General features: G+C 70.2%; 201 protein-coding genes, 5 tRNA genes, 3 pseudogenes and 2 riboswitches (2 of these 211 only partly in view). Of the genes and pseudogenes, 63 read left to right on the forward strand and 146 right to left on the reverse strand.

The features are described from left to right. The 6 genes and pseudogenes from OG844_RS19140 to OG844_RS19165 form a co-directional block, all read left to right on the forward strand. On the forward strand, positions 1-1,005 hold the 3' portion of the coding sequence (locus OG844_RS19140; protein ID WP_406391800.1) for an adenosine deaminase. The gene continues 30 nt to the left of window position 1, outside the view; 1,005 of the gene's 1,035 nt are visible here — the last part of the coding sequence; the start codon falls outside the window, past its left edge; the stop codon is at positions 1,003-1,005. 22 nt (positions 1,006-1,027) lie between these two features. Then, on the forward strand, positions 1,028-1,732 hold the full coding sequence (locus tag OG844_RS19145) for a glycerophosphodiester phosphodiesterase (RefSeq protein ID WP_406391802.1): 705 nt from the start codon (positions 1,028-1,030) through the stop codon (positions 1,730-1,732). Between the two features lie 34 nt (positions 1,733-1,766). After that, positions 1,767-2,597, forward strand: a complete 831-nt coding sequence (locus OG844_RS19150; protein WP_406396184.1) for an SAM-dependent methyltransferase — start codon at positions 1,767-1,769, stop codon at positions 2,595-2,597. Continuing rightward, positions 2,597-3,775, forward strand: coding sequence for a sensor histidine kinase (locus OG844_RS19155; RefSeq protein ID WP_406391803.1), 1,179 nt, complete (start codon positions 2,597-2,599; stop codon positions 3,773-3,775). Before OG844_RS19150 ends, OG844_RS19155 begins: the two co-directional genes overlap by 1 nt. Continuing rightward, on the forward strand, positions 3,772-4,500 hold the full coding sequence (locus tag OG844_RS19160; protein WP_406391805.1) for a response regulator: 729 nt from the start codon (positions 3,772-3,774) through the stop codon (positions 4,498-4,500). The genes OG844_RS19155 and OG844_RS19160 overlap by 4 nt, the downstream gene beginning before the upstream one ends. Before the next feature lie 71 nt (positions 4,501-4,571). Beyond that, positions 4,572-5,764 (forward strand): annotated as a pseudogene (locus OG844_RS19165) (serine hydrolase domain-containing protein). A 31-nt stretch (positions 5,765-5,795) separates the two neighbouring features. On the opposite strand, the gene OG844_RS19170 reads toward OG844_RS19165, so the two are convergent. The 3 genes from OG844_RS19170 to OG844_RS19180 all read right to left on the reverse strand — a co-directional run bounded on the left by OG844_RS19170 (position 5,796) and on the right by OG844_RS19180 (position 9,274). After that, positions 5,796-6,323, reverse strand: a complete 528-nt coding sequence (locus OG844_RS19170; protein ID WP_406391807.1) for a hypothetical protein — start codon at positions 6,321-6,323, stop codon at positions 5,796-5,798. A 120-nt stretch (positions 6,324-6,443) separates the two neighbouring features. Then, a complete protein-coding gene (locus OG844_RS19175) occupies positions 6,444-7,607 on the reverse strand; it encodes a spermidine/putrescine ABC transporter substrate-binding protein (protein ID WP_406391809.1) in 1,164 nt (387 codons plus the stop codon). Positions 7,608-7,834: 227 nt separating this feature from the next. Beyond that, complete coding sequence (locus OG844_RS19180; RefSeq protein ID WP_356427982.1) at positions 7,835-9,274, reverse strand: gamma-aminobutyraldehyde dehydrogenase; 1,440 nt, start codon at positions 9,272-9,274, stop codon at positions 7,835-7,837. A gap of 177 nt (positions 9,275-9,451) precedes the next feature. On the opposite strand from OG844_RS19180, the gene OG844_RS19185 reads away from it, so the two are divergent. From OG844_RS19185 to OG844_RS19205, 5 genes are all read left to right on the forward strand, one after another. Then, positions 9,452-9,943, forward strand: a complete 492-nt coding sequence (locus OG844_RS19185; protein WP_383177361.1) for an Lrp/AsnC family transcriptional regulator — start codon at positions 9,452-9,454, stop codon at positions 9,941-9,943. Then, the gene (locus OG844_RS19190) at positions 9,928-11,307 is read left to right on the forward strand and encodes an aspartate aminotransferase family protein (protein ID WP_329206916.1); all 1,380 of its coding nucleotides are present in this window, start codon (positions 9,928-9,930) and stop codon (positions 11,305-11,307) included. The genes OG844_RS19185 and OG844_RS19190 overlap by 16 nt, the downstream gene beginning before the upstream one ends. Positions 11,308-11,523: 216 nt before the next feature. Beyond that, positions 11,524-12,261: an ABC transporter ATP-binding protein gene (locus OG844_RS19195; protein WP_406391812.1), complete on the forward strand. Its 738-nt coding sequence runs from the start codon at positions 11,524-11,526 to the stop codon at positions 12,259-12,261. Further along, the gene (locus tag OG844_RS19200; RefSeq protein ID WP_406391813.1) at positions 12,243-13,406 is read left to right on the forward strand and encodes a hypothetical protein; all 1,164 of its coding nucleotides are present in this window, start codon (positions 12,243-12,245) and stop codon (positions 13,404-13,406) included. Before OG844_RS19195 ends, OG844_RS19200 begins: the two co-directional genes overlap by 19 nt. A 34-nt stretch (positions 13,407-13,440) precedes the next feature. Continuing rightward, positions 13,441-14,559, forward strand: a complete 1,119-nt coding sequence (locus OG844_RS19205; protein WP_406391815.1) for an LOG family protein — start codon at positions 13,441-13,443, stop codon at positions 14,557-14,559. Between the two features lie 33 nt (positions 14,560-14,592). Here the strand turns inward: OG844_RS19205 and OG844_RS19210 are convergent, their stop codons facing one another. From OG844_RS19210 to rpsB, 10 genes are all read right to left on the reverse strand, one after another. After that, positions 14,593-15,045 (reverse strand): SRPBCC domain-containing protein, encoded by a 453-nt coding sequence (locus tag OG844_RS19210; RefSeq protein ID WP_406391817.1) that lies wholly within the window; start codon positions 15,043-15,045, stop codon positions 14,593-14,595. Positions 15,046-15,115: 70 nt separating this feature from the next. Beyond that, positions 15,116-16,147, reverse strand: a complete 1,032-nt coding sequence (locus OG844_RS19215; RefSeq protein ID WP_406391819.1) for an ABC transporter ATP-binding protein — start codon at positions 16,145-16,147, stop codon at positions 15,116-15,118. Positions 16,148-16,149: 2 nt separating this feature from the next. Further along, positions 16,150-17,763, reverse strand: a complete 1,614-nt coding sequence (locus OG844_RS19220; RefSeq protein WP_406391821.1) for an ABC transporter permease — start codon at positions 17,761-17,763, stop codon at positions 16,150-16,152. Positions 17,764-17,807: 44 nt separating this feature from the next. Continuing rightward, on the reverse strand, positions 17,808-18,905 hold the full coding sequence (locus OG844_RS19225; RefSeq protein WP_406391822.1) for a thiamine ABC transporter substrate binding subunit: 1,098 nt from the start codon (positions 18,903-18,905) through the stop codon (positions 17,808-17,810). A gap of 71 nt (positions 18,906-18,976) precedes the next feature. After that, a riboswitch (TPP riboswitch) is annotated at positions 18,977-19,083 on the reverse strand. A gap of 77 nt (positions 19,084-19,160) precedes the next feature. Continuing rightward, positions 19,161-20,267, reverse strand: coding sequence for a 23S rRNA (adenine(2503)-C(2))-methyltransferase RlmN (gene rlmN / locus OG844_RS19230; protein WP_406391824.1), 1,107 nt, complete (start codon positions 20,265-20,267; stop codon positions 19,161-19,163). Between the two features lie 309 nt (positions 20,268-20,576). Next, a complete protein-coding gene (locus OG844_RS19235; protein WP_406391826.1) occupies positions 20,577-21,665 on the reverse strand; it encodes a phosphatidate cytidylyltransferase in 1,089 nt (362 codons plus the stop codon). After that, a complete protein-coding gene (gene frr / locus OG844_RS19240) occupies positions 21,665-22,222 on the reverse strand; it encodes a ribosome recycling factor (protein ID WP_031100531.1) in 558 nt (185 codons plus the stop codon). The genes OG844_RS19235 and frr overlap by 1 nt, the downstream gene beginning before the upstream one ends. Positions 22,223-22,337: 115 nt before the next feature. Further along, positions 22,338-23,114: a UMP kinase gene (gene pyrH / locus OG844_RS19245; RefSeq protein WP_351182181.1), complete on the reverse strand. Its 777-nt coding sequence runs from the start codon at positions 23,112-23,114 to the stop codon at positions 22,338-22,340. A gap of 159 nt (positions 23,115-23,273) precedes the next feature. Beyond that, on the reverse strand, positions 23,274-24,110 hold the full coding sequence (gene tsf, locus OG844_RS19250; protein ID WP_351182178.1) for a translation elongation factor Ts: 837 nt from the start codon (positions 24,108-24,110) through the stop codon (positions 23,274-23,276). Positions 24,111-24,212: 102 nt separating this feature from the next. Continuing rightward, positions 24,213-25,151, reverse strand: a complete 939-nt coding sequence (gene rpsB, locus OG844_RS19255; RefSeq protein ID WP_406391827.1) for a 30S ribosomal protein S2 — start codon at positions 25,149-25,151, stop codon at positions 24,213-24,215. Positions 25,152-25,688: 537 nt separating this feature from the next. Here rpsB and OG844_RS19260 point away from each other — a divergent pair. Continuing rightward, positions 25,689-25,877, forward strand: a pseudogene (locus tag OG844_RS19260) (M23 family peptidase); the annotation flags it as partial. Positions 25,878-26,211: 334 nt separating this feature from the next. On the opposite strand, the gene OG844_RS19265 reads toward OG844_RS19260, so the two are convergent. From OG844_RS19265 to OG844_RS19345, 17 genes are all read right to left on the reverse strand, one after another. Then, a complete protein-coding gene (locus OG844_RS19265) occupies positions 26,212-26,769 on the reverse strand; it encodes a helix-turn-helix domain-containing protein (protein WP_351177748.1) in 558 nt (185 codons plus the stop codon). Positions 26,770-26,866: 97 nt separating this feature from the next. Next, a complete protein-coding gene (gene whiG, locus OG844_RS19270) occupies positions 26,867-27,703 on the reverse strand; it encodes an RNA polymerase sigma factor WhiG (RefSeq protein ID WP_406391828.1) in 837 nt (278 codons plus the stop codon). 251 nt (positions 27,704-27,954) lie between these two features. After that, positions 27,955-29,127, reverse strand: coding sequence for a DNA-processing protein DprA (dprA, locus tag OG844_RS19275; protein ID WP_406391829.1), 1,173 nt, complete (start codon positions 29,125-29,127; stop codon positions 27,955-27,957). Continuing rightward, the gene (locus OG844_RS19280) at positions 29,124-30,746 is read right to left on the reverse strand and encodes a YifB family Mg chelatase-like AAA ATPase (RefSeq protein ID WP_406391830.1); all 1,623 of its coding nucleotides are present in this window, start codon (positions 30,744-30,746) and stop codon (positions 29,124-29,126) included. The genes dprA and OG844_RS19280 overlap by 4 nt, the downstream gene beginning before the upstream one ends. Then, a complete protein-coding gene (locus tag OG844_RS19285) occupies positions 30,746-31,105 on the reverse strand; it encodes a YraN family protein (protein ID WP_406391831.1) in 360 nt (119 codons plus the stop codon). The genes OG844_RS19280 and OG844_RS19285 overlap by 1 nt, the downstream gene beginning before the upstream one ends. A 142-nt stretch (positions 31,106-31,247) precedes the next feature. Next, positions 31,248-31,556, reverse strand: a complete 309-nt coding sequence (locus OG844_RS19290; protein WP_003965949.1) for a DUF2469 domain-containing protein — start codon at positions 31,554-31,556, stop codon at positions 31,248-31,250. 63 nt (positions 31,557-31,619) lie between these two features. Next, positions 31,620-32,108 carry an NUDIX hydrolase gene (locus tag OG844_RS19295; protein ID WP_406391832.1) on the reverse strand — a complete coding sequence of 163 codons (489 nt, stop codon included), beginning with the start codon at positions 32,106-32,108 and terminating at the stop codon, positions 31,620-31,622. Beyond that, entirely contained in the window at positions 32,098-32,874 is a 777-nt protein-coding gene (gene lepB / locus OG844_RS19300; protein ID WP_406391834.1) for a signal peptidase I, read from the reverse strand. Before lepB (OG844_RS19300) ends, OG844_RS19295 begins: the two co-directional genes overlap by 11 nt. Before the next feature lie 50 nt (positions 32,875-32,924). Next, positions 32,925-33,875: a signal peptidase I gene (gene lepB / locus OG844_RS19305; protein WP_406396185.1), complete on the reverse strand. Its 951-nt coding sequence runs from the start codon at positions 33,873-33,875 to the stop codon at positions 32,925-32,927. Beyond that, positions 33,781-34,851 carry a signal peptidase I gene (gene lepB / locus OG844_RS19310; protein ID WP_406391836.1) on the reverse strand — a complete coding sequence of 357 codons (1,071 nt, stop codon included), beginning with the start codon at positions 34,849-34,851 and terminating at the stop codon, positions 33,781-33,783. The genes lepB (OG844_RS19305) and lepB (OG844_RS19310) overlap by 95 nt, the downstream gene beginning before the upstream one ends. Further along, entirely contained in the window at positions 34,844-35,611 is a 768-nt protein-coding gene (gene lepB / locus OG844_RS19315; protein ID WP_406391838.1) for a signal peptidase I, read from the reverse strand. Before lepB (OG844_RS19315) ends, lepB (OG844_RS19310) begins: the two co-directional genes overlap by 8 nt. Positions 35,612-35,656: 45 nt before the next feature. Continuing rightward, complete coding sequence (gene rplS / locus OG844_RS19320; protein WP_069170461.1) at positions 35,657-36,007, reverse strand: 50S ribosomal protein L19; 351 nt, start codon at positions 36,005-36,007, stop codon at positions 35,657-35,659. Between the two features lie 125 nt (positions 36,008-36,132). Further along, positions 36,133-36,954 carry a tRNA (guanosine(37)-N1)-methyltransferase TrmD gene (gene trmD / locus OG844_RS19325; protein ID WP_406391840.1) on the reverse strand — a complete coding sequence of 274 codons (822 nt, stop codon included), beginning with the start codon at positions 36,952-36,954 and terminating at the stop codon, positions 36,133-36,135. Beyond that, positions 36,954-37,604, reverse strand: coding sequence for a ribosome maturation factor RimM (rimM, locus tag OG844_RS19330; RefSeq protein WP_406391841.1), 651 nt, complete (start codon positions 37,602-37,604; stop codon positions 36,954-36,956). Before rimM ends, trmD begins: the two co-directional genes overlap by 1 nt. A gap of 87 nt (positions 37,605-37,691) precedes the next feature. Next, entirely contained in the window at positions 37,692-37,931 is a 240-nt protein-coding gene (locus OG844_RS19335; protein WP_014153811.1) for an RNA-binding protein, read from the reverse strand. 2 nt (positions 37,932-37,933) lie between these two features. Beyond that, entirely contained in the window at positions 37,934-38,374 is a 441-nt protein-coding gene (rpsP, locus tag OG844_RS19340) for a 30S ribosomal protein S16 (RefSeq protein WP_406391842.1), read from the reverse strand. Between the two features lie 157 nt (positions 38,375-38,531). After that, positions 38,532-39,125 carry a hypothetical protein gene (locus OG844_RS19345; protein ID WP_406391843.1) on the reverse strand — a complete coding sequence of 198 codons (594 nt, stop codon included), beginning with the start codon at positions 39,123-39,125 and terminating at the stop codon, positions 38,532-38,534. A gap of 520 nt (positions 39,126-39,645) precedes the next feature. Here OG844_RS19345 and OG844_RS19350 point away from each other — a divergent pair. After that, entirely contained in the window at positions 39,646-40,512 is an 867-nt protein-coding gene (locus tag OG844_RS19350; protein WP_406391844.1) for an SAM-dependent methyltransferase, read from the forward strand. Positions 40,513-40,583: 71 nt separating this feature from the next. On the opposite strand, the gene ffh is transcribed toward OG844_RS19350, so the two are convergent. The 5 genes from ffh to OG844_RS19375 form a co-directional block, all read right to left on the reverse strand. Next, positions 40,584-42,131, reverse strand: a complete 1,548-nt coding sequence (ffh, locus tag OG844_RS19355) for a signal recognition particle protein (protein ID WP_406391845.1) — start codon at positions 42,129-42,131, stop codon at positions 40,584-40,586. A gap of 121 nt (positions 42,132-42,252) precedes the next feature. Next, entirely contained in the window at positions 42,253-44,706 is a 2,454-nt protein-coding gene (locus tag OG844_RS19360; RefSeq protein WP_406391847.1) for a [protein-PII] uridylyltransferase, read from the reverse strand. A gap of 31 nt (positions 44,707-44,737) precedes the next feature. Continuing rightward, complete coding sequence (locus OG844_RS19365) at positions 44,738-45,076, reverse strand: P-II family nitrogen regulator (protein ID WP_014048583.1); 339 nt, start codon at positions 45,074-45,076, stop codon at positions 44,738-44,740. Beyond that, positions 45,073-46,425, reverse strand: coding sequence for an ammonium transporter (locus tag OG844_RS19370; protein WP_406391848.1), 1,353 nt, complete (start codon positions 46,423-46,425; stop codon positions 45,073-45,075). The genes OG844_RS19365 and OG844_RS19370 overlap by 4 nt, the downstream gene beginning before the upstream one ends. Positions 46,426-46,764: 339 nt before the next feature. Further along, a complete protein-coding gene (locus OG844_RS19375) occupies positions 46,765-48,240 on the reverse strand; it encodes a hypothetical protein (protein WP_406391849.1) in 1,476 nt (491 codons plus the stop codon). Between the two features lie 429 nt (positions 48,241-48,669). Between OG844_RS19375 and OG844_RS19380 the strand changes: the two genes are divergently transcribed. Beyond that, positions 48,670-49,317: a bifunctional DNA primase/polymerase gene (locus OG844_RS19380; protein ID WP_406391851.1), complete on the forward strand. Its 648-nt coding sequence runs from the start codon at positions 48,670-48,672 to the stop codon at positions 49,315-49,317. A gap of 75 nt (positions 49,318-49,392) precedes the next feature. On the opposite strand, the gene ftsY is transcribed toward OG844_RS19380, so the two are convergent. Beyond that, the gene (gene ftsY / locus OG844_RS19385) at positions 49,393-50,598 is read right to left on the reverse strand and encodes a signal recognition particle-docking protein FtsY (protein ID WP_406391853.1); all 1,206 of its coding nucleotides are present in this window, start codon (positions 50,596-50,598) and stop codon (positions 49,393-49,395) included. Positions 50,599-50,708: 110 nt separating this feature from the next. On the opposite strand from ftsY, the gene OG844_RS19390 reads away from it, so the two are divergent. Continuing rightward, a complete protein-coding gene (locus OG844_RS19390; protein WP_406391855.1) occupies positions 50,709-52,103 on the forward strand; it encodes a cytosine permease in 1,395 nt (464 codons plus the stop codon). 105 nt (positions 52,104-52,208) lie between these two features. Here OG844_RS19390 and OG844_RS19395 read toward each other — a convergent pair whose 3' ends face one another. From OG844_RS19395 to OG844_RS19410, 4 genes are all read right to left on the reverse strand, one after another. Further along, positions 52,209-53,627, reverse strand: coding sequence for a sugar porter family MFS transporter (locus OG844_RS19395; RefSeq protein WP_406391857.1), 1,419 nt, complete (start codon positions 53,625-53,627; stop codon positions 52,209-52,211). Between the two features lie 262 nt (positions 53,628-53,889). After that, a complete protein-coding gene (locus OG844_RS19400) occupies positions 53,890-57,651 on the reverse strand; it encodes an AAA family ATPase (protein WP_406391858.1) in 3,762 nt (1,253 codons plus the stop codon). A gap of 285 nt (positions 57,652-57,936) precedes the next feature. Then, on the reverse strand, positions 57,937-58,149 hold the full coding sequence (locus OG844_RS19405) for a hypothetical protein (protein ID WP_018551753.1): 213 nt from the start codon (positions 58,147-58,149) through the stop codon (positions 57,937-57,939). A gap of 438 nt (positions 58,150-58,587) precedes the next feature. Then, entirely contained in the window at positions 58,588-58,869 is a 282-nt protein-coding gene (locus OG844_RS19410; protein WP_329206975.1) for an acylphosphatase, read from the reverse strand. A gap of 155 nt (positions 58,870-59,024) precedes the next feature. On the opposite strand from OG844_RS19410, the gene OG844_RS19415 reads away from it, so the two are divergent. After that, positions 59,025-59,966, forward strand: a complete 942-nt coding sequence (locus OG844_RS19415) for a CAP domain-containing protein (protein WP_406391859.1) — start codon at positions 59,025-59,027, stop codon at positions 59,964-59,966. Positions 59,967-60,059: 93 nt separating this feature from the next. Next, positions 60,060-60,479, forward strand: coding sequence for a winged helix-turn-helix transcriptional regulator (locus OG844_RS19420; protein ID WP_406391861.1), 420 nt, complete (start codon positions 60,060-60,062; stop codon positions 60,477-60,479). Between the two features lie 79 nt (positions 60,480-60,558). On the opposite strand, the gene mutM is transcribed toward OG844_RS19420, so the two are convergent. The 9 genes from mutM to OG844_RS19465 form a co-directional block, all read right to left on the reverse strand. Continuing rightward, on the reverse strand, positions 60,559-61,416 hold the full coding sequence (mutM, locus tag OG844_RS19425) for a bifunctional DNA-formamidopyrimidine glycosylase/DNA-(apurinic or apyrimidinic site) lyase (protein ID WP_406391862.1): 858 nt from the start codon (positions 61,414-61,416) through the stop codon (positions 60,559-60,561). Positions 61,417-61,514: 98 nt separating this feature from the next. Continuing rightward, positions 61,515-62,339 (reverse strand): ribonuclease III, encoded by an 825-nt coding sequence (gene rnc, locus OG844_RS19430; protein ID WP_406391863.1) that lies wholly within the window; start codon positions 62,337-62,339, stop codon positions 61,515-61,517. Positions 62,340-62,358: 19 nt separating this feature from the next. Beyond that, positions 62,359-62,532: a 50S ribosomal protein L32 gene (gene rpmF / locus OG844_RS19435; RefSeq protein WP_003965982.1), complete on the reverse strand. Its 174-nt coding sequence runs from the start codon at positions 62,530-62,532 to the stop codon at positions 62,359-62,361. A 2-nt stretch (positions 62,533-62,534) separates the two neighbouring features. Beyond that, on the reverse strand, positions 62,535-63,200 hold the full coding sequence (locus OG844_RS19440) for a DUF177 domain-containing protein (RefSeq protein WP_329206982.1): 666 nt from the start codon (positions 63,198-63,200) through the stop codon (positions 62,535-62,537). A gap of 148 nt (positions 63,201-63,348) precedes the next feature. Further along, positions 63,349-64,518, reverse strand: coding sequence for a cell division initiation protein (locus OG844_RS19445; protein WP_406391865.1), 1,170 nt, complete (start codon positions 64,516-64,518; stop codon positions 63,349-63,351). A gap of 97 nt (positions 64,519-64,615) precedes the next feature. Then, positions 64,616-65,095 carry a pantetheine-phosphate adenylyltransferase gene (coaD, locus tag OG844_RS19450; RefSeq protein WP_351172207.1) on the reverse strand — a complete coding sequence of 160 codons (480 nt, stop codon included), beginning with the start codon at positions 65,093-65,095 and terminating at the stop codon, positions 64,616-64,618. A gap of 26 nt (positions 65,096-65,121) precedes the next feature. Further along, positions 65,122-65,706 carry a 16S rRNA (guanine(966)-N(2))-methyltransferase RsmD gene (rsmD, locus tag OG844_RS19455; RefSeq protein WP_406391867.1) on the reverse strand — a complete coding sequence of 195 codons (585 nt, stop codon included), beginning with the start codon at positions 65,704-65,706 and terminating at the stop codon, positions 65,122-65,124. Between the two features lie 90 nt (positions 65,707-65,796). Then, entirely contained in the window at positions 65,797-69,054 is a 3,258-nt protein-coding gene (locus OG844_RS19460; protein ID WP_406391868.1) for a helicase-related protein, read from the reverse strand. Between the two features lie 48 nt (positions 69,055-69,102). Beyond that, positions 69,103-70,725 carry a DAK2 domain-containing protein gene (locus OG844_RS19465; RefSeq protein ID WP_406396186.1) on the reverse strand — a complete coding sequence of 541 codons (1,623 nt, stop codon included), beginning with the start codon at positions 70,723-70,725 and terminating at the stop codon, positions 69,103-69,105. Between the two features lie 258 nt (positions 70,726-70,983). Here OG844_RS19465 and rpmB point away from each other — a divergent pair, with 258 nt between their 5' ends. Continuing rightward, positions 70,984-71,169 carry a 50S ribosomal protein L28 gene (gene rpmB / locus OG844_RS19470; RefSeq protein ID WP_003965989.1) on the forward strand — a complete coding sequence of 62 codons (186 nt, stop codon included), beginning with the start codon at positions 70,984-70,986 and terminating at the stop codon, positions 71,167-71,169. A gap of 85 nt (positions 71,170-71,254) precedes the next feature. Here the strand turns inward: rpmB and thiD are convergent, their stop codons facing one another. Continuing rightward, the gene (thiD, locus tag OG844_RS19475) at positions 71,255-72,061 is read right to left on the reverse strand and encodes a bifunctional hydroxymethylpyrimidine kinase/phosphomethylpyrimidine kinase (protein WP_351172146.1); all 807 of its coding nucleotides are present in this window, start codon (positions 72,059-72,061) and stop codon (positions 71,255-71,257) included. 10 nt (positions 72,062-72,071) lie between these two features. Further along, the gene (locus tag OG844_RS19480) at positions 72,072-73,043 is read right to left on the reverse strand and encodes a thiamine-phosphate kinase (protein ID WP_406391869.1); all 972 of its coding nucleotides are present in this window, start codon (positions 73,041-73,043) and stop codon (positions 72,072-72,074) included. A gap of 320 nt (positions 73,044-73,363) precedes the next feature. Here OG844_RS19480 and OG844_RS19485 point away from each other — a divergent pair, with 320 nt between their 5' ends. Both OG844_RS19485 and OG844_RS19490 read left to right on the forward strand, forming a co-directional pair. Beyond that, positions 73,364-73,597 carry an Lrp/AsnC family transcriptional regulator gene (locus OG844_RS19485; protein WP_056791028.1) on the forward strand — a complete coding sequence of 78 codons (234 nt, stop codon included), beginning with the start codon at positions 73,364-73,366 and terminating at the stop codon, positions 73,595-73,597. 20 nt (positions 73,598-73,617) lie between these two features. Continuing rightward, positions 73,618-74,109 carry a DUF3515 domain-containing protein gene (locus OG844_RS19490; protein ID WP_406391870.1) on the forward strand — a complete coding sequence of 164 codons (492 nt, stop codon included), beginning with the start codon at positions 73,618-73,620 and terminating at the stop codon, positions 74,107-74,109. A 9-nt stretch (positions 74,110-74,118) separates the two neighbouring features. On the opposite strand, the gene OG844_RS19495 is transcribed toward OG844_RS19490, so the two are convergent. The 3 genes from OG844_RS19495 to OG844_RS19505 are packed head-to-tail and all read right to left on the reverse strand — an operon-like array spanning position 74,119 to position 77,097. Next, the gene (locus OG844_RS19495) at positions 74,119-75,303 is read right to left on the reverse strand and encodes a D-alanine--D-alanine ligase family protein (protein ID WP_406391871.1); all 1,185 of its coding nucleotides are present in this window, start codon (positions 75,301-75,303) and stop codon (positions 74,119-74,121) included. 34 nt (positions 75,304-75,337) lie between these two features. Next, entirely contained in the window at positions 75,338-76,348 is a 1,011-nt protein-coding gene (locus OG844_RS19500; RefSeq protein ID WP_406391873.1) for an NAD(P)H-dependent glycerol-3-phosphate dehydrogenase, read from the reverse strand. Further along, positions 76,345-77,097, reverse strand: coding sequence for a lysophospholipid acyltransferase family protein (locus OG844_RS19505; RefSeq protein WP_406391875.1), 753 nt, complete (start codon positions 77,095-77,097; stop codon positions 76,345-76,347). Before OG844_RS19505 ends, OG844_RS19500 begins: the two co-directional genes overlap by 4 nt. A 151-nt stretch (positions 77,098-77,248) precedes the next feature. On the opposite strand from OG844_RS19505, the gene cofC reads away from it, so the two are divergent. After that, the gene (gene cofC, locus OG844_RS19510; RefSeq protein WP_406391876.1) at positions 77,249-77,932 is read left to right on the forward strand and encodes a 2-phospho-L-lactate guanylyltransferase; all 684 of its coding nucleotides are present in this window, start codon (positions 77,249-77,251) and stop codon (positions 77,930-77,932) included. A 10-nt stretch (positions 77,933-77,942) separates the two neighbouring features. Continuing rightward, complete coding sequence (locus tag OG844_RS19515; protein WP_406391877.1) at positions 77,943-78,146, forward strand: hypothetical protein; 204 nt, start codon at positions 77,943-77,945, stop codon at positions 78,144-78,146. Between the two features lie 80 nt (positions 78,147-78,226). Here the strand turns inward: OG844_RS19515 and OG844_RS19520 are convergent, their stop codons facing one another. The 4 genes from OG844_RS19520 to leuC all read right to left on the reverse strand — a co-directional run bounded on the left by OG844_RS19520 (position 78,227) and on the right by leuC (position 81,385). Further along, on the reverse strand, positions 78,227-78,886 hold the full coding sequence (locus OG844_RS19520; RefSeq protein WP_351172170.1) for an HU family DNA-binding protein: 660 nt from the start codon (positions 78,884-78,886) through the stop codon (positions 78,227-78,229). Between the two features lie 143 nt (positions 78,887-79,029). After that, on the reverse strand, positions 79,030-79,257 hold the full coding sequence (locus tag OG844_RS19525; protein ID WP_351172173.1) for a hypothetical protein: 228 nt from the start codon (positions 79,255-79,257) through the stop codon (positions 79,030-79,032). A gap of 104 nt (positions 79,258-79,361) precedes the next feature. Beyond that, positions 79,362-79,955 carry a 3-isopropylmalate dehydratase small subunit gene (leuD, locus tag OG844_RS19530; protein ID WP_406391878.1) on the reverse strand — a complete coding sequence of 198 codons (594 nt, stop codon included), beginning with the start codon at positions 79,953-79,955 and terminating at the stop codon, positions 79,362-79,364. Positions 79,956-79,957: 2 nt separating this feature from the next. Further along, entirely contained in the window at positions 79,958-81,385 is a 1,428-nt protein-coding gene (gene leuC / locus OG844_RS19535) for a 3-isopropylmalate dehydratase large subunit (protein ID WP_406391880.1), read from the reverse strand. A gap of 174 nt (positions 81,386-81,559) precedes the next feature. Between leuC and ndgR the strand changes: the two genes are divergently transcribed. Then, complete coding sequence (gene ndgR / locus OG844_RS19540) at positions 81,560-82,276, forward strand: IclR family transcriptional regulator NdgR (protein WP_014048551.1); 717 nt, start codon at positions 81,560-81,562, stop codon at positions 82,274-82,276. Between the two features lie 312 nt (positions 82,277-82,588). Here the strand turns inward: ndgR and OG844_RS19545 are convergent. The 9 genes from OG844_RS19545 to OG844_RS19585 all read right to left on the reverse strand — a co-directional run bounded on the left by OG844_RS19545 (position 82,589) and on the right by OG844_RS19585 (position 86,503). Beyond that, positions 82,589-82,661: transfer RNA gene (locus OG844_RS19545), tRNA-Glu, on the reverse strand. 19 nt (positions 82,662-82,680) lie between these two features. Next, positions 82,681-82,752 (reverse strand) — tRNA-Gln (locus tag OG844_RS19550). Positions 82,753-82,764: 12 nt separating this feature from the next. Further along, a tRNA-Glu gene (locus OG844_RS19555) sits at positions 82,765-82,837 on the reverse strand. A 60-nt stretch (positions 82,838-82,897) separates the two neighbouring features. Continuing rightward, positions 82,898-82,970: transfer RNA gene (locus OG844_RS19560), tRNA-Glu, on the reverse strand. Between the two features lie 19 nt (positions 82,971-82,989). Further along, a tRNA-Gln gene (locus tag OG844_RS19565) sits at positions 82,990-83,061 on the reverse strand. Between the two features lie 85 nt (positions 83,062-83,146). After that, positions 83,147-83,857, reverse strand: coding sequence for an HAD family hydrolase (locus OG844_RS19570; RefSeq protein ID WP_406391882.1), 711 nt, complete (start codon positions 83,855-83,857; stop codon positions 83,147-83,149). 139 nt (positions 83,858-83,996) lie between these two features. Further along, positions 83,997-85,469: a glutamate--tRNA ligase gene (gene gltX, locus OG844_RS19575; RefSeq protein ID WP_406391884.1), complete on the reverse strand. Its 1,473-nt coding sequence runs from the start codon at positions 85,467-85,469 to the stop codon at positions 83,997-83,999. Continuing rightward, entirely contained in the window at positions 85,462-86,238 is a 777-nt protein-coding gene (locus OG844_RS19580; protein ID WP_406391885.1) for a fumarylacetoacetate hydrolase family protein, read from the reverse strand. Before OG844_RS19580 ends, gltX begins: the two co-directional genes overlap by 8 nt. Before the next feature lie 82 nt (positions 86,239-86,320). Beyond that, complete coding sequence (locus OG844_RS19585) at positions 86,321-86,503, reverse strand: hypothetical protein (protein ID WP_406391887.1); 183 nt, start codon at positions 86,501-86,503, stop codon at positions 86,321-86,323. 578 nt (positions 86,504-87,081) lie between these two features. Here OG844_RS19585 and OG844_RS19590 point away from each other — a divergent pair. The 8 genes from OG844_RS19590 to OG844_RS19625 all read left to right on the forward strand — a co-directional run bounded on the left by OG844_RS19590 (position 87,082) and on the right by OG844_RS19625 (position 97,506). Then, on the forward strand, positions 87,082-90,705 hold the full coding sequence (locus tag OG844_RS19590) for a nitrate- and nitrite sensing domain-containing protein (protein WP_406391889.1): 3,624 nt from the start codon (positions 87,082-87,084) through the stop codon (positions 90,703-90,705). Positions 90,706-90,714: 9 nt separating this feature from the next. Next, positions 90,715-91,128, forward strand: a complete 414-nt coding sequence (locus OG844_RS19595; protein WP_168713747.1) for a roadblock/LC7 domain-containing protein — start codon at positions 90,715-90,717, stop codon at positions 91,126-91,128. Between the two features lie 134 nt (positions 91,129-91,262). Then, positions 91,263-91,670, forward strand: a complete 408-nt coding sequence (locus tag OG844_RS19600) for a DUF742 domain-containing protein (protein ID WP_003966010.1) — start codon at positions 91,263-91,265, stop codon at positions 91,668-91,670. Continuing rightward, positions 91,651-92,232, forward strand: a complete 582-nt coding sequence (locus OG844_RS19605; protein WP_128848843.1) for an ATP/GTP-binding protein — start codon at positions 91,651-91,653, stop codon at positions 92,230-92,232. Before OG844_RS19600 ends, OG844_RS19605 begins: the two co-directional genes overlap by 20 nt. A 349-nt stretch (positions 92,233-92,581) precedes the next feature. Continuing rightward, positions 92,582-95,776 (forward strand): nitrate- and nitrite sensing domain-containing protein, encoded by a 3,195-nt coding sequence (locus OG844_RS19610; RefSeq protein WP_406391890.1) that lies wholly within the window; start codon positions 92,582-92,584, stop codon positions 95,774-95,776. A gap of 10 nt (positions 95,777-95,786) precedes the next feature. Continuing rightward, entirely contained in the window at positions 95,787-96,200 is a 414-nt protein-coding gene (locus OG844_RS19615; protein WP_006127847.1) for a roadblock/LC7 domain-containing protein, read from the forward strand. Positions 96,201-96,290: 90 nt separating this feature from the next. Further along, positions 96,291-96,944, forward strand: coding sequence for a DUF742 domain-containing protein (locus OG844_RS19620; protein WP_406391891.1), 654 nt, complete (start codon positions 96,291-96,293; stop codon positions 96,942-96,944). Continuing rightward, positions 96,925-97,506: an ATP/GTP-binding protein gene (locus OG844_RS19625; RefSeq protein ID WP_205022613.1), complete on the forward strand. Its 582-nt coding sequence runs from the start codon at positions 96,925-96,927 to the stop codon at positions 97,504-97,506. The genes OG844_RS19620 and OG844_RS19625 overlap by 20 nt, the downstream gene beginning before the upstream one ends. Positions 97,507-97,606: 100 nt before the next feature. Here the strand turns inward: OG844_RS19625 and OG844_RS19630 are convergent, their stop codons facing one another. The 3 genes from OG844_RS19630 to OG844_RS19640 all read right to left on the reverse strand — a co-directional run bounded on the left by OG844_RS19630 (position 97,607) and on the right by OG844_RS19640 (position 103,623). Then, complete coding sequence (locus OG844_RS19630) at positions 97,607-97,810, reverse strand: acyl-CoA carboxylase subunit epsilon (RefSeq protein ID WP_329207026.1); 204 nt, start codon at positions 97,808-97,810, stop codon at positions 97,607-97,609. A gap of 70 nt (positions 97,811-97,880) precedes the next feature. Beyond that, positions 97,881-99,464 (reverse strand): acyl-CoA carboxylase subunit beta, encoded by a 1,584-nt coding sequence (locus tag OG844_RS19635; protein WP_406391892.1) that lies wholly within the window; start codon positions 99,462-99,464, stop codon positions 97,881-97,883. Between the two features lie 289 nt (positions 99,465-99,753). Next, on the reverse strand, positions 99,754-103,623 hold the full coding sequence (locus OG844_RS19640) for an endo-alpha-N-acetylgalactosaminidase family protein (RefSeq protein WP_406391894.1): 3,870 nt from the start codon (positions 103,621-103,623) through the stop codon (positions 99,754-99,756). Positions 103,624-103,981: 358 nt separating this feature from the next. Between OG844_RS19640 and OG844_RS19645 the strand changes: the two genes are divergently transcribed. Both OG844_RS19645 and OG844_RS19650 read left to right on the forward strand, forming a co-directional pair. Next, the gene (locus OG844_RS19645; protein ID WP_406391895.1) at positions 103,982-105,208 is read left to right on the forward strand and encodes a glycoside hydrolase family 64 protein; all 1,227 of its coding nucleotides are present in this window, start codon (positions 103,982-103,984) and stop codon (positions 105,206-105,208) included. Positions 105,209-105,402: 194 nt separating this feature from the next. Beyond that, complete coding sequence (locus OG844_RS19650) at positions 105,403-106,623, forward strand: cysteine desulfurase-like protein (RefSeq protein WP_406391897.1); 1,221 nt, start codon at positions 105,403-105,405, stop codon at positions 106,621-106,623. 59 nt (positions 106,624-106,682) lie between these two features. Here the strand turns inward: OG844_RS19650 and OG844_RS19655 are convergent, their stop codons facing one another. Further along, a complete protein-coding gene (locus OG844_RS19655) occupies positions 106,683-107,204 on the reverse strand; it encodes a hypothetical protein (protein WP_406391898.1) in 522 nt (173 codons plus the stop codon). 255 nt (positions 107,205-107,459) lie between these two features. Here OG844_RS19655 and OG844_RS19660 point away from each other — a divergent pair, with 255 nt between their 5' ends. Continuing rightward, complete coding sequence (locus OG844_RS19660) at positions 107,460-108,077, forward strand: YceI family protein (RefSeq protein ID WP_406391900.1); 618 nt, start codon at positions 107,460-107,462, stop codon at positions 108,075-108,077. An 85-nt stretch (positions 108,078-108,162) separates the two neighbouring features. Here OG844_RS19660 and OG844_RS19665 read toward each other — a convergent pair whose 3' ends face one another. From OG844_RS19665 to OG844_RS19675, 3 genes are read right to left on the reverse strand one after another with little or no spacing between them, the layout of a single operon-like run. Then, positions 108,163-108,795 (reverse strand): SAM-dependent methyltransferase, encoded by a 633-nt coding sequence (locus OG844_RS19665; protein ID WP_406391902.1) that lies wholly within the window; start codon positions 108,793-108,795, stop codon positions 108,163-108,165. Beyond that, positions 108,792-109,832, reverse strand: a complete 1,041-nt coding sequence (locus tag OG844_RS19670; RefSeq protein ID WP_406391904.1) for an NAD(P)/FAD-dependent oxidoreductase — start codon at positions 109,830-109,832, stop codon at positions 108,792-108,794. Before OG844_RS19670 ends, OG844_RS19665 begins: the two co-directional genes overlap by 4 nt. Positions 109,833-109,847: 15 nt before the next feature. After that, the gene (locus OG844_RS19675) at positions 109,848-110,294 is read right to left on the reverse strand and encodes an ATP-binding protein (RefSeq protein ID WP_406391906.1); all 447 of its coding nucleotides are present in this window, start codon (positions 110,292-110,294) and stop codon (positions 109,848-109,850) included. 111 nt (positions 110,295-110,405) lie between these two features. Here OG844_RS19675 and OG844_RS19680 point away from each other — a divergent pair, with 111 nt between their 5' ends. Together OG844_RS19680 and OG844_RS19685 are read left to right on the forward strand one after the other, a co-directional pair. Continuing rightward, entirely contained in the window at positions 110,406-111,227 is an 822-nt protein-coding gene (locus OG844_RS19680; RefSeq protein ID WP_406391907.1) for a Scr1 family TA system antitoxin-like transcriptional regulator, read from the forward strand. Next, a complete protein-coding gene (locus tag OG844_RS19685) occupies positions 111,224-111,475 on the forward strand; it encodes a DUF397 domain-containing protein (RefSeq protein ID WP_406391908.1) in 252 nt (83 codons plus the stop codon). Before OG844_RS19680 ends, OG844_RS19685 begins: the two co-directional genes overlap by 4 nt. Positions 111,476-111,479: 4 nt before the next feature. Here the strand turns inward: OG844_RS19685 and OG844_RS19690 are convergent, their stop codons facing one another. Beyond that, positions 111,480-112,367: an RNA polymerase sigma factor gene (locus OG844_RS19690; RefSeq protein ID WP_406391909.1), complete on the reverse strand. Its 888-nt coding sequence runs from the start codon at positions 112,365-112,367 to the stop codon at positions 111,480-111,482. Between the two features lie 256 nt (positions 112,368-112,623). Next, on the reverse strand, positions 112,624-112,860 hold the full coding sequence (locus OG844_RS19695) for a hypothetical protein (protein WP_406391911.1): 237 nt from the start codon (positions 112,858-112,860) through the stop codon (positions 112,624-112,626). A gap of 579 nt (positions 112,861-113,439) precedes the next feature. Here OG844_RS19695 and OG844_RS19700 point away from each other — a divergent pair. The 3 genes from OG844_RS19700 (at position 113,440) to OG844_RS19710 (ending at position 116,804) form a co-directional block, all read left to right on the forward strand. Further along, the gene (locus OG844_RS19700) at positions 113,440-114,810 is read left to right on the forward strand and encodes a cellulase family glycosylhydrolase (protein WP_406391912.1); all 1,371 of its coding nucleotides are present in this window, start codon (positions 113,440-113,442) and stop codon (positions 114,808-114,810) included. Positions 114,811-114,909: 99 nt separating this feature from the next. Beyond that, complete coding sequence (locus OG844_RS19705; protein WP_406391915.1) at positions 114,910-116,088, forward strand: cellulose-binding domain-containing protein; 1,179 nt, start codon at positions 114,910-114,912, stop codon at positions 116,086-116,088. Between the two features lie 257 nt (positions 116,089-116,345). Continuing rightward, a complete protein-coding gene (locus OG844_RS19710) occupies positions 116,346-116,804 on the forward strand; it encodes a hypothetical protein (RefSeq protein WP_406391917.1) in 459 nt (152 codons plus the stop codon). A 53-nt stretch (positions 116,805-116,857) separates the two neighbouring features. On the opposite strand, the gene OG844_RS19715 is transcribed toward OG844_RS19710, so the two are convergent. The 4 genes from OG844_RS19715 to ppk2 form a co-directional block, all read right to left on the reverse strand. After that, positions 116,858-117,892 (reverse strand): ABC transporter permease subunit, encoded by a 1,035-nt coding sequence (locus OG844_RS19715; RefSeq protein ID WP_406391919.1) that lies wholly within the window; start codon positions 117,890-117,892, stop codon positions 116,858-116,860. Beyond that, positions 117,889-118,782, reverse strand: coding sequence for an ABC transporter ATP-binding protein (locus OG844_RS19720; RefSeq protein WP_406391921.1), 894 nt, complete (start codon positions 118,780-118,782; stop codon positions 117,889-117,891). Before OG844_RS19720 ends, OG844_RS19715 begins: the two co-directional genes overlap by 4 nt. Continuing rightward, positions 118,779-119,168 (reverse strand): GntR family transcriptional regulator, encoded by a 390-nt coding sequence (locus tag OG844_RS19725; RefSeq protein ID WP_329207062.1) that lies wholly within the window; start codon positions 119,166-119,168, stop codon positions 118,779-118,781. The genes OG844_RS19720 and OG844_RS19725 overlap by 4 nt, the downstream gene beginning before the upstream one ends. A 128-nt stretch (positions 119,169-119,296) precedes the next feature. After that, positions 119,297-120,247, reverse strand: coding sequence for a polyphosphate kinase 2 (gene ppk2 / locus OG844_RS19730; RefSeq protein WP_406391923.1), 951 nt, complete (start codon positions 120,245-120,247; stop codon positions 119,297-119,299). A gap of 161 nt (positions 120,248-120,408) precedes the next feature. Between ppk2 and OG844_RS19735 the strand changes: the two genes are divergently transcribed. Further along, positions 120,409-120,987 carry an MSMEG_1061 family FMN-dependent PPOX-type flavoprotein gene (locus tag OG844_RS19735; protein ID WP_406391924.1) on the forward strand — a complete coding sequence of 193 codons (579 nt, stop codon included), beginning with the start codon at positions 120,409-120,411 and terminating at the stop codon, positions 120,985-120,987. A gap of 18 nt (positions 120,988-121,005) precedes the next feature. Here the strand turns inward: OG844_RS19735 and OG844_RS19740 are convergent, their stop codons facing one another. The 10 genes and pseudogenes from OG844_RS19740 to OG844_RS19785 form a co-directional block, all read right to left on the reverse strand. After that, positions 121,006-122,403 (reverse strand): hypothetical protein, encoded by a 1,398-nt coding sequence (locus tag OG844_RS19740; RefSeq protein ID WP_406391926.1) that lies wholly within the window; start codon positions 122,401-122,403, stop codon positions 121,006-121,008. A 61-nt stretch (positions 122,404-122,464) separates the two neighbouring features. Next, positions 122,465-125,551, reverse strand: coding sequence for a glycoside hydrolase family 3 N-terminal domain-containing protein (locus OG844_RS19745; protein WP_406391927.1), 3,087 nt, complete (start codon positions 125,549-125,551; stop codon positions 122,465-122,467). Between the two features lie 38 nt (positions 125,552-125,589). Then, positions 125,590-125,799, reverse strand: a pseudogene (locus OG844_RS19750) (glycoside hydrolase family 16); the annotation flags it as partial. Positions 125,800-125,817: 18 nt separating this feature from the next. Further along, positions 125,818-127,236, reverse strand: a complete 1,419-nt coding sequence (locus tag OG844_RS19755) for a GH1 family beta-glucosidase (protein WP_406391929.1) — start codon at positions 127,234-127,236, stop codon at positions 125,818-125,820. A gap of 48 nt (positions 127,237-127,284) precedes the next feature. Then, the gene (locus OG844_RS19760; protein ID WP_406391930.1) at positions 127,285-128,280 is read right to left on the reverse strand and encodes an ABC transporter ATP-binding protein; all 996 of its coding nucleotides are present in this window, start codon (positions 128,278-128,280) and stop codon (positions 127,285-127,287) included. Then, positions 128,277-129,281 (reverse strand): ABC transporter permease, encoded by a 1,005-nt coding sequence (locus OG844_RS19765; RefSeq protein ID WP_406391932.1) that lies wholly within the window; start codon positions 129,279-129,281, stop codon positions 128,277-128,279. The genes OG844_RS19760 and OG844_RS19765 overlap by 4 nt, the downstream gene beginning before the upstream one ends. A 5-nt stretch (positions 129,282-129,286) precedes the next feature. Then, positions 129,287-130,267 (reverse strand): ABC transporter permease, encoded by a 981-nt coding sequence (locus OG844_RS19770; RefSeq protein ID WP_406391934.1) that lies wholly within the window; start codon positions 130,265-130,267, stop codon positions 129,287-129,289. Further along, on the reverse strand, positions 130,264-131,319 hold the full coding sequence (locus OG844_RS19775) for an ABC transporter ATP-binding protein (protein WP_406391936.1): 1,056 nt from the start codon (positions 131,317-131,319) through the stop codon (positions 130,264-130,266). Before OG844_RS19775 ends, OG844_RS19770 begins: the two co-directional genes overlap by 4 nt. A 19-nt stretch (positions 131,320-131,338) precedes the next feature. Continuing rightward, entirely contained in the window at positions 131,339-133,018 is a 1,680-nt protein-coding gene (locus tag OG844_RS19780; RefSeq protein ID WP_406391938.1) for an ABC transporter substrate-binding protein, read from the reverse strand. A 140-nt stretch (positions 133,019-133,158) separates the two neighbouring features. Further along, entirely contained in the window at positions 133,159-134,133 is a 975-nt protein-coding gene (locus OG844_RS19785) for a LacI family DNA-binding transcriptional regulator (protein ID WP_356424225.1), read from the reverse strand. Positions 134,134-134,435: 302 nt separating this feature from the next. On the opposite strand from OG844_RS19785, the gene OG844_RS19790 reads away from it, so the two are divergent. Then, positions 134,436-136,304, forward strand: a complete 1,869-nt coding sequence (locus tag OG844_RS19790; RefSeq protein ID WP_406391939.1) for a ricin-type beta-trefoil lectin domain protein — start codon at positions 134,436-134,438, stop codon at positions 136,302-136,304. 9 nt (positions 136,305-136,313) lie between these two features. Here the strand turns inward: OG844_RS19790 and cimA are convergent, their stop codons facing one another. The 5 genes from cimA to OG844_RS19815 all read right to left on the reverse strand — a co-directional run bounded on the left by cimA (position 136,314) and on the right by OG844_RS19815 (position 141,901). Beyond that, positions 136,314-137,921, reverse strand: a complete 1,608-nt coding sequence (gene cimA, locus OG844_RS19795) for a citramalate synthase (RefSeq protein ID WP_406391941.1) — start codon at positions 137,919-137,921, stop codon at positions 136,314-136,316. Positions 137,922-138,354: 433 nt separating this feature from the next. Continuing rightward, the gene (locus OG844_RS19800) at positions 138,355-139,458 is read right to left on the reverse strand and encodes a branched-chain amino acid aminotransferase (protein WP_406391943.1); all 1,104 of its coding nucleotides are present in this window, start codon (positions 139,456-139,458) and stop codon (positions 138,355-138,357) included. A 267-nt stretch (positions 139,459-139,725) separates the two neighbouring features. Next, on the reverse strand, positions 139,726-140,769 hold the full coding sequence (locus OG844_RS19805) for a 3-isopropylmalate dehydrogenase (RefSeq protein ID WP_329207101.1): 1,044 nt from the start codon (positions 140,767-140,769) through the stop codon (positions 139,726-139,728). Between the two features lie 116 nt (positions 140,770-140,885). Further along, the gene (locus OG844_RS19810; protein ID WP_327114238.1) at positions 140,886-141,014 is read right to left on the reverse strand and encodes a hypothetical protein; all 129 of its coding nucleotides are present in this window, start codon (positions 141,012-141,014) and stop codon (positions 140,886-140,888) included. 287 nt (positions 141,015-141,301) lie between these two features. After that, a complete protein-coding gene (locus OG844_RS19815; RefSeq protein WP_406391945.1) occupies positions 141,302-141,901 on the reverse strand; it encodes a TetR/AcrR family transcriptional regulator in 600 nt (199 codons plus the stop codon). 137 nt (positions 141,902-142,038) lie between these two features. On the opposite strand from OG844_RS19815, the gene OG844_RS19820 reads away from it, so the two are divergent. Beyond that, positions 142,039-144,336: a glycoside hydrolase family 3 N-terminal domain-containing protein gene (locus OG844_RS19820; protein WP_406391947.1), complete on the forward strand. Its 2,298-nt coding sequence runs from the start codon at positions 142,039-142,041 to the stop codon at positions 144,334-144,336. 102 nt (positions 144,337-144,438) lie between these two features. Here the strand turns inward: OG844_RS19820 and pruA are convergent, their stop codons facing one another. Both pruA and OG844_RS19830 read right to left on the reverse strand, forming a co-directional pair. Next, positions 144,439-146,070 carry an L-glutamate gamma-semialdehyde dehydrogenase gene (gene pruA, locus OG844_RS19825; RefSeq protein ID WP_406391949.1) on the reverse strand — a complete coding sequence of 544 codons (1,632 nt, stop codon included), beginning with the start codon at positions 146,068-146,070 and terminating at the stop codon, positions 144,439-144,441. Between the two features lie 45 nt (positions 146,071-146,115). Beyond that, positions 146,116-147,042: a proline dehydrogenase family protein gene (locus OG844_RS19830; RefSeq protein WP_406391951.1), complete on the reverse strand. Its 927-nt coding sequence runs from the start codon at positions 147,040-147,042 to the stop codon at positions 146,116-146,118. Positions 147,043-147,222: 180 nt separating this feature from the next. On the opposite strand from OG844_RS19830, the gene OG844_RS19835 reads away from it, so the two are divergent. Further along, complete coding sequence (locus OG844_RS19835; protein ID WP_406391953.1) at positions 147,223-148,362, forward strand: PucR family transcriptional regulator; 1,140 nt, start codon at positions 147,223-147,225, stop codon at positions 148,360-148,362. Between the two features lie 66 nt (positions 148,363-148,428). Here OG844_RS19835 and OG844_RS19840 read toward each other — a convergent pair whose 3' ends face one another. The 7 genes from OG844_RS19840 to OG844_RS19870 form a co-directional block, all read right to left on the reverse strand. Next, positions 148,429-148,851 carry an MTH938/NDUFAF3 family protein gene (locus OG844_RS19840; protein ID WP_406391954.1) on the reverse strand — a complete coding sequence of 141 codons (423 nt, stop codon included), beginning with the start codon at positions 148,849-148,851 and terminating at the stop codon, positions 148,429-148,431. Between the two features lie 208 nt (positions 148,852-149,059). Next, positions 149,060-150,652 carry a phosphoglycerate dehydrogenase gene (serA, locus tag OG844_RS19845; protein ID WP_406391956.1) on the reverse strand — a complete coding sequence of 531 codons (1,593 nt, stop codon included), beginning with the start codon at positions 150,650-150,652 and terminating at the stop codon, positions 149,060-149,062. Between the two features lie 301 nt (positions 150,653-150,953). Further along, positions 150,954-151,952 (reverse strand): ketol-acid reductoisomerase, encoded by a 999-nt coding sequence (gene ilvC, locus OG844_RS19850; RefSeq protein WP_329207115.1) that lies wholly within the window; start codon positions 151,950-151,952, stop codon positions 150,954-150,956. Between the two features lie 106 nt (positions 151,953-152,058). Continuing rightward, positions 152,059-152,586, reverse strand: coding sequence for an acetolactate synthase small subunit (gene ilvN, locus OG844_RS19855; RefSeq protein ID WP_104789338.1), 528 nt, complete (start codon positions 152,584-152,586; stop codon positions 152,059-152,061). A gap of 21 nt (positions 152,587-152,607) precedes the next feature. Beyond that, a complete protein-coding gene (locus OG844_RS19860) occupies positions 152,608-154,464 on the reverse strand; it encodes an acetolactate synthase large subunit (protein WP_406391958.1) in 1,857 nt (618 codons plus the stop codon). A gap of 217 nt (positions 154,465-154,681) precedes the next feature. Then, positions 154,682-157,510, reverse strand: a complete 2,829-nt coding sequence (locus OG844_RS19865) for a putative bifunctional diguanylate cyclase/phosphodiesterase (protein WP_406396188.1) — start codon at positions 157,508-157,510, stop codon at positions 154,682-154,684. Positions 157,511-157,777: 267 nt separating this feature from the next. Then, the gene (locus OG844_RS19870) at positions 157,778-158,728 is read right to left on the reverse strand and encodes a 2-hydroxyacid dehydrogenase (RefSeq protein WP_406391959.1); all 951 of its coding nucleotides are present in this window, start codon (positions 158,726-158,728) and stop codon (positions 157,778-157,780) included. Positions 158,729-158,859: 131 nt separating this feature from the next. On the opposite strand from OG844_RS19870, the gene OG844_RS19875 reads away from it, so the two are divergent. From OG844_RS19875 to OG844_RS19885, 3 genes are all read left to right on the forward strand, one after another. Then, on the forward strand, positions 158,860-159,816 hold the full coding sequence (locus OG844_RS19875; protein ID WP_406396190.1) for an aldo/keto reductase: 957 nt from the start codon (positions 158,860-158,862) through the stop codon (positions 159,814-159,816). 93 nt (positions 159,817-159,909) lie between these two features. After that, a complete protein-coding gene (locus tag OG844_RS19880; RefSeq protein ID WP_406391960.1) occupies positions 159,910-161,115 on the forward strand; it encodes a PQQ-dependent sugar dehydrogenase in 1,206 nt (401 codons plus the stop codon). A 16-nt stretch (positions 161,116-161,131) separates the two neighbouring features. Further along, a complete protein-coding gene (locus OG844_RS19885) occupies positions 161,132-161,347 on the forward strand; it encodes a DUF6191 domain-containing protein (protein WP_406391961.1) in 216 nt (71 codons plus the stop codon). 112 nt (positions 161,348-161,459) lie between these two features. Here the strand turns inward: OG844_RS19885 and OG844_RS19890 are convergent, their stop codons facing one another. From OG844_RS19890 to OG844_RS19955, 14 genes are all read right to left on the reverse strand, one after another. After that, the gene (locus OG844_RS19890; RefSeq protein ID WP_406391962.1) at positions 161,460-164,621 is read right to left on the reverse strand and encodes an AAA family ATPase; all 3,162 of its coding nucleotides are present in this window, start codon (positions 164,619-164,621) and stop codon (positions 161,460-161,462) included. A gap of 2 nt (positions 164,622-164,623) precedes the next feature. Further along, positions 164,624-164,845 carry a hypothetical protein gene (locus OG844_RS19895; RefSeq protein WP_406391963.1) on the reverse strand — a complete coding sequence of 74 codons (222 nt, stop codon included), beginning with the start codon at positions 164,843-164,845 and terminating at the stop codon, positions 164,624-164,626. Positions 164,846-164,979: 134 nt separating this feature from the next. Further along, positions 164,980-165,621 (reverse strand): hypothetical protein, encoded by a 642-nt coding sequence (locus OG844_RS19900; RefSeq protein WP_406391965.1) that lies wholly within the window; start codon positions 165,619-165,621, stop codon positions 164,980-164,982. A 43-nt stretch (positions 165,622-165,664) separates the two neighbouring features. Next, complete coding sequence (locus OG844_RS19905; protein WP_406391966.1) at positions 165,665-166,219, reverse strand: GNAT family N-acetyltransferase; 555 nt, start codon at positions 166,217-166,219, stop codon at positions 165,665-165,667. A gap of 18 nt (positions 166,220-166,237) precedes the next feature. Beyond that, positions 166,238-168,457 (reverse strand): MMPL family transporter, encoded by a 2,220-nt coding sequence (locus tag OG844_RS19910; RefSeq protein ID WP_406391968.1) that lies wholly within the window; start codon positions 168,455-168,457, stop codon positions 166,238-166,240. Between the two features lie 213 nt (positions 168,458-168,670). Further along, a complete protein-coding gene (gene gatB, locus OG844_RS19915) occupies positions 168,671-170,179 on the reverse strand; it encodes an Asp-tRNA(Asn)/Glu-tRNA(Gln) amidotransferase subunit GatB (protein ID WP_329207135.1) in 1,509 nt (502 codons plus the stop codon). Between the two features lie 16 nt (positions 170,180-170,195). Next, the gene (locus OG844_RS19920) at positions 170,196-170,429 is read right to left on the reverse strand and encodes a hypothetical protein (protein WP_406396191.1); all 234 of its coding nucleotides are present in this window, start codon (positions 170,427-170,429) and stop codon (positions 170,196-170,198) included. Between the two features lie 5 nt (positions 170,430-170,434). Beyond that, positions 170,435-171,937: an Asp-tRNA(Asn)/Glu-tRNA(Gln) amidotransferase subunit GatA gene (gatA, locus tag OG844_RS19925; protein WP_406391969.1), complete on the reverse strand. Its 1,503-nt coding sequence runs from the start codon at positions 171,935-171,937 to the stop codon at positions 170,435-170,437. A gap of 5 nt (positions 171,938-171,942) precedes the next feature. After that, entirely contained in the window at positions 171,943-172,239 is a 297-nt protein-coding gene (gene gatC / locus OG844_RS19930; RefSeq protein WP_014048481.1) for an Asp-tRNA(Asn)/Glu-tRNA(Gln) amidotransferase subunit GatC, read from the reverse strand. A gap of 152 nt (positions 172,240-172,391) precedes the next feature. Then, positions 172,392-174,545: a putative bifunctional diguanylate cyclase/phosphodiesterase gene (locus tag OG844_RS19935; protein WP_406391972.1), complete on the reverse strand. Its 2,154-nt coding sequence runs from the start codon at positions 174,543-174,545 to the stop codon at positions 172,392-172,394. Positions 174,546-174,873: 328 nt separating this feature from the next. Further along, the gene (gene ligA, locus OG844_RS19940; protein ID WP_406391973.1) at positions 174,874-177,069 is read right to left on the reverse strand and encodes an NAD-dependent DNA ligase LigA; all 2,196 of its coding nucleotides are present in this window, start codon (positions 177,067-177,069) and stop codon (positions 174,874-174,876) included. A 31-nt stretch (positions 177,070-177,100) separates the two neighbouring features. Then, positions 177,101-178,126 (reverse strand): methionine synthase, encoded by a 1,026-nt coding sequence (locus OG844_RS19945; protein ID WP_406391975.1) that lies wholly within the window; start codon positions 178,124-178,126, stop codon positions 177,101-177,103. A 35-nt stretch (positions 178,127-178,161) separates the two neighbouring features. Next, positions 178,162-178,851, reverse strand: a complete 690-nt coding sequence (locus OG844_RS19950; protein ID WP_406391977.1) for an SDR family oxidoreductase — start codon at positions 178,849-178,851, stop codon at positions 178,162-178,164. Positions 178,852-178,879: 28 nt separating this feature from the next. After that, complete coding sequence (locus OG844_RS19955) at positions 178,880-179,419, reverse strand: TIGR00730 family Rossman fold protein (protein ID WP_406391978.1); 540 nt, start codon at positions 179,417-179,419, stop codon at positions 178,880-178,882. Positions 179,420-179,496: 77 nt separating this feature from the next. On the opposite strand from OG844_RS19955, the gene OG844_RS19960 reads away from it, so the two are divergent. Together OG844_RS19960 and OG844_RS19965 are read left to right on the forward strand one after the other, a co-directional pair. Continuing rightward, a complete protein-coding gene (locus OG844_RS19960; RefSeq protein ID WP_406391980.1) occupies positions 179,497-179,832 on the forward strand; it encodes a DUF427 domain-containing protein in 336 nt (111 codons plus the stop codon). 62 nt (positions 179,833-179,894) lie between these two features. Then, positions 179,895-180,695 (forward strand): alpha/beta fold hydrolase, encoded by an 801-nt coding sequence (locus tag OG844_RS19965; RefSeq protein WP_406391982.1) that lies wholly within the window; start codon positions 179,895-179,897, stop codon positions 180,693-180,695. 57 nt (positions 180,696-180,752) lie between these two features. Here OG844_RS19965 and mnmA read toward each other — a convergent pair whose 3' ends face one another. After that, positions 180,753-181,883 (reverse strand): tRNA 2-thiouridine(34) synthase MnmA, encoded by a 1,131-nt coding sequence (gene mnmA / locus OG844_RS19970; protein ID WP_406391984.1) that lies wholly within the window; start codon positions 181,881-181,883, stop codon positions 180,753-180,755. Positions 181,884-181,944: 61 nt separating this feature from the next. On the opposite strand from mnmA, the gene OG844_RS19975 reads away from it, so the two are divergent. Then, on the forward strand, positions 181,945-182,640 hold the full coding sequence (locus OG844_RS19975; protein WP_406391985.1) for an N-acetylmuramoyl-L-alanine amidase: 696 nt from the start codon (positions 181,945-181,947) through the stop codon (positions 182,638-182,640). Here the strand turns inward: OG844_RS19975 and OG844_RS19980 are convergent. The 3 genes from OG844_RS19980 to OG844_RS19990 form a co-directional block, all read right to left on the reverse strand. Continuing rightward, positions 182,637-183,806, reverse strand: a complete 1,170-nt coding sequence (locus tag OG844_RS19980; RefSeq protein ID WP_406391987.1) for a cysteine desulfurase family protein — start codon at positions 183,804-183,806, stop codon at positions 182,637-182,639. The genes OG844_RS19975 and OG844_RS19980 overlap by 4 nt on opposite strands. A 141-nt stretch (positions 183,807-183,947) precedes the next feature. Next, positions 183,948-184,298, reverse strand: coding sequence for a DUF4190 domain-containing protein (locus OG844_RS19985; protein WP_406391989.1), 351 nt, complete (start codon positions 184,296-184,298; stop codon positions 183,948-183,950). 44 nt (positions 184,299-184,342) lie between these two features. Beyond that, positions 184,343-184,540 (reverse strand): hypothetical protein, encoded by a 198-nt coding sequence (locus tag OG844_RS19990; protein ID WP_351176715.1) that lies wholly within the window; start codon positions 184,538-184,540, stop codon positions 184,343-184,345. 64 nt (positions 184,541-184,604) lie between these two features. Between OG844_RS19990 and OG844_RS19995 the strand changes: the two genes are divergently transcribed. Both OG844_RS19995 and OG844_RS20000 read left to right on the forward strand, forming a co-directional pair. Then, entirely contained in the window at positions 184,605-185,228 is a 624-nt protein-coding gene (locus OG844_RS19995) for a TetR family transcriptional regulator (RefSeq protein WP_406391991.1), read from the forward strand. A 10-nt stretch (positions 185,229-185,238) separates the two neighbouring features. Then, the gene (locus tag OG844_RS20000) at positions 185,239-186,072 is read left to right on the forward strand and encodes an alpha/beta fold hydrolase (RefSeq protein WP_406391993.1); all 834 of its coding nucleotides are present in this window, start codon (positions 185,239-185,241) and stop codon (positions 186,070-186,072) included. Positions 186,073-186,124: 52 nt separating this feature from the next. On the opposite strand, the gene OG844_RS20005 is transcribed toward OG844_RS20000, so the two are convergent. The 10 genes from OG844_RS20005 to OG844_RS20050 form a co-directional block, all read right to left on the reverse strand. After that, entirely contained in the window at positions 186,125-186,991 is an 867-nt protein-coding gene (locus OG844_RS20005) for a thioesterase family protein (protein ID WP_406391995.1), read from the reverse strand. A gap of 52 nt (positions 186,992-187,043) precedes the next feature. Further along, on the reverse strand, positions 187,044-187,715 hold the full coding sequence (locus OG844_RS20010; protein WP_406391996.1) for a trimeric intracellular cation channel family protein: 672 nt from the start codon (positions 187,713-187,715) through the stop codon (positions 187,044-187,046). Positions 187,716-187,762: 47 nt separating this feature from the next. Continuing rightward, positions 187,763-189,106, reverse strand: coding sequence for an ABC transporter ATP-binding protein (locus OG844_RS20015; protein WP_406391997.1), 1,344 nt, complete (start codon positions 189,104-189,106; stop codon positions 187,763-187,765). Beyond that, positions 189,103-190,095, reverse strand: a complete 993-nt coding sequence (locus tag OG844_RS20020) for an ABC transporter ATP-binding protein (RefSeq protein ID WP_406391999.1) — start codon at positions 190,093-190,095, stop codon at positions 189,103-189,105. Before OG844_RS20020 ends, OG844_RS20015 begins: the two co-directional genes overlap by 4 nt. Before the next feature lie 6 nt (positions 190,096-190,101). Next, positions 190,102-191,064, reverse strand: coding sequence for an ABC transporter permease (locus OG844_RS20025; RefSeq protein ID WP_406392000.1), 963 nt, complete (start codon positions 191,062-191,064; stop codon positions 190,102-190,104). A gap of 1 nt (position 191,065) precedes the next feature. Then, a complete protein-coding gene (locus tag OG844_RS20030; protein ID WP_356424088.1) occupies positions 191,066-192,070 on the reverse strand; it encodes an ABC transporter permease in 1,005 nt (334 codons plus the stop codon). 85 nt (positions 192,071-192,155) lie between these two features. Then, positions 192,156-193,823, reverse strand: coding sequence for an ABC transporter substrate-binding protein (locus tag OG844_RS20035; RefSeq protein ID WP_406392001.1), 1,668 nt, complete (start codon positions 193,821-193,823; stop codon positions 192,156-192,158). A 186-nt stretch (positions 193,824-194,009) separates the two neighbouring features. After that, a complete protein-coding gene (locus OG844_RS20040; RefSeq protein ID WP_406392002.1) occupies positions 194,010-194,801 on the reverse strand; it encodes an enhanced serine sensitivity protein SseB C-terminal domain-containing protein in 792 nt (263 codons plus the stop codon). 145 nt (positions 194,802-194,946) lie between these two features. After that, positions 194,947-195,714: an enhanced serine sensitivity protein SseB gene (locus tag OG844_RS20045; RefSeq protein ID WP_406392004.1), complete on the reverse strand. Its 768-nt coding sequence runs from the start codon at positions 195,712-195,714 to the stop codon at positions 194,947-194,949. A gap of 142 nt (positions 195,715-195,856) precedes the next feature. Continuing rightward, entirely contained in the window at positions 195,857-196,531 is a 675-nt protein-coding gene (locus OG844_RS20050) for an AAA family ATPase (protein ID WP_406392006.1), read from the reverse strand. Positions 196,532-196,719: 188 nt separating this feature from the next. Beyond that, positions 196,720-196,817, forward strand: a riboswitch (glycine riboswitch). 157 nt (positions 196,818-196,974) lie between these two features. Between OG844_RS20050 and gcvT the strand changes: the two genes are divergently transcribed. From gcvT to OG844_RS20085, 7 genes are all read left to right on the forward strand, one after another. Then, positions 196,975-198,105 carry a glycine cleavage system aminomethyltransferase GcvT gene (gene gcvT / locus OG844_RS20055; RefSeq protein ID WP_406392007.1) on the forward strand — a complete coding sequence of 377 codons (1,131 nt, stop codon included), beginning with the start codon at positions 196,975-196,977 and terminating at the stop codon, positions 198,103-198,105. A gap of 91 nt (positions 198,106-198,196) precedes the next feature. Beyond that, positions 198,197-198,574 (forward strand): glycine cleavage system protein GcvH, encoded by a 378-nt coding sequence (gcvH, locus tag OG844_RS20060; RefSeq protein WP_351168813.1) that lies wholly within the window; start codon positions 198,197-198,199, stop codon positions 198,572-198,574. Between the two features lie 18 nt (positions 198,575-198,592). Next, positions 198,593-199,852 carry a serine hydroxymethyltransferase gene (gene glyA, locus OG844_RS20065; protein WP_356424066.1) on the forward strand — a complete coding sequence of 420 codons (1,260 nt, stop codon included), beginning with the start codon at positions 198,593-198,595 and terminating at the stop codon, positions 199,850-199,852. 155 nt (positions 199,853-200,007) lie between these two features. Continuing rightward, the gene (locus OG844_RS20070; RefSeq protein ID WP_406392008.1) at positions 200,008-201,393 is read left to right on the forward strand and encodes an L-serine ammonia-lyase; all 1,386 of its coding nucleotides are present in this window, start codon (positions 200,008-200,010) and stop codon (positions 201,391-201,393) included. A 187-nt stretch (positions 201,394-201,580) separates the two neighbouring features. Further along, positions 201,581-202,195 carry a type IV toxin-antitoxin system AbiEi family antitoxin domain-containing protein gene (locus tag OG844_RS20075; RefSeq protein WP_406392010.1) on the forward strand — a complete coding sequence of 205 codons (615 nt, stop codon included), beginning with the start codon at positions 201,581-201,583 and terminating at the stop codon, positions 202,193-202,195. A 92-nt stretch (positions 202,196-202,287) separates the two neighbouring features. After that, positions 202,288-202,908, forward strand: coding sequence for a nucleotidyl transferase AbiEii/AbiGii toxin family protein (locus OG844_RS20080; protein WP_406392011.1), 621 nt, complete (start codon positions 202,288-202,290; stop codon positions 202,906-202,908). A gap of 368 nt (positions 202,909-203,276) precedes the next feature. Further along, the gene (locus OG844_RS20085; protein ID WP_409003480.1) at positions 203,277-204,221 is read left to right on the forward strand and encodes a terpene synthase family protein; all 945 of its coding nucleotides are present in this window, start codon (positions 203,277-203,279) and stop codon (positions 204,219-204,221) included. Between the two features lie 212 nt (positions 204,222-204,433). Here the strand turns inward: OG844_RS20085 and OG844_RS20090 are convergent, their stop codons facing one another. Then, complete coding sequence (locus OG844_RS20090; protein WP_351168803.1) at positions 204,434-204,649, reverse strand: EF-hand domain-containing protein; 216 nt, start codon at positions 204,647-204,649, stop codon at positions 204,434-204,436. Positions 204,650-204,741: 92 nt separating this feature from the next. Here OG844_RS20090 and OG844_RS20095 point away from each other — a divergent pair, with 92 nt between their 5' ends. Then, complete coding sequence (locus tag OG844_RS20095; RefSeq protein WP_406392014.1) at positions 204,742-205,380, forward strand: GNAT family N-acetyltransferase; 639 nt, start codon at positions 204,742-204,744, stop codon at positions 205,378-205,380. A gap of 21 nt (positions 205,381-205,401) precedes the next feature. Here the strand turns inward: OG844_RS20095 and OG844_RS20100 are convergent, their stop codons facing one another. The 6 genes from OG844_RS20100 to OG844_RS20125 all read right to left on the reverse strand — a co-directional run bounded on the left by OG844_RS20100 (position 205,402) and on the right by OG844_RS20125 (position 212,141). Beyond that, the gene (locus OG844_RS20100) at positions 205,402-206,589 is read right to left on the reverse strand and encodes a beta-propeller fold lactonase family protein (protein ID WP_406392016.1); all 1,188 of its coding nucleotides are present in this window, start codon (positions 206,587-206,589) and stop codon (positions 205,402-205,404) included. Continuing rightward, positions 206,589-207,380, reverse strand: coding sequence for a polysaccharide deacetylase family protein (locus OG844_RS20105; RefSeq protein WP_406392017.1), 792 nt, complete (start codon positions 207,378-207,380; stop codon positions 206,589-206,591). Before OG844_RS20105 ends, OG844_RS20100 begins: the two co-directional genes overlap by 1 nt. 423 nt (positions 207,381-207,803) lie before the next feature. Continuing rightward, on the reverse strand, positions 207,804-208,319 hold the full coding sequence (locus OG844_RS20110) for an ATP-binding protein (protein WP_406396192.1): 516 nt from the start codon (positions 208,317-208,319) through the stop codon (positions 207,804-207,806). A gap of 251 nt (positions 208,320-208,570) precedes the next feature. Continuing rightward, positions 208,571-209,338, reverse strand: coding sequence for an enoyl-CoA hydratase/isomerase family protein (locus OG844_RS20115; RefSeq protein ID WP_406392018.1), 768 nt, complete (start codon positions 209,336-209,338; stop codon positions 208,571-208,573). Positions 209,339-209,431: 93 nt separating this feature from the next. Then, a complete protein-coding gene (locus tag OG844_RS20120) occupies positions 209,432-210,685 on the reverse strand; it encodes an Ig-like domain-containing protein (protein ID WP_406392020.1) in 1,254 nt (417 codons plus the stop codon). Positions 210,686-210,920: 235 nt separating this feature from the next. Next, a complete protein-coding gene (locus OG844_RS20125; RefSeq protein WP_406392022.1) occupies positions 210,921-212,141 on the reverse strand; it encodes an Ig-like domain-containing protein in 1,221 nt (406 codons plus the stop codon). 269 nt (positions 212,142-212,410) lie between these two features. On the opposite strand from OG844_RS20125, the gene glgX reads away from it, so the two are divergent. Continuing rightward, the gene (glgX, locus tag OG844_RS20130) at positions 212,411-214,531 is read left to right on the forward strand and encodes a glycogen debranching protein GlgX (RefSeq protein ID WP_406396193.1); all 2,121 of its coding nucleotides are present in this window, start codon (positions 212,411-212,413) and stop codon (positions 214,529-214,531) included. Positions 214,532-214,540: 9 nt separating this feature from the next. Here the strand turns inward: glgX and OG844_RS20135 are convergent, their stop codons facing one another. Genes OG844_RS20135 through OG844_RS20150 form a run of 4 tightly spaced genes read right to left on the reverse strand, consistent with a single transcriptional unit; the run spans position 214,541 to position 218,222 of the window. Next, positions 214,541-215,197 carry a response regulator gene (locus tag OG844_RS20135; RefSeq protein WP_406392024.1) on the reverse strand — a complete coding sequence of 219 codons (657 nt, stop codon included), beginning with the start codon at positions 215,195-215,197 and terminating at the stop codon, positions 214,541-214,543. A gap of 21 nt (positions 215,198-215,218) precedes the next feature. Then, positions 215,219-216,499, reverse strand: coding sequence for a sensor histidine kinase (locus tag OG844_RS20140; RefSeq protein WP_406392026.1), 1,281 nt, complete (start codon positions 216,497-216,499; stop codon positions 215,219-215,221). Positions 216,500-216,531: 32 nt separating this feature from the next. Beyond that, positions 216,532-217,299 carry an ABC transporter permease gene (locus OG844_RS20145; RefSeq protein ID WP_406392028.1) on the reverse strand — a complete coding sequence of 256 codons (768 nt, stop codon included), beginning with the start codon at positions 217,297-217,299 and terminating at the stop codon, positions 216,532-216,534. A gap of 8 nt (positions 217,300-217,307) precedes the next feature. Beyond that, positions 217,308-218,222 (reverse strand): ABC transporter ATP-binding protein, encoded by a 915-nt coding sequence (locus tag OG844_RS20150; protein WP_406392030.1) that lies wholly within the window; start codon positions 218,220-218,222, stop codon positions 217,308-217,310. 152 nt (positions 218,223-218,374) lie between these two features. Between OG844_RS20150 and OG844_RS20155 the strand changes: the two genes are divergently transcribed. The 3 genes from OG844_RS20155 (at position 218,375) to OG844_RS20165 (ending at position 224,480) form a co-directional block, all read left to right on the forward strand. Further along, on the forward strand, positions 218,375-220,180 hold the full coding sequence (locus OG844_RS20155) for an ABC transporter ATP-binding protein (RefSeq protein WP_406392032.1): 1,806 nt from the start codon (positions 218,375-218,377) through the stop codon (positions 220,178-220,180). Continuing rightward, positions 220,177-222,063 carry an ABC transporter ATP-binding protein gene (locus tag OG844_RS20160; protein WP_406392034.1) on the forward strand — a complete coding sequence of 629 codons (1,887 nt, stop codon included), beginning with the start codon at positions 220,177-220,179 and terminating at the stop codon, positions 222,061-222,063. The genes OG844_RS20155 and OG844_RS20160 overlap by 4 nt, the downstream gene beginning before the upstream one ends. Positions 222,064-222,446: 383 nt before the next feature. After that, positions 222,447-224,480 carry a M4 family metallopeptidase gene (locus OG844_RS20165; RefSeq protein ID WP_406392036.1) on the forward strand — a complete coding sequence of 678 codons (2,034 nt, stop codon included), beginning with the start codon at positions 222,447-222,449 and terminating at the stop codon, positions 224,478-224,480. A 124-nt stretch (positions 224,481-224,604) separates the two neighbouring features. Here OG844_RS20165 and OG844_RS20170 read toward each other — a convergent pair whose 3' ends face one another. The 3 genes from OG844_RS20170 to glgP form a co-directional block, all read right to left on the reverse strand. Further along, a complete protein-coding gene (locus OG844_RS20170) occupies positions 224,605-225,834 on the reverse strand; it encodes an alginate lyase family protein (RefSeq protein ID WP_406392038.1) in 1,230 nt (409 codons plus the stop codon). A 231-nt stretch (positions 225,835-226,065) separates the two neighbouring features. Further along, entirely contained in the window at positions 226,066-227,856 is a 1,791-nt protein-coding gene (locus OG844_RS20175) for a SpoIIE family protein phosphatase (RefSeq protein ID WP_406392040.1), read from the reverse strand. 249 nt (positions 227,857-228,105) lie between these two features. Beyond that, positions 228,106-230,686: the 3' portion of an alpha-glucan family phosphorylase gene (gene glgP / locus OG844_RS20180; protein WP_406392042.1), read on the reverse strand. The gene runs 95 nt beyond the window's last position; only the last 2,581 of its 2,676 coding nucleotides appear in the window; the start codon falls outside the window, past its right edge; it ends in the stop codon at positions 228,106-228,108.

Genomic DNA, 230,686 nt, shown 5'->3' on the forward strand with positions numbered 1-230,686 from the left:
CTGCCCAAGGCCGAGCTCCACGTGCACCACGTCGGTTCCGCCTCGCCCCGCATCGTGGCCGAGCTGGCTGCCCACCACCCCGACTCCAAGGTCCCCACGGACCCGGAGGCGCTGTCGGACTTCTTCACCTTCACCGACTTCGGTCACTTCATCGACGTCTACCTCTCCGTGGTGGACCTGATCCGCACCCCCGAGGACGTCCGGCTGCTGACGTTCGAGGTCGCCCGGGACATGGCGCGGCAGAACATCCGTTACGCGGAACTGACCGTGACCCCCTTCAGCTCGACCCGCCGGGGCATCCCTGAGCAGGGCTTCATGGAGGCGATCGAGGACGCGCGGAAGTCCGCCGAGGCCGAGCTCGGGGTCGTCCTCCGCTGGTGCTTCGACATCCCGGGCGAGGCCGGTCTCGAGGCCGCCGAGGAGACCACCCGGCTCGCCGTGGACCTGCGGCCCGAGGGGCTCGTCTCCTTCGGTCTCGGCGGGCCGGAGGTCGGGGTGGACCGCCCCCAGTTCAAGCCCTACTTCGACCGGGCGATCGCCGAGGGCCTGCACTCCGTTCCGCACGCCGGGGAGACCACGGGTCCCCAGACCGTCTGGGACGCGCTCACCGCACTGCGCGCCGAGCGCATCGGTCACGGCACCAGCTCCGTCCAGGACCCGAAGCTGCTGGCCCACCTCGCCGAGCACCGCATCGCCCTGGAGGTCTGCCCGACGTCGAACATCGCGACCCGCGCCGTCGCCGACATCGAACAGCACCCGGTGAAGGAGATGGTCCGGGCAGGGGTTCTCGTCACGATCAACAGCGACGACCCGCCGATGTTCGGTACCGACCTCAACAACGAGTACGCGGTGGCGGCCCGGCTTCTGGGTCTGGACGAGCTCGGTCTGGCCGACCTGGCCAAGAACGCGGTGGAGGCCTCGTACCTGGACCCGGCGGGCAAGCGAACGCTGGCCGCCGAGATCGACACGTACACGGCGAACTGGCTGGAGGCGCCCGGCCGGTGACCTCCGAGGTCACAATGGACGCATGGCCACCACCGTCACCGCCGTGGGACATCGCGGCGATCCGTACCGTGCCCGCGAGAACACGCTCCCGTCGATCCGCTCGGCCCTCGAACGGGGGGCCGACGCGGTGGAGATCGATGTCCGCGTCACCCGTGACGGGGTGCCCGTCCTCCTCCACGACGCCACGCTGGAGCGTCTGTGGGGTCACGACATCCACCTGGACCGGATCGAACACCGGGAGCTCGTGGAGGTGACCGGCGGCGGGGTCCCCACCCTGCGCGAGGCACTGTCCGCCGTCGGTGCCCACCGGATCATGCTGGATCTGCCCGGTTCCACGGACGCCTCGGTACGCGCCGTCGTCGGCGTGGTCCGCGAGTGCGGGGCGGGCGAGCGTGTGTACTACTGCGCGGGCCCGGCGGCGATGCTGCGGGTACGTGCCGCGGATCCGTCCGCGGAGATCGCGCTGACCTGGACATCGCTCGCGCCGCCCCGCCCCGTACTGCTCGACACCGTGAAGCCGCACTGGCTGAACTACCGGTTCGGGCTGCTGAGCCCCGAACTGACGGACCGTATCCACCGGGACGGGCTGCTCGTCTCCGCCTGGACGGCCGACACCAGGCGCACCATGCGCCGGCTGGTCGCGTACGGCGTCGACTCGGTCACCACCAACCGGATCGACGTCCTGCGCGCTCTTCTTGCCAACTCCCCGTCCGGAGAGGCTTCTTGATCGGTCCGGCATCATGGGTGCCACGTCATTCGTGATGTCCCCCACCGGCGCCCGAGGAGCAGAAGTGACCGACCCCCGCACGGCATCCGCCCGTGTCCGTTCCGACATCGCCCACAACTCCCGGGTGTGGAACTACTGGCTGGGCGGCCAGGACAACCACCCCGTGGACCGTGTGGTCGGCGACCGGGTGACCGCCATGTATCCGAGCATCGGCGAAGTGGCCCGCGCCGACCGCGCGTTCCTCGGCCGGGTGGTCCACCATCTGGCCGGGGACGTCGGCATCGGCCAGTTCCTGGACATAGGCACCGGCCTGCCGACGGCGAACAACACCCATGAGGTGGCCCAGCACACGGCGCCCGACGCCCGCATCGTCTATGTCGACAACGACCCGACGGTGCTCGCGCACGCACGCTCCCTGCTCACCAGCTCCCCCGAAGGGGCCACCGAGTACCTCGACGCGGACGCCCGCGACACGGAGCGCATCCTGCGCGCCGCGGAGCGGACCCTGGATCTGCGGCGCCCGGTCGCGGTGATGATGCTCGGCGTCCTCAACTTCGTCCTGGACACGGACGAGGCGCGTTCCGCCGTGACCGGGCTGATGGACGCGCTGCCGTCCGGCAGCCACCTGGTGCTCACCCACCCCACGCTGGAGCTGGGCGGCGAGGGCAACGAGGCCGCGATGAGCTTCTGGAACAAGAACGCCACCCCGCCGATCACCGCCCGCAGCCGCTTCGAGTTCGCCTCGTTCCTGGACGGCCTGGACATCCTGGACCCGGGCATCGTGTCGTGCTCCCGCTGGCGCGCCGACGCCCGCACCGGGGGACCCGAAGTCGCCCAGTTCGGGGCTGTGGGCCGGAAGCCCTGATGCGGATACCGGGCAGCCGGTGGCTTCCGCGCCGGGCGTGGGCCGTCGACGTCGCCGTCGCCCTTCTGGTGCAGGCCGCCGTCACCATGCCGTTCGTGGTGCCCCGCTCGGCCGAACTGCCGGAGGCCACCTGGCCCTCGTACGGCCTGACGACGCTGACCGTTCTGCCGCTGGTGGCCCGTCGGCGCGCCCCGGTCTCCGTGCTGCTCCTGGTGCTCGCGGCGGGCGCCCTGTACAAGTTCTCCGTCGACGGCCCAGGACAGCCCCTGCCGTACACCGGACTGGTGGCCTTCTACACCGTGGCCGAGCTGTCCTCGCCGCGGCAGCGGGCGGCGGTGGCGGCGCTGGTCCTGGCGGCGGTGTTCCCGTCGGTGGCGAAGAACACCGGAGAGGCCAGGGAGCTGCTGTTCTCGCTGTTCGTGTTCGCGGCGGCGTACGCCTTCGGGCGGTTCACCCACACCCGCAAGGCGTACATCCGGGCGATGGAGGACCGGGCGCGGCAACGGGAGGAGACCCACCGGATCGAGGCGGAGCAGGCCGCCGCGCGGGAACGGGCCCGGATCGCCCGGGAGATGCACGACATCCTCTCCCACGCCGTGAGCCTGATGATCGTGCAGGCGGAGGCCGGCCCGGTCGCGGTGCGCACGGCGCCGGAGCGGGCGGAGGCGGCGTTCGACGCCATCTCGGAGACCGGCCGGGACGCGATGATGCAGCTGCGCCGGATGCTCGGCGTGCTGCGGGAGGAGGGCCCCGGACAACCGCCCCCACCGCGTTCTCCGCAGCCCGTACTGGCTGAGCTGCCGGGTCTGCTGGAGCGGGTGCGGTCCGGGGGCCCGGCGGTGACGTACACGACGACGGGGCAGCCGCGGCCGCTTCCCGCGGACACGGAGGCCACCGTCTACCGGATCGTGCAGGAGGCACTGACGAACGTCGTCAAGCACGCCGGGGCGCACCGCGCCCGGGTCGAACTCGGCTACGCCACGACCGGGCTGACCATCACCGTCACGGACGACGGGCGGGGCCCGGGGACCACGACCGGGCTCGGGCTGGCCGGCATCCGTGAGCGGGCGGCCGCGCACGGCGGCACGGCCCTGGCCGGGGCGGGCCCCGGGGGCGAGGGGTTCCAGGTGCTCGTCACCCTGCCCCTTGTAACCTCCGTCGAGGGGGTGGGGAGTTGACGATCCGTGTGGTGGTGGCCGACGACCAGGAGCTGGTGCGCAGCGGCTTCGCGATGATCCTGGACGCGCAGCCCGACATCGAGGTCCTCGCCGAGGCGGGGGACGGCGCGCAGGCGCTGGACGCGGTGCGCAGCCTGCGGCCGGACGTGGCGCTGCTGGACATCCGCATGCCCGTCATGGACGGTATCGAGTCCTGCCGGGCCATCAGTGCGCAGACCGCCTGCCGCACGGTCATGCTGACGACGTTCGACTCGGACGAGTACGTCTACGAGGCGCTCCACGCGGGCGCGAGCGGCTTTCTGCTCAAGGACGTCCGGCGAGACGACCTGGTGCACGCGGTGAGGGTGGTGGCCGCAGGGGACTCGCTGCTCGCCCCGTCCGTGGCCCGTCGGCTGATCGCCGAGTACACCTCGCGCCCGGCGGTCCGGTCCGCGCCGGAGCCGGAACGGCTGGCTGCGCTCACCGCCCGCGAGCGGGAGACGCTGCTGCATCTGGCGCGCGGCCTGTCCAACGCGGAGATCGCGGCCGCGCTCGTGGTCAGCGAGCACACGGTCAAGACCCACGTGGGCAACGTGCTGTCCAAACTGGGGCTGCGGGACCGCATCCAGGCGGTCATCTGCGCGTACGAGACAGGGCTCGTCGCTCCCTCGCCGGAGGGAGGGGCCGCTCCGCTCTCCCCCGCCCAGGGGAGGAGACCTCCCCCACAGGACCCCTCGGTCGGGTGATCCGCCGAGGGCCGGGGACGAACAGGATGGATCCGTCGAGCAGTTACGGATTCCACTCCCCGGAGGCACCGATGAACACCCGCACGCGCACGCTTCTCGCCGGAGCCCTCGTCCTGGCCGTCGTGGCGGGCCCGGCCGCGCCCGCCCTGGCGAACGGCCCTGCCCCTGCCGCACCGGCCGGCGCGAGCTCCCATGAGATCCCCGAGGCGGCCGCACTGCGCGCGGCGATCTCCGGCCTCCCCGCCGAGGACGCCACCGCAGCACTCGTACGGGTGGGCGGCAGCGACGGCACCTGGCACGGCAGCTCGGGCGTGCACGATCTGGACTCGAACCGTCCGGCCGATCCGCGGGCTCGGTTCCGGGCCGGATCGGTGACCAAGGTCTTCACCGCGGCCACGGCCCTGCAACTGGCGGGCGAGGGGAAGCTGGACCTCGACCGGACGGCCAGGCACTACCTCCCGGACCTGATCCCCGCCGCGTACGGGCAGGTCACCGTCCGGCAGCTGCTCAACCACACCAGCGGGATACCGGCCGCGGGCATGCCCGGAGGGACCATCGAGGAGTGGTACGCGCACGCTTCGACCTGTACACACCGCGCGGCATGGTCGCCTCGGCCACGGCGAAGGAGCCGGAGTTCGCCCCCGGTGGGAGCCAGCACTACCTCAACATCAACTACACGGTGCTGGGACTCCTGATCGAGCAGGTGACCGGCGACTCCTACGCCCACCAGGTGAGTGAGCGCGTCCTGCGCCCGCTGGGCCTGCGCTCCACGTCGTTCCCCGGCACCGACCCGCATATCCGTGGCCCGCACAATCACGGCTACCAGGTGTTCGCCACGCCCGGCGGTGGGACGGAGCTGCGGGACGTGTCGGTGTGGGGCACCACCGACGGCTGGGCGGCGGGGGACATCATCTCGACCACCGCCGACCTGGAGCGCTTCACCACCGCGCTGTTCCGGGGGCGGGTGGTGCGCGGTCCGCTGCTGGAGGAGATGTTCACGCTGCCCGGCCCCTCGGTGCGTACGTACGGAACCGGCAAGCCCGCCCAGTTCGGCGCGGGCCTGAGTGTGATGACGCTGGGCGGGCGTGAGGTGTGGGGGAAGACGGGTGGCCGCTACGGGTACAACTCACTGGTGGCGGCCACCCGTGATCTGTCCCGCACGCTGGTGTACAGCATCAACTCGACGAACGCGAAGGGCCAGGACATGAATGCCACGGCGATGGACGTAGTCGTGGCGGCCTTCGGCGCCCCGTCCGCCGGCTGAGCCCATGGGCGGTCGACCTCGGCCGGCCGGGTCAGGCCGGCACCGGGACCGGCACCGGTGCCTCCTGCGCCGCTTCCAGTCGCTTGATCATGCGGCGGACGACGAGCAGCGGGAGGATGCCGAACACCCCGAAGGACATGTCGATGACGGTCCACCAGAAGGGGATGTCCCGGATCGGTCCGCAGATCAGGGCCAGCGGGATGATCCCGGCACAGGCGATCATGCCGAACTCGATGACCCAGATGTTGCGGACCGGATCGCGGTAGGGGCCGTAGAAGGCGACCGCGATGACCAGGTGGGCGAAGGCCAGCCAGTCGGTGCCGTAGAGCACGAAGGGGTACTTCGCGTCGGCCTCGTCGAGGCCGGTCCGGACCCGGGTGATCCATTCCATGAGTGCAGGGAAGTGCTCGGGGACAGGAGAGGCGGAGGACCCCAGCAGGTCCTCCGTCCAGCGCAGTTCGTGCACCAGGGGGAAGGCGGTCAGACCGCTCAGCACCAGGCAGACGATGAAGAGGACCAACCACACGCGTATGCGCCGCAAGAGGGCTCGCTCGCTCATGTCCGCAGCGTACGCCCATCATGAACACGTTCAAAAGCGGGGGTGGCACCCGTTGGCGCGAGTCGCCGGTGGACCCTCCGGCGCACCTCAGGTCGCACCTCGCTGCGGCTCGCCGCAGGCTCAGAGTCCGACGATGGAGTTCCACTTCTTCGCGAAGCCGGTGCGCTCCTCGGAGGTGATGTCGCGGGCGATGGCGAGCCGTTCACGCATCGCGTCGTCGGGGAAGATCAGTGGATCCTCGGCGAGCGCGGCGGTCTCCTCGTCCTTCGAGGAGGCCAGGATCTCGCGGGCGGCGGGTACCGGGCAGACGTAGTTGACCCAGGTGGCCAGTTCGGCGGCGACCTCCGGCTCGTAGTAGTAGTCGACGAGCCTCTCCGCATTGCGCTTGTGGGCGGCCAGGTTGGGGATCATGAGCGACTCCGCCCAGAGCTCGGCACCCTCCTCGGGCACCACGAACTCGATGCCGGGGTTGTCGGCCTGGAGCTGGATGACGTCCCCGGAGTACGCCTGGCAGGCGAGCACATCGCCGTTGGCCAGGTCCTTGATGTAGTCGTTGCCCGTGAAGCGGCGGATGTGCCGACTCCTCACACGCTTCTCCACCTGCTCGCACATCCGGTGGAAATCATCGGCGGTCCACCGGGTGATGTCGGCCCCGTCGCCCTGCATGAGCAGGGCGAACGCCTCGTCGAGCCCGGAGAGCAGCGTCACCCTGCCGCGCAGATCGTCCGCCCAGAGCTCGCTCGTGTGCCGGATCTCCCGCCCGAGCTTCTCGCGGTTGTACGCGATGCCGGTGATCCCTGACTGCCAGGGCACACTGTGCAGCCGCCCCTCGTCGAAGGCGGGTGAACGCAGCTGCGGGTCCAGGTACTTGGCAACATTGGGCTGCTCGGAGCGGTCCATCTCCTGCACCCAGCCGAGTCGTACGAACCGGGCGGCCATCCAGTCGCTGACGACGACGAGGTCCCGGCCCGTCGGCTGGTGGTTCATCAGCGCCGGGCTGATCTTCCCGAAGAACTCGTCGTTGTCGTTGATCTCCTCGGTGTACGAGACGGAGATCCCGGTCCGCCGGGAGAACGCGTCGAGCGTGGGCCGCTTCGACTCGTCCTCGTCGTCGGTGTCGATGTAGAGCGGCCAGTTGGCGAAGTGGAGCGAGTGGTCGCGGTCCGAGCTGTCGCGTCCGGAGCGTTCACCGGGCTCCACATAGGCGGCGGGCACTCCGCAGCCGGTCAGGGCGGTACCGGCCGCTCCCGCGCCGAGGGCGCGCAGCAGGGAGCGACGGGACATGAGGTGTTCCGGAATCGAGCGCACCCGCGCAGGATGCCCGTCCCCCGCGACGGCGGGCAATGGACCAACCGTCCAGCGGAGACCGCCCCTTCCGCACACCATGTCCATGCCGTGCGACGCGGTGCGTGCCGTGCGCCCCGCGGGAGGCTCCCGGGACGCCGAACGGCCCCGGACCGGAGCCCGGGGCCGTTCGCGCGCGGCGTCGGTCGTTCGCCGACCGGCGCCGGTCAGTCGCCGAGCGACGTCATGACGTGCTTGATCCGGGTGTAGTCCTCGAAACCGTACGCCGAAAGGTCCTTGCCGTAGCCGGACTTCTTGAATCCGCCGTGCGGCATCTCGGCGACGAGCGGGATGTGGGTGTTGATCCACACGCAGCCGAAGTCGAGGCTCTTCGACATCCGCATCGCGCGGGCGTGGTCCTTGGTCCACACCGAGGAGGCCAGCGCGTACTCGACGCCGTTGGCGTACTCGAGCGCCTGGGCCTCGTCCGTGAAGGACTGGACGGTGATGACGGGGCCGAAGACCTCGTGCTGGATGATCTCGTCGTCCTGCTTGAGGCCGGAGACGACGGTCGGGGCGTAGAAGTAGCCCTTGTCGCCGACCCGGTGGCCGCCCGCCTCGACCTTGGCGTGTGCGGGGAGGCGCTCGATGAAGCCGCTGACCTGCGCCAGCTGGTTGGCGTTGTTGAGCGGGCCGTACAGCACGTCCTCGTCGTCCGGCAGGCCGGTCTTCGTGTCGGCCGCCGCCTTGGCGAGGGCGGTGACGAACTCGTCGTGGATGGACTCGTGGACCATGACGCGGGTCGCGGCCGTACAGTCCTGGCCGGCGTTGAAGTAGCCCGCGACGGAGATGCCCTCGACGGCCTTGGCGATGTCGGTGTCCTCGAAGACCACGACCGGGGCCTTGCCGCCGAGCTCCAGGTGGACGCGCTTGACGTCCTTGGCCGCGGACTCGGCCACCTGCATACCGGCGCGTACCGAGCCGGTGATGGACGCCATCGCCGGGGTCCGGTGCTCGACCATCGCGCGGCCGGTCTCACGGTCGCCGCAGATGACGTTGAAGACGCCCTTGGGGAGGATCTGCCCGATGATCTCGGCGATCAGCACGGTCGACGCCGGGGTGGTGTCGGACGGCTTGATGACGACGGTGTTGCCCGCGGCGAGCGCCGGGGCGAACTTCCAGACGGCCATCATCATCGGGTAGTTCCACGGGGCGACCTGCGCGCAGACGCCCACGGGCTCGCGGCGCACGATCGAGGTCAGGCCCTCCATGTACTCGCCGGCCGAGCGGCCCTCGAGCAGCCGGGCGGCACCCGCGAAGAAGCGGATCTGGTCCACCATGGGCGGGATCTCTTCGGTACGGGTGAGCTCCAGCGGCTTGCCGGTGTTCTCCGACTCCGCCGCGATGAGGTCCTCGGCCCTCTCCTCGAACGCGTCCGCGATCTTCAGCAGCGCCTTCTGGCGCTCGGCGGGGGTCACGTCGCGCCATGCGGGGAACGCGGCGGCAGCGGCGTCCATGGCGGCATCGACGTCGGCCTGTCCGGAGAGCGGGGAGGTCGCGTAGACCTCCTCCGTCACCGGGTTGACCACGTCGATGGTCCGCCCGTCCGCGGCGTCCCGGAACTCTCCGTTGATGTAGTTGCGCAGACGGCGCACCTCGGTGGTCACAACCACCACTCCTGTCGGCTGTCCGATGGGTGAGACTTCCACCCTAAACGCTGCGGCGACGCTTTCGACATACCCACCCACCGGGAACTTCGGATTCGGTGATATTCAGGTGCCCAGACAACGAATTTCATCGATTTGGGCTTGCCAGACAGACGAGTCGGGGTGCAGAGTGGGTGCGTGGCCAGTCGTAGCGCAGACTCCAGGACCGGGAACGGGTCGTCACCCGCGGTCGATGCCGTGTCCCTCGCAATCATCGAACAGCTCCAGGAGGACGGACGTCGGCCGTACGCCGCGATAGGCAAGGCCGTCGGCCTCTCCGAAGCGGCCGTGCGCCAGCGCGTCCAGAAGCTGCTCGACCAGGGCGTGATGCAGATCGTCGCCGTCACGGACCCGCTGACCGTGGGCTTCCGGCGCCAGGCCATGGTCGGCGTCAACGTCGAGGGCGACGTCGACCCCGTGGCCGAGGCGCTGTCGGCGATGACCGAATGCGAGTACGTGGTGATGACCGCGGGCTCCTTCGACCTGATGGTGGAGATCGTCTGCGAGGACGACGACCACCTGCTGGAGACGATCAACAGACGCATCCGGGCCGTTCCCGGAGTGCGCTCCACCGAGAGCTTCGTCTACCTCAAGCTGAAGAAGCAGACCTATATGTGGGGAACCCGATAGCCGTGAGCAAGGACCTCAGCCGAACCGCGTACGACCACCTGTGGATGCACTTCACCCGCATGTCGGACTACGAGAACGCGCCCGTTCCCACCATCGTGCGTGGCGAGGGCACCCACATCTACGACGACAAGGGCAAGCGCTACCTCGACGGCCTGTCCGGCCTCTTCGTGGTGAACGCCGGACACGGCCGCCACGAGCTCGCCGAGGCCGCGTACAAGCAGGCGCAGGAGCTGGCCTTCTTCCCGGTGTGGTCCTACGCCCACCCGAAGGCCGTCGAGCTGGCCGAGCGTCTCGCCACGCACGCGCCGGGCGACCTCAACAAGGTCTTCTTCACCACGGGTGGCGGCGAGGCCGTCGAGACCGCCTGGAAGCTGGCCAAGCAGTACTTCAAGCTCACGGGCAAGCCGACCAAGTACAAGGTCATCTCGCGTGCGGTCGCCTATCACGGCACCCCGCAGGGCGCCCTGTCCATCACCGGCCTGCCGGCCCTCAAGGCCCCCTTCGAGCCGCTGGTCCCCGGCGCGCACAAGGTCCCGAACACCAACATCTACCGCGCCCCGCTCTTCGGCGACGACCCGGAGGCCTTCGGCCGCTGGGCCGCCGACCAGATCGAGCAGGAGATCCTCTTCGAGGGTGCGGACACCGTCGCGGCCGTCTTCCTGGAGCCCGTGCAGAACGCCGGCGGCTGCTTCCCGCCCCCGCCCGGCTACTTCCAGCGGGTCCGCGAGATCTGCGACCGGCACGACGTGCTGCTCGTCTCCGACGAGGTCATCTGCGCCTTCGGCCGGCTCGGAACGATGTTCGCCTGCGACAAGTTCGACTACGTACCGGACATGATCACCTGCGCCAAGGGCATGACCTCGGGCTACTCCCCCATCGGCGCCTGCATCATCTCCGACCGGCTGGCCGAGCCGTTCTACCGGGGCGGCAACACCTTCCTGCACGGCTACACCTTCGGCGGCCACCCGGTCTCCGCAGCGGTCGGTCTCGCCAACCTCGACATCTTCGAGCGCGAGGGTCTCAACCAGCACGTCCTGGACAACGAGAACGCCTTCCTCACCACGCTGCAGAAACTGCACGACCTGCCGATCGTCGGCGACGTCCGCGGCAACGGCTTCTTCTACGGCATCGAGCTGGTGAAGGACAAGGCCACCAAGGAGACCTTCACCGACGAGGAGACCGAGCGCGTCCTGTACGGCTTCCTCTCCAAGGCGCTGTACGAGAACGGCCTGTACTGCCGGGCCGACGACCGCGGGGACCCGGTCGTCCAGCTCGCTCCGCCGCTGATCTCCGACCAGTCGACGTTCGACGAGATCGAAGGCATCCTGCGGAGCGTGCTGACGGAGGCCTGGACGAAGCTCTGACCGATGCTCCGGCCACCGGTCGCACCGCTTCCGGCAGTCATTTCATACGGTCCACACGGCCCGGATACACCCGTTCGAGTGAGAAGGGGTGCATCCGGGCCGTGTGCTGTCCCGACACCCCGCTCCGACTACCTAGCGTGCCGAGTGACCGATCGGCCCTGTCTTCGTCCCCCGTACGGGGGAACGGGAAATCTGATCTGAACCGAGGTGTACGCCATGGTGGCCCCGCCGGACAACGACGTGATCTGGGCACGTTCCCTGCACCATTCCCACAACGGATCACCGGGGCTCGGCGGTGTCTCCCTCGGCGTCCGCGACGGTGAGGTCCTCGCCGTCACGGGCCCCCGGGGCAGTGGCAAGACGACGCTGCTGCACTGCCTCTCCGGCCAGTTGGTGCCCCAGCAGGGCGAAGTCTGGTTCAACAGCGTCCCCATCCACACCATGGGCCCGCGGCTGCGCGAGCAGCTCCGCCGCGACCGCTTCGGCTGGATCGCCGCCGAGCCCCAGCTCGTGCCGGAGCTGACCACCTGGGAGAACGCCGCTCTTCCGCTGCTGCTGCGGGGCGTCTCGCACCGGACGGCGAAGAAGGCCGCGATGGAGTGGCTCGAGCGCCTCGACATCGGGATGCTCGCCAAGAAGCGCCCGCACACACTGCTCCAGGCGCAGCGTCAGCGGATCTCCGTGGCCCGCGCCCTGACCGCGTCACCGTCCGTGATCTTCGCGGACGAGCCGACCGCGACCCTCCACCGTCCGGAGCGCGCGCAGCTGCTGCGTACCCTGACCACGGCGACGCGGTCCCACGGCATCACCGTCGTGCTCGCCACCCATGATGCCGAGGTCGCCACCCTCGCCGACCGCGCGGTCTCCCTGCTGGACGGCCGTCATGTCACCACCGTCGCCCTGCCCGCCGTATCGGATACGGAAGGCCGCTCGGCGTGCTCGCTCTCCGTCTGACCCGTGGTTCCCATCCCCTGGTCCTGACGCGGCGGCTGCTCGTCGCGGCCGCGTCGGCCGGTGTCGGCTTCCTCCTCCTGTGCACCCTCGGGTACGCCTCCTCGCACCCGGCGCACGCCTCGACCTCCGTGCTGAGGCTGCTGTGGTGTGCTGTTCCGCTGGCCGCGACGGTGCAGTTCGCGGTCGCGGTGGCGCGTACCGATCCGAGTACACGCCCACGTCCGGGGCTCTTCGCCGTGGGGCTCGGGCCGGTCCGGCTGAGCGTGCTCGCCGCCGTGTCCACCGCGGTGTCCACCACGCTGGGTTCGATGGTCGCCCTGCTCTTCTTCCTCCATCTGCGGGGCGATCTGACCGGGCTGCCGTTCGACGGCGGTGCCGCCGAACTCCTCGGCGCCGATGCCCCGTTGCCGCTGGCGGCCGCGCTGATGCTGCTGACCCTCGTGCCGCTGGCCTCGGCGGCGGCGAGCGGCCTCGCACTGCGCTCACGGCCCGTCGCACCGTCCGAGGCCCAGGAGGCGGAGGAGCTTCTCACCCCCGTACCTGCACCGACGGGGCTCCCGTGGGGAGTCGCGCTGACGGCGGCCGGCCTCGCTGTCGAGGCGTACGCGAACCGCGGTTCGGCGGGCAGCCCCTTCCCGCTGCCGGGGAGGCTGGACTCCACTCCGGCGAGCGTGCTGGTGGGCTGGACCCTCACGGCGATCGGCCTGGCCATGGCCGGTCCCGGTCTGACCCACCTCTGCGGGCGGCTGCTCCAGGCGGTGCGCCCCGGGGCCGTACGTCTGCTGGCGGGAAGGGTCCTGATGGACGAGGCGCGCCGGATCGGCCGTCCGCTCGGGATCGTCTGCGCGGTGCTGTCCGGGGTGATCGCGGGCTCGGTGCTGTACGACGGCGGGCCGCGGCCCTTCGGCCCGCTCACCGCGCTCGGCGCCGTACTCGTCCTGGGCTGTACGACGGCGACGCTACTGACCTCCGCGCTGGAGGCCAAGCAGTCCCGGACCCGTACGGCCGAGACCCTGCTGCGGCTCGGTGCCCCGGCCTCCTCGCTCCGCGCCGCCGCCGCCCTGCGGGCACTGGTGCTGCTGGCTGTCTTCGCCCCGCTGACCTGGGCGATCGCGGAGCTGGCGGCCCTTCCTCTGACGGGGTGAGACCCGGCGCCGCGGTGGTCCGTAGCATGGCGGCGTGGAGAATCCGGACGAGAACACGTACGCACCCGGCGTCGAGATCGAGACGCTCACCGCATTCGACGTGGCGGTCGCCGCCGGAACCCTGGCCGGCCATCGTGTCCAGTCCGTCGACCTGACCGGCCGGAGCGAGGCGCTCCTCGTGACCGGGACCAGGGGCACGGTCTTCCTCGGCTGCCGCATGGACCCCCGCGCCGAGGCGAAGATACGGGCGGACGGGGCGTTCGTCTTCCCGCCGGTGCCGGGGCTGCCCTTCGACCCGTACCGCGGACTGCTCTACACCCCCGACGCCCTCTACGAGGGCTTGGCCGAGGGCGGTTACGGCTCGACGCCGGACGCGCGGGCGTACGACTGGTTCCAGCTGACCAAGTCGAACGGCGATGTCTTCGCCTCGATGCTGCGGGCGCTCCACGACGACGCGGTCTCCGACGCCCTGGACGAACACCTGGTCGGGGCCCGGGTGGTGGGCGTGATGGGCGGCCACGCGATGGCCCGCGGTTCCGAGGCGTACCGTGGCGCCGCCACCCTCGGCAGGGAGCTGGCCCGCAGCGGTCTGACCGTGGCGACGGGCGGCGGCCCGGGTGCCATGGAGGCGGCCAACCTCGGCGCGTACGCCGCCCCGCACTCCGACGCGATGCTGCTCAAGGCCTGCGAACTCCTCGCCAGTTCGCCGTCGTTCAGCACCTCGGTCACCGACTGGGCGACGGCGGCCTTCGCCGTGCGGAGCCGCTGGCCCGACGGTGGATCCTCGGTCGCGGTCCCGACCTGGTTCTACGGCCACGAGCCGCCGAACGCCTTCGCCGACCACATCGCCAAGTACTTCGCGAACGCCGTGCGCGAGGACGGGCTGCTGGCCCGCTCGAACGCCGGTGTGATCTTTCTGCCCGGCGCCGCCGGGACCGTGCAGGAGATCTTTGACAACGCGACGCCGAACTACTACGAGTCGCGTTCCGCTCCCACGCCGATGGTGCTGGTGAACCGCGCGCACTGGACGGAGAAGCTGCCCGCCTGGCCGCTGCTGAGCGCGCTGGCGGCGGACCGGGCGATGGAGTCCCGTATCGCGCTCGTCGACACGGTGGAGGAGGCAGCCGGAGCCCTCGCCCGGCTGACGGGCTGACGGGCTGTCCGGCCGGCCCGGGTTCCGGCCGGCTCAGCGGGCGGCGAGGCGGGCGTCCAGGGCGTCGAAGAAGGCATCCCAGCCGTCCTCGGCCGCCGCGTACTGCTCGGGCGTGAGATTGCCGCCGCGCTGCTGGAAGACCATCTCGGTCGACTTCCTGCTCAGCTCGGTGAAGGTGACCGTGACGGTCTCGCCCTCGACGTCCGCGGGCGCGCTCCTGTCCTTCAGCGTGAAGACGAGCCGCTCGGGGGCGGACACCTCACGGTAGACGCCGTGGAACGGCATCTCCGCGCCGGGCACGACGATGACCACGCTCCACTCACCGCCCGGCGTGACGTCCATCGACAACCGGTCCAGCGGCACGTCCGCTTCGCCCCCGTACCAGGCGGCGAAGTCCTCGGGGACCGTCCAGGCGGCGAAGACCCGGTCCCGCGGTGCCTCGACGACGCGGGTGATGTCGATGCCCTCGCGCGCTGATCCAGTCATGACCCCAGTCCTTCCCGACGGTTCCGTGTCCAGGGGACCAGGCTCCGGGGGGCTCCGCCAGCCGGACGGGTCAGACCGCGTGGGCCCGGGACAGGACCACCGTCTCCGCCACGTCGAACGTCACGCCCACCCTGGCCCCCTCCTCCGGGGCGTCCCGCAGCCCGCACTCGGCCTCCAGAACGGGCCCGTCGGCGGGGTGCAGGGTCACGGCGACATGGTGGCCCCGGAACGTGCGCGCGCCCACCGTGCAGGTCAGCCCCTCCTGCGCGCCGCCGATCCGTACCCCGGCCGGCCGGACCAGCAGCTCGCGCGCGCCCTGGGGCGAGTCGCCGGGCACCGGCACCTTGCCCCAGGGCGTGTCGGCGGCCGTGCCGGTCACCGTCGCGTCCACCACGTTGTCGAAGCCGAGGAACCGGGCGACGAACGCGGAGGCCGGGCGCTGCCAGACCTCCAGAGGGGTTCCCGCCTGAGCGATCCTGCCGTCCCGCATGACCACCACCCGGTCCGCGAGGGCGAAGGCCTCGCCCTGGTCGTGGGTGACGGCGAGCACCGTCGTACCGAGCCGGCCGAAGAGGGTGCGCAGCTCGACGACGAGCCGTTCGCGCAGGCTCCGGTCCAGCTGCCCGAGCGGCTCGTCCAGCATCAGCAGTTTCGGGCGGGGTGCCAGCGCGCGGGCGAGGGCGACGCGCTGCTGCTCGCCACCCGACAGGGCGGCGACGGCCCGCCGTCCGGCGCCGGGCAGGCCGACGAGGTCGAGGAGCTCGTCGGCCCTGCGGTCGCGCTCGGCCCGGGAGACCCCGTGCATCCGCAGCCCGAACGCGACGTTCGCGCCGACGTCCCTGTGGGGGAACAGCTGGTGGTCCTGGAACATCAGCCCGAGCCCGCGCCGGTGCACCGGCACGGCGGCCTGGTCGGCACCGTCCAGGAGCACCCGTCCGCCGTCCAGCCGCTGCAGCCCCGCGACGACCCGCAGGAGCGTCGACTTTCCGCTGCCGCTGGGCCCGAGGACACAGACGATCTCGTGCTCGGCGACCTCCAGGTCCACGGCGTCCAGCGCGGTTCGCTTCCCGAAGCGGACCGTGGCCGAATCCAGTGCCAGCATCTCTAGAACTCCCCGGATCGGTCGGTGCGGATACGTTCGAGCAGGAGCAGCGACACCGCGCAGACGAGCATCAGGATCGTGCTGAGTGCCATCGCCTGCCCGTAGTTGAGCTCCCCGGACCGCCCCAGCAGCCGGGCGACCGCCACCGGCAGGGTGGGGTTGTCGGGGCGTGCGATGAACACCGTCGCGCCGAACTCGCCGAGCGACACGGCGAACGCGAAGCCCGCGGCCACCAGCAGCGCCCGCCGCACCAGCGGCAGGTCGACCTCGCGCCAGGCCCGCAGCGGCGAGGCGCCGAGCACCGCCGCGGCCTCCCGCAGCCGGTCGTCGACCGCGCGCAGGACGGGCAGCATGGTCCGTACGACGAAGGGGACGCCCACCAGCGCCTGGGCGAGCGGTACGAGGATCCAGGACGTACGCAGGTCCAGGGGCGGCTCGTCGAGCGTGATCAGGAAGCCGAAGCCGACGGTGACGGCGGACACCCCGAGAGGCAGCATCAGCAGCGCGTCGAAGCCGCGCACCAGCGGCCCTGCCCGCCTCGTCAGCGCCGCCGCGGCGAGACCGCCGATCACGAGGGCGATGAGGGTCGCGACCAGCGCGTACTGCAGCGAGTTCCAGATGGCCTCCAGAGGCGGGACCAGGAACGTGGAGCCGCTCGCGTCGGCGGACTGCAGCGCGCGGTAGAAGCCGAAGCCGTAGCCGCCGGACGTGTCCACGGAGCGCTCCACCAGCACACCGAGGGGCGCGACGATGAGCAGCGCGACGGTCAGCAGTACGCCGCCGAGCAGGGCCCGCTGCCCGGCCCCGCGCGGCCGGCGGGAGGTCTGTGCCGGGTCGACGAGCTTCAGCGCGGTCTCCCTGCGCCGTACGGTCCACGCGTGTACGGCGAGGATCCCGCCGACCGCGGCGAACTGCACCAGGGTCAGCACGGCGGCCGTCGGCAGATCGAGCAGCTGGGCGGTCTGCCGGTAGATCTCCACCTCCAGGGTGGAGTAGGCAGGACCGCCGAGGATCTGGACGACTCCGAAGGAGGTGAACGTGAAGAGGAAGACCATCAGTGCGGCGGCGCCCACGGCCGGCGCCAGCGCGGGCAGGGTCACCCGTCGCCACGCCGCGAGGCGTCCGGCGCCGAGCACCCGGGCAGCCTCCTCCTGACGGGGGTCGAGCTGCGACCACAGGCCGCCGACGGTCCGTACGACGACCGCGTAGTTGAAGAAGACATGGGCGAGGAGGATCGCCCAGACCGTGGTGTCGAGCCGGACGCCCCACAGCTCGTCGAGGAATCCGCCGCGCCCCAGCAGTGCCAGGAAAGCCGTTCCCACGACGACCGTCGGCAGGACGAACGGCACGGTCACGACCGCACGCAGCAGTTGCTTGCCGGGGAAGTCGAACCGGGCGAAGACATAGGCGCCCGGCAGCGCGATCAGCAGCGTGAGCACGGTCGACGCGAGCGCCTGCCAGGTGGTGAACCAGAGGACGTCGGCGATGTCCGGCCGGCTCAGTACCTCGCCGATCCGGCCGAACTGCCAGACGCCGTCCGCCTTCAGTCCCCGGCCGACGATCGCGACGACGGGGTAGGCGAAGAACAGCGCGAAGAACGCGACGGGCACGGCCATCAGGCCGAGCCGCGCCGCGTTCCCCCCGCGCGGGGGACGCGCGGCTACTTCACGACGAGCGAGGACCACGACCGGACCCACTGCTCACGGTTCTTGGCGATCTTCTCCGGGGCCACGGTCGTCGGCTTGTCGACGGTCGCACCGAACTTCGTGAAGAGCTCCGGCAGCTCCGCGTCCTCGGCGACCGGGTTCACGAACATGTTGAGCGGCATGTCCTCCTGGAACTGCTTGCTGATCAGGAAGTCCAGCAGCGCCTTACCGCCCGCCTCGTTCTTCGCACCGTCCAGCAGGCCGGCGAACTCGATCTGGCGGAAGCAGGTTCCGGTGGCGACCCCGGTCGGTGCCTCGGTGGGCTGCGGCTCCGCGTACAGCACCTCGACGGGCGGGCTGGAGGCGTACGAGACGACGAGCGGCCGGTCTGCCTTGGTCTTCTTGCCGCCCGCCGAGCCGGAGAACTCCTCGTTGTACGCCTGCTCCCAGCCGTCGACGACCTTGACGCCGTTGCCCTTCAGCTTCTTCCAGTAGTCCTGGTAGCCGTCCTCGCCGTACGTGGCGACGGTGCCGAGGAGGAAGCCGAGGCCGGGCGAGGAGGTCGCGGCGTTCTCGGTGACGAGGAGGTTCTTGTACGCGGGCTTCAGCAGGTCGTCGAACGACTGCGGCGGCGCGAGCTTCTTGTCGGCGAAGTACTTCTTGTCGTAGTTGATGCAGATGTCGCCGGTGTCGACGGGCGTGACCCGGTGCTTGTCCGCGTCGAGCTGGGTGTCGGCCGCGACGCGGTCGAGCCCCTTCGCCTCGTACGGGGTGAACAGTCCGTTGTCCAGGGCTCGTGAGAGCAGCGTGTTGTCGATGCCGAAGAACACATCGCCGCGGGGGGATCCCTTGGTCAGGATCTCCTGGTTGAGCGCGGCACCGGCGTCACCGCTCTTCAGCACCTTGACCGTGTAGCCGGTCTCCTTCGTGAACTCCTTCAGGACCGCCTCCGAGGCGTTGAAGGAGTCGTGGCTGACGAGGGTCACGGTCTTGGACGCCTTGGAGTTCCCGGAACCCGAGGCGTCGTCGTCGGATCCGCCGCAGCCCGCGAGCACGGTCACGCCGAGCGCGGCGGCCAGCGCCGTCGCGGCGCACTTCGTGGTGGTGTTCATGTGATTCCTCCTGGACGTGACCAGGAAGAGACGCGGCCCTGCCCGCTCGGCGAGCGGGCAGGGCGCAACAGCTTGAGTAAGGTCCGAACTTCCTACCCGGAATGACCCGGGCGAGGTTCAGAGGGTCTGCGGCTCGGTGCCGCACTCTCAGCGCTGTGGCGCTCCCCTGTCGGAATATGAAGTTGATTTCCGGGCCAGGCTACACCGGCCGGATCACGCCGTTCCGGCCGGATGGCGCCCGTCCCCGGAACCTTGTCAGCGCTCGGAGGCCGCCAGCTGTCCGCAGGCCCCGTCGATCTCCTGACCACGGGTGTCACGGACCGTGACGGGTACACCATGAGCGGCGATCGCGTCGACGAACGCCTTCTCGTCCTCGGGCCGCGAGGCGGTCCACTTGGAACCGGGCGTCGGGTTCAGCGGGATGAGGTTGACGTGCACGCGCTTGCCCTTGAGCAGCCGGCCGAGCCGGTCGCCCCGCCATGCCTGGTCGTTGATGTCGCGGATCAGCGCGTACTCGATGGAGATGCGGCGGCCGGACTTCTCGGCGTACTCCCACGCCGCGTCCAGCACCTCCCGGACGTTCCACCGCGTGTTCACGGGAACGAGGGTGTCGCGCAACTCGTCGTCCGGGGCGTGGAGCGAGACGGCGAGACGGCACTTGAAGCCCTCGTCGGCGAAGCGCAGCATGGCCGGCACCAGGCCCACCGTGGACACGGTGATCCCGCGCTGCGAGAGTCCGAGGCCGTCCGGCTCGGGGTCGGTCAGCCGCCGGATCGCCCCGACGACGCGCTTGTAGTTGGCCAGGGGCTCACCCATACCCATGAAGACGATGTTGGAGAGCCGCGCGGGCCCGCCCGGGACCTCACCGTCACGCAGCGCCCGCATCCCGTCCACGATCTGGTGCACGATCTCGGCCGTGGAGAGATTGCGGTCGAGGCCGGCCTGCCCGGTCGCGCAGAACGGGCAGTTCATCCCGCACCCGGCCTGCGAGGAGATGCACATCGTCACCCGGTCCGGATACCGCATGAGGACGGACTCGACGAGCGTCCCGTCGTGCAGCTTCCAGAGCGTCTTACGGGTGGTGTCGTCGTCGCAGCTGATGTGGCGCATCACGGACATCAGGTCGGGGAACAGCGCCTCGGCGAGCTTCTCCCGCGAACCGGCCGGAATGTTGCTCCACTCGGCCGGGTCGTGCGCGTACCGCGCGAAGTAGTGCTGCGACAGCTGCTTGGCGCGGAAGGGCTTCTCGCCGGTCGCGGCGACTGCTTCCTTGCGCTCGTCGGGGGTGAGGTCGGCGAGGTGCCGCGGCGGCTGCTTGGCTCCGCGGGGCGCGACAAACTGGAGTTCTCCGGGCTTAGGCATGGTTCTTCCAGTGTCGCAGACACGCCGTGGTACCAGAGGTCGTCGCCGGCCGGGGCGGGGTGGGGCGCGACCGTGTCCGGGCCGCTGCCGGTGCTGTCCGTCGATGTCGGAGGCCTTGTGACGGCCCTCGGACGGGCCCGGGCCACTCGCAGGACCGTGACCGATCGCACCCGAGGACAGCTGTACGCAGTGCGGCTTCTCCGCACCGGTGCCGAGGCCCGGGCTCAGCACGAGTGAGGGCCCGCCGCCCCGTGGGCAACGGACCCTCACTCGTAGAACCCGCAGGTCACACGGGGACGCAGCAGCGAATCAGCCGGATCCGACGAACAACACCAGCAGCAGCCAGACCACCGGTGCGGTCGGCAGCAGCGAGTCGAGCCGGTCCATGATGCCGCCGTGGCCCGGCAGCAGCGTGCCCATGTCCTTGATCCCGAGGTCCCGCTTGATCATGGACTCGCCCAGGTCGCCGAGGGTGGCGCTGGCGGCGACCGCGAGGCCCAGCAGCAGTCCCTGCCACCACCTGCCGTCGTCGATCAGGAACTCCATGCACAGGGCACCGGCGACCATCGCGAAACCGATCGCGCCGAACAGGCCCTCGCGGGTCTTCCCGGGGCTGATGCGCGGTGCGAGCTTGTGCGTGCCGAAGCGCCAGCCGACGGCGTACGCACCGGTGTCGGCGACCACGGTGAGCAGCAGGAAGGTCAGCACGCGCCACGGACCGTCGTCCGCGGTGAGCATCATCGCGACGAACGTCGCCAGGAACGGCACGTAGAAGACGGCGAAGACACCGGCCGTGACGTCCTTGAGGTAGCCCTCCGGCGACTCGGTCATCCGCCAGACGAGCACCGCGAGCGCGGTGAGCGCCATGGCGACCCAGGCGCCCTCCGCGTCCCGCACGTAGCCGGCGACGACCATGGCGGCGCCGCCGACGGCGAGCGGCACGAGGGGGGCGTTGATCCCCTTGCGCTCCTTGAGGCGCGAGGTGAGCTCCCAGAGCCCGACCACCACCGCCAGCACGACCACACCGACGAAGACGGCCTTCACGATGAAGAGCGAACCGGCGACGACCACGCCGAGACCGAGACCGACCCCTATCGCGGCGCGCAGATCACGACCTGCCCGCTTCTTCTGCGGTGGGGGCGACGGCAACGCGGTGGACATGGGCTCCTGCTGCTTCTCGTCACGGAACAGGGGACCGCTGACGTGCGCGGCGTCCCTGTCCCGGTTGTCGCGGTCGTCTGCGTCTCTACCTGCGTCGGGAACGTCCGGCACGATGGGCATGGGCCGAGTCTGCTGGGCGCCGTGCACATCGTGGGCAGGACCCGCCGGAGCGACCCCCGTCTCGGGCGCACCCCAGTAGCCGGCTCCCTGCGGGGCGCCCAAGGAAGAGTCGTTCATCAGACTTCGAGCAGCTCGGCTTCCTTGTGCTTGAGCAGCTCGTCCACCTGTGCGACGTACTTCGCGGTGGTGTCGTCGAGCTCCTTCTCCGCGCGGCGGACCTCGTCCTCGCCGGACTCCTTGTCCTTGACGAGCTTGTCGAGCGACTCCTTGGCCTTGCGGCGGATGGAGCGGATCGAGATCTTGGAGTCCTCGGCCTTGGTCTTGGCGACCTTGATGTACTCCTTGCGACGGTCCTGCGTGAGCTCGGGGAACGTCACACGGATGATGTTGCCGTCGTTGCTCGGGTTGACGCCGAGGTCGGAGTCACGGATCGCCTGCTCGATGTTGCGCAGCGCGGTCTTGTCGAACGGAGTCACCACTGCCATGCGCGGCTCGGGGACCGAGAACGAGGCCAGCTGGTTGATCGGGGTCAGCGCGCCGTAGTAGTCGGCGACGATCTTGTTGAACATCGCCGGGTGCGCACGGCCGGTACGGATCGCGGCAAAGTCCTCTTTGGCGACCACCACGGCCTTCTCCATCTTCTCCTCGGCCTCGAGGAGGATTTCTTCGATCACCACGTGCTCCTGCGTGTCTTGAGTGGGCCCGGCATCGTCGGGCCCTGCGGATCCTGCGTCGCGTCCTCACCTGCACGGTGTCCGACCGGCAGGCCGTTGTCCATCCTTTGGGCCGTCAGGCCCGGGTGCTCTCGTCACTCACGAGCGTGCCGATCTTCTCACCCTTGACCGCGCGGGCGATATTGCCCTCCGCGGTCAGCTCGAAGACGAGGATCGGGAGCTGATTGTCACGGCAGAGCGTGATGGCGGTGGCGTCGGCGACCTTGAGGTCACGGGCGAGCACCTCGCTGTATTCCAGCGCGTCGAACTTCACCGCACCGGGGTTGTTCTTCGGGTCGGAGTCGTAGACCCCGTCCACCCCGTTCTTCCCCATCAGCAGCGCCTCCGCCTCGATCTCGAGGGCGCGCTGGGCGGCGGTGGTGTCGGTGGAGAAGTACGGCATGCCCATGCCCGCGCCGAAGATGACGACGCGCCCCTTCTCCAGGTGCCGTACGGCACGGAGCGGGATGTACGGCTCCGCGACCTGACCCATGGTGATGGCGGTCTGGACGCGTGAGTCGATGCCCTCCTTCTCCAGGAAGTCCTGCAGCGCCAGGCAGTTCATGACCGTGCCGAGCATGCCCATGTAGTCGGAGCGTGCCCGGTCCATGCCGCGCTGCTGGAGCTCGGCGCCACGGAAGAAGTTGCCACCGCCGATGACGACCGCGATCTCCGCGCCGTCCCGTACGACCGCGGCGATCTCGCGGGCGATGGTGTGCACGACATCGGGGTCGACGCCGAGACCCCCACCACCGGCGAACGCCTCGCCGGACAGCTTCAGCATGAAGCGACCGGAAATCTTGCCGTCGTCGCCCTTGTGGTCACCCTGGGAGGCGTCTGCGCCCTTGTTCATGGAGATTCTCCTCGTGCACATACGAAGAAGGCCATTGCCGGTGGGTCTGGTGTCCCTCAGCGGCAATGGCCTCCTCGTCAGTTCTGCGGTCGTCCGGCATGAGTGCGGCCAGCGACTGCACCAGACCCTATCGGGGTCCGCCGTTGTTCGCGGACGGACTCAGATGCCGACCTTGATGCGCGCGAAGCGCTTCAGGCTGACACCGGCCTCGTCCAGGACCTTCTGGACGGACTTCTTGGCGTCCTTGGCGAACGCCTGCTCCAGGACGACGACGTCCTTGAAGAAGCCGTTGACACGACCCTCGACGATCTTCGGGAGGGCGGCCTCCGGCTTGCCCTCCTCACGCGAGGTGGCCTCGGCGACACGGCGCTCGTTCTCGACCGTCTCGGCGGGGACCTCGTCGCGGTTGAGGTACTTCGGGGCGAAGGCAGTGATGTGCTGCGCGACGTCCTTGGCCACCTCGGCGTTGGGCTTGTCCAGCTCGACGAGCACGCCGACCTGCGGCGGGAGGTCGGGCATCGTGCGGTGCATGTACGCGGCCACGTAACCGCCGGTGAACTGCGCGAAGCGGTCCAGGACGATCTTCTCGCCGAGGTTGGCGTTGGCCTCGTCCACGTACGCCTGGACCGTCTTGCCGGGCTCGATCTCCGAGGCGAGGAGCGCCTGGATGTCGGCCGGGGAGGTCGCGGCGACGTGCGCGGCGAGCGTGTTGGCGACGGCCTGGAACTTCTCGCCCTTGGCGACGAAGTCCGTCTCGCACTTCAGCTCGAGCAGGACGCCGGACGTCTTGTCCTCGGAGATGAGGGAGACGACGGCGCCGTTCTCGGCAGAACGGCCCTCGCGCTTGGCGACGCCCTTCTGGCCCTTGATGCGGAGCGCCTCGACGGCGCCGTCGACGTTGCCGTCGGCCTCGTCGAGCGCCTTCTTGCAGTCCATCATGCCGGCGCCGGTGAGCTCGCGGAGCTTCTTGACGTCAGCGGCGGTGTAGTTCGCCATGAGTCTGTTTCTCTCTCGAAGTCTGAAAGATCTACGGGTGAACGGCGGGGGCGGTGCCAGTGGCACCGGCCCCCGCCGTCATTCAGCCGTGACTGACGGGTGTCAGGCCTGCTCGTCCGTGGCCGGAGCCTCGGCGGCGGGGGCGTCCGCGGCCGGAGCCTCGGCAGCCGGGGTCTCGGCCTCCTCGGCAGCGACGACGGCCGGCTCGGCGTCGGCGGCCTTCTCGGTCTCGGCGGAGGACTGAACCTCGGCGTCGTCCTTCTTCTCGCCCTCGAGCAGGTCTCGCTCCCACTCGGCGAGCGGCTCGCCGGCGGCCTTCTCGCCCGGCTTCGAGTCACCGGTCGCGGCACCGGAACGGGCGATGAGGCCCTCGGCGACGGCGTCGGCGATCACGCGGGTGAGCAGGGTGACGGAGCGGATCGCGTCGTCGTTGCCCGGAATCTTGTAGTCGACCTCGTCGGGGTCGCAGTTGGTGTCGAGGATCGCGACGACCGGGATGTGGAGCTTGCGCGCCTCACCGACGGCGATGTGCTCCTTCTTGGTGTCGACGATCCAGACGGCGCTCGGCACCTTCTGCATCTCGCGGATACCACCGAGGGTCTTCTCCAGCTTGGCCTTCTCGCGGGAGAGGACCAGGAGCTCCTTCTTGGTGAGGCCGGAGGCGGCCACGTCCTCGAAGTCGATGAGCTCGAGCTCCTTCAGACGCTGAAGGCGCTTGTAGACGGTGGAGAAGTTGGTGAGCATGCCACCGAGCCAACGCTGGTTGACGTACGGCATGCCGACGCGCGTCGCCTGCTCGGCGATGGCCTCCTGCGCCTGCTTCTTCGTACCCACGAACATGACGGAGCCGCCGTGGGCGACGGTCTCCTTGACGAACTCGTAGGCGCGGTCGATGTACGACAGCGACTGGAGCAGGTCGATGATGTAGATGCCGTTGCGCTCGGTGAAGATGAAGCGCTTCATCTTCGGGTTCCAGCGACGGGTCTGGTGACCGAAGTGGACGCCGCTTTCCAGCAGCTCCCGCATCGTGACGACGGCCATGGCCGTACTCCTTGAGGTGCTCGGTTATCGCGACCGCAGGTTTGCTGTCGCGCCTGACGCCCCGACGCGCCGTGCCACGAGGGACCGAGGAGCGCGGACACCTCCGAAGAAAGGGAGGTGGCGGGGCGTGCGAAGTCGACCCGGTGACCCGGATCGCCAAAAGAAGTGTACGGGACCCGTCGAGTGCCGGGTGACGGCGATGTCCACAACCGGTCGGCTGTCCACAGATCCGGTCCATGATCCCCGCGGAACCGCCCGCCGGGAGATCGTTCCGCCATGTACCGCACTTCCGAAACAAGCGTACGGCGGTTCCACGCCGCGCTGCCGGTGGTCCTGGTGGCCGTGCTGAGCGCTCTGCTCACCGTGCTGCCGGCACGGTCCGGCGCCCTGGCGGCACCGGGGCCCGCGCCGGAGGGTGACCGTGCCTGGCCGCTCGCGGGCAGGCCACTGGTGGTACGGGGATGGGAGCCGCCCGCCGGTCCGTACGCCCGGGGCCACCGGGGCGTCGACCTCGCCGCGCGGCCGGGCACCCCGGTGATGGCCGCTGCGCCGGGCCGGGTCTCGTTCGCGGGGCCCGTGGCGGGGCGCGGGGTGGTCTCGGTCGAGGTGGCCGGAAGCGGTGAGCCGCCGCTGCGCATCACGTACGAGCCCGTGCGCGCGCAGGTCGCGAAGGGCGACGAGCTCGTGGCGGGCCAGGTGGTGGGGGTGACCGGGCAGGGGCCGTCCCACTGCGCGGCCGGCTGCCTGCACTGGGGGCTGCGGCGGGGTGACGCCTATCTGGATCCGCTGTCGCTGCTCCCCCCGTCACTGCTGCGCCGCGGGCCCTCCCGCCTGTTGCCGGTCTTCGGCGTACCACTGCCGGGGACGGAACCTGCGCCACGGCCCGGGCAGGCCCGACCTGTGCCGCGGTCCGGGCGCGCCGCCGCGGTCGGGGCGCAGCCGACCGGTTACGGCACGGGCGGGTACGGACCGGGCGGGTTCGCGCAGGTCGTCGTGGTGCTGCTGCTCGTGACGGGAGCTGTCACCGTTCACCGAAGCCGCAGGGGGCGCCGCCGGCGGTTCAGCCGCGTACGCCGCGCAGGACCATCGCCACGGCCGTGTCCGCGACCACGCCGGGCTCCTCCGCCGCGCCCAGCTCGATCCGGCGCACCGCAGCGTCCACCGAGCCCTGCAGAAGCATCGCGGCCAGCCGCGGCTGGGCATGGCCCAGGTCGCCGAGCGCCTCGACGATCATGGCGATCAGTCCCCCGTGCGCGGCCCTGATCTTCTCGCGCGCACCCGCGTCCAGCTCGCTCGCGGAGATCGCGACGACCGCGCGGTGCCGCCGGTCGCCCACCAGATCGAGCTGCCGGCGCACATAGGCCTCGATCTTCTCCTCGGGCGTCCCGGCCCGGTCCATCGCGTTCTCGACCTCGGCGGCCCAGACGGGAAAGTCGACGGCGCAGAGTTCCTCGACGACGGCCGCACGGGAGCGGAAGTACTCATAGACGGAGGACCTGGCGAGGCCGGTGCGCTCGGCGAGGGCGGGGAAGGTCAGCGCTTCCGTACCGCCCTCGGACAGCAGGGAGCGTGCGGCGTCCAGGAGGGCGCCGCGCTGCATGGTCCGGTGCTCGGCCACGGAGGCCGCTCGAATCCTGGGCACGCCTCCACTCTACGGCGGCATCTGTTCGAGAGGGGGTGCCCGGTTGCGATCGGGTGGCCGAAGCCGCCCCGGCTCAGCGGCCGGCGTCCGCCAGTTTGGCCCGGAGCTGCAGCACGGACTTGGTGTGGATCTGGCTGACCCGGCTCTCGGTGACTCCGAGGACGTTCCCGATCTCGGCGAGGGTGAGGCCCTCGTAGTAGTAGAGGGTGACCACGGTCTTCTCGCGTTCGGGGAGGGTGTTGATCGCGCGGGCAAGCAGCCGTCTGAGTTCGCGGTCCTCGGCGACCTCGACCGGGTTGTCGGCTGCGGTGTCCTCCAGGGTGTCCATCAGGCTCAGCCGGTCACCCCCCTCACCGCCGACATGCAGGAGTTCCTCCAGAGCCACCACGTTGGCGAGCGACAACTGGCTGAAAATAGCGTGGAGTTCCTCCAGCGCGATACCCATCTCCGCGGCGACCTCGGCCTCCGATGGGGTACGCCGCAGCTGCGCCTCCAACGTGGCGTAGGCGCGCTCCACGTTGCGCGCCTTCTGCCGCACCGACCTCGGGATCCAGTCGAGTGCCCGGAGCTCGTCGATCATCGCGCCGCGGATCCGGGTGATCGCGTACGTCTCGAACTTGATGGCCCGTTCGATGTCGAACTTCTCGATGGCGTCGATCAGCCCGAAGACCCCGGAGGAGACGAAGTCCGCCTGTTCCACATTGGACGGCAGCCCCACACTGACCCGGCCGGCGACGTACTTCACCAGGGGCGAGTAGTGCAGAATCAGCTGCTCCCGGAGGCGCCCGTCGCCAGTGGTCTTGTATGAACGCCACAACTCCTCGAGCGAGGAAGGGGCGGGAGGGCGCACAGTGCCACGCGCAGCCGGTGGTACTGCCGCACGGTCAGACCCGGAGGTGTGCTGGGGCATGTGGTGCCTTGAGCCGTTCTGCTGTGAAGTGCTGGGGACGTATCTCTGGGGCGGATTCCTTGTGAGCGTAGCGTGACTGAAGTGTTGCGGTGCGCGCAGGACAACGGATCCGTGCTGTGCAATTCCGTTCCGAATCCCCCGCCGTCGGACATGGCCGAAGACCGGGAACGTCACCGCGCGCACCGGCCCCGGCGGCCCGAACAGGCGCCGCCGAAGTCATCTGCATCACCTTTTCACCCGTTTGCTGCTGGTCAAGTAACGCCTCGCCGCACGTCCCCATTGCGTGTCCGTACCACCGTCAACCGCCATCCGTCGCCCTCGCGTTCGACGAACCCCAGTGAGTGCAGTTCGTACAACCGCCCGAGTGCCTCATCGGTGCTGGTACCGGCGGTGCGGGCGACGTCACGCCCCTCCATCGCTCCCCTGCGGGGCAGCGCGTCCAGGACCCGGGCGCTGACGGCGTCCAGGAGGTCCCTCGGCAGCACCGGGCCTCGCCTGGCCGGGGCCAGATCGCCGATCTCGCCCACCAGTTCGGCGATTTCGGCGGCGTCGGTGACCAGGACGCCCTCGCCGCGCAGCAGTTCGTGGACCCCTGCCGACAGGCCACTGGTGGCGGGGCCCGGCACCCCCATCGTGTAGCGGCCGAGCCGCTGTGCGCTCCTGGCGGTGACCAGCGAGCCGCTGCGGTATTCGGCCTCCACCACGACGGTTCCCCTCGTCAGGGCGGCGATCACCCGGTTCCTGAGGATGAACCTGCTGCGGGTGGGGTGCTCGGAGGGTGGCAACTCCGCGATGACGAGCCCTTGTTCGACCATGCGTCCGATCAACTCCGCGTGGCCCCGCGGATAGGCGACATCCACCCCGCAGGCCAGCACCGCCATGGTCGCCCCGCCCGCGGCCAGGGCGCCGCGATGAGCCGCACCGTCCACCCCGAAGGCGGCCCCCGAGACGACCACCCAGCCCCGTTCGGCCAGCCCCGCGCCGATACTCGCCGCCATGTGCGCCCCATACGGTGTGCAGGCCCGGGCTCCGACGACGGCGACCGAGCGCAGCGCCCAAAGGCGCAGGTCGGGGAGCCCTCGAACCCAGAGCCCGATGGGCCGCGCGTCCGACAGGTCGTCGAGCTGGCTCGGCCACTCCGGGTCGCCGGGACAGACGAACCGCCCTCCGACCTCGGCCACGTCCGACAGGTCCCGCTCGGGATCGACGGTCGAAGCCCGTAGGCGGTAGCCGCTCAGCCTTGTCGCGGTCATGCCCTTCAGCGTCTCCGCCGAGCCGTCCGCGACGGTGAGGCGTCTGATCAGCTCTACGGGACCCACCTCGCGGAGCCAGCGGCCCGCGCGCTCGTCCCCCGGCTCGAAGATGCGGGTCAGCGCGGCCCGCGCCGGCCGCTCCCGGCCGGTGCGGGCCGACGGGCCGTTCACGAGGCACCGGCCCGCACGGGTACGCCCCGGTGAATGCCCGTCCGCAGCTCCAGGGCCGTCGCGATGTCGGAGGCGTCCGGGCGGTCGGCGGCCCTCAGGTCCGCCACCGTCCACGCGACCCGGAGCACGCGGTCCAGGCCCCGGGCGGTGAGGATGCCGCGTTCCATGTCGCGCTCCGCGGCCATCAACGCACCGGGCGCCGCGAGCAGCCTGGTCCGCAGCTCATGACCGGGGACTTCGCTGTTGGTGGTCCAGGGCGTGCCCGCCAGCCGGTCCGCGGCCCGCACCCTCGCCTCCCGCACCCGGGCGGCGACATCGGCCGAGGTCTCGCCCCGTCCTCCACGCCCCATCAGATCCGCCCGGCCCACCGGCTCGACCTCCACCCGCAGGTCCACCCGGTCCAGCAGCGGCCCGGAGAGCCGAGCCTGGTAGCGGCGGACCACGGAGGGCGGGCATTCGCAGCCCGCGCCCGTCAGGGTGTGCCGGCCGCACGGACAGGGGTTCGCGGCCAGGACCATCAGGAACCTGGCGGGCAACCGCACCACTCCGGCCGAACGTGCGACGACCACGTGTCCGGATTCCAGGGGCTGACGCAGCGCGTCCAGCGCCCGTCCGGAGAATTCCGGAGCCTCGTCCAGGAAGAGAACGCCTCTGTGCGCCAGGGACACCGCTCCGGGCCTCGGCAGCCCGTTGCCCCCGCCGACGAGCGACTGCATCGTCGCCGAGTGGTGCGGTGCGCAGTACGGCGCTCTGGTGACCAGTGGTTCACCCGGTGGGAGGATGCCCGCCACCGAGTGCACAGCCGTCACTTCGAGGGATTCCTGCCGGGTCAGCGGCGGCAGGATCGCCGTGAGGCGTTCGGCCAGCATGGTCTTGCCGGCACCCGGCGGCCCGGAGAGCAGCAGGTGGTGTCCGCCTGCCGCGGCGACCTCCAGGGCCTTGCGCGCTCTGGGCTGCCCGGCGACGTCCGCCAGGTCGGGACGGTGCCCCGCGCCCTGCGTGCCGAGCGGCGCGAGGCCCGTGCCGATGCCGGCACCCGGCATCATCAGTCCGGCGAGCATCGCGTCGGGGCGGCCCCGGTCGGCGGCCGGCTCATCGGGCACGGGCTCGTCGCCGAGCACGGCGATCAGCTGCCGCAGGCTCCGCACTCCGAGGACCGAGACCCCGGGCACCAGCGCCGCCTCCCCCGCTGTCTGCTCCGGAACCACGACCTGCCGGTAACCCGCCTCGGCCGCCGCGAGGACGGCGGGGAGCACCCCGCGCACCGGTCGCACCCGGCCGTCGAGGCCGAGCTCCCCGATCATCACCACATCGGCGATGGCCGCGGGGTCGATCCGCTCCGCGGCGCCGAGCACCGCGCACGCGACGGCGAGGTCGAAGCCGGACCCTCCTTTGGGAACGGACGCGGGGGACAGCCCCACCGTGAGCTTCTTCTGCGGCCACTCGGCCCCGGAATTGACGACTGCGGCCCTGACCCGGTCCCGGCTCTCCACCAGGCTCTTGTCCGGCAGTCCGACCAGGGTGAATGCCGCCACGCCCGGTTCCAGATCGGCCTGGACCTCCACCACCACGCCCTCGACGCCCACCAGCGCCACCGAACACGCCCGCGCGAACCCCATCAGGCCACGCCCCTGACATGCTCGGCGACCGGGGCTCCGCGCCGGGGCAGGATCACACCGACCAGGTCGATCCGGACCCCGCCCCGGGGCGGTCCGCCGTGCCGCTCGAGCCAGACCTCGGCGAGTCGGCGCAGCCGGTCCGCCTTGGCCGGGGTGACGGCCTCCATCGGATGCTCGAAGCATCCCGCCCTGCGGGTCTTCACTTCGCAGAAGACCACCGCGTCGCCGTCTCTGGCGACGATGTCGATCTCTCCTGCGCGACAGCGCCAGTTGCGCTCCAGTACAGCCATACCGGCGTCGGCCAGCAGCCGCGCCGCCAGGTCCTCGCCGTACCGCCCGAGTGCCCCCCGTGCGTTCATGTCGGCACCACCTCCGGCACCGACTCTGACGCGCCCCGCCCGATCTATTGGATCTTGGTGGACAACTCACTCATTGTGAATATTCCGGCCACCCGGACGAGTGAATCGGCACCCGGAACCAGCACCCGGGAGCGGTTGCCGATCATCCGCCCGGGAGTTCGAGATCGCTCTTGTTGAGCTCCTCGATGTTCACGTCCTTGAAAGTCAGCACGCGAACCTGCTTGACGAACCTGGCGGGCCGGTACATGTCCCAGACCCACGCGTCCGCCATGGAAACCTCGAAAAAAACCTCGCCCTGGACCGAGTGCACCTGCATCTCGTAGTCGTTGGTGAGGTAGAAGCGCCGTTCGGTCTCGATCACATATTTGAACAGACCGACGACATCGCGGTACTCCCGGTAGAGCTTCAGCTCCATCTCGGTCTCGTACTTCTCGAGGTCCTCGGCGCTCATGGCATGTTCCCCTTCAGCCGTGCGTCCCCCTATTGTGCGTCAGCGTCACGCACCCCTGGACGATTAGACGATTTCGGGGGCGAGAACCAGCGGATCGCGCGGGGGACCCTCGTCGAGCAGCGTGCGCAGCAGCTCGCCGAGCCTGGTCGGATACACCGTCTCACGCGCCGCCAGAAGTTCGGCGGAGGTCCACCACCTGAGCCCGGCAACGCTGCGGAGCTCCAGCTCGGTGAGCCCTTTCTGGTCCGTGGTGGTCTGCGCCGTTCGAGCCAGGAAGTACCACTCGTCCTGGTCCCAGCGTCGCCCGTCGAACGGGAAGGAGCAGATCCGCTTCCAGAGCACCGGGCCCAGCGCGACGTCCGTGATCCCGGTCTCCTCGGCGAGCTCGCGCAGCGCGGCCTCCGCCCTGGTCTCGTCGCCCTCCAGACCGCCGCCGGGGGTGAACCACCAGCTCGTCCCCGGGTCGTCGGGCTCGAATCCGTGCAGCAGGAGGATCCGGTCATCCGGGTCCAGGAGCACGACCCGGGCGACCTTGCGCTTCTCAGCGGGCACCGGCGGCGGCACCTGCCCGCTTGTTCCCGCGTGCGGAGCGTCCCGCGACGGCACCGAAGGCTGCCCCGCCCACGATGAGTGCCACGCCCGCCACGACGGCCCCGATCTGCAGTCGCAGCGGACCGCTGGAGGACACACCGCCCGGCAGATCCGCGAAGGCCTCGGGGCGGTCGATCATGCCGTTCATGGGCCACGCGACGGCGTCCACCCGCGCCTGCACGGCGCTGCGCGGCACCGAACCCTGCCCCGGGTCCTTGAGGTGGACCCTGGAGTCCAGCGAACCGGTGCGCTCGTCGCCGAGGAGGAACAGCTGCCCCTCGGGGACCTCGGCCGTGAATTCCTCCACGGAAGCGGGCGCCTCGCCGTCGGCCTCGACCAGCAACGCGCCACCGTTCGCCTGGAGATACGGTTCCTCGATGGGCTTGCCGTTGATGCTCAGCCGGCCGTTCTTGTCGCAGCAGGCGATCTTGTCACCGCCGACACCCACGACCCGTTTCACCATCGGCACATCGCCCCACGCCGCGTCCGTGAAGACGACGACGTCACCGCGCCGTACGTCGGCGCCGTCCATCCGCTCCGCGAGCACCCGGTCCCCGGCGTTCACCGTCGGGGTCATCGACGCCGTCGGCACCGTGTACGGCTGGTACACCACCGCTCCCCAGGCGAATCCGCCGAGGAAGAGCACACAGCCGACGGCCACGGCCAGGTTCGACAACACGTTGCCGAGCCGGCCGCGGCCGTCATCCGTACGTCCCGTTCCGCTCATCCCAGCGCTCCCCCTTCGGAGATCGACAATCGCTGATCCGAGTCGGCACCCTACCCGGCGGTACGCCCGCTGGTCAGCCTCCGGCGACGCCAGAACACGAGGGGCAGCGCTCCGGCTACACCGAGTGCTGCCGGAGCGGCGGCAGCCGCCTTGTTCAGCCCGGGCTGGTCGAACGTGCTCGGGATCGGCAGGGTCGCCCAGCGGTTGACCGGCCAGGCGATGACGATGGCCCGTCCGACCACCTCGTCCGTGGACACGGTGCCCTGTCCGGGCAGCTCCTGGTGGTACCGGGAGTCCAGCGAGTTCTGACGGTGGTCGCCCATCACCCAGATCCGGCCCTCGGGGACATGGATCGGGCCGAAGGGCTCGTCATCGCACGCGCTGTTGCCCCCGAAGATGAACGACTTGTCGTCCAGCGCCTTGCCGTTGACCGTCACGGGGCCGTTCTTCTTGCACTCCACCGTGTCGCCGCCGATGGCGACGACCCGCTTGATCAGGTCCTTCTCCTCGGCGGACGGCATGAGCCCGATGAAGCTCAGGAACTTCTGCACCGCGTTCGGTTCCGGAGCCGCGGTGTCCTCGAGCCAGCCGCCCGGGTCGTGGAAGACCACGACCTCTCCGCGCTCCGGCTCGGAACCGAACCACGGCGTCAGCTTGTCGACGAGCACCCGGTCGCCCCGCTGCAGCGTGTTCTGCATGGAGTCCGAGGGGATCGAGAACGCCTGCACCAGGAACGTCTTGATCAGCAGCGCGAGGATGAGCGCGATACCGATGAGGAGCGGCAGTTCCTTCCAGAAGGAACGCGGCTTCTTCTGCGCCGTACTGCCGCCGCCCGGTGAGTCGTCCGCCGGGGAGTCGTCCCCCGGGGAGTCGCCACCCGGGAAGCCGTCGCCCGGCGGGACGCCGTCACCCTCCGCCCGGCCCGCCGAGTCCGCCGGGATCCCGCCGCTCGAAGGCCGGTCCTCGGGTTCGCCGTGTCCGGATCGTGCGCCGACCGCCAAATCCCCCACATCCACTCCTTACTCCGTGCCACCACCCGCGCCCGAATCGGCGCAGGCCCACCACTCCCATAACGAGCGGGAGTTCCGCAGGGGTCGGGAGCAGGACCATGTCGTTGCGATCCTGGGAGGACACACTATTCGACGGGCCGGTGGCCTCCGTCTCTCCGGCACGCGCATCGGGCACCGAGGCGAACGTGCCGGGTTCCTCGAGCTTGCGCCAGTGGGCGAACGGCCAGGCGATCACGACCGCCCGTCCCACGACCTCGTCCTCCGAAACCGTGCCCCTGTCCGGTTCGTCGAGGTGGAAGCGGGAGTCCGCGGAGTTCGACCGGTGGTCACCCATCACGAAGATGCGGCCCTGCGGAACCTTTACCTCGAATTTGAGAGTGGAGGGCACATTGTCCGGATGCAGGTACGGCTCGTTGAGTGGCACGCCGTTGACGGTGACCTTGCCGTCCGTGCCGCAGCACTTCACGGTGTCGCCCCCGACGGCCACCACTCGCTTGATCAGGTCCTGCTCGTCGTCCGAGGGCAGGAGTCCGATGAAGGTCAGCAGTTCCTTGGCCTGCTTGACGCCGACCGGCGGCTCCTCCTTGGCGACGTTCTCCTGCTGCAGCCAGCCACCCGGATCCCGGAAGACGACGACGTCGCCGCGCTGGGGCTCGGAGCCGAACCACGGTGTCAGTTTGTCGACCAGCACCCGGTCGCCGATCTTGATGGTCTGCTCCATCGACCCGGACGGAATCACGAAGGCCTGTACCAGAAAGGTCTTGAGCACCAGCGCGATCAGCAGCGCCACCAGGACGAGGAGGGGTATCTCCTTGATCGCGGACCGTCGCCTGCGCCGTTTGACCTTGCGGGCCAGCCTGCGGCGCTCCGCCCTCGTCGGCAGTGAGCGGGCTGTGGTCGGCCGGGTCCCGGTGGGCAGCGGAATGTGCGCTTCCGTCTCTCCGCGCCTGCGCCCCCGGTTACCCATGGATCGCGTCCGGCGGCCGTATGCCGGTGAAGGCCTCGGTCCCGCCCAGGGGGCCGAGTCTGCCGAGCGGCCAGCCGAGCCAGTCGACGCGTCCGACGACCCGGTCCACGGGCACCATGCCACCGCCGGGCTGCCCCAGGTGGTCACGGGAGTCCCGCGAGTTGCTGCGGTGGTCGCCCATGACCCACAGCGTGCCGTCGGGCACGACGATGTCGAAGGCCACTTCGGACGGGTTGTCACCCGGGTACAGATACTCCTCGTGCACCGACCGGCCGTTCACTTCGAGCCTCCCCCGCTTGTCGCAGCAGACCACGCGATCGCCCCCCACGCCCACCACCCGCTTCACGAAGTCGGTCTCGGCGGGTTCGGCCAGCCCCAGTGACGAGGCCGCCCCGCGCAGGAGCGCGGTGACGGGGTTCTCCGCGGGCGTCTCCTGTACGAAGGAGCCGGTGCCGTCGAAGACCACCACGTCGCCGCGCTGTGGCTCGGAGCCGAAACGGTACGCCAGTTTGTTGACGAGCACCCGGTCCCCCACCCGCAGCGTGGGCTCCATCGAGCCGCTGGGGATGAGGAAGGGCTGCAGCACGAATGCGCTGAACAGCAGGAGAGCGACCGTGCAGAGCAGCCCCAGGAAGGCGGCTCGTCCCCAGGACAAGGTGTCCGGCCGGTCCGGGACATGCATGAAGCGCGACCTCTCCCCCGACCCTTCTTCAGGGGCGGAGGAGCGATCGCGCTCCGTGTGCTGGGCTTCCGTGTCCATCGGGGCCGAATCCTATCCGGCCACGCTGTGGACGCCGGCGCTGAATCAGCGGTCGCGCTTCTCCTTGATCTTCGCGGCCTTGCCGCGCAGCTCACGGAGGAAGTACAGCTTGGCGCGGCGGACGTCACCACGGGTGACGAGCTCGATCTTCTCGAAGATCGGGCTGTGCACCGGGAAGGTGCGCTCGACGCCGACACTGAAGGAGACCTTGCGGACCGTGAAGGTCTCGCTGACGCCCGAGCCCTGGCGGCGGATGACGATGCCCTTGAACTGCTGGATACGGGAGCGGTTGCCCTCGATCACTCGCACGTGGACGTTGACGGTGTCACCCGGGCGGAAGGCCGGGAGGTCGGTACGCAGCGAGGCGGCATTGACGCCATCGAGCAGGGAAGTCATGTTGTCTGCTTTCTTCGCCGATGCCACAGGTCATCGACGGGAGAGTGGGAAAGTTCGGATGCTGATCACATCGGGCGGGCGTCTTTCCCCCTGTGGCAGGGGCGCACGCCGGACGTACAGCGGGCCTATTCTTCCATGGCCTCGGGCCTGCGCCAAAATCGGCCGCCGGGCTCCGGGGACCAGCCCAGGATCGAGAGGATCTCGCGGTCCTTCTTGTCGAAGCCGGCCGCCTCGCAACGCTCGATCAGGTCGGGCCTGTTGAGGGCGGTACGACGGAACGCCTCGTCCCTGCGCCACCGCGCGATCCTGCCGTGGTGGCCGCTGAGCAGCACGTCCGGGATGCCGCGCCCGCGCCACTCGGGCGGCTTCGTGTACACGGGCCCCTCGAGCAGGTCGGCCATGGCTCCGGGTGCGAAGGAGTCGTCACGGTGCGATTCGGCGTTGCCGAGGACTCCTGGCAGGAGCCGCGCCACGGCCTCCGTGATCACCAGGACGGCCGCTTCCCCGCCGGCCAGGACGTAGTCCCCGATGGACACCTCCACGACCGGCATGCGGGTGGCGTACTCGTCCGTCACCCGGCGGTCGATGCCCTCGTACCTGGCGGGGGTGAAGATCAGCCACGGCCGCTCCGAGAGCTCGACGGCGAGCTCCTGGGTGAAGGGCCGCCCACTGGGTGTGGGCACCACGAGCACCGGGGAGTGCGCCCCGGCCTCGTAGCCGTCGGCCAGTGCGTCGTCCAGGGCCTCGCCCCAGGGCCCGGTCTTCATGACCATGCCGGGGCCGCCGCCGTACGGGGTGTCGTCCACCGTGTTGTGCCGGTCGTACGTCCAGTTCCGCAGGTCGTGGACGTGTACGTCGAGGCGCCCCCGGGAGCGCGCCTTGCCGACGAGTGAGACGTTCAGCGGTTCCAGGTACTCGGGAAAGATCGTGACGACGTCGAGCCGCATCACGCGTCGCCCTTCCCGGGCTCACCGGAGGCCTCACCGGCCGCCTCGTCGCGCGCGGAAGCCTCACCGGACTCCTCGCGCGCGGAAGCCTCACCGGCCTCCTCGTCGGCCTCGTCGCGGGAGGAGGCGACCACGGCCTCGCTCTCGTCGATCAGGCCGGGCGGCGGCGTGATGACGGCCCGCTGCTCCTCCAGGTCGATCTCGCTGACGATCTCCTCGACGAACGGGATCATCACCTCGCTGCCGTCGGGGCGCTCCACGATGAACAGGTCCTGGGAGGGCAGGTGGGTGATCTCGGTGATCCTGCCGATCACGGTTCCGTCGGCGAGGACCACGTCGAGGTCCATCAGCTGGTGGTCGTAGAACTCCTCCGGGTCCTCGGGAAGCTCTTCGGGGTCCACCTCGGCGATCAGCAGCGTGTTGCGGAGTGCCTCGGCGGCCGTACGGTCGCGTACGCCCTCGAAGCGCAGCAGCAGCCTGCCGCTGTGCACCCGGCCGGTCTCGATCGTCAGGGGTCCCGTAGCCGCTGGTTCCGTGGCGAGGACGGCCCCGGGGCCGAGCCGCAGTTCGGGCTCGTCCGTCCGCACCTCGACGGTGACCTCGCCCTTGATGCCATGGGCGCGACCGATCCGCGCAACTACCAACTGCACGCTACTTCTCCCGGTGATGGTGTAGGGACGACAAAGGCCGGGGACGGCTCGAAAGCCCTCCCCGGCCCCGGCCGGTGTTCAACTCTTTCAGCGAACCTGATCCACATCGACGAGGTCGACGCGGATACCACGGCCGCCGATGGCACCCACGACGGTACGCAGGGCGCGTGCGGTGCGGCCGTTGCGGCCGATCACCTTGCCGAGGTCATCGGGATGGACCCGGACCTCGAGCACACGTCCACGGCGCAGATCGCGCGAGGCGACCTGCACATCGTCGGGGTTGTCGACGATGCCCTTCACGAGGTGCTCAAGAGCCTCCTCGAGCATGCTCAGGCCTCGGTCGACTCGGTGGACGCGGCAGCGTCGGCCGCCTCGTCCGCCTTCTTGTCCGACTTCTTGGCCTTCTGGGTGATGGCCTCACCCTTGGCCTCGTCGCCGTCCGAGGTAAGGGCCTCGAACAGGGCGCGCTTGTCAGCCTTGGGCTCCGGCTGCAGCAGCGGCGCGGGGGCGGGAAGGCCCTTGTGGGCCTGCCAGTCACCGGTGAGCTTCAGAATCGCGAGGACCGGCTCGGTCGGCTGGGCGCCGACGGACAGCCAGTACTGCGCGCGCTCTGCGTCGACCTCGATGCGCGACGGGTTCTGCACCGGGTGGTACAGGCCGATCTCCTCGATGGCCCGGCCATCACGGCGGGTACGGGAGTCGGCGACGATGATGCGGTAGTGAGGCGAACGGATCTTGCCCATGCGCTTCAGCTTGATCTTGACTGCCACGGAAGTGGTGTCTCCTGGTCTCTGACGTGGTTGGGCACAACAAGATGCCACGTGGGGTTGCGGTACTCGGGTGCCCGATGGACGCGTCAGCCGGAGGAAGAGAGGGGTCCTATGCGACTGTCGAGTACAGCTAGCCATTGTGCCACACCACATCGCCTCACCCCACCGCGACCGCTGCTTCCGGGATACGGAACGGCTTTCCGCAGCCGCCGCAGACGATCGGGGCCTGCGCGAGGACCGAGGGGACCACGCGCACGTTCCGACCGCAGTCGCAGACGGCCTTGACCCGCACGCCCCCTCCGGAGGAGCCGTGCCGGGCCGCGGGGCCGCGGAAGGAGCGCTTGGTGTCGGCGGCGGTGGCCACGGTGTGCGCCTTGAGGGCACGCTGGAGCCGTTCCGCCGTCGGTCGGTATCTGCGTTTGGCCTCGGGATTGAGTGTCACCAGCGAGAATCCGCTGCTGGCATGGGGTTCCTCGGAATGATCCAGACCCAGCTCCTCGGCGATCGCGAGGAACCGTCGGTTGTGGTACCGGCCGGCACGGGAGGTGTCCCGGACACCTCTCGCGGCGGCGATGCCGTGGACTGCCTCATGGAGCAGTCGTTCGAAGGAGAGCTCGGCGCCACAGGCGGACGAGGACTCTCCGATCAGGGACTCTGGCGCGGCAAGATCGGGCAGCTCGGGGTGGTACCGCTGAATGTCGGCCCACGCCTGTGCCAGCTCTGCGGCAAGTACAGGTGGTGTCGTGCTCACGTCGTGATAACGAGCCTGAGTGCCCCGGTGTTCCTATTCCGGGGCATCCCAAATAATTTGCACGTACCAGTCAGTTGCCGACGATGCGTCCGGACGAGGGCGGGTGCGCAGATCTGCGGAGAAGGCTCACAGCTCGCACCAAGGGGGTACGTAGCGTGCCGTACGCCCCCGCGCGTATGCGGGGTAGCCCCACGGGCGACATTACCCGGCACTGCGGGACGGCCCCGAACCCCCCGCCCGTCCGGGCGGAGAGCCTTCGACGTGCTCCGTCCGGCGTGTCGGGTAAGACTGGGACGAGAGCGAGCAGCGGGCGTGCTGGTCCCCGGCGCCCCCGGCCACGATGCGGAGGCCGGGGGCGCACGACCGGAGCACGCAAGCAATGCCATCCCACCCCGTCCGACCTCTGGACGGGACCGCGGATGCGGAGTTCTCTGGCATACGGGGGCTGCGGGCGCACCTACGACATCGGGGGCCGCCCACAAGGGCACGACCGACCTCTCGGCGGATTGGGGCGCATTCCATGACACCAACGCTCGTCCGGCACCACCGGTATGCGGATTCGTCCGCCACCGTGGATGGCGGCACCCGTGCCCGTGACTGGGCCGAGATCCAGGAGCGCATGCTGGCGCCGCTCTACGAGGCGGTGTACGAGCGGCTCGAAGTCGGGGTCGGCACCCGGATGCTCTCCATCGGCTGCGGTTCCGGGCTCGCCCTGCTCATCGCGGCATCGCGCGGGGCGCACGTCACCGGAGTCGACACCGACCGTGAACGGCTCGCGCTGGCCCGCGAGCGTCTCGTGTCCGGCCAGGAGACAGGGCCCGCACGGCCGGACGCACCGCCGCGGGCACGGCTGGTCGCCGGCGCCCCGTCGGCGGCCGCACCGGCCGGTGAACCGCCGTACAACCTGCTCACGGCCTTCGATCCGATCGGCTGCGCGGCCGGCGACTCCGAAGGGCTCTCGCCCGCGCTCGCCGCCGCCGTGCCGCTGGCCGCGCGGGGGGCCACGGTGGTCCTGACCGGCTGGGGACCGCCCGAGCGGTGCGCCACGGCTCCGGTGCTCCGGGTGGCGGCCCGGCTCGCCGAGACGGCGCGCACACCGCGCCCCGGCGGCTGGCGTCCCGCACTGCGGGACGATCTGGAGGACGTCGCGGCGCGGGCGGGGCTGAAACCGGACGGATCCGGCCGGGTCTCCTGCCCGTTCGGGTACGCGGACCTGGACAGCGCGGTGCGCGGACTGCTCTCGACCGGCCTCTTCGACACGGCGATACGGGCCACGGACCGCTCCCAGGTGGAGAAGGAGGTCGCGGAGGCGCTGCATCCGCACCGTCGGCCCGACGGGACGGTATGGATGCCGAACGTCTTCCGCTATCTGGTGTGCGTGGTCTAGCACCCGGGAGAAAACATGAGGAAGGGGCGCCCCGCCGAGCGGGGCGCCCCTTCCTCATGTTTTCCGGCCGGTCAGCCCATGAACTTCTTGAACTCGTCCGGCAGCTCGAAGTTCTTGTCCTCCTGGGCGGGCAGACCGAACGCGCCGCCCTGCGCCGCCGCCTCACGGCGGGCCGCCTCGGCCTGCTCCTCAGCCTTGCGCTTCATCGGGTTGCCGCTCTTGCGCTTGCCCTTGGCCTGCTTGACCTGCTTCTTCTGACGGCCCGCACCACCACCCGAGCCGGGCATCCCGGGCATGCCCGGCATTCCGCCGCCCTGGGCCATCTTCGACATCATCTTGCGGGCCTCGAAGAACCGCTCCACCAGGCTCTTCACGGCGGAGACCTCGACGCCGGAACCCTTGGCGATACGGGCCCGGCGCGAACCGTTGATGACGGTCGGTTCCCGGCGCTCGTGCGGCGTCATCGACTTGATGATCGCGGCCGTGCGGTCCACGTCCCGCTCGTCGATGTTGGCGATCTGGTCCTTGATCTGCCCCATGCCGGGCAGCATCCCGAGCAGCTTGGAGATGGAGCCCATCTTCCTGACCTGCTCCATCTGCGCCAGGAAGTCGTCGAGCGTGAAGTCCTTGCCCTTGCTCGACGCCAGCTTGGAGGCCATTTGAGCGGCCTCTTCCTGGCTGAAGGTCTTCTCCGCCTGCTCGATCAGGGTGAGCAGGTCACCCATGTCGAGGATGCGGGACGCCATGCGGTCGGGGTGGAAGGCGTCGAAGTCCTCGAGCTTCTCACCGTTCGACGCGAACATGATCTGCTTGCCCGTGACATGGGCGATCGACAGGGCGGCGCCACCACGGGCGTCACCGTCGAGCTTGGACAGGACCACGCCGTCGAAGCCGACGCCGTCGCGGAAGGCCTCGGCGGTGTTGACCGCGTCCTGGCCGATCATCGCGTCGACGACGAAGAGGATCTCGTCGGGGCTGACGGCGTCGCGGATGTCCGCGGCCTGCCGCATCAGCTCCTGGTCGATACCGAGGCGGCCCGCGGTGTCGACCACGACCACGTCGTACTGCTTGGCCCGGGCGTGCTCGATCGAGTCCTTGGCGACCTGGACCGGGTCCCCCACACCGTTGCCCGGCTCCGGCGCGTACACCGCGACACCGGCGCGGTCGGCGACGACGCTGAGCTGGTTCACGGCGTTCGGGCGCTGGAGGTCACAGGCGACCAGCAGCGGCGAGTGGCCCTGGCTCTTGAGCCAGAGACCGAGCTTTCCGGCGAGGGTCGTCTTACCGGCACCCTGCAGGCCCGCGAGCATGATCACGGTGGGAGGGTTCTTGGCGAACCGGAGCCGCCTGGTCTCGCCGCCGAGGATCCCTACGAGTTCCTCGTTGACGATCTTGACGACCTGCTGGGCCGGGTTCAGCGCCTGGGAGACCTCGACGCCGCGCGCACGCTCCTTGACGTTGGCGATGAACGCACGGACGACGGGCAGGGCGACATCGGCCTCGAGCAGTGCGATACGGATCTCGCGAGCCGTGGCGTCGATGTCCGCCTCGGACAAGCGGCCCTTGCCCCTGAGGTTTTTGAAAGTCGCGCTAAGGCGGTCGGAGAGAGTATCGAACACGGCGCTCGTCGGTCCTCAGGGTCGGGGGTGGTGGCAGGTCAATCGCCCTCCAGGGTATCCGGACCCCGTGGAACGCAAAGCCCCCGGCCGTTTCTCGTGACGAACGGCTCGGTGGCGGGGTTCAGCGCAGTGCCTTCTCCACCTCCCTGGCGACTGCCGCCGCCCGCTCCCGGGGCAGCGGCTCACCGTCGGTGTCCGTGACGTAGAAGGCGTCCACCGCGTTCGCACCGAGCGTCGAGACGTGGGCGCTGCGCACCCGTACCGCGCTCTGCTCCAGTGCCCGGCCGATCCGGTGCAGGAGTCCCGGGGCGTCCTGGGCGCGCACCTCGATCACCGTGGCGAGCCGCGAGCCGGCCGCCGCCACGGTCACCCTGGGCGGCGGCGCCTTCACGCCGCGCCGCCTCGGGTAGGCGGCCTCGCGCTCGGCGAGGCGGGTGCGGATGTCCAGCGACCCCTCCAGGGCCCGTACGAGATCGGCGCGGAGCCGGGTGGCCTGCGGGAGGGAACCGTACTCGGCCGCGACCCGCCAGCTGAGCACCAGCAGACCGGCTGTCTCGCCGAGCTCGGTGGGGAGCTCGACGGCGCGCAGATCGGCGGCGCGGACGGTGAGGCGGTGCAGGGCGAGCACCCCGGCCGCGGCCGGCAGCACGCCGGGCCGGTCGGGCAGGGCGATGAGGAGCTCGACGCCGACGGGTCCCGGTTCGCCGTCCTCCGAGACGGGCTCGGGCTGGGTGTGCAGGGACAGGACGGGTTCGCCGGTGCGCAGGGCCTCGATCGCGAGGCGTTCCTGTTCGGCGCTGGGCGCGAGGGGTTCCTGCTCGGGCGGCTCCTCCCCGGCCAGGAGCGCGGCGACGCGCTTGACGAGGTCCGTGACGAGGGAGGCGCGCCAGGAGCTCCACGCGGCAGGACCGGTGGCCAGCGCGTCGGCCTCGGTCAGCGCGTGCAGCAGTTCCAGGGTGGAGGCGCTGCCCACGGCGGTGGCCACGGAGCGGACGGTCGCCGGATCGTCGAGGTCGCGCCGGGTGGCGGTCTCGATGAGCAGGAGGTGGTGGCGTACGAGGGTGGCGAGGACACCCACGTCCTGCTTGTCGAAGCCGATGCGGGCGGCCATGTCGCGGGCGATGACCTCGCCCGCGACGGAGTGGTCCCCGGGCCAGCCCTTGCCGATGTCGTGGAGGAGAGCCGCGACCAGGAGGAGGTCGGGGCGGCCGACGCGGCGGGTGAGGGAGGAGGCGCGGACGGCCGTCTCGACGAGGTGGCGGTCGACGGTCCAGGTGTGGACGGGGTTGCGCTGCGGACGGCAGTGGACCCGCTCCCAGTCGGGCAGCAGCCGGGTGATGATGCCCTCCGCCTCCAGGGCCTCCCAGACGCCGACGGTGGACTCGCCCGCGCCCAGCAGGGTGACGAGCTCCTCGCGGGCCTGTGCAGGCCACGGCACGGGCATCGGCTGGGCCGCGGTCCTCAGATGGCGTACGAGGTGGCGGGAGAGCGGCAGCCCGGACTCGGCCGCCGCCGCTGCGGCCCGGAGGGTGAGGACGGGGTCCTTCTCGGGGCGTGCGGTCCGTGCGAGGACGACTTCGCCGTCCGCCTCGACGACGCCCTCGGCGAGCGGGGTGCGTTCCGGGGCGGCCTTGGTGCCGCCGCCGAGGATCGCCCGCAGCCGGGGCCGTACGGAGCGGGCGCGCAGGACGCGGTTGACCTCGCGCCAGGTGACGTCGGTGGCGTACGAGACGGTGCGGGCGGCCTCGTACACCTGGCGCAGCAGGGCGTCGGAGTCGAGGAGGCCGAGGGCGCCGGCCACCTGGTCCTGTTCCTGCAGGGCGAGACGGTCGGTGGCTCGGCCGGTGGTGAGGTGGAGGGCGTCGCGTGCGTCGAGGAGGGTGCGACGGGCTTCGGCGAGCCCTTCGCGTGGGGCGTCGGCGACCCAGGAGGCGGCGACGGCGCGCAGGGCGGTGGCGTCGCGGAGACCGCCGCGGGCTTCCTTGAGGTCGGGTTCCAGCAGGAACTGGAGCTCGCCCATGCGTTCGGCCCGCTCCCGGCAGAGTTCGTCGAGGGCGGGGAGGTGCTTGGGGGCCTGGTTCCGCCAGTCGGCGAGGACCGCGGTGCGCAGTCCGGCGACGAGCCCGAGGTCTCCGGCGACGGGGCGCGCGTCGAGCAGCCCGAGCTGGACCTTGAGGTCCTCGCCGGCGGTCTTGAGTGCTTCGCCGGGGGTGCGTACGGAGTGGTCGAGGGCCAGGCCGAGGTCCCACACGGGGTACCAGACGTGGTCGGCCAGGGCGGCGATGGCTCCGGCGTCGGCGCTGCCGTCGTGCAGGAGCAGGAGGTCGAGGTCGCTGCGCGGGGAGAGTTCGCCGCGGCCGTACCCGCCGACGGCGACGAGGGCCGCGCCACGGACGCCCGCCGCCTCGGAGGCCGTGGTGAACAGCGCGGTCAGCCACTCGTCGGTGATCCGGGCCAGGGCGGCACGGCGCGGCGGCCCGGACTGCGTCTTCTCCTGGAGAAGACGCAGCCGGGCCGCCGCGTAGCCACTGGGTCCCGAGTCCTCGGATTCGGTGGTCACTTCGGTGCTCGTCACCCAGCTGCCTTTCCGTTCGGGAATCCGTCGGTCAGAGTGCGTCCGGGCCGCGCTCACCGGTCCGTACGCGGATCGCGGTCTCGACGGGGACGCTCCAGACCTTGCCGTCTCCGATCTTGCCCGTCCGGGCGGCCTTGACGACCACGTCGATGAGCTGTTCGGCGTCCTCGTCCTCGACGAGGACCTCGATGCGGATCTTGGGTACGAGGTCGACGGTGTACTCGGCGCCCCGGTAGACCTCGGTGTGTCCGCGCTGCCGCCCGTAACCGCTGGCCTCCGTGACCGTGAGGCCCTGGACGCCGAAGGCCTGGAGGGCCTCCTTGATCTCGTCCAGCCTGTGTGGCTTCACGACTGCGGTGATGAGCTTCATGCGTCCACCTTCTTGTTCGTCGGGGCTGCCGTGGCGCCGGGCGCCGGAGGTGTGGTGCGCGTGGCCGCGCCGCCGCCGGCGCCGCTGAAGTCGTACGCCGTCTCGGCGTGCTCGACCTGGTCGATGCCGGAGATCTCGTCGTCCTCGGAGACGCGCATGCCGAGCGTCTTGTCCAGGAGGAAGGCGAGGATCGCGGAGACGACCAGAGAGTACGCGAGGACCGCGAACACTCCGACGGCCTGCTTGCCGAGCTGGTCGAGGCCGCCGCCGTAGAAGAGGCCCTTGACGTCGGACTGCACACCGCCGGTGGCGAAGAAGCCGACGAGGAGGGAGCCGATGACACCGCCGACGAGGTGGACGCCGACGACGTCCAGGGAGTCGTCGTAGCCGAACTTGTACTTCAGGCCGACGGCCATGGCGCACAGGACACCGGCGATGACGCCGATCGCGATGGCGCCGAGCGGGCTGACGGCGCCGCCCGCCGGGGTGATGGCGACGAGGCCCGCCACGGCGCCGGACGCCGCACCCAGGGTGGTGAAGGAGCCGTGCCGGATCTTCTCGTAGGCGAGCCAGCCCAGGACTGCCGCACCGGTGGCGACCTGGGTGTTGACGAACATGACCGCGCCGACACCGTCGTCGTTGCCGAGCCACGAGCCGGCGTTGAAGCCGAACCAGCCGAACCACAGGAGCGCGGCACCGAGCATGACGAGCGGCAGGCTGTGCGGCCGCATCGGGTCCTTCTTGAAGCCGACCCGCTTGCCGATGACCAGGATCACGCCGAGGGCTGCGGCACCCGCGTTGATGTGGACGGCCGTTCCACCGGCGAAGTCGATGACGCCCAGCTCGAAGAGCCAGCCGCCGGCGCCCCAGACCCAGTGCGCGACCGGGAAGTAGACGACGGTGACCCACAGCGCGACGAACAGGGCCCAGGAGGTGAACTTGACCCGGTCGGCGAGGGCACCGCTGATGAGGGCCGGGGTGAGCACGGCGAACATCAGCTGGAAGACGGCGAAGACGTAGGTCGGGATGGTGTAGACGTCCCAGAGCTCCGTGACGCCGATCCCGCTGAGGCCGACGAAGTCCGAGCTCCAGCCGATGACGGAGCCGACGTCGGCGCCGAAGGCGAGGCTGAATCCGTAGAGCACCCACAGGATCGTGACGATCCCGAGGCTGATGAAGCTCATCATCAGCATGTTCAGGGTGCTCTTGACGCGGACCATGCCTCCGTAGAAGAAGGCCAGGCCCGGGGTCATCAGCATCACCATCGCGGAGCAGATGAGCATGAACCCGGTATTGGCGGCAGACAGCGTCGGGGCGTCTGCGGCAAGCGTCGTGATGCCTGGGGGCATCGGCGTCTCCTCGTCGTCGGTGCGGCCACGTGCGGGGGTGCGGGACCACTGTGGAAAAGGTGCGGGCCGGTTATGCGCCATGAGATTCGCGCAGCGCGGTTTCCACGAATGCCGCACGATGTTTCGCCCCAGTGACGAACGGGCTTCGCGTGTTACGTCCGAATGAACCGGGAGTGGCGAACCCGTTGTGCTGCCTACCATGCTGCCTGCGCCGCATACGGTGCGGTTCGGACGGCTCAGGACGTGAACCGGCCACGGCAGCCACCCGCTGACCTGGCAATGGGGGAGCCGAGTCGGGATGTACGGGATGGCTGTCGTGGCCGGTGGTCGGGGTGGCGGTCAGACCGCTTCCGCGGTCTCCGGAAGCTGCTCGGTGAGCAGGTCGGTGAGCCGGGCGACCTCGGGAATGTCACCGAAGTCCCTGGCAGCGGTGTCGACGGTCTTGCGGAGCCGGGTGTTCACACGCTCGGACCTGACCTTCTTGGCGATCTTCAGGGCCCGGGTGGCCAGCATCGTCGACTCCTCGGGCTCGCGCTTGAGCAGATGCACGGTGGCCATGCCGATCAGATTGAGCGCGAAGGACCTCTGGTGCTCGTCGTCCTCGCCGAAGAGCTCGACGGCGCGCGCCATGACGGGCTCCGCGAGCGAGGCGTACGTGGGGCTGCGGCCTGCGACATAGGCGAGGTCACGGTAGGAGTGGGCGTTCTCGCCGTGCAGTTCGGCGTCGGAGAAGAAGCGGATCCAGTCGGGCTCGGGCTCGCCGTCGAGTCCGGCGTCGGCGAAGGTGTCCTCGGCCATCCGGACCGCCCGCTTGCACTTGCTGGGCTGGCCCATGTTGGCGTACGCACGGGCCTCCATCGCATACAGCATGGCCTGGGTGCGCCCGGTGGCGCAGTCACGGCTGCCGTACTGGGCGAGGTGGATGAGTTCGAGTGCGTCGTCGGGCCGCCCGAGGTGGATCATCTGACGGCTCATGCTGGACAGGATGTACGAACCCAGCGGCTTGTCCCCCGCCTCCTTGGAGGCGTGCAGGGCGAGGACGAAGTACTTCTGCGCGGTGGGCTGGAGGCCGACGTCGTAGCTCATCCAGCCGGCCAGTTCGGCCAGTTCGGCGGCGCACCCGAAGAGGCGCTTGGCGGTCGCCTCGGGCTGGGATTCCTGTAACAGGTCGGTGACCTCGTGGAGTTGGCCCACGACGGCCTTGCGGCGCAGTCCGCCGCCGCACTGCGCGTCCCACTGGCGGAACATCGCGGTGGTGGACTCCAGCAGGTCCAGCTCGGGTCCCGAGAGCCGTGAGGGGCGTTGGCCCGTGACGGACTGTTCCGGCACCGGGGGCCCGGAGGGGGCCGCGGGCACCAGCCAGCGCTGCATCGGCTCGATGAGGGTGGGGCCCGCGGCCAGGGCGAGGGAGGAGCCGAGGAAGCCGCGCCGCGCCAGCATCAGGTCACTGCGGGAGAACTCGCTGAGCAGCGCGACGGTCTGCGGGCCCGCCCACGGCAGGTCGACCCCGGCCACCGACGGGGACTGGTGAGCGGCGCGCAGGCCGAGGTCCTCGACGGCGACGACGGCGCCGAAGCGCTCGGAGAAGAGCTCGGAGAGGATGCGCGGGATGGGTTCACGCGGCTGTTCGCCGTCGAGCCAGCGCCGGACCCGGGAGGTGTCGGTGCTGATGTGGTGGGCGCCCAGCTGGCGCGCACGTCGGTTCACCTGGCGTGCGAGCTCGCCCTTCGACCAGCCGCTGCGCACGAACCATGATCCCAATTGCCCGTTGGGGCGCTTCCCGGCATTCGCCTCGCCTGCGCCGCTGCCACTCACTGGAACGCCCCCATCCCGCTGAAACCTGTCGCGCGAACCTCTATCAGAATGCCGTGCATCGGTGCTGCCCGTACGGGCGTTGCGCACCATCGAACAGAGAGTCGGGTTGCCCGGGGCATACCCGTGAGCGCACATGCAATTGCATGGTTCGAGTACCGACGGTAATCCTACGATCACTGCTCGCGCGAGGGTGACCGCAGAAACGCCACCATTCGCCACCCCTTCGGATGAACACGCCCGGCGCTGACCGCGATTCACTTGACAGGCCGCGATCAGGCACGAGCGGAGTGAAGCACTCAGGGGCGCGTGAACCGTATCGCGCAACCCCCCGATGTCACCCCCGCGCGTCAGATGACCGTCGGCAGCACCGGAGGACGCTCGTGCGCTCCGGGTCGTAACCACCGGTGACTCGGACCCGTTGGAGGGGGCATGGGCTTCACGATCGGCGGCATCCGTGAGATGCGATCCGGCTCGCGGCGCCGCGGCCGTGCGGCCGAGGGCACCGCGGTGGCCGAGTACACAGGAATCTGGGGCTGGGCGGTGGCTCCGGGAGCACGGGCGAGGGACGGCGCCTGCTCGTGCGGCGACAGGGTGTGCGCTGCACCCGGGGCACATCCCCTGGACTTCGCCCAGGAGGTGCCGGCAGGCGCCACCTTCACGATCGCCGCGACCGCCTGGGCAGAGGTGCCCGGCGCCTCGATGCTGCTCCCCGTGGGCCGCAGCTTCGACGTGCTCGACGTCGCCGAGACCGCCGGCCGGCGGGCCCTGGTACGCATGGAGCGGATGGGGCTGCCGCTGGGCCCTGTGACGGTGACCCCCACCGGGCGGACGCAGTTCTTCGTCGCCCCAGGCGCCGCGACCGGACTGCCGGGGCTCCTGTACCGGATGGGCTGGGACGACGCGGACCTGGATCTGCGTGCGCTGGGCCCGGGTTCGTACATCACGGCTCCACCGTCCGACCTCGGGGGTCTGGGGCCGGTCCGGTGGCTGCGCCCCCCGCAGCCGGACACGGCTGTCGCTCCCCCGCAGGCACGACTGCTGCTGGGCACGCTGGCCTACATATGCCACCGCTGGTGACAGGCGCGCCAGCCGGAAGGGCGGCGGACCCGAGGAGGGTCCGCCGCCCTTCCGGCGTGCGCGGGGGTACGGGAGTCAGTCGCCGATCAATGCGTCGACGAAGGCTTCCGGCTCGAACGGAGCCAGGTCGTCCGGCCCCTCACCGAGGCCGATGAGCTTCACCGGTACGCCCAGCTCACGCTGGACCGCGATGACGATGCCGCCCTTGGCGGTGCCGTCCAGCTTGGTGAGGACGATCCCGGTGATGTCGACGACCTCGGCGAACACCCGTGCCTGCACCAGGCCGTTCTGGCCCGTCGTGGCATCGAGGACGAGGAGGATCTCGTCGAGCGGCCCGTGCTTCTCGACGACGCGCTTGACCTTGCCGAGCTCGTCCATGAGGCCGGTCTTGGTGTGCAGCCGGCCGGCGGTGTCGATGAGTACGACGTCCGCGCCCTCGGCGATGCCTTCCTTCACCGCGTCGAAGGCGATCGACGCGGGGTCGCCGCCCTCGGGTCCGCGGACCGTGCGGGCGCCGACGCGCTCGCCCCAGGTCTGGAGCTGATCCGCGGCGGCGGCGCGGAAGGTGTCGGCCGCACCGAGCACGACGCTGCGGCCGTCGGCGACGAGCACCCGGGCGAGCTTGCCCGTGGTGGTCGTCTTGCCGGTGCCGTTGACTCCGACGACCATCACGACGCCGGGCGTCTCGGCGCCGCCCTCCGTCTTGACGGCACGGTCGAAGTCGGTGCCGAGAAGGGTGATGAGCTCCTCGCGCAGCAGCGTGCGCAGGCCTTCCGGCGTACGGGTCCCGAGGATGCGGACCCTCTCGCGGAGCCGCTCCACCAGTTCCTGGGTGGGCGCGACACCGACGTCGGCGGTCAGGAGCGTGTCCTCGATCTCCTCCCAGGTGTCCTCGTCGAGGTTGTCGCGGGACAGGAGCGTGAGCAGCCCCTTGCCCAGGGAGTTCTGCGAGCGGGCGAGCCTGGCGCGGAGGCGTACCAGGCGGCCCTCGGTGGGCTCGGGGACTTCGAGCGGGGGGATCTCCGGCTCGATGACCACCGGGGCTTCCCCGGCGGGAGCCTCGGTTCCGGGGGGACCGACCTCCTCGATGGTGCGCCGCGCTTCGTCGCGCGGCGCCTCGGCCTCGTCGCCGATGTGGGGTTCGGCGGGAGGAGTGATGGTCGGCGTGCTCGACGGCGCCGAGGGCGGCAGCTGCTTCTTCTTGCGGCTGCTGACCACGAGCCCGCTGATCAGGCCGACCGCGACCAGGGCGATGACTACAGCAAGGATGACGATTTCCATAACCCGTCCAGTATCGGCCACCGCTGTGGTCCGGGCGCGGTTCCGGGGTTCCGCCCGGACGGACCTTGGGGCGTTATGCACCTTTTGGTGGTAAAGGTACGCTCCTGTCCGTGGAGAATCGCGGTCTCGATCCCGTCCCCGACGCCGAACGCACCGGCCGGGTCGGCGCCCTCTTCCCCACCTGGGTGACGGCGAACATGACGGTGCTGCTGCTGACGGTGGGCGCCGGTCTCACCGTCTTCAACGGGTTGAACTTCTGGCAGGTACTCGCCGTCGCGGCCACGGCCCCGCTGCTCTCCTTCGGGCTGGTCGGCCTGGTGTCGATCGCCGGGAAGCGAGGCGGTTCGCCCGGCATGGCGCTGTCGCGGGCGGTCTTCGGCCAGCGCGGCAACCTGTTCCCCGGCGCCCTGCTGTGGGTGGCCCGCTGGGGCTGGGAGACGGTCAACGCGGTCACCGGCTCCTACGCCACGCTGGCGGTGCTCAACCTGCTGTTCGGTGTCCGGAGCACCACCAGCCTGGTCATGGTGACCCTCACGGCCTTCGTGGCGTGCAGCTTCCTGGTCTCGGGGCTCGGCATCCGGGCACTGCGAGGGTGCTGTGCCGTGTCGTCGTACCTCTTCGGCGGCGCCAGTCTCCTCGTACTGGCCCATGTGATCGGCTCGACAGCGTGGAGGGCCGTCCTGGACCGGCCCGCGGGCCCGGCGGCGATGGTGATCGCGGGGATCGGGACCCTGGTCGCCGGAGGCATCAGCTGGGTCCCCTCCGCCCCGGACTTCGCCCGCTATCTGCCGCGTTCGGCCTCCGGCCGGATGATGGTCGGCGCGACCGTGGGAGGGGCACTGATCATCGTCCTGCCGATGGTGATGATGGGCGCGGTGATGGCGGTGGGCACGCCGGAACTGGCCGCCACGGAGGATCCGGTGGCCTTCATCGGGCCGCTCCTGCCGGGCTGGATCTCGGTGCCGTATCTCCTGATCGCCGTCTTCGGCATGGTGATGATCAACGCCATGTCGATGTACTCCGCCGGCTTCACCGCGCAGACTCTCGGGTTCGCGATGCCCCGCGCCTGGGCCGTGGGCGTGAACGCCGCCATCAGCCTGCTGCTCGGGGGGCTGCTGATGATGGTGGCGACGAGTTTCGTCGACACGTTCATCTCCTTCCTGGCCCTGCTCGCCGTGACGTTCTCCGCCTGGATCGGAGTGTTCGGCGCGGATCTGCTCCGGGGGCGTACGTACGACGCGGCGGCCCTGATGGACACGACGTCCCGCAGCGCCTACTGGTACTCGGCCGGCTTCTGCTGGCAGGCCATGACCGCGTGGGCGGCTGCCCTCGCCGTGGGGCTCCTGTTCACGAGGGTGGAGTGGTTCGCCGGCCCTCTCGCCACCACCTGGATCGGCCGCTACGGCCTGGGCTGGGCGGCGACGCTCCTGGCCGCGGCGGGGGTGTACGCGCTGCTGCCGCGCCCGGCCGTCCGCGGGGACGGCGGCGGCCTCGCCGGCTTCTGACGGCCGGTCCGTCGCGCGGTACCGGCCCGCGACAGCACGCTGCCCCGGTCGGGCGAGTGGCCGGACCGGGGCAGCGTTCTGTTCCGAGGAGAGGGGCAGCGGGGATTAGCCCATCTCCTCCAGCGCCTTGCCCTTGGTCTCCTTCACGAACTTGAGCACGAAGGGGATCGAGAGCACGGCGAAGCAGGTGTAGATGATGTAGGTGCCCGACAGGTTCCAGTCGGCCAGGCTCGGGAAGCTCGCGGTGATCGCCCAGTTGGCGATCCACTGCGCGGACGCGGCGACTCCGAGCGCGGCGGCGCGGATGCGGTTCGGGAACATCTCACCGAGGAAGACCCAGACCACGACACCCCACGACAGCGCGAAGAAGAGCACGAAGACATGGGCCGCGACGAGTGCGACGGTGCCCTGGGTGTCGGGGAGCTTGCCGTCGACCAGGTCGGCGGAGAAGGCCCAGGCCTCGACGGCGAGCGCGATGGCCATACCGGCCGAGCCGACGAGAGCGAGCGGCCTGCGGCCGACCCGGTCCACGAGGACCATCGCGATCACGGTGCCGATGATGTTGATGATCGACGTGGTGAACGAGTAGAAGAACGAGCTGGTCGGGTCGATGCCGACCGACTGCCACAGCGTCGACGAGTAGTAGAACGCCACGTTGATGCCGACGAGCTGCTGGAAGACGGACAGTCCGATACCGACCCAGACGATCGGCAGGAAGCCGAAGCGGCTCCCGAGCAGGTCGCTGAACGTGGACTTGTGCTCGCGGTGCATGGCCGTCTCGATCTCGAGCACGCGGGCGTCGAGATCGACGTTCTTCCCCTCGACCTCTCCGAGGATCTTGCGGGCCCGGTCCTTCTTGCCGATGGAGATCAGGAAGCGCGGCGACTCGGGGATCGCGAAGGACAGCAGCCCGTAGAGGACGGCGGGCACGACCATGACGCCGAGCATCCACTGCCAGGCCTCCAGGCCGCCGATCTCACCGCGCTGGTCGCCGTCGGCGATCTGCAGGATGCCGTAGTTGACCAGCTGCGAGATGGCGATGCCGATGACGATGGCCGCCTGCTGGAAGGAGCCGAGCCGGCCGCGGTAGGCGGGCGGCGAGACCTCGGCGATGTAGGCCGGGCCGATGACCGAGGCCATACCGATCGCGAAGCCGCCGATGATCCGCCACATGGCGAGGTCCCACAGGGCGAACGGGAGCGCGGAGCCGATGGCGCTGATGGTGAACAGCACGGCGGCGATCTGCATGCAGCGGATGCGTCCGATCCGGTCGGCGATGCGTCCCGCGGTCGCCGCGCCGATCGCACAACCGATCAGCGCGATGGCGATGACCTGCGCCAGCGTCCCCGAGCCGATGTCGTAGCGGTCACGGATGGCTTCCACCGCTCCGTTGATCACGGAGCTGTCGTAGCCGAAGAGGAAGCCACCCATCGCCGCCGCTGCGGTGATGAAGATGACATGGCCGAGATGCTCCGGGTGGGCCGCCCGGGCTCCGGAGTCCGGTCCGTGCTCTGTGCTGGTCACATGAACTCCTGATGCCTGGCCGCAACGTCAGGCGTGGGGGGTGAGCTCCTCCAGTGGCGCACAACTTCCCGTCGGACACCACTTGAAGGTAAAAACAACATTGCCGAGGTTATGTGTTCAAGTTTCGAAGTCAAGGCGAGAGTCAGGGTCGAGGAGTGTTGACACCTACCCACTAGCACCCAAAAGGTGCGTTGAAGTGTTGAAGATTAGGTAAAGACGGCGTGCCCGTGTGTGCCCACGGTCCGCCCGGCCCCGCAGGTCCTCAGCGGAGCCGCTGGCTGATCACCTTGGAGACTCCGTCGCCCTGCATCGAGACGCCGTACAGCGCGTCGGCGACCTCCATCGTCCGCTTCTGATGCGTGATCACGATCAGCTGTGAGCTCTCCTGGAGCTCCTCCATGATCCGGATCAGACGCTGCAGATTGGTGTCGTCGAGCGCCGCCTCGACCTCGTCCATCACGTAGAACGGGCTCGGTCTGGCCTTGAAGATGGAGACCAGCAGGGCAACGGCCGTAAGGGATCTCTCGCCGCCCGACAGCAGCGACAGCCGCTTGACCTTCTTGCCCGGCGGCCTGGCCTCGACATCGAGTCCGGTCGTCAGCATGTTGTCCGGGTCGGTGAGGATGAGCCTGCCCTCACCACCGGGGAAGAGCCGGGAAAAGACGCCCTCGAACTCACGCGCGGTGTCCCGGAACGCCTCGGTGAACACCTGCTCGACCCGCTCGTCGACCTCCTTGATCACCTGCATCAGATCGGCGCGGGTCTTCTTCAGGTCCTCGAGCTGCTCGGAGAGGAACTTGTGCCGTTCCTCCAGCGCGGAGAACTCCTCAAGGGCGAGAGGATTCACCTTCCCGAGTTGCTGATACGCCCGTTCGGCCGCCTTCAGCCTCTTCTCCTGCTCCGCCCTGACGAACGGCTTCGGCTGGTTGAGGGGGTGCTCCGGATCCTCCGGAAGCTCCTCGCCCTCCGCCGCGGGGGACGGCGGCACGAGCCGGCCGGGGCCGTACTCGGCGGCCAGACCGGCCGGCTCCACGCCGAACTCCTCCAGCGCCTTCGTCTCCAGCTGTTCTATCCGCAGCCGCTTCTCCGCCCCGAGCACCTCACCGCGGTGCACCGAGTCGGTCAGCCGGTCGAGCTCGCCCTTGAGGTCACGGCCCCGGTTGCGTTCGGCCGCCAGTTCACGCTCGCGCCCCGCCTTCGCGGCCTCGGCCGAAACCCGCTCCTCCTCGGCCCGTACGACGGACACCTCGACGTGCGCGAGCAGCTGACGGGCTCCGGAAGCCACCGCGGTGGCCACCGCCGCCTCGTGGCGCATCCTGGCGCGGCGCTGCTCCGCGCGGGTCCGGGCCTCGCGCTCGGCGCGCGCCCCGCGATCGAGCGCCTCGGCGCGTCCTGCGAGTCCCTTGACCCGTTCCTCGTGGGTACGGACCTGGAGCCGCGCCTCCATCTCGGTCTGGCGTGCGTTCGCGCCGTCGGCGGCGAGCCGGTCCCGTACGGAAGTGTCGGGCTCCTCCTCCACCGGGGTCTCCTCGGCGACGAGCAGTCTCTCGCTCAGCTCCTCCGCCTCCTCGGTGGCACGCTCCAGGGCCTCCTGCGCCCGCGCCGCGGACGCGGTGGTGCGCTCGGCCTCCCCGGCTGCGCCACGGGCCTGCCCGGCCAGGCGGCCGAGCTGCTGGGCCACCCCGGACTTCTCCCGTTCCGCGGCACGGCGCCGTTCCCCCAGCTCCTCCACACGGGCGGCGCCCTCGCTGCGCAGGGTGCCGGCGCGGTGCTGCGCCCCGGCGAGCTCCTCGCACCGTACGGCCAGCTCGGCCAGCTCGGCCGCGGCCTCGTCGACCGATGCCTGCACCTCCAGAAGGCTGGGCGCCCCGGCGGAACCTCCGTGCGCGAAGTGCGCTCCCAGCACATCGCCCTCGCCGGTCACCGCGGTCAGCCCCGGGTGCGCGGCGACCAGGTCCTCGGCGTCCTCCAGCGTGCCGACGACGACCATGTCGCGCACCAGCCGCCGTACGGCCACCATCAGTTCGGCGGGTCCCTGCACGAACCGGGCGACGGACGGTGCGGGCGCGGCCCCCGTCCGGCCGGCGGCCGCGACGGCCGCGTCCGGAACGACCGCGGACACCAGGGCCGACGCCGGATCGGCCGGCGCCGGAACGGTCCGCCCCGGCTGCGCGGCCTGCCCGGTGGCCGGGTACCCGGGTGCACCGGGCTGCCCGCCCTGTCCGGGTACGAACCCCGCACCGTGCTCCGTGCCGCCGCCGTCCGCGCCGGACGCCTGGCCGGGCAGGTGTCCCGCAGCGGCCCCCGCACCTCCGAGCAGCAGCGCCGCGCGGCCCGCGTCCTGCTTGCGCAGCAGACGGATCGCGTCCGCCGCCGTCGCCGGGTCCGTCACCGCGATGGCGTCGGCCGCCGCCCCCAGAGCCGCCGCCACAGCGACCTCGTACCCCTGAGCCACCGTGAGGAGTTCCGCGGCCGGGCCGAGCAGTCCCGACAGCCGGTCCCCCGCGCCGAGCAGCACGCCCGTGCCGTCCTTGCGGCGCAGCCCCAGCGAGAGCGCCTCGTGGCGGGCGGCGAGCGCGGCACGCTTGCGCTCCGCGGAGGTGGCCGCCTCCCGGGCGGCACCGAGTGCGGCCTCGGCCCCGACCAGTTCCTGCTTGGCGGCCTCGTGCTGTTCCGCCAGTTCCGCGTCGCCCGCGTCCAGACCGTCGACTTCGGCCCTGAGCTGTTCGTACTCCTCCTGTGCGGCGACCGCCCGCTCGCGTGCCTCGTCCCGGGTCGCGGTGAGCCTGTCGATCTCCGCCTGCGCCGAACCGGCGCGGCTGCGGGCAGCGTTGACCTGGCCGTTCAGCCGGGCGAGACCTTCGCGCCGGTCGGCGATGGCGCGGGCGGCGTCCCGGAGCCTGCGCTCCTCGGCAGCCAACTCGCGTTCCAGCTCGGCCCGGTGCGCGGTGGTGTCCTCCAGCGCGTGTTGTGCCGCCTCCAGCGCGGCCTCCAGCTCCGCCTCCTGCTCGCGGATCCGGGCGGCCTCGCGCTCCATGTCCTCGGGGTCCCGGCCGCGCCGCTCCTCCTCCGGTGCGGCGGAGGCGCTCTTCACGCGCGCGTCGGCGAGCGAGATCGTGCCCCGTACGCGTTCGGCCAGTTGCGAGAGTTCGTACCAGGTCTGCTGGGCCCGCTGCAGCCTCGGCGCCAGCCGCCGTACCTCGTCCTCGAGGTCGGCCTCGCGGGCGAGCGCCGCCTTGAGCTCGGCCTCGGCCTTCTCCCTGCGCAGCTTGAGCGCCGCCTCGTCGGCGATCTCTCCGCGCAGCGCGTCGTGCAGCCCGACCAGGTCGTCGGCGAGGAGGCGCAGCCGCGCGTCACGCAGGTCGGCCTGGATGACGGCGGCACGGCGGGCGACGGCGGCCTGGCGGCCCAGCGGTTTGAGCTGGCGCCGCAGTTCGTCGGTCAGGTCCTGGACCCGGGCCAGGTTGGCCCCCATCGCCTCCAGCTTCCGCAGCGCCTTCTCCTTGCGCTTGCGGTGCTTGAGCACGCCGGCCGCCTCCTCGATGAAGGCGCGGCGCCCCATCGGATCGGCGTGCAGTACGGAGTCCAGCCGCCCCTGCCCGACGATGACGTGCATCTCGCGGCCGATACCGGAGTCCGAGAGGAGTTCCTGGATGTCGAGCAGCCGGCAGGTGTCGCCATTGATCTGGTATTCGCTGCCGCCGTTGCGGAACATGATCCGGGTGATCGTCACCTCGGCGTACTCAATGGGCAGCGCACCGTCGGAATTGTCGATGGTCAGGGACACTTCCGCGCGGCCGAGCGGTGGTCTGCCGGTGGTGCCGGCGAAGATCACGTCTTCCATCTTGCCGCCGCGCAGGCTTTTGGCGCCCTGCTCGCCCATGACCCAGGAGAGCGCGTCCACCACATTGGATTTTCCGGACCCGTTGGGACCGACGACGCAGGTGATCCCCGGTTCGAACCGCAGGGTCGTGGCGGAAGCGAATGATTTGAAACCACGCAGGGTCAGGGCCTTGAGGTGCACGCCGCCGGACTCTACCTTTCACTCTCGGTTTCGCTGATGAAGGTGCAGGGCACATCAGACGGTAGGCGAAGAGCGATAGATCCGGGACGGGCCGGGGGGCAAAGAAAGAAGGGACGCCGAGGCGTCCCTTGTAATTCGCATGCAGTCCTGCGTGACGGATCGCGAGCGGACCGGATCACAAGCAATCCATGGTGTTCCCGGACGACGATCCGTGACGAAGACATTCCAGTGGTGATCCCGTACGGCTGCCACGTGCAGCCCGACCGGCCCCGACAGGGCCATCGGTCAGGTCAGCGCGGGCTCCGCCTGGGGTACGTCGATGTCGATGCTGTCGAGCAGCGACTCTTGGTGCTGGGCGGCGGCGTTCAGCGCGTCGTTCTCGTCCTGGATCCGTACGAGCTCGGATTCCAGGTCCTGGACGCGCTGCTGGAGCCGTCGCATCTCGGCGAGGAGTCGCGGATCGGAACCGCCGACGTAACCGAGAAGCGCCTTTGCCATGATGGATGGTCCTCCACACTGAGTGACCGACCGATGCGGTGTGGGTCGTGAGGGAATCGCACCCGCGGTGCTCGGCAGTGCTCTGTCTTCACTGTGGTTCTGCTGCCAAACAGCTCTGCCAAACAGCTAAGGTGCGCGGGGTTTTCAGCGTCTCACCAAAAAGTTTGACGGTCAACACGATCACACCCCGTTGAGGCGGGTGTCCCGGGGGTGCGCGGCCGGACGATCATGCGGCGCGACTCTCCTGCGGGGTCCCGAGGGGCGTGGAGATCTTCGTCAATGCCGCAGCCTGGCATGACATGACGTTCTTGGCAACCATGCTCCGCCGACGGGTTCTTTCGCAGGTCATTTCGGGTGCGAGGTCCTCGACGGCCGGCGCCGTCACCCCTCGCCGCTCCCCGGATACGGAGCGGATCCGCATGCCCTTCGTCACCCCGGTCAGCGGATTGCGAATCCCTCGTATCCACCGCGCGGCGTGTCCCAGATCTCAGTGACGCCGTCCACACGGCCGGGTGTGTCGTCGGAGCCGAGCCAGTCCAGCAGACGGTGGCAATTCTCACGTGTCCCTTCCGCGACAACCTGCACTCTGCCGTCGTCGAGATTGAGGGCAAAGCCGGTGAGGCCTCCGATCTCCAAAGCATTTGCCCTGGTGAACCAGCGGAACCCTACTTGCTGTACTCGGCCGCGTACCCAGACGACCAGTCGTGCATCTTCGCTCATGCCCGAACGCTAACGGGCCAATTGCTCAACGAGCACGTCGCCCCTTTACGCCATGGCGTACAGTCCCCTCGCAATAGCCTCACCCGAATGGGTGAGATCGACAGTGAACACGGTGACGTCGCAGTGACGCCCGGAGCAATAGGAAGGCACAGCGCATGGGACGCCATCGACGCTCGGGCGCAGCCCCCGCCGCTGACCAGCACACAGCAGACGGGACAAGCGGGCACCGCGGCAACCGCCGCAGGAAGCGGGCCGGGGCGCCTCTGCGCACCGGACTCCTCGGCGTGTCCGCGGCCGTGGCCGTCGGCGCGGTCGCTGTCGCATCGGGTCTGCTGCCCGGCGGTGACACCTACAGCGTGAGCGGCGGCCCCGCCGCCGACCAGGTCCGCGCGGGCGGTGCCCCGGACCTGCTGACGCAGGGCGGTTCCTCCGCCACGCCGACCGACCGCACATCGGAGTCCGCGTCCGCGCAGGCCGGACGGAGCAGCGTGCGCCCTGCGGCGCCGTCGAAGTCCGCCTCGGCCACTCCGACGAAGGAGCCGTCCGCCACCGCCTCGAAGCCGGCGGCCAGGAAGGCCGACAAGCCGACGAAGAAGCCGGAGCGCACGAAGGCGCCGGCCACGGAGTCGAAGAAGCCTTCGAGCCCGGCCACCAGGGCCCCCGCCGCGCCGAAGAAGCCGTCCGCCACTCCGAGCCGCTCGACCGCGGCCCCGACGGCCGACACCTCCGCACAGGCCGAGGTGCTCGCCCTGGTGAATCAGGAGCGCGCGAAGGTCGGCTGCCGCCCGGTCACCGCGAGCGCCTCCCTGAACGCGCTCGCCCAGAGCTTCAGCGAGGACATGGCAGCCCGCGGCTTCTTCGGCCACACCGACCCCGACGGGGCAACCCCCTGGGACCGCGCCGACAAGGCGGGGGTGGAAGGCCTCGGCGGCGAGAACATCGCCCGCGGCCAGGCCGACGCGCAGGCTGTGATGGACGCCTGGATGAACAGCGACGGCCACCGCGCGAACATACTCAACTGCGACTACACGACGCTCGGCGTGGGTGTGCAGCTCGGTTCCGGCGGCCCGTGGTGGACGCAGGATTTCGGTTTCTGACCGGCTCCCGGCCGCCTTCCGGCCCCTTCGCGACGGCATGACGTGTGCAGCGCTCACCAGAAGTGAGCGCTGCACACGCGTAAGCTGGCTCGCATGGGCGGGACGGACATCGGCGGGACAGAGGCGGACTCCGCGCGCGACGGCAGCGAAGTGCCGTTCGACGTGTTCTCCCGGAACTGCCCCTCGCGCGGAACGCTGGAGCACGTCACGGGCCGCTGGGGCAGTCTGACGCTCGGCGCGCTGCACGGGGGCAGTCTCCGCTTCAACGAGCTGCGCCGCCGGATCGACGGGGTCAGCGAGAAGATGCTCTCCCAGACCCTGCACGCCCTGGAACGCGACGGCCTGGTGCACAGGGATGCCCGGCCCACCAACCCGCCGCGGGTCGACTACGAGCTGACAGCTCTGGGCCGCGAGGTCACCGGACAGTTGCTGGGACTCATCCACCTCGTACAGGGCAGCATGCCCGAGGTGCTCGACGCACGCGGGCGCTACGACGGGACGCGCGGAGCCTGAGCCCCCTCAGCCGGTACGCGGACGCGGCGGAACGGCCGGAACCGCCTCAGCCCGTACGCGGCCGAAGGCCCGAGCACTCTCAGCCCGTACGCGGCGGACGCTGGCAGCGTGGGCAGAAATAGCTGGAGCGGTTCATCCAGGGGTGACGGCGCATCGGCGTCCCGCAGCGGCGGCACGGCTCGTCCTCGCGTCCGTACGCGTCGAGCGACCGGTCGAAGTAGCCGGACTCGCCGTTCACGTTGACGTAGAGGCTGTCGAAGCTGGTGCCACCCTGATCGAGCGCCTCGTGCATCACCGCCCGGACATGGCCCAGCAGCTCCGCCGACTTCGGCCGGGTGAGGGTCGCGGTGGGCCGCTCGTAGTGCAGCCGGCTGCGCCAGAGCGCCTCGTCCGCGTAGATGTTGCCGACCCCGCTGATCAGGGACTGGTCGAGCAGGGCTCGCTTGACCGTCGTACGGCGCAGGCGCAGCGCCGTGTGGAACGCCGCGTCGTCGAAGGCCGGGTCGAGGGGGTCGCGCGCGATGTGAGCGATGACGTCGGGCAGCCCGTCAGGGGTGTTCTCGTGGAGCGAGAGCCCGCCGAAGGTCCGCTGGTCGACGAAGCGCAGTTCGGTGCCGAGATCGTCGTCGAAGCGGATCCTGATCCGCAGATGCTTCTCGTCGGGGGCCTCCCCGGCCTGCACCAGCAGCTGACCGCTCATGCCGAGGTGGCCGAGCAGCGAGGAGGACACCTCCTCCAGCGGCACCCAGAGGTACTTGCCGCGGCGCATTGCCGTGCCGAAGCGCCGGCCCGTCAGCCGGGCGGCGAAGTCCGGCCCGCCCGCGAGGTGCCTGCGGACCGCCCGCGGGTGCAGGACCTCCACCTCGTCGACGGTCCGTCCGGTGACCCAGCGCTCCAGACCGCGCCGGACGACTTCGACCTCGGGCAGTTCGGGCACGGCGCTCCTTCGAAGACGAACCAGCAGACATGACAGCAGACGGCGGAGGCCAGCGAAAACCCCCCGGTGCGCCAGGCACCGAGGGGCTGTCGGACGGTTCAGGCCGGAGTGGCGTCCGTGTTCGGCGACGGGTCGGCAGGGGTCTCGGCGACTCCTGCGTCGGCAGCGGCCTTCTCTGCCGCCTCCCGCGCTTCTGCGGCGGCGCTGATCTCACGCCAGGCGGATTCTGCCGCCTGCTGCTCCGCTTCCTTCTTGCTACGGCCGGTGCCGGTGCCGTACGAGACACCACCGACGCGAGCAGCAGCAGTGAAGGTCTTCTCGTGATCGGGGCCGGTCTCCGTGACGAGGTACTCGGGGACTCCGAGGCTCTCGCTCGCGGTGAGCTCCTGGAGACTGGTCTTCCAGTCCAGGCCGGCTCCGAGGTTGGAGGACCTGTCGATCAGCGGGTCGAAGAGCCGGTGTACCAGCTCCGAGGCCACGCCGAGGCCCTGGTCGAGATAGACGGCGCCGATCACCGCTTCAAGGGTGTCGGCGAGGATGGAAGCCTTGTCCCGGCCACCCGTGCCCTCTTCACCGCGGCCGAGCCGGATGAAGGAGCCGAGTTCGAGGCCGCGGCCCACTTCCGCAAGTGCACGCGAGTTGACCACCGCGGCCCGCAACTTGGCCAGCTGGCCTTCGGGCAGGTCGGGGTGGGTGCGGTACAGCGTGTCCGTGACCACCAGGCCGAGCACCGAATCCCCGAGGAATTCGAGCCGCTCGTTGGTGGGCAGACCGCCGTTCTCGTACGCGTACGAACGGTGGGTCAGCGCACGCACCAGAAGGGCGGACTCGAGGTGGTACCCGAGCCGCCCTTCCAGAAGCGTGTGGGACGAGGCTGTGTTGACGTTGTCTGCCTGCTTCTTGGCGCTGGACAACTCAGACATCGGGCCTCTCACCAGCCGCTCAGACCTCGAGGACCTGGCGCTTGTTGTAGGTGCCGCAGCTCGGGCACGCAATGTGCTGGAGCTTCGGCTCCTGGCAACGCTCGCACGAAACCAGGGTGGGGACCGCAGCCTTCCACTGCGACCGGCGGTGGCGCGTGTTGCTGCGCGACATCTTCCGCTTCGGAACAGCCACGGCTACTTCTCCTGCTTCTCGTCGACGCCAGGTTCGGCGCCGCCCATGTTGTCCTTCTCGCCGTCCTGAACGGTCTCGGCGAGTCCTTGCAGTGCCGCCCAACGTGCGTCGACGGCATCGTGGTGGTGGCCGGGATTCTCGTCCAGCCTGATTCCGCATTCGGAACACAGACCGGCACAGGTCTCCTTGCACACCGGCTGCATCGGCAGTGCGAGCACTACCGCGTCACGCAGCACAGACTCGAGGTCGAACAAGCCGTCCTCGAGGAAGAACCTGTCCTCGTCGTCCTCGGCGTCGTCGACCGGGTCCGCGGTCCTGCTGCGGTTCCGGTCATCGGCGTCAGGGTACGAGAACATCTCCTGGAAGTCCGCTGCGACCTCAAGGCGCACCGGCTCCAGACACCTTACGCACTCCCCCTCGGCCGTTGCACGGGCGGTGCCTGTGACGAGCACCCCTTCCATGACCGATTCGAGGCGGAGGTCCAGCACCACGGGTGCCTTCTCCGGCACACCGATGACCCCGTCGATACCGAGATCCTTCGGCGCTTCCACCGAGCGGGTCAGCCGCTTCAGGGCACCGGGACGCCGACCCAGCTCGCGCGTATCGAACACGAGGGGGTTGCGGTGGTCGAGGTGACCGTTCAGGGCTTTTCCCGCTTTCGAAATCATGTGCAATGTGCAGCTTCCGGAGGGGCCGCCCAGGTCCGTGGAGGAAGAGGGCAGCCGGGATCGCGACATACGCGCGACCGAAGAGCCAGGATACTGGACGTACCGCCCAGCTCCCAATCCGGTCCGGACTGCCGCCGCCCCGCTCCGGTCAGCGCCCCTGTTCGTACCGGCGCAGCTGCTCCAGGTCGATCATGCTGGTGTCGAAGAGGCTGGTCTCGTCGAGCGCGCTCTCACCCTGCGGCAGGGGCGCCTGGGCCTGCTGGGGCCAGCCGTAGTCCTGCTGGGGCTGCGCCTGGAGGCCGCCCTGGTCGTAGCCCTGCTGCTGGTAGGCGGCGTACGGGTCCGGCTGCTGCTGGTAGCCGTAGCCGTCCTGCTGGTCCTGGTAGGCGTACGTCTGCGCGTACTGCGGCTCGGTCTGCGACTGGACGGGGAACCCGGTCTGCGAGGGGTCCTGGTAGTCCGCCACCCCGCCGTCCTGGTAGTCCTGCACCGTGCCGTCCTGGTAGTCCGCCACCGGCGCGTAGCCCGGCTGCGCGGGCTCCGCGTACAGGGGCTGCCCGGGTGTGTGCTGCGGCTCGGGGGTGGAGATCTCGGCCAGTCCCGCCCAGTGGTCCTCGTCGCTGGTGCGCTGGTGGCCGCCCGCGGCGTCCTGGGCCGCCATGTGCGCGCCGAGGTCGTCGGTGGCGACCCGGCCGTGCAGTTTCTGGCGGCCGCGGCCGACGGCTTCCAGGGTCTTGGCGAGCACGGCCTCGAAGGCACCGAGCTTGGTGTCGACGTAGTCGTCGGCGCGCCGCCTGAGCGTCTCGGGGTCCGCGCTGCGCTCGGGCGCCTCGGTGTAGTCCGGGTCCTCGTAGCCCTGCTCGTCGAGCCCTTCGCTGCGGCCCAGGAGCTTCTCCCGGCCGCGGTCGACGGACCCGATGGTCTTGGTGAGGACGACCTCGAAGTTGGCGAGCTTGCTGTCGACGTACTCGTCGGCCTCGCCGCGGACCTCGTCGGCCTCCCTGCGGGCCTCGGACAGGATCCGGTCGGCCTCCGCCTGGGACCGCCGGGCGATCTCGGTGTCGGAGACCAGCGAGCCGCGCTGGGCGTGGGCGGACTCGATGATCCGCTCGGCCTCCTGCCTGGCCTGCTCCACGAGCTGCTCACGGCCGCCGATGAGTTCCTCGGCGTGTGCCAGCGAGCCGGGCAGCGCCTCGCGCACCTCTTCGAGCATCGCGAGCAGCTCGGCGCGGTTGATCACACAGGACGCCGACATGGGCATGGCGCGGGCGTTCCCGACCGTTTCGACGATCTCGTCGAGCTTCTTCTGCACGTCCACCGTGTGCTCGCCACTCTCTGCTGCTGTTGGAGACGGACGGGACGACTGTAAGGCCAGTCGCCTGCCGTCCGACACCTGGTGACGGACGGTCAGCACATCACTTCTGGCCGAGACGCTCCACGAGGGCCTCGTGGACGGACGGCGGCAGCAGGTGCGAGACGTCGCCGCCCCAGGTCGCCACCTCCTTGACCAGGGAGGACGACAGGAAACTGTAGGTGGGATTGGTCGGCACGAAGAGTGTCTCGACCCCCGAGAGCCCGTTGTTCATCTGGGCCATCTGCAGCTCGTAGTCGAAGTCGCTGACGGCCCGCAGGCCCTTCACGATCGCCGGGATGTCGCGCTGCTTGCAGAAGTCGACCAGCAACCCGTGGAAGGACTCGACCTCGACGTTGCCGAAGTCCGCGGTGACCTCGCGGATCATCTCGATCCGCTCCTCGACCGTGAACAGACCGGTCTTGGACTGGTTGATCATCACCGCGACGTGCACGACGTCGTACAGCTTCGAGGCTCGGCCAATGATGTCGAGATGTCCGTTGGTGATGGGGTCGAACGACCCCGGACAGACGGCGCGGCGCAACGTGGTTCCCTCGCTCTCCGATGCGGTCATCGTGCGTCTTCGCACGTAGAGGCGGCGCGACCGTACCAAAGCGTTCCCTCGCCGTAGCGACGGGCCCGCAGTGGCTCGAATCCTGTCGGCCAGCTGAATACTCCGCCTCGGGTGCTGCGTTCCACCGTGACGAGAGCATCGTCGCTGAGCCACCCCTGAGCACGGAGTGTGAGCAGTATCTCGCCAAGATCGCCATCGGTGACGGCGTACGGCGGGTCGAGGAACACCACGTCGTAAGGGTCCGCGGGTGCCGTTCCTGTCACGATCTGCTCGGCTTTGCCCGCTCGGACTTCGGCGCCCGGCAGGCCGAGGGTGCGGACGTTGTCACGGACGGTGCGTACGGCCCCGGCGTCGGCCTCCACGAGCAGCGCGTGGACCGCACCGCGGGAGAGCGCCTCGAGGCCGACGGCGCCGGAGCCCGCGTAGAGATCGGCGACACGGATGCCGTCGAGGGTGCCCAGGAGCGCTTCCCAGGTGGAGAACAGGCCCTCGCGCGCCCGGTCGGACGTGGGGCGGGTGCCGGTGCCGGGCGGGACGGCCAGGCGGCGTCCGCCGGCCGAGCCGGCGATCACGCGGGTCATGGGTGTCTGGTCCTCGGGTAGCGGGCAGCACGCAGGACGGGACGCGTGCTGTGCTCCCACGATATGGCGTCGGTGCGGATCCGGTCCTGGTCACCCCTTGTCGAGGTACTCCTCCCTGTCCTTGTCCAGGAGCGCGTCCAGCGCGATGCGCAGCTCGGGGAGCCGCTCCAGCGCGGGGTCGTCGGCGACGACGCGGACGGCCTCCTCGCGGGCCGCCGCGATGACCTCCTCGTCGTCGATGACGCTGAGCACCCGCAGGGAGGAGCGGACGCCGGACTGGGCCTGGCCGAGGACATCGCCCTCGCGGCGCTGTTCGAGGTCGATCCGGGAGAGCTCGAAGCCGTCGAGGGTGGCGGCGACGGCCGAGAGCCTGGCCCGGGCGGGACTCGCCTCATGGGCCTCACTGACCAGCAGGCAGAGGCCGGGGGCGGAGCCCCGCCCGACACGGCCTCTCAGCTGGTGCAGCTGGGAGACCCCGAAGCGGTCGGCGTCCATGATCACCATCGCGGTGGCGTTCGGGACGTTCACCCCGACCTCGATGACGGTGGTGGCGACCAGGACGTCGACCTGGCCGGCGGCGAACCGGCGCATCACGTCGTCCTTGTCGTCGGGGTGCATCCTGCCGTGCAGCACCTCGGTCCGGAGGCCGGTGAGCGCGCCCTTGCGGAGCTGTTCGGCGATCTCCAGCACGGCCAGCGGCGGACGCTTCTCGGCGTCGTCCTCGGGGGCGGCCTGCTTCTTCCCCTTCTCCTCGGGGGCGGCCTGCTTCTTCCCCTTCTTCTCTGCGGCCCCGTCGGCGTCGTCCCCGATGCGGGGGCACACCACGTACGCCTGGTGGCCGTTCTCCACTTCCTCGCGGACGCGTTCCCAGGCACGGCTGAGGAAGTGCGGCTTGTCCTTGGCGGGGACGACATGGCTGGCGATGGGTGAGCGGCCGGCCGGGAGCTGGTCCAGGACGGAGGTCTCCAGGTCCCCGAAGACGGTCATCGCGACGGTGCGGGGAATGGGTGTGGCGGTCATGACCAGCAGATGCGGCGGCTGCTTGCCCTTGGAGCGCAGCGCGTCGCGCTGTTCCACGCCGAAGCGGTGCTGTTCGTCGACGACGACCAGACCGAGGTCGTGGAACTGCACCTTGTCCTCGATCAGCGCATGGGTGCCGATCACGATCCCGGCCTCGCCGGTGACCAGGTCGAGCAGGGCCTGGCGGCGGGCCGGGACGCCCATGGAGCCGGTGAGCAGGACCACTTTGGTGCCCCGGTCGGAGCCGCCGAGCATGCCGCCCTCCGCGAGCTCGCCCATCATCTCGGTGATGGACCGGTGGTGCTGCTGGGCGAGCACCTCGGTGGGTGCCAGCATCGCGGCCTGGCCGCCCGCGTCGACGACGGTGAGCATGGCGCGCAGGGCGACCATCGTGTTGTGCGTGACCGTGAAGTGATCGGTGACGTACGCGTGACTCGGGTGGGCGACGCTGATGCACTGGACCGGCTTTCGCCCGACGTACTCGACCGAGCGAATTCCGCGCCGGAACGTGTTGTACTTCGGTCGGGTCCGCATGCGTGAGGCCTTGCGAGTGAGTCGGAACGGCACGTACTCGGCAGGCATGGCAATCGATACAGTGAAGGCCGCCTGTTGCGGATGCACCCTGGCACGCCCACCGAGTGAACGAACGAGCCAGGCCACGTCGTCGGCCAACCGCCGCGAGGCCGAGCAGAACGAAACACGCATCCCTTGAGCGTCCACGGTCCCGTCCGTGTCCATGAGCCCTTGCAGGACGGCAAGCCGATGCTTGATCGTCGTGTTCTTGAATACTGGTGGGACGAATTTGTGGTGCGACGTGGCCCCCCACAGATTCAGCGCACGCAGCACGCTGATGACCGGGTTCTCCCGCGACCCGCTCCTCACCCCCGTCATCCGGATGGTGTAGTCACACGTCGAACCTGGCACGGGTACCAGCTCGCAGTCCGGTCCCAGTGTGGATCGCGCTGCCGTCAGGATCTCGTCGTCGGCCGTGGACAGACGCAGGTTGTGACGGAACGAGCCGTCCCCGAGCAGCAATCCGAAGACATAGGGGTCGAGGGGCGGCTCCGACCTCGATGTGAGATCCACCGGTGCGGCGGACGGGAGATACCACTTGGACGACCCGTTGGCCTTGCACGTGTCCATCCTGATCTCGCGGGTCGTCATCACCTTGGGCGTGTCCCCGCGGGCCCAGGCACAGCTGGTCCCGACGATCCACAGATGCTCGTCATCGGCTTCGACCACCGTGTCGTCGGACAGAACAAGCCGCCAGACATCCCGCTCTCCCTGGGGGTACACCCCGTCAACTGTGGCAACTTCCCCCGTGGGAACCACTACCTCGTCGCCCTGCACGACGGTCCCCATGGGCTTGAAGCCCTCGGGGGTCAGAACCAGCGCGTCGAGCGGCTGTGCTTTGCCCGAGCCGACCTCGCCCTGCAGCAGCCGGTGCATCGGGTGTTCCGTCGCCAGGTCGCCGAAGATCTCTCCGGTGACCTTCTGCTGGCCTTCGGTGAGTGTGAAGGGCAGCTTGGCGTCGAAGGCGTCGAGCAGTCCGTCGGGGACGGATCGGCGTGCCACCGCCGGGAGTTGGGTGTCCGCGTAGCGGCGGCGGGCGAGCGCGACCTGGAGGACGAAGGCCTCGTCCCACTTCAGCCGCTCCCGTGCGGCCGCGATGTCCGCCTTGGTGTGCGGGCGGTGGATCTTGAGCAGTGCCTCGGGCAGCGGGACGAATCCGCGCCCCTCCCGGAGTGTCGCGGGCAGCGGGTCGACGGCCTCCTGTGCGCTCGGCAGGACGGTGTCGACGGCCTTGGCGATCCGCCAGGAGTCGAGCTGCTTGCAGGCGGGATAGATCGGCAACAGCTGCCCGGCGAAGGAGTCCACTGCGTCCGTCGCCTCGTCCTCGTCCTGGGCGTCGAGGAGTTGGTAGGTGGGGTGGGCGAGCTGCATCTTCCGGTTGAAGACGGAGACCTTGCCGGCGAACATCGCGCGTCGGCCGGGGAGCAGCTCCTTGTGCGGCTTGTGGACGCCGTGTCCGAAGAAGACCAGCTGGAGTCTGCCGCTGCCGTCGGTGAGGGTGACTTCGAGGCGCTTGCCGCGGCCGTTGTTGAACATCATGACCCGCGCGTCGGCGACCTGCGCGACGACCGTCACGTGCTCGTCCAGCGGGAGCTCGGTGAGCGCCGTGAGGCGGCCCCGCTCCTCGTAGCGCCGGGGGTAGTGGTGCAGCAGGTCGCCGACCGTGTGCAGGTCGAGGTGTTCGGCCATCACCTTCGCGGTGGCTCCACCGAGCAGCTTCTTGAGGGGTTCATCGAACGCGGACACGCGATCCATTGCACACCACGGCACCGACAAATGTCGCCGGGCACCGCACCGGGGCCGCTACTCGACGCCGATCAGCAGGGGTGCCGCCTGGTGGCCGCCCCGGTAGATCACCGTGTCGACGGCCAGGTAGCCCTCGCGGACGTGCTCCTGCAGGGCTTCGGCCAGGGCGTCCGGGACGTCCTCGCCCAGGACCAGGGTGACGAGTTCGCCGCCCGCCGACAGCATGCGGTCCAGGACGGTCCGGGCCGTGCCGGGGACGTCCTCGCCGATGACGGCGACGTCCCCGTCGATCAGGCCGAGGATGTCGCCCGCCTGGCAGATGCCTGCCATGGTCCACGACTGCCGTTCGGCGACGGCGAGTTCGGCGTACCGGGTGGCGCCGGCCGCCGCGGTCATCGCCACGACGTCCTCGTCGAAGCTGCGGTCCGGTTCGTGGACGGCGAGCGCGGCGATCCCTTGGACGGCGGCGCGGGTGGGGATCAGGGCGACGCGGACGCCCTCGGCCCTGGCCTGCTCGGCGGCGGCCGCCGCGGTGTGGCGCAGTTGGGCGTCGTTGGGCAGCAGGACCACCTCGCGGGCGTGGGCCCGGCGGATCGCGTCGACCAGTTCGCCGCTGGCCGGCGGCTCGCCGGGCCGCGCCAGCACCGTGGTCGCCCCGGCCTCCGTGCACAGGCCGGACAGCCCGTCGCCGGGGACCACGACGACGACGCCGCGCTGGGCGGGTTCGACGTGGGCGCGGACCCGGTCGGCTGCGAAGTGCGTGATCCGGATCCGGTACGGCCGGCCGGCCTCGACGCCCGCCTCCACGGCGGCTCCGGCGTCGTCGACGTGGACGTGGACGTTCCACAGGCCGTCGCCGCCGACCACGACGAGGGAGTCGCCCAGCGCGTCCAGTCGGCTCCGCAGCCGGTCGACGGCTTCGTCGCGGGCCTCCAGCAGGTAGATCACCTCGAAGGCGGGACCGCTGTCAGGTCCCTCCGGGGCGCAGTCGCCGGTCAGGGGCAGGACGTCGGGTGCCACCGGCGCGGTGCGTGCCGGTGTCTGCCCGCCGACCGCTTCGACCAGTGCCCCGAGCACGGTCACGAGGCCTTGTCCGCCCGCGTCCACGACGCCTGCCCTGCCGAGGACGGCGAGCTGCCCGGGGGTCGCTGCCAGTGCCGTGCGCGCGCCTTCGTAGGCGGCGTCCAGCACGGCGGTGAGGTCTGCGGTGCCCGCGGTGGCCGCGGCGGCTTCGGCGGCCGCGTCGGCGACGGTGAGGACCGTGCCCTCCACGGGGTGGGCGACGGCCCGGCGGGCGGCCGTAGCGGCCTCGGCCAGGGCGGTACGCAGGTGATCCGCGTCACCCGCCTCGGCGAGCACGCCCGCCATGCCGCGCAGCAGCTGGGCCAGGATCGTGCCGGAGTTCCCCCGGGCGCCGATCAGCGCGCCGTGCGCCATGGCCCGTACGGCGTCGGCGGCGGCCGGCACGGTGGAGCCGGTCTCATGGGCCGCGAAGACCGCTTCGACGGCTGCCGCCGCGGACTCCACGGTCAGGTAGAGGTTGGTGCCGGTGTCCCCGTCGGCGACGGGATAGACGTTGATGGCGTCGATCGCCTCGCGCTCACGGCCCAGGGCTTCCAGCGCCAGTGAGCACCAGGTGCGCACCGCGACGGCGTCCAGAGCGTCGGGGGACTGCGGCACCGTGTGGTCCTCCTTGAGGCGGCCGAGGGGGGCGGACTGCACCGCAGAGTAGCCCTCGCCCGGAACACCTGGCCCGGACAGGGGCGGGCGGGACGGACCCGCGGTCCGTGGTAGTTTCGTATCTCCGACGCAGCCGTTGTATGCTGCTTCGGTTGCCCGGCGAGAGTCGGGCCATTCCTCCGGTACCGCCACTTCAGTCAAATGAATCCGGCGCGCCGGAATTCACTGTAAGTGCATCTGAAGTCTTTGGAGTGACCCGTGGCTGCCAACTGCGACGTTTGCGGCAAGGGGCCGAGCTTCGGCAACAGCATTTCGCACTCGCACCGCCGTACGTCCCGTCGCTGGAATCCCAACATCCAGCGCGTGCGTGCCGTGGTCGGTCGGACGCCGAAGCGGCTCAACGTCTGCACCTCGTGCATCAAGGCCGGCAAGGTCGCGCGCTGACGTCTCGTCGTAGCGCAGCCTTCCGGTTGCCCAAAAAGCCGGTCCACCTCGGTGGACCGGCTTTTTGCTGTGCTCCTCTCAGCCCTCAGCGGGCGCGGGTCCGCCAGCCGTGGTCGACGGGGCCTATCCCGCCGCCCAGCGCGAAGCCCGCTTCGATGGCGCCGGTCACGTACGCCTTCGCGCCCCGTACGGCCGTCGGCACGTCCTGGCCCCTGGCGAGTCCGCACGCGATCGCCGAGGCCAGGGTGCAGCCCGTGCCGTGGGTGTGCCGGTTGTCGTGCCTCGGCGCGCGCAGCCAGTGTTCCTCGCTGCCGTCCGTCAGCAGGTCCACGGCCTCCCCGGGCAGGTGTCCGCCCTTGATGACCACCCAGCGCGGCCCGTAGGAGAGCACCTCGGCGGCGGCCAGCCGCATTCCCCGCTCGTCGGTGACCGTGATCCCGGTGAGCTGGGTCACCTCGTCGAGGTTCGGGGTGGCCACCGTCGCGGTCGGCAGGAGTTTCGTCCGTACGGAATCGAGGGCCTCGGCGGCCAGCAGCGCGTCCCCGTGCTTGGAGACCCCGACGGGGTCGACGACGACGGGCGCGTCCGTCCCCGCCAGGAGGCCGGCGACGGCGTCGACGAGCGCGGCCGAGGACAGCATGCCGGTCTTCACGGCCTGGACGCCGATGTCGTCGACGACACTGCGGTACTGGGCGCGTACGGCTTCCACGGGAAGGTCCCAGGCCCCCTGGACACCCAGCGAGTTCTGGGCGGTCACAGCGGTCAGGACACTCATTCCGTGCGTCCCGAGGGCCAGCATCGTCTTGAGGTCGGCCTGGATGCCCGCACCGCCGCCGGAATCGGATCCGGCGACGGTGAGCACTCTGGGCGGAACAGCGGTCGGTATGGCCATGCCCCGGAATCTACTGGGCGTCCTCGATGGAGCCGAAGTGGTCCCAGCCGCCCTTGCTCGTCCAGGGCGCCCCGTCGACCGTGACCTGGGGCAGCGCGGAGGGGTTGAGGACCTCGCCGATCACCTTCCAGCGGGCGGGGAGCTTCACGTCCTGGGGGAAGGTCGCCACGATCGCGTGGTCCTCTCCCCCGGTGAGCACCCACTGCAGCGGGTCGACGCCGACGGCCTGTCCGATGTCGGACATCTGCGAGGGGATGTCGATCAGTCCGGAGCGCAGATCGATCCTGACCTTGCTGGCCTCCGCGATGTGTCCGAGGTCGGCGACGAGCCCGTCGCTGACGTCGGTCATGGAGGTGGCGCCGAGTCCGGCCGCCGCGGGGCCCGCGTGGTAGGGCGGTTCGGGCCTCCGGTGGGCCTCGACGAAGGCACGCGGCGAGCGGAAGCCGCGGGAGAGCACGGCGAATCCGGCGGCCGACCAGCCGAGCCAGCCGGTGACGGCGACGACGTCGCCGGGCCTGGCACCGGACCGGGTGACGGGTTCGTGGTTGCGCAGATCGCCGAGCGCGGTGATCGCGACGGTGATGGTGTCGCCGCCGACGACATCGCCCCCGACCACGGCGGCGCCGGCGACCTGGCATTCGTCACGCAGCCCGTCCATCAGTTCTGCGGCCCAGGTGACCGGGAGGTCGGCGGGTACGACGAGGCCCAGGAGCAGCGCCGTGGGCACGGCGCCCATGGCAGCGATGTCGGCGAGGTTCTGTGCGGCGGCCTTGCGGCCGACGTCGTACGCGGTCGACCAGTCGCGGCGGAAGTGCCGCCCTTCCAACAGGATGTCCGTACTGGCCACGACCCTGCGGTCGGGAGCGGCCACGACCGCGGCGTCGTCGCCGGGTCCCAGTCGTACCGCCGGAGTGGTGGTGAGCCGGGAAGTGAGCTCTCTGATGAGCCCGAACTCCCCCAACTCGCCCACGGTTCCCTTCACCGAGTCTCACCTCTCATTTATCGCACCGGACGCCTGTCCGGGCTGCTTCAGCGGCCGGAGGTCCGGACCGTGAACGGGCCGTCGACGGGAGCCGGTGGCCCCGGGACGTACGGGCATCACTGTCCCCCTTCTGCACCGGTGGGCTTGCGGTCGCGCGCCCTTGCTGCTGTCGGTACCGTCAAGAGATACGTCAACTTCTGTGCTGCGTACGCCACGCTGTGGACGTCAACCGGCCCGCAGGTCTCCCCGCGACCCGCGGCAACGCGATAACGTGGCGTCCCTTTCCCCCACATGATCCTCGTGGCCGCCCTGGAGGTTCCGTGGTACAGGCGTACATCCTTATCCAGACCGAGGTGGGCAAGGCGTCGATCGTCGCCGAGACCATCGCAAAGCTCCCGGGAGTGATCCAGGCAGAGGACGTCACAGGCCCCTACGACGTGATCGTGCGCGCGCAGGCCGACACGGTCGACGCCCTCGGCCGCATGGTGGTCGCCAAGGTGCAGCAGGTGGACGGCATCACACGAACGCTGACCTGCCCGGTCGTCCACCTCTGACCCCCCACTACGCTGGTCCGGTGACGCACACCCGCCGCCGGTCCCCCCGATCCGTACTTCTCGCCGCGCCCGCCGCCGCCCTGCTCGTCCTGGCCGCGGTGGGCTGCTCCTCCGGCGACGCTCGCCTCCCGGTCACGGCTCCCACGCCGTCGCCGGAGGCCGCAGCGTACTGCGGGGCGCTGCACAAGGAGCTGCCGAAGACCATTACCGGTCTCGAGCGGAGTGATCCCGGACCGGATTCCGTGCTGACCGCCGCCTGGGGGGACGGGGCGATCGTACTGCGCTGCGGAGTCCCCCGGCCCGCGAAGATGGACGATGTCCAGTCCGAGGCGATCGACGCGGACGGCGTCAACTGGCTGCTGGAGCAGCGGGATGACGCCGGTCCGCGGTTCACGACCACCTACCGCAAGGCGTATGTCGAGGTGACGCTCGGGGCGGAGTACGCCCACGACGCCACCCCCCTGTCGGCGTTCGCCGTACCGGTCAGGGACACGGTGCCCGAGAGTCTCTAGCCCTCGGGGTCAGCGCAGTCCGGTGGAGCGGTTCAGCGCGGACTGGATGAGCCGGTCCACCAGCTCCCGGTAGTCCACACCGCTCTCCTGCCACATGCGCGGGTACATGGAGATCGGGGTGAAGCCCGGCATGGTGTTGATCTCGTTGATGACGAACGTGCCGTCCTCGGTGAGGAAGAAGTCGGCGCGCACCAGGCCCTCGCAGGAGGCGGCCTCGAAGGCTTCGACGGCGAGCCGCCGGACCTCGGCGGTCTGCTCCTCGGTGAGCGGGGCGGGCACCAGGCCCGCCGCCGAGTCGATGTACTTGGCCTCGAAGTCGTAGAAGTCGTGCGAGGTGACCGGCGGGATCTCTGCGGGGACGCTGGCGCGGGGCCCGTCCTCGAACTCCAGCACGCCGCACTCGATCTCACGGCCGCGCAGCAGGGACTCCACGAGGAACTTGGGGTCGTGCCTGCGGGCTTCCTCGATGGCCTCGTCGAGGCCGGCGGCGTCGTCGACCTTGGTGATGCCCATGGAGGAGCCACCGCGGGCGGGCTTCACGAAGAGCGGCCAGCCGTGTTCGGCGGCGAACTCCATGATGCGCTTGCGGGCGGCGGCGCGGTCGGACTCCCATTGCCGGGGGCGGATGACCTCGTACGGGCCGACCGGCAGCCCGAAGGAGGTGAACACCCGCTTCATGTACTCCTTGTCCTGGCCGACGGCCGAGGCGAGGACACCCGCGCCGACGTACGGCACACCTGAGAGCTCGAGGAGCCCCTGGAGGGTGCCGTCCTCGCCGTACGGGCCGTGGAGCATGGGGAAGACGACGTCGACCTCGCCGAGGGCCGTGGGCACCGCACCGGGTTCGCTGAGGACGACCTCACGGCTGCCCGGGTCGACGGAGAGCGCGACGACTCCCTGTGCGGACTCGGTCAGCTGGTCCACCTCGGGCACCTTGCGGTCCGTGATGGCCATACGGGCGGGGTCGTCGGCCGTGAGGGCCCAACGTCCGTCCCTGGTGATGCCGATCGGCAGGACGTCGTACTTCGTCCGGTCGATGGCGCTCATGATGGCACCGGCCGTGACGACCGAGATGCCGTGTTCGGAGCTCCGGCCGCCGAACACGACGGCCACGCGCGGCTTGCGGCCCTGCTCGGAGCTCTGCTCGGAGCTCAGGGGGCTCTCAGGGCTCTGGGGGAGGTTCTGGCTGCTCATATCGCGATGAGCGTACCTGCTGGTAGGACTCGAGTCAGCGCCGCTCGGGCTTGGCGCTGCGCGACATCAGTTCCTTGACCGCGACCACCGGCGGCTTGCCCTCGTGGACGATGCTGACGACCGTCTCGGTGATGGGCATGTCGACACCGTGCCTGCGTGCCAGATCGAGCACCGACTCACAGGACTTGACGCCCTCGGCCGTCTGGCTGGTGGCGGCGACGGTCTCCTGGAGTGTCATCCCCCGGCCGAGGTTGGTGCCGAAGGTGTGGTTGCGTGACAGCGGGGACGAGCACGTGGCCACCAGGTCGCCGAGGCCCGCGAGTCCGGAGAACGTCAGCGGGTCGGCGCCCATGGCGAGGCCGAGGCGGGTGGTCTCGGCGAGGCCGCGGGTGATGAGCGAGCCCTTGGTGTTGTCGCCGAGGCCCATGCCGTCGGCGATGCCCACGGCGAGACCGATGACGTTCTTGACGGCGCCACCGAGTTCGCAGCCGACGACGTCGGTGTTGGTGTACGGCCGGAAGTACGGGGTGTGGCAGGCGGCCTGGAGGCGCTGCGCCACGGATTCGTCCGAGCAGGCGACGACGGCGGCCGCGGGGCGGCGTTCGGCGATCTCCTTGGCGAGGTTGGGGCCGGTGACAACGGCGATGCGGTCCGCGGCGACTCCGGCGACGTCCTGGATGACCTCGCTCATCCGCTTGGCTGTGCCGAGTTCGACACCCTTCATCAGCGAGACGAGCACCGTGCCCGCTTCCAGGTACGGGACCCAGTCGGCGAGGTTGGCACGCAGCGTCTGCGAGGGCACGGCCAGGACCGCGAAGTCGGCGCCGCGCAGTGCCTCGGCGGCGTCGGTGGTGGCCCGGACCGAGGCGGGGAGCTCAATTCCCGGCAGATAGCCCGGGTTGGTACGGGTCGTGTTGATGGCGTCGGCGACTTCGGCGCGGCGGCCCCAGAGGGTGACCTCGCAGCCCGCGTCCGCCAGGACCATGGCGAAGGCCGTACCCCATGAGCCGGTTCCGAAGACGGCTGCCTTCGCGGGGTGCGTCACGTGGGTCCCTTTCCCTCTGCCTTGCGCCGCTGTTCAGCACGGGCCTTGCGGTGATCGTAGAGCTCGGCGGGGGCCTTCTCGCCGCGGACTTCCTCCAGCTGTGCGGTGACCGCGGCCATGATGACCTCGGTGGCACTGCGCAGCACCTCGGGCGTCGGCTCGAGTCCGTAGAAGCGGGAGAGGTCAACCGGCGGTCCCGCCTGGACTGTAAGGGTCTTGCGGGGGAACAGCCGGAGCTTGTCGTCCTTGGCGTAGGGCGGCATCGCGAGGTTGGCGCCCCACTGGGCGACGGGGATGACGGGTGCCTTGGTCATCAGCGCGACGCGGGCGGCTCCGGTCTTGCCGGCCATCGGCCACATGTCGGGGTCCCGGGTGAGGGTGCCCTCCGGGTAGAAGGCGACGCATTCGCCCCGCTCGATGGCGTCGACGGCGGCGCGGAAAGCGTCCAGCGCGTCGGTCGTCTCACGGTATACGGGGATCTGTCCGGTACCACGGAGCATCATTCCGACAAAAGGGGTCCTGAACAGTCCCGCTTTTGCGAGGAGCCGTGGTACCCGGCCGGTGTTGTACTGGAAGTGACCGTACGAAAGCGGGTCCAGATACGAGTTGTGATTGACCGCTGTGATGAATCCGCCATCGGCCGGAATGTGTTCCATTCCCCGCCAGTCGCGCTTGAACAGAACCACCAGGGGCGGTTTTGCGATGACCGCCGCCAGGCGGTACCAGAAGCCGATTCTACGGCGGGACACTCGGACGCCTTCCTCTAAGGAACTGACCTGCTGCCTGGCTCGCGGCGGTGACGTCTCGCCCCCAGGCCGCTTCTGTGTGGAGAACACCGTACGCCTCGCCTGCGGGGGCGGCCCTCCGGGTTGTCGTACCGGCAGGCGAGAATAGGTCCAGATGCGTACGGAGGGGGAGATCGCCACGAACACCGACCCGACCGAGTCCTGGTCCCTGGTCGTCCCGCTGAAACCTCTCGCGCGGGCCAAGAGCCGGTTGGGGCGGGCGGCGGGTGAGGAACTCCGCCCCCGGTTCGCCCTGGCGTTCGCCCAGGACACGGTGTCCGCCGCACTGTCCTGCCGGGCCGTACGGGATGTGGTGGTCGTCACGGACGACCGGAGCGCGGGGGCGGCGCTGGCCGCGCTCGGGGCCCGCGTCGTGGCCGACGCACCGGCGGCCGGGCTGAACGCCGCGCTGGAGTACGGAGCGCGATCCGTGCTCGCGCGGCGTCCCGGCGCCGCGGTGGCCGCCCTCAACGCGGATCTTCCCGCACTGCGCCCGGGGGAATTGGCGCGGGTGCTCGAATTCTCGGCGGCATTTCCGCGTGCATTTGTCACCGATACGCAGGGAATCGGGACCACATTTCTCTCGGCGGCACCCGGGGTGGAATTGCGGCCGGCCTTCGGCGGACCGTCCGCGGCACGGCACCTGGCGTCGGGCGCCGAGGAGATCTCGCTGCCCGGCCTCGACTCCGTGCGCAGGGACGTGGACACGAGCGAGGATCTGGAGGTGGCCATGGTCCTCGGAGTGGGGCCGTACACCGCGAGGCTGCGCACCTCGGTGGCGCCGGCCGGGGACCGATAGGCTGCCGTCCATGCAGGCGACCTCGTTCACGTACGACTCCGAGACCCGCACGGGCAGCGTGCTTCTCGACGACGGCACCCCGGTGGAGTTCGATGCCGCCGCCTTCGACGCGGGCAGCCTGCGGCTGCTGCGTCCGGGCCAGCGGGTACGGCTGGAGACCGAGGGCGAGGGGGCTTCCCTCCGGATCACCCTGGTGACCCTGCAGACGCTGTGAACGGCTCCTGACAGCCCGCGGGCCGGGCTCCCCGGAGGGAGCCCGGCCCGGCGCGTATGAGAAGCGAGCGTTGCCCGGTCTCACTTCTTGCGTGCGGTGACCTTCTTGGCTGTGGTCTTGCGCGCCGTGGTCTTCTTCGCGGGCGCCTTCTTCGCCGTGGTCTTCTTGGCGGGTGCGGTCTTGGCGGCGACGGTCTTCTTCGTGGCCGTCGCCTTCTTGGCCGGGGCCGTCTTCTTCGCGGCCGCGGTGGTCTTCTTGGCCGTGGCGGTGGTCTTCTTCGCCGTGGTCTTCTTCGCAGCCGCGGTGGTCTTCTTCGCCGCGGCGGCGGTGGTCTTGCGCGCGGTGGCCTTCTTGGCGGTGGCCTTCTTGGCCGCGGCCTTCGTGGTCGTACGGGTGGAAGCACCGCCCGAGAGGCTGCCCTTGGGGGCCTTCTTCACGGCCACTTCGCCGCCCTTGGGGAGCTTCTTCGAGCCGCTCACCAGGTCCTTGAACCCCTGTCCCGCACGGAATCGCGGCACGGACGTCTTCTTGACCCGTACGCGCTCACCCGTCTGCGGGTTGCGGGCGTACCGGGCGGGGCGGTCGACCTTCTCGAACGAGCCGAAGCCGGTGACCGATACACGGTCACCGGCGACAACCGCACGGACGATCGCGTCGAGTACCACATCGACCGCGTCGGCGGCCTGCTGGCGGCCGCCGACCTTGTCGGCAATCGCTTCTACGAGCTGCGCCTTGTTCACGTCTTCCCCTTCGGAGACATCGCCGGAACGAAACTGTTCAGGCTTTTTCGCACGTTAGGCAGATATATACCGCAAATCAAACACGAAACGGGCTAATCACCCTAGTGCCGCAACGAAGTCGACTGCTGCACTGTTCCGCAGAGTCAGTCACCTTCGGGGAATCGGCCCTCATCGAGGTCCTTCATCAACCGGTCCAGACGCCTTGCCGCGTCCGGGAGATCGTGCTTAGCCGCGGCCGTGACGACCAGCAGCTTCCGGGACAGCGCCATCCTTACGCCCTCCGGGACTTGCAGTGAGCGCACCCTTGCGTGCGCTTCCTTCAATCGGTCGGCGACTTCGCCATAGAGCTCGAGTTGGCTGTCGCGTCCCATGCACCGATTGTGCCATCTGGGGCGAGTTGTCGCCCGAGGGGGTCTCAACAAGCGACTGCGCCCCCTGCCGGAAGGCAGGGGGCGCAGTTCGGGAAAAGCGCTGCTCAGGCGTCAATTGTGCGCGGCTTATGGGACGGCCTGGCCGCCTCGTAAGTCGCAATGTCCGCTTCGTTCTGAAGGGTGAGGCTGATGTCATCGAGCCCGTTCAACAGTCGCCAGCGGGCGTTCTCGTCGAGCTCGAAGTCGGCGGTGATTCCCTCGGCGAGAACCTGCCGCTTCTCCAGGTCAACGGTGATCTCGGCCGTCGGATCGGCTTCCGACAGGTCCCACAGCGCGTCGACGACCTTCTGGTCGAGGACGACGGTCAACAGACCGTTCTTCAGTGAGTTGCCGCGGAAGATGTCGGCGAACCGGGAGGAGATGACCGCCTTGAAGCCGAAGTTCTGCAGGGCCCAGACCGCGTGCTCGCGGGACGAACCGGTGCCGAAGTCGGGGCCAGCCACCAGTACGGAGGCTCCAGCCCGCTCGGGCCGGTTGAGGACGAAGTTCTCGTCCTTGCGCCAGGCCTCGAAGAGCCCGTCCTCGAAGCCGTCGCGGGTGACCTTCTTCAGCCAGTGCGCGGGGATGATCTGGTCGGTGTCGACGTTGCTGCGGCGCAGCGGGACGGCCCGGCCTGTGTGTGCGGTGAATGCTTCCATGGTTATCGGACTCCGGCGGGCGTACGGGCGTCGGACAGGTCTGCGGGCGAGGCCAGATGACCCAGCACGGCGGTCGCGGCGGCGACCTGCGGGGAGACCAGGTGCGTGCGGCCGCCCTTGCCCTGCCTGCCCTCGAAGTTGCGGTTCGAGGTGGAGGCGGAGCGCTCGCCGGGGGCCAACTGGTCGGGGTTCATGCCGAGGCACATCGAGCAGCCCGCATGCCGCCATTCGGCGCCGGCGGCCGTGAAGACCTTGTCCAGGCCCTCCTCGACGGCCTGCAGGGCGACCCGGACGGAGCCCGGGACGACCAGCATCCGTACGCCGTCGGCGACTTTACGGCCGTCCAGGATCGAGGCCGCGTTGCGCAGGTCCTCGATCCGGCCGTTCGTGCAGGAACCTACGAAGACGGTGTCGACGTTGATCTCGCGCAGCGGCTGGCCGGCGGTCAACCCCATGTACTCCAGGGCCTTTTCGGCGGCGTTGCGCTCCGAGGCGTCCTCGTACGAAGCAGGGTCGGGGACGTTGGCCGACAGGGGCGCGCCCTGGCCGGGGTTGGTGCCCCAGGTGACGAACGGCGCGAGCTCCGCGGCCTCGATGACGACCTCGGCGTCGAAGACGGCGTCGTCGTCGGAGCGCAGGGTCTCCCAGTACGCCACCGCGGCGTCCCAGTCCGCGCCCTGGGGCGCGCGGTCGCGGCCCTGCAGGTAGTCGAAGGTGGTCCGGTCCGGGGCGATCATGCCCGCGCGGGCGCCGGCCTCGATCGACATGTTGCAGATGGTCATCCGGGCCTCCATCGAGAGCTTCTCGATGGCGGAACCGCGGTATTCGAGGATGTAGCCCTGGCCGCCGCCGGTGCCGATCCGGGTGATGATCGCCAGGATCAGGTCCTTGGCGGTGACGCTGTCGGGGAGTTCACCCTCGACGGTGATCGCCATGGTCTTCGGCCGGGCCAGGGGCAGCGTCTGGGTGGCCAGGACGTGCTCGACCTGGCTGGTGCCGATCCCGAAGGCCAGCGCACCGAACGCGCCGTGGGTTGAGGTGTGGGAGTCGCCGCAGACCACGGTGGTGCCGGGCTGGGTCAGGCCCAGCTGCGGGCCGACCACGTGCACGACGCCCTGCTCGACGTCGCCGAGCGAGTGCAGCCGGACGCCGAAGTCCGCGCAGTTCTTGCGCAGGGTCTCCAGTTGGACGCGGGAGACCGGGTCGGCGATCGGCTTGTCGATGTCGAGGGTCGGGGTGTTGTGGTCCTCGGTGGCGATGGTGAGGTCGAGGCGCCGTACCGGGCGTCCGGCCTGACGCAGGCCGTCGAACGCCTGCGGGCTGGTCACCTCGTGCAGCAGGTGCAGATCGATGAAGAGAAGATCGGGCTCGCCCTCCGCGCGCCGGACGACGTGGTCGTCCCAGACCTTTTCCGCGAGTGTCCTACCCATCGCTTTCCCTCCGGCCGGCGTCTTCGCCGGCCCAACTAGAGATTCGGTGCGCCTCCGTCCGGACCCCCGAGCGGGGCGGTGGCTGCGGGCCGTTGTACGGCCGCACGTACAGGTTCGCAACTTCCGGAGAAAATTGAACTTGCGTTTCACAGAGTGAGACGCGAGTATCGTCGTATGGACAACTCTAGCGGCGTCGGCGTTCTCGACAAGGCAGCTCTGGTATTGAGCGCCCTGGAGTCCGGTCCGGCCACCCTCGCCGGACTGGTCGCGGCGACAGGGCTCGCAAGGCCCACGGCTCATCGACTGGCCGTGGCACTGGAACACCACCGGATGGTGGCGAGGGACATGCAGGGCCGTTTCATTCTCGGCCCCCGGCTCGCGGAACTCGCGGCCGCGGCGGGTGAGGACCGGCTCCTGGCGACGGCAGGACCCGTTCTCACGCATCTGCGCGACATCACCGGCGAGAGCGCACAGCTCTACCGCCGGCAGGGCGACATGAGGATCTGCGTGGCGGCGGCGGAGCGTCTGTCCGGACTGCGGGACACCGTGCCGGTCGGCTCCACACTCACCATGAAGGCGGGTTCCTCCGCCCAGATCCTGATGGCCTGGGAGGAGCCGGAGCGCCTGCACCGCGGCCTGCAGGGGGCCCGCTTCACGGCGACGGCCCTCTCCGGCGTACGGCGCCGCGGCTGGGCCCAGTCGATCGGCGAGCGCGAGCCGGGCGTGGCCTCGGTCTCCGCACCGGTCCGCGGCCCGTCGAACCGGGTGGTCGCCGCGGTCTCCGTCTCCGGCCCGATCGAGCGGCTGACCCGCCACCCCGGGCGGATGCACGCCCAGGCGGTCATCGACTCGGCCGCGCGGCTGAGCGAGGCCCTGCGCCGCACCGGCTGAACCAGTACAGCGAACCACCCTTCCCCGAAGGCCGCTCCAGCGCCGTGGCGGCCCCCTTCTTCATCCTGCTTCTTCCTTCCGGTGCCTACTCCCGGACGCGATACACGAATCGGCCTGCCGCCCGGCGGCCCCGCCGCTCGGCCCGGGAGCCGGGCGAACTCTCCCCCGCACAACGCTTCCTGGGCGCCCGTGCGGCCACCGTCATCCACCTCGGTTCACCCCTGCGGGGTCGGCCACCTCACCCAACGGGCCGTGCGGCACACGAGAAAGGCCCTTCACCGAGGTGAAGGGCCTTTCCCTGTCGAGCTGTTGTACCCCCGACCGGATTCGAACCGGCGCTACTGCCGTGAGAGGGCAGCGTGCTAGGCCGCTACACAACGGGGGCTTGTTACTTCGGTCTTGCGCTGGGCTACCAGGACTCGAACCTAGAATGACGGTACCAGAAACCGTAGTGTTGCCAATTACACCATAGCCCATGGTGTTGCAAGTACCCCCGACCGGATTCGAACCGGCGCTACTGCCGTGAGAGGGCAGCGTGCTAGGCCGCTACACAACGGGGGCCCTAGCGATCCTGCATCAAGAACGTGGGTGCGACCCAGATGTTCTCGCGGGAAGGATCTGTACCCCCGACCGGATTCGAACCGGCGCTACTGCCGTGAGAGGGCAGCGTGCTAGGCCGCTACACAACGGGGGCTTGTTACTTCGGTCTTGCGCTGGGCTACCAGGACTCGAACCTAGAATGACGGTACCAGAAACCGTAGTGTTGCCAATTACACCATAGCCCACTGAAAAGCAACCCCTTGGGGGTTACATTTCTGTCTGCGCTCCCGGCCGGATCTTTCGGTCCGCTCGGGCGGCGCAGGAAGAACATTACCTGAAGGTGTCCGGCGCTCCAAAACGGGTATTGCCTGCCAGCAGACCGGGGAGCTCCTCCAGCCCGGTGATCCGGACGAGTTCCGGGCGCCCGCCGCGCCCGCGCCGGTCCAGCCACACCCCCGTGAGACCCGCGGCCACTGCTCCGGCGGCGTCGATGTCGGGCTCGTCGCCGACGTAGACCACCTCGTGCGGGTCGAGCTCCAGCGCCTCGCAGGCCGAGAGGAAGGCCCTGGCGTCCGGCTTGTAGACACCGAGCTCCCTCGCGCACAGCAGGACCTCGAAGCGGTCACGCACCCCGAGGGCCCGCAGTTTGCGCTCCTGGTGGTCGACGGAGGAGTTCGACAGGATCGCGTGCCGGTGCGTACCGGCCAGCGCGTCGAGCACCGGCACCGTGTCGGGGAACAGTTCCCAGGAGCTTTCGTAGTGCCCGACGTACCGGGTGAACCACGCGTCGGCGTCCTCGTCGCTCAGCTCCGCGTCCAGGAACTCCCGGACCCGGTCCCGGCAGTGCGCGTACCAGTCGGACTCCCCGGCGGCCACCCGCGCCCAGTGGGTGGAGGCGATGCGCATCCAGCGGTCGTGGTGGTCCTCGTCACCGTCGGCCAGCCCCTCCGCGCGCAGATGCCGCAGCAGACCGTTACGGTCCGAACCCGCGTAGTCGAAGATCGTGTCGTCCACGTCCCAGAGAACCGCGCGAATCGCCATGCTCACCAGCGTATGCGCCCATGCGGCGCGCACGGCGGGCTTTGCGGTCCGCCGTCCCGGACAGCCGGCCGCACCGGGCGCCGTGAACGCCGGAGGCCGGGCCCCCGTGGGGACCCGGCCTCCGAACTGCGTACGACGGTTACGCGGCGAGCCTGGCCAGCGCGGCGTCGATGCGGGCGATCGTCTTCTCGCGGCCCAGGATCTCCAGGGACTCGAAGAGCGGCAGACCGACCGTGCGGCCGGTGACGGCGACGCGGACCGGGGCCTGGGCCTTGCCGAGCTTCAGGCCGTGCTTCTCGCCGGCGGTGAGGACGGCCGTCTTGAGCGCCTCGGCATTCCAGTCGGCGGCGGTCAGCTCGGCGCGGGCCGTGACGAGCAGGGCGTCGGAGCCCTCCTTCATGGCCTTCGTCCAGGACGCCTCGTCGTGGACGGGCTCGTCCAGGAAGAGGAAGTCGACGTTGGCCGTGATGTCCGAGAGAACCGTCACACGGGTCTGCGCGTGCGGGGCGATCTCGGCGAACTGCCCCGCGTCGAAGGCCTCGGGCGCCCAGGGGGCGAACGGGGCCTTCAGCCACGGGCCGCAGGCCTCGGTGAAGGTCTTCACGTCGAGCATGCGCAGGTGCTCGGCGTTGATGTGCTCGGCCTTCTTCAGGTCGAAGCGCGCCGGGTTGGCGTTGACGTCGGCGATGTCGAACGCGGCCACCAGCTCGTCACGGCCGAAGATGTCGCGGTCCTCGGCGATCGACCAGCCGAGCAGCGAGAGGTAGTTCAGCAGCCCCTCGGGCAGGAAGCCGCGCTCGCGGTAGAGGTTGAGCGAGGCCTGCGGGTCGCGCTTGGAGAGCTTCTTGTTGCCCTCTCCCATGACGTAGGGGAGGTGGCCGAAGGCAGGGGTGTCCTTGGCGATGCCCAGCTCGATGAGCGCCCTGTAGAGGGCGATCTGGCGCGGGGTGGAGGAGAGCAGGTCCTCACCGCGCAGGACGTGGGTGATCTCCATCAGCGCGTCGTCGACCGGGTTGACCAGCGTGTACAGGGGAGCGCCGTTGGCACGGACGATGCCGTAGTCGGGGACGTTCTCCGGCTGGACGGTGATGTCACCGCGGACGAGGTCGGTGAAGGTGATCGCCTCGTCGGGCATCCGGAAGCGGACGATGGAGGTCCGGCCCTCGGCCTCGTACGCCGCGGTCTGCTCGGCGGTCAGGGCGCGGCAGTGGCCGTCGTAACCCGACGGCTTGCCGGCGGCGCGGGCTGCGTCGCGGCGGGTGTCGAGCTCCTCGGTGGTGCAGTAGCAGTGGTACGCGTGGCCGGCGGCGAGGAGCTTCTCGGCGACGTCCTTGTAGAGGTCCATGCGCTGCGACTGGCGGTACGGGGCGTGCGGGCCGCCGATCTCGGGGCCCTCGTCCCAGTCCATGCCGAGCCAGCGCATCGAGTCGAGCAGCTGCTCGTAGGACTCCTCGGAGTCGCGGGCCGCGTCGGTGTCCTCGATGCGGAAGACCAGGGTGCCCTGGTGGTGCCGGGCGAAGGCCCAGTTGAAGAGAGCTGTCCGGACCAGGCCCACGTGGGGGTTGCCGGTCGGGGAGGGACAGAAACGTACGCGGACAGGTCCGTTAACCACGCTTGATCACCCTGTTGGTGAGAGTGCCGATGCCTTCGATGGTGACGGCGACTTCGTCGCCGACGTGCAGGGGTCCGACCCCTGCGGGGGTTCCGGTGAGGATCACGTCGCCCGGGAGCAGCGTCATGGCTTCCGTGATGTGGACGACCAGGTCCTCGATCGAGCGGATCATGTCGCTCGTGCGGCCCAGCTGGCGCTGCTCGCCGTTGACCGTCGCCTGGATGGTCAGGTCGCGGGGGTCGAGGTCGGTCTCCACCCAGGGGCCCAGCGGACAGGACGTGTCGAAGCCCTTGGCGCGGCCCCACTGCTTCTCGCGCTTCTGGGCGTCGCGGGCCGTGACGTCGTTGGCACAGGTGTAGCCGAAGATGACGTCCTTGACACGCTCACGCGGAACTTCGCGGCACATCCGGCCGATGACCACGGCCAGCTCGGCCTCGTGGTGCAGTTCGTCGGAGAAGGAGGGGTACTCGATGGCGTCGCCGGAGCCGATCACCGAGGTGGTGGGCTTGAAGAAGACGACGGGGACATCCGGGACCTCGTTGCCGAGCTCGGCGGCGTGTTCCGCGTAGTTGCGGCCGATGGCCACGACCTTGTTGGGGAGCACGGGGGGCAGCAGCCTGACCTTGCTCAGCGGGACCTTGGTCCCGGAGAGCTCGAAGTCGGCGTACGGGATGCCCTTGATGATGTCGAGGACGAGGCTGTCGGGGCTGTCGCCCTCGACCGCGCCGAAGGCGACATTGCCGTCGATGGAGAACCTGGCGATGCGCACGGGATGCTGTCGCCCCTCACTTGCTGGCTGGCTGAAGACTGACGCTCCAGGCTAGCGCGGTGAGAGGGGACAGCCGCGCGCATCAGCCGACGGTCGTGGCGGGTGCTTCCATGAGGATGGTGCGGCGGGGGTTGGCCGTCTGGGTGGGCAGGTCGACGGCGTGCTCCGGCTGCTCCGGCGTGTGCAGCGCCACGGCGTCCTCGAGGTGCGCCAGCGTGGTGCGCCGGGGGTTGGCAATGTTGCGGAACAGCATCGTCGTCTTCATCTGCCGTGTGGACCCTTGTCGCTGGGGCGCCGCCCGGAGGGGCGCCGGTTGTCGGATTCGCTATCCCTGTAAAGCGTCAGGCTAAACATCCGATTCCCTGTGGGTGCGGGGAAGAGACGTCGATCATCATGTGAGTTTGCTCACGAAGTTGCTGATAAATAGCCCATTACGGACAGTCGATCATCGGAGACAAAGCGGGCATTACGGCACTGAATCTGCCATTCCGCTCCCGATCATGTCGACTGGGACACCGCCCACCCCCAGGGGACGTAGCCCAAATGATCCGATTTGCCCCTGAACACTCTCCACGGCTTGTTACCCATCCATCACAGGGTGTCACGCAGGTCACAGCCCGGTACGTGGGCCTTGTTGGAGATCCTCCACTGTGCTGAAATTCCACGCACCGCCGCGGGTTTCAGGCCCGGCGCGCAGGGCGCACCGCAGCGCCGAGTGGCGGCGGGAGGGGGAAGTACGCCGGTCACTCACGACCACCATGGGGCGCGTCCAGCGCCCCACGACGCCGACACCGTCCCGCCCGAACACGTGGTGGGACGCCTGGTCCAGAGGTTGCGACGCTAGTGCAGGGACGTTTCAAGAGGGATGGCAGCGCTCCGGCGGAACAGGAGCCGCGCGGCGGGACCGACCGCGGTTCCTCGCCCCAGCACGCCCAGAACCCCGGGCCGGCCGTAGCCGGCGGCAGTGGTGACCGCGCGCAGCGCTCGGGTACGACGAGCAGCGGCGGCGCGGATCCGGCCACGCCTCTCACACCCGCGGGGCCGGTCGGCACCGGCTCACGCATAGCCCTGCGCAACTGGCGCATCAGCACCCGCTTGGTCTCCCTCCTCGCCCTTCCCGTGGTCGCCGCGACCACGCTGGGCGGGCTGCGGATCAACGAGTCCATGAACGACATGGAACAGCTGGAGCACATGCAGCTGCTCACTCAGATGACCAAGCAGGCGACCGCGCTCGCCAAGGCGCTCCAGAATGAGCGCGACGCGTCGGCCGGACCCTTGGCGAACGGCGCGAAGCCCACCGACTTCAACATCACCACGCCTCGGAAGCGGACCGACCGGGCCAAGGACGCGTTCTTCGACGCGGCCGACGAGATCGGCACCTCGCAGACCGACGAGGCGATGGAGGGCATCCACTCCAGCGTCAGCCAGATCGCCACCCAGCTCGGCGGGCTCAGCACCATCCGCAAGGACGCGTACGCCCAGGGCGCCCCGAGCCTCAGCACGGTCGACCAGTACAGCCAGCTGATCACCGCGCTGCTGGGGCTCTCGCAGGACATGGCGCAGGCGACCAGCAGCCCGGACATGATCAAGCGGACCCGCGCCCTGGCGGCCTTCTCCTCCGCCAAGGAGTACGCCTCCGTCCAGCGCGCGATCATCGCCGCGGCACTGCCGGCAGGCGACAGCACCGAAACGCACCTCAACGACAACGACAAGGTGTTCGGCGCCAACGCGAACCAGAAGGAGACTCTGGCCCTCCAGACGTTCGACACGGCCTACACGGCCACCGGCAGCAACGCCGCCGAGCTGACGGACTCGCTCGAGAACGGCAACCCCGAGATCGCCGCCGCGAACATGTACGCGAAGCAGGTGCTCGACAGCCCGCTGGGCATGGAGGGCCGCAAGTCCCGCACGTACATGGACTGGTTCGACCAGAGCTCCAACAAGATCGCTGCCATGAACACCATCGAGGAGACCCTCCTCGGTGAGATGGAGGGCAAGGCCCGCGAGCTCCGCGAGGCTTCCCAGCGCGACGCCATCCTCAACGGTGCGGTCATCCTCCTCGTCCTCGGCGTCTCCCTGGTCGGCGCCTTCGTCGTGGCGCGGTCCATGATCCGCTCGCTGCGGCGGCTGCAGGACACCGCGACCCGGGTCGCCCAGGACCGGCTGCCCGAGCTCGTCAAGCAGCTCTCCGAGACCGACCCGCAGGACGTCGACACCTCGGTCGAGTCGGTCGGTGTGCACTCCCGGGACGAGATCGGCAAGGTGGCCGCGGCCTTCGACGACGTGCACCGCGAGGCGGTCCGACTGGCCGCCGAGCAGGCGCTGCTGCGAGGGAACGTCAACGCGATGTTCACCAACCTCTCGCGCCGCAGCCAGGGCCTCATCCAGCGTCAGCTCTCGCTCATCTCCGAACTGGAGTCGCGCGAGGCCGACCCGGACCAGCTGTCCTCCCTCTTCAAGCTCGACCACCTCGCGACCCGTATGCGCCGTAACGGCGAAAACCTGCTCGTCCTCGCGGGCGAGGAGCCGGGCCGCCGCTGGACCCGTCCGGTGCCGCTGGTCGACGTGCTCCGCGCCGCCGCGTCCGAGGTGGAGCAGTACGAGCGCATCGAACTGGCCGCGGTGCCCGCCACCGAAGTGGCCGGCCGCGTCGTCAACGACCTCGTGCACCTCCTCGCCGAGCTGCTGGAGAACGCGACGTCGTTCTCCTCGCCGCAGACGAAGGTCCGGGTCACCGGTCACGCGCTGCCCGACGGGCGTGTTCTCGTCGAGATCCACGACACGGGTATCGGCCTCTCCCCCGAGGACCTCGCGGCGATCAACGAGCGGCTCGCGTCGCCGCCCACCGTGGACGTCTCGGTGTCCCGCCGCATGGGTCTGTTCGTGGTCGGCCGGCTGTCCCTGCGTCACGGCATCCGTATCCAGCTGCGTCCCTCCGACTCCGGCGGTACGACCGCACTGGTCATGCTGCCCATGGAGGTCGCGCACGGCGGCAAGCAGCCGCCGTCCAAGCAGGGTCAGGGCCCGCAGGGCGGTTCTCCCGGTGGTCTCCTCGCCGGTGGCAACGGCTCCGGCGCGGGTCAGCGTCCCGGGCTTGCGGGTTCCCCGTCCGCTCCTCCCGCCAAGGGCCTGGGTTCCGGTTCGCAGCGCGGGCAGGTCGGCACGGGCTCGGGCCCGCGGGCTGCGCTGCCCGCGCGTGACGGTGGCCCCCAGGGGCCCGGCAACGGGCCGCAGGGCCCCGGCCGTCCGAACCAGGCCCAGGGCGGCGGCGTGTCCGGTGCCTTCGGCGGCGGTGCCCGGATGGGCGCGCGCGGTCAGCAGGAGGCTCCCGGCCGTACGGACTCGGGCCAGCCCAACCTGTTCGGTCACACGGGTCCGGCCCAGCCCGGTCCGCAGGGCCGCCAGAGCGGTCCGCCCGCCCGGCAGACCCCGCAGCCGCAGCAGGCACGCAACGAGCAGGCCGGCTTCCAGCAGCCCGGCGGTCCCGGCCGTCAGCTGCCGCCGTCCGGCGGCCCCCGGGCCGAGCTGCCCGGTGGCAACCCGCAGAGCGCGAGCTGGGGCGCCGAGGAGCAGGGTGCCCGGCGTACTTCGCCGGACACGCCGCGCGGTCACGAGGAGCCGGACTCCGGCCGGTTCGCCCGCCCGGGCAGCGCCGCTCCCCACCAGCCCTTCAACGCGCCGAACCAGCGTCCGCCGATGAACGACCGCCAGGGCCCCGGTGCCACGGCCGAGTTCGCCCGCCCGGACTTCTCGGCGCCGCAGGCGCCGGACCCGGCGAGCACCGCGCAGTTCGCCCGTCCCGACTTCAACGCCCCGCTGCCGCAGGACCAGGGCTACGGCGCCCAGGCCCCGCAGCACCAGCAGATGCCCGCACCGCACCGGCAGGACAACGCCGACTTCGGTGCACCGCGTCCGCCGGTCCAGCCCGCGGGTGGGCCGCCGCGCCGTCCGGCGCTGCCGCAGCAGCCCGAGGCGCTGCCGCCCGCCGGTCCGGGTGACGGGCGTACGCCGCTGTACGACACGCTGGAGACGAACTGGTTCCACGGCCCGGGGCAGGGCGGCGCTCAGCCGCCCGCAGCCGAGCCGCAGGCACCGTCGGCTCCGGAGCCCGTCGGCACCCCGGCTCCGCCCATGCCCCGGCGTGGTGCGGCCGATGCCGGCGTCACCAGTTCCTGGCGCGCCTCGCCCAACGACGAGCTCGTGCGTCAGGCGGAGCGTGTCAAGAAGCCCGCCGCGGGCGGGATCACCACCTCCGGGCTGCCGCGCCGGGTTCCGCGTGCCAATTTGGTGCCGGGCACTGCTCAGCAGCAGAATCATCAGTCCGGACCTCAGGTTTCGCGTGCGCCCGATGACGTACGCGGCCGTCTGACCAATCTCCGCCGGGGCATCCAGCAGGGACGACAGGCCAACAACGGCCCGTCTACCGGCAGTTTCCAACTCGGCCCCACTCACCAGCAGGAGCGTTAGTTGAGCCCCATGAGTCAGGCCGCGCAGAATCTGAACTGGCTGATCACCAACTTTGTGGACAACACCCCTGGGGTGTCCCACACGGTGGTGGTCTCCGCGGATGGCCTGCTGCTGGCAATGTCCGAAGGTTTCCCGCGCGACCGCGCCGATCAGCTGGCGGCAGTCGCCTCCGGTCTGACGTCGCTGACCGCGGGTGCCTCCCGGATCTTCGAAGGCGGCGCCGTGAGCCAGACCGTTGTGGAGATGGAGCGAGGATTCCTCTTCCTCATGTCCGTCTCGGACGGTTCGTCTCTGGCCGTTCTCGCCCACCCGGACGCGGACATCGGCCTGGTCGGGTACGAGATGGCACTCCTCGTCGACCGCGCGGGGTCCGTTCTCACGCCTGATCTCCGCGCCGAACTACAAGGCAGTCTGCTCCACTAGGCGGCCATGCGGCAGACACCTGACACGATCCCCCCAGGTACTACTCGAAACCCTCACCCGTCCGGCCGTCAAAGACCCCCCACCGGCCCTTCCCGACGGCAAGGCGACACCCTGCTGTCACGCCCGGAGGATTCATGACCCCGCCACCCGCCTCACCGGATCCGTACGGCGCACTGCACCACGCGTCGTACGACGGTGAAGGCGACCAGCCGCTGGTCCGTCCGTACGCAATGACCGGCGGCCGGACCCGGCCCCGCTACCAGCTCGCGATAGAGGCGCTGGTCAGCACAACAGCAGACCCCGCTCACCTCGGGACGCTGCTCCCCGAGCACCAGCGGATCTGCCACCTCTGCCGTGAGGTCAAGTCGGTGGCCGAGGTTTCGGCCCTGCTGTCCATGCCGCTGGGCGTGGCCAGGATCCTGGTGGCGGACCTGGCGGAAGCCGGCATGGTGGCAATCCACCAGCCGGGCAATGGAGAGGCCGGCGGCGCGCCGGATGTGACACTGCTCGAAAGGGTGCTCAGTGGACTTCGCAAGCTCTAGCGGCGGGACAGCCCGCGCAACCACCTCGGCGAAAATCGTGGTGGCAGGGGGCTTCGGCGTGGGTAAGACCACGTTTGTCGGTGCCGTTTCGGAGATCAACCCGCTGCGCACCGAAGCCGTGATGACGTCCGCCTCCGCGGGCATCGACGACCTGACCCACACCGGGGACAAGACCACCACCACGGTGGCCATGGACTTCGGCCGCATCACCCTGGACCAGGACCTGATCCTGTACCTGTTCGGCACCCCCGGACAGGACCGCTTCTGGTTCATGTGGGACGACCTGGTCCGCGGCGCCATCGGCGCCGTCGTCCTCGTCGACACCCGCCGTCTCGCCGACTGCTTCCCCGCAGTCGACTACTTCGAGAACAGCGGCCTCCCCTTCGTCATCGCCCTCAACGGCTTCGACGGACACCAGCCCTACACCCCCGAGGAGGTGCGCGAGGCCCTGCAGATCGGGCCCGACGCACCGATCATCACGACGGACGCCCGTCACCGTGCAGATGCGAAGAGCGGTCTGATCACGCTGGTGGAGCACGCGTTGATGGCGCGGCTCAAGTAGCGCGAAGTCGGTATTGATCTACGGAAGTTGCTGTAGTCAAGCGGGGGCGGCCTGTGTCCTTTGACACGATCCGCCCCCGTGTTCATAACATTTCGACAGAGAATTGGACCGGCATCAATACCCGACGCATCCGAGCAGTACCACTGTGCTCACATGAGCCCCGCCTTTTGACGGGGCTCGTTCTTTATGCCCGTTTTATCTGACGTCTGCAGCACACGGAATCAGGCATTCCGACTGTTTGGAACGCGGCCGGTCCGCGTGCTGCAATGCGTCGAACTACCGAGTAATACGGCCCTGAACGAATAATCCGGCACAACGTAGGTGCCGACGCCGAGAGGTTGTTGGTCGAGTGAGGCGAAGCAACGAGGGCTCCGCGGCGCAGCCGGAGCGGGGCAATTTCACCCCGCCGCCGCGCGCTGCGGTGTCGCCTGCGGAGATATCCGAGGCGGAACCGGCAGGTGGCAGCACCAGTCGGCTGTCGCCGCGCAACTGGCGGGTGCCCACCCGGCTGAACGCGATTCTCCTGATCCCCGCGCTGGTCGGCCTGGTCATGGGCGGCTTCCAGGTGAAGGGGTCCGTCGACAGGTGGAACGAGGCCCAGGACGCCGAGAAGACTGCGCAGGTCGTCCGAGCGGCCGCGGAGTACGGTCAGGCGCTGCTCAACGAGCGTGACCTCACCGCCCAGCCGTTGCTGTCCAACGAGCGCACGGCCCCCGAGGTCGAGGACGCCCGCGCCATAACGGACGAAGCGGCCACGAAGTTCGACACCGCCGTGCAGGGCATGCCGGACAAGGCGGGGCTCGACCGCCGCCTCAAGCTGTTCAAGGTGGAGGAGCCGCTCCTCCCCGAGCTGCGCAAGGCCGCCTACGCCGAGGCGATGGACCCGGTGAAGACGGAAGAGGGCTACACCAAGGTCCAGCACTCGCTGATGGAGTTCTCCAACGAGCTCGGCCTGGGCAGCAGCAACATCACCACCTACGGCCGGACCGTGTACGCGATCGAGCTGGCCAAGGCCGCCGAGTCGCTCCAGCGCTCCATCGGCATGCACCTGCTGGTTCGCCCCAGCCAGAAGGACTCCACCTTCGACGCCCAGGTCAAGGCGTTCGGCTCGTACAACTACCTGGAGCAGATCGCCCTCGGCGAGTTCGTCTCCGGTGGTACCGAGGCCGACGTGGCGCGGCTCAAGGAAGTCATGGCCGGCAAGGCCGCCGAGGGCGCCAAGCAGCTCAAGGCAGCCAAGGAGCAGGCCGCGGCCACCGGTCAGCCCTTCGTGGCACCGCCGAGCATCGACGGTTCGGTCTTCGACGGCATGGCCCAGCAGATCGGCCAGGGCCAGCGCCCCGAGGACCTCCGGAAGAAGGGGATCACCCCCGAGACCTGGATGGCCGCCGCCACCGCCAAGTTCGACGGTTACACCACCGTCGAGGACGAGCTCGTCGACAAGGCGGTCACCGAGGCCGCGGACATCTCGTCCAGCGCCCGGAACGACGCCATCGTCAACGCCGCGATCGTGATCATCTCGCTGCTGGCCGCCTTCATCATCGCGGGCCTCATGGCCCGCCAGATGAGCCGTGCGATGCGCCAGCTGCGTACCGCCGCGTTCGGCATCGCCGAGCAGCGCCTGCCGATGCTCGTCGACCAGCTGTCGCGGACCGAGCCCGGCCGGGTGGACACCCGGGTGCAGCCGATCCCGATCAACACCCAGGACGAGATCGGCGAGGTCGCCCGCGCCTTCGACCAGGTGCACCGCGAGGCGGTCCGGCTCGCAGCCGAGCAGGCCATGCTGCGGGGCAACGTCAACGCGATCTTCACCAACCTGTCGCGCCGCAACCAGTCGCTCATCGAGGGCCAGCTGACCCTCATCACCGACCTGGAGAACAACGAGGCCGACCCGGACCAGCTGGAGAGCCTCTTCAAGCTGGACCACCTGGCGACCCGTATGCGCCGCAACGGCGAGAACCTCCTCGTTCTCGCCGGCGAGGAGCCCGGCCGCCGCTGGAACCAGCCGGTTCCGCTGGTCGACGTCCTGCGGGCCGCCTCCTCCGAGGTGGAGTCCTACGAGCGCATCGAGCTCACCGGTGTTCCGGAGAGCGAGATCCACGGCCAGGCCGTGACCGACCTCGTGCACCTGCTGGCCGAGCTGCTGGAGAACGCCACCACGTTCTCCTCGCCGCAGACCAAGGTGCGCGTCACCGCGACCCGGCTGCCCGACGGCCGTGTCATGGTCGAGATCCACGACAAGGGAATCGGCCTCACCGCCGAGGACTTCGCCGACATCAACCACAAGCTGGCCAACCCGCCGACCGTGGACGCCGCGGTGTCCCAGCGCATGGGTCTGTTCGTGGTCGGCCGACTGGCAGACCGGCACGGCATCCGCGTCCAGCTCCGCCCCTCGGGCGAGCAGGCGGGCACCACGTCGCTGGTCATGCTGCCGGACGCGATCACCCACGGTGGCGGTGGCGAGTCGGCGCCGCAGGGCGACTTCACCGTCTCCTCCATCATTCCCGAGCAGCAGCAGACGCAGCCGTTCGAGCTGCCCACGCACCACGCTCCGATGCGTACGGCGGCGGAGCTCGGCTTCGACGACTCGCGCTACGAAACCCCGGCGGCGGACTCCCCGCAGCTCGACCCGGTCGGCCGCTCGCTGATGCGTGAGGAGCGCCGGGCCGCGCTGGAGGCGCAGACCGGACCCGAGCATTCGATGTTCCAGGACAACGGCGCGGGACAGCAGGGCTTCGCCCAGGACCAGTACGGCCAGGAGCAGTACGCGCCCGAGCAGTACGCCCCGGAACAGCAGGGCTACGCACAGCCCGGGTACGACGGCGGCTACGAGCAGTACGGCGCCGAGGGCGGCTACCAGCAGCCCCAGCAGGGTTATGCGGAAGCTTCGTACGTCGCACCGGAGCCCCAGCAGGAGCAGTACGCCGAGCAGTTCGCCCCTCAGTCCGACCAGCCCCACCAGGGTGATTGGGCGAATCAGGGCGGATACCAGGGCGCGTACGAGCCGCTCGCCCAGCCCGAAACGGAATCTCTTCCGAGTGCCCCCGCCGAGCCGCAGGAGCGCGTAGGCTTCGACCGTCCGGGGCCCACCCCGAACAACGGTCACGACCTGACGACCGCGGGTCTCCCGCGCCGGGGCGCGGGCCAGCAGCACTGGCAGCCCACCGGCCGTGGAAACGATCAGCCTGCGGCAGCGGAACAGCAGCAGCGACCGCCGAAGCAGGAGAAGCCCCAACCGCCGCAGCCGGCACCGGCGAGCGGGAAGGGCCCCGACGACTGGCGCTCGGCCAACGACGAGCGCTGGGAGCGGGCCGAGAAGCTCAAGGATCCGAAGGCGGGCGGCATCACCCCGTCCGGGCTCCCCCGGCGCGTACCCAAGGCCAATCTGGTCGAGGGAACGGCCGAACAGACCCAGCAGGGCGGCCCACAGGTCTCCCGCGCCCCCGAGGACATACGTGGCAGGCTGAGCAATCTGCGACGTGGTGTTCAGCGGGGACGCACCGCGGGGCCGGACACAAGTAATACCTACAACCAGGAGCGTTAGTGTGAGCCCGATGAGCCAGGCGGCGCAGAATCTGAACTGGTTGATCACCAACTTCGTGGACAACACCCCTGGGGTGTCGCACACGGTGGTGGTCTCCGCCGACGGACTCCTGCTGGCGATGTCCGAGGGTTTCCCGCGCGACCGCGCCGATCAGCTGGCGGCAGTCGCCTCCGGTCTGACGTCGCTGACCGCGGGTGCCTCCCGGATCTTCGAGGGCGGCGCCGTCAATCAGACCGTTGTGGAGATGGAGCGAGGATTCCTCTTCATCATGTCCATCTCTGACGGATCTTCACTCGCCGTCCTCGCCCACCCGGACGCCGATATCGGTCTGGTTGGGTACGAAATGGCACTTCTTGTAGACCGTGCAGGAAGTGTTCTCACCCCGGATCTTCGCGCCGAGCTCCAGGGAAGTCTTCTTAACTGACAAACAGACAGTGCGTTTCTCGTCACCGCGCCATAAGGTGCGGTGGCGCGGCACCACTGGGATGGCGACCGGCAGTCGGAGGAGGAAAACGTGGCAGCACCCACAGGCGGACACCCGTACGAGGGTGGTCGGCGGGTTCCGGGTGAGCAGGGTGACGACCGCTTCAACCACCCCTCCACGCCCGGCAGACAGGGTTCGCAAGAGCCTTACCAGCCTTACCAGCCCTACCAGCAGCCCCAGCAGTCGCCGCAGGGCGCGCAGGGGGGCGGCTGGCCGCAGCAACAGCCCCAGCAACCGGGATCCGGGTGGCCGCAGCAGCAGCCGCCGCAGCGCTACGACGCACCGCCGTCGCGCATCCAGCCGGTCCAGCGGCAGGCGCCCGAGCCGTCGAAGCCCGCGGCGCACAACCCGCTGGTCCGGCCGTACGCCATGACCGGTGGCCGGACCCGGCCGCGGTACCAGCTCGCCATCGAGGCGCTGGTCAGCACCACGGCCGATCCGTCGAGGCTCCAAGGGCAGCTGCCCGAGCACCAGCGGATCTGCCGGCTCTGCATCGAGATCAAGTCGGTCGCCGAGGTTTCGGCCCTTCTCTCGATCCCCCTCGGCGTTGCCCGGATCCTCGTCGCCGACCTGGCCGAGGCCGGACTCGTCGCTATCCATCAGCCCGGCGGCGACGAGGCCGCCGGCGGCCAACCAGCCGTGACACTGCTCGAAAGGGTGCTCAGTGGACTTCGCAAGCTCTAGCGGCGGAGCAGCCCGCTCCACCACCTCGGCGAAAATCGTGGTGGCAGGGGGCTTCGGCGTGGGTAAGACCACGTTTGTCGGTGCCGTTTCGGAGATCAACCCGCTGCGCACCGAAGCCGTGATGACGTCCGCCTCCGCGGGCATCGACGACCTGACCCACACCGGGGACAAGACCACCACCACGGTGGCCATGGACTTCGGCCGCATCACCCTGGACCAGGACCTGATCCTGTACCTGTTCGGCACCCCCGGACAGGACCGCTTCTGGTTCATGTGGGACGACCTGGTCCGCGGCGCCATCGGCGCCGTCGTCCTCGTCGACACCCGCCGTCTCGCCGACTGCTTCCCCGCAGTCGACTACTTCGAGAACAGCGGCCTCCCCTTCGTCATCGCCCTCAACGGCTTCGACGGACACCAGCCCTACACCCCGGACGAGGTGCGCGAGGCCCTGCAGATCGGGCCCGACACCCCGATCCTGACGACGGACGCCCGTCACCGCGGAGACGCCAAGAGCGCGCTCATCACGCTGGTCGAGCACGCGCTGATGGCCCGCCTGCGCTGAGGTCCGAACGCACGGAAAGGCCCCGCACTCCCGAGGGAGTGCGGGGCCTTTCCGTCGTTCCGGGACCGAGGGGTTCCGGAAGGGGCCTGCAGGGCCCTTCTCAGCCCTGCCAGCTGTGCGGAGCACGGAAACCGGGGGTGCGCTCCAGTCGGCGCCATCCGGCGTGGTTGCGGCCCCGGTGAGCGGGCGCGTCGGGCTGGGCGGCTGCGCGTGCGAGCAGGACCGCGGTGATGGCCGCGAGCTCCTCGGGGCCGGCCTGGCCCTTCTCGACGCGCAGCACGGACTCGGCGGGAGTGACGCTCATGGTGTCTCCGTCTTCTGGGCTTCTGGGCAGTTGGTCGTTCACGCATCCGGGGTTGCCGGGGCGGCTGCGACTACTGCGGGGGGTTGCCGTGCTTGCGGGACGGCAGGTCCGCGTGCTTGTTGCGGAGCATCGCGAGAGAGGCGATCAGGACCTCACGCGTCTCGGCGGGGTCGATGACGTCGTCGACCAGGCCGCGCTCCGCGGCGTAGTAGGGGTGCATCAGCTCGGCCTTGTACTCCTTGACCATGCGGGCCCGCATGGCTTCGGGGTGCTCGGCGTCCGCGATCTGACGGCGGAAGATGACGTTGGCGGCACCTTCGGCGCCCATCACCGCGATCTCGTTGGTGGGCCAGGCGTACGTGAGGTCGGCTCCGATGGACTGGCTGTCCATGACGATGTAGGCGCCTCCGTATGCCTTGCGCAGGATCAGCGAGATCCTCGGCACGGTGGCGTTGCAGTACGCGTACAGGAGCTTCGCGCCGTGCCGGATGATTCCACCGTGCTCCTGGTCGACGCCGGGCAGGAAGCCGGGTACGTCCAGCAGAGTGACGATGGGGATGTTGAAAGCGTCGCACATCTGGACGAATCGAGCGGCCTTCTCGGACGCCTCGATGTCCAGGACACCGGCCAGCGACTGCGGCTGGTTGGCCACGATGCCGACGACCTGGCCGTCGAGCCGGGCCAGGGCGCAGATGATGTTGCGGGCCCAGCGCTCGTGGATCTCCAGGAAGTCGCCGTCGTCGACGAGTTCCTCGATCACCTTGTGCATGTCGTACGGGCGGTTCCCGTCGGCCGGGACCAGGTCCAGCAGGACGTCGCCGCGGCGGTCGGCCGGGTCGTCGGTCGCCGCGACGGGCGGGTTCTCCCGGTTGTTCGACGGCAGCATCCCGATCAGGTAGCGGACCTCGGCGATGCAGGTCTCCTCGTCGTCGTACGCGAAGTGCGCGACGCCCGAGGTCTCGGCGTGCACATCCGCGCCGCCGAGCCCGTTCTGGGTGATCTCCTCGCCGGTGACGGCCTTGACGACGTCCGGTCCGGTGATGAACATCTGCGAGGTCTCACGGACCATGAACACGAAGTCGGTGAGGGCGGGGCTGTAGGCCGCGCCGCCCGCGCACGGGCCGAGCATCACACTGATCTGCGGGATGACACCGGAGGCGCGGGTGTTGCGCTGGAAGATCCCGCCGTACCCGGCGAGCGCACTCACGCCCTCCTGGATACGGGCGCCGGCGCCGTCGTTCAGCGAGACCAGCGGAGCACCGGCCGAGATGGCCATGTCCATGATCTTGTGGATCTTGGTGGCGTGGGCCTCGCCCAGTGCGCCGCCGAAGATCCGGAAGTCGTGCGCGTAGACGAAGACCGTGCGACCCTCGACCGTGCCCCAGCCGGTGATGACACCGTCGGTGTACGGCTTCTTGGCCTCCAGGCCGAATCCGGTCGCCCGGTGGCGGCGGAGCTGCTCGACCTCCTTGAACGTACCGGGGTCGAGCAGGAGCTCGATGCGCTCCCGGGCGGTCAGCTTGCCCTTGGCGTGCTGTGCCTCGGTCGCCCGGTCGCTCGGTCCGCGCCGTGCCTGCTCGCGCAGGTCCAGCAGTTCGGCCACCCGGCCACGCGTGTCACTCGGCTCGCCCGGGATTTCGTCCACAACGGTCATGTATAGACCCTACGAACCCGACCCAGGGAATCGTGCCGTCGAATCCGGACAGTCTCCTGCCCGGTTTCCTGGTGGCACCTGACAGAACTGGCGCACCATGCAGCCCATCTGCCAGTCCGTGAGGCTCTCCCGTTGTGGGTCTCCAACAAAGCGAGGGCAGCGGTCTGGGGCACATCGGTGGATGCGCGCCACGCCGCGGCTCCACCGGCCCGGCGGACCTCGTACCCAGAATGGCAGGGGGCGGAACCGGAACCGGAACCGGAACCGCCCCCTCGCGGGAAGCCCGGATTCAGCTCCCGCAGTGGAAGCGGGCACTCCCCCAGTCGGCGTGGTCGTTGCCGTTGTCGTCGCCGCCGTCCGCGACGGCCAGCTCGACGTACTTCGCGCCGGTGACGTCCGCCTCCAGCTGCCACGCGGTGTCCGCCGCCCTCAGCACGGGCGAGGCGGCCTTCTCGGTGCCGTCCGCCGTGACGGAGAAGAGCACACTCCCCCGCGAGGTCTGCGCATCGTCCACCCCGACCTCGGCGGTGAACGAGGTGCACTTCCCGCCCAGGTAGTAGCGGACCTTCGCCGGTGCGTGGGTGCCGAGGCCCTTCTCGTACACGGTGCCCCCGATCTTCAGGGGGGTGCCGTCACCGGCGCCCGTTCCTCCGTTGGAGAGGTCGCGCTCGACCGGACCCCAGCCGTTCTCCGAGCTCGTCCAGTCCAGGTCACTGGCCCAGCTGTCGGTGACGGGCGGCGGGGGCAGGGTCCTCACGGTGGTGTTCGTGCCCAGGGTGCGTGCGGTGCCGTCCACCGTGTACGAGGCGGCGGCGCCCAGGTCGTACGCCTTGTACGCGGCGTCCGCGGGCGGGGTGACCTGCCAGCTCGCCTCGGTCCTCGCGCCGGGTGCGACCCGGTCGAAGGTGACGGGGCCGGAGGGCCGTGCCGTCCAGCCCTCCGGGAGGGTGAGGCCGACCTCGACGCCGGTGGCCTCCGTCGCCTCGTGGTTGGTGAAGGCGGCCTTCACCGTGGTGGCCGCTCCGGGCTCCAGCGCCTGGATGCCGGCCGTGACGGCGAGCGTGGCGCAGGCGGCCTGCTCGCCCGCGGGGGCGGGTCCCAGGTCGGTCACCGTGAATCCGTCGAGCACGAAGTCGGCGCCCTCGGGAGCGTCGCCGCGCTTGCGCAGCCCGGTCCAGGTGTCTCCGCAGCCGGCGGTGACGGTCTCGGTGAAGTGACCGGTGGTGAGCTGCCGGCCGATCGGCGTGGCCCGGGTCTCGGTCGAGGCGGGGGCGCCGTCGGCGTCGATCCGGTCGTATCCGTCGACCCACTCGTAGGCACCGGCGTGGCTGGACTGGTAGTCGTACTCGACCTTGTAGCGGCGGCCGTCGGTCATCGGGACGGTCCACGGTGCGGTCCGGTAGACCAGGCCGGTGTTCTCCTCGTGGGCCTTGAGGGACTCCTTGCCGCCGAGCACGTCGTCGACGAGCTTCCCGTTCCAGCCGGCCTGGGTGTACGGGGCGTGCAGCTGGGAGATGCTGGTGCGGGGGTCGGTGGAGCCGCCCGCGTCGCCCTTGAGGAAGGGTCCCCAGCCCTGGTCGACGTCCTCGAAGTCCTCGTACGCGACCGTGCCCGGTTTCGTCGCCGGGGCGTTGGCGACGATGCGTACGTCGTCGGCCCGCACGGTCGCCGTGCTGCCGCCGGCCGCCTCGACGCGCAGGGTGGTGCGGCCGTCGGCGGGTGCGGTGAAGTTGACCTTGGCCCGCTGGAAGTACGTACCGTGCCGGTCGGACGCGGCGACCTGGTCCTCGGCGGTGGACCGGTCCACGGCGACGGACTTCCCGCCGGCCGAGAGGGTGGTGTGCCGGCTCCTGCCCGGCTCGACCTCGATGAACGCGGAGGCGGTGTAGCGCGTGCCGGGCTTCAGTCCGGTGACGCTCTGGGAGAGCGCGGCCGTACCGGAGCCGGAGAGCTCGGCGCTGTTGCGTCCCTGCTCGTCGGTGTCACGGGTGACCGTGCCGGTCCGCGTCCAGTCGTCGAGCCCGCTGTCGTTGAAGCCGGGGTCGTCGACCGGGGTGCCCTCGCCCCACTGCGGGTCGGCGGCCTGCGGCGCCCGGTCCGGGTAGAGGACGTAGGGCTGCCCGGCGGTGGCCTTCAGTGTGACCTTCCCGCCGACGGGCCGGACGGTGCCGGTCTTGACGCGGCCGTTGTCGGTGAGCTTGTAGACGGAGTACGCGCCCGCGCCGGGCACGTTCCAACTGCTGCTGCCACCAGCCTTGTTGTAGTGGTAGAGCTTCTTGCCGCCGTCCCAGGGCAGCAGGTAGCCGGTGCCGCTGAGGACCTTGCGGCCGTGGTCGTAGAAGGTTCGGCTGCCGTTCTCGACCATGCCGCGCACCCCGCCGGTGAGTGTGACGTCGTTGCCGTCCCAGCGGGTGATCCTCTGCTGCTGGAGGTACTTGGCGGGGAGGTTCCTCTCCCAGATGTTGGCGTAGAAGGCGTTCCAGTCGGTCTCGCCGGTCCAGCCCTCGAAGTCCTCCAGCGCGGTCTGGCCGAGGACCGGGTCGTTGTTCCAGATGTCCTTCTCGTCGTTGCGGATGAAGCGGATGATCTTCGAGTTGAGACCCTTGTTGGTGGCCCCGCCGTAGTCCAGGTCATTGGCCCAGTGGGACCAGAGCGAACCGCGTTCGAACTTGTCGGCCCATTCGGTGCCGACGTTCCAGCCCTGCTGCTGCACGGCCCGGAGGGCCTTGTCCGCGATCCAGCCGTGCGAGTAGTAGACGTCGACGTAGAGGAAGCCGAGGTTGTCGTCGGTCTCGTCGCGCAGCTGCTGGAAGCGCTTCGCGAGGTCTCCGCTGTTGATGTCGCGGCGCTGGTCGATGTAGTAGCTCTGGTTGAGCCAGTTCCAGCCGGGCTTCGTCTTGTCGACGAGCCTCTCGTCGAACGCGTTCGCCTCGGGGTAGGACTCGGTGGCGTTGACGTGGACGCCGAAGGTGGCGCCCCACTTCTTGCCGTCCTCGAGCAGTGCGTTGAGGTCCTTCAGGCCGCCGGCCCGCTTGTTGTAGTTGCCGCCGTAGTCGGGGTGCGCGGAGTCGTGGCCCTCGGAGCCGTAGCCCTTGAGCACCGCGAGCTGGCCGAGGCCGTCGGTGGCGAGCGAGACCCGCTTGACGTCGTCGAGGGTGCGCAGGAAGGGGTGGGTGGCCTGGCTGGCGAAGTTGAACGGGATGTGGGTGATGACCCGGTTCGCGGTGTCCTCGGAGCCCGGGGCCCTGATTCCGATGGACCGGAAGGCCACTGCGCCGTCCTGCCAGTTCACGGCCTTGTCACCGTTGGCGTCGGGCGTGACGACGACCTTCGCCCAGGGCAGGTCCGCCCCGCTCTCCGGCTTCGGCGCACCCTCGCCGCGGTAGGTCCACTGACCGGACCACACCCCGACCCGGACGCTGCCGTCGGCGGCCTTGCGGGCCTGGTGCCAGAAGCGGGCGTCGTCGCCGCCCGTGGCGCCCGAGGGCTTGTCGTACGTGGAGTTGGACTCGATGGCGGCGGCCAGGGTGCCTGTGCTGACGATGGCGTACGAGGCGCCGAGCGGCGCGCTGTCGGCGGCTGTCCCCTCGGTGACCTCCGCGAAGACGTCGGCGGTCTTCGTGGAGTCAGGGTCCAGCCGGGTGAATGCCGTGGCGGCACCTGTCTCGGCGGAGCCCACGGAGACCAGGTCGTGGCCGGGTATGTCGATGGTGCCGACGCGGAAGGCCTCGGTGTCACGCACGGCGGCCACCTTGAAGGTGGTGGCGCGTCCGGCCACGGAGAGCGTGGTGTCGATCTCCACGCCGGGCAGGTCCTCGAAGGTGAGGGTGTAGTGGGCCTCCGTCGCGGAGAACTGCGGCGCGCCCTTGAGTCGCACGGGGTGGGCGGCACCGTTGAGCGTGACGGCGGTGACCGGCTGTGTACTGCCGGCCAGTTGCGCCCCACTGGCCCGGTCGGTGTACGTCAGGACGCGTGGGAAGTCCTCGGCGACGGAGACGGAGAGCCGCTCCGAGGCGATGACGGCGCCGGCTGCGGCGGAGTCTGCTGCCGCGGCGGGCGGCGGGTCGGCGGCTGCGGCGGGGAGCGCGGTCCCCACGAGGGCCAGGACGGCGGCTGAGGCGGCGGCGACTGCGCCCGCCGATCGGAATCTTGGCGACATGAGGACTGAGTAATCCCACGGCCTCGACAGGGTCAACGTCATACCGCCCCGAGGGGCTTACCAGTCCAACAACCGCGGTCGGTCAGTCCAAGAGCGAGGGGACGGGGCAGGCCGGATCGCGCGTTCGGTTCCTGTTCACCGCGCGCACCCGATCACCGACCGAGGGTCGCGAAATGCCGCTCCGAGTCGTCGAGTTGTGAAGAATCTCGATTCTTGAGAGCGCTCTCAGTCGTACGTCTTGACGCTCGCGGCACCCGTGGTGAGAGTGGTTCGCACCGCAGGCGGCCCCCACCGCACCGCCTCCCCGCTCGACCACCCATGACTCCGTCTGCGGCCCCCCACACCTCGGGAGTTCTTCATGATTTCGCGCAGAATGTTCCTGACGGGCGCAGCCGCCTCCGCGACCGCGCTCACCTACCCTCTCTGGGGCACCGCCCTGAGCCCGCGCACGTCGGCCGCACCGGCGACGTGCGAACTCGCCCTGGAGAACCGGTCGTTGCCGGGCACCGTCCACGCGTACGTCACCGGCCACGAACAGGGCACCGACCGCTGGGTGCTGCTGCGGGCCGACGGCAGCGTCTACCACCCGGATTCCCCGGGTGCCCCGCAGACCCCGCTCCCGGTGGACTGCGCCATCCCGCTGAAGGCCGCGGGCGCCGGGCCGGTCGTGCTGACGCTGCCTCAGATGTACGGGGCGCGGGTCTACTTCGTACGCGACGACAAGCTGGACTTCTACCTCAACCCGGGCCCCTCGCTGGTCGAGCCGGCCTTCGCGACGCCGACCGACCCGAACTACGGGCGGACCTGGTCGTTCTGCGAGTTCACGTTCAACCCGCAGCAGATCTACGCGAACATCAGCTACGTCGACCTGGTGACCGCGCTGCCGATCGGCCTGACCTTGGAGGGCGACACCACGCACACCGTGGCGCCGCTCCCGGACGGCGCTGTGCAGCGCATCGCCGACGACCTGACGGCCCAGGCCGCCGCTGACGGGCAGCCCTGGGACAAGCTGGTGACGCGCGGTTCGGACGGGAAGGTCCTGCGGGTCGTCTCGCCGCAGAACCTGATGGCGCCGTTCTTCGACCGGCCGAACGAGATGCCCTTCCGGGATCTGTTCACGGCGCAGATCGACGAGGTCTGGGAGAAGTACCGCTCCACGGACCTGCGGATCGACCTCCAGGGCGGCCGGGGCACGCTCGCGGGCCGGGTCAGCGGCGACACCCTGACGTTCGAGGGCGGTCACACCTTCGTCAAGCCGACGTCGAAGGACGTCTTCACGTGCAACCACGGGCCCTTCACGAACAACCCGGGTGACTCCGACGACAAGAAGGCACTGCTGGCGAGGATCGCTGCGGGCTTCAACCGTTCGATCATGCTGAGCCACCCCCAGCAGCCCAACGGCACCACGGTGGCGGACTACTACAAGGGCGCGGTGACCAACCACTGGTCGCGCGTCGTTCACGCGAACTCCCCGATCGGGTACGCGTTCCCGTACGACGACGTACGCCCGGACGGCCAGCCGGACGTCTCCGGGGCGGCCCACGACGGCAACCCGCGGCGCTTCACGGTGAGCGTCGGCTCCTGACCGGAAGCCGGCGTCCGGAACCGGGCCGCCCGCCGTCCCCCACACGGCGGGCGGCCCTGCTGCGTCCGCATCGGCCGGGCGGTCCCGGCACCCGGCTGCGCGTCGCGTTCCGGCGAGGGGCAGGATCCTGTCCGGGGGCCCGTACCCGTGCGCCGCCTCCCCAGCTGGTCCGCAGCGATGTTCCAGGAGAACGTATGCCCTTCGACGTCCACGCAGTCCGCGCGCAGATTCCGGCCCTGAAGTCCGGGTCGGCCCGCTTCGACGCGCCCGGCGGCACCCAGACACCCCAGCCGGTCATCGACGCGATCACCGAAGCGCTGGCGAACCCGCTCGCCGTCCGGGGCACGCAGAACGAGGGCGAGCGCAACGCGGAAGCCATCGTGGCCGGGGCCCGGTCCGCGCTGGCCGACCTCCTGGGGGCCGAGCCGCGCGGCATCGTGTTCGGCCGCAGTTCGACGCAGCTCACCTACGACCTCGCACGGACCCTGACCAAGGACTGGGGTCCCGGCGACGAGGTGGTGGTCAGCCGTCTCGACCACGACGCCAACATCCGCCCCTGGATCCAGGCCGCCGAGGCGGTGGGCGCGACGGTCCGCTGGGCCGAGTTCGACCCCGCGACCGCGGAGCTGACGCCCGGCCACGTCGCCGCCGTACTCGGCGAGCGGACCCGGCTGGTCGCCGTCACCGGCGCGTCCAACCTCGTCGGCACCCGCCCCGACCTGCCCGCCATCGCCGGACTCGTCCACCGCGCCGGCGCCCTGCTGCACGTCGACGCCGTGCACTACACGGCTCACGCGGCCGTCGACCTGGCCGCCGTCGGCGCGGACTTCCTGGTCTGCTCGCCGTACAAGTTCCTCGGTCCGCACATGGGCGTGCTGGCGAGCCGGCCCGAACTGCTGGAGACCCTGCGGCCCGACAAGCTCCTGCCGTCCAGCGACGCGATCCCGGAGCGCCTGGAGCTGGGCACCCTCCCGTACGAACTGCTGGCCGCCGCCCGCGCCGCCGTGGACTTCATCGCCTCGCTGGCTCCCGGCACGGAGGGCACCCGGCGGGAGCGGCTCCTCGCCGCCTTCGAGGAGATCGAGGCGCATGAGGACGCCCTGCGGGCCCGCATCGAGACCGGGCTGGCCGCCCTCGACGGGATCACCGTGCACTCGCGGGCCGCCCTGCGCACACCGACGCTGCTGCTGACGTTCCCGGGCCGCTCCGCCGCGCTCGCCTCGCGGTATCTGGCCGAGCACGGGGTCGACGCTCCGGCCGGCTCCTTCTACGCCCTGGAGGCCTCCCGTCATCTGGGTCTGGGTGACGGGGGCGGGCTGCGGATCGGCCTCGCGCCGTACAGCAGCGCCGAGGACGCCGACCGGCTGCTGGACGCCCTGGCCGCGTTCCTCACGGCCCACCCCGCCGACGCCTGAGCGTCCCCGGACCCACGGTGCCCCCGTCCCGCCGGACGGGGGCACCTGTGCGTACGGGGTCAGCAGCCGCCGCAGTTGTAGTACGTCACGTCCCAGTGGTTGCCCTCGTCCGCGTAGACGTTGCCGGATCCGGAGCGGTACTGGGGCGCTCCGTCGCCGCGCACACCGATGTAGGTGAACGCGCTCTTCACGTAGTTCGTCAGGCAGGTGGTCTTGCTGAAGTCGAGCTTGTAGCCGTTCCAGTGCGAGTACGTGCCACTGGCGTGCCCGGTCTCGGTGCCGCCGGTGATGTTGAGCCCGCATCCCGTGGCGCTCTTGAGCGTCTGGGCGCCCTGGGCGCTGGTGAGGTTGAGCTGGTCGAAGGACGTACAGGTGGAGACGTTCCGGTTGGAGCAGCCGCCGGACGACGACCAGGTGATCCCGGAGGAGCTGAAGCGGGAGGTGGCCTGGGAGTGGGTCAGCTTGGTCACGGCGTTGGCCTCGGTCGCGCCGCTGATCACGCCGACGCCGGGTGCGAAGAGCACACCGAGAACGAGGGCGAGGGCGGTCAGGGCCGAGCGGAGTACAGGACGGGTCAGCATGGGAGAATTCCTCCTGCTCATGACAAAACGGGGGATGAGCGAGCTGTCGTGCGGGGCCGAGCAGGGAGATCCTGCCCGGTTCTACGCGCGTCCGCCAGAGGTATCGCGTGATCGAACGGTGTACGGAGCGGCTTTCGGAAGGGCCTGGACCCTTGTTGTTGAATTTCGAACCATATTGGTCTACAGTCAATCTCGTTGAAGGTTAAACAAGAACTTCGACAGCCACTCGTCTGAACACGTCCCCGAGGAGGAGCCATGGCTCTGTTCAACCGCAGGAACAACGACGCCCCGTCCACCACCGCCACCCTCGCGGTGGACCCGGCACTGGCCGCCCTGACCGGCACCTACGCGATCGACCCGGCGCACAGCAGCATCGGTTTCACCGTGCGCCACGCCATGGTCACCAACGTGCGCGGCTCCTTCGGTGAGCACGAGGGCACCCTGCAGCTGGACGGCACCGACCCGGCGAACTCGTCCGCCTCCATCGACGTCAAGATCGCCAGTGTCGACACCGGCATCGCCGACCGTGACGGCCACCTGGTCAGCGGCGACTTCTTCGAGGCCGAGAAGTTCCCCCTCATGACTTTCCGGTCCACCACGGCCGAGCAGCTCGGGGGCGACAGGTACCGCGTCACCGGCGACCTCACCATCAAGGACGTGACACGCCCGCTCGCCATCGACCTGGAGTTCAACGGCTCCGCCACGGACGTCTACGGCAACGAGCGCGTGGGCTTCGAGGGCAGCACCGACATCCTGCGCTCCGACTGGGGCCTGACCTGGAACGCGGCGCTGGAGACCGGCGGCGTGATGGTCAGCGACAAGGTCAAGCTGAACTTCGACATCTCCGCGATCAAGGCCGCCCCGCAGGCCTGAACCGTACGGAGCTCCTGAACCGGGCGCGCCCGCCTCCGCTCCCCCACCGGGGAGGAAGGCGGGCGCTCGGCGTCCGGGGCCTCGGTCACACGGTGCGGCGCACCTTCAGAGCGTTGTCCGTGCGGGTGGTGGGGTTCCCGTCCGGGTCGTTCTGGATCCGCTCGTGCTCCGCGCTGAGCAGCACCTCCCACTCCTCGTCCGGGAGTTCGAGCGAGGCGAGCACCTCGTCCGTGGTCGGCAGCTCCACATCCGGGTGGTCGTGCTCCCAGGAGGGGAAGCCCGCGTGTCCGACGATGAGGAGCACGCCGCCGGGCGCGACCACCGAGGCCGCCTGCCGCAGGATCTGCTCGCGCGGCAGGTCACCCATGGAGTGCAGGAACTGGGCGGAGACCAGGTCGAACTCCCCTTCCGGGAACGAGGCGCCCAGGTCGTGCCACTGCCAGTCGATCCGGTCCGCCACGCCCGCGTCGGCCGCGTGCCCGGCCGCCCGCTCCAGGGCCACCCGCGAGATGTCGGTGGCGGTGACCTTCCAGCCCCACCTGGCGAGCCAGACCGCGTCGGCCCCCTCGCCGCAGCCGAGGTCGAGGGCGCGCCCCGGCTTCAGGCCCTCCACTTCACGGACGAGTGCGGCGTTGGGGTTCCCGCTCCAGATCCGGTCCCTCTCCCGGTACCGGTCGTCCCAGAGTTCGGCGTCGGTCCGGGTGGTGTCGTCGGTCATCGGGTCTCCTGCAGTCCGTGACGGCGGTTTCCGAGCACGCGCTCGGTGACATGTCGCTCGGCCTCGGCCGAGAAGGGCTCCTGCCGGGCGGCGACCGCGCGGCGGGTGTCCTCGGTGACGAGGTCCGCGTTCATGGCCGCCCCCGCCTTCAGCCCCGCGTTGGCGGCGCCGATGACCTGCTCCATGAGGTTGGCGACGTTACCGGCCACCCATACCCCGGGCACCGCGGTCGCACCGGTCGGATCGGCCTCGAAGTACGTGCCGGCGAGGTGGTCGCCCATCTCCATCGCCGTGGGCACCAGGCCGAGGCTCTCCAGGACCCCGGAACGCGCGGTGAAGCGCGGCTGGACCACGAGTACCTCACGCGGGATCACCGTGCCGCCGGCCACCCGCACCCCGGCGAGCCGGTCGTCCTCGACGACGGGTCCGAGGACCTCGCCGTCCACCACGGCGATGCCCCGAGCGGCCAGCTGTTCGTACTCCTCGTCGGTGAAGTCGGACCGGAGGTGCCGGAACAGCACCACGTCATCGCTCCACTGCCGCCAGAGCAGCGCATGGTGCACAGCCATGGGGCTCACGGCCAGGATGCCGATCGCCCGGTCCCGCACCTCCCAGCCGTGGCAGTACGGGCAGTGCAGCAGGTCGTGACCCCAGCGCTCGGCCAGGCCTTCCACCTGCGGCAGTTCGTCGACCAGCCCGGTGGTCACCAGCAGCCGGCGCGCCTCGACGGCGCTCCCGTCCTCCCGTACGACCCGGAATCCGCCGTCGGGGAGCTTCTCGGCCGCCACGACCTCGCCCTCGACGATCTCGGCCCCGTACCCGGAGGCCTCCGCCCGGCCGATGGCCAGCAGCTCCGAGGGCGGGGTGCCCTCGCGGCCCAGGTAGTTGTGCACGTGGGACGCGGGTGCGTTGCGCGGGCTGCCCGCGTCGATCACGAGCACGGAACGCCTGGCCCTGGCCAGGGCCAGGGCCCCGCTCAGCCCGGCGGCCCCGCCGCCCACCACGACCACGTCGTAGCGCTGATTCTTGTCACTCATGCGAAACACCTCCATCTACGGCAGATGGTGCGCGCACTGCCCCGTTTCGACAAGCTTGCTTGCCGAAGCGGCAAACTCGCACCAGACGGCCTTGCCCGGACTCCGCTCCCTCACCCCCCACGAGTCGGCGAGCGCCCCGACGAGCACCAGACCGCGCCCGTACTCCTGGTACGGGGCGGGGTCGGACCCTTCCTGGACCTCGCCGCCCCCGCTGTCGTGGATCTCGACCCTGAGCACCCGCTCCCAGGAGAGGCGTACGCGGAATCCGCGGCCGGGCGGGACACCGTGGACCAGCGCGTTGGTGGCGAGCTCGCTCACGCAGAGCAGCACGTCGTCGACGGGCACCCCGCACGCCCAGTCGAGCAGCGTCGCACGCACGAACTGCCGCACGAGGGGGATCGACCTGCGCTCGCGGCGGTAGAACGCCTCGCGGAGGCGGAGGAGTTGAGTTGATTCATTCACGGGACGACTGTCACAGAAAGTCACTAGGGTTGATCAGCGCGTCAGGTCGTACATCGCGTTTGTACGGGTGCTGACGGGTCCGGCGGGGTCGCGTACGGGGAGAGGCGCAGCATGCACTCGGCGAAGAGGAACAAGCGGGTCACGTCCTGGCACGTGATCGGTGCGCAGCTGGCGACGTTCCGCAAGGCGGCCCGGCTGACGCAGGCGTCGCTGGCCGACCGCTTCTGCGTGGGCGAGGACACGATCGCCTCGATCGAACAGGGCCGCCGGCCGCTCCAGGCGGACTTCGCGGCACAGCTGGACGAACTGCTGGACACCAAGGGGGTGTTGCAGGTCGCGGTGGCGAAGGTGCCGCAGAGGGAGCGGTTCCCGGCGTTCGCGCAGGATTTTGTGGAGTACGAGCAGGAGGCGGTGACGCTGCTGTCGTACCAGAACCAGGTGGTACCCGGGCTGCTTCAGACGGAGGAGTACGCACGGTTCCTCTTCTCCTGCCTCTACCCGCCGCTCGAAGAGGACCAGCGGGAGGAATGGGTCACCGCCCGCCTCGACCGACAGCGACTCCTCGCACGCAGGCCGCGCCCGATGCTGCACTTCGTGCTGGAGGAGAGCATCCTGCGCGGCGTGATCGGGGATCCTCATGTACGATGGGGGCAGATCCACCACCTTCGACAGTGCATGGAACTCCCTTTTCTGGGACTCCAGGTCATGCCCATGAAGTTGCCCAAACACGCCGGCCTCGCGGGCCCCATGGTCTTGCTCGAGACCCCTGATCATGACCATCTCGCCTACGTCGAGGCCCAGTTGGCCAGTGTGCTTCACGACGACCCGGACGACGTCAGTGTGCTCCAGCAGAAATATGGGATGCTGCGTTCGCAGGCGCTTTCCGTCGAAAACAGCGCGCGCCTACTGGACGACCTGCTTGGAGAGTCATGAATCGCGCAGCACGCGGCACAGCCCTCATGTGGTTCAAGTCCAGTCACAGCAGCGACCAAGGCGGCGACTGCCTCGAAGTCGCCTACGACTGGCACAAGTCCAGCTACAGCGCCAGCGAGGGCGGCGCTTGCGTCGAGGTCTCCGCCCACCCCGCCGCCGTACACATCCGGGACTCCAAGGTCACCGAAGGCCCGGTCCTCACCGTGCGCCCGGCCGCCTGGGCCGCGTTCGTCAGCTCCGCGGCCTAGCACCTCAGCGCAGATCGAACGTGCCGCCCAACCTGGCGGTGGCGGCGCCGGACGGCACCGAGGGCCCTTCCGGACCAAGGACATCGGGCGCGTCCACCGGCAGTGACGGCATCGTCGTGGGCGTGGCCACCGGCGGCACTACCGGCACCGGCGCGCCGGATTCGATCGATACCTCCACGGTCACCGTGTCCGGCAGTTCGTGGGTCCTCGGCGGCCCCGGAACGGACCACGAGGCGCCCTGGGGCGCCCGGTCCATGCGATGCGGATCCGAGGAGGGCGACGCCCCGTGAGGACGTGACCGGACACGGGGAGCGGGGAGCTCCGCGGCCGGCGCCACCACCGTTTCGGGCCCGCTCCCGGAAGGGGGCCGGCTGTCCGGCCGGTCGAGGGGCCCGGCCGGCAGAACCGCATCCGCCACGGCCAGCGTCACCGCCGCCGATGTCGCCCCTGCGGACTGGGCGATGCCCGTACGGGGAAACCTGCGTGCGCACATCCACAGAGCCGTGGCCAGTGCGATGCAACCGGCCAAGGCGTTGCGCAACGAGCGCCTGGCTCTGGCGAGCAGTGACTCGGTGGCGTGGTAGCTCAGCCCCATGGTCCGGGCCACCTGTCCGACGTCGAGATCCTGCGCCCGGAGCCGCAGCGCCTGTACCTGGCGGGCGGGCAGCAGCTCCGCGCTGCGGTCGGCCAGCCATCTGGCCTCCGCCCGGTCGCAGGCCGCGTCCTCGACCAGGAAGGGCTCGACCGGAGCGGCAGCGTAAGGGCTCTTGCTCAACTCCCGGTCGCGGGCGACCTGGCGGTGCCGGTCGGCGCATGCGCGCAGGGTCGCGAGCCTGAGCCACGGGCGCACCCGGCCGTACGGGACGTCAGGGTCCTCCACCGCGCGGATCATCGCTTCCTGAACGGCGTCCTCGGCTTCTTCGGCTCCGACGAGTGACTGCGCGCGATCTCCAGCAGTTCGTCCCGGTGACTCCAGATGAGCTCCCACCGGTTGCCCGGGCCGCCTGGACGACCGGCGGTACGCGGGACGCTCACGGTCGCAGCCTCTGGTCCATGGTCTCCGGTCCGGTGTGCGTCGGTCATAGGGCCCCACGGCCCCTATGCCACGCGACCCGGCAGGTCTCGGGGCATACGGGCTCGGCGCCGGATCAGACCGAGAGCGTGGCGGCGGAGCCGAGCCCGGCGACGCCGAGCAGGCTGCCGCCGACGGAACCCGAGAGGCTGCCGGAGAGCGGCAGCGCGCCCAGCAGGTCGGCGTCGACCGCACCCGCGATGCCACCGACGAGCGGCGCCTCGATCGCAGCCGCGCCGGCGATGCCGCCGGACACGCCGTCCAGGTCCACGTCGGAGATTTCCTGGGTCTGCATCTGGGGGGCGGAGCTCATGATGTGAATTCCCTTCGCATTAATTCCGAATGGCCGGAGCCGACTCCGCAGAAGCGAAAGGCCCTTGCCGCTGTCACGGATACCGAAGTCCTCACCGCCCGAAGGCGGCGAATTTCCCTACGGCTTCCGCGATGTGAGGGATGTAAGCACGTGAGGGCGTTGCGGGGCCAGCCATCAGCAGTCCCGTGAATAGCCACTCCGGCACCGAAGAACCGGCACGGTCACATTGCTCGATGGACCGGTACAGATTCTTCACCCGACCGACCGACGGACTTTCTGCCGGCCCCCTAAGCGATCCGCCACGAAGGGGACATTGTCGGCCGCCGATGCGCGGGATCAGGTCCGCACGCGAAGCGCCGCAGGTCGCGCCTCGCCACCTGCGGACACGGTGTGCAGATCCGCCGCAGACGACCCGGACCCGACTGCCGGAAGCTGAGCCGGGCCGCGTTCCCGCACCCCTCTTTACCGAAACTCGTCGAATGTCTGTACGCGCATCGGCACGCGGTGTACGTTCTCGGGCCGATGGGTGATGGGAGCGCTCCCATCACGCTCTTCCCGCTCCGCACGAGGAGGAACGCTATGAAACGCCTGCTCGCCTTACTGGCGACCTGCGCGACCGTCCTGGGCCTTACGGCGGCAATCGGCCCCCAGGCGGCGGCCGCAGCCGGCTGCAAGGTCGACTACACCGTCGCCAGCCAGTGGACGGGCGGCTTCCAGGCCGCGGTGAAGATCACCAACCTGGGCGCCCCCGTCACGGGATGGACACTCGGGTTCGCCATGCCGGACGCGGGACAGAAGATCGCCCAGGGCTGGAACGCCACCTGGTCGCAGTCCGGCTCCACGGTCACCGCCGTCGGCGTCGACTGGAACCGCACTCTGGCCACCGGCGCGGCGGCCGACGTGGGGTTCACGGGCTCCTTCACGGGCGCCAACCCGAAACCCACGGCGTTCACGCTCAACGGCGTCGCCTGTACGGGTGCCACCGAGGAGCCACCGCCCGTCCCGGCCGACGGCACCCCCGTGGACATCAACGGCCCGCTCCACGTCTGCGGCGTGAACCTGTGCAACCAGTACAACCGCCCCGTACAGCTGCGGGGCATGAGCACGCACGGCATCCAGTGGTTCAGCGAGTGCTACAACGCCGCGTCCCTGGAGGCGTTGGCGAAGGACTGGAAGTCGGACCTGCTGCGCATCGCCATGTACGTGCAGGAGGACGGCTACGAGACCGATCCGGCGGGCTTCACGAGCCGCGTGAACGGCCTCGTCGACATGGCCGAGGCCCGTGGCATGTACGCCTTGATCGATTTCCACACCCTGACGCCCGGCGACCCGAACTTCAACCTCGCACGCGCGAAGACGTTCTTCGCCTCCGTCGCGGCCCGGAACGCCGACAAGAAGAACGTGATCTACGAGATCGCCAATGAGCCCAACGGCGTGAGCTGGTCGGCGATCAAGAACTACGCCGAGCAGGTCATCCCGGTGATCCGGGCAGCCGACCCGGACGCCGTCGTCATCGTCGGCACCCGCGGCTGGTCCTCGCTGGGCGTCTCGGACGGCTCCAACGAGAGCGAGGTCGTCAACAATCCCGTCCATGCCACCAACATCATGTACGCGTTCCACTTCTACGCCGCGAGCCACAAGGACAACTACCGCACCACGGTGAGCCGAGCGGCTTCACAACTGCCGCTCTTCGTCACCGAGTTCGGCACGGTCAGCGCCACCGGCGGTGGAGCGATGGACGCGGCGAGCACCACGGCCTGGCTGAACCTGCTCGATCAGCTGAAGATCAGCTACGCGAACTGGACCTATTCCGACGCCCCCGAGAGCAGCGCGGCGCTGCGGCCAGGCACCTGCGCCGGCAGCGACTACAGCAGCAGCGGTGTGCTGACCGAGTCCGGAGCGCTGCTCAAGAACCGGATCAGCACTCCCGACAGCTTCCCCACCAGCTGATGTCCGACGGGGCTCCGGCGGTCCGGAGCCCCGTCCCGATGACGGGCACCGCTCCCGTCACCCTTCCGCACTCCCTCACCCCCTGCCTCGGAGGCACACGTGCGCGTCCTTCTCCCTCGATTACTGCCCAGGCGGTGGACGGCGGTCCTCACGGCCGTCGTGCTGCTGGCGTCCGGCTTCACCGCGGTGTCCGCGAGCGGCGCGGAGTCCGGCTGCCGGGTCGACTACACCGTGAACAAGTGGACGGGCGGCTACACCGCCCAGATCAAGGTCACCAATCTCGGCCCGGCGCTCAACGGCTGGCGTCTGAACTGGACCTACACCGGCGACCAGCAGGTGACCTCGGCGTGGAACGCGAGCGTCACCCAGACCGGCAGCTCCGTCGTCGCCGTGGGTGCCGGCTGGAACGGCACGCTGGCCACGGGTGGCACGGCCGACTTCGGCCTGCAGGGGACCTGGCGGTCGTCCGACCCCGCACCGGGCGACTTCAGCCTCAACGGCACGCCCTGCGGCGGTGACGGCACCCCGCCGCCGACCACTCCCCCGACCACTCCCCCCACCACCCCGCCGCCCACGACCCCGCCCGGCGAGGACTGCGGCAGCGCGGTGATCTGTTCCGACTTCGAGGACCAGACCGGCCCCGCCCCGTCCGGCGCCTGGCAGTTCACCGCACCCGACTGCCAGGGCACCGGCACGGCGGCCGTCGACACCGCGGTCGCGCACAGCGGCAGCAGATCCCTGCGGGTCGACGGCGGGACCGGGTACTGCAACCACGCCTTCGTCGCCTCCACCACGGACCTGTCCTCGGTGGGTCCGGTGATGCACGTACGCATGTGGGTGAGGCACACCACCGCGCTCCCCGCCGCCCACGTCACGTTCGTCTCCCTGCCCGACAGCTCCCAGGCCGGGCGGAGCCTGCGCGTCGGGGGCCAGAACGGTGCCCTGCAGTGGAACCGGGAGAGCGACGACGCCACCCTGCCGGCTCAGAGCCCGGTCGGCGTGGCGCTGAGCAGGCCGCTGCCGACGGGAACGTGGCAGTGCCTGCGGTTCGCGATCGACACGACGGCCCCGGGCCTCGACACCTGGCTCGGCGACGAGCAGATTCCGGGCCTGCACGCCGACGGTGTCCCCACACAGGACATCGACCAGCAATGGCTCGCCCGCACGACACCGCCCCGGCCCACGGCCCTGCGACTGGGGTGGGAGAGCTACGGGACGGGCGACGACACCCTGTGGTTCGACGATGTGACCGTCGGCTCCGCTCCCATCGGCTGCTGACAGCGCGGAGACAGACTCTGACCACCCACCGGGCGGGCAGCCCCGCGATGCGGACGAGGTCGTAGAGTCGCAAGGGCGGCCGAAGCCAGTTGCGTTGGCTTCGGCCGCTTCGGCGTTTCCCACCCCTCAGCAGTCCGGCCAGGGCGACGAAGACCGCAGCCTCAACCCACCTGAACAGTTTGAACGCGTTCAGGATAAGGTCCGGGAGGGACGGTGCGGCGCGGTCCCGAGGGCCGCCGAGGCGCGCAGGGGGAGTCATGCACGTGGGTCGACAGGCATGGAGAGCGGCTGCTCTCACCGCGGCAGCGACGGCTCTGACGGTCTCCTGCGGCTGGGCTGCGGCGCTCTATGGCTCAGAGGTCTCGGCGGATCAGCTCGAGGGGCGATGGACCGACGGGTCAGGCACATCCCTGACCTTCAACTCGGACCGCACCTTCACCAGCGAGCACTTCGACCGGTTGCCCGTCGTAGCCGACGCGGGCTGCAGCGACCCTTCGGTCCTGTCATCCGGCCGTTGGGCGTTCTACGCCTCCTCCACCACTCAAGCCGACGAGACCGCGACACGCGGCAGCATCCTGTCACTGGACTCCTCCGACGACAGCTGCTCCGTGAGCGCCTTCTTCTTCGGCGACGACGACCCTGCGATGTGCCCGACCGACGATCCGGACGCAAACTGCCCCACGGGCTATTTCCACCGGACCGGCCACGGCACGTAGTACGGCGGCCGAAGCCAGTTGCGTCGGCTTCGGCCGCCTCGGCGGTTTCCCCGTCAGTTCAGACGGCGGCGCAGCCACCAGGCGCAGAAGCCTGACAGCAGTCCGGCCAGGGCGAGGAAGATCGCCGTCTCGATCCACTGGAACGGCCAGTAGCGGTCGGCCGGATGGTAGGACACCTCGACGTGGAGGTCGGACTCGGCGAAGCACTTGATGGCGTCCGTGTCACGGCTCGCGCAGCCCTCGGCCCCCCGGACCTCCCGGCCCGTCGCATCGAGCACCGGCCCGGTACCGGACACCACCCAGGCGCCCGGCTTGGACACGCCGACGTCCAGGCTCGCGTTGTCCTCGTCGCCGGACAGGAGGATGTTCGTCGCGGTCCACTCCGGCGGCGTGGCGGACGCTTCGGCGCCGCCCTCGTCTCCGGGCATGGTGATCGCCTTGAGGGACACGACGGCATGTTCCGGCGCGATGAGGTGCGGGCGGACGGCGAAGGGCATGAGGACCTGGACCGCGACGAACAGGGCGAGTGTGGCCGCCATCGCGGGGACCGTTCTGCGGATCAGCAGTCCGGCGCAGGCGCCGGCGGTGAAGGCGAAGGCCGCGTAGGCGAGCGGGACGATGCCCCGCCCGTCGAAGAGGACGGGCGTGAAGCGTTCGCTGTGGATCTCGTCGAGCGGAGACGCCCACCAGGTCACCATGAGGCTGAGCAGTCCCGAGACCGCAACGGCGCTCAGGCCGACCGCCGAGAGTTTGACCGCGAGCCAGTGGGTGCGGCTGATGCTCTGGTTCCAGACCAGCCGGTGGGTGCCGGTCTCCAGCTCCCGGGCGATCAGCGGCGCGCCCCAGAAGATCCCGAAGACGCCGGGGACGGCGATGACGAGACCGGTGGCGAGGAAGTACAGGGACTCGTATTCGGTGATGAACGCGTTCTTGGCCGATCCGCAGTCCGCCCCGCAGCCGAGGATGTTGCTGTCGTACGTGTCCCGGATCTGGATCCCGGTGACCAGGAGGGCCGCCGCGATCACGACGAGGGCCACGAGGGCCACCAGGGTCTGGACACGGTACTGGCGCCAGGTGAGCCAGATCATCGCTGTGCCTCCAGTGCGGAACGGCCGGCCGGGCGGACCCTGCCGTCGGCCATGTAGGTGAGGACCAGGTCCTCCAGGTCGAGGGGTTCCAGGACCCAGGCGGGGTCGCGGACCGGGGCGGCGGCCCGGACGATGAAGGTGCTCTGCCGTTCGGTGTGCGTGGCCGTCAGGACCCGCATCCCCTCCGGCAGCTCCTCCGCGTCGCGGCGAGCCGTCGTGAGCCGGAAGTGCGTGCCCAGGAGGTCGTCGACGTCGCCGGCGATCTGCACGCGGGAGGCGACCAGCGAGATCAGGTGGTCGCAGACCCGCTCCAGGTCGGAGACCAGGTGCGAGGAGAGGATGACGGTGGTGCCGTGCTCGGCGACGTACTCCATGAGTCCCTGCAGGAACTCGCGCCGGGCCAGCGGGTCCAGGGCGGCGACCGGCTCGTCCAGGATGAGCAGTTCGGGCCGCTTGGCCACGGCGAGGGTGAGGGCGACCTGGGCGCGCTGGCCCCCGGAGAGCTTGCCGACCCGCTGGGCGGGGTCAAGGCCGAGGTCCTGGATCCGGGTCCGGGCCAGCTTCTCGTCCCAGGCGGGGTTGAGCCGTGCGCCGAGGCGCAGGTGATCGGCGATGGACAGCCCGGTGTAAGTCGGGGTGTCCTGGGCGACGAAGCCGACCTTGGCCAGTTGTCCCGGCCCGGATGCGGGGCGCCCGCCAAGGACGTCGATGGTGCCCGAGGTCGGGGTGATCAGCCCGCAGGCCAGTTGCAACAGGGTTGATTTTCCGGCCCCGTTGGGGCCTACCAGGCCGACGACCCGGCCGGCGGGCACGCTCAGGGTGCAGTCGTCCAGCGCCTGGCGGCGGCCGTACCGCTTGCCCAGGCCTCTCGCTTCCAGAATTGCGGTCATTTCTCCTCTTCGGTGGAGGTGCGAAAGGTGCTCAGGAACAGGGCCTCGATGCTCTCCTCGTTCAGCCCCGCCGCTCGCGCCCGCTCCAGCCAGCCGCGCAACTCCTGGCGCAGCGGCTCGTGTTCGGACAGCGAGGCGTCGCTGAGGGTGCTGGACACGAACGTGCCGACGCCGGGCTTCTTGGCGACCAGGCCCTCGTACTCGAGCTCCCGGTACGCCTTGAGCACGGTGTTGGGGTTGATCGCGACCTTGGCGGCGACGTCCTTGACCGTGGGCAGCCTGTCGCCCTCGAACAGCAGGCCCAGCCGCATGGCCTGACGCACCTGGTGGACGAGCTGCAGGTACGGCGCGACGCCGGACCGGGAGTCGAGGTGAAACTCGATCACCGTCTCCTCTATTCATCTAGGTTCCTAGCACTATAGGACTCTAGCGACCCCTGATCTGTCAACGGAACCGTCCGGGCACGGCAAGAGGGCGGCACACATGCGTGTGCCGCCCTCGGGTTCCCTGCGCCCTACGGGTGCGCGCCCGGACCTTCCGCGTTCGGAGCGAAACGGGTGGGTGAGAGGGCGGTGTCCTCCTCGCCCGGTTCCAGCAGGGTGGCGGCGGCGCCCACGATGAGCGGGTCCGGCCTGCCGACGGCCTCGACGTCCTTCGCCGCGTAGTCGATGCGGGCCAGGAGGCTGCGCATGGCCTCGATGCGGGCGCGGCGCTTGTCGTTGCTCTTCACGACGGTCCACGGCGCGTTCACGGTGTCGGTGACGCGGAACATCTCGACCTTCGCCGTGGTGTAGTCGTCCCAGCGGTCGAGGGAGTCGATGTCCGTCGGCGACAGCTTCCACTGGCGCACCGGGTCGACCTGCCGGATGGCGAAGCGGGTGCGCTGCTCGGCGCGGGAGACGGAGAACCAGAACTTCACGACGACGATGCCGTCGGCGACGAGCATGTCCTCGAAGGCAGGGCACTGCTCGAGGAACAGCTCGTACTCCGGCTCGGAGCAGAAGCCCATGACCCGCTCGACACCCGCCCGGTTGTACCAGGAGCGGTCGAAGAAGACGAGCTCGCCCGGCGCGGGCAGGTGGGCCACGTAGCGCTGGAAGTACCACTGGCCCCGCTCACGCTCCGTGGGCTTGTCCAGGGCGACGATGCGGGCGCCACGGGGGTTGAGGCGTTCGGTGAAGCGCTGGATGGTGCCGCCCTTGCCGGCCGCGTCCCGCCCCTCGCACACCACGACGACGCGCGCACCGGTGTCCTTCGTCCACCGCTGGAGCTTGAGCAGCTCGATCTGCAGGATGCGCTTGGCCCGGTCGTACTCCTTGCGGCGGATCTTGCGCTCGTACGGGTAGTTCTGCCGCCAGGTCCTGATCGGCTCGCCGGCCTCGTCGAGCAGGACAGGCTGCTCCGGCCTGCTGGTGTCGACGGTCAGCCCGTCCAGCAGCTGCTTGCCCACCTCATCGCGGTCCACCCTGCCCAGCCTGGCACCCGTTCGCGCCCGGTGCCACCGGATGGCGGAACGAATGCGCACGCGTCTCCCCGGCTCGGGGCACCCGTGGAGCAGTAAGTAAGGTAAGCCTAATAACAGCAGGTCGGCGATGAGCCGGCATTCCACGAGGTACGGAGAAACCCTTGTCGAACGCCGCGCCCGCCGCGCCCTCCCGTACAGGGGACCCGCTGGCCGGAGCCGTGCCCCTGCGGTCTGCGGAGCAGCTGCGGGAGATCCTCGGCGTTCCATGGCCCCTCGTCATCGACAAGGTCCACGACACGCTCACCGACGACGACCTCGGCCTGCTGGCCCGTGCGCCGTTCTGCGCCATGTCCACCTCCGACGCGGACGGCAACTGCGACACCTCCCCGCGCGGCGGCGAGCCGGGCTTCACCCGGGTCCTGGACGCCCGCACCATCGCGCTGCCCGACCTTCCCGGCAACCGGCGCGGCGACAGCTTCCACAACGTCCTGTCCAACCCGCACGTCGGCCTGCTGTACCTCATACCCGGGTCGATGACCGTGCTACGGATCAACGGCCGCGCCCGGATCCTCACGGACGCGCCGTTCTTCGACGACATGACGGTCAAGGGCAAGCGTCCGGATCTCGCCCTGGTCGTCGACATCGACGAGATCTACCTGCACTGCCCGGCTTCCCTGCGCCGCTCCGGAGTCTGGGCACCGGACACGTGGGAGGGAGCGGTCCAGGCTTCCGGGTCCTGACGGCTTCCCCGGCCTGAGTCAGAAGCCTCCGCCGCCGAAGTCACCCCCGCCGAACCCTCCGCCGTCACCGAACCCTCCGCCGTCACCGAAGCCGCCGCCGCCGAAGCCGGAGGAGTCGAAGTCGGAGCCGGAGGAGTCGCCGCCGCTCCACTCCCCGCCGCCCCCGCCGAATTCACCGCCGCCGTACTCCGACGCGTAGGCCGGGGTGGCGAGCATCGAGCCGAGCATGGTCCCGACCAGCAGGCCGGGCAGCAGACCGCCGCCGAAGTAGCCGCCCGCCCAGGGGCCGTACGCCGGGCCCGCCTCCCAGTACGGGCGGCGGCGGCCGTCGCCCACGTCGACCGTACGGCTCATCGGGTCCTCGCCCTCGCGCAGCCGCACCTCGTCCGCACCGCAGACCGGGACCTCCCGGGCCGCGCCGCCGGAGGGGCTCCACAGGGTGTCCGCGACCGACGGGCCGTGGCGCGGGTCGAAGAAGCAGGGCGGCCGGCGGGCCGGGAGAGCGGTGCCCTTGCGGCGGGCCTCCAGGACGGCGAGGGAGAAGCGGCCGTCCTCCAGGGCCTGGGTGACCCCGCGCACGTCGGAGGGGTGGCGGGCATCGCCCATACGGGACTTGGCGTCCTCGTAGGAGTCGAGCGCGTGCTCGTAGTCCGTGCGCATCGCGTCGTCGGCACCCTTCTCCGCAGGGTGGAAGTCGAGCCGGTCCAGGGTTTCGCCGTACGCGGTGATGTCCTCGTCCACGACGACCCGGAGCTTTTCGAGAGAGGCCTGTTCCTCTTCCTCCTTGCGCTTCCTGTTGCGGCGGACGATCGCGTACGCGCCCGCGCCGCCGGCCACCGCCACCGCGCCCAGTGCGATCAGGCCGGCCGCACCGGCCGCACCGTTCTCGTCGCCGCCGGTGCCGGACCACGACGCGGGGGCGCTGCCCCTGGCCTGTTCGACGGCGCGGTCGACGAAGGCGTTGAGCTGGGTGGCGGCGTTCGTGTCCGTGCCGGGCGCCTCGACCGCCGTGGTGAGGTTGTCCACCGCCCGGACCGGCATGACCTGCGGGTCGGCACCCGCGTCGAACCCGTCGCCGAGCCTGACCGCGTAGACACCGGTGATTCCGGTGTCGGTACGGAGGTTCTGGAGGAGGTTCTGCTCGGGGTATTCGGACGTCGCCGGGAGCACGGCGACGAAGACCGGCTTGTCGGCGTCGAGGATCTTCTCCTCCAGGGCCTTCTCCTGGCTGGCGGAGAGCAGGCCGGTGGCTGCCGGGTCCACGTACACCGGGTCCTGGCGCAGGGCCTGACCGGCCTCGTCCACGGTGGCGGGGGCGGCGGACGCGGCCGGCGCAGCGGGCGACAGCGCCAGCACGGCCGCCGTGAGTATCAGCAGCAGGCAGGCCCAAAGGGGGGCGAACAGCCTCTTCCGCATACTCCGAAAGTAACCCAAGTGGGCGACAAATGCGTCGCCCACCCGGGCTTCCTCCGTGGTGTTACGCGGCGCGGTACGCCGTGCGCAGCTTCGCCACCGCTCCGGTCAGGTCACCGGTGAGCAGCAGGTGGTCGGCCTCGGCGAACGGCTTGGACACCGCCGCTGTCGGCTTCCCGCCGGCCTTCTGCTGGACCAGCAGCCTGGCCTGGTCCACGATCGCCCTGCCCGCCGGGGTCTTCCCGAGGTGCGCCTTCTCGGCGAGATGCGCGGCCGCGGCGAGGGCGGTGAGGGTGAGCTCGCCGCCTCCGGGGACCTTCTTCAGGGTGGTCAGTCCCCATCCGTACGGGAACTGCGGGTCGTACGCCGCGTCGCCGACGTTGATCGGCAGCTGCGACTCGGACTTCGGCCAGGTCACCGGGAGCTGTCCGGTGAAGGCCTTCTTGCCGTAGAGGACGTCGGCGACGCCGTCTCCCTCGGTGCCCGGCAGCCAGGAGGCCACCAGGGCGTCGATGTCACCGAGCTTGTCGCCGATGAGCTGCGGACGCCCGGAGACGATGAGGACCGCGCACTTCATCGCCGCGCAGACCTTGTCGACGGCCGCCTTGTCGCCGGCCGTGAGCTCCAGGTCGTGGCCGTTGCCGACGTCACCGATCCCTTCGGCGTACGGGGTCTCGCCGACGACCACGACACCGACGTCGTAGCCGTCCGTGGCGGCCGAGGCGTCCTTGGAGTACGTGGCCGAGGCCGTGTTCTTCGTGATGCCCTCCAGGATCGTCGTCCCCGTGGTGATCCGGCCGGAGGCACCCTGCCAGCTGACCGTCCAGCCGCCGGCCTGGTTGCCGAGGTCGTCGGCGTTGGATCCGGCGACGTAGACCTTCTGGGACGGTTCGAGCGGGAGGACGGCGCCGTCGTTCTTCAGGAGGACCTGGGACTTGGCGGCTGCCTCGCGGGCGACCGTCCGGTGTGCGGCCGAGCCGACCTTCTCCAGGTTGGAGGGGTCCGCGTACGGCTTCTCGAAGAGGCCGAGGCGGAACTTCTGGGTCAGGATCCGGGACACCGCGTCGTCGATCCGGGCCTGGCCGATCCGGCCTGCGGTGACCTCCTCCTGGAGGGTCTTCGTGAAGTCCTGGTACGCCGTCGGGACCATGATCATGTCGAGTCCGGCGTTGACGGACGTCCGCACGTCGCTCGCGTAGTCACCGGGGATCTGGTCGATGGCCTGCCAGTCGCTGATGACGAAGCCCTCGAAGCCCATCCGGTCCTTCAGCACCCCGTTGATCATCTCGGCGTTGGCGTGCATCTTCACCGGGCCCACGTCGTCACCGAGGATGTCCAGCGAGGAGTACGACGGCATGACGGTGCCGACCCCCCGCTTCACGGACTCGGCGAACGGCGAGAGGTGGACCGCTTCGAGCTCCTCGCGGGTCACCTTCGTGATGCCCTGGTCGATGGTGTACGAGCCGGTGGTGGACGACCCGAACTCCGTACCGCCGTCGCCGACGAAGTGCTTGGCACTGGCCAGCACCTTGTCGTTGCGGTCCAGGTCCTTGCCGGAGGCGTGGCCCTGCATCCCGGTGATCACCGTCTCCATGGCTTCCACCAGGGCCGGGTCCTCACCGTAGGCCTCGTAGGAACGGCCCCAGCGCTCGTCGCGGGTCACGCACACGCAGGGGGCGAAGTCCCACGGGATGCCGGTCGCGCGCACCTCGCTCGCGGTGACCTCACCGGTCTTCTCGGCGAGCTTCGGGTCGCGGCCCGCGCCGATGCCGATGTTGTGCGGCATGATCGTCGAGCCGATCACGTTGTTGTGACCGTGCACCGCGTCCACGCCGTAGATCAGCGGGATCTGGAAGCGGGTCGCCTGGGCGCGCAACTGGTAGGCGTCGACCATCTTCGCCCAGGCAGCGGCCGTGTTCGGGGTGGGTACGGAACCGCCGCCGGAGAGCAGCGAGCCGAGGTCGAACGCGGCGATGTCGCCCTGGGACCTGAGCGCGTTGCGCTCGGCCTGGGTCATCTGGCCGGCCTTCTCGGCCGGCGACATCCTCGACAGCAGGTCCTCGACGCGCTTCTTCACCGGAAGCTTCGCGTTCTGGTACGGGAGACCGTGGGCGTCGATGACGACCTGCGGGTTCTCCTTGGGCGGCTTGGCCCCGGTCACGGTGAGTTCGAGCGGGACCGTCTCGGCCGACTCGGCGCCGCCGTCCTTCCGGGTGGCCACCGAGACCGTGTGGCTGGTGCCGGAGGCGGTGCCCGCGGGGAAGGTGTGGGTGCCGGTGACCGGGGTGTAGTCCTTGCCGGACTCGGCGCTGCCGCCCTGGGTCGTGTACGCGACCGTGACGGGCTCCTCGATGGGGGCGGAGCCGGTGGTGGCGACGGAGATCCTGATGTCCGCCGTGCCGCCCTCCTTGACCGGGTGCACGGCCGAGTCGATGACGACGCTCGACTTCAGTGCGGGCTCGGCCTTCCCGTACAGCTCGACGGCGTCCATGGCGAACGCGCCGGGGGCGCCGGTCGGCAGGGTGAGGGCGTAGCCCCACATCTCGTTGAGGCCGAGGACCTGGTCGATGCCGCCGACGGGCTGGTAGTCGGCCCGGTAGACGAAGTCCGCGAACGGGATCTCGACCTGGTGCCAGCCCTCCCAGTCGTCGGTGAAGGAGGTGGTCCACAGCTCGGACGCGCCGCCGTTGGCGCCGCCGTCCTTGATCTCGAAGTTGACGCGCTTACCCGAACCGGGCGGCAGCGGCGCGGTGTTCTGCCCGTACCACCAGAAGCGGATGCCCTTGTGGGCGGTCCAGTCCTCCGGGGGCTGGTCGACGGCGAACTCATGGCTGAGTCCGCCCCAGGCGCTGATGTCGTAGGTGCCCTGGAGGACCTTGGCTCCCTCGGGGGCGTCGGCGCGCTCCTTGAACTCCAGAACGGGGTGGTCGTCCGCGTCGCCGCCCCAGGTGAAGAGGGAGTCGGCGGGCGGGTTGCCGAACGGGACCTCGCCCTCGAAGCGGTCGACGAGCACCGGTGCGGGGTCGTCCACCCCGGCGGCCGCGCTGGGGACGGCCCCGGCGAGCAGTCCGGCGAGGACCGTGACGGCGGCGAGCGCGGCCGTGGCCGGTCTCGCCCGGTGGAGTGGGCGGGTGTGCGATGTGCGTGGCATTGCGGCTCGTCCCTTGTTCGGTCGTGCTCCGGTGTCGGCTACTTCTGCTCGACCCGCACCCAGTCGATCTCCGCCTTGATGCCACCCCGCGCGACTCGGTCGACGCTGGACTGCGGAAGACCCCAGTAGGGCTGGGTGACCTTGTTCCACCCGGCGGGGTAGGCGCCGCCGAGGGCGAGGTTGAGGATCACGTACTGGTTGTGGTCGAAGACCCACTTGCCGCGGGTCGACTCCAACGTCGTACGAGAGGGCATGTGGGGGTGCTCCTACACGGGTCGGTCGTGAAGAGCGTTCCGGGTGAGGTGGACCGTGTCGCGGTACCACTTGGCGCTGTCCTTGAGCGTCCGCTCCTGCGTGTCGTAGTCGACCCGGACGATCCCGAACCGCTTGTCGTAGCCGTAGGCCCACTCGAAGTTGTCCATCAGCGACCAGGCGAAGTAGCCCCGCACGTCCGCGCCCTGGGAACGGGCTTCGGACACGGCTGCGATGTGGTCGGCGAGATAGGCGGTGCGGTCCGCGTCGGGGACGGAGCCGTCGGCGGCGACGGTGTCGTCGAAGGCCGCCCCGTTCTCCGTGATGACGGTGGGCAGCGCGTAGTCGCGCTGGAGCCGCAGCAGCAGATCGGTGAGTTCGGTCGGGGTGATCTCCCAGTCCATCGCGGTGCGGGGCAGGTCGCGCTCCACACCACGGGTGACGGGGAGGCCGTCGGCGTCGGTGGGCGATCCCTCCTCGGTGACTCCGGAGAACAGGGCGCCTCGGTAGAAGTTGACGCCGAGGACGTCGAGGGGGGTGGCGATGGTGGCCAGGTCGCCGTCCTGGACGGGCAGTTCGATGCCCTGGGCCGCGAGGTCCTCGACGACGTCCTGCGGGTAGCTGCCGCGGACGATCGGGTCGAGGTAGAGGCGGGTGCCCATGCCGTCGGCACGGCGGCAGGCCTCGCGGTCGGCCTCGCTGTCGGTCTCCGGGGTGGCGGTGCCCAGGTTGAGGGTGATGCCGAGCTCGAGCGGGTTGTCGCCCGCGGCCGCCCGCATCCGCTGCGCCGCGAGGCCGTGGCCCAGCAGGAGGTGGTGGACGGCGCCCATGGCGTCACCCATGTCGCTGCGGCCGGGGGCGTGGGCCCCGTAGGCGTACCCGAGCATCGCCGAGCACCACGGCTCGTTCAGCGTCGTCCAGTGCTCGACCCGGTCGCCGAGCGCCTCGTAGGCGAGCATCGCGTAGTCGGCGAAGCGGAACGCGGTGTCACGGGCGGGCCAGCCGCCCGCGTCCTCCAGCTCCTGCGGCAGGTCCCAGTGGTAGAGGGTGATCCACGGGGTGACGTTCCTGTCCTGCAGCTCGTCGACCAGCCGCTTGTAGAAATCCATCCCCTTGGCGTTGACGGGTCCCCGGCCGCCCGGCTGGATGCGCGGCCAGGCGAGCGAGAAGCGGTACGTGTCGACGCCGAGGCCCGCGATGAGCTCCACGTCCTGGGGCATCCGGTGGTAGTGGTCGCAGGCCACATCACCGTTCTCCGCGTTGTGCACGGCGCCCGGGACCTCGCAGAAGGTGTCCCAGATCGACGGAGTGCGGCCGTCCTCCCGCGGGGCCCCTTCGATCTGGTACGAGGAGGTGGCGACGCCCCAGCGGAAGTCGGCCGGGAGTCCCTGGACGGCGGCGGGCTGCAGGCTGCGGGGCGTGGCGAGATTCATGGGTCTCCGTAAGTCCTTTGTGGGATGCGGTGGGGCGTGGGTCGCGGGTCAGGCCGGCCGGGTGTGCAGCCAGCAGGCGACCTCACGGTCCTGGCCCGCGTCCGGAGCGGCGAGGACCGGGACCCGCTGGGCGCACGGCTCGAAGGCCTTGCCGCAGCGGGGGTGGAAGGCGCAGCCGGTGGGCATCGCGCTGAGGTGCGGGGGAACGCCGGGGATGCCGGTGAGTTCGCGCCGGGGGCCGTGCAGCGCGGGGAAGGAGTGCAGCAGCCCGTCGCTGTAGGGGTGGCGGGGGTCGCGGTAGATCTCGTCCGCGCCCGCCTGTTCCACGATCCGGCCCCCGTACATGATCGCGATCCGGTCCGAGAACTCGATCAGCAGGGAGATGTCGTGGGTGATGAACACGACGGAGAAGGAGAGCTGTTCCCTCAGCTGGACCAGCCGGCGCAGGATCTGGCGCTGCATCACGACGTCGAGCGCGGTGGTCGGCTCGTCCATGATGACGATCTCGGGTTCCAGGGCGAGTGCCATCGCGATCATCACGCGCTGGCGCATTCCGCCGGAGAGCTGGTGCGGGTAGGCGGCGAGCCGGTCGGAGGAGATGCCGACCAGGGTCAGCAACTCCTCGGCCCGGGCGGTCCGTTCGCGGGACCGCATGTCGGGCCGGTGCGCCTTGAGGACATCGGTGAGCTGGCTGTGGACGGTGTGCACGGGGTTGAGGGAGTTCATCGCTCCCTGGAACACGATCGACAGTTCCTGCCAGCGGAAGGCGCGCAGTTCGTCCGGGGACAGGGAGAGGATGTCGACGGGCGCGGCGCCCCGCCGGTGGTAGTGGACGTCGCCGCCGGTGATCACCCCGGGCGGGGAGAGCAGCCGGGTGACCGCGTACGCGAGGGTGGACTTCCCCGAGCCCGACTCGCCCGCCAGGCCGAGGACTTCGCCGCGGTGCAGGGTGAGGTCGATGTCGCGCAGGGCCTGGACCCCGCCGGCACCGGTGCCGTAGTCGACGTTCAGTCCGCTGATGGTGAGGATCGGCTCGCCGGTCATTCGCTCTGCTCCTTGGTGCGCGTGCCGGGGCGGGCGGCGTGGGTGCCGGTGCGGCGGGCCACCGGGGTGAATCCGACCCGCATCTTGACCTTCCGCGAGGCGCCGGTCGCCGTACGCAGCCGCGGGTTGACGAACTCGTCGATGCCGAAGTTGATCAGGGCGAGGGCGGTGCCCAGGAGGGCGATGCACAGGCCGGCGGGGACGAACCACCACCAGGCGCCCTGGGCCAGGGCCTGGTTGGACTGGGCCCAGAAGAGCACGGTGCCCCAGTTCCAGTGGGAGATGTCGGCGACGCCGATGAAGGCGAGGGTGATCTCCGAGAGGATGGCGAAGATGACGGTGCCGACGAAGCCGGACGCGATGACGGCGGTCAGGTTGGGCATGATCTCGAAGAGGATGATCCGCCAGGTCGACTCGCCCGTGGCGCGGGCCGCCTCGACGTAGTCGCGCCGTCTGAGGGACAGGGTCTGCGCCCGCAGGATCCGCGAGCCCCAGGCCCACGAGGTGAGGGCGATGACGGCGGCGATCAGCAGGTCCCCGGTGTCCTCGACGAAACTCGCGATGATGATGATCAGCGGCAGTCCGGGGATGACCAGGAAGATGTTGGAGAGCATGGAGAGGACCTCGTCGGCGGCCCCGCCGAGGAATCCCGAGGTGACCCCGATGAGCACGGAGAGCACGGTCGCGAGGAAACCGGCCAGCAACCCGACGACCAGCACGCCGCGCGTGCCGACCAGGATCTGGGAGAGGACGTCCTGCCCGGTGTGGGTGGTGCCGAACCAGTGGTCGGAAGACGGCGGCTGCAGCAACTGATCGCTCATCGCGTCGGGATCGTACGGGGCGATCCAGGGACCGATGACGGCGAAGATCAGGAAGAACACGAGGATCAGCAGCCCGGTGCGGGCCTTCCCGCCGCGCAGGAATCGCAACCTCGCCCGGCCGGCCACGGCCGGGACGGGAGGGTCGTCAAGAACGGCGACGTCGGTGGCGGTGACGGCCATCGTGATCAGGCCTCCTTCCGGGTGCGGGGGTCGAGGAGGGCGTAGGCCATGTCGGCCAGCAGGTTCGCGGCGAGCACGGAGAGCGTGATGACCAGGAAGACGCCCTGCATCAGGGGGTAGTCCTTCGCGCCGACCGCCTGGAGCAGCCGGAATCCGATACCGGGGTAGTTGAAGACCATTTCGACCAGCAGCGTGCCGCTGACGATGAAGCCCAGCGAGAGGGCGAAGCCGGAGATGTTGGGCAGGACCGCGTTGCGGGCGGCGTAGGAGAACATCACCCGCCGCTCGGAGAGCCCCTTGGCCTGCGCCACCATGACGTAGTCCTCGGAGGAGACGGTCACCATCATGTTGCGCATGCCGAGGATCCAGCCGGCGACGGCGCTGAGCACGATCGTGATGCCGGGCAGCACCCCGTGGTAGAGGGCGCTGGAGATGAAGGGCCAGTCGAAGGCCGGGACCAGCGAGTTGTCGTAGCCGCCCTCGAAGGGGAACAGCGGCCACTTCACCGCGAACAGCGAGATGGCGATGAGCCCCAGCCAGAAGTAGGGGACGGATGAGATGAACGTGGTGACGGGCAGCAGCCCGTCCAGCCACGAGCCGCGCCGCCAGCCGCTGTAGACGCCGATGCCGGTGCCGAGCAGGAAGCTGATCAGGGTGGTGATCCCGACGAGGGCGAGCGTCCAGGGCAGCGCGTCCGAGAGCACCTCGCCCACCGGGGTCGGGAAGTAGGTGAAGGAGAGGCCCAGGTCGCCGTCCAGCAGACTCGACCAGTAGTCGGTGTACTGCGACCAGAGGGACTTGTTCTCGTCGAGCCCGAACAGGGCCTTCAGGGAGGCGATCGCCGTGGTGTCGAGCTGCCCCTGGTAGCGGCTCATCAGGGCCTCGACGGGGTCTCCCGGCATCAGGCGCGGGATCAGGAAGTTGATGGTGATGGCGGCCCACGCGGTGACCGCGTAGAAGGCGAACCGCTGGAGGATGTACTTCACTTCGCTGCTCCCTCGGCGGTGGTGCCGTCGTACAGCCAGCAGGCGGCCCACTGGCCGTCCGCCAGGTCGAAGCGCGGCGGCAGCTCGGTGCGGCAGCGCTCCATCGCCTTCGGGCAGCGGGGGTGGAAGCGGCAGCCGTCCGGCGGGGCGATCAGTGAGGGCGGCTCACCGCTTCCCGTCTCCTCCTGCGCCTCCTCGTGCGCCACCCGGTCGGGGTCCGGCGCGGAGGCGATCAGCAGCTGCGTGTAGGGGTGCGCGGGGCGCTGGGTGACGGTCTCGCTGTCGCCGCCCTCGACGATCCGGCCCGCGTACATCACCAGGGTCGAGTCCGCGAAGTAGCGGGCGGAGGCGATGTCGTGGGTGATGTAGAGGATCGCGAGGTGCAGGCGCTCCTTGAGGTCGCGCAGCAGGTTGAGGACACCCAGCCGGATCGACACGTCGAGCATCGACACCGGCTCGTCGGCCAGCAGGACCTTCGGGTCGGCGCCGAGGGCGCGCGCGATCGCGACGCGCTGGCGCTGCCCTCCCGACAGTTCGTGCGGGAACTTCTCCAGGAACTGCTGCGGAGGGGTCAGCTGGACCCGCTCCAGCAGAGCGGTCAGGTTCTTCTCCAGGTCCACGTCGCCCTTCCCCGCCCGGCCGTGGATCTTCAGCGCCCGGGTGAGGTGGTAGCGCACGGTGTGCACCGGGTTCAGGGAGGCGAACGGGTCCTGGAATATCAGCTGGACCTGTTTCACATAGGTACGGAAGGACCGGCCACGTCCCGCCTTCACCACCCTGCCGCCCAGGTGTATCTCGCCCTCGGTGAGCGGATACAGCTGGGTGAGCAGACGTGCGACGGTGGACTTCCCGGAGCCGGACTCCCCCACCAGGGCCGTGACGGTGCCGCGCCGGAGCTTCAGCGAGACATCGTCGACGGCGTGGACCGTACGGCGTCTGCGGGCGAGGAGGTCTCCCGCAGTGCGCCGCACGGGGAAGTGCTTGGTGACTCCGCGTGCTTCGAGCACCACATCGGTCGCGGTGCGCACGTCTTCGGACGGTTCGGTGGTCATGGCCGGTTCTTCCCCGTGGTTACTTGGTGGGCCTGAGGTTCAGCACGACTTCCAGCGCGTCGGGCTGGGTGTGCTGCGGGGCGGCGTACGGGGCGGACTCGGTCGGCCAGCCCACCCAGTTCTTCGTGGAGTACTCGGCACCGATGGGGGCCGCGGCCGTCGGGATCACCGGCACCTGCTCGACCATGATCTTCTGGAGCGCGTTCATGGCCTTGGTGCGCGTGGCGTCGTCGGTGGCGTTGGCGTACTCCTTGAGCGCGGCGGTGGCCTCGGGGCTCTTGAAGCGGCCGAAGTTGCCGAGCTGGGCGGTCTTGCCGATGGGCTGGAGAATCGCCCCGTCCATCATGTTCTGGTACATGTCGTACGGCGTGGCACCGCTGTTGGTCCAGTGCAGGGTGGCGTCGAAGTTGCCGGTGGCCACGTCGGTGCCCCAGGCCTCGGCGGTCTGCGTCTTGACCTTCGCCTCGATGCCCAGCTGCTTGATGCTGTCCTTGATGATCGACAGCCCGGTGATGTAGTCGTTCCAGCCGGCCGGGTCGGTGAAGGTCAGCTTCACGGGCTTGCCGCTCGGGTCCTTCAGGACTCCCCCGCTGAGCTTGAATCCCGCCTCGTCGAGGATCTTCTTCGCCCCGGCGACATCGGGCTTGGTGGTGGCGTCCTTGTATTCGGGCGCGAGGAACGACTCACCCGCGGGCAGCGGGATGCCGGTCGGGTTGGTGATCTCCGGGTAGAGCGTCGCCTGGGCCTGGACGTGGATCGCCCTGCGGTCGACGACCATGGCCATCGCCTTGCGGAGCGCCGGGTTGTCGAACGGCTTGCGGGCGGTGTTGAACCACAGGCCGTGGATGCCGAGCCCGGAGGGGAACCACAGCTTGTGGTTCTTGGGGTCCTTGGCCACGTACAGCTGCTTGTAGTTCGGCATGAAGACGAACGACCACTCGACCTTGCCGCTCGCCAGGGCCGTGGTCGCCGCGCTGTTGTCGTTGTACGCGGTGTAGCGCAGCTCCTTGACCTTGGTCTCGCCCTTCCAGTAGGTGGGCGTGGCGGTCAGGGTGGTGGTCTGCGGAGTGAAGGTCTTCAGCTTGTACGGGCCGGAGCCGACCGGGGTGCGGTTGGGCCAGGTCTCCGGGTTCTCCACCTTCTCCCAGATGTGCTTGGGAACGATGTACGTGACGATGATCTTGTTCTGGTTGACGAACTGGGATTCCTTGAAGGTCAGGACGACCTTCTTGCCCTCGACGGTGATGCCGTCGTACGGAATGCCGTTGCCGTTGAGCGCCGGGTGCTTCTTGAGCAGTTCGAAGGTGAACGCGACGTCCGCAGCGGTCAACGGCTTGCCGTCGGCCCACTTGGCCTTGTCGTCAAGAGTGAAGGTGACCTTGGTGAAGTTGGACTCCCACTTCCAGTCCGTCGCCAGCCAGGGGTCCGCCTTGTCGGTGGGGCGGATCTGGTTCGTCATCGCCAGCGGCTCGTAGATCATGTACCGGTAGCCGAGGGTGGCGCTCGCCGAGGTCGCGAGGAACGGGTTGCTGTTGTTCGTCTGCGGTCCGTCCGGCTTTCCGAGGGTCAGTACGCCGGAGGCACCGGCGCCGCCCCCTTTGTTGGCGCCCGAGTTGGCGGACGAGCAACCGGTGGCGAGTGCGACCACGGCGGTGGCGACAGCGACCGCTCTGAGCGTGGTGTGACGGCGTGCGGACATGGCGACTCCAGGAAGACTGCGGGTCTGGGAGATCCGGGATACGGACAGCGCTCGACGCGCCGGTTACGGGCGGTGCGACGTACGGGTGGTGCGTCGTGGAGGACTTCAGGAACGGACGGGGCCCGTCGGGGCCCTGCCCGTCACGGCGCCGACTGGCGCACGACCAGTTCGGTGGGCAGCACGACCGGTCCGTCCGGTACGGCGGTGCCGCCGAGGTGGGAGAGCAGCAGCCGCGCCGCCGTCTCGCCCATCTGCCGGGTGGGCTGGTGCACGGTGGTGAGAGGCGGTTCGGTGTGTTCGGCCATCGGGATGTCGTCGAAGCCGACCACGGCGATGTCTTCCGGCACGCGGCGTCCCGCGGCCCGCAGGGCCCGCAGGACGCCTGCGGCACTGATGTCGTTGTGGGCGAAGACCGAGTCGAACTCCGTGCCGGAGGCGAGGAGTTGTTCCACCGCCAGTCGGCCGCAGCGTTCGGTGAAGTCTCCGCTCACGACCAGATCGGTGGGCAGGACCGACCGGAACCCCGCGAGCCGGTCGCGTACGCAGCCGAAGTGCTCGGGTCCGGTGAGGACCAGGGGCCTGGTGCGTCCGGCTGCCTGCAGATGGCGGGCGGCGGACGCGCCTCCCTCGTGGTTGGTGGTCACGACGGAGGGAAATTCGGGGTGGTGGCCGCGATCGTCGATGAGCACGATCGGCAGGCCGGACCGGTGCAGCTCGGTGAGGTGGGCCAGGGTGTTCTCCGGTTCGACGACGACGAGTCCGTCGAAGGCGCGCGCCGACACCTGGCTGGTGAAGCGCTCCACGGACTCGGCACCCCGGTTGCAGGTGAAGAGCAGCAGTCCGTAGTCGGCGGCCTCCACCGTGTCGACGACGCCCTGGAGCACTTCGCCCATCCACGGCCAGGTCAGCGAGGGCACCAGCATCCCGACCGTGCGGCTGCTGCCGCGGGCCAGTCCGACGGCGCCCGAGCTGGGCACATAGCCGAGGTTGGCGATCACTTCACGAACACGGGCCGCCGTTGAACCGTCGACCTCGCCCTTGGTGTTGATGACCCGGGACACGGTCGTCTTGCTGACGCCGGCCTCACGGGCGACATCGGCGATGGTGACACGCAACGGGGCCTCCGGGGACAAGGCAGGACAGGGCAGGGCAAGCGGTGGACCACGACTTCGGTACCGGTTCCGCAACCGGTACCGGAACCGGTACCGGCGTTGCGGCTGGAGTTAACCCCGCCGGAACAGGGCCGTCAATACTTCACACCGAGATTGGTCCGTACCCATCGTCGAAGCAGGTCCGACAGGCCATTCGTTCACTTCTTGAATGCTCCTGCCTCTTGACGCGAACACGTAAGAGCAGTTCACTCACGCCTCGATCGACGGCACTTCCCCCACGCCCCTGCCGAGAAAGGCAGCAGCCCATGATCCGAACAAACAGAGCGGCGAGAGTCATCGTCGCCACGGCGCTCGCGACCGCAGGCCTGGCCGGGCTCTCCTCCGGTACCGCGCAGGCGGCCGGCGAGACCGTGAACATCGTGCTGACCACGACGGACGACTCCGGCGGCCGCCATGTGACCCGCGGCCTCCAGGCGCAGACACCCGTCGCCTTCGGCGCGGGCAACGGCGGCTCGGGCACGAACATCACGGTCGACGAGAACACCCGGTACCAGACCTTCACCGGCGGCGGCGCCTCGTTCACGGACACGGCGGCGTGGCTGATGAAGGGCAGCGGCGCGCTGAGTCAGGCGACCCGCGACGAGACGATGAAGAAGCTGTTCTCCCCCACCGACGGGATCGGGCTCTCGTTCGTACGCAATCCGATGGGCGGTTCCGACCTGGCGCGGTTCGGCTACACGTACGACGACATGCCGGCCGGGCAGACGGACCCGAACCTCCACAACTTCTCGATCGCACACGATCTGCAGGACGTGCTGCCGCTCACCAGGCAGGCCAAACAGCTCAACCCGGCCCTCACGACGGTCGCGTCCCCGTGGACCGCGCCGGCGTGGATGAAGGACAACGGGCAGCTGAACGGGGGCTGGCTGAAGGCCGAGAACTACGGCGCGTACGCCGACTACTTCGTGAAGTACCTCCAGGCCTACCGCGACCAGGGCATCCCGGTCGACTACGTCACCGCGCAGAACGAGCCGACGTGCTGCTCCGGCTACCCCTCGATGAGCTGGAACGGCTCGGGGCTCGCGTACTTCACCAAGAGCGAGCTGCTGCCCAAGCTCCAGTCCGCCGGCCTCGCCACCAAGGTGCTGGCCCACGACTGGAACTGGGACACCTACGACGCGTACGCCGCCGCGACGGTCGACGACGCCGCGGTGCGCAGCCACCCCAACTTCGGCGGGATCGCCTGGCACGGCTACGGCGGAGACATCGGCAAGCAGACCTCCGTGCACAACCAGTACCCGGGGCTGGACGCCTTCCAGACCGAGCACTCGGGCGGCACCTGGATCGCCGACCAGCAGCGCGAGGACATGCTCAACATCATCGACTACACCCGCAACTGGGCGAAGTCGGTGACCAAGTGGTCGCTCGCCGTGGACCAGAACCGCGGTCCGCACAACGGCGGTTGCGGCACCTGCGACGGGCTGGTCACCGTGCACAACGGGGACAGCAGGCACGGCCAGGTCGACTACACCGTCGAGTACTACACGATGGGCCACCTGACGAAGTACGTCCGGCCGGGCGCCGCCCGCATCTCCTCCACCGCGAGCTCCACCGTGCCCAACGTGGCCTGGCGCAACCCGGACGGCTCCAAGGCCCTGATCGCCTACAACGGTTCGACGTCGGCGCAGCAGGTCACGGTCAACTGGGGCGGGCAGAAGTTCACCTACTCGCTGCCCGGCCGCACCTCGGCGACGTTCACCTGGGCGGGCACCCAGTCCGGCTCCTCCGGAAGCTCGGGAGCCCTCACCGGCATCGGGGGCAAGTGCCTGGACGCCACCGGCAACACCGGGGCGAACGGCACGCCCGTCCAGATCTGGGACTGCACCGGTGCGGCCAACCAGCGCTGGACGGTCTCGGGCGACGGTTCCGTCAAGGTCCTGGGTGCCTGCCTGGACGTGACCTCGGGGGCGACGAACGACGGAGCAAAGGTCCAGCTGTACACCTGCAACGGGTCGGGAGCGCAGCGCTGGACGTACAACTCCTCGACCGGGGACGTGGTGAACACGGCCGCGGACAAGTGCCTCGACGTGACCGGCCGGTCCTCGGCGAACGGCACCGTCACCCAGATCTGGACCTGCACCGGAGCCGCCAACCAGAAGTGGCGGCTCCAGTAGGGACCTGTCCTAGTCGGTGGGCTCGACGCCGGCCCGCAGCAGGCCGTAGGTGTACGCGTCCTCCAGGGCCTGCCAGGACGCGGCGATGACGTTCTCGGCCACGCCGACCGTCGCCCAGTCGCCGGATCCGTCGCCCGTGGTGATCAGCACCCGGGTGGTGGATTCGGTGCCGGTGCGGCCCTCAAGGATGCGGACCTTGTAGTCGACCAGTTCCAGCTTGGCCAGCTGCGGGTAGATCCGCTCCAGGCCGACGCGCAGCGCCCGGTCCAGGGCGTTGACGGGGCCGTTGCCCTCGGCCGTGGCGACGATCCGCTCGCCCTTCGCCCAGAGCTTCACGGTCGCCTCGTTGGCGTGGGTGCCGTCGGGACGGTCCTCGACGATCGCCCGCCAGGACTCGACGCGGAAGTAGCGGCGGGGCCTGCCTTCGACCTCCGCACGCAGCAGCAGCTCGAAGGACGCGTCGGCCGCCTCGTAGGTGTAGCCCTTGAGTTCGTGCTCCTTGACCCGCTCGACGACCCGTCCCACGAGCGCGCGGTCGCCGCCCAGGTCGATCCCGAGCTCCTTGCCCTTGAGCTCGATGGACGCACGGCCCGCCATGTCGGAGACGAGCATCCGCATGGTGTTACCCACCAGTTCCGGATCGATGTGCTGGTACAGGTCCGGGTCGACCTTGATCGCGGAGGCGTGCAGCCCGGCCTTGTGCGCGAAGGCCGAGACACCCACGTAGGGCTGGTGGGTGGAGGGGGTGAGGTTGACGACCTCGGCGATGGCGTGCGAGATGCGGGTCATGTCGGCGAGCGCGCCCGCGGGCAGGACGGTCTTGCCGTACTTGAGTTCCAGCGCGGCCACGACGGGGAAGAGGTTGGCGTTGCCGACCCGCTCGCCGTAGCCGTTGGCGGTGCACTGCACGTGGGTGGCGCCCGCGTCCACGGCGGCAAGGGTGTTGGCGACCGCGCAGCCGGTGTCGTCCTGGGCGTGGATACCGAGGCGGGCCCCGGTGTCGGCGAGGACGGTGGCGACGACAGCCTGGACCTGCGCGGGGAGCATGCCGCCGTTGGTGTCGCAGAGGATGACCACGTCGGCGCCGGCCTCGTAGGCGGTGCGCACGACCGACTTGGCGTACTCGGGGTTGGCGCGGTAGCCGTCGAAGAAGTGCTCGCAGTCGACGAAGACCCGGCGGCCCTGTTCGCGGAGGTGGGAGACGGTGTCGCTGACCATCTCCAGGTTCTCCTCGAGGGTGGTGCGCAGGGCCAGTTCCACATGTCGGTCATGGGACTTGGCGACCAGCGTGATCACCGGGGCGCCCGACGCGAGGAGTGCCTGGACCTGAGGGTCCTCGGCGGCCTTGCCGCCGGCTCTGCGGGTGGCGCCGAACGCGACGAGCTGGGCGTGCCGGAACTCGATCTCCTGCTGCGCGCGGGCGAAGAACTCGGTGTCGCGGGGGTTGGCACCCGGCCAGCCGCCCTCGATGAAGCCCACACCGAAGTCGTCCAGATGCCGGGCGATGGTCAGCTTGTCCGCGACCGTCAGGTTGATGCCTTCACGCTGCGCACCGTCGCGCAGGGTGGTGTCGAAGACATGGAAACTGTCGTCGGGGGCCGTGGCCTTGGTGGTCATGCTGTCTGACTCCTGTCGGGTGAGCGGATCCGGACGAATCGGCTCCACTTGCCCCCATCATCTCGCGTGCCTCGCCCCGGCCGTGGTGGGGGCCGGAAAACGAAAAAACCCCTCGCGGGTGCGAGAGGTCTGCGCGCGGGTCTGGGGCACGATGGCCGTGCCGTACGAGGTGGTACGGGACGGTCACTGCGGACCGGCGCGCCTGCTGCCGATAATCATGGCGAACGAGGACACGCACGCAGTCTTGCACAGCACCCCGTTCGTGCCCCGCCCCGTCTCAGGATGCGGTCGTGACGTCCGCCGCACCGAAGGGGAATCGGGCGCTGCGCGGGGAGGAACGCCCGAGTGGCCGCGCCCGGTGCGCGAGGAGGAACGCACGAGTGGCCGCGCCCTTTGCGGGGCGGCGGCCACTCCTGCGTACAGCCGGGGCGCCCTAGCCGAGGGGGTGCATCCAGCCGTGGGTGTCCTCGGCGATGCCGCGCTGGATGTCCAGGAGGCGCTCGCGCAGTCTGAGGGTGACCTCGCCGGGCGTGCCGTCGCCCTGGATCCACTCGCCGTCCGCGGACTTCACGGTGCCGACGGGCGTGATGACGGCGGCGGTGCCGCAGGCGAACACCTCGGTCAGGGTGCCGTTCGCCGTGTCGTCCCGCCACTGGTCGATGGAGACGCGGCCCTCCTCGGAGGCGTAACCGAGGTCCCGGGCGACGGTGAGGAGCGAGTCACGCGTGACGCCGGCGAGGAGCGAGCCGGTGAGGGAGGGGGTGACGATCCGCTTGCCGCCGTCCTCCTGGTCGTACACGAAGTAGAGGTTCATGCCGCCCAGTTCCTCGACCCACTTGTGCTCGACGGCGTCGAGGTAGGCGACCTGGTCGCAGCCCTTCGCGGCGGCCTCGGCCTGGGCGAGGAGGGAGGCGGCGTAGTTGCCGCCGGTCTTGGCGTCGCCCACGCCGCCGGGGACGGCACGCACCCGGTCCTGGGAGAGCCAGATGGAGACCGGCTTCACGCCACCGGGGAAGTAGGCGCCGGCGGGCGAGGCGATGACGAGGAAGAGGTACGAGTTGGCGGGCCTCACACCCAGACCGACCTCGGAAGCGATCATGAACGGACGCAGGTAGAGGGACTCCTCGCCGCCGTGCGCCGGAACCCAGCCCTTGTCCTGCTGGACCAGGGCGTCGCACGCCGCGAGGAACGTCTCGGCCGGCAGCTCGGGCATGGCGAGCCGGGCTGCGGACCGCTGGAAGCGCGCGGCGTTGGCCTCCGGGCGGAACGTGGCGACCGTTCCGTCGCTCTGGCGGTAGGCCTTGAGACCCTCGAAGATCTCCTGCGCGTAGTGCAGGGTCATGTTGGCGGGGTCGATGGACAGCGGTCCGTACGGGACGAGCTGGGCGTCGTGCCAGCCGCGGCCCTCGGTCCAGCTGATCGTCACCATGTGATCGGTGAAGTGGCGGCCGAATCCGGGGCTGGCCAGGATCGCCTCGCGCTCCGCGTCGGACAGCGGGTTCGAGGAGGGCTTGAGCTCGATCGTGGGCGTCGTCATGAGTGCGTGTCCTTCACCGGTCTTGTGTGTGATGGACCGCGCTCACGCCCGCTCCCCGTCCGACATGTCAGACAGGTTGTAGGACGTCCGAGCTCTCCCGCAAGCCGCGGCCCCGCGTTCGATTATCTCTCGCGGGTGGCCGTGCACGAAATGAGGGGCTTGCGGTGACGTGATTGCGGTCCGGGGTCGATGGTGGCACCCGGTGACCGCAAGGTGAAGCCGCCGGGTGCGGATGCGACCCGGCGGCTTCGAAGTGGAAGCGTCGGGTCAGCTCGCTACGCGTACCGCGAGCGCGTCACCGATCTCGTCGGTGGTGCGCGCCGTCTTCCCGTCGCGCTCCGCGAGGTCGGCGGAGACGGCCTCCTCGATGCGCACGGCCTCGGCCTCGTGGCCGAGGTGGCGCAGCAGGAGGGCGACGGACAGGATCGTGGCGGTCGGGTCGGCCTTGCCCTGGCCCGCGATGTCGGGGGCAGTGCCGTGGACCGGCTCGAACATCGACGGGAACGCGCCCGTCGGGTTGATGTTGCCGGACGCGGCCAGGCCGATACCGCCGGTGACGGCCGCGGCGAGGTCCGTGAGGATGTCACCGAAGAGGTTGTCGGTGACGATGACGTCGAAGCGCTCCGGCTGGGTGACGAAGAAGATCGTCGCGGCGTCGACGTGCAGGTAGTCGGTGGTGATCTCGGGGTACTCGGCCGCGACCTTGTCGAAGGTGTTCTTCCACAGGTGGCCCGCGTACACGAGGACGTTGTTCTTGTGGACCAGCGTCAGCTTCTTGCGCGGGCGGGCGGCGGCACGCGCGAAGGCGTCCCGGACGACGCGCTCGACGCCGTAGGCCGTGTTGACGCTGACCTCGGTGGCGACCTCGTGCTCCGTACCGGTGCGCAGGGAACCGCCGTTGCCCGTGTAGGGACCCTCGGTGCCCTCGCGGACGACGACGAAGTCGATCTCGGGGCGGCCGGCCAGCGGCGTGGCGGTGTTCGGGAAGAGCTTCGACGGCCGCAGGTTGATGTAGTGGTCGAACTCGAAGCGCAGTTTCAGCAGCAGCCCGCGCTCCAGTACGCCCGACGGCACGGAGGGGTCCCCGATGGCGCCGAGCAGGATGGCGTCGTGGCCCTTGAGGGCCTCCAGCTCCGCGTCCGGGAGGGTTTCACCGGTGCGGTGCCAGCGCTGGGCGCCGAGGTCGTACTCCTTGGTCTCCAGCTTCACATCCTGCGGGAGAACAGCGTTGAGGACCTTGAGGCCCTGGGTGACGACCTCCTGGCCGATACCGTCGCCGGGGATCACTGCGAGATTGAGGCTGCGAGACATGACGGCACCCTAGCCCTCCGTCCCACCCAATGACATCCGGTGTCCACGATACGGACACCTGGCGCGGATGGACCGGGCCTGCACCGAGCACGGGACGGAGGGCGGACCAAGGGCCGTCAGTGGCCGGTGGAGCCGCCGTTGTCACGGCGGTCGAGGGCCCGCTGCAGAGCGGCAGCGGCATTCTTCCGGTCCGAGTCGGCCGGGCGGGAGGTGTGACGGACGCGGCGGACAGTGGTCTCGGCCATGGTGGATCGACTCCTTGAGATCGCGTGGATTTCGAGATCGGGACTTCGGGAAAACGTGATGTCGAGATCAGGATTTCGAGGCGCCGGAAGGGGCGGGGAGAGGTGCCGCAGGGGTTGCCTGCTTCGGGGCACGTGCTCGCGACCGCCAGTCGCTGGATCGTGCGAGTCGTTCGGCTTCTACAAAGTTAGGACAGCCCGGCCCATCTGTCTCTACAGATACTCGGACTTCCTACTATCTGAGACGGGCGCACGAGCGGAACGTGCTACGGGCGCCCCTGCGGGCAGCCTCAGAAGGGCACGGTGAGCTGCGCCCGGACATGGGCGCGCAGGACGCCCGCCATGTCCGTCCCGCCGTCGGCCAGGAGCCACTGCACCTGGAGCCCGTCCATCAGGGCGATCAGCTGCTGTCCGGCAGCCGCGGGGTCGATGCCCTCGCGCAGCGCGCCCTCCTCGCGCACCTGGGCGTAGGCGTCCTCCGCCCCCGACACCGAATCCCTGTACCGCCGTACGAAGTAGCCGTGGGCCGGGTGCTCGGCCGAGGTCGCCTCCGCGGAGACCACCGTGAACAGCTCGACGATCCCGCGGCGCGTGGCGTTCAGCTCGGCCAGATCGACGAACCTGCGGAGCCGGTCGACGCCGGTGGCCACGGAGGACGAGAGCCATTCGCCGTCCACTTCGTCGCGGTGCTCGAGAACCGCGAGCAGCAGGTACTCCTTGGTCGGGAAGTGGTGCATCAGACCGGTGTGCGAAATTCCGCACCGGGTCGCGATGACCCGCAGCGACGCGCCCCGGTACCCGGCCTCGCCGAACAGGGACATGGCCTGGTCGAGGATCTCGCGTCGCTTCGCGCGGCCTTTCGCGTAACCACGCCGCACTTCAGCGGTCACGTGCCACCTCCCCGGTCCTTGCGGCCGGTTCTGGCCGGCCGGAATCGACGATCGGATTCGCACACCTGTAGTTACTTACCAGGTGGTCGGTATTCACTCTATGGTGAACCCGAACCGCGTCGCGAAAGGACCCCCTCGTGTCCCCCACACCCACCCCGCCCTACCTCGACCCCGCGCTGTCCGTCGCGGAGCGGGTCGGTGACCTCCTCGGCCGCATGACGCTGGCGGAGAAGACCGGCCAGATGCTCCAGCTGAACGCCAAGGACGGGGTGCGGCACCTCATCGAGGACCTGCACGCGGGTTCGATCCTCCACGCCTCGCCCGACCGCGTCCTCGAAGCGGCGGCGCTCACCGAGGGCACCCGGCTGCGCATCCCGCTGCTGGTCGCCGAGGACTGCATCCACGGGCACTCCTTCTGGGAGGGGGCCACGATCTATCCGACCCAGCTCGGCATGGCCGCGACGTGGGACCCGGAGCTCGTACAGCGCATCGCCAGGGCGACCGCCGTGGAGGTCGCGGCGAGCGGGGTCCACTGGACGTTCTCCCCGGTGCTCTGCATCACGCGCGATCTGCGCTGGGGCCGGGTCAGCGAGACCTTCGGCGAGGACCCCTTCCTCATCGGCGAGCTCGCCTCGGCGATGGTGCGCGGCTACCAGGGCGAGGGCCTCACCGACCCGACGGCGATCCTGGCGTGCGCCAAGCACTTCGCGGGCTACTCCGAGACGCAGGGCGGCCGCGACGCGAGCGAGGCCGACATCTCGCGGCGCAAGCTGCGCTCCTGGTTCCTCCCCCCGTTCGAGCGGGTCGCCCGGGAGGGCTGCCGCACCTTCATGCTCGGCTACCAGTCCATGGACGGTGTGCCGGTCACGGTGAACAACTGGCTGCTGAACGAGGTGCTGCGCGGCGAGTGGGGCTACACCGGCACCCTGGTGACCGACTGGGACAACGTCGGCCGCATGGTGTGGGAGCAGCGGATCCACGCCGACTACGCCCAGGCCGCCGCCGCGGCGGTCCGCGCCGGCAACGACATGGTGATGGCGACGCCGAAGTTCTTCGAGGGCGCGCAGGAGGCGGTCGCCCGGGGCACCCTCGACGAGGCGGAGATCGACGCGGCGGTGCGGCGCATTCTGACGCTGAAGTTCGAGCTCGGCCTGTTCGAGAACCCGCGCCACCCCGACGCCGACCGCCAGGCCGCGGTCATCGGCAGCGCCGAGCACGCCGTGCTCAACCTGGAGGCCGCCCGCCGCTCGCTGGTCCTGCTCACCAACGACGGCACCCTGCCGCTGGCAGGAGGCTTCGAGGCGGACCCGGACGGCCGCGCTCTCGCCGCCCCCGGCTCGGCTCCGCGCACGGTCGCCGTGATCGGGCCCAACGCCGACGACGCGCAGACCCAGCTCGGCGACTGGGCGGGCTCCTCGGGCCAGGCGGACTGGCTGCCGGACGGCCACCCGCGCGGAATGATCCGTACGGTGCTCGACGGGTTCCGGGAGCACGCCCCCGGGAGCTGGACCGTCTCGTACGCCCGTGGCGCCGAGATCCTCACGGTGGGCCCCGACCCGGACGGGGAGTTCTTCCCCGACGGACAGCCGCGGCCCCATGTCGTCGTCCCGGCACAACCCTCCGCCGCCCTCGTCGCCGAGGCGGTGGCCGCCGCCGAGGCGGCCGACCACGTCGTCGCGGTCGTGGGCGACCGCATCGAGCTGGTCGGCGAGGGGCGCTCGACCGCGACCCTGGAGCTGGTCGGCGACCAGGTCGCGCTGCTCGACGCCCTCGCCGCGACCGGCAAGCCGCTGGTCGTCGTCGTCATCAGCTCCAAGCCGCTGGTCCTGCCGCCGTCCGCGCTCGGTGCGGCGGCGATCGTGCACGCCTTCAACCCGGGCATGCAGGGCGGCCGTGCCGTGGCCGAGCTGGTGCTCGGCCTCATCGAGCCCTCGGGGCGGCTGCCTGTCTCCTTCGCCCGGCATGCGGGCCAGCAGCCGACGTACTACAACCAGATCCGCGGCCAGCACGGCACGCGGTACGCCGATCTCACCCAGAGTCCCGAGTTCGTGTTCGGAGAGGGCCTGAGCTACACGACCGTCTCGTACGCGGATCTGGAGGTGCTCACGACGAGCGTCGGCGCGTCCGACACGGTGCAGGCGCGGGTCACGGTCAGCAACACCGGTGACCGGCCCGTGCGGGAGACCGTGCAGGTGTACGTGAGCGACACGGTGACCTCGGTGACCTGGGCCGAGAAGGAGCTGAAGGCGTACCGGCAGGTGGAGCTCGCCCCGGGCGAATCGCGCGAGGTGCTCGTCGAGCTGCCCGTCGCCGCGTGCACGCTCGTGGACGCCGAGGGCGCCCGCGTCGTCGAGCCGGGCGACTTCGAGCTGCTCGTCGGCCCGTCCTCGCGCGAGGACGCCCTCCTGCGGGCGGGCTTCACCGTGAAGGACTGAGACCACGGCGCCGGGAAATGGAAACCGCCTCCCGGCCGGCAGGGGGGCCGGTCGGGAGGCGGTGTACGGGGCGGGGCGCCGCAGTGGGCGCCCCGGAGGGCGTCAGCCCTGGTGGGGGTAGGTGTAGTCGGTCGGCGGGACCAGCGTCTCCTTGATGGCGCGGGTCAGTGTCCAGCGCTGCAGGTTCTGCGGGGCCCCCGCCTTGTCGTTGGTGCCCGAGGCACGGCCGCCACCGAAGGGCTGCTGGCCGACGACGGCTCCGGTCGACTTGTCGTTGATGTAGAAGTTGCCCGCGGCGTAGCGGAGCTTGTCCATCGTGTACGCGGCCGCCGCACGGTCGTTGGAGATGACGGCGCCGGTGAGGGCGTAGTCGGAGACCGACTCCATCTGCTCCAGCATGGCGTCGTACTTCTCGTCCTCGTAGACGTGCACCGCGAGGATCGGGCCGAAGTACTCGGTCGTGAAGACCTCGTTGGCCGGGTCGTCGCACACGATGACGGTCGGGCGGACGAAGTAGCCGACGGAGTCGTCGTACGTACCGCCCGCGACGATCGTGCAGGTCGGGTCGGCCTTCGCCCGGTCGATCGCGGCCTTGTTCTTCGCGAACGAGCGCTCGTCGATGACGGCACCGATGAAGTGCGACAGGTCGGTGACGTCACCCTGGGTGATGGAGTCGACCTCGGCCGCGAACTCCTCCTTGAAACCGGAGTTCCAGATGGAGGCCGGGACGTACGCACGGGAGGACGCGGAGCACTTCTGGCCCTGGTACTCGAAGGAGCCACGGGTCAGCGCGGTCTTCAGGACGGCGCGGTCGGCACTCGGGTGCGCGACGACGAAGTCCTTGCCACCGGTCTCGCCGACGAGCCGCGGGTAGGTGCGGTAATTGGCGATGTTGTTGCCGACCGTCTTCCACAGGTGCTGGAAGGTCGGGGTCGAGCCGGTGAAGTGGATGCCGGCCAGGTCGCGGTGGTTCAGCGCCACCTCGGAGACGGCCTTGCCGTCGCCCGTGACCAGGTTGATGACGCCCTTGGGCAGACCTGCCTCTTCCAGGAGCTGCATCAGCAGCACGGCGGCGTGGGTCTGCGTCGGGGACGGCTTCCACACCACGACGTTGCCCATGAGGGCGGGCGCGGTGGGCAGGTTGCCCGCGATGGCGGTGAAGTTGAAGGGCGTGATCGCGTAGACGAAGCCCTCGAGCGGGCGGTGGTCCATGCGGTTCCACACGCCGGGAGAGTTCGCCGGGGGCTGCTCGGCGAGGATCTGGCGGGCGTAGTGCACGTTGAAGCGCCAGAAGTCGACGAGCTCGCAGGGGCAGTCGATCTCGGCCTGCTGGGCGGTCTTGGACTGGCCGAGCATCGTGGACGCGGCCAGCGTCTCGCGCCAGGGGCCGGACAGCAGCTCGGCGGCGCGCAGGATGATCGCGGCGCGGTCGTCGAAGGACATCGCGCGCCAGGCCGGGGCGGCGGCGAGGGCGGCGTCGATCGCGTCCTGGGCGTCCTGCTCCGTGGCGCCGGCGAAGGTGCCGATGACGGCCTTGTGGTTGTGCGGCTGTACGACGTCGAAGCGCTCGCCGCCACCCATCCTCTTCTCGCCGCCGATGGTCATCGGCAGGTCGATGGGGTTCTCGGCGAGCTCCTTGAGCTTCGTCTCGAGGCGGGCCCGCTCGGGGGAACCCGGGGCGTAGGAGTGGACCGGCTCGTTGACCGGCGCGGGGACCTGGGTGACAGCGTCCATGAGTGCCTTGTCTCCTTGGTTGGGGTGGGTGGTCGGCCGGGCAGGTCAGCCCTTGGTGAGGATGGAGCGGGCGAAGAACAGCAGGTTGGCCGGCTTCTCCGCGAGGCGGCGCATGAAGTAGCCGTACCAGTCGGTGCCGTACGCCGTGTAGACGCGCATCCGGTGGCCCTCGGCCGCGAGCCGGATCTGCTCGTCGCTGCGGATGCCGTACAGCATCTGGAACTCGTACTCGTCCAGTTTGCGCCCGGCCTGGCGGGCGAGCTCCTGGCCGATCGCGATGAGACGCGGGTCGTGGGAGCCGATCATCGGGTAGCCGTCGCCCACCATGAGGATCTTCAGGATCCGGACGAACGCCTTGTCGATCTCCGGCTTCTGCTGGTACGCGACGGAGGCGGGCTCCTTGTACGCGCCCTTCACCAGACGGACCCGGCTGCCGGCGTCGGCGAGGCGGCGGGCGTCGTCCTCGGTGCGGAACAGGTAGGCCTGGATCACGCAGCCGGTCTGCGGGAAGTCCTTCCGCAGCTCCTCGTGGATGGCGAACATCGAGTCGAGGGTGGTGTGGTCCTCGGCGTCCAGCGTGACCGTGGTGCCGATCGCGGCGGCGGCCTCGACGACCGGCCGGATGTTGGCGAGCGCCAGCTCGTGGCCGCCGTCGAGGGACTGGCCGAACATCGACAGCTTGACCGACATCTCCGCCTTGGTGCCGAGCCCGAGCTGCTCGAGGCGGCCGATCAGCTCCAGGTAGGCGTCGCGCGCGGCAGAGGCCTGCTCGGGGGTGGTGATGTCCTCACCCACGACGTCCAGGGTGACCTCGAGGCCGTGGTCGGCCGAGTCCTGGACCACCTGGACGACCTGGTCGACGGCCTCACCGGCGATGAACCGGGCGACGACCTGCTTGGTGCCCGGGGCGGCCGAGATGAAACGACGCATCTTGTCGCTGCGGGACGCGGCGAGAATCACGGGACCCAGCACGGGGCACCTCCACGGAATATACGAACGAGGGCCGTACCGGTACGCATGGGAACAGACCGGGACGGCACGGAGAACCACCGTGAAATCTAAGGAGCCTTCCGATCGTGTGCCATCGACACCTGTCACGCATCTGTGGCCACTACTTCAGACATATGTCTGAAGAGGTGCGAGACTGGGCGGGTGAAGGGCGATTACCAGGAGCTGGTCGACGAGATCTCCGCGCTGCTCGGCGCCCCCGCGACCCTGGAGAACCGGGACTTCGGCCTGGTGGCCTTCGGGGCCCACGACAGCGACGACGACACGGCGATGGACCCCGTCCGTACGCGCTCGATCCTCACCCGGCGCTCCACCCCCGCGGTCCGTGCCTGGTTCGAGGGCTTCGGCATCGCACGCGCGACCGGCCCGGTCCGCATCCCGGCCGCCCCGGAGGCCGGAGTGTTCCGGGACCGGATCTGCCTTCCGGTACGCCATCGGGGTGTCGTACTCGGATACGTATGGCTGCTCGACGCCGACCCCCGCCCGACCTCCGACCAGCTGACGGCGGCGATGGAGGTGGCGGACCGGATCGGGGGGCTGCTCTCCGACGAGGTGCGGGCGGGCGCCGACCTGTCCCGGGAGTTCGGCGCGGTGCTCGCGGCGGGGCGGGGATGGCAGCGCGACATGGCGGTGGCGGCGCTGCACGAGGCGCTGGGCCCGGACGCGGACGGGCTGCACACCGTGGTGTGCGTGACCCCGTGGCGGGAAGAGGCACCCTCGGTCCGTACGGTGCCCTCCGCGGCGGCCCTCGCCCCGGTCGCCGTGGCGGGCACGCTGGCGCTGGCCGCGCTGGTACGGCTGCGCTCCCCCGACACCCTGGACCCGGCGACGACGGCCGCTGACCGCCTGCGCGCCACTGCGGGGGCCACCGCCACGGGTGGGATCGCGGTCGCCCGCCGGGGTCTGGCGGAACTGGCCGACTCCTGGCACGAGGCCCTGTCAGCGGCCCGCGCGGCCTCGGCGGAATCCCGCTTCGGTCCGGTCGCCGACTGGCGGGCCATCGGCCCGTACCGGCTGCTGGCCTCGCTGCCCCCGGACCGGGACTCCGACCCGGACCACACGGTCCGCACCCTGCTGACCCCGCCGCACGCGGAACTGGCCCGCACCGCCGAGGTGTTCCTCGACTGCGCGGGCCAGGCGAGCCGGACGGCGGCGGAGCTGGGCATCCACCGCCAGACGCTCTACTACCGCCTCGCCCGGGTCCAGGAGCTCACCGGGCTCGACCTGAACGACGGCGAGGACCGGCTGCTGCTGCACATGTCGCTGAAGGCGGCGCGGCTGTGAGTCCTGGGCACCCGGCGATCACGCCGGGGGCGCCGCCGGTCGGCGGTCGCGGCCGTGTGCCCGGCCTCAGCAGGTCGAGTGGAAGAGGCCGCCCACGGGCCGGTCCTCGGCGGTCAGCGCGTGGTAGACCTCGACGGCTGCCCGGGCCTCGTCCATGTGCACTTCTGCCCCGGACTCCCGGAGCAGTTCGCGGGCCGGTGGGGCGACCTGCAGCCGCCGCTCCATACCCAGGCCGAGGACGACGACCTCGACGCCTCGCCCGAGAAGCTCCTGGACGTCCCCGGGCTGGATCCCCGGGATGTGCCGGGTGCCGTGCCGGGCCCGGTCCCAAGGGTGTCCGCCGCCCGGATACAGGACGAAGTCCTTGCCGGGGGCGAAGTCCTTGCCGGGGGCGAGGCCTTCGATCTCCATCAGGCCCCACTCCAGGCGAGCCATCCGAGGTGAACGCGTCGACTGCGCAGGGCCGTGGATGGCGTGGATGCCGGTCATGCGGGTGATCATCGCACCCTCGGCGAGTCACCCCCAGCAGTTCTCCGCCGGAGGCCGCACCGGCCCGGCCGCCGGCCACGCCACCGGCGGAGCCGTGAAGGGCGGGCCGAGAGGAACCGGAGAGACGGCCACCCGGACACGCGAACGGCCGCGCCCGGCGGGCAGATCGGAATCTGCCCGCCGGGCGCGGCCGTAGCGAGGGGGCGGTTCAGTCCGTGAGGTTCACCGAACGGGCCGAGGTGGCGCCGATCTCGTCCGCGATCTCGGTCAGGACCGACTGCGGGACGTCGTCGTCGACGGTGAGCACGACGAGCGCCTCGCCGCCCACGTCCGCCCGCGAGACCTGCATGCCCGCGATGTTCAGCCCGGCCTCGCCGAGGATCTTGCCGACCGCGCCGACGACGCCGGGACGGTCCTCGTACCGCAGGACGACCATGTGGTCGGCGAGCGCCAGGTCCACGTCGTGCTCGCCGATGGCGACGATCTTCTGGAGGTGCTTGGGGCCGGCCAGCGTGCCGGAGACCGCGACCTCCTCGCCGCTGGACAGGGTGCCGCGGACGGTCACCACGTTGCGGTGGTCCGGCGACTCGGAGCTGGTGGTGAGGCGGACCTCGACACCGCGCTCCTGCGCGAAGAGCGGGGCGTTGACGTAGGACACCGTCTCGTCGACGACATCCTCGAACACGCCCTTGAGCGCGGAGAGTTCGAGCACCTTCACGTCGTGCTGCGTGATCTCGCCGTAGACCTCGACGTCGAGACGGGCCGCGACCTCGCCCGCGAGGGCGGTGAAGATGCGGCCGAGCTTCTCGGCGAGCGGCAGTCCGGGACGTACGTCCTCGGCGATCACGCCGCCCTGGACGTTGACCGCGTCCGGCACGAGCTCACCGGCGAGCGCGAGGCGGACGGACTTGGCGACCGCGATGCCCGCCTTCTCCTGCGCCTCGTCGGTGGAAGCGCCGAGGTGCGGGGTGCAGACGACCTGGTCGAACTGGAACAGCGGGGAGTCCGTGCAGGGCTCCTTCGTGTACACGTCCAGACCGGCGCCGGCGACCCGACCCTCCTTGAGGGCGGAGGCGAGCGCCTCCTCGTCGACGATGCCGCCGCGCGCGGCGTTGACGATCCGCACCGAGGGCTTGACCTTGTGCAGCGCGTCGTCGCCGATGAGGCCGAGCGTCTCGGGGGTCTTGGGGAGGTGCACCGTGATGAAGTCGGCGACCTCGAGCAGCTCGTCCAGGGCGAGGAGCTTGACGCCCATCTGCGCGGCACGCGCGGGCTGCACGTAGGGGTCGTACGCGACGATCTTCATGCCGAACGCGGACATGCGCTGCGCGACGAGCACGCCGATGCGGCCGAGGCCCACGACGCCGAGAACCTTCTCGCTGAGCTCGACGCCCGTGTACTTCGAACGCTTCCACTCGCCGTTCTTCAGGGCGGTGTTGGCCTGCGGGATGTTGCGCGCGGTGGCGACCAGCAGACCGCAGGCGAGCTCGGCGGCCGTGACGATGTTGGAGGTCGGCGCGTTGACGACCATCACGCCGGCCTTGGTGGCCGAGGAGACGTCGACGTTGTCCAGACCGACGCCGGCACGGGCGACGACCCTGAGCTTCTTCGCGGCGGCGATGGCCTCGGCGTCGACCTTGGTGGCGGAGCGCACCAGGATCGCGTCGACATCGGCGATCGCGGGGAGGAGTTCGGCGCGGTCCGCGCCGTTGCAGTGCCGGATCTCGAAATCCGGACCCAGAGCGTCGACCGTGGCGGGCGACAGCTCTTCAGCGATGAGTACGACAGGTTTCGAGCTCACGTGTGTCCTCACATGTCCAGTGCGGACGGCCGTCCCGACGGCCGCAGGCGGTGGAGGGGCTAGCCGCGTGGAAGACGCACGACACTGTGGGCCCTGACGCGTGTATGTGTTGAGAAGTGTAGTCATGCGGCCGGACGCGATCTGCGCCCTGGTGGAAGGATCACCCGCACGAGGTGGACGGCCTGTACAGACGTACGGTGCCGTCTCCTGCCACCGCCCCTCCCCCGCAGTGACACGGGGCGTGGGACAGGCCGTGCGCCGAGGGGCGGGTCCGTGCGGACCCGCCCCTCGGGCAAGAGGCTCAGGCCTCGTTGTCGACCCAGCTCATGAGCTTGCGCAGCTCCTTGCCGGTGGTCTCCAGCAGGTGGTCGCTGTCGGCCTTCTTGTACTCGTTGTACTTGGGCAGACCGTTGTGGTACTCCGCCATCCAGGCCTTGGCGAAGGTGCCGTCCTGGATCTCGGTGAGGACCTTCTTCATCTCGGCCTTGGTGGCGTCGGTGATGATGCGCGGGCCGGTGACGTAGTCGCCCCACTCGGCGGTCTCCGAGATGGACCAGCGCATCTTCTCCAGGCCGCCCTCGTACATCAGGTCCACGATGAGCTTCAGCTCGTGCAGGCACTCGAAGTACGCGATCTCCGGCTGGTAGCCGGCCTCGGTCAGGGTCTCGAAACCGGCCTTGACCAGAGCGGCGGTGCCACCGCAGAGGACGGCCTGCTCGCCGAAGAGGTCGGTCTCGGTCTCCTCGGTGAAGGTCGTCTTGATGACGCCGGCGCGGGTGCCGCCGATGCCCTTCGCGTAGGAGAGGGCGAGCGCCAGGCCCTTGCCCGTGGCGTCCTGCTCGACGGCCACGATGCACGGAACGCCGCGGCCCTCTTCGTACTGACGGCGGACCAGGTGGCCCGGGCCCTTCGGGGCGACCATGCAGACGTCGACGCCGGCCGGCGGCTTGATGAAGTCGAAGCGGATGTTCAGGCCGTGGCCGAAGAACAGCGCGTCGCCGTCCTTGAGGTTGTCCTTGATGGACTCCTCGTAGACCTGGGCCTGGATCGGGTCCGGGACGAGGATCATGATGACGTCGGCCTCGGCGGACGCCTCGGCGGGGGTCACCACGCGCAGGCCCTGCTCCTCGGCCTTGGCCTTGGACTTCGAACCCTCGTGCAGACCGACTCGGACGTCGACACCCGAGTCGCGCAGCGACAGCGCGTGGGCGTGGCCCTGGCTGCCGTATCCGATGACCGCGACCTTACGGCCCTGGATGATGGACAGGTCGGCATCGTCGTCGTAGAACAGCTCGGCCACTGGGTCTTCTCCTTGGTGTGCAGGTGTTGCGTCCCACCGTACGGCGGGGTGCGTCAGATACGTTGTCGGGTCTCGCCATGCGAGCGGCGAGGCGGCCCCTGAATGATTACGCCGTGCGGTCGAGTGCGCGCAGTGAACGGTCGGTGATCGAGCGCGCGCCGCGCCCTATGGCGATGGTGCCGGACTGGACGAGCTCCTTGATGCCGAACTGCTCCAGCATCTTGAGCATGGCTTCCAGCTTGTCGGCGCCCCCGGTCGCCTCGATCGTGACGGCCTCGGGCGAGACGTCGACGGTCTTGGCGCGGAACAGCTGGACGATCTCGACGATCTGGGAGCGGGTCTCGTTGTCGGCTCGGACCTTCACCAGGACGAGCTCCCGCTGGATCGCGGCGGAGGGCTCGAGTTCGACGATCTTCAGGACGTTGACCAGCTTGTTGAGCTGCTTGGTCACCTGCTCCAGGGGCAGGCCCTCGACATTCACCACGATGGTGATGCGGGAGATGTCGGGATGTTCGGTGGTACCGACCGCGAGCGAGTCGATGTTGAAGCCGCGCCGGGAGAACAGGGCAGTGATCCGGGCGAGGACACCTGGCTTGTTCTCGACCAGGACGGAGAGCGTGTGCTTGGTGGACATGGAGTCGTCTCTCTCTGTCTCTCAGTCGTCTTCGTTGTCGCCGAAGTCGGGGCGGACACCGCGGGCTGCCATGACCTCGTCGTTGGAGGTGCCGGCGGCGACCATCGGCCACACCATGGCGTCCTCGTGGACGATGAAGTCGATGACGACGGGACGGTCGTTGATCGCGTTGGCCTCGGCGATGACCTTGTCCAGGTCGGCCGGGTCCTCGCAGCGGATCGCGTAGCAGCCCATGGCCTCGGACAGCTTGACGAAGTCCGGCACCCGGGTGCCCTTCGCCGGGGCGCCGTCCGTGTCCGCGCCGGAGTGCAGCACGGTGTTGGAGTACCGCTGGTTGTAGAACAGGGTCTGCCACTGGCGGACCATCCCGAGCGCGCCGTTGTTGATGATCGCGACCTTGATCGGGATGTTGTTGAGCGCGCAGGTGGTGAGTTCCTGATTGGTCATCTGGAAGCAGCCGTCGCCGTCGATCGCCCAGACGGCACGGTCCGGCATCCCGGCCTTGGCGCCCATCGCGGCCGGAACCGCGTACCCCATCGTCCCGGCACCGCCGGAGTTCAGCCAGGTGGAGGGCTGCTCGTAGTTGATGAAGTGCGAGGCCCACATCTGGTGCTGGCCGACGCCCGCGGCGAAGATCGTGCCTTCGGGGGCGAGCTGACCGATGCGCTCGATGACCTGCTGCGGCGAGAGGCTGCCGTCCTCCGGCAGGTCGTAGCCGACCGGATAGGTGTCACGCCACCGGTTGAGGTCCTTCCACCAGGCGGCGTAGTCGCCGGTGTTGCCCTCGGTGTGCTCCGCCTGGACCGCCTGGACGAGGTCGGCGATGACCTCGCGGGCGTCACCGACGATCGGCACGTCGGCAGCGCGGTTCTTGCCGATCTCGGCCGGGTCGATGTCGGCGTGGACGATCTTGGCGAACGGGGCGAAGCTGTCCAGCTTGCCGGTCACGCGGTCGTCGAACCTGGCCCCGAGCGCGACGATCAGGTCGGCCTTCTGCAGTGCGGTGACGGCGGTGACCGCACCGTGCATGCCGGGCATTCCCACGTGCAGCGGGTGGCTGTCGGGGAAGGAGCCGAGCGCCATCAGCGTGGTGGTGACGGGGGCTCCCGTGAGCTCTGCCAGGACCTTCAGCTCGGCGGTCGCGCCGGCCTTCATGACGCCGCCTCCGACGTACAGCACCGGCCGCTTGGCCTGGGTGATGAGCTTGGCGGCCTCACGGATCTGCTTGGCGTGCGGCTTGGTGACCGGGCGATAGCCGGGCAGGTCCAGCGACGGTGGCCAGCTGAAGGTCGTCTTCGCCTGCAGCGCGTCCTTGGCGATGTCGACGAGGACCGGTCCCGGGCGGCCGGTGGAGGCGATGTGGAAGGCCTCGGCGATCGTGTGCGCGATGTCCTCGGCACGGGTGACCAGGAAGTTGTGCTTGGTGATCGGCATGGTGATGCCGCAGATGTCGGCTTCCTGGAAGGCGTCCGTACCGATGGCGGCGGAGGCCACCTGGCCGGTGATCGCGACCATGGGCACCGAATCCATGGCCGCGTCGGCGATCGGGGTGACCAGGTTGGTGGCACCCGGGCCCGAAGTGACCATGCAGACACCGACCTTGCCGGTGGCCTGTGCGTAACCGGTGGCCGCGTGGCCGGCACCCTGCTCGTGGCGGACCAGGATGTGGCGGACCCGGGTGGAGTCCATCAGCGGGTCGTACGCCGGGAGGATGCAACCGCCAGGGAGGCCGAATACGGTGTCGGCCCCGACTTCCTCGAGAGAGCGGATGAGGGACTGCGCGCCCGTGAGGTGCTCAACGGTGGCGGAGGACGGTCCGCCGTTACGGGCCCGCGGCTGCGGGTGGTGGGCCCCGGTGGCCTGCTCGGTCATCGGCATTCTCTTCTCGAAGCTGAGGGTTTATGCGGCGTGTTTGTGGGGTTTTGAGTGGTACCGGTGCAACAAAAAACCCCTCGTGCCGTGAGGCAAGCGAGGGGAGCGCGCCGGTGCGGTCTGCAAGGTGTCCATGAGCGACCCTGCTTCAGCCGACGCGCTTTCCAAGTACGAGAATTCGGGTGCGCATGGCATTGACCCTCTCTCCGGCACGCATACGGTGTCAAGTAGGTGGGACGGGCGTCTCATCATGTGAGCGGCTCTGGAGCGGGATCGAGCCACCCGCCAGAACCGGTTGCGCGGTGGGGCCACCGCCTGGAACAGGGAACTTGCCACGGATCAGGCTGCGCCGCAGCCGGTATTCGTCAAGTGGCCCGGAGAAGGCCATCCCCTGTCCGTGCGTACAACCCATGGCCCGCAGCGCGCGCACCTGCTCGGGCAGGTCGACCCCGTCGGCCACTGACTGCATACCGAGATCGCAGGCGATGCGCAACAGCCCACTGGTGATCTTGTGCAGCCTGGCGGACTCCACGACACCCTCGACCAGGCCGCGGTCCAGCTTCAGTACGTCGATGGGCAGGCGGCGCAGCGCGTTGATCGCCGCATAGCCGCTGCCGAAGCCGTCGAGCGCGATGCGTACGCCCTGCCTGCGCAGCGCGACCAGGCGCTGTTCGAGGTCGTCGAAGGCGATCCGCGGGTCACTGTCGGCCACTTCGATCATGAGGGCGCCGGAGGGCAGCCCGTGCCGGGTCAGGAGCGCTTCCACGGTGCCGAAGGGCAGTGCGCGGTCGAGCAGCCGTCCGGCCGACACACGCACGGACACCGAGACGGGGTGACCGGCCCTGGCCCGCTCTGCGGCCTGTTCGACGGCCTCCTCCAGCAGCCAGCCGCCGAGCTCGGAGGCGCGGTCGCTGTCCTCGGCCACGCGGAGGAACTCGGCGGGGGTGAAGAGGATGCCCTGCGCGGAGCGCCAGCGCGCCTGGGCGGCGACGGCCGCGACGGTGCCGCTGGCCAGATGGATCACTGGCTGGTGCAGCAGCGCGAACTCGCCGTCCCGCAGGGCCGTGCGCAGCCGCGCCGCGACCTCGGAGCGCCGAACGACGTCGGCCTGCATCTGGGGGGCGTAGAGCTCGACCCGGTCCTTGCCGCTCGCCTTGGCGCGGTACATGGCGAGGTCGGCATTGCGCATGAGGTCCTTGGGGGTGATCGAGGGCTCGGCGAAGGCGACCCCGATGGAGGCCGCCACCCTGACCTCTCCGGTACCGATCCGGTACGGCTGGGAGAGCGTGAGGCGCAGCCGGTCCGCGATCTCGTGGACCTGGCACTCCCGGGCGGCCTGGTCGCGGGTGCCGTCCCCGATGATGAGCGCGGCGAATTCGTCGCCCCCGAGGCGTGCGGCCGTGTCGGAGGCGCGTACGGACTCCTGGAGGCGGCGGGCGGCCTGGATGAGCAGTTCGTCACCCGCCTGGTGGCCGATGGAGTCGTTGACCGCCTTGAAGCCGTCCAGGTCGATGAAGAGCACGGCGGTGCCCGGGTCGCCGGAGCGTCGGCCGCCGAGTGCCTGGCTCACGCGCGTGGTGAACAGGGCCCGGTTGGGCAGGTCGGTGAGCGGGTCGTGCTCGGCGTTGTGCTGCAACTGGGCCTGCAGCCTGACCCGTTCGGTCACGTCACGGCTGTTGAGCAGCAGGCCGCCCTGGTGGCGGTTGACGGTGGACTCGACGTGGAGCCAGTCGCCGGTGCCCGACCGGAAGCGGCATTCGATCCGGGTGGTGGGTTCCTCCCGTGGCGGTGCCGCGAGGAACCGCCGGACTTCGTGGACCACCCCTCCGAGATCCTCGGGGTGGATGATCGAGGACAGTTCGGCGCCGACGAGGTCGTCGGCGTCGCGGCCGTAGACCCCGGCCGCCGCGGGGCTGACGTAGCGGAGTATGCCGGTGGGCGCGGCGATCATGATGACGTCGCTGGATCCCTGCACCAGGGAGCGGAAGTGGTTCTCCTTCTGCGCCAGTTCGTGGGTGAGCGCGATGTTGTCGAGGAGCATGATCGCCTGTCGGACGACGAGGGCGAGCACCACCGCGCAGCCGGTGAAGACCACGACCCGGTCGACGGCCCGGCCCTCGACCACGTTGTACAGGATGCCGAGGGTGCAGACGGCGGCGGCCAGGTACGGCGTGAGCGCGGCGAGGGAGCCGGCGATGGGACGGCTCGTGGTGCGCGGCTCCGCGCTCGGCTCGACAGCGTTGTCCTGACTGCGACGGGCACCCCACGGCGCATAGGCGAGCAGCAGGGATCCGGCGAACCATCCCGCGTCGAGGAGCTGGCCGGACCGGTAGGTCGAGCGGAGCAGCGGCGAGGTGAAGACCGCGTCGCACAGCACCGTCAGGGCGAGGGCGGCGATGGCCGTGTTCACCGCGGAGCGATTGACGTGGACCCGCCGGAAGTGCAGGGCGAGCACCATGGAGACCAGCACGATGTCGAGCAGCGGGTAGGCCAGGGAGAGGGCGGCCCTGGCGACGCTCTCCCCCTCGGCGTTCGCGACATGGGCGGTGTGGGCGAGCGCGAGGCTCCAGGAGAGGGTGAGCAGTGACCCGCCGATCAGCCAGGCGTCCAGCACCAGGCAGACCCAGCCGGCCCGGGTGACGGGCCGCTTGGCGAGGACCAGCAGCCCGACGATGGCGGGCGGGGCGAAGCAGAGGAAGAAGACGTCGGCCAGGGACGGGGAGGGCACGGGGAGCCCCAGCACCACTTCGTACCAGCCCCAGACCGCGTTGCCGCCGGCCGCCATCGCGGAGGAGAGCGAGAACAGCAGCCAGGCGGGCCGGAAGCGGCTGCCGCTCCTGCGTGCGTGGAGGAAGCAGGACACGGCGGCGATCAGGGCGGCGAGGCTGAGTCCGAAGTCGCCCATGAACAGGGCCAGTCCGGATGAGCCCCAGCCGACCGCCGCCCCCACGGCGTAACCGGCGCAGATGGCGGCGAGGAGCAGCCGGGAGCGCAGTCCCGCGCTCCGGCCGGAGACCGGCCGCCGGGAGAGCAGCGCCCCGAGGGCGCTCACCGGAGAGCCCCCCGGGCCGGGCCCGGGGTCCTCGGAGCCGGTGACCGGCGCCGTCCGCTCTGCCGCGTCGGGTCGTCTCTCCATCGGCCGCACACCGTCCGTCGCCCCCTCGCGTTGCGCTTCCTCCCCGGCACCGCCCCTGCCATGGCGCTGCCCCTTCTGGACGATACACCAGAGTCGTCACGCAGGGACATAACTTCTCTACTCTCCGTGACCACCTGCGGTGTTGTCGGAAACCGCGTGCGGCCGCGCCGTTCCGGCGCGTGCTCAGCCGGTCGTGAGCACCAGGTTGTGAACCTGCTCCCCTGCGGCGAAGCGGGTGATCTGGCCTGCCAGCAGACGCTTGGCCCGCGGCAGGAACGCCGAGGTGCTGCCGCCCACATGGGGGGTGATCAGGACGTTGGGAGCATGCCAGAGCGGATGGCCCGCGGGCAGGGGTTCGGGATCGGTGACATCGAGTGCGGCACGCAGCCTGCCGGACTCGAGCTCGGACAGCAGGGCCGCCGTGTCGACGACGGCTCCCCTGGCAACGTTCACGAGCAGGGCGCCGTCGGGCATCGCAGCGAGGAACTCGGCGCCCACCAGCCCTTGTGTGGAGGGGTTCAGCGGGGTGGACAGAATGACGATGTCGGCTTCGGGCAACAGCGCGGGCAGCTCCTCGAGTGCGTGCACGGGGCCGCGCGCGGATGCCCGCGCGGAGCGCGCGACGCGCACCACCCGCGCGCACTCGAAGGGTTCGAGCCTGTCCTCGATGGCCGCGCCGATCGATCCGTACCCCACGACGAGTACGGACGTGTCGGCGAGCGCGGGGTAGAAGCCGGAGAGCCACTCCTCCTTGTCCTGGCCGTGCACGAAGCCGGGGAATCCGCGCAGCGAGGCCAGGATCAGGGCGAGGGCGAGCTCGGCGGTCGACGCCTCGTGAACACCCTTGGCATTGCACAGCCGTACGCCGCCGGGCAGGAGGCCGAGCCCCGGCTGCACATGGTCGATGCCCGCGGACAGCGTCTGTACGACCCGGACGCCGGTCATCTCCTTGAGCGGGCGGACGGCGACCTCCGGTCCCTTCATGTACGGAACGACGTAGAAGGCGCAGTCCGCGGGGTCCGCCGGGTAGTCACGGCCGCCGTCCCAGAACCGGTAGTCGAGACCCTCGGGGAGACCGTCGATCTCATCGGCCGCGATCGGCAGCCACACGTCGGTAGCAGATGTCGAAGTCATGGTCAGGAGGCTATGCGAAGGTCACGGGCCGGCAGAGGCTACTTTGGGGTCCGGAGTGGCCCCGCGACGGCGGGACCGAGGGAGGGTTCGGGGAGTTGGAGCGCAGGACTATCGGTGCGGCGGCACTCGCCGTGGGCGCGGTCGGGCTGGGGTGCATGCCGATGAGCTGGGCCTACAGCACGTCGCAGCAGCGCGGCGACCGTTCGCTGCGGACGGTGCACGCCGCACTGGACGCCGGCGTCCAGCTGCTCGACACCGCTGACATGTACGGCCCGTTCACCAATGAGCTGCTGGTCGGACGCGCGCTCAAGGGGCGGCGCTCCGACGCCTTCCTCTCCACCAAGTGCGGGCTGCTGGTGGGCGATCAGCACATCGTCGCCAACGGGCGCCCCGGATATGTGCGCCGGGCCTGCGATGCCTCGCTGCGGCGGCTGCAGACCGATGTGATCGATCTGTACCAGCTGCACAGGGCCGACCCCGAAGTGCCGGTGGAGGAGACCTGGGGCGCGATGGCGGACCTGGTGACCGCGGGCAAGGTCCGGTCGCTGGGACTGTGCGCGGTGGGAGCGCGGGCCGAACGGCGGCCGGGGGCGCGGATGCACGACGGAACGATCCGGCAGCTGGAGCGGGTGCAGCAGGTCTTTCCCGTCAGCGCGGTCGAGGCGGAGCTCTCCGTCTGGTCTCCGGAGGCACTGGAGCGGCTGCTGCCCTGGTGCACGGCGCGGGGTGTCGGTCTGCTGGCGGCGATGCCGCTGGGCAACGGCTATCTGACGGGGACGCTGAAGCCGGGCCAGGGCTTCGAACCGGACGACCCGCGGGCCAGGCACCCGCGGTTCACGGCGGAGATGATGGCGGCGAACCAGCCGGTGGTGGCGGGGCTGCGGCGGATCGCGGAGCGGCACGGCGCCACTCCTGCCCAGGTGGCACTGGCCTGGGTGCTGCGGCAGGGCCGGCACGTGGTCCCCGTGCCGGGCGCGAAGCAGGAGCGGTGGGCCGTGGAGAACGCGGGGGCGGCGGACCTGGTTCTCACGGACCGGGACGAGGCGGAGATCGCCGGGCTGCCGCGGGCGCGCGGGTCGTGGGACTGATCACGCGGCGGGAGAATTGACGGAGATCGGGAACCCGTGGGCCGGCAGCGGTGTAAGAACAGTAGTCATGCGGCCGTCGAAAGGATCGTTGCTGTGCGCGGTGCTGTGTTCGGATCTGTGCAAACTCCTGCGGTGCGCAAGGGCGTAGTGGCCGTGCTGGCGGCAGCCTCGCTGCTGATGTCCGCCGCTTGTTCCTCCGGCGACACGGCAGGCCGTGAGGGTGACACCTCGCCCCCGGCGAGCTCCTCCTCGCCCCCGCCCGCCTCGGCTAGCCCCGCCGCGGATCTGCCGCCGGCCAAGGGCTCCGTGGAGGTGGTCTCGACGCTCACGGAGGACCTCGCGTCACCGTGGGGGCTGGCGGCGCTGCCCGGTGGTGATCTGCTGGTGGCCTCGCGCGACGGGGCGACGATCAGCAGGGTCGACGGGGAGAGCGGTAAGAAGACCCTGCTGGGCTCCGTGCCCGGAGTCGCCCCCGGCAGTGAGGGCGGGCTGCTGGGCCTGGCGGTCGCCCCGACGTACGGTGCGGATCATCTGGTGTACGCGTACTTCACCACCGAGTCGGACAACCGCATCGCGCGCATGCAGTACGACGAGCAGAAGCCGGCCGGCCGGCAGCTCGGCGCCCCGGACACGATCCTGCGGGGCATCCCGAAGGGTGCCGTCCACAACGGCGGGCGGATCGCGTTCGGCCCGGACCGCATGCTGTACGCGGGCACGGGCGAGACGGGCGACACGGGTCTCGCCCAGGACAAGACGTCTCTCGCGGGAAAGATCCTGCGGATGACGCCGGACGGTGAGCCGGTGCACGGCAACCCCGAGGCCGACTCGGTCGTGTATTCGTACGGGCACCGCAATGTCCAGGGGCTGGCCTGGGACAGCCGCAAGCAGCTCTGGGCGGCCGAGTTCGGCCAGGACACCTGGGACGAGCTGAACCGCATCGAGCCGGGGAAGAACTACGGCTGGCCGGACGTCGAGGGCAAGAAGGGCGAGAAGGGGTTCGTCGACCCGGTGGCCCAGTGGAAGACCTCCGAGGCGTCCCCGAGCGGTATCGCGTACGCCGAGGGCTCGATCTGGATGGCGGGCCTGCGCGGTGAGCGGCTCTGGCGGATTCCGCTGTCGGGCACTGCGGGCAAGGAACCCCTGGCGGCACCCCAGGCGTTCCTCGAAGGGGAGTACGGCCGACTGCGGACCGTGCTCGCTGCGGGCGGCGACAAGCTGTGGCTGGTCACGAACAATACGGACGGGCGTGGCACCCCGAAGCCGGGGGACGACCGCATCCTGCTGCTGAAGGTGCGGTAGCGACCCACCGGGCAGCATGTCGGAGGGAGCACGGACGGTGTTCAACTTCTTCGAGGAGCTGTTCGCGCCGGGCCGTAAGCACACGGCCGAGGAGCAGAGACGGCTGGAGCTGAGCCGGGTGGACCTGGGCATCGGCGACCCTGCCCGGGGCCCGATCGACCTCTCCTCCGGCAAGGTGACGGTGCGCCGCCCGACAACGGACCCGTCCGAAGGAGGCCCGTCCGGCGACTGAGGACACCCCGCCACCGCCCGAGCGGGCACGTGCGGCCTCCGCCGCCGCGCCGCATCCGCATCCGCACCCGCATCCGCACGTCACCTCACCGTGCCGGGTACAACACGTCACCTCACCGTGCCGGGTACAAGCGGAACCGGTGCGCGAGCGCGGCAGCCTCGCCACGGCTGGAGACGTTCAGTTTGGCGAGGATGTTGGAGACGTGAACACTCGCGGTCTTCGGCGAGATGTAGAGCTCCTCGGCGATCCTGCGGTTGGTGTAACCGGCAGCGACCAGCCGGTGCACTTCCTGCTCCCGGGTCGTCAGGCCGAAGGACTCGATCGGATCCACGGCCGGGGCGGGTACGGCCGGGTGCCCCCCGCCGTCGGCGTCCCCGGCACCCACGGTGCCCGCCTCGTCCACGTCGCCTCCGGCGGCCCCCGCGGCCCTCACTCCCCGCGCGGGCGCCGCGAGCGCGATGCGGGCACGGCCGGCGAGCAGCTCGACGCTCTCGGCGAGCGGACGGGCTCCGAGCCGCTCCGCCACCGCGTGGGCCTCGCGCAGGAGGGCCGCTGCGGGAGCTCTGTCACCGGCCCCGGACGCGACGAGCATCGCCTCCGCCCAGCGGTGCCGGATCCGGGCCAGTTCGAAGGGCCGCTGGAGAGGCCCGAAGGCCGCGGCGGCGCGGGACCAGTGGTCCGGGGTGTCGGTGCCCTCCGCACGGGCCAGTTCCGCCTCGATCAGCACGCCGAAGGCCGCCCACACGGGGACGAGCATCGGCAGCCGCTTGAGGTGGCCTCGGATGCGTTCCAGGATCGCCGGACGGCCCGGCTCGGTGGCGGGCAGCCCGCGCGCATCGGCCTCGATCGACGCCGCGACGTCCAGCAGCGGCAGGGCGTAGCGCTGGGTGCCCGGCGGGAAGCCCTCCTCGGACTGCGCCTCGAACGCCGCCCGCGCCTCGGGGAGCCGGCCCTGCTGGGCGGCCAGTTCCATGGCGTACCGGACGGGGCTGATCAGATGCTGGGGCTGCGGGTCGTGGCGGCCCAGAAGACGCCGGTTCAGTACCAGTTGCTCCTCCGCCTCGCCGTATTCGCCGCGGGCGAGTGCCAACTCCGCGCGGCGTGAGGCGAGGAGCCCCTGGGACTTGCGGGACCGCGCGACCAGGTCCGCCGCGTCGAGGGCCGCCCGGCATTCGTCCCACTGCCCGAGGGAGAAGTACGACTGGGCCTGGTTGGCCCGGACCCAGGCCTCGGAGTCGGGGATGCCGTGGCTGTGGCAGATCCGGATGCCGTGGTCGGCGGCGGCCACCGCTTCCACGGAGCGGCCCGCGGACTCGAGCGAGGACGGCAGGTTGATGCTGGCACGGCTCATCACGCCCACCAGGTGCAGCTCCTCTGCCCGGTCGCGGACGGCGTACATCTCGGCGATGCCCTCCTCGACGCCGCCCGCGTCGATGGTGAGCCAGCCACGGGTGAGCCGGGCGTGCAGCTGGATGTACTCGTCGCCGACGAGGCGTGCGTACTCCACGGCACGGTCGGCCGCGGCCAGCGTGTCCGCGCCCGGCCGGTGCAGCGCGCCCCAGCTCGCCACGTTGGCCAGCACGTCGGCGTGCACCGACGAGGGGTGCAGACCGCGCACCAGCTCCTGGGCCGTGGCCAGTTCCTGCCAGCCGTCGCCCCGGGACAGGTGGTGGGTCAGCAGGGAACGCTGCACCCAGAACCATGCCGCGCGCAGGGGATCGGTGTCGCCGTCCAGGACGCGCAGGGCCTTCTTGGCGATGGCCAGGGCCCGTTCGCGGTCGCCGCCGAAGCGAGCGGCGACGGTGGCCTCGGCCATCAGGTCGAGGTAGCGCATCGGTGCCGTCTCGGGGTCGCAGCCGCAGCCCGGGTAGACCTCGGCGTAGTCGATCGGGCGCAGGGTGGCGCGTACCTCTTCCGGTACGTCGTCCCACAGTTCCATGGCCCTTTCCAGCAAGCGCAGTTGCTCGGAGTAGGCGTAACGGCGGCGGGCCTCGACCGAGGCGCCCAGGACGGCGGGCAGGGCTCTGGCCGGGTCGTGCGCGGCGTACCAGTAGCTGGCGAGCCGGGCGGCGCGTTCCTCGGCGCGTACGAGGGACGGGTCGGCCTCCAGCGCTTCGGCGTAACGGCGGTTGAGGCGGTTGCGTTCGCCGTGCAGCAGGTCGTCGCTGACGGCCTCGCGGACCAGGGAGTGCCGGAAGCGGTATCCGTCGGAGTCGGGGGCCGGCAGCAGCAGGTTGGCACCGACAGCTGCCCGCAGCGCTTCGTCGAGGTCGTCCTCGGCCAGCCCGGCGACGGCGGCAAGGAGCCTGTGCTCGACCGTGGAACCGCCCTCGGCAAGGATCCTGGCGATCCGCTGGGCGTTCTCCGGCAGTGCCTCGACCCGTACGAGGAGCAGGTCGCGCAGCGATTCGGAGAGCCGGGAGCTGTCACCGCAGCACTCCACGCTGCGGGCGAGCTCCTCGACGAAGAAGGCGTTGCCGTCGGAGCGGTCGAAGATCTCGTCGACGAGCGCGACGTCGGGAGTCGCGGCGAGGATGCCCGTGAGCTGCCGGCCGACCTCGGCGAGGCTGAACCGGTCGAGTTCGATGCGGCGGACCGTGCGGAGCCGGTCAAGCTCTGCCAGGAGGGGGCGCAGGGGGTGGCGGCGGTGGACGTCGTCGGCGCGGTACGTACCGATGACGACGAGGCGGCCGTCGCGCAGGGTGCGGAAGAGATAGGCGAGGAGGTGCCGGGTGGAGGTGTCGGCCCAGTGCAGGTCCTCCAGGACGAGGACGACCGTGCGGGCGGCGGAGATGCGCTCCAGCATCCGGGCGGCGAGTTCGAAGAGACGGGCGGTGCCGTGCTCGTCGTTCGATGTCCGGTCCGCTTCGCCCAGTTCGGGCAGCAGCCGGGCCAGTTCGCCCTCCTGGCCGGCGAGTGCCTCGGTCAGTTCCTCGGGAAGCGCGCGGCGCAGGGCGCGCAGTGCCGTGGAGAACGGTGCGTACGGCAGGCCGTCGGCCCCGATCTCCACGCAGCTGCCGACGGCCACGACGGCCTCGCGGCGGCATGCCGCGGCGAGGAACTCCTCGACCAGCCGGGTCTTGCCGACGCCGGCCTCGCCACCGATGAGCAGTGCCTGCGGTTCCCCCGCCGTGGCGCGGGCGAGCGCATCGGTGAGCGAGGCGAGTTCACCGGCTCGGCCGACGAACACGGGGCTGACGGTGTTGGTCTCCACATCGCCGAGCATCGCATATGCGTGCGACAGCGCGGTGGCGGCGGAAGGACGGACGCCCATCGTCACGCGGCGTGCACGAACCGGCCGCTGTCCTTCGTCACCCGCCCCTCCGTGTCATCCGGTCCGGCACGGCGGGCGGAGCGGCGGGCGGAGCGGCGGGCGAGCACGGCCTGGCGCACGGTGCGCTGCTCGTCCGCCTCGCGGATCAGCTCGGCGGAGTTGATCCGGTGGAGTTCGTAGGCGTACATGGTCTTCTCCCTGGTGACGACGGCCAGTGGGGGCACGGCTTCTGCCGTGCCCCCACTGTGGTCTGCCAGGGGGTGCCGCCGCATCGGGCGAGTGCCGCATCCGGGCGCGGTCCAGTGCCTTAGGTCCGGGTGCCGGGTGCCTTAGACGAACGGCCGGTCCCTCGGTGCGGTCAGCCTCCGGTCGTCGCCGCGGCCGCGCTCGGCAGGGAGACGAAGAGGTCGAAGTACATGCCTACGGAGATGAGGACGCCGAGGACACCGAGGGCGATGCCTGCCAGCGCGACAGCGCGGATCCAGCCCGGCTGCGGACGGTCGGAGGGTGCGCCGAAGGCGGGGCGCAGGAGGGCGAAGACGCCGACCAGCAGGGCGACGAGGGCGAAGAGCCCGTTGACGAGGGCCGTGGTGTGCCAGGCGTCGGCGTAGATCTCGGAGATCTGCTGGGCCGCGCTGCCGCCGCCGGAGGTCTTGATCTGGCCCATCAGGGTCTCGCGCTCGGCGGCGACCCGGCCGGTCCAGGCCCCCGTGAGGGACACGACGCCCAGCCCGGCCGCGACGACGGCCGCGGCTCCGGCACCGACCCCGGTGGACGCTGCGGCTTCCGCCTCGGCGTACGGGTCGGGCTCCAGGTCGTCGTCGTCCTCCGCGGTCGCGTGCCCTACGGCATCGTCGGACGCGCTGTCGTCGGAGGCGCCGTCGGCGGGCTCCTTCTTCGTCAGGTCCGCCACGGCGCTCTCGTCCGCTGCCGACGTCTCCTCGCGGTCGTCGTCGACGGCGGAGGTGGTCTTGGAGGGGGTGGTCTTCATGCGCCGCACGCTAGGGGGCCAGGATGAGAACCTCCTTAACGCGCGGTGCCGCTCACTCCCGCCCGGCACGCCATTCGGAGGCCAGTACGGACCAGATCTCCTCGTCGTGCCGCACGCCCCGGTAGAGGTAGGCCTCGCGCAGTACGCCTTCGCGCCTCATGCCGAGCCGCGCGGCTGCCGCGACACTGCGGCTGTTCGCGGCAGAGGCGACCCACTCGACCCGGTGCATGCCGCGTACGTCGACGGCCCAGTCGATCAGCTTGCGCGACGCCCGGTTCACGAGCCCGCGGCCCTCCCCCGCGGGCTCCAGCCAGCAGCCGATCTCGCAGTTCCCGGTCGCCGCCTCGAATATCCGGAACAGGACGCCCCCGACGAGCGTGCCGTCCAGCCAGATTCCGTAGAGCCGGCCGGTGTCGGCGGCCTGCTTGTCCGCGTACCTCTGGAGCAGGTCGCGCGCCGAGGAGAGGTCCGTCGCGGCCGCGGCGAACGGGATCCAGGGGTCGACGAGGCCCCGCGCCCGGTCCATGTGGGCCAGGAACTCCTCCGCCTGCCAGGGCTCCAGCGGACGCAGCTCCGCCCCGTCATCCCCCAGGGACACCGCGAACATAGGGACTTCTCCTCGGTCTCAGTGGACGCGCTGCCCGACGGCCCGGTCCTGGTCGCCGGTGCGCTCCCCCGGAATTTTCGCATGCGGCGCGATCCGGTCCGGGGGCTCGATGCTGATGCGCGGGAGCAGCCGGTCGAGCCGGGCGGGCAGCCACCAGTTGGCGCCGCCGAGCATGTGCATCAGGGCGGGCACCAGCAGGGTGCGCAGGACGAAGGCGTCGAGTGCGACGGCGGCGGCCAGCGCGATGCCGAACATCGCGATGACGCGGTCTCCGCTGAGCACGAAGGCGAGGAAGACCGAGATCATGATCACCGCCGCGGAGTTGATCACCCGGCCGGTCTCCGCGAGGCCCACACGGACCGACCTGCGGTTGTCCCCGGTCTCCAGCCACTCCTCGTACATCCGGCCGACCAGGAAGACCTGGTAGTCCATCGAGAGCCCGAAGAGCACGGACACCATGATCACCGGGAGGAAGGGTTCGATCGGGCCGGCGCTGCCGAGCCCCAGCAGTTCGCTGCCCCAGCCCCACTGGAAGACGGCGACGACGACCCCGAAGGAGGAGGCGACGGCGGCCACGTTCATCACGGCGGCCTTCAGCGGGATGGCGAGGGACCGGAAGGCCAGGAGCAGGAGCAGGCAGCCGAGTCCGATGACGACCCCGACGAAGAGCGGAAGTTTGCCGATGATGATCTCGGCGAAGTCGTCGTAGCTCGCTGTCACACCGCCCACGTGGACCTGGAGAGACGTGTTGTCCTGGATGGGCGGCAGCACGTCGTCACGCAGCCGGTCGACGAGTTCGCTGGTCCGCTGCGACTGGGGCGCGGACTCGAGGACGACGGTGACGAACGCCGTGTCGCCGCTGTTGTTGTACGTCACCGGGCTCACGGAGGCGACGCCGTCGGTGGTCCGCAGCACGCCGGGCAGACCGTCGAGGGCGAGCCGGTCGTCGGCTCCGTCGAGGTGGGCGGCGATCGTCAGCGGGCCGTTGACGCCGGGGCCGAAGCCGTCGGCCAGCAGGTCGTACGCCTGCCGGGTGGTCGACGTGGCCGGGTTGTTGCCCTGGTCGGAGGTGCCCAGATGCAGCCCGAGGGCGGGCAGGGCGAGTACCGCCATGATCGCGGCGGCGACCACTCCGAGCAGCTTGGGGTGCCGCTCGACGAACGCGGACCAGCGGGCGGCGAAGCCGGTGGTGTGTTCGCGCTGCGGTCCGTGCTCGGCGAGCTGCCTGCGCTCGCGCCGGCTCAGCGCCCGCATGCCGATGAAGGAGAGCAGGGCGGGCAGCAGGGTGACGGAGGCGGCGACGGTCAGCAACACGGTGAGCGAGGCGGCGATCGCGACACCGTTGAGGAAGCCGAGCCGCAGGACCAGCATGCCCAGCAGCGCGACGCAGACGGTCGCTCCGGCGAAGACGACGGCCCGCCCCGTGGTCGCGACGGCGTTCTCCGCCGCTTCGGGCACGGACAGTCCGCGCCTGAGGCCTCTGCGGTGCCGGGTGACGATGAACAGCGCGTAGTCGATGCCCACGCCGAGCCCGATCAGCATGCCCAGCATCGGTGCGAAGTCGGCGACGGTCATGACATGGCCGAGCAGCACGATCCCCGCGTACGCCGTGCCGACGGAGACGAGGGCGGTGGCGATGGGCAGCAGGCTGGCGGCGAGCGAGCCGAAGGCGAGGAAGAGCACGACGGCGGCGACGACCACTCCGACGGCCTCGCTGAGGTGGACGCCCGGCGCTTCGGTCAGGGCGACGGCGCTGCCGCCGAGCTCGACCTGGAGGCCGTCTCTCTCGGCTGCCTTCGCGGTGTCGACGACGGCCTGGGCCTGTTCCCGCGGGATCTCGTCGGCCCGGTGGTCGAAGGTGATCGTGGCGTAGGCGGTGCGGCTGTCCGCGCTGATCTGTCCGTTGCCGTCGGCCCCGTAGGGTCCGGTGACGTCGCCGACCCCGGGCAGCGCGTCGATGGCCTGCAGCGTCCTGGCCATGGTCTGCTCGACGTCGGCTGCACGGACGGTGGGGCCCGTGGTGTGCCAGACGACGGTGTCGGTGTCACCCCCGAGGTTCGTGAACCCCGCCTGGAGGAGTTCACCCGCGCGGCCGGACTCGGTTCCCGGCACCTCGTAGTTGTTGGAGTACGCAGAGCCCGCGAAGACCGCTGCCCCTGCCGTGCCGCCGAGGGCGAGAAGCCAGATGAGGACAGCGGCGAGACGGTGCCTGAGGCACCAGCGTGCGATGGCGGCCAACGGACGTGCTCCCTGCGGGTTCGTGGACCGTCGACGGGAATAAGGGGAACATCCCGAAAAAGTCGCATGACCTGAGAACCGTCACTCTGTCAGGCATTAGTGATCAATTGTCCTATTCGTGGCCATGGTCACAGACATCCCTCACCACACGAAAGGGCGGTGCCCCGGTCGTCCGGGTGCACCGCCCTTCGCTCACACGGTCCTGCGGGGGCCTCAGCCCTCGACGCCGAGCTTCTCCAGGATCAGCTCCCGTACACGCGCCGCGTCCGCCTGACCGCGGGTGGCCTTCATGACCGCGCCGACCAGGGCGCCCGCCGCGGCGACCTTGCCGCCACGGATCTTGTCGGCGATCGCGGCGTTGGCCGCGATGGCCTCGTCGACGGCCGTGCCCAGCGCGCCCTCGTCGGAGACGACCTTCAGGCCGCGCTTCTCGACGACGGTGTCCGGGTCGCCCTCGCCCGCGAGGACACCCTCGAGGACCTGGCGTGCCAGCTTGTCGTTGAGGTCGCCCGAGGTGACGAGTTCGGCGACCCTGGCGACCTGCACGGGGGTGACGCCCAGCTCGTCGAGGCCGCGGCCGGTCTCGTTGGCGTTACGGGCGAGTTCGCCCATCCACCACTTGCGGGCCTGATCCGCCGGAGCACCCGCCTCCGTCGTGGCGACGATCAGGTCGACCGCACCCGCGTTGAGGATGGACTGCATGTCGTGCTCGGAGACGCCCCACTCCTCCTTGAGCCGCGCGCGGCGCAGCCGCGGCAGCTCGGGGAGGCCCTTGCGGAGCTCCTCGACCCATTCACGGGCCGGGGCGACGGGCACGAGGTCCGGCTCCGGGAAGTACCGGTAGTCCTCGGCGTTGTCCTTGATGCGGCCGGCCGTGGTGGAGCCGTCCTCCTCGTGGAAGTGCCGGGTCTCCTGCACGATCTTCCCGCCGGAGTTCAGCACCGCGGCGTGGCGCTGGATCTCGAAGCGGGCGGCACGCTCGACGGAACGCAGGGAGTTGACGTTCTTCGTCTCGGAGCGCGTACCGAACTCCTCCCGGCCGTGGGGCCGCAGCGACAGGTTCACGTCGCAGCGCATCTGCCCCATTTCCATCCGGGCCTCCGACACACCGAGCGCCTTGATGAGCTCGCGGAGCTCGGCGACGTACGCCTTGGCGACCTCGGGAGCGCGCGCGCCCGCACCCTCGATCGGCTTGGTGACGATCTCGATGAGCGGGATGCCCGCGCGGTTGTAGTCGAGCAGGGAGTGGGACGCGCCGTGGATACGGCCGGTGGCACCGCCGACGTGCGTCGACTTGCCGGTGTCCTCCTCCATGTGGGCACGCTCGATCTGCACGCGGAAGATCTCGCCGTCCTCCAGCTGGACGTCCAGATAGCCGTTGAAGGCGATCGGCTCGTCGTACTGGGAGGTCTGGAAGTTCTTCGGCATGTCCGGATAGAAGTAGTTCTTCCGGGCGAAGCGGCACCACTCGGCGATCTCGCAGTTCAGCGCGAGACCGATCTTGATCGCGGACTCGACGCCGATCTCGTTGACGACCGGCAGCGCGCCGGGCAGCCCGAGGCAGACCGGGCAGGTCTGCGAGTTGGCGTCCTGCTTGAGCTCCGTGGAGCAGCCGCAGAACATCTTGGTCTTGGTGCCGAGCTCGACATGGACTTCGAGGCCCATGACGGGGTCGTACGTCGCGAGGGCGTCCTCGTACGACTCCAGGTCAATGACAGTCACGGTGAAACTTTCCCTCTCAGCCCAGCAGGACGTCGTCGTCGCCGAGGCGCTTCAGTTCGCGATAGAGGATCGCGAGGCCGGTGACGATGGCCGCGGCTGACACCGCGGCGTCGAGCAGCCGCAGCACGTCGTTGTCGTTGCGTGCCAGCTTCACCTGCTTGGCGACGCTGATCGCACCGAACGCAGTGCTGCCGAGCGATACGTACAGCCCGGTCTTCGACTTCTTGAAGTTCTTGGCCTTCTTTGCCATGGCACTCACAGCGACGGAGCCTCCTCGAGCAGCGGGTGTCCCCACTGTTCCACGAAGGCGGCCTCGACGGCGGCTCCGACCTTGTACAGCCGGTCGTCCTTCATGGCGGGGGCGATGATCTGCAGCCCGACCGGCAGGCCGTCCTCCGGGGCCAGGCCGCAGGGCAGCGACATGGCGGAGTTGCCGGCCAGGTTGGTCGGAATGGTGCACAGGTCCGCGAGGTACATCGCCATCGGGTCGTCGGCGCGCTCGCCGATCGGGAAGGCGGTGGTGGGCGTCGTCGGCGACACGATGACGTCCACCTGCTCGAACGCCTTCTCGAAGTCCTGCGTGATGAGGGTGCGGACCTTCTGCGCCGAGCCGTAGTACGCGTCGTAGTAGCCGGAGCTGAGCGCGTACGTGCCGAGGATGACGCGGCGCTTGACCTCGTCGCCGAAGCCGGCCTCACGGGTGAGGGCGGTGACGTCCTCCGCGGAGCGCGTGCCGTCGTCGCCGACCCGCAGGCCGTAGCGCATGGCGTCGAAGCGGGCCAGGTTCGAGGAGCACTCGGACGGCGCGATGAGGTAGTACGCCGACAGGGCCAGGTCGAAGGACGGGCAGTCCAGCTCGACGATCGTGGCGCCGAGCGACTTCAGCAGCTCGACCGACTCGTTGAAGCGCTGGACGACACCCGCCTGGTAGCCCTCGCCCGCGAACTGCTTGACGACTCCCACGCGCATGCCCTGTACGGAGCCGTTGCGCGCGGCCTCGACGACCGGCGGGACCGGGGCGTCGATGGACGTCGAGTCGAGCGGGTCGTGGCCGGCGATGGCCTCGTGCAGGAGCGCCGCGTCCAGGACCGTACGGGCACAGGGCCCGCCCTGGTCGAGGGACGAGGAGAAGGCGACCATGCCGTAGCGGGAGACGCCGCCGTAGGTGGGCTTGACGCCGACGGTGCCCGTGACGGCCGCGGGCTGGCGGATGGAGCCGCCGGTGTCCGTGCCGATGGCGAGCGGGGCCTCGAAGGAGGCGAGCGCGGCCGAGGAGCCGCCGCCGGAGCCGCCCGGGATGCGGGTGAGGTCCCACGGGTTGCCGGTCGGGCCGTAGGCGCTGTTCTCGGTGGAGGACCCCATGGCGAACTCGTCCATGTTGGTCTTGCCGAGGATGACGACGTCGGCGGCCTTCAGCCGCTTGGTGACGGTCGCGTCGTACGGCGGGACCCAGCCCTCGAGGATCTTCGAGCCGACGGTGGTCGGCATGTCCTGCGTGGTGAAGATGTCCTTGAGCGCGAGCGGGACGCCGGCCAGCGGGCCGAGCTTCTCGCCCGCCTCGCGCTTGGCGTCGACGGCGCGGGCCTGCGCGAGCGCGCCCTCGCGGTCGATGTGCAGGAAGGCGTGGACCTTCTCGTCGATGGCTTCGATCCGGGCCAGGTGGGCCTCGGTGACCTCGACGGCCGTCAGCTCGCCGGAGGCGATCTTCGCGGCGATCTCCGCCGCGGTGAGCTTGATGATGGTGCTGATGTCCGTCATGGCTGTTAGTCCTCCCCCAGGATCTGCGGCACCTTGAAACGCTGCTGCTCCTGGGCAGGGGCGCCCGAGAGCGCCTGCGCGGGGGTGAGCGACGGACGGACCTCGTCCGCGCGCATGACGTTCGTCAGCGGCAGCGGGTGGGAGGTCGGCGGTACGTCTTGGTCGGCGACCTCGGAGACGCGGGCGACCGCGCCGATGATGTCGTCGAGCTGACCGGCGAAGTGCTCGAGCTCTTCGCCCTTCAGCTCCAGACGCGCCAGCCGTGCGAGGTGGGCGACCTCCTCGCGCGTGATGCCAGGCATGCAGCGATCCTCAGGGTTCGGTGTGTGGTTTTGGCCCAATCCTATGGGGTCGCCCGCCGCCGCCCCGCAATCGCGCCCGAGGCGCATCGAGCCCGTCCGGCGATTGAGGACAAAACACCCGTCGGGTGGTCCCGGCGCCCCTGCCCCGTCGGTCAGGCCGTCGCCGGACCGGGGTTCAGCGCGCGTCCCGCGGGCCTGGGCTCCAGCTCGGGCGTCACCACCGCCGCGGCGGCAGCGGCTGCGGCCTCCAGCTCCGCCGGCCGCCGCCAGCCGTGCTCGCCGCGCGCCCGCAGCCAGGCCGTCGTCTCCAACGGCGGCATGGCGGCCGCGACGAGCCACCCCTGCACCGCGTCGCAGCGCAGGTCCCGCAGCCGCTCCCAGGTCTCGTCGTCCTCGACGCCCTCGGCGACGACCAGCAGACCGAGCGAGTGGGCCAGGTCGATGGTGCAGCGGACGATCTCCGCGTCCTCGTTGTCGATGGCGAGCCGGGCGACGAACGACCGGTCGATCTTGAGTTCGCTGACCGGCAGCTTGCGCAGGTGGACCAGCGAGGAGTAGCCCGTACCGAAGTCGTCGAGGGACATCTTCACTCCGTGCCCGGTCAGCCCGGCCAGGGTGTCGGCGGCCCGCTGCGGGTCCTCCAGCAGGACGTGCTCCGTTATCTCCAGCTGGAGCGCTCCCGCCGGGACGCCGTGCCGGGCGAGCCGGGCCGCGACGCTTCCCGCGAATCCGGGGGTGTGGACATCGCGCGGCGAGACGTTGACCGCGACGGGGACGAACAGCCCCTGCGCGCGCCATCGGGCCACCTGGGCCAGCGCGGTCTCCAGCACGTACTCGGTGAGGTGCGGCATCAGGCCGGACGACTCCGCGATCGCGATGAATTCGTCCGGGGGGACCCGCCCGCGCTCGGGATGCACCCAGCGCACCAGGGCTTCGAGCCCGGCGACCTGGCCGTCGAACCTGACCTTCGGCTGGTAGTGGAGCTCCACCTCCTGGGCGTCGAGCGCGCGCCGCAGATCGCCCAGGAGCCCGAGCCTGTCCGGGGTGTTGCTGTCCCGCTTGGACTCGTACACCTCCACGCCCGTACGGTCCCGCTTGGCCTGGTACATGGCCACGTCCGCCCGCCTGAGCAGCCCTTCGGCGTCCAGTGCGTGGTCGGGGTGGACGGCGACCCCGGCGCTCGCCTCGAGGACCAGGGTGAGCCCGTCCAGGTCGAGGGGCGAGGAGAGCTCGGCGACCAGGTGCCGGGCGACCCGCTGGGCGCTGGTGGTGGAGTCCGCGGTCGGCAGCAGGACGGCGAACTCGTCGCCGCCCAGCCGTGCGGCCTCCGCACCACGCGGCAGGGCGAGTCGCAGCCGGTCCGCTATCTGGAGGAGCAGCCGGTCCCCCGCCAGGTGCCCGAGGGTGTCGTTGACGGCGCGGAACCGGTCGAGGTCGATGAGGACGAGCGCCGATCTGGAGCCGGTGCTCCCGGCCTCCTCCAGCGCCGTCCATGTCCTCTCCAGCAGCCACTGGCGGTTGGGCAGACCGGTCAGCGGGTCTCTCAGCTGCTCCTCGGCGCGGGCGCGGGCGATCCAGAGAGTGGAGTCGAGGGCGATCAGCGGGACCGCGAAGAGCGGCAGCAGCACGGGCATGGCCGACGCGACGACGCAGATCAGCGGGGCGATGCCGAGCAGGGCGACCGCGACGAGTCCCTGGCGCAGGAGCGCCGTGCGGGCGATCGTCGGCAGCCCGCCGCTCTGGGAAGCCCGTGCATACCACAGCAGGACGCGGGTGACGAGGAGGTACGTGGAGGCCGCGAGCAGCACTTCGGGGACGGCGTCGATGCCCCAGTCGAGTGGCCGCCAGGGTGTGGCGACCGTCGGTACCTCTCCGAAGGCGGACAGGACGAGCGCCGCGGCTCCGATGCCGAGGATGTCCACGGCTCCGTGGAGCAGTCCTTGCCACCAGCGGTGCCGACGGGCGGTGCCGACGAGCACCACGACGACCAGGCTGACCAGACCGGCGGGCACCCAGCCGTAGAGCAGCAGGACGGCGACTGTGAGGGCGGCGCCCGAACCGGTGCCGCCCCACCAGCGGTCGCGCCCGAGGGCGACCAGATGACCGACGATGATGCCGGTGAGCAGCGCGAGCGACCAGCCGGCGGTGCCGTCCGGGAAGAGCGCCTCGCCGTCGCGGACCGTCCGGTAGAACCCGGTTGCCAGCTGAACCGTGGCAACCCCCACGACGACAGCTCCCACTTTTGACGTGAGGCCGACGAAACCCTGCAGCCGCGACACCGTTGCGGCGCTCTCGGTCGGTTTCATTCCGTCCCTCTCACAGCCGGCGGTGCCGATGTCCCACAGTGGCCCCCGCTCCCGTGCCACCGCGGCCCAATTCCGACCACGCGGCCGGGCACGGCAGGTGCACGTTCAACAGTAGGCCGCCAACAGCCCTCGCGGGCAGCGCTCTACAGCTCTTGCCCGAATGCGGACCCCGCAGTCCCACCGCCCGATTTGCGCTGAACGAGTGAAACCGACCGGCTCAGCCGGACCACTCGCCTCCCTCTTGTCCCCTTTATTCCCTTCTCGTCCACCGCCACTCCCCCGCAGCGTCTCGATCGAGCCTCGATCGCTTCGGGGCATCGGGTCTCGATCACGCCTCCACCGGAACAGCCGCCTCACGCGCCGCGTCCGGCCCCTGCTCGAGCAGAACGGCGAACCCGTCCTCGTCGAGTACGGGGACCTTCAGCTGCATCGCCTTGTCGTACTTCGACCCCGGGTTCTCGCCCACCACGACGAAGGAGGTCTTCTTCGAGACGGACCCCGTCACCTTCGCCCCCCTGCTCTGCAGCGCGTCCTTGGCACCGTCCCTGGTGTGGGTGGCCAGCGTGCCCGTGACGACGACGGTGAGCCCTTCGAGCGGTCGCGGCCCCTCGTCCTCGCCCGCTCCCTCGTCCTCCATCCGGACACCGGCCTCCCGCCACTTGCGCAGGATCTCGCGGTGCCAGTCCTCGGCGAACCACTGCTTGACCGACGCGGCGATGATGGGTCCGACCCCGTCGGCGGCGGCCAGTTCCTCCTCCGACGCCTCGTCGATCCGGTCGATGGACCGGAACTGCCTGGCCAGCTCCACGGCGGCCACGGGCCCCACATGACGGATCGAGAGCCCGGTGAGGATCCGGGCCAGGGGAGCCTGCCGTGCCGCCGCGATGCCTTCGAGCATGGCCAGGGCGTTCTTCTTCGGTTCGCCCTGCTGATTGGCGAAGACCGTCGCGATCTTCTCCTCGCCGCTCTTCGGATCGCGCTTGGGCAGCCCGCTGTCCTGGTCCAGGACATAGGCCCGGATCGGGAGCAGCTGCTCCACCGTCAGGCCGAAGAGGTCCCCCTCGTCCAGCAGGGGCGGCTCGGCGGGCTCCAGAGGCTTCGTCAGAGCAGCGGCCGCCACATAGCCGAAGTGGTCGATGTCCAGGCACTTGCGTCCGGCGAGGTAGGCCACCCGCTCCCGCAACTGCGCCGGACAGGACCGTGCGTTGGGGCAGCGGAGGTCGATGTCGCCCTCCTTCATGGGACGCAGCGCCGTACCGCACTCGGGGCAGTCGGCCGGCATGACGAACTCCCGCTCGCTGCCGTCGCGCAGGTCGACGACCGGGCCGAGGATCTCCGGGATGACGTCGCCCGCCTTGCGGAGCACCACCGTGTCGCCGATGAGGACGCCTTTGGCCTTCACCACGTTCTGGTTGTGCAGGGTGGCGAATTCGACCTCGGAGCCCGCCACCTCGACGGGTTCCACCTGGGCGTACGGCGTGACCCTGCCGGTGCGGCCGACGCCGACCCGGATGTTGACCAGCTTGGTGTTGACCTCTTCCGGGGCGTACTTCCAGGCGATCGCCCAGCGCGGTGCGCGCGAGGTGGAGCCCAGCCGGCCCTGGAGCGGGATCTCGTCGAGCTTGACGACGACCCCGTCGATCTCGTGCTCCACCGAGTGGCGGTTCTCACCGAAGTACGCGATGAACTCCCGTACGCCGTCGAGGGAGTCGACCACCTTGTTGTGCCGGGCCGTCGGCAGGCCCCATTCGCTCAGCAGGTCGTAGGCGTGCGAGAGGCAGTCGATGTCGAGGCCCTCGCGGGCTCCGATGCCGTGCACCACCATGTGCAGCGGGCGGGCCGCGGTGACCTTCGGGTCCTTCTGGCGCAGGGAGCCGGCCGCCGCGTTGCGCGGGTTGGCGAAGGGCTTGTCGTCGGCCTCCACCAGGCGGGCGTTGAGTCCTTCGAAGGCCTCCATCGGGAAGAAGACCTCGCCGCGGATCTCGACGAGCGCGGGGATCCGCTCCCCCTTCAGGCGGTGCGGGATCTCCGCGATCGTGCGGACGTTGGGCGTGATGTCCTCGCCGGTCCGGCCGTCGCCGCGGGTGGCCGCGCGGGTCAGCTTCCCGTGCTCGTACGTGAGGTTCACGGCGAGACCGTCCACCTTGAGCTCGCACAGGAAGTGGTAGCCGCCCGTGCCGACGTCCCGTGCGACACGCTCGGCCCAGGCCGCGAGCTCTCCGTCGTCGAAGGCGTTGTCCAGGGAGAGCATGCGCTCGCGGTGCTCGACGGACGTGAACTCCGTGGTGTACGGCCCGGCGACCTTCTGGGTCGGCGAGTCCGGCGTACGCAGCTGGGGGTGCCGGTCCTCGATGGCCTCCAGCGCACGCATCAGCCGGTCGAACTCGGCATCGCTGACGACCGGCTGGTCCTTGACGTAGTACCGGAAGCGGTGTTCCTCGATCTGCTCGGCCAGGAGCGCGTGCTGTTCCTGCGCCTCCGCCGGCACACCGGTCAGCTGCTGTGCCTGCTGTTCGCCGGCCATCGTCCGATCCTCCCGTTGACCCGTTGCCCCGTTACTCAGGGTTGTCTGCGAGTGACCTCGCGGCCCGGGCGCAGTGGGCGAGCGCGGCGCGCGCGTATGCGGGCGATGCCCCCGCCAGCCCGCAGGACGGGGTGATCACGACGGACTCGGTGAGAGTCCCCGGATTGAAGCCCAGCCTGCTCCACAACGTCCTGACACCCATGACGCTACCGCCAGGGTCCGACAATGCGGTCGAGGCCGCGTCGACTCCGGGAACCACGCCGAGGAAGAGCTGGGTGCCGGCGTCGACGGCTTCCCCGATCGCATCCTCCTCACGCTCGGTGAGGAGAGAGAAGTCGAACGAGACGGCGGCCGCCCCGGCACGGCGCAACAGGGCGAAGGGCACCTCGGGGGCACACGAGTGGACGACCGTCGGCCCGTCGCCGTTCACCGCGAGCAGCTCGCGCAGGGTTCCTTCGACGACCTGGCGGTCCACGGCCCGGTAGGTCCGGTATCCGCTCGCGGACCTGACCCGCCCCAGGAGTACGGCGGTCAGGGACGGTTCGTCGAGCTGGAGCACCACCTCGGCGCCGGGAACTCTGCGCCGGACGTCCGCGAGGTGTGTGCGCAGTCCCTCCGCCAGCGAACCGGCCAGGTCACGGCATGCGCCCGGGTCGCCGAGCATGGCCTCGCCGCCCCGCAGCTCCAGGCCGGCGGCCAGGGTCCAGGGGCCGACCGCCTGGACCTTGAGGAGCCCTTCGTAGCCCTGGGTGTGCTCCTCCAGGGCGTCGAGGTCCTCGCCGAGCCAGGAGCGGGCGCGGCGGGTGTCACGGCCGGGCCGGTCGCTGATCCGCCAGCCGCTGGGCTCGACGTGGCCGTACATCTCGACGAGCAGTCCGATCGTCCGCCCGATCATGTCGGCCCCCGGCCCTCGCGCGGGCAGCTCCGCCAGATACGGCATTCCCTGCCTGTCGGCGAAGGACCCGGCGACGGTCTTGGCCGCCTCCCGTGCGTCGCCGCCCGGCATGGACCCGATACCGGTGGCGGCACACCCGCTGAACTTGCTCTTCTCGCTCACGCGCAGAGCCTACGGGCCGCACCGCCCCCGGTTCCTCAGCGGCCGGGGCGGACCGTCAGGTTGTTGATCTCGGCGTCGCGCGGCAGGTCGATCGCCAGCAGGATCGTGGTGGCCACGGACTCCGGGTCGATCCAGCGGGAGGGGTCGTACTCCTTGCCCTCCTGCTGGTGGACCTTGGCCTGCATGGGACTGGCGGTGCGGCCGGGATAGACGGAGGTCACCCGCACGCCGTTGGCGTGCTCCTCGTGGCGCAGCGAGTCGGCGAGGGCCTTCAGGCCGTGCTTGCTGGCGGCGTACGCGCCCCACTCGGCGTGGGCCTCGAGCCCGGCGCCGGAGTTCACGAAGACGACGTGTCCCTTGGAGACGCGCAGCTGCGGGAGCAGCAGCCGGGTCAGTTCGGCGGGGGCGATCAGATTGGCGTTGAGCTGGAAGTGCCAGGCCTTGGGGGTGAGCTCGCCGACCCTGCCGAGCTCGACGACCCCCGCGATGTGCAGCAGCGAGTCGAGCCGTTCGGGCATCGGCTGCTGCCCGAAGGCCCAGGAGAGCCGGTCCGGGTTGCCGAGGTCGCCGACGAGTGTGCGGGCCCCGGGGTGGAGGGCGGCCAGTTCCTTGGCCCGTCCTGCGTCCCGGGCCAGCAGCACGAGCTCGTCGCCGCGCTCCAGGAGGCGGCGGGCGACGGCCGCTCCGATACCGGAGCCGGCCCCGGTGATGAGGTGAGTAGGCATGCCCTCATGCTGTCACCCCGCCCGGGCCTCACCGCAGGCCGGCCGACTCCTCCAGGTAGGCGAGCGCCCCGACTCCGTCCTTGGCGAAGAAGACCAGGTCGGTGAGGGGCACCGGCAGGAAGCCCTCGTCCTCCATGCGCTGGAACTGCTGGCGCAGACCGTCGTAGAACCCGGCCGTGTTCAGCAGGACGACGGGCATGGTGTTCTTGCCGTGCTTCTTCAGCTCCAGGATCTCCGTGGCCTCGTCGAGCGTCCCCGTGCCGCCGACCATGACGACGACCGCGTCGGCCTTCTCCAGGAGCAGCGCCTTGCGCTCGGCCAGGTCCTTGGCGATCACCATCTCGTCGGCGTCGGTCCTCGCCTTCGCCGCCAGGAACTCCACGGACACGCCCACGAGCCGCCCGCCGGCCGCCTGCACCCCGTCGGCGACGACCTTCATGAGCCCGCTCTCGGAACCGCCCCAGACCAGGGTGTGCCCGCCCCGGCCCAGCAGTTCGGCGAATTCCCGGGCGGGCACGGTGTAGCGGTCGTCGAGGTCGGCGGCGGAGAGAAAGACACAGATGTTCATGCGACCACCGTACGGGCCGCCCCCGGCACTCCCCCGGGAGCGGGAAGAAACCGGCCCGCCGCACGGCTGAACCAGTCATGACTTCCACCCCAGGACACCGCATCACCGTCGAGCCCGAAGCCGTGCACGTGCGCGCGGTACGCGACGGGCAACTGCTCGCCGAGAGCCGCCGCCCGCTCGCCCTGCGCGAGACGGGCTGTCCGGTCAGGTACTACCTGCCGCCCGAGGACGTCCGTACGGAGCTGCTGACGCCTTCGGACACCCGTACGCACTGCCCGTTCAAAGGCGATGCGTCCTACTGGTCGGTGCCCGGAGCGGCGGACCTCGTCTGGGCCTACCAGGAGCCCAAGGATCAAGTAGCGGCGATCAAGGGCCACTTCTGCTTCTACGACACGGACGTGGTCACCGACTGACCGTCAAAAACATTTCCCGGCACCACCGATGAGTTCCGCGGGCCGCCTCGGTCCACCCTCACATGGACAAGACTCTCTCCCGTGACGGCACGTCCGTCGCGTACCGGCGCCGGGGTGACGGGCCCCCGGTGATCCTGGTCGGCGGGGCGCTGAGCAGTGCGGCGACCGAGGCGCCGCTGGCCGAACTGCTCGCGCCGCGGTTCACGGTCGTCACGTACGACCGCCGTGGGCGCGGCTCCAGCGGCGACAGCGGTCCGTACACGGTGCGGAGCGAGATCGAGGACCTGGCCGCGGTGGCGGCCCGGGTGGGTGAGCGGGTGTCGCTGTTCGGCATGCTGTCGGGCGGCGCGCTGGCCCTGGAGGCGCAGGCGGCGGGGCTGCCCGTGGATCTCCTCGCGGTCTACGAACCGCCGTACACCCCCGGGCCGGCCGGCCTCCTGTACAAGTCCCGCTGCACGGCCCGGCTGCACCGGATGCTGTCCATCGGGGACCGCGACGGCGCCGTCGCCCTGTACATGTCCCGGACCGGCGTCCCGGAGGAGACGATCGCCCGCATGCGGCACGCCCTTCTGTGGAAGAGCCTGGAAGCGCTGGCGCACACCCTGGCGTACGACGACGCACTGCTGGGCAACGGCACGGTCCCGGCGGAGCGGTTCGCGTCCGTGACGGCGCGCACGCTGGTGGTCTGCGGCGGCTTCAGTCCCGACCGGACCCGTGAGACGACCCTCGCCCTCGCGGCGGCGGTCCCCAACGCGCGGCACCGCACTCTGACCGGCCAGACACGCGATCTGGCACCGCAGGCGATCGCACCGGTCCTGGCGGACTTCTTCGCCCGGGACGTGTTCGTGCGCGAGGCGTCGTAGCGGACCCCCGTACCGGCCGGGTCGCCGCAGGGGAGCGACCCGGTCCGAGGCTGTGCGTCAGCCCGCTGTCGCCCTCTCGCGGCGTACGGTCGTGGCGATCGTGGCGGAGCCGACCACCCGGGTGCCGTCGTACAGGACGACGGCCTGGCCGGGGGCCACGCCCCGTACCGGCTCGGTGAACGAGACGCGCAGGGTGCCGTCGGTCAGCTCCGCCGTCACCTCGGTCTCGCCGCCGTGGGCGCGCAGCTGCGCGGTGTACGTGCCGGGGCCGGCCGGGGCCGTACCGCACCAGCGTGGCTTGATGGCCGTGAGGGCCGTGACGTCGAGGGCCTCGGCGGGGCCGACCGTCACCGTGTTGTTCACCGGTGAGATGTCCAGGACGTAGCGGGGCTTGCCGTCGGGGGCCGGGTGGCCGATGCGCAGGCCCTTGCGCTGGCCGATGGTGAAGCCGAAGGCGCCCTCGTGGGTGCCCACCTTCGCACCGGACTCGTCGACGATGTCACCCTCCGCAGGGCCTCCGAGACGGTCCGCGAGGAAGCCCTGGGTGTCGCCGTCGGCGATGAAGCAGATGTCGTGGCTGTCGGGCTTCTTGGCGACGGCCAGGCCGCGGCGCTCGGCCTCGGCGCGGATCTCGTCCTTGGTGGTGAGGGTGTCGCCGAGGGGGAACATGGCGTGCGCGAGCTGCTTCTCGTCCAGGACGCCGAGGACGTAGCTCTGGTCCTTGGCCATGTCCGAGGCGCGGTGCATCTCCCGGGTGCCGTCGTCGTTCAGCACGACGGTGGCGTAGTGGCCGGTGCAGACCGCGTCGAAGCCGAGGGCCAGGGCCTTGTCGAGCAGTGCGGCGAACTTGATCTTCTCGTTGCAGCGCAGGCAGGGGTTGGGGGTGCGCCCAGCCTCGTACTCCGCCACGAAGTCGTCCACGACGTCTTCGCGGAAGCGCTCCGCGAGGTCCCAGACGTAGAACGGGATGCCGATGACGTCCGCCGCGCGGCGGGCGTCCCGGGAGTCCTCGATGGTGCAACAGCCGCGTGCCCCGGTACGGAAGGACTGCGGGTTCGCGGAGAGGGCGAGGTGCACACCGGTCACGTCGTGGCCTGCCTCGGCGGCACGGGCCGCCGCGACGGCGGAGTCGACTCCGCCCGACATGGCGGCGAGCACACGGAGGGGGCGCTGGGAGGTCTGAGTCATAGCCCATCCAGAGTACGGGGCTCCGGGAACCGAATGCGCGCGGATATGCGTTGACGATCACATGGGGACCAGAGGCAGTGCCGGAGAATCAGGGAGCGGGTCGCGCGGCATCAGCAGACGCTCGCTGCTGATCGGTGGCGCCGCGACCGCCGTGGGCACGGCCGCGCTGGCCGCGGAGGAGATCCGGCGCGTCTGGTGGCGGGTACCGGGCGTGGAGAAGCCCCGCACGCCCGGTGAGCTGGACTTCGCCGGTGCCCGGTGGGTTGCGGCCTCCGAGGCGAACTGGCGGCGGGCCGACCGCCCCGACGACTACGGCGTGGACCGGGTGATCATCCATGTCACCCAGGGCAGCTTCGCCAGCGCGGTCAAGGTCTTCCAGGATCCGGCGCACCGCGCCGCGACGCACTACATCGTCGGACAGGACGGCCGTGTGACGCAGATGATCCGCGAGCTGGACGTGGCGTACCACGCCGGTAACCGCTCGTTCAACGAACGCAGCGTCGGCATCGAGCACGAGGGGTTCGTGGACCGCCCGAAGGACTTCACGGCCCGGATGTACGAGTCGTCGGCACGGCTGACGGCAGCGATATGCGCGCGGTACGGGATACCCGTGGACCGCGAGCACATCATCGGGCACGTCGAGGTGCCGGGCACGGACCACACGGATCCGGGACCGCATTGGGACTGGGACCGCTACATGAAGCTGGTCCGGGCCGCTTCCGAGGCGGCGAAGGCGGCAGAGGCGGCGAAGGGCTAACTGAGCCCTGCCGTCCTCGCCCGTTCGACCGCCGGGCCGATCGCCCGTGCGACGTCCTCGACGTCCTGCTTGGCGGAGGTGTGGCCGAGCGAGAAGCGCAGGGTGCCGCGGGCCAGGTCCGGGTCGGTGCCCGTGGCCAGCAGCACATGACTCGGCTGGGCGATTCCGGCCGTGCACGCGGAGCCGGTGGAGCATTCGATGCCCTGGGCGTCGAGCAGCAGCAGGAGGGAGTCACCCTCGCAGCCGGGGAAGGTGAAGTGGGCGTTGGCGGGCAGCCGGCCGCCGGGGGCCGGGTCACCGCCGAGCACGGCATCGGGGACGGCCTGGAGGACCGCCGCGGTCAGGTCGTCGCGGAGCGCACCGATCTCGCGGGCGAAGCCCTCACGCCCCTCGGCTGCGAGCCGTCCGGCGACCGCGAAGGCGGCGACGGCGGGTACGTCGAGGGTGCCGGAGCGCACATGCCGCTCCTGTCCGCCGCCGTGCAGCACGGGCACGGGGGTGTGGTCGCGGCCGAGGAGCAGCGCGCCGACGCCGAAGGGGCCACCGATCTTGTGTGCGCTGACGGTCATCGCGGCCAGCCCCGACCGGGCGAAGTCGACCTCCAGCTGTCCGAAGGCCTGTACCGCGTCGGCATGCATGGGCACATCGAACTCGCGCGCGACATCGGCCAGTTCACGTACCGGCATGACGGTGCCGATCTCGTTGTTGGCCCACATGACGGTGATCAGGGCGACGTCGTCGGGGTTGCGGAGGATCGCCTCACGCAGGGCCTCGGGGTGCACGCGCCCGTACCGGTCGACGGACAGGTACTCCACGGTGGCGCCCTCGTGCTCGGCGAGCCAGTCGACGGCGTCGATCACGGCGTGGTGTTCCACCGGACTGGCGAGCACCCTGGTGCGGCGGGGGTCCGCGTCGCGCCGGGACCAGTAGAGGCCCTTCACGGCGAGATTGTCGGCCTCGGTCCCGCCCGAGGTGAAGACCACCTCGCTGGGGCGCGCGCCGAGGGCGTCCGCGAGCGTCTCTCTGGACTCCTCGACGGTGCGGCGGGCCCGGCGCCCGGCGGCATGCAGGGAGGACGCGTTGCCGGTGACGGCGAGGTGCGCGGTCATCGCCGCGATCGCCTCCGGAAGCATCGGAGTGGTCGCTGCGTGGTCGAGGTAGGCCATGGTGGACACGATTCTACGAGTCCGTGGCGGGACTCATGCCGGTCGCATGGGGTCACGGCTCCCGCAGGGCCCCTGGAAGGGTGCGGCCCACCCCGGCCCGGGGCCCGATCCGGTACCGGGAGAGCCTTCCGCTCGCCCCGATCAGCCGCCGAAGTTCCAGGAGACGGTGCCGTTCTCGGTGACCAGGACGGCGAGGACGACCAGGTCGGCGATGCCGAGGGCGAGTCCGAGCAGGGCGCGGCCGCGGCGGGCGGTGGAGCGGGCGAGGGCGATGACCGCCATGACGATGGCGACGGGCCCGAGCAGGATGTTCATCACCAGGAGGCCCAGCAGCCCGAGCACGAACGAGGCGACGGCCAGCCCGTCCGCCTCGCGGGAGGCCTCGCGGGAGGCCTCACGGACGCCGGGCGTCCGGTCGTCGTGCGGAGCGGCCCCTGCCCCGGTGCCGTTCCGGGTCCGGGTTCGGCGGGCGAGTGCGGTGGTGAGGGTCATGGTGCGTACTCCTTCGGATCCGGTGGAATAGGGGCCGGGCGGGGTCAGCGGGTCCGGCGGCCGAGGCGCTCACGGACTCCGAAGAGCGCCAGCCAGAGGCCGATCAGGGCGCCTGCGGTCAGCGCCAGGGGCAGCGGCAGATGCGCGACCGCTCCGAGGACGACCCCGAGCAGGAGCAGGGCGGCGACGAGGACGAACATGTGTGGCCCTTTCTGCGAGCAGTTGAGAGTACGACTGTTCACTGACTTTGCAGTCTAGACCTCGGACCCCTTCCAAGACTCGGAGAACGGTTGTTTACTGAATGGCATGAGTCACACCGTCGGCATCCGCCAGGCCCAGAAGCTGAAGACACGTCAGGCGCTCCTCGACGCCGCCCTGCGGCTGCTGGAGCACCAGAGTCTGAGCAGCCTGGGCCTGCGCGAGGTGACGCGGGCCGTGGGAGTCGCCCCGACCGCTTTCTACCGGCACTTCGACGACACGGCGGCCTTGGGTGTCGCCCTCGTCGAGGAGACCCTGGGCAGCCTCCACGGCATGATCGGTGCGATCCTCGCCGAGACGGGCGACAGCGAGGAGCGACTGGACCGCAGTGTCGAACTGATCGCCCGTCATGTGACCGAGCAGCCCGCCCACTTCCGCTTCATCGCCCGCGAACAGCACGGCGGCGTGGGCCCCGTCCGCGAAGCCATAACCTGCCAGCTGCGCCGCTTCGCCGAGGAGGTGGCGGCGGCCCTCGGTACGGAGCCGGAGTCGGCGGGCTGGGACCCGGAGGACCTCCTGATGCTGGGCGGGCTGTACGTCGACCACATGGTGCTCACCGCCTCGGCGCTCCTGGACGCGGGCCCCGAGGACGAGCGGGCGGTCGCCCGGCAGGCGCGACGCCGACTGCGCCTGGTCACGCTGGGCCGGGCCCACTGGCTGGACAGCCCATAGGGTCGTCGCCATGAGCGAATGGACTCTCGACCGGACCTTCACCAGTTCGTCGGGCGAGGTGCGCTGGGCCGCACTCGGCCCGGAGCACGCTCCGCCGGTCGTCCTGGTGCACGGCACGCCCTTCTCCTCGTACGTATGGCGCGGTATCGCCCGCGGGCTGGCCCAGGACCACCGCGTGTACGTGTGGGACCTGCCCGGCTACGGCGCTTCCGCCCAGTTCGAGGACCAGGACGTGTCCCTGCGCGCCCAGGCCTGGGTCTTCACCGAGCTCCTCGCCCACTGGGACCTGCCCGAACCGGCCGTGGTGGCCCACGACTTCGGCGGCTGTGTCGCACTGCGCGCGTACCTCCTGCACGGCGCCCGCTACCGGCGCCTCGCGCTCGTCGACCCCGTGGCGCTCGCCCCGTGGGGTTCACCCGCGTACCGGCTGCTGGGCGGCCACGCCGAGGTCTTCGGCGAGCTGCCGGCCGCCCTGCACCGCGCACTGGTGACCGAGTACGTGAGTTCCGCGAGCCGTCCGGGGCTGCATCCCCAGGTGCTCGAACGGCTCGTCGCCCCGTGGTGCACCGAGACCGGGCAGCCCGCCTTCTACCGGCAGATCACCCAGAACGACCAGCGGTTCACCGACGACATCCAGCACCGGTACGGCGAGCTGGAGCTGCCCGTACTGATCTGCTGGGGCACCGAGGACACCTGGATCCCGGTCGCCCGCGGGCATGAACTGGCCGCGCTGATTCCGGGCGCCGGACTCCGGCTGGTCGCCGGGGCCGGGCACCTCGTCCAGGAGGACGCGCCGGCAGAGCTGACCGCAGCCCTCGCCGGCTTCCTGCGTCCACACCCGTGAACCGCCGCCCGGTGCGGGCGGCTCGAAGGCCGGCGCTCCGGCCCTCCGCCGCTCAGCCGCGCGGTGCGCGGGCCAGCTGGCGGGACTGTGCCACCAGACGGTCGGCGCTGTCCCAGACCTCCGCGTCCTCCTCCAGGAAACCGCCCGCGAGGTTGCGGGTGGTGATGGAGACGCGCAGCGGCCCTGGGGCCGGGCGGCAGCGGATGTGGGTGGTGAGTTCGATCGTGGGCGTCCAGCCCTTCAGGCCGAGCTCGAACGAGGTCGGCGGCAGCGCGTCGACGGTGAGCAGCAGCGAGAGCGGGTCCGCGTCGCGGCCGTCCGCGAGTCCGAACCAGCCCCGCATCTCGCCCTTGCCGGACGGGGCGCCGATGGCCCAGCCGATGGTCGCCGGGTCGAGCTTGATGTCGAGCCGCTCGGTGATGGCGGAACTGCCGGGAATCGCCGCCGGGCCGTCGGCCGGGCCGAGGCAGTGCTCCCGCGGCGGGATGGCGGGCAGTTCGGCGGACGTGAGGACGTCGCCGGTCAGGCCGTCCAGGTCACCGTAGGTGGCGAGTACCCGGATGCGCTCGATCTCGCTGCCGTCCTCCGCGTACTGGAAGAGCGAGGCCTCTCCGGTGGAGAGGGTGCGGCCGCTGCGGACCACCTGGGTACGGATGACGGCGGGGCCCGGTACGGAGGCCGTGAGGTAGTGCGCGGACACCGAGAACGGGTCGGAGTGCGGCAGCGCCTCTCCGAGTGCCCGGCCGAGCATGGCCAGCAGATAGCCGCCGTTGACCGCGTGAATGATCGTCCATCCCGCGGAGAGCACGGCGTCGTAGACGCCCTCTTCACGAAGCGTGACGGCGGTGTCGCGGTCGAACTCGCTGTCACCGATGGTTGCCTGCGCTGTGCGCGGCGCCTGCGCTGCTGCCTGTGCCATGCGATGCACGGTACACCGATTGCATTACTGAGCGGTAGCTTTTCTGTGGCGTTCACATGACCGCCGGGGTCTCCTCCGCGGTCGCCGAGCGCCGGTTGTAGGCGCGCGGAGCACGCCAGTGGAAGCGCATCGCCAACAGCCGGAGGACGAACGCGGTGATGACCGCGGTGCCGCTCGTGAAGGCGTTGAGGGCGTCGAAGCGGATGCAGAGCACCACCATGACCGCGCCGACGATCGCGGGCACCGCGTACAGATCGCGGTCCCAGCGCAGCAGGGACGGCACCTCGTTGGCGAGTACGTCGCGCAGCACACCGCCGCCGACGGCGGTGGCCAGCCCGAGGGCGGCCGAGGCGGTGAGGCCGAGGCCGTAGTCGTAGGCCTTGACCGTGCCGCCGACGCAGAAGAGGCCGAGGCCGGCCGCGTCGAAGACGTTGACACCGACCTGGATCCGCTCGACGTGCGGGTGGAGGAAGAACACGAGGCCGGCCGCGAGCAGCGGCGTCAGGAAGTAGCCGAGATCCGTGAAGGCCGCGGGCGGGATCGCCCCGATCATCACATCGCGGAAAATCCCTCCGCCCAGCGCTGTCACCTCGGCGAGCACCGCGATGCCGAAGACATCGAAGTTCTTGCGTACGGCGAGCAGGGCGCCCGAGATCGCGAAGACGAAGATCCCGACGAGGTCGAGCGCATGCTGGACGGAGGGAGTGAAGAGTTCGTTGAGCACCGGACAGTTCTACAACGTCCGGTGCCCACGATGTCGCCCGGAGGCCGTCAGACGGTGCCGGCCTTCCCTTCGGTGCCGGCCTCGGCCACGGACGGGGCCGCGTCCTCGGGCTCGTCCGGGGCGTCGGCCGCGTCTGCCGCCTCGGCGTCGGCGTCGACCTCGGCGGTGTCGGCTGCCTCACCCTCGGGCGCGGATGCCTCCCCGGACGCCATCTCCGGTTCGGCTCCGGCCTCGGCCTCGGCCTCCCCTTCGGCGGACTTCTCCGCCACCGGCGCCACGGCGACCGAGTCGGCGGGTGCCTTCTGCGCGGGCACCTTCACAGCCGGCGCCTTGTCGGCGACCCGCTCCTCGGTGGGTGTCCCCACGACCGCCTCGATACCGGTTGCCCGGGTCAGCCCGATCGTCCCGTCCTCGATCTCGGCCGCGAAGTGGCAGGCCACCTTGTGCCCGTCACCCAGGTCCGTCAGGACCGGACGTTCGAGCGCGCACTTGTCCTGCACCCACGGGCAGCGGGTGTGGAACCGGCAGCCGGCCGGCGGGTTGGCCGGCGAGGGCAGGTCGCCCTGGAGCAGGATCCGCTCCCGCCGGTCCTCGACCTCGGGGTCGGGCACCGGCACCGCGGACATGAGCGCCCGGGTGTACGGGTGCTTCGGACCGGCGTACAGCGCGTCGCTCGGCGCCTCCTCCACCAGGGAGCCCAGGTACATGACCCCGATGACGTCGGAGATGTGCCGGACGACGGCGAGGTCGTGGGCGATGACGAGGTAGGTGAGCCCCAGCGACTGCTGCAGCTCCTCCAGCAGGTTGATGACCTGCGCCTGGATCGACACGTCCAGCGCCGAGACCGGCTCGTCGCAGATGATCACGTCCGGTTCGAGCACCAGGGCCCGGGCGATGCCGATGCGCTGGCGCTGGCCGCCGGAGAACTCGTGCGGATAGCGGGACAGCGAGTTCGCGGGCAGTCCGACCTTGGCGAGGATCGCCTTGATCTTCTCCCGGCGGTCGTCCCGGTCGGTGCCGATCCCGTGGGCCGCCATGCCCTCGGAGAGGATCGACTCGATGTTCTGCCGCGGGTTGAGGCTGCCGAGCGGGTCCTGGAAGACCATCTGGAGCCTGCGGCGGTACCGGCGCATCTCCTCGTCCGGCAGCTTGGCCAGGTCGGTGCCGTCGAAGACGACCTCACCGGAGGTGATGTCCACGAGCCGCAGCACCGCCCGGCCCAGGGTCGTCTTGCCGCAGCCCGACTCGCCCACGAGCCCGTACGTCTGGCCGGCCTCGACGCTCAGCGAGATGCCGTCCACGGCGTACACGTGTCCGACCGTACGGTCGAAGAAGACACCCTTCTTGACGGGGAAGTGGACCTTCACATCGTCGAGTTCGAGCAGGCTCATGCCGAAACCTCCGCCTTGGGCAGGACCGGGTTGACACAGCGCACCTGGTGTCCGGCCGTGCGTGGTTCGGTCAGTTCGGGAGTGCCCGTGAGGCACTCCATCGTGTAGAAATCGCAGCGGGGCGCGAAGGCGCAGCCGTCGGCCCAGGCGATCTTGTCGTTGATCGATCCGCGGATCGGGTGGAGGGGCTCCCCGCGCGGTGCGTCCAGACGCGGGATGGAACCGAGCAGCCCGTGCGCGTACGGGTGCGTGGGAGCGGCGAACAGCTCACGCCTGTCGGCGGACTCCACGGCCCGTCCCGCGTACAGGACATTGACCTCGTCGCAGATGCCGGCGACGACCCCGAGGTCGTGGGTGATCATCAGCAGAGCGGTGCCCTCCTGGTCGACCAGTTCCTTGAGGAGTTCCAGGATCTGGGCCTGGATGGTCACATCGAGCGCGGTGGTCGGCTCGTCGGCGATGAGCAGCCGGGGTGCGCAGGCCACCGCCATGGCGATGAGCGCACGCTGCCGCATACCGCCGGACAGCTGGTGCGGGTACTCCTTCAGGCGCCGGCGCGGGTCCGGGATACCGACCCGGTCCAGGAGGTTGGCCGCCTCCTTGCGGGCGGCCTCCCCCTTCAGTCCGCGGTGCCGCTGGAGGATCTCGGTCACCTGGACGCCGATGGGGATCACCGGGTTCAGCGAGGACAGCGGGTCCTGGAAGATCATCGCCAGCTGGCTGCCGCGCATGTCGCGGAGCTTGCGCCGGCTCATGGTCAGCAGGTCCTGGCCGTCGAACTCCACGCGTCCGCCGACCTTCACGCCCTTCTCGGGCAGCAGGCCCATCAGGGCGAGCGAGGTCACGGACTTGCCGCAGCCGGACTCGCCCACCAGGCCGACGACCTCGCCCTGGTCCACGGTGAAGGAGACACCGTCGACCGCGACGGAGTCCTTGCGGCCGCGTCCGCCGAAGGTGACGCTGAGCTGGTCAACATTGAGCAGTGCCATGGGAGATCAGCCTCGCAGCTTCGGGTCGAGGGCTTCGCGCATGGCCTCGCCGAGCAGGGTGAAGCCCAGTGCGGTGATGATGATCCCGACGGCCGGATAGGCGGCCATCATCGGCTCGTTGTCGAAGAACCGCTGCGCCTGGGAGAGCATGACGCCCCATTCCGGGATCGCCGGATCGGGGTTGCCGAGGCCGAGGTAGGACAGGGCCGCGGCTTCGATGATCGCGGTGGCGAGGCTGAGCGTCGCCTGGACGATCACCGGGCTCAGCGAGTTGGGCAGGATCTGCGTGAGGACGATCCGCTTCTTCCGGATGCCGAGCGCCTTGGCCGCCAGTACGTAGTCCGCACCGCCCTGGGCGAGCATCGAGCCGCGCAGCAGACGGGCGAAGACGGGGATCTGGACGACGCCGACGGCGATCATCACGGTGGTCAGGGACTGGCCCATCACGGCGGCGATGGAGACCGCGAGCAGCAGCGAGGGCAGCGACAGCATGAGGTCGGTGAAACGCATGATCACGGTGTCGATCCGCTGACCGGCCTTGCCGCCGAGGGTCGCCGCGGCACCGGACAGCACACCGACGATCGCGCCGATGACCAGACCGATGAGCATCGAGACCACACCCACGAGCAGGGTCTGGCGTGCGCCGACGAGCATGCGGGAGAACAGGTCGCGGCCGAGGTGGTCGAGGCCGAACCAGTTCTCGCCGCGCATTCCGACGAACTTGCCCTGGTTGGTGAAGACTTCGCCGCGCCAGGTCTGGGCGGTGGGGCTGAAAGGGGCGATCCACGGTCCCACGATCGCGAGCACCACGAACACGCCGATGACGACCGCGCCGATGACGGCCATCTTGCTGCCCCTGAGCCGCCGCAGGGCCTCGCGCCACAGGCTCGCGCCCGCGGTCGACTCGGTCTGCTGGGTCAGTTCGGCGAGCCGGTCGATCTTGTCGGCCCTGTTGGTCAATGCAGTCACGTCAGTGCACCCGCACTCTCGGGTCGATGATGCTGTAGGCGACGTCGACCAGCAGGTTGATGAGGACGTACACCATCGCGATGAAGAGGATGAAGCCGACGAGGACCGGGTAGTCACGCGCGTCGATCGAGGTACGGATGAAGGAGCCGATGCCTCCGAAGGAGAAGACCGACTCGGTCAGCACCGCACCCGACAGCAGGCTGCCGGTCAGCAGGCCCACCGCGGTGACCACGGGGAGCAGCGCGTTGCGCAGCACGTGACGGCCGCGAACGACCCGCTTCTCCAGGCCCTTGGACTCGGCGGTGCGGATGTAGTCCTCGCCGAGGACCTCCAGGACGCTCGCCCGGGTCATGCGCACGATCACGGCGAGCGGAATGGTCGCGAGGGCGATCGCGGGCAGCACCAGGTGCATGATCGCGTCCCAGGTCGCGTCGAGCTCACCGGTCAACAGGCCGTCCAGGGTGGCGAATCCCGTGATGTTCGTGGCGTCGAGTCCGGTGGAGAGCCGCCCGTAGCTCGGGAAGATGTGGAGCTGGACTGCGAGGATGCCCTTGAGTATCAGCGCGAGGAAGAACACGGGGATGCAGATGCCGATCAGCGACCCGGACACCGAGGCGACGTCGAGCCAGCCACCGCGGTGGCGGGCGGCGAGGTAGCCCATCGGGATGCCGATCAGGACCGCGATGACGATCGCGGCGACGCTGAGCTCCACGGTTGCCGGGAAGCGCAGGACGAATTCGTCCCACACCGGCTGACCGGTCTGGGTGGAGGTGCCGAGATCCAGTTCGAAGATGCGCTTGAGGAAGCGCCAGTACTGGACGTAGACGGGCTCGTCGAGCCCCAGCACCCGGTTGATGCGCGCCACTTCGGCTTCGGTCGCCCGCTCGCCCAGGATCGCTGAGGCGGGTCCGCCGGGCAGCCGGTTCAGCCACAGGAAGAGCAGAACCGACAGGCCGAGCAGGGTGGGTATGAGCTGTAGCAGTCTTCGTACGACGAGTCGCAGCACCCCGCGTGCCCCTTTCTTACGTGTCGAAAAGTGGGCTCGCCCGGCCACCGGGAAGGGGTGGCCGGGCGAGCCCACTGATGTGCGGTTACTTGAAGGAGACCTCGGCGAAGTTCTCCTGCGTCAGCGGGGAGACCTTCGGCGGGTTGACGTTCTTGGCGAACGCGATCGCGGGCGGCGAGGACGAGATCGGGAGACCCGGCAGGTACTCCATGATGGTCTCGTTGGCCTTCTTGTAGGCGTCGACGCGTCCGGCGGGGTCGACGACCTTCGAAGCGGCGTTCACCGCGTCGAAGACCTTGGCGTCCTTGAAGCCCCACTGCTTGTCGGCGCCGGCGAACCAGGTACCGATGAAGTTGAAGCCGTCGTTGAAGTCACCGGTCCAGCCCAGCATGTGCAGGGCGCAGGAGCCGGCCTCGGTGGCGTCCAGGTAGTCCGGGGCCCACTTCATGGCCTTCGGGACGACCGTGATGCCGGCCTTCTCGAGGTCGGCCTTCATCAGCTCGAACATGTCCTGCGGGGCAGGCATGTAGGGGCGGGTGACCTCGGTCGGGTAGCAGAACTCGAGCGAGAGCTTGCTCTCGCCGGCGGCCTTCAGCAGCTGCTTCGACTTGTTCGTGTCGAAGGGGTACTGCTTCACCTTGTCCGAGAAGCCGGCCACGGTGTCGGGCATGAACTGCGTGGCAACCTTGCCGCCCTCGGGCAGCTGGGTCTTGACGATGTTCTCGCGGTCGATGGCGTGCGCGATGGCCTGCCGGACCTCGGGCTTCTTCAGCGCCGGGTTCTTCGACTGGGTCATGCCCACGTAGAAGAGGTTGAAGACGTCACGGGTCGGGACCTCGTAGCCCTCGGACTCCAGCGTCTTGATGTCGGCGGGCGCGACCAGGTCGAAGCCGTCGATGTCACCGGCCTGGAGCGCCTGGCGGCGGCCCTCCTCGGTGTCGATCGTGCGGAAGACCAGGTTCTTCACCTTGGCCTTGGCGCCCCAGTAGCCGTCGAAGCGCTCGAGGCTGACTTCCTTGTTGCTCTTGTTCCACTTGGTGATCTTGTACGGGCCGGTGCCGGCGACCGTGCCGGCCTCCTGGCTGTACTTGGGGTACGTGATCGCGTCGCCCTTGGCGGTCGCGTCCTGCTTCTCGTACTCCTTGAGGGCCTTCGGCGAGTGGATCGCCAGGGCCTGCAGGGAGAAGCCGCCGGGCAGGTTCGCCGAGGGCTCGTTGACCTCGATGACCGCCGTGTTGGCGTCCTTCGCGGTGCAGGACTTGTAGTTCGCCTTCGGCGCCTCGGGGTCCTCGTTCTTCGCGAAGCCGCCCATGATGGACTGCCAGTAGTACGAGACCGCGCTGGACTGGTACGTACCCGCCCAGTTGAACCAGTGGTCGTAGTTCGCGCAGACCGCGGCGGCGTTGAACTCCTCGCCGTCGTGGAACTTCACGTTCTTACGGAGGTTGAACGTCCACACCTTGCCGGCGGGGTCGCTCTCCCATGTCTCGGCGAGTCCGCCGACGAGCTTGCTTCCACCGGACTCGTGCTCGAGCAGGGCTTCGAAGGCCTGACGGGTGACCCGGAAGGTCTCACCGTCGCTGGCCAGCGCCGGGTCCAGGGACCCGGGGTCTCCCGCACCTGCGAAGACGAAGGTGTCCTTCGCTCCGTCCTTGGCATCGTTGTCCCGCTCGCTGGAGCAGCCCGTGGCGACCAGGCCGACGGCGACAGCCGCCGTGATCACCCGAACAGTTCGGGACTTGAATATTCGCATGTGGGTCCACCCCAGGTCAGCAGTGTGTGGAGAGGTATTGATTCGCCCGAACACTACATTCGCGAAGCAGCCCGGAGAACAGTCCGCATAGCGGTGATACCTACCTGAGACCCGGACACTCAACAAACCGCCCAGATACGGGACATCCTGCCCGCGCTTGTTAACCCGATCGAAATCGGGGCGGGTTCAGCGCAGGTGCGAGGGCGGGTAGCCGTACCCCGGCGCGGCGGCGGGCGGCGGGCCCGCCGGGGCGTGCGCCTCGCGGTCGTAGAACGGACGGGAGTTGGCGCGCAGCCACATGGCGACCGGGTCGTACTCGTCGGACATGGACACCGTGGAGACGGGCAGGCCGTCGGGGACCACGCCGATCGACTGCTGCATCATCGCGCGGACCGCGTCGACGGAGGGCCGGCCCGTGTCGTAGAGGTCGAGCCCGATCGCGAGGTACGGGGCGCCCAGCGCGGGCTGCACCCAGGCGCGGCGCAGCGCGCGAACGGCGGGGGTGCGATGGGCATTGTGTGACAAAAGGGCGTAGAACTGCGGAATCTCGATGGCGGGTTCGGAGAGCTGCAGCGGGCCGGCGGGCATCCGGTCGAGGCCTGTCGCGATGCGGCGCAGGTCCAGCCAGGGGATCCCGACGCCGCCGCCGGGAGCATGCGGGTTGAGCCAGATGCCCCAGCGGTCGGGGAAGAGGGACCGGGCGATCTCGCGGCCTGTGACCAGCTCGTGGGACCTGTTCCAGCCGCTGGCCGAGAGCTCCTGGGCGGAGGTCACGCAGGGGGCGTAGCCCAGGCCGTCGATCTCCATGTTGCCGTACTGGGCGTCGGGCGAGCCCGCCGTGCCGTGCCAGAGCAGCATCCAGATCCGGCCGTCGGTGAGGGCCTGCAGCAGCGCCTCGTAGGCGTCGGGGCGCCCGGGGGCCACTTGCCGCAGCATGTGCTCGACCTGCCCGGCCTCCGCGGTGCCTGACGCACTCACCCTGGGTCCCGCCCCTCTTCGTTCCGCTGCCCCGTTGTGCCGCGGTGCTGTTGTCCCGCACCCGGGCACAACAGGTGCGGCCTCGCCATCAAACCAGCTTATGTGCCGCCCCTGACACCGGCTTGGCGCCACGGGCGAAGCTGACTCAGTACCCCTCGCGCCGGTAGAACGGCCGTACCTTCTCCAGCATCCAGTCACCCACGGGGTCCTGGGCCACGTCGAGCAGGACCAGATTGACCGGCCACGGCAGCTGGACCCGGCCCAGCGCACGGCCCAGCGCATCCATCGGGGCGCTCTGTCCGGCGCCGTCCCAGGTAGCGAACTCGACGCCGACGAAGAGGACGGGGTCGTCGCCCTCGATGCTGGCCAGCGCCCTGCGCGCGGTGCTCACGACTCCGATGTCCTGGAATTCGCCGGACACCGCGGCGAGGAAGTCGACGGGGTCCTCCTTCCAGTCCGGCTCGTAGAGCCGCACCCGCCCGCCGGAGGGCCCGTCCAGCGCGGTGCGCCCGGCCCTGCAGAGCTCGGCGACGGCCGGCGGGGGCAGCGGCACTCCGACGGCCCCGCCCGGATTGACTGCGATGCCGAGCTGCGGGGGCAGTCCGCGGGCGAATTCACGGGCGGGCGCGACGGTGAACGAGATATGGGCGCCGACGCAGTGCAGGAACTGGGCCTCGGAGCTGAACACCGGTACGAACGCGGCGCCGCCGATGTCGACCGTCGGCAGGTCGAGGTCGGGGCTGTCGGGCCCGCCGCCGTTCGGCAGGGGCACCCAGACGCGGCTTCGGCCGAGCACCTCGACCAGGCGGCCGCCGGCCCCGGGCACGCCGAGGGAGGCGCTGAGCACTTCCTCGAGCTCGTTGGCCGGCCATCCGTGCTGCGGATCGACGGGGGCCTGGGCCGGAATGTCCACGGTGTCTGTGTCCCTTTCTCGCCATGCTGTGCGGCAGAAACCATAGTCCGAGCCGTGCCCGGACGGCAGTGACACGGGGAACAGCGCAGGCCGGGGCAACCGGACCGTCCAGATTCCGGACGGCCGGACGGAGCTCACCGGTCTATGCGTTTGCGAACGAAATCCGTTCGATCGCCGTGGCGGCCTCCCGGTCGAGCAGCACCGCGGACGCGCAACCGGGCGGCAGCAGTCCGCTCTCCGTATCGCGCAGCAGCCGCCCGACCGCACCGCGGTGCCGGGCGAAGGCGTATCCGGAGACGCCCCGTCCGCGCTCCCGCTGGCCGGCCCTGGCCACATGAGGGGTGACGTCGAGCAGGACGAGATGCAGCGTGCGGTCCCGGCGCCCGGCCTCGCGGGCCAGCCAGCGTCGCACCCAGGCCTGGGTTCCGCAGTCGTGCACGACGACGGATCCGCCCGAGCGCAGCGCCCGCCACAGCCCGAGGTAGTGCGCGGCACGGACCAGGGGGCGGTAGAGGGCGTACGGGAGTAAAGCGGGCAGGGAGGCCGCCCAGCGGTCCCTGGTGTCCTGGGAGTCGATGGCGTGCTCCCGCACCGCGCGCCGGATCAGCGTCGACTTCCCGCTGCCGGGCAGTCCGGAGACCACCACGACATCACCCGCCACGAAGTCCAGGCTGCGCGGGCCGAGCCCGTTCCTGCCCCGCAGATCACGTACCACCGGAGCGTGCGTGCCCCGGAGCCCCCGAGCGCGGGCACCCTGCTGCGCGGGCACCGCACCGCGCGCTGCCCCTGCGGTCGTCGCGAACGGCTGCAACGTCATCGCTCTCCCCCTGCCGAGTCACCCACACCTGACCTGCCCAAGAAGTGTAAAGAAAAGGTAATACGGGACAACCGGTTCCGGCGGCACGTGTCGGCGCCCGAGCGGCCCGGTGTGCCTGCGCGGATCCGGTCGCCCCACTCTGGCGCAATGCGTGCGATGATGACCCCGCCAACTGCATACCGGCCGTTTGAATCCGCGCGGGAGAGTCCCGGTCACTGTGTGCGCCGGGCGCCGAAGGAGCAAGTTCCTCCCTTGAATCTCTCAGGCCCCGTACCGCGTGGATGAGGCAGATCTGAAAAGCGGGCCGTTCACGCGGCTCCACCCAAGGTGCAAGCCGACCCCCGTAGGGGCTGACCCTTTCAGGGGCTCTCGGCGAACCTCTCAGGTTCCGATGACAGATGGGGAGGGAACATCCTCTGTCGTCATGCCCTGGAGCCATGCCCATGAGCACTGCCCCCGCCTCCCGTCTCACCGCCCTCGATGCGCTGCATCGCTCCCTGGGCGCGACCATGACCGACTTCGCGGGCTGGGACATGCCCCTGCGGTACGCCAGTGAGCGCGACGAGCACAACGCCGTACGCACCCGGGCCGGACTCTTCGACCTGTCGCACATGGGCGAGATCACCGTCACCGGACCGCAGGCCGCGGCCTTCCTGAACTTCGCGCTGGTGGGCAACATCGCCACCGTCGGCGTGGGCCGGGCCCGCTACACGATGATCGTCGCCGAGGACGGCGGGATCCTGGACGACCTGATCGTCTACCGCCTCGGCGAGGCCGCGGCCCCCGAGTATCTGGTCGTCGCCAACGCGGGCAACGCGCAGCTCGTCCTCGACACGCTCGCCGCGCGCGCCGGGGACTTCGACGCCGAGGTGCGCGACGACCGCGACGCCTACGCGCTGCTCGCCGTCCAGGGCCCCGAGTCCCCCGCCATCCTGAAGTCGGTCACGGACGCCGACCTGGACGGACTGAAGTACTACGCGGGCCTGCCCGGCACCGTCGCCGGTGTTCCCGCGCTCATCGCCCGTACCGGCTACACCGGCGAGGACGGCTTCGAGCTCTTCGTCGCCCCCGAGCACGCCGAGCAGCTGTGGAAGGCGCTCACCGAGGCGGGCGCCCCGCACGGCCTGATCCCCTGTGGCCTCTCCTGCCGCGACACGCTGCGCCTGGAGGCGGGCATGCCGCTGTACGGGCACGAGCTGACCACCGCACTGACCCCGTTCGACGCGGGCCTGGGCCGGGTCGTGAAGTTCGAGAAGGAGGGCGACTTCGTCGGCCGCGAGGCGCTGCTGGCCGCCGCCGAGCGCGCCGAGACCGCCCCGCCCCGCAAGCTCGTCGGCCTGGTGGCCGAGGGCCGCCGGGTGCCGCGCGCCGGCTTCCAGGTCGTTGCCGACGGCAAGGTCATCGGCGAGGTCACGTCCGGCGCGCCGTCGCCGACGCTGGGCAAGCCGATCGCCATGGCGTACGTGGACGCGGCGCACGCCGTGCCCGGCACCGAGGGCGTCGGCGTAGACATCCGGGGCACCCACGAGGCGTACGAGGTCGTCGCACTGCCCTTCTACAAGCGTCAGAAGTGACAACGGGGCGTCCCGCACGTGACGTAGTCCCGTCTCACACCGTAAGACCACCGTTCATCAGCACTCCCCGGCGTACAGGAGAATTCAGGTCATGAGCAACCCCCAGCAGCTGCGGTACAGCAAGGAGCACGAGTGGCTGTCGGCCCTCGAGGACGGTGTGGCCACGGTCGGTATCACCGAGTTCGCGGCCAACGCGCTCGGCGACGTCGTCTACGCCCAGCTCCCGGAGGTCGGTGACACGGTGACCGCGGGCGAGACCTGCGGTGAGCTGGAGTCGACCAAGTCGGTCAGCGACCTGTACTCGCCGGTGACCGGTGAGGTCACCGAGGCCAACCAGGACGTCGTGGACGACCCGGCGCTGGTGAACTCCGCCCCCTTCGAGGGCGGCTGGCTGTTCAAGGTGCGCGTCGCGGAGGAGCCGAAGGACCTGCTCTCCGCCGACGAGTACTCCGAGTTCTCCGGCAACTGAGACCCAAGGGACCCCCTGATGTCGCTTCTCAACTCCTCCCTCCACGAGCTGGACCCGGACGTCGCCGCCGCTGTCGACGCCGAGCTCCACCGCCAGCAGTCCACCCTCGAGATGATCGCTTCGGAGAACTTCGCTCCGGTCGCGGTCATGGAGGCGCAGGGCTCCGTCCTCACCAACAAGTACGCCGAGGGCTACCCCGGCCGCCGCTACTACGGCGGCTGCGAGCACGTCGACGTGGTCGAGCAGATCGCGATCGACCGGATCAAGGCGCTCTTCGGCGCCGAGGCCGCGAACGTCCAGCCGCACTCCGGTGCGCAGGCGAACGCCGCCGCGATGTTCGCGCTGCTGAAGCCGGGCGACACGATCATGGGCCTGAACCTGGCCCACGGCGGTCACCTGACCCACGGCATGAAGATCAACTTCTCCGGCAAGCTCTACAACGTGGTCCCGTACCACGTCGACGAGACCGGCGTCGTGGACATGGCCGAGGTCGAGCGCCTCGCCAAGGAGTCCAAGCCGAAGCTGATCGTGGCCGGCTGGTCCGCGTACCCCCGTCAGCTCGACTTCGCGGCGTTCCGCCGCATCGCGGACGAGGTCGGCGCGTACCTGATGGTCGACATGGCCCACTTCGCGGGCCTGGTGGCCGCGGGTCTGCACCCCAACCCGGTGCCGCACGCCCATGTCGTCACGACCACCACGCACAAGACCCTCGGCGGTCCGCGCGGTGGCGTCATCCTGTCGACGCAGGAGCTCGCCAAGAAGATCAACTCGGCGGTCTTCCCCGGTCAGCAGGGCGGCCCGCTGGAGCACGTGATCGCGGCCAAGGCGGTCTCCTTCAAGGTGGCGGCGACCGAGGAGTTCAAGGAGCGCCAGCAGCGCACCCTGGACGGCGCCCGCATCCTCGCCGAGCGTCTGGTGCAGCCGGACGTCACCGAGGTCGGCGTCTCCGTCCTGACCGGCGGCACGGACGTGCACCTGGTCCTGGTGGACCTGCGCAACTCCGAGCTGGACGGCCAGCAGGCCGAAGACCGCCTCCACGAGGTCGGCATCACGGTCAACCGGAACGCCGTTCCGAACGACCCCCGCCCCCCGATGGTCACCTCGGGCCTGCGGATCGGTACGCCGGCCCTGGCAACCCGCGGTTTCCAGGCCGAGGACTTCACCGAGGTCGCGGAGATCATCGCCTCCGCGCTGAAGCCGGCCTACGACGCCGACGACCTGAAGGCCCGCGTGATCGCGCTGGCCGAGAAGTTCCCGCTGTACCCCGGCCTCAAGTAGGTCACCCGCAGTTTGCACGTCGGGTGGGGGCACCGCGCACACTGAACAGTGAGCACGGTGCCCCCACCCTTGTCCCCGCGCTCTTCGGGCCCACCGGCCCGGCCCGCACCACCCGGCAGACAACGGCGTCTACCAACCCCCTTAGGAGTCATCCCGTGGCCATCTCGGTCTTCGACCTCTTCTCGGTCGGCATCGGCCCGTCCAGCTCCCACACGGTCGGCCCGATGCGCGCGGCGCGCATGTTCGCCCGCCGCCTCAAGAACGAGGGCCTGCTGGCCCACACCGCTTCGATACGGGCGGAGCTGTACGGCTCGCTCGGCGCGACCGGCCACGGCCACGGCACCCCCAAGGCCGTCCTGCTCGGCCTGGAGGGCGAGTCCCCCCGTACCGTCGACGTCGAGGGCGCCGACAGCCGGGTCGAGGAGATCCGCTCCACGGGGCGCATCAGCCTCCTCGGGATGCACGACATCCCCTTCGACACCGACGAGCAGCTGGTCCTGCACCGCCGCAAGGCACTGCCGTACCACGCCAACGGGATGACGATCTTCGCGTACGACCGCGAGGGCGCCCTCCTCCTGGAGAAGACGTACTACTCGGTCGGCGGCGGCTTCGTCGTCGACGAGGACGCGGTCGCCGGCGAGGACCCGATCGTCCCGGACGACACCGTCCTCAAGCACCCCTTCCGCACCGGTGACGAGCTGCTGCGGCTCGCCCGCGAGACGGGCCTGTCCATCTCCTCCCTCATGTTGGAGAACGAGAAGGCCTGGCGCACCGAGGACGAGATCCGCACCGGCCTCCTGGAGATCTGGCGCGTCATGCAGGCATGCGTCGCGCGCGGCATGGCCACCGAGGGCATCCTGCCGGGCGGCCTGAAGGTCCGCCGCCGTGCCGCGAACTCGGCCCGCCAACTGCGCGCCGAGGGCGACCCCCAGGCGAACGCGATGGAGTGGATCACCCTCTACGCGATGGCCGTCAACGAGGAGAACGCCGCGGGCGGCCGCGTCGTCACCGCCCCGACCAACGGCGCCGCGGGCATCATCCCCGCCGTCCTGCACTACTACATGAACTTCGCCGCGGGCGGCTGCACCGAGGCCGAGAAGGACGACAGCGTCGTCCGCTTCCTGCTGGCCGCCGGAGCCATCGGCATGCTCTTCAAGGAGAACGCCTCCATCTCCGGCGCCGAGGTCGGCTGCCAGGGTGAGGTCGGATCCGCCTGCTCGATGGCCGCGGGCGCCCTCGCCGAGGTCCTCGGCGGCTCCGCCGAGCAGGTGGAGAACGCCGCCGAGATCGGCATGGAGCACAACCTGGGCCTGACCTGCGACCCGGTGGGCGGCCTCGTGCAGATCCCTTGCATCGAGCGCAACGGCATGGCGGCCGTGAAGGCCGTCACGGCGGCCAGGATGGCGCTGCGCGGCGACGGCAGCCACAAGGTCTCCCTCGACAAGGTCATCAAGACCATGAAGGAGACGGGTGCGGACATGAGCGTGAAGTACAAGGAGACGGCGCGCGGCGGACTCGCGGTGAACATCATCGAGTGCTGAGGTTGCAGGCCTGACCAGCGCGTCTGCTTCTTTCAGCGCTGTCATGGCCTCCCCTGCTTGCACGGCGGAAAATCCCCGGAATCGTGAAAGTCCCTGGGTGCATGGTCAACGACGGGAACTCCGTCCCCCACTATCCGCATGTATCAAATCGATCCCCTGTCACCACTAGAGGGGTATCATTCGATACATGAGTGCTGCGGAGATCTCGCGCCTGGAGCAGCGGCTGGCCGGCCTCTCTCCGACGTTCACGACCGCGCAGGCGCGTCAAGCCCTGCTCTCCGCTCGTGATCTGGCGTACCTGGTCACCGAAGGGGTGATAGACGAACTGTCCCGTGGCGTGTACCGGCGGGCAGACGCACCGGAGACCGCATACGCAGACCTACTGGCCGTGTGCACGCGTGCGCCTCGCGCTGTCCTGTGCGGGGAGTCAGCCCTGGCTCTGCACGAACTGATCGACGACATTCCCAGCGCCGTACACATCGCCGTACCACGTGGATCACGCCGTCCCACGATCTCTTATCCCCCGACCGTGGTGGCGCAGTACGCGGCCAAGACCTTCACCCTCGGCGTCGAACGGTTCGAGGCCGCACCGGGTGAGACCATTCCCGCATACGACGCCGCCCGCAGCGTCGTCGATGCGATGCGCCACCGCGGCAGAATCGGCGAGACCATGGCCCTGTCCGCGCTCGGCCGTTACCTGCGTCGCAGCGGACGAAGCGGGGTCGGCGAACTCCAACTCATCGCACGCGAATTGGGTGCGCTCTCTGTCATCCGCCCCGCCGTAGAGGCGGTGCTCGCCTGATGGTCAACCCCACTCGCGCTACCACCGCAGGCCGCGTCTACAACGATCTGCGCAATCTGGCTCGTCGCAACGGCCGTTCAACGGACGAGGTCATGGTCGAGTACGTACTCGAACGATTCCTCTTCCGCCTGGGAGCATCCCCCCTCGGCCGCGAGCACTTCATCCTCAAGGGCGGCCTGCTGCTCGCCCAGTTCGGCGCCCGCCGGATGACCCGTGACATCGACATCCTCGGCCACGCGTTCCCCGGCGAGGAAGCCGAGATCATCCGCAGAATCGCCGCGATCGCCACCACTGAGGTCGACGACGGCGTGGCATACGACTCCGCCACGCTCAGACCCGTACCCATCCGAGAGGAGGACGAGTATCACGGCCTACGGCTGTCGATGGCCGCGTCGATCGCCCGGGCACGTCTCAAGCTCCAACTGGACACCTCCCTCGCCCGGCCCAGTTCCCGCTTGAGGCGAAGACCTCTTCCACATCCAGGTGCTTCGAGAATGCCCATACCAGCGCCAAGAAGAAGGCGCTGGCAAGCAGTGACGTGCCGTTATCGCGTAGAAAACCGGGGCGGCACGGGTCTCCCGAGGGTCGTGGGTCGGCGGGCTTCACGGTCCGGTAGCGATCAGCCGCCGGAGCGAGAAGAGAGGGTACGACGGTGCCGGGACCGTGCTGACACGGCGCCCAACCCCAGAAGCCCCCTAAGTGCTCACAGGTGAGCAACTGCTCGCACGCGATCATGCAATTTCGGTCACAAGCGGCTTCCCTCTGTCGCCCACAAAGGGTTCACTTGACGTGACGCATGGTGACGCGGTCGCCCCACCGGCTCGCGGATCCGGCTCCGATGTCCAGGCTCCCGGCAGGGGAAGGAGGACCGCGACGGTCGCCTCACCTCGTACGGTGACCCTCTGCCCAGAGCTGGCCGGTGCGCAGTGTCCGCTCACGCGGGCCGGCACCTGTACGTCGCGCCGATGAAATCCCCGCTCCCATCCTTCATTCGCAGCATTCTCGACGAGGGGCACCAATGAGCCAGATTGTTTTACCGGTGTTTCATATGCCGTTCCAGAGCGCAGGGTGCAACCCAGGTGTGGAGGAAACCAAGAAGGCCGCCTGGGAATGGGCGGATGCGAACGGCCTCGCCCTGACTCCGGTCGCCCGCAAGAAGATGCTCCGCACCCGCCCCGAACTCTGGATATCCCTGATATTCCCGGAGGCCTCGCAGAAGCATCTCGATCTCTTCTGCCAGTGGCTCTTCTGGGCGTTCCTCGTCGACGACGAGTTCGACGACGGACCGGCCGGACGCGACCCGCACATGTGCGAGGAGGCGATCGCCCGCCTGGTGGACGTCCTGGACGGCGCCGAACCGCACGGCCCCATGGAGCGCGCACTGCACGGCCTGCGCGAGCGGACCTGCCCGGGCAGGTCACCCGTCTGGATCCGGCAGTTCCGCCGCGACACCGTGTCCTGGCTGTGGACCTACTACGCGGAGGCCGTCGAACGCGCCGCCGGACAGGTGCCGAGCCGGGCCGACTTCGTGAAGCACCGCCGCGACTCGGTGGCGATGCAGCCCTTCCTGGACCTCCATGAGATCACCGCGGGAATCGACCTCCCGGAGTCGGCCCGCAGCCTTCCCGCGTACATCGCACTGCGGAACGCGGTGACCGACCACTCCGGTCTGTGCAACGACATCTGCTCCTTCGAGAAGGAAGCGGTTCTCGGTTACGAGCACAATACTGTCCGCCTCATTCAGCGGGACCGCAGGTCCACTCTTCAGGAGGCTGTGAACGAGGCCGGAATTCAACTGGCACGCATCGCCGAGCGAGTTCAGCGGGCCGAAAAGGAACTGGCCGAGGAAATAGAGGCCGCGGGTATCGACGGACAGACGCGTGCGGCACTGGAGCGCTGTGCGCGGGACTACCGCGGTCTGGTCCGCGGCGACTTCGACTACCACGCGCGCGCGGAGCGTTATACGCGTCCTGATCTGGTCGAGGTCGACCGGCGCGAGACGCTGTCCCAGTACTTCGCCGCCTGAGGGCGCACGCGCCGCGACAGACCCGAGGATCCCGGCAGCGGGGGCCCCGGGCCCTGTCGGCCTGATCGGGGCGGGCTCCACCGTGACGGGACGGGACGCGGTCGAGCGGGGACGATCACCGGACTGCCGGTCGCACCGGTCACAATCGGCCAGATCCGTCCGGCTCCGCCGACGAGTCGGCCCCCGCGCCACCGGCCGGGGGCCCACCGCACTCAGCCCTTGTTCTGAACGGCCCAGAACTCGTCGAACGTGAGCTGCCCGTCACCGTTCGCATCATGCGCGTTGATGATCGCCTGCGCCACCGTCTCGGTGACGAACGGGTCGCCGAGCTGCGCCATGGCGCTCTTGTACTCGGCCGCCGTGATCAGGCCGTCGCCGTTCTGGTCGAACTGCTCGAATGCCTTGCGCGCCGACTCGATGTCCGCCACTGTCCCGCCCCTTCGTAAAGCGTTGCTGACGTGGTCAGATTATCGGGCGGAAATCCGGCGCGGTGCGGCGGCCGGTCGGTGATCATGGAGGCATGGCCGACACACTTGCCCAGATCCTCGCCGCGGCGGCGCGCGGGGCGTTTCCCGCACCGGACGGCACCACCACCATCGTGGAACAGCCGAGCGTCCGCGACGCCGGTGTGCTCGCGCTGACCGCGCACTCGGTGGTGTTCACCGACGAGGACCCGCAGTGGATACGGTCCACGCTGGCCGCCACCCCGTCCGACGCGCTGGGCGCCACCATGAACCCGCACTTCCTGTGCGTGCTGCTGGCCCGCACCGGACGCCGGACGAACACCATCGATCTGCTGACGGTCGCCGACGCGCTGCCGGGCGGCCCTGACCTGCCCCTGCGGGAGATCCGGGACCCCGAGCACCCCCGGGTGGCGCGGGCGATGGAGTACCGCGACGAGGTACGCGTCTGGGCCGCGGACGGCGGTGTGGTGCTGCTGGGCCGAGGGGTCGCCGGGCGCTGGGAGACCGCGATCGAGGTGGACGAGGCGGCACGCGGCCGGGGGCTCGGGACGCGGCTGGCGCGGGCGGCCCGGCAGTTGGTGCCGGACCCGTTCGTGTGGTCGCAGCAGTCGCCGGGCAACGCGCGCAGCGTACGGACGTTCCAGGCGGCGGGGTTCAGGCCGGTGGGCTCGGAGGCGCTGCTGATCCCGGGGTAGTGCCGGGGCCGGACGGTGCGGTCAGCGGAAGACGCCGGTGTGGCCGAGCGAGTAGCGGCCCGGCTGCGGGTAGACGGCCAGCCCGTGCGGCCCGCTGCCGACCGGGATCCTGGCCAGCTGCTTGCCGCTCGTGGTGTCGATCGCGTACACCTCGGCGTCGTAACGCCCGGACAGCCAGAGCACCTTGCCGTCCGCCGATACGCCGCCCATGTCCGGGCTGCCGCCGTCGGGCAGTTGCCACTTCTTGGTGAGCTCCTTCCTTCCGAAGTCGAAGACGGAGACGGAGCCCTCGCCCCGGTTGGAGATGTACATCTCCTTGGAGTCCCGGCTGACATAGAGCCCGTGGCAGCCCTTGCCGGTGGGCAGCAGCTTCGGGGTGGTGAACTTCTTCCCGTCGAGCACCCACATGCCGTGCGCCATCATGTCGGCGATGTAGAAGGTCGATCCGTCCGGGGAGATCTTCACGTCCTGCGGCATGGCGCCCTGCATCGGCAGCTTCTGCTGTCCGACGACCTCCATCTTCTCCGTGTCGACCTTGAGGAGTTCACCGGAGAACTCGCAGGAGACGATGAAGTACCGCCCGTCCGCCGAGAAGTCCGCGTGGTTGACGCCCGAGCAGCTCACCGGGACGGTCTTGGCCCGGTCCATGGTCTTCGGGTCGCGGAAGACCAGTTCACGGTCGAGCGAGGCCATGACGACGGCGTACGTGCCGTTCGGGGTGAAGTAGAGGTTGTACGGGTCGGAGACCTCGAGCGTGCGGCCGGTCTTCCCGGTGGCCGGGTCGATCGCGGTGAGGCTGTCGCCCACGTCGTTGTTGACCCAGAGCGTCTTCAGGTCCCAGGAGGGGACGACGTGCTGGGGCTGCGCACCGACGGGGATGGTCTCGATGACCTTGTACGTCGCGGGGTCGATCACCGACACCGTGTTGGAGTTGGTGTTGGGGACGTACACCCGGGACGGGAAGTCCTTGACGGCCGGTGACAGCTTTCCCGCGCGGTCGGCGGCGTAGACGTCCTCGGGGTCGAGCACGGGCGGCATCCCCGGCAGTCCCGGAGGGGGCGCGGCCCGTTCCGGCTCGGCCTGTCGTGCGGCGGCCTCGGTGCGGGAGGGCCGGGTGTGGTCCGCGGGCGCCTGGCAGGCGGCGAGAGCCGCGACGAGTACGCCCCCGAGCAGGGCCGTGGCTGTGGTGGTGCGCAGAGAGGGAAGCATCAGGTCAGCAGCTCCGTCGTGGTCACCGCGCGCAGTTGGCGCCGGTCGATTTCGGTGAGGAGGAGAGGCAGTGCGGCGACGGTGTCCCGGTAGCCGAAGTGCAGGCTCACCACGGATCCGTTGCGGAGTTCGCCTGCGACCTTGCGGGTGACGGCGGCGACGCCCGGCGAGGTGAAGTCGAGCGAGTCCACGTCGTAGGCGAGGACGTGTGCGTAGCCGGCCCGGCGGGCGAGGTCCTGGACGAGGGGGGTGGCGTACTGGGCGCGCGACGGGCGGAACCAGGTGCCGATGGAGCCGGTGAGGCGGCGCAGCCGCTGGGCGCAGCCGGTGATCTCGGCGTACGCCTGTGCTTCGTCCATCGCGTTGATGTCGAGGTGGCGCTGGGTGTGGTTGCCGAGGTCGTGGCCGCCGTCGAGAATCCGGCGGGCCATCGCGGGGTGTTCGTCGAGCCAGCTTCCGACGGCCAGGACGGTGAGCCGGGCTCCGGCCCGTTCGGCCTCGGCGAGGACGGTGCGCGCGAGGACGGGGTCGCCCTGGCCGTGGAAGGTGAGGGCGACCCGGTTACGGTCGCGCGGGCCGTGCTCGATCTGGACCGGCCGGCCGGGGAAACGGTGCGGGGCGGGAGCAGGGACGACGGTGCCGCGGGGCTGCTGGGGCTCGTGGCCCTTCTGCGGGGCGTGGGTCGTGGTGTCGTCCCGCGCACAGCCTGCGGTGGCGGCACCGGCCAGGAGTGCACCCGCTGTCGCGCGCAGGGCGGTGCGCCGGGGAACCGGTGTCCTGCGACCGTTCATGGCCGTCCACCTCGCGGGGTTCGGTTCGGGTGCTGATTCCCCGAGACCCGAGACACAGTAGGGCGAGATGGGCGGAATATCACGATTGACGCTTTTTAAAGATGATCAATGAATCACCCGTAGAAACCCATATTCATGCAGAGAAAGCCAGGCCAGTGACTCATCACACCTATGATTCAGAAGCTTAATATGACTATTCAGCACGGTTTGACCGGTTTACCGTTGTGGCGTCAGGGTCGCCCGTCTGTCATAGTCGGGGACACGACCTCCTCCGACCCGAGCCAGGTCCCGAGAGCGGCCGTGGACACACCCCCCATTCCACGGCCCCCACAGAAGCCCCCGACGCGCCGCACCACGGCCGACCGGGGGCTTCTGTACGTCCCGGCGGCCGGCCCTGCCATCGGGCCGCCCCGCCATCGGGCCTCAGCGGTCGGAGGTACGCATCTCGAACCAGGTGGTCTTGCCGCGGGGCAGGAGATCCACGCCCCAGCGGTCGGAGAGCTTGTCGACGAGGAAGAGCCCCCGCCCGCTGACGTCCATCTCCCGGACGGGCATCAGACACGGCAGCCCGCGCGAGGGGTCACGCACCTCGACCCGGATCCAGCCCCGTCGTCGCAGCATCCGCAGCCCGAAGACCCGCGCTCCGGTGTGCCGCACCGCGTTGCCGACGAGCTCGGAGACGAGCAGTACGGCGTGTTCCGAGGTCTGCGGGGGCAGCGCCCACTGACGCAGCATCACGCACGAGGTGAGCCGGCGGGCGGTGGCCGCGGACTCGGGGCGCGAGGGCAGCCGGACTTCTTCCTCCGTCGGATTTCCGAACAACTCCAGCGCCTTGAACGCCTGTTCGTCATCGACGGCCGGCATCCAGCGTGCCGCGGTCGCACTGCTGCGCGGTCGCGGCTGTTCCACACCCTCCAGGCCCGCCATGCCCACCATCATGGCCGCACGGGCCGCCCTCCGTGACCGTTCCTGCGGAATCCCCTCACCGGAATCCATCATTCCGAGAGGGCGGATTGACATATGCCAGGGGCAGAATGTCACCCCTGGCAGCCAGGGTGAACTGCGTCGACGTACCTCCGTCGGGTAATTGCACAGAGGGGACGCACACCGGGCCTTAAGGTCCTCTTAAGGTCCAGCTAATCCGCCCACACGGATGAACGCACGTCCCTCTGTACCCAACCGGCTTCCCGTCAGAGGAACTTGGCCTTGCCGGGGCCCTCCTCCACAAAGCTGCGCATACCGCGCTCCCGGTCCTCGGTGGCGAACAGACCGGCGAACCAGTTCCGCTCGATCGTCAGCCCGGTGTCGATGTCCGTCTCGAGGCCCGCGTCGACGGACTCCTTCGCGGCGCGCAGCGCCAGCGCGGGCCCCTGGGCCAGCCGGGCGGCCCAGGCGTGCGCCTGCTCGTACACCTCGGCGACGGGCACCACACGGTCCACCAGGCCGATCCTCAGGGCCTCCTCGGCCTTCACATGACGGCCCGTGAAGATCAGGTCCTTGGCCCTGGACGGACCGACCAGCCGGGCGAGCCGCTGGGTGCCGCCGGCGCCCGGGATCAGCCCGAGCAGGATCTCGGGCTGGCCGAGCTTGGCGTTGTCCGCGGCGATCCTGAAGTCGGCGCAGAGCGCCAGTTCGCAGCCGCCGCCCAGCGCGTACCCGGTGACGGCCGCGACGACGGGCTTGGGGATCCGCGCCACGGCGGTGAACGAGTCCTGCAGGGCCTTGGAGCGCACGATCATCGCCGTGTGGTCCATCGCCTGCATCTCCTTGATGTCCGCGCCCGCCGCGAACACCTTCTCGCCGCCGTAGAGGATCACGGCACGCACGTCGTCGCGCCGGGTCGCCTCCTCGGCGAGCTCGCGCAGCCGGTCCTGGGTGGCGACGTCCAGGGCGTTCATGGGCGGGCGGTCCAGCCGGATCGTGCCGACGTTGTCGCTTACTTCGAGAGTTGCGGTCATGGAAGGCAGGTTAACCACGACTAACGCCGACGGGCCCGGTGCCGTTGGTCACAGCACCGGGCCCGTCCCCTGCGCAGGGGGCGGCGGGAGAACCTACGCGGTCCACTCCGACCAGTCCAGGTTCCAGCCGTTGAGGCCGTTGTCCGGCTGGATCACCTTGTCCTTGGAGTTCTTCACGACGACCACGTCACCGATCAGCGAGTTGTCGAAGAACCAGGCGGCCGGGGTCTTGCCGTCCCAGGCACCGCGTACGTCGCGCAGACCGACACAGCCGTGGCTGGTGTTGGTCGAACCGAAGATGCTCGACGCGCCCCAGTAGTTGCCGTGGAGGAAGGTGCCCGACGTGGACAGCCGCAATGCGTGGGGCACGTCCTTGATGTCGTACTCACCGCCGAAGCCGACGGTGTCACCGTTCATCCGGGTCACCTTGAGCTTCTCGCTGATGACCATCTGCCCGTTGTACGTGGGCGTCGACGGGGCGCCCGCGGAGATCGGGATGTCCTTGATCTGCTTGCCGTCCCGGACGACCTTCATCCGGTGGGAGCTCGCGTCGACGGTGGAGACCTGGCTGCGGCCGATGGTGAACTTCACGGTCTTGGCCTGCTTGCCGTACACCCCCGGCCGTCCCTCGACGCCGTCGAGGTCGAGGCGCAGCGTCACCTTGGTGCCCGCGGCCCAGTACTCCTCCGGACGGAAGTCGAGGCGGTCGTTGCCGAACCAGTGGGGCTCGATCTGCACGGCCGGCTCCGCCGTCACCTTGATCGCCCTCTCCACGGCGTCAGGGTCGGTGATGCCCCGGGTGAAGTGGATCGACACCGGCATGCCGACGCCGACGGTCGAGCCGTCCTCGGGCGTGTACTGACCGATGAAGGTGTTCTGGGGGACGAGCGTGGTGAAGGTGGTGTCCTTCGCCGACTGACGGCCCTTCGTGTCCTTGGCGACCGCGTGCACCGCGTACTTGGTCGCGGCGGCCAGATGCCGGTCGGGCACCCAGCTGAGGCCGTCGGCGGATATCTTGCCCTCGACCGCGTTGCCCTCGGGGTCGGCGACCTTGACCGTACTCAGCTTGCCCTGGGAGGCCGAGACCTTCAGCACCCCGCTCGTCGCCACGTCATCGGCGCCGTCCTTGGGTGCGATGGTCACCACCGCCTGCGAGGCGCTGGTGTCGTCGACCTTCGCGCCCGCTCCCTTGCCGTCCTTCGCACCATCGGCGTTGCCGCCCCCACCGCAAGCCGTCACCAGCAACAGCAGCGCACCCAGTACCAGTGCGAGAAGTCCGGGGGTCCCACGCCCACGCCGTCCTCCGCCCGCCCCGGCCGATGCCCCCGATATCGGCTGCCCGTTCAATGTGCTCGTCTCCCCTCGCACGGCCTGGCCCCGCCATGGCCCGCACCCCCGCGCGCTGTACGTGCACGCTCGGCGCAAGATAATCACACCGGACGCCGGGAGAACTCCCCCGGAATGTCACCGTTCCGTCCCAAGTCACGCAGCCCCGCCCCCCGGTGGTCCCGGAGACCGCGTCTCCGGGACCTGTGCAGGTCGGACCGGGGATCAGCGCAGTGCCGAACCGGCGGACCGGGGATCAGCGCAGTGCCGAACCGGCCTTCCACCGGTCCCATCCGAGGTTCCACCCACCGAGCCCGTTGTCCGGAGCGACCGTCGTGTCGGCGGAGTTGATCACCTCGACGACATCGCCCACGAGCGTCCGCTCGAAGAACCACCCGGCCGGGGTGTCCGAGCTGCCGCCCTTCACGTCGCGCAGGCCGATACAGCCGTGGCTGGTGTTGTCGTTGCCGAAAATGTCGGGAGATTCCCAGTAGTTGCCGTGCAGGAAGGTCCCCGACTTGGTCAGCCGGATGGCGTGCGGTACGTCCTTGATGTCGTACTCGCCGCCGAACCCGACGGTGCGACTGTCCATCCGGGTCACCTCGTGCAGTTCGGAGACCACCATCTTCCCGTTGTACGTGGTCGTCTTCCTCGCGCCCGCGGTGATGGGCACCGTACTGACGAGCTCGCCGTCGCTGCGCACCTCCATGGTGTGGTTCCGGGCGTCGACCACGGACGTCTGCGACCTGCCGACCCGGAAGGTGACCTTCTTCTTCTGGCTGCCGTACACGCCGGGCGCACCCTCGACATCGCGCAGCCCCACATCGACGGTGACCTCGGTGCCGGGTGTCCAGTACGTGGCCGGGCGGAAGTCGAGGCGGTCCTTCCCGAACCAGTGGCCGACAACCTCGGTCTCGGGCTCCGCGGTGATCCTGATGGCCTTCTCCACCGCGGCACGGTGCTCGACCGGCCGGTTGAAGTCGAAGGAGACGATCATTCCGGTGCCCACCGTGGACCGGTTCTCCGGCTTGACGTAGCCGATGAAGCGGTCCTCGGGTACGAGGGTCGTGAAGGTGGTGTTGCGGGCCGAGCGGTGGCCGTCCCCGTCGACGGCGACCGCCTCGACGCTGTACTTCCCCGCCAGTCCGAGCCGGTACCCGCCGTCCCGGGGCGCCCACGACCGGCCGTCCTTCGCGATCAGGCCCCGCACCTCCTCCCGTTCCGCTTCCTCCATCCGTGTCACCTTGACCCGTTCGAGCCGTCCGTCGGGGACGGTGACCTCGATCCGGCTCCTGGCTCCGACGTTCACGGCGCCGTCCTTGGGGAAGATCCGGATGACGTCGTCGGGGGATCGGTCGTCCCCGAAGAACGACGTGCCCCCGGTGCAACCGGTCAGTACGGCCAGCACGGTGAACAGTCCTGCCCATGTCAGCACGGCGGACGAACCCGCCCGTGCTCTCTTCGCTACGTGGTTCACGTCCCCCCAACGACAAGGGGAGGGCGGGGGAAACGTGAGTGCGGGCCCCGCCGTGGGCAGAACAGAGGGGGAGGACCACACCGGGAGGGCCGCGGCCGGGACGCCGTGCGCCCTGTCTGCGGTGCCGCCTCCGACGAGCCGCGGGAGGCCGAACGGTGTCGAGCACAGCCGAGCAGGAGGAAGCGTCACCGACGATCGGGAGGGTGGTGGAGCGCGGACCGGCCGTACGGAAGGAGCCGGCCGGACCACCCGTATGGCCGGGTGCCCCGATGCCGCTCGGAGCCCGGTTCCGGGTCGGTCCGGACGGTGTCGCGGGCACCAACTTCGCACTCTGGGCCGGCGGGGCGGAGGCCGTCGAGCTCTGTCTCTTCGATGCGCGGGGCCGTGAGACACGGCTGCCCCTGACCGAACTCACCCATGAGATCTGGCACGGTTTCGTCCCCGGTGTACGGGCCGGACAGCGCTACGGCTACCGGGTGCACGGCCGCTGGGACCCCTGGACCGGCGCCCGCTGGAACGCGGCGAAACTGCTCCTCGACCCGTACGCCCGGGCGGTGGACGGTTCGTTCACCCTGCCGCCCGAGGTGTACGGCCATGTGAGGGACTGGCCGCAGCAGCATGTCGCCGACACCGTGCGCGACGACCGGGACTCGGCGCCGTACGTGCCCAAGGGCGTCGTCGTGCACGACGACGACGACTGGGTGGAGGACCGCAGGCCCAAGACCCCGTGGGCGGACTCGGTCATCTACGAACTGCACGTGCGCGGTTTCACCAAGCTCCACCCGGACATCCCGCCGGAGCTGCGGGGCACCTACGCCGGGCTCGCCCACCCCGCCGCCGTCGGCCACCTCCAGCGGCTCGGCGTGACGGCCGTGGAGCTGCTCCCCGTCCATCAGTTCGCCCACGAGGACCATCTGCTGCGGCGCGGGCTGCACAACTACTGGGGCTACAACTCGATCGGCTACTTCGCGCCGCACGCGGACTACGCGGCGAGCGGCACGGCGGGCGGACAGGTCGGCGAGTTCAAGAAGATGGTGCGCGCCCTGCACGACGCAGGCATCGAGGTGATCCTCGACGTGGTCTACAACCACACCGCGGAGGCGGGCGAGCTCGGCCCGATGCTGTCCCTGCGCGGCATCGACAACCGCGGCTACTACCGCCTCCAGCCGGACGCCCGCCGATACGCCGACTACACCGGCTGCGGCAACACCCTGCACGTGGTGCAGCCGCAGGTGCTCCGCCTGATCACGGACTCGCTGCGCTACTGGGTGACGGAGATGGGCGTCGACGGCTTCCGCTTCGACCTGGCGGCGGCCCTGGCCCGCTCGATGCACGACGTCGACATGCTCTCCCCCTTCCTCGCGGTGATCGCCCAGGACCCGGTCCTGCGCCGGGTCAAGCTCATCGCCGAACCGTGGGACGTCGGCAACGGCGGCTACCAGGTGGGCGCCTTCCCTCCGCTGTGGACCGAGTGGAACGACCGCTACCGCGACGCCGTACGGGACTTCTGGCGCGGCGCGCTGCCGGACGTACGGGACATCGGCTACCGGCTCACCGGGTCGAGCGACCTGTACGCCTGGGGTGGCAGACGCCCGTACGCCTCCGTCAACTTCGTCACCGCCCACGACGGTTTCACCCTGCGCGACCTGGTCACCTACGAGCACAAGCAGAACGAGGCCAACGGTGAGGGCAACCGTGACGGCACGAACGACAACCGCGCCTGGAACTGCGGCGCGGAGGGCGAGAGCGACGACCCCGGCATCAACGCCCTGCGCCGCCGCCAGCTGCGCAACCTGCTCACCACGCTGCTCCTCTCGACGGGTGTACCGATGCTGGTGGCGGGCGACGAGATGGGCCGTACGCAGGGCGGAAACAACAACGCGTACTGCCAGGACAACGAGATCGGCTGGCTGGACTGGTCGCTCCTCGACCGGCCGGAGTGGCGGGAGCTGACCGAGCTGACCACCAGGGTGCTGGCCCTGCGCCACGCCCATCCGGTACTGCGCCGCCGCGCCTTCTTCGCCGGGACCCCCCAGGCCCCCGACGGGCTGCGGGACCTGGCGTGGTTCACCCCGCAGGGCGCGGAGATGACGGAGGGGGACTGGTACGCACCGGCCGCGACGCTCGGCCTCTACCTCTCCGGGCGCGACATCCCGGGCCGGGACGCCAGGGGCGAGCAGATCACCGACGACAGCTTCCTGGCGGTCCTGCACGCCGGGCACACCCCGTGCGACTTCCATCTGCCGGGAGCGCCCTGGGCGCGGTCCTACGAACTGCTCCTGGACACCTCCCGGGAGGACCAGTCCACTGCCCCCGGCACGGTCCACGGGGGCGGTACGACGCTGACGGTGCCGGGGAGGTCGGTGCTGCTGCTGCGGGTGACGGGGTGAGGGAGCGGCTCAGCCGAGGATGCCCCGCTCGTAGGCGACGGCGACGGCGGCGGCGCGGTCCTTGGCACCCAGTTTGGCGAAGACATGGGTGAGGTGCGTCTTCACGGTCGCCTCGCTGATGAACAGTTCGGCGGCGATCTCGCGGTTCGACGTCCCCCTGGCCACGAGGCACAGCACCTCGCGCTCTCGCGCGGACAGCGACTCGTGGCCGGGAGCGGCCGGCGCGCGCACCCGCGCGATGAGCCGGGACGCGACGGCCGGCGAGAGCACGGTGCGGCCGTCGGCGGCGGCACGGACGGCGGTGAAGAGTTCGTCGCGGGGCGCGTCCTTGAGGAGGTAGCCGGTCGCGCCCGCCTCGATCGCCGGCAGGGTGTCGGAGTCGGTGTCGTACGTGGTCAGGACGAGCACCTTGGACCGGGCGCCGAGCCGGGTCAGCTCGGCGATGGCGGCCACTCCCCCGCCGCCCGGCATCCGAAGGTCCATCAGGACGACGTCGGGGTCCAGCCGGGTGGCGAGCTCGACGGCGGACACACCGTCGGCCGCCTCACCGAGTACGTCGAAGCCGGGGGCGGAGGCGAACATGCCGCGCAGGCCGTCGCGGACGACGGGGTGGTCGTCGACGACGAGAAGGGTGATGACGCGTGCGGTGCCCGTGGCCTCAGTCATGTCGGGCCACCGTACTGTCCGTCAGCCACGGGGGACCAGAGGCACTCTGGCGCAGACGGCGGTGCCCAGCCCGGGTTCGGACTCCACCGTGACCGTGCCCGCGATCCGTTCGGCGCGGGACCGCATCCCGCCGAGGCCGAATCCGCCCGAGCCGCCGTACGGCGGGAGCGCGTCCGGGTCGAAACCGCGGCCGTCGTCGCGTACGTCCAGGGTGATCTCGTCGCCCATGTAGGAGAGCGTGACGCCGACCCGTGACGCTCCGGCGTGCCTGGCGGCGTTGGACAGGGACTCCTCGGCGATACGGAGCAGGGTGGCGCCGACCTCGTCGTGGATCGGCTCGACGGCGCCCGTGACGGTGAAGCCGGCGCGCACGCTGGTGCGTTCGGCCCATCGGGTGACCGTCTTCGTGAGTGCTCCGGGCAGATCGTCGTCCTCGAGCGCGGCCGGCACCAGGTTGTGCACGGAGCGACGTGCCTCACCGAGGCTGTGCCGGGCGAGCCCGGCGGCACGGTCCAGGTGCTGGCGGGCCAGGGACGGATCGGAGTCCGCCGTGGACGTGGCGGCCTGGAGCTGGGCGATGATTCCGGTCAGTCCCTGCGCGAGGGTGTCGTGGATCTCGGCGGCCAGCCGCCGACGCTCGTCGGCGACACCGGCCTCCCGGGCCTGGACGAGCAGTTGGGCGTGCAGGGCCGCGTTCTCCGCGAGGGCTTGTTCCAGCCGGGTGTTGGTGCGCTCCAGTTCGCCGATGGTCTCGGTCTGGCGCCGGGCCTTCTCGGCCTCCCGGGCGGCGAGGTTGCCGAAGAGGAGGGAGAGGGAGGCGTGCAGGACGAAGAGCACACCGAAGGCAACCCAGTTGAGGAGGGAGGCCGGGGGCATTCCGCTGCCGGACTGCGAACCGGCCATCGTGACGGCGGTGCAAAGCACTCCGGTGCGGACGAATCGGTTGGGCAGCAGGACGCCCGCGTCGAAGTAGCCGACGACGGCAAAGGCGGAGAAGAAGGGGTTGCACCAGCAGAGTGCGAAGCCGAGCACGGTCCGCAGGACGTAGTAGACCTGTCCGGCGCGCGCCTGCGGGAGGACGCCCGACCGGGTGCGGTCCCACCACAGTTGCAGGGCGCAGGTCGCGGAGACCAGGATCCCGGCGGCGTACAGGTCGGCGTGGGACATCCCGATGACGTCGGAGGACAGGCCGGCCATCAGGACGGCGATGCCCAGAAGCGTGTACGGACCGTACCGGTAGAACTGCTCATAGCGTTGCTCGACCGTCGTGCCGCCGCTCACCGCGACTCCCCCGTCACCCATGGACGGCAGTCTCCCCGACGCCGTCTCCCGGGTCACTCCCAGCGGAAGAGCCGGGTGGCTGCCGCCCCCAGTGCCGCGGTCCACAGCGCCATCACCCCCAGGTACACCCAGTCCGGCCAGCTGCCCGAGGCCGCCTGGTCCAGCGCCTGGGACGCGGCGCCGAACGGGGTCGCCCCGACGATCCGGCGGAGCAGGTCGGGCATGGTCTGGACGGGCACCCAGACGCCGGCGGTGAACATCATCAGGAGGTAGGCCACCGACCCGACGGCCGCCGAGGCCTTGGTCGTCCGGGACAGCGCGCAGATCGTGGCGCCGAGGGCGAGGACGCAGGCGACCGCCAGGAGCAGGGCCAGCAGGTAGCCGAGGGCCTGTTCCGGCAGCCTCACCCCGAACGCGATCCGCCCGACGGCCATCGCGAGCAGGGCGGAAGCGGCGGAGGCCGCGCCGTGCAGCGCGATCTGGGCGGTCAGCAGCGCGGACGGGCGTACCGGGGTGGCGGACATCCGGCGCAGGATGCCGCGTTCGCGGTAGCCGGTGAGGATCGGCGGCATGGCCTGCAGCCCGGCCATGATCATGCCGAGCAGGACGGCCACCGGTACGTACAGGTCGATGACGCTCCTCCCGCCGAGGGCGGCGTCGTCCTGTCGGAAGGACGGGATGAGCCCGAGGACCGTCAGGAGGGCGGTCGGGAAGACGAGGATCCAGAACAGGCTGCCCGGCTCCCGCAGGAAGAGACGGGTCTCCGCCCGGAGGACCACGGCGAGCGGGCCGTTCGTTCCCGTGGTGCGCTCTGTGCTCATGGCTGTGGTCATGTCCGGGCGGCCTGTTCCGTGAGGTCGAGGAAGGCGTCGTCCAGGCTGGTTTCCAGGACGCGCAGGTGGCGTGCGGTGACGCTGTGCCGGGCCAGCAGGGAGATGACCGCGTTGGCGGTGTCGTCGTCGCCGTGGACGACGATCCCGCCGTCGGACTCCGCGACGGAGACGGAGACGGCACCGGGCAGTCCGGCGAGCTCGGTCGCCGGGAGCGGTTCCGACGGGGTGAAGGAGATGACGGTGGAGCCCGCGGCCCGGCCGATCAGCCCGGCAGGGGTGTCGAGCGCGACGAGCCGGCCCTTGTCGATCACCGCGACCCGGTCGCAGAGTCGCCGGGCCTCCTCCATGAAGTGGGTGACCAGCAGGACCGTCACCCCGCCGGCCCGGATCTCCTCGATGAGCCGCCAGGTGTCCCTGCGGGCCCTCGGATCGAGGCCGGTGGTCAGTTCGTCGAGCACGACCACCCGTGGGTTGCCGATGAGCGCGAGTGCGATGAGCAGCCGCTGCTTCTGACCGCCGGACAGCTTGGCGAAGCGGCGGTCCAGGTGGCTGTCCAGTCCGAGCCGTCCGGCGAGCGACCGCCAGTCGGCGGGCTGCGGATAGAAGGCGCTGTACAGCTCGAGCGCCTCCCGCACGGTCAGCTTGGGCTGCAGTTCGCTCTCCTGGAGCTGGGCGCCGAGCAGGAGCGTCACCCGGTCGCGGTCGGCGACGGGATCGAGTCCGGCGACCCGGACCGTGCCCGCGTCGGGGATCCTCAGTCCCTCGACGCATTCGACGGTGGTGGTCTTGCCCGCTCCGTTGGGTCCGAGGATCCCGAAGATCTCCCCCTCGTCCACGGAGAAGCTCACTCCGTCGACCGCGACGCGCCCCGCGTACGCCTTGCGTACCGCGTTCACTTCGATGACTGGCATAGGTCGAGGATTCCGCCGGGACCGGTGCCGCGGTATCCGCCGTCACGCTCGAACCGGCATCCGCCGATCGGTTGACGGAGACCTCCGACCGGTGCGGAGTGTCCGGAAAACCAGATGAGCGATGTCAGTGGTGAACCATAGGCTTGCTCCTGATGCCCGAAAAACCTGCAGAGCCCACGGACCGGTCCGCCGTGCGCTCCCTCATGCGTCTGTGGCCCTATGTCCGGCCGGTGCGGACGCGCTGGCTCAGTGCCGCTCTGGTGGCGGTCCTGGCGTCGTGTCTCGGCCTGGTGATCCCCCTCGTCCTGAAGTGGATGGTGGACGGTCCCGTCGCGGACCGGGACCCGGGCGGAGTATGGCTGGGCGCGCTCTATCTGCTGCTGCTGGGGATCGCCGAGGCGGGGCTGTTCGGGCTCCGGCGGTGGCTCGTGGCGCGGCCGCTCGCGGGGGTCGAGGCGTCGATGCGCGCCGATCTCTACCGGCATCTGCAACGGCTTCCGGTGGCCTTCCACGACCGCTGGCCCTCGGGGCAGCTGCTCTCGCGCGGGACCACGGATCTGATGCTGATGCGGATGTTCCTGGCTTTCCCGCTGACGTTCCTGCTGGTCAACACCACCACGATCCTGGTCGGTTTCGTCATCCTGTTCGCCCAGGACTGGTCGCTCGGGCTGGTGCTCCTGGCGCCCGCGCTGCCGCTGATGGTCCTGTGCTCGCTGTTCGAGACGAAGTACGCGCTGGTGGCGCGCTCCGCGCAGGACCAGGTCGGTGATCTGACGACGGTCGTCGAGGAGAGCGTGCTGGGCATCCGCATCGTGAAGGGTTTCGGCCGGAACCGCAGCCAGGCGCAGGCCTTCCGCGCGCTGGCGCAGCGGCTGCGCGGTACGGAGCTGGGCAAGGCCCGGCTGCTCGCGGGGATCTGGGCACTCATCACCGCCATCCCCGAGCTGGCGATCGGTGCCGCGCTGGTGCTCGGCACGATCCAGGTGGCGGACGGCGAGCTGTCGGCCGGGACGCTGGTCGCGTTCCTGTCGACGGCGCTCGCGCTGCGCTGGCCGGTCGAGTCGATCGGCTTCCTGCTGGCGATGAGCCAGGAGTCGGCGACGGCCGCCGACCGCTACTTCGAGGTCATGGACGTCGCCGAGGAGCTGGACGAGGACGCCCCGGACGCGGCGGCCGGGCGGGGCGGCGCGGGCCTCGTCTTCGACGGGGTCGAGTTCCGCTACCCGGACGCCGAGCCCGGTTCCGTACCCGTACTGGCCCGGATCGACCTGAGGGTCCGGCCCGGCGAGACGATGGCCCTGGTGGGGGCGACCGGGTCGGGGAAGACGACGCTCACGGCTCTCGTCCCGCGGCTGCACGAGGTCTCCGGCGGGCGGATCCTGCTGGACGGCGAGGACATCGCCACGATGGGACGGCCGAGGCTGCGCGAGCTCGTCTCGGTGGCGTTCGAGGAGCCGACGCTCTTCTCGGCGACCGTCGGGGAGAACGTCCTGATGGGCGCGGACGGTGCGGGTGAGAAGGAGCTGCGCCGGGCGCTCGCGGTGGCGCAGGCCGACTTCGTGTACGACCTGCCGCAGGGTGTCGACACCCAGGTGGGGGAGCAGGGGCTGAGTCTCTCCGGCGGCCAGCGCCAGCGCCTCGCGCTGGCCCGCGCGGTGGTCGGCGAGCCGCGGTTCCTGGTGCTCGACGACCCGCTCTCCGCCCTGGATGTGCACACGGAGGCGCTGGTGGAGGCGGCACTGCGGCGCGTGCTCGACGAGACGACGGCCGTGGTGGTCGCGCACCGGCCGTCCACGGTGATGCTGGCCGACCGGGTGGCTCTGCTGTCCGAGGGCCGGATCAGCGCCGTCGGGACCCATCAGGAACTTCTGCGCACCAGTGCCGAATACGCCTGGCTGATGTCCGGTGCCGAGGACGACGCCCGTGAGCTCACTGCCGAGGAGGGCAGCTCCCGATGACCAGTGCCACCACCGGCGGACCTGCCGCCACCGACGGACCCGTCCTCGCCGAGGAGGACCTTCCCCGGACGGAGCCGGACCGGCCGGGCCCCGGGGACGCCTTCGACCACGACGCCCTTCCCGCGCCGCCCGGTTCGACCTGGGCCCTGCTGACCTCGCTGCTCGGCCCCCTGCGGGCCCGGGTGGTCGTGGCGTCCCTCCTGCTCCTGGTCCAGCAGGTCGCCGTGCAGGCGGGGCCGCTGCTGGTCGCGTACGCCATCGACAGCGGCGTGCCCGCGTTCCGGGACCACGACTACGGGCCGCTGATCGCCGTGGGCGTGGGGTACGGCGTGTGCTCGGTCGGCGCGGGGGCGCTGCAGTACGCGTTCATCCGGGCCGCCGCGCGGATCAACCAGGACGTGCTGCTCGATCTGCGCGGCCGGATCTTCCGCCACGCGCAGGCGCTCAGCGTGGACTTCCACGAGCGCTACACCTCCGGCCGGCTGATCTCGCGCTCGACCACGGATGTGGAGTCCCTGCGCGAGCTGCTGAGCGAAGGGCTCCAGGAACTCATCGGTGTGGTCCTGTCGTTCGTGTCGATCTCACTGATGCTGCTGTGGCTGGATCTCGGCATCGGCGCGATCGCGGTGGCCTCCTTCGCGCCCCTGTACCTGCTGGTGCGGAGTTACCGGCGCCGGGCGGCCGAGGCCTATTCGGCGCGTTCCTCGGCCATCGCCGCGGTCATCGTGAAGTTCGCGGAGACGATGAACGGGATCCGCCCCGTGCAGGCCTTCCGCAGGGAGCGGGTCAACGACGCGGACTTCTCGGTGCTCAACCACCGCCACGAGCGGCGGAACGGGGACGCGCTGCTGGAGATGGCCCGCTATGTCGTCGGTTCCCGGCTGGTCGCCAACACGGCGGTGGCCGCGATGGTGCTGTGGGGTGCCTACCGGGTGGCGTCGGGGACCCTGGCACTCGGTGTGCTGGCCGCGGCGGTGCTGTACCTGCGGCGGCTGTACGACCCGATCGACCGGCTCGCGATGTTCCTCAACTCCTACCAGTCGGCGGCTGCCTCACTGGAGAAGATCGCCGGTCTGCTGGCGCAGACGCCCACCGTTCCCGAGCCGGCCTCGCCGAAGGAACTCCCCTCCCCCGCAGGTGAGCACCCGGGCCGCGAGGTGACGTTCGAAAGGGTGCGGTTCGCCTACCGGACGGGCGGCGAGGTCCTGCCCCGCTTCGGTCTGACGATTCCGGCGGGCCAGACCGTGGCCGTGGTCGGTTCGACGGGCGCGGGCAAGTCGACGCTCGCCAAGCTGCTGGCGCGCTTCTACGATCCGACCGAGGGCCGGGTCCTGCTGGACGGCACCGATCTGCGCGATCTGGCGACGCCGGAGCTGCGGCGGGGCGTGGTGATGGTGACCCAGGAGGCGTTCCTGTTCTCGGGGACGATCGCGGAGAACATCGCGATCGGCCGACCGGAGGCGACTCCCGAGGAGATCGAGCACGCGGCCAAGGCCATCGGCGCGCACGACTTCATCAGCGGCCTGCCCGACGGCTACGCCACGGACGTACGCAAGCGGGGCGGCCGGATCTCGGCCGGCCAGCGTCAGCTGGTGGCGTTCGCCCGCGCGTTGCTGGCGGACCCCGCCGTACTGATCCTCGACGAGGCGACGAGCTCGCTCGACATCCCCGGCGAGCGGGCGGTGCAGCGCGCCATGGACACCGTGCTGCACGGCCGTACTGCGGTGGTGATCGCCCACCGCCTGTCGACCGTGGAGATCGCGGACCGGGTGCTGGTGATGGAGCACGGCCGGATCGTGGAGGACGGCAGTCCGGCCGAACTCATCGGCTCCGACGGCAGGTTCGCCGGACTGCACCGCGCGTGGCGGGAGAGCCTGGCCTGACGGAGTACCGACGGGTAGGCGCGCGACCGCCGAGGGACGGCGCAGAACTGGCCACAGTTCCGCGCCGTCTCAGCACGTGGTCATCGTCCGTTTGCCGCTTCGCCGTTCGAACACCGTGAATTCGAACGAAATCTCAACTCACCCTGCGAATTCTGGCCCCGGGCGGTCCCGGCACCCGTTTTGCGGCACCCGGATGACACACGGCGAAACGTCCGCTTAACGAACATGACCATTCCGGCAACGGACGACTTCCGGCCAATGTGTTGACGCGGTCCTGACATACACCCCTTTCTGCTGGGACTCTTCCCCCGTTCTGCGCACCGCCTGCTCTGCCCGGCCGGCTCACCCAGCCGGCTGTCACCCCCCTCGCAGAAGGAGTCCGCGTGAGATCCAGATCCAGCCGTCGTGCCACCGCGACCGGCGCTCTGATAGCCGCAGCAGCCCTCCTCGCCGTCGGAGTCCAGACCGGCGCGGCCACCGCCGCTCCCGACGCCGCCGCCTCCTCGGCCGCCGCCGCCAAGGGCGCCGACCCGGGTTCGCTGCCCGCGAAGCTCTCCCCCGCCCAGCGTGCCGAACTCCTCCGCGAGGCCAACGCCACCAAGGCGGCCACCGCCAAGGAGCTCGGTCTCGGCGCCACGGAGAAGCTCGTCGTCCGCGATGTCGTCCAGGACGTCGACGGCACCACGCACACCCGCTACGAGCGCACCCTCGACGGCCTTCCCGTCCTCGGTGGCGACCTGGTCGTGGCCGAGACGAAGTCCGGGAGGACCGAGGGCGTCACGAAGGCGTCCAAGGCCACCGGTGCCCAGCTGAAGGCGGTCGGCACCACGGCGGACGTCGCTCCCGCCACCGCCGAGAAGCAGGCCCTGACCGCGGCGAAGGCCGAGGGCTCGAAGAAGGCCGAGGCCAGCAAGGCCCCGCGCAAGGTGGTCTGGTCGGCGAACGGCACTCCCCGGCTCGCGTACGAGACCGTCGTCGGCGGCCTCCAGCACGACGGCACCCCGAACGAGCTGCACGTCATCACCGACGCCTCCTCCGGCGCCAAGCTCTACGAGTGGCAGGCCATCGAGACGGGCACCGGCAACACCCAGTACAGCGGTCAGGTGACGCTCGGCACCTCGGGCTCGTACAACCTCACCGACACGACGCGCGGCAACCACAAGACGTACAACCTGAACCGCGGCACGTCGGGCACCGGGACGCTCTTCTCCGGCACCGACGACATCTGGGGCAACGGCAGCCCGTCGAACCTGGAGACCGCCGGGGCCGACGCCCACTACGGCGCGGCCGAGACGTGGGACTACTACAAGAACATCCACGGCCGCAGCGGCATCCGGGGTGACGGCGTCGGTGCGTACTCCCGCGTCCACTACGGCAACAACTACGTCAACGCCTTCTGGTCCGACAGCTGCTTCTGCATGACGTACGGGGACGGCAGCGGCAACGCCGCGCCCCTGACCTCGCTGGACGTGGCCGCCCACGAGATGACGCACGGCGTCACCTCCAACACCGCGGGCCTCAACTACAGCGGCGAGTCCGGCGGCCTCAACGAGGCGACCAGTGACATCTTCGCCGCCGCGGTCGAGTTCTACTCCAACACCGCGGAGGACCCCGGCGACTACTTCGTCGGCGAGAAGATCGACATCAACGGCGACGGCACCCCGCTGCGCTACATGGACAAGCCGAGCAAGGACGGCGCGTCCAAGGACGCGTGGTACTCGGGCATCGGCTCGGTCGACGTCCACTACTCCTCGGGCCCGGCGAACCACTGGTTCTACCTGCTCTCCGAGGGCAGCGGCGCCAAGACCGTCAACGGGGTCTCGTACAACTCCCCGACCTCCGACGGCCTTCCGGTGACGGGCATCGGCCGGGACAAGGCCGCGCAGATCTGGTTCAAGGCGCTCACCACCAAGTTCACGTCGACGACGAACTACGCGGCCGCCCGCACCGGCACCCTCGCCGTGGCCGGTGAGCTGTACGGCACGACCAGCACCGAGTACGCCGCGGTCGCCCATGCGTGGGCCGGCATCAACGTGGGAGCCCGCCCCGGCGGCGGCGACCCCGACCCGGGCGGCACGGTCTTCCAGAACACGACCGTCAAGGCACTCGCCGACCGGAGCACCACCAACATCCCCGTCGCCGTCACGGGCATCACGGGCAACGCGCCGAGCGACCTCCTGGTCGCCGTCAACATCACGCACACCTACCGCGGTGACCTCGTCCTCGACCTGGTCGCCCCGGACGGTACGGCCTACCGGCTGAAGAACTCCTCCTCGAGCGACTCCGCGGACAACGTGGTGGCGACCTACACGGTCAACGCCTCGTCCGAGGTGGCGAACGGCACGTGGAACCTGAAGATCCAGGACGCCTACTCGGGCGACACCGGGACCTTCAACAGCGTCAAGCTGACCTTCTGACCAGGTGAGCAGGCACCTGCTGCCGCAGAACAGCAGCGAGCGACTGAGCAACTGACGTACGCGGGACGGCCCGGGAGAGCATCGCTCCCCCGGGCCGTCGTGCGTGCCGGTCGTGCCCGCTGTCTCAGCCGGGGTTGCCTGCGTGGGTCAGGGTCTCCCAGGCCACGAACAGGTTGTTCGACGCGGCGGGCCGTTGCCGCTCGGTGAGTGTCTGGGTGTTCGACATCGCGTAACCCATGCGGTTGTGCAGGGCGTTGAACCCGACCTCCGTGACGGGGCCCAGGCTGTCCTTGAGCGAGCCGCCGCACAGCGAGGACGGAACCGCCGTGCCCAGCTGGTACTTGGCGTGCAGGCCGAGCGCGTGGCGCAGCCGGTCGGCGACCTCGGGATAGAGGTCCTGGCCCTGGATGCGGCTGGTCTCGGCGATGTGGGAGATGGCGGAGAGCCCGTAGCCGGTGTGGGTGAGGTCGCGGCAGGTCTCCTGGGAGAGGCCGTCCATGAAGGTCGACTGCCCCTGCCAGTACCTGATGATCTCGTCCCGCGTGTCGAGACCGCTGCCGGGCGCCGCCTTCGGCAGTGAACCGTCGGCGGTCACATAGATGTACGCGGGAACGCGCCCGCGGAATGTGGTCACGGCCTTGTCGTACGCGGCGCGGTCCTCGAGGAAGACCGCGATGCCGATGGCGGCCTCGGTCATGGACAGTTCCCAGTTGCCGTTGCTGTGCGAGCCGTTGGTCACCTCGGGCAGGTACACGGTGCGCAGCATCGTGCCGAAGCGGCCGGAGTTCGGCCAGCCGCTGTAGGTGTACTTGATGATCTCGGCGGCCCGCGGCCAGGAGGAGCCGGCCCAGCCGGTCTGCAGCGGTGCGTTGCTGTTGGTGTGGTCCGTGATCACGTTCGACCAGGCGTCCATGATCTGGATCGCCTTCTGGGCGTAGCGGCTGTCCCGGCTGATGTACCAGGCCAGCGAGAGGGTGTACGCGGCTATCGCGTCCTCACGCTCGTCGGTACAGCCGTAGTTGGGGGTGGAGTACGAGCCGCACTCCACGACCGCACGGGGTTCGGCGGTCCGGGTGAGCGAGGCGTACCTGCTGGCCAGCATCTGGTCGTACGCCCCCTTCCAGGGCTGGGCGCCCGCCTGGACCTTCGCCCGTACGAAGTCGAGCTGAGGGCGGCTGACCAGGACACCGGGGTGGGTGAAGGCGGCCGGCGCGGCCGCCTTCACGGCCCGGTCGGGGGCGGCCCCGGCCGGGGCGGGCCGGTCGGCCATGGCGGGGGCCGTGAAGGCCGTGGTGATCAGCGCGGCCAGGGCGGCGGCGGTGCCGATGACGCGAGCGATGGTGCCGGTACGCATGTGGGGGTGCCTTCCGGTGGGAGGTGTTCCACCAACTCGGTTCATGTAGGTGAACGATGAGCCGAGTTGTGAACCTGCGATGAGTGAGGAACGTAAAGCCATTGCATGGACACGTCAAGGCGTCGCGTTCAGGAAACGAACGGCGCGGGACGAGGCAGGACGGCACAGGACTGCACCGGCACAGGACTGCACAGGGCCCTGCAAGGGAGGAGCGCCGGGAGGCCGGACCGCCTAGCGGGGCAGGTTCTGCTCCGCCCAGACGACCTTGCCGGTCGCCGTGCGGCACGAACCCCACCTGCGGCACAGCAGGTTGATGAGCTGCAGCCCGCGGCCGCCCTCGTCGCTCACATCGGCGTGCTGGATCTGCGGCAGGTCCGGACCCGTGTCCGCGACCTCCACCCGGAGCCGGTCGTCGCACAGCAGCCGCAGCTTGCCGGGGCCGCCGCCGTACCGCAGGGCGTTGCCGACCAGCTCGCTGACGACCAGTTCGGTGACGTCCGCGAGCTCGGTCAGGCTCCACTGCGCAAGCTGCTCGGTGACGAGCTTCCGGGCGGTGGAGGCCGGGTTGCCCTCGGTGGGGAGGTCCCACACCTGCAGCCTGACGTCGTCGGACAGCTCATGCCCCCCGGCGACCAGCAGCACCGCCTCGTCGAAGCGGCCTTCGGCCGCCCGCAGCGAGGTGAGCAGGCTGCCGTCGTCGAGCTGCTCGGACGCCATCGCGGCGACCGTGGCGCGCAACCCCTCCAGCTGGGCGTCCACGTCATCCACGCGCGTCTTGATCAAGCCGTCGGTGTAGAGCACCAGCCGGCCGCCCGCCGGCCCCCGCAGCCGCAGCGGGTCGTACGGGATGACCCCGGCGCCCAGCGGTGCGCCGACCGGCACGTCGAGGAAGCGGGGCACACCGTCCGGGCCGACCAGCAGCGGCGGCGGATGGCCCGCGCTCGCGATGGTGTAGGTGGAGTCCGCGGGGTCGTAGACCGCGCACAGACAGGTGGCGACCTGGTCGTCCTCGAGGTCGCGGGTGGCCAGATCCAGCCGGGCGAGCACCCGGTCGGGCTCGATGTCCAGCGTCATGAGCGTACGGGCGACGGTGCGCAGCCGCCCCATCGTGACCGCCGCGGGCAGACCGTGCCCGGTCACGTCGCCGACGACCAGCGCGGTACGCCCGCTGGGCAGCGCCACCACGTCGTACCAGTCGCCGCCCACACCGTGCGCGTCGAAGGCGGGCGCGTACTGCGCGTGGACCTTCAGCCCGGGGGTGTGCGGAGTGGCGCGCGGGAGCAGGCTGCGCTGGAGCGAGACGACGTGCTCGCGCTCGCGTCCGTAGAGCCGGGCGTTGTCCATGAAGACCGCGGCCATGGCGGCGAGCTGTCCCGCCAGTTCCACGTCGGCCCGGTTGAAGGGCGGACTGTCACCGGCACGTACGAAGTCTGCGGATCCGAGCAGTACACCGCGGGCGATCAGCGGTACCGCCATGTAGCTGTGGACGCCCTGGCGCCGCATCGCCACCGCGGCACTGGCCGTCGGCGCGACGCGCTGGTAGTCCTCGTCGGTCATCCGGCTGACCAGAACCGACTGGCGGTTGCGCAGGCAGTGGAGGGTCAGCAGCGTCTCGCGGTACTGCCGGCGGTCGACCACCTTGCCGACCGGGGCGGGTTCAAGACCTGACAGCGACTCGACGGCCCTGACCGCCATGGCCCGCGTCACCGGCACCCCGGCGCCGGTGACGCGTTCGCCCTCCTCGCCCAGGAGCACGGACTCCAGGAGGTCGACGGCCGCCCCGTCGGCCAGCCGGGGGACGCTGAACCCGGCCAGCTCCTGCGCCGTCCGTTCCAGGTCGAGGGAGGTGCCGATCCGGGTGCTTGCCGCGTGGAGCCAGCGCAGCCGGGCAGCTGTGGTGAAACGGTCGCCCTGCAGTGCGCCCACGGTGCTCGCGGGCCGGACGTGCAGCCTCCGGGAGGCGATGCCCTGCGCGGCAAGTCGACGGCTCAGGCGTCTCGCTCGGCTCTCGCCGCCGTTCACCGTGCTGACCTCCAGTCGCGTCCGCGGACGCCTTGATGTCTCGACGGTTACTCCGGAGCCACTCCAGCATCTGCCGACGCTGTCATGTTAGCCAGATCACGGTGATTGCACCCCTGCCGGTGCCACGGCCATCTACCGGCGGGCCGGGGGCCCGCGACCCGCCGGAGCCGGACGGAGTGCGCGTTGCCCCCGGACCGCGGGAACGGAAGGGCCCGGCACGGGTGCCGGACCACCGGACGTGACATGCCGTCAGCGAAGCAGGACGCCGCCCCCGTCCTCGCTCGTCGCCGCGTTCGGCACCGCGACCAGTCCGAGCTCCGCATTCGAGGCGAGCAGGGGGTGCGAGGGCAGTACGCGCACGGTGTAGCCGTACGGTCCCGTACGGTCGAGCGCGAGGGGGCCCTCGTACAGCCAGCGGTCCTCCAGATCATGACCGCCCGCAGGCTTCAGCGGGAACGTCTGGGCCTCCGCGATCGCGTCGCCGGAGTCGACCCGCCCTGCGACCACCTGCACCTCCACGTCCTCCGGCTCGAGGCCGCCCAGCGCGATCCGCACCCGGAGCGCCAGGGTCGACCCCAGCTCCGCGGAGCCTCCGACGACGGTGTCGGCCGAGGCCTCCACATGGTCGACGGCCACCTGCGGCCAGGCGGCGTGGATCCTGGACTTCCAGTCGGCGAGCCGGCGGGCCGCCGCGGGATCCAGTGCCTTGCGTGCCTGGGCGGCCGGGGCGTACAGCCGCTCCACGTACTCACGCACCATGCGTCCCGCGAGAACCTTGGGCCCCAGGGTGACCAGGGTGCGCCGGACCATCTCGATCCACCGCTCGGGCAGGTCCTCGTCGTTGCGGTCGTAGAAGCGCGGGGCGACCCGCTCCTCGATCAGCGAGTAGAGGGCGTTGGCCTCCAGCTCGTCGCGCCGCTCCTCGTTCGTGGCGGAGCCGTCGGCGGTGGGGATCGCCCACCCGAAGTCCGGCTCGAACCACTCGTCCCACCAGCCGTCGCGTACGGAGAGGTTGAGGCAGCCGTTGAGCGCCGCCTTCATCCCGCTGGTGCCGCACGCCTCCAGCGGGCGAAGCGGGTTGTTGAGCCAGACGTCGCAGCCCGGGTACAGCTTCTGCGCCATGCCCATGCCGTAGTCCGGCAGGAAGACGATGCGATGGCGCACCCGCGGGTCGTCCGAGAACCGCACCAGCTCCTGGACCAGCCGCTTCCCGCCGTCGTCCGCGGGGTGCGCCTTGCCCGCGACGACGATCTGGATCGGGTGCGTCGGGTGGAGCAGCAGCTCCCGCAGCCGGTCGCGGTCGTGCAGCATGAGCGTGAGGCGCTTGTACGACGGCACCCGGCGGGCGAAGCCGATGGTCAGGACGTCCGGATCGAGCACGTCGTCGATCCAGCCCAGCTCGGCCGTGCCCGCGCCGCGCCTGCGCCAGGAGGCGTAGAGGCGTTTGCGCACCTCGGTCACGAGCTGCTCGCGCAGCCCGCGGCGCAGGTCCCAGATCTCGCGGTCCGGGACGTTGGTCACGGCGTCCCAGCGTCTGGGGGTGCCGGCCCGGCCGACGTCGGCAGTCTCGCCGACCTCGGCTCCCGCCAGTGCGTTCTCCGCGCGTTCGGTGCCGAATTTCCTGGCGCCGAGCCGGAGAACCTCGGGCGCGACCCACGTCGGCGCATGAACCCCGTTGGTCACCGAGGTGATCGGCACCTCGGTGGGGTCGAATCCCGGCCAGAGCCCGGAGAACATCTCCCGGCTGACGGCCCCGTGCAGGGTGGAGACGCCGTTGGCCCGCTGGGCGAGCCGCAGCCCCATCACCGCCATGTTGAACAGACCCGGCTCGCCGCCGGTGTAGGACTCCATGCCGAGCCGGAGAATCCGGTCCACGCCGACGCCCGGCAGTTCACCGTCGTCACCGAAGTGCCGGGCGACCAGCTGGCGTTCGAATCGGTCTATCCCGGCGGGCACCGGGGTGTGCGTGGTGAAGACCGTGCCGGCCCGCACCACTTCCAGGGCGGGGTCGAAGTCGAGGCCCGTCTCGGAGAGCTCACGGATCCGCTCGAGGCCGAGGAATCCGGCGTGCCCCTCGTTGGTGTGGAACACCTCGGGGGCGGCGTGCCCGGTCAGCCGGCAGTAGGTCCGCACGGCGCGCACCCCGCCGATGCCGAGCAGCATCTCCTGGAGGAGGCGGTGGTCGCTGCCGCCGCCGTACAGCCGGTCGGTGACATCGCGCTCGCCCGGCGCGTTCTCCTCCACGTCGGAGTCGAGCAGCAGCAGGGGGACGCGGCCGACCTGGGCCTGCCAGATCGAGGCGTACAGGGAGCGTCCGCCGGGAAGGGCGAGCACCACCCGGCTGGGGGTGCCGTCCGCCTCCCGTACGAGAGTGAGCGGCAGTTCGTTGGGGTCGAGGACGGGATAGTGCTCCTGTTGCCAGCCGTCCCGGGACAGGCTCTGGCGGAAGTAGCCGTGCCGGTAGAGCAGCCCGACTCCGATGAGTGGGACGCCCAGGTCGCTGGCGGCCTTGAGATGGTCCCCGGCCAGGATGCCGAGGCCGCCCGAGTACTGGGGCAGAGCCGCGGTGACCCCGAACTCGGGTGAGAAGTAGGCGACGGCTGCGGGGAGCTCCGCGCCCTGGGAGAGCTGGTTCTGATACCACCTCGGGCCGCCCAGGTACTCCCGGAGGTCCTCGGACACCTCGGTGAGCCGCCGCAGGAACTGCTGGTCCCCGGCCAGCTCGGCGAGGCGTCCGGCGGACACGGCGCCCAGCAGGCGCACGGGGTCGGCGTCCGCGGGCCGCCAGCCCTCCGGGTCGGCGGCCTGGAAGAGGTTCTGGGTCTCGGTG

The sequence above is a fragment of the Streptomyces sp. NBC_00887 genome (assembly GCF_045207585.1).

Bases quoted from the DNA above. Each gene is read 5' to 3' on its own strand.
- OG844_RS19145 (WP_406391802.1), top strand. From the start codon at position 1,028: ATGGCCACCACCGTCACCGCCGTGGGACATCGCGGCGATCCGTACCGT.
- OG844_RS19150 (WP_406396184.1), top strand. From the start codon at position 1,767: ATGTCCCCCACCGGCGCCCGAGGAGCAGAAGTGACCGACCCCCGCACG.
- OG844_RS19155 (WP_406391803.1), top strand. From the start codon at position 2,597: ATGCGGATACCGGGCAGCCGGTGGCTTCCGCGCCGGGCGTGGGCCGTC.
- OG844_RS19170 (WP_406391807.1), bottom strand. From the start codon at position 6,323: ATGAGCGAGCGAGCCCTCTTGCGGCGCATACGCGTGTGGTTGGTCCTC.
- OG844_RS19175 (WP_406391809.1), bottom strand. From the start codon at position 7,607: ATGTCCCGTCGCTCCCTGCTGCGCGCCCTCGGCGCGGGAGCGGCCGGT.
- OG844_RS19195 (WP_406391812.1), top strand. From the start codon at position 11,524: ATGGTGGCCCCGCCGGACAACGACGTGATCTGGGCACGTTCCCTGCAC.
- OG844_RS19210 (WP_406391817.1), bottom strand. From the start codon at position 15,045: ATGACTGGATCAGCGCGCGAGGGCATCGACATCACCCGCGTCGTCGAG.
- OG844_RS19215 (WP_406391819.1), bottom strand. From the start codon at position 16,147: ATGCTGGCACTGGATTCGGCCACGGTCCGCTTCGGGAAGCGAACCGCG.
- OG844_RS19220 (WP_406391821.1), bottom strand. From the start codon at position 17,763: ATGGCCGTGCCCGTCGCGTTCTTCGCGCTGTTCTTCGCCTACCCCGTC.
- OG844_RS19225 (WP_406391822.1), bottom strand. From the start codon at position 18,905: ATGAACACCACCACGAAGTGCGCCGCGACGGCGCTGGCCGCCGCGCTC.
- rlmN (WP_406391824.1), bottom strand. From the start codon at position 20,267: ATGCCTAAGCCCGGAGAACTCCAGTTTGTCGCGCCCCGCGGAGCCAAG.
- OG844_RS19235 (WP_406391826.1), bottom strand. From the start codon at position 21,665: ATGAACGACTCTTCCTTGGGCGCCCCGCAGGGAGCCGGCTACTGGGGT.
- pyrH (WP_351182181.1), bottom strand. From the start codon at position 23,114: ATGAACAAGGGCGCAGACGCCTCCCAGGGTGACCACAAGGGCGACGAC.
- tsf (WP_351182178.1), bottom strand. From the start codon at position 24,110: ATGGCGAACTACACCGCCGCTGACGTCAAGAAGCTCCGCGAGCTCACC.
- rpsB (WP_406391827.1), bottom strand. From the start codon at position 25,151: ATGGCCGTCGTCACGATGCGGGAGCTGCTGGAAAGCGGCGTCCACTTC.
- whiG (WP_406391828.1), bottom strand. From the start codon at position 27,703: ATGCCCCAGCACACCTCCGGGTCTGACCGTGCGGCAGTACCACCGGCT.
- OG844_RS19280 (WP_406391830.1), bottom strand. From the start codon at position 30,746: ATGGGGTTCGCGCGGGCGTGTTCGGTGGCGCTGGTGGGCGTCGAGGGC.
- OG844_RS19285 (WP_406391831.1), bottom strand. From the start codon at position 31,105: ATGAACGCACGGGGGGCACTCGGGCGGTACGGCGAGGACCTGGCGGCG.
- OG844_RS19290 (WP_003965949.1), bottom strand. From the start codon at position 31,556: ATGAGCGCCGAGGACCTCGAGAAGTACGAGACCGAGATGGAGCTGAAG.
- lepB (WP_406391834.1), bottom strand. From the start codon at position 32,874: ATGAGCGGAACGGGACGTACGGATGACGGCCGCGGCCGGCTCGGCAAC.
- lepB (WP_406391836.1), bottom strand. From the start codon at position 34,851: ATGGGTAACCGGGGGCGCAGGCGCGGAGAGACGGAAGCGCACATTCCG.
- lepB (WP_406391838.1), bottom strand. From the start codon at position 35,611: ATGGACACGGAAGCCCAGCACACGGAGCGCGATCGCTCCTCCGCCCCT.
- rplS (WP_069170461.1), bottom strand. From the start codon at position 36,007: ATGACTTCCCTGCTCGATGGCGTCAATGCCGCCTCGCTGCGTACCGAC.
- trmD (WP_406391840.1), bottom strand. From the start codon at position 36,954: ATGCGGCTCGACGTCGTCACGATCTTTCCCGAGTACCTGGAACCGCTG.
- OG844_RS19335 (WP_014153811.1), bottom strand. From the start codon at position 37,931: ATGCTCGAGGAGGCTCTTGAGCACCTCGTGAAGGGCATCGTCGACAAC.
- OG844_RS19350 (WP_406391844.1), top strand. From the start codon at position 39,646: ATGACACCAACGCTCGTCCGGCACCACCGGTATGCGGATTCGTCCGCC.
- OG844_RS19365 (WP_014048583.1), bottom strand. From the start codon at position 45,076: ATGAAGCTCATCACCGCAGTCGTGAAGCCACACAGGCTGGACGAGATC.
- OG844_RS19370 (WP_406391848.1), bottom strand. From the start codon at position 46,425: ATGCCCCCAGGCATCACGACGCTTGCCGCAGACGCCCCGACGCTGTCT.
- OG844_RS19380 (WP_406391851.1), top strand. From the start codon at position 48,670: ATGGGCTTCACGATCGGCGGCATCCGTGAGATGCGATCCGGCTCGCGG.
- ftsY (WP_406391853.1), bottom strand. From the start codon at position 50,598: ATGGAAATCGTCATCCTTGCTGTAGTCATCGCCCTGGTCGCGGTCGGC.
- OG844_RS19405 (WP_018551753.1), bottom strand. From the start codon at position 58,149: ATGGCAAAGGCGCTTCTCGGTTACGTCGGCGGTTCCGATCCGCGACTC.
- OG844_RS19410 (WP_329206975.1), bottom strand. From the start codon at position 58,869: ATGAGCGAAGATGCACGACTGGTCGTCTGGGTACGCGGCCGAGTACAG.
- OG844_RS19415 (WP_406391859.1), top strand. From the start codon at position 59,025: ATGGGACGCCATCGACGCTCGGGCGCAGCCCCCGCCGCTGACCAGCAC.
- OG844_RS19420 (WP_406391861.1), top strand. From the start codon at position 60,060: ATGGGCGGGACGGACATCGGCGGGACAGAGGCGGACTCCGCGCGCGAC.
- rnc (WP_406391863.1), bottom strand. From the start codon at position 62,339: ATGTCTGAGTTGTCCAGCGCCAAGAAGCAGGCAGACAACGTCAACACA.
- OG844_RS19440 (WP_329206982.1), bottom strand. From the start codon at position 63,200: ATGATTTCGAAAGCGGGAAAAGCCCTGAACGGTCACCTCGACCACCGC.
- rsmD (WP_406391867.1), bottom strand. From the start codon at position 65,706: ATGACCCGCGTGATCGCCGGCTCGGCCGGCGGACGCCGCCTGGCCGTC.
- OG844_RS19460 (WP_406391868.1), bottom strand. From the start codon at position 69,054: ATGGATCGCGTGTCCGCGTTCGATGAACCCCTCAAGAAGCTGCTCGGT.
- thiD (WP_351172146.1), bottom strand. From the start codon at position 72,061: ATGGCCATACCGACCGCTGTTCCGCCCAGAGTGCTCACCGTCGCCGGA.
- OG844_RS19495 (WP_406391871.1), bottom strand. From the start codon at position 75,303: ATGAGCAGCCAGAACCTCCCCCAGAGCCCTGAGAGCCCCCTGAGCTCC.
- cofC (WP_406391876.1), top strand. From the start codon at position 77,249: ATGCGTACGGAGGGGGAGATCGCCACGAACACCGACCCGACCGAGTCC.
- OG844_RS19515 (WP_406391877.1), top strand. From the start codon at position 77,943: ATGCAGGCGACCTCGTTCACGTACGACTCCGAGACCCGCACGGGCAGC.
- OG844_RS19525 (WP_351172173.1), bottom strand. From the start codon at position 79,257: ATGGGACGCGACAGCCAACTCGAGCTCTATGGCGAAGTCGCCGACCGA.
- leuD (WP_406391878.1), bottom strand. From the start codon at position 79,955: ATGGAAGCATTCACCGCACACACAGGCCGGGCCGTCCCGCTGCGCCGC.
- leuC (WP_406391880.1), bottom strand. From the start codon at position 81,385: ATGGGTAGGACACTCGCGGAAAAGGTCTGGGACGACCACGTCGTCCGG.
- ndgR (WP_014048551.1), top strand. From the start codon at position 81,560: ATGGACAACTCTAGCGGCGTCGGCGTTCTCGACAAGGCAGCTCTGGTA.
- OG844_RS19570 (WP_406391882.1), bottom strand. From the start codon at position 83,857: ATGGCGATTCGCGCGGTTCTCTGGGACGTGGACGACACGATCTTCGAC.
- OG844_RS19585 (WP_406391887.1), bottom strand. From the start codon at position 86,503: ATGAAGACGACGATGCTGTTCCGCAACATTGCCAACCCCCGGCGCACC.
- OG844_RS19595 (WP_168713747.1), top strand. From the start codon at position 90,715: ATGAGTCAGGCCGCGCAGAATCTGAACTGGCTGATCACCAACTTTGTG.
- OG844_RS19600 (WP_003966010.1), top strand. From the start codon at position 91,263: ATGACCCCGCCACCCGCCTCACCGGATCCGTACGGCGCACTGCACCAC.
- OG844_RS19615 (WP_006127847.1), top strand. From the start codon at position 95,787: ATGAGCCAGGCGGCGCAGAATCTGAACTGGTTGATCACCAACTTCGTG.
- OG844_RS19630 (WP_329207026.1), bottom strand. From the start codon at position 97,810: ATGAGCGTCACTCCCGCCGAGTCCGTGCTGCGCGTCGAGAAGGGCCAG.
- OG844_RS19635 (WP_406391892.1), bottom strand. From the start codon at position 99,464: ATGACCGTTGTGGACGAAATCCCGGGCGAGCCGAGTGACACGCGTGGC.
- OG844_RS19640 (WP_406391894.1), bottom strand. From the start codon at position 103,623: ATGTCGCCAAGATTCCGATCGGCGGGCGCAGTCGCCGCCGCCTCAGCC.
- OG844_RS19645 (WP_406391895.1), top strand. From the start codon at position 103,982: ATGATTTCGCGCAGAATGTTCCTGACGGGCGCAGCCGCCTCCGCGACC.
- OG844_RS19650 (WP_406391897.1), top strand. From the start codon at position 105,403: ATGCCCTTCGACGTCCACGCAGTCCGCGCGCAGATTCCGGCCCTGAAG.
- OG844_RS19655 (WP_406391898.1), bottom strand. From the start codon at position 107,204: ATGCTGACCCGTCCTGTACTCCGCTCGGCCCTGACCGCCCTCGCCCTC.
- OG844_RS19660 (WP_406391900.1), top strand. From the start codon at position 107,460: ATGGCTCTGTTCAACCGCAGGAACAACGACGCCCCGTCCACCACCGCC.
- OG844_RS19665 (WP_406391902.1), bottom strand. From the start codon at position 108,795: ATGACCGACGACACCACCCGGACCGACGCCGAACTCTGGGACGACCGG.
- OG844_RS19670 (WP_406391904.1), bottom strand. From the start codon at position 109,832: ATGAGTGACAAGAATCAGCGCTACGACGTGGTCGTGGTGGGCGGCGGG.
- OG844_RS19680 (WP_406391907.1), top strand. From the start codon at position 110,406: ATGCACTCGGCGAAGAGGAACAAGCGGGTCACGTCCTGGCACGTGATC.
- OG844_RS19685 (WP_406391908.1), top strand. From the start codon at position 111,224: ATGAATCGCGCAGCACGCGGCACAGCCCTCATGTGGTTCAAGTCCAGT.
- OG844_RS19690 (WP_406391909.1), bottom strand. From the start codon at position 112,367: ATGATCCGCGCGGTGGAGGACCCTGACGTCCCGTACGGCCGGGTGCGC.
- OG844_RS19695 (WP_406391911.1), bottom strand. From the start codon at position 112,860: ATGAGCTCCGCCCCCCAGATGCAGACCCAGGAAATCTCCGACGTGGAC.
- OG844_RS19700 (WP_406391912.1), top strand. From the start codon at position 113,440: ATGAAACGCCTGCTCGCCTTACTGGCGACCTGCGCGACCGTCCTGGGC.
- OG844_RS19710 (WP_406391917.1), top strand. From the start codon at position 116,346: ATGCACGTGGGTCGACAGGCATGGAGAGCGGCTGCTCTCACCGCGGCA.
- OG844_RS19715 (WP_406391919.1), bottom strand. From the start codon at position 117,892: ATGATCTGGCTCACCTGGCGCCAGTACCGTGTCCAGACCCTGGTGGCC.
- OG844_RS19720 (WP_406391921.1), bottom strand. From the start codon at position 118,782: ATGACCGCAATTCTGGAAGCGAGAGGCCTGGGCAAGCGGTACGGCCGC.
- OG844_RS19740 (WP_406391926.1), bottom strand. From the start codon at position 122,403: ATGCGGAAGAGGCTGTTCGCCCCCCTTTGGGCCTGCCTGCTGCTGATA.
- OG844_RS19745 (WP_406391927.1), bottom strand. From the start codon at position 125,551: ATGCCACGCACATCGCACACCCGCCCACTCCACCGGGCGAGACCGGCC.
- OG844_RS19755 (WP_406391929.1), bottom strand. From the start codon at position 127,236: ATGAATCTCGCCACGCCCCGCAGCCTGCAGCCCGCCGCCGTCCAGGGA.
- OG844_RS19760 (WP_406391930.1), bottom strand. From the start codon at position 128,280: ATGACCGGCGAGCCGATCCTCACCATCAGCGGACTGAACGTCGACTAC.
- OG844_RS19765 (WP_406391932.1), bottom strand. From the start codon at position 129,281: ATGGCCGTCACCGCCACCGACGTCGCCGTTCTTGACGACCCTCCCGTC.
- OG844_RS19775 (WP_406391936.1), bottom strand. From the start codon at position 131,319: ATGACCACCGAACCGTCCGAAGACGTGCGCACCGCGACCGATGTGGTG.
- OG844_RS19780 (WP_406391938.1), bottom strand. From the start codon at position 133,018: ATGTCCGCACGCCGTCACACCACGCTCAGAGCGGTCGCTGTCGCCACC.
- OG844_RS19790 (WP_406391939.1), top strand. From the start codon at position 134,436: ATGATCCGAACAAACAGAGCGGCGAGAGTCATCGTCGCCACGGCGCTC.
- cimA (WP_406391941.1), bottom strand. From the start codon at position 137,921: ATGACCACCAAGGCCACGGCCCCCGACGACAGTTTCCATGTCTTCGAC.
- OG844_RS19800 (WP_406391943.1), bottom strand. From the start codon at position 139,458: ATGACGACGCCCACGATCGAGCTCAAGCCCTCCTCGAACCCGCTGTCC.
- OG844_RS19805 (WP_329207101.1), bottom strand. From the start codon at position 140,769: ATGTCTCGCAGCCTCAATCTCGCAGTGATCCCCGGCGACGGTATCGGC.
- OG844_RS19810 (WP_327114238.1), bottom strand. From the start codon at position 141,014: ATGGCCGAGACCACTGTCCGCCGCGTCCGTCACACCTCCCGCCCGGCC.
- pruA (WP_406391949.1), bottom strand. From the start codon at position 146,070: ATGGACGCTGTCACCCAGGTCCCCGCGCCGGTCAACGAGCCGGTCCAC.
- OG844_RS19840 (WP_406391954.1), bottom strand. From the start codon at position 148,851: ATGACCGGCATCCACGCCATCCACGGCCCTGCGCAGTCGACGCGTTCA.
- ilvN (WP_104789338.1), bottom strand. From the start codon at position 152,586: ATGTCCACCAAGCACACGCTCTCCGTCCTGGTCGAGAACAAGCCAGGT.
- OG844_RS19860 (WP_406391958.1), bottom strand. From the start codon at position 154,464: ATGCCGATGACCGAGCAGGCCACCGGGGCCCACCACCCGCAGCCGCGG.
- OG844_RS19870 (WP_406391959.1), bottom strand. From the start codon at position 158,728: ATGACTTCGACATCTGCTACCGACGTGTGGCTGCCGATCGCGGCCGAT.
- OG844_RS19885 (WP_406391961.1), top strand. From the start codon at position 161,132: ATGTCGGAGGGAGCACGGACGGTGTTCAACTTCTTCGAGGAGCTGTTC.
- OG844_RS19890 (WP_406391962.1), bottom strand. From the start codon at position 164,621: ATGGGCGTCCGTCCTTCCGCCGCCACCGCGCTGTCGCACGCATATGCG.
- OG844_RS19905 (WP_406391966.1), bottom strand. From the start codon at position 166,219: ATGTTCGCGGTGTCCCTGGGGGATGACGGGGCGGAGCTGCGTCCGCTG.
- OG844_RS19920 (WP_406396191.1), bottom strand. From the start codon at position 170,429: ATGGCAAAGAAGGCCAAGAACTTCAAGAAGTCGAAGACCGGGCTGTAC.
- gatA (WP_406391969.1), bottom strand. From the start codon at position 171,937: ATGACGGACATCAGCACCATCATCAAGCTCACCGCGGCGGAGATCGCC.
- gatC (WP_014048481.1), bottom strand. From the start codon at position 172,239: ATGCCTGGCATCACGCGCGAGGAGGTCGCCCACCTCGCACGGCTGGCG.
- OG844_RS19935 (WP_406391972.1), bottom strand. From the start codon at position 174,545: ATGAAACCGACCGAGAGCGCCGCAACGGTGTCGCGGCTGCAGGGTTTC.
- ligA (WP_406391973.1), bottom strand. From the start codon at position 177,069: ATGGCCGGCGAACAGCAGGCACAGCAGCTGACCGGTGTGCCGGCGGAG.
- OG844_RS19950 (WP_406391977.1), bottom strand. From the start codon at position 178,851: ATGCCTACTCACCTCATCACCGGGGCCGGCTCCGGTATCGGAGCGGCC.
- OG844_RS19955 (WP_406391978.1), bottom strand. From the start codon at position 179,419: ATGAACATCTGTGTCTTTCTCTCCGCCGCCGACCTCGACGACCGCTAC.
- OG844_RS19960 (WP_406391980.1), top strand. From the start codon at position 179,497: ATGACTTCCACCCCAGGACACCGCATCACCGTCGAGCCCGAAGCCGTG.
- OG844_RS19965 (WP_406391982.1), top strand. From the start codon at position 179,895: ATGGACAAGACTCTCTCCCGTGACGGCACGTCCGTCGCGTACCGGCGC.
- mnmA (WP_406391984.1), bottom strand. From the start codon at position 181,883: ATGACTCAGACCTCCCAGCGCCCCCTCCGTGTGCTCGCCGCCATGTCG.
- OG844_RS19975 (WP_406391985.1), top strand. From the start codon at position 181,945: ATGGGGACCAGAGGCAGTGCCGGAGAATCAGGGAGCGGGTCGCGCGGC.
- OG844_RS19980 (WP_406391987.1), bottom strand. From the start codon at position 183,806: ATGGCCTACCTCGACCACGCAGCGACCACTCCGATGCTTCCGGAGGCG.
- OG844_RS19985 (WP_406391989.1), bottom strand. From the start codon at position 184,298: ATGACCCTCACCACCGCACTCGCCCGCCGAACCCGGACCCGGAACGGC.
- OG844_RS19995 (WP_406391991.1), top strand. From the start codon at position 184,605: ATGAGTCACACCGTCGGCATCCGCCAGGCCCAGAAGCTGAAGACACGT.
- OG844_RS20000 (WP_406391993.1), top strand. From the start codon at position 185,239: ATGAGCGAATGGACTCTCGACCGGACCTTCACCAGTTCGTCGGGCGAG.
- OG844_RS20005 (WP_406391995.1), bottom strand. From the start codon at position 186,991: ATGGCACAGGCAGCAGCGCAGGCGCCGCGCACAGCGCAGGCAACCATC.
- OG844_RS20015 (WP_406391997.1), bottom strand. From the start codon at position 189,106: ATGAGCCTGCTCGAACTCGACGATGTGAAGGTCCACTTCCCCGTCAAG.
- OG844_RS20020 (WP_406391999.1), bottom strand. From the start codon at position 190,095: ATGGCACTGCTCAATGTTGACCAGCTCAGCGTCACCTTCGGCGGACGC.
- OG844_RS20035 (WP_406392001.1), bottom strand. From the start codon at position 193,823: ATGCGAATATTCAAGTCCCGAACTGTTCGGGTGATCACGGCGGCTGTC.
- OG844_RS20050 (WP_406392006.1), bottom strand. From the start codon at position 196,531: ATGACGTTGCAGCCGTTCGCGACGACCGCAGGGGCAGCGCGCGGTGCG.
- gcvT (WP_406392007.1), top strand. From the start codon at position 196,975: ATGAGCACTGCCCCCGCCTCCCGTCTCACCGCCCTCGATGCGCTGCAT.
- gcvH (WP_351168813.1), top strand. From the start codon at position 198,197: ATGAGCAACCCCCAGCAGCTGCGGTACAGCAAGGAGCACGAGTGGCTG.
- glyA (WP_356424066.1), top strand. From the start codon at position 198,593: ATGTCGCTTCTCAACTCCTCCCTCCACGAGCTGGACCCGGACGTCGCC.
- OG844_RS20075 (WP_406392010.1), top strand. From the start codon at position 201,581: ATGAGTGCTGCGGAGATCTCGCGCCTGGAGCAGCGGCTGGCCGGCCTC.
- OG844_RS20080 (WP_406392011.1), top strand. From the start codon at position 202,288: ATGGTCGAGTACGTACTCGAACGATTCCTCTTCCGCCTGGGAGCATCC.
- OG844_RS20095 (WP_406392014.1), top strand. From the start codon at position 204,742: ATGGCCGACACACTTGCCCAGATCCTCGCCGCGGCGGCGCGCGGGGCG.
- OG844_RS20100 (WP_406392016.1), bottom strand. From the start codon at position 206,589: ATGCTTCCCTCTCTGCGCACCACCACAGCCACGGCCCTGCTCGGGGGC.
- OG844_RS20105 (WP_406392017.1), bottom strand. From the start codon at position 207,380: ATGAACGGTCGCAGGACACCGGTTCCCCGGCGCACCGCCCTGCGCGCG.
- OG844_RS20110 (WP_406396192.1), bottom strand. From the start codon at position 208,319: ATGATGGTGGGCATGGCGGGCCTGGAGGGTGTGGAACAGCCGCGACCG.
- OG844_RS20115 (WP_406392018.1), bottom strand. From the start codon at position 209,338: ATGACCGCAACTCTCGAAGTAAGCGACAACGTCGGCACGATCCGGCTG.
- glgX (WP_406396193.1), top strand. From the start codon at position 212,411: ATGCCGCTCGGAGCCCGGTTCCGGGTCGGTCCGGACGGTGTCGCGGGC.
- OG844_RS20135 (WP_406392024.1), bottom strand. From the start codon at position 215,197: ATGACTGAGGCCACGGGCACCGCACGCGTCATCACCCTTCTCGTCGTC.
- OG844_RS20140 (WP_406392026.1), bottom strand. From the start codon at position 216,499: ATGGGTGACGGGGGAGTCGCGGTGAGCGGCGGCACGACGGTCGAGCAA.
- OG844_RS20145 (WP_406392028.1), bottom strand. From the start codon at position 217,299: ATGAGCACAGAGCGCACCACGGGAACGAACGGCCCGCTCGCCGTGGTC.
- OG844_RS20150 (WP_406392030.1), bottom strand. From the start codon at position 218,222: ATGCCAGTCATCGAAGTGAACGCGGTACGCAAGGCGTACGCGGGGCGC.
- OG844_RS20155 (WP_406392032.1), top strand. From the start codon at position 218,375: ATGCCCGAAAAACCTGCAGAGCCCACGGACCGGTCCGCCGTGCGCTCC.
- OG844_RS20160 (WP_406392034.1), top strand. From the start codon at position 220,177: ATGACCAGTGCCACCACCGGCGGACCTGCCGCCACCGACGGACCCGTC.
- OG844_RS20170 (WP_406392038.1), bottom strand. From the start codon at position 225,834: ATGCGTACCGGCACCATCGCTCGCGTCATCGGCACCGCCGCCGCCCTG.